Origin of the sequence: Streptomyces decoyicus, from assembly GCF_019880305.1 — a bacterium.
Lineage (GTDB): Bacteria > Actinomycetota > Actinomycetes > Streptomycetales > Streptomycetaceae > Streptomyces > Streptomyces decoyicus.
Genome location: NZ_CP082301.1, coordinates 1,088,399 through 1,311,825, shown reverse-complemented (window position 1 = coordinate 1,311,825; position 223,427 = coordinate 1,088,399). Strand labels below are relative to the sequence as shown.

Here is a 223,427-nt window from a genome sequence, read left to right as displayed (position 1 = left end):
CCTCGCCGACCAGCTCCGGGTCGAGCGCCGCGGTGATCTCGTCGAGCAGCAGCAGCCGGGGCCGCCCGGCCAGCGCGCGGACGATCGCGACCCGCTGCTGCTGGCCGCCGCTGAGCCGGTCGGGATACTCCCCGGCCCGCCCGCCGAGCCCGAGCCGCTCCAGCAGCTCGCGGGCCCGTGCCTCGGCCTCGGCGCGCGGTACCCCGTGCACCCGGCGGGGCGCCAGCGTGATGTTGTCCAGCACGGTCATGTGCGGGAAGAGGTTGTAGGCCTGGAAGACCACCCCGATCCGGCGGCGCACCGCGTCCACGTCGGCCCGCGGATCGGTGATCTCCGCGCCGTCCAGGAAGATCGCGCCGTCGTCGATCTCCTCCAGCAGGTTCGCGCAGCGCAGCAGCGTGGACTTGCCCGACCCGGAGGCGCCGATCAAGGTGGTCACGGTGTGCGGCGGGACCGCCAGATCCACATCCCGCAGGACGACCGTGCCGCGTCCGTACGTCTTGCGCACGGACTCCAGCCGCAGCACCGGGCCGTCGCCGGGCGCCGCCTTCCCGACGGTCTCGTCGGCCGGTCGCGCGGTGTCGTCCGTCGTGCTCATACGAGTCCTCCCTGGGCGCGCCTGCGGTCCATGCGGGCCGTGACCCAGTCCGTGCACCGCGTCATGGGGATCGTCAGCGCCACGAAGACGAGCCCGGCCACGACGTACGGCGTGAAGTTGAAGTCCTTGCCGGCGATGATCTGCGCCGCGTAGACCGCGTCCACCGCACCCGCGATGGACACCAGCCCGGTGTCCTTCTGGAGCGAGACCAGATCGTTCAGCAGCGGCGGTACCACCCGCCGTACCGCCTGCGGCAGCACCACGAAGCGCAGCGTCTGTCCGCTGGAGAGCCCCAGCGACCGGGCCGCTGCCCGCTGTGAGGGGTGCACCGATTCGATGCCCGCCCGGAAGACCTCGGCGACGTACGCCGCATACGTCAGCACCAGCGCGGCGCCGCCGAGCAGCACGGGATCGGTGGTCACGCCCTGAAGCCGCAGGGCCGGCACCCCGAAGACCACCATCAGCAGACAGATGATCAGCGGCAGTCCGCGGAAGAAGTCGGTGTACGCGGTGGCCAGGGCGCGCAGCGGGAAGAAGACCGGGCCCCGCAGGGTCCGGGCCACCGCCAGCAGCAGCCCGAGCACCAGCACCGCCGCCCCGCACACCACCAGCAGCCGCAGATTCAGCAGCAGCCCCTCCAGCACCTTCGGCAGCGCCTTACGGGCGTATTCGGCACTGAAGAACGTCTCCCGGGTACGCGGCCAGCCGGGGGAGCCGGTGACGACGAGGTAGAGGACGACGGCGGTGACCAGGGTGCTCAGCGCGGCGACGGCGGTGGCGCGCCGGGCCCTGGCCCGCTTGAAGCGCTCCCGTTCGATCCGCCGGGGCGAGGGCACATAGCCGCCGTCGGCCCCGTCCCGCGCCACCTGGGTCTTCAACACACCTTCTCCGTACGTCACTTGAGCACCGGGACGGACACGGCGTCGGTCAGCCACTTCTTCTCCAGCGCGGCGAGGGTGCCGTTCTTGCGCAGCGCGTCCACCGCGGCCGTCACACACCCGGTGATCCGGCTCTCCTTGTCCAGGACCAGACCGAATTGTTCCCCGTCGCCGCCGGTGGCCGCGAACTGTCCGACCACCTCGGCGTCCTTCACCTCCGCCGAGGTGATGTAGAAGGCCGTCGGCAGATCGGTGAGGATCGCGTCGACCTGGCCGTTCTTCAGCGCGGACTTGGCGAGGTCGTTCTTCTGGAAGACGGCGGGAGACTGCGCCGGCCGGACGGTGTCGTTGACCACGTCCAGGCTGGTGCTGCCGACCTGCGCGCCGAGCTTGAGGTGCCTCAGGTCGGTGATGCTCCTGGCGCCCGCGGCCTTGGAGCCCTTGAGCGCGACGACCGCCTGGCGTACGTCGTAGTAGCCGGAGGAGAAGGCGACGGCCCGTTTGCGTTCCGGGCTGATGGAGATCTGGTTGATGTCGAAGTCGAACTTCTTCTCGCCGGGCGCGAAGGCGTTGTTGAACGGCACGGTCTGCCAGCTCACCGCGCCCTTGTCGTAGCCCAGTTGGCGGGCGACCGCGTAGGCGACGGCCGATTCGAAGCCCTTGCCGCCGGCCGGGTCGTCGTCATGGAACCAGGGTGCGTAGGCGGGCTTGTCGGTGCCGACCGTGAGCTTGCCGTCGGCCACGGTGGCCAGCTTGCCGCGGGCACAGCTCTGTTGGCCCGGCCCGGCAGCCCGTGGGCCGCCGGGTGACTCGTCCTGCGGGGCACAGCCGACGGCCGCGGCGAGCAGCGCGACGGTGGCGCAAGCGGCAAGGCGGAGAGGGCGGTTGGCGAGGCGCATGGCGGGAGATTGGCAGTGCGCGAGGCCATCTGTCGAGATCATCGGGGAAAACGTCCGGATGGTGGAAGCGGATTGCGCCGCTGTGAACTGCACGTTTCCCGGTTGTGGGGCGGGGCCGGGGGCTCGGCGCGCCCCACCGCTCATCTCGTCGGGTGCCGCCTGACGCCGTGAAAGCGGCGCCTCACGCCGTGAAGCGGACCGCCCGGCGGATCTCCGGCTGGTCGGTCACCACACCGTCCAGGCCGAGCCCGCGGGCGAGGCGGAGCTGATCGTGGGTGTTGACCGTCCAGCCCACGACCTTCAGATGCGCGGCATGCGCGCGCTCGACCAGTTCCAGGGTGAGCCGGCGGATGTTCAGCGAGAGCATCGTCGCGCCGACGGCCTGTGCCCGGTCGACGACATCGGCGCCGTAACGGCTGCCGACCAGCGCGGTGCGTACGCCGGGCAGCAGGGTCCGGATCGCGGCCAGCGCCTCGTCGTGGAAGGAGATCACATCGACCCGGCCGACCAGATCGCGCGACCGCATCACCTCCGCCAGCGCCTGCGCGGCCGCCACGTCCTTGATCTCGGCCTGGAGCGGTGCCTTGACCGCGTCCACGACCTCCTCGAAGACGGGGATCCGCTCGCCCTGGCCGGCATCGAGTTCGCGGAGCTCGGCGAGGGTGCGCTCCACGATCGGCCCGGCACCGTCGGTGGTCCGGTCCACGTCCGCGTCGTGCATCACCACGAGCGCGCCGTCCTTGCTCAGATGCAGATCCAGTTCGATGACATCGAGGCCTTCGTGCTCGGCGCGCACGAAGGACCGCAGGGTGTTCTCCGGCTCCACGCCCATGATCCCGCGGTGTCCGATGGTGAGAAAGGACAAGGCTGCCTCGCTTCTGTCGGCTCGGTGCTGGTGTCGGCTCGTCTCCGTGTCGACCGTCGGCTGTCGGCAACGGCGCTACGAAATGGCGCACAGCCTAACGGGACCGACCGGCGGAAAACGGGCTACCGGACGGGACCGAGGTGTGTCCAGTACGGGTACCCGCCATATCCGGCTTCAGACCGCCTCACCCTCGCGTGGGCGAGTCCCCGCGGCGCTGACGGTGCGCCGGTGACCACGCCGGGGTCGCTGCCGATGCCGGGGACGGTCCGGGCGCCGGCCTCTCGCCGGCCGTATGGCATATGCCACACGGCCAGGAGGTTTCCCTGTTGGCGCAGCACCGGAGGAACTGCCGAAACCCTTGGCAATGCTGGCAGGAAGTCTCGCCCAAGCCATCACCGGCAGGAAAAACCTGCGTAAGCGCGGGGTGTCGACAGAATAATTTTCACCTGGCGCACTTGAGCGGGCGATCCTCGGCTGGTTACCGTGTTCTGACAACACGATCTACCGCCGGAGGGCAGTCATGACGGAAATTCTTTCGCCTGTGGGTGTCCGGGGGGCCACCGCGACCGCAGAGAGTGTGGTCCAGCACCCGGCGTGGTCCGTACTCAAGGGCGCGGTCGAGACCCTCCGCCCCTGGCAGTCCAAGGACGGCTCCATAGACCTGGAGGCGGCGGGCGCGCCCACCGCCGACGCCGTCCGCGCGGAGGCCGACCGGATGGCGTCGGCCGTCGAGGAGCTCGCCCCGCTGCTGCCGCACAACGCCGCCTACCACCAGGCGCTCGTCGCCGACCTGCGCCGCTGGGCCGACAGCGGCTTCGGCGTGCCGGACTTCCTGGACTCGCTCCTCGCCTTCCAGCCCGCCCAGCAGCGCGCCGACGGCCTCCAGCACCTCGTGCTGTTCCCCATGTACACCCAGAACGGCAACCCGAACCGCAACTTCGAGGCCGTCGTCCTGCGGATGGTCTGGCCGGACTGGCTCGCCGACCTGGAGCGCACCCGCTACGACAACGCCCTCTTCTGCGGCATCACCTTCGAGGACTTCACGGCCGGCTACGACACCCACTCCGCCGTGCTCTTCCCGGAGACCATCGCCGTGCGCGAGGCCCCCGAGCGGTTCAGCTGGGGCGGCATCTTCTGCGACCGCGAGGCAGCCCGCTTCCGCCGGGTCAGCGAGGCCGCCATCGAGACCCTCGGCGTCGAACTCCCCGAGGACGTCCGCGAGATGCTCGACGACCAGGCGCGCTGCCAGGAGGCGTTCGTCCTGTGGGACATGGTGCACGACCGCACCCACAGCCACGGTGACCTGCCGTTCGACCCGTTCATGATCAAGCAGCGCCAGCCGTTCTGGATGTACGGCCTGGAGGAGCTGCGCTGCGACCTCACCGCCTTCAAGGAGGCCGTGAAGCTGGAGGCCGAGGGGTACTCCCAGGCCCGTGACGTGCAGTTCGCAGTGATCTTCGACCGGATGTTCCGGTTCCCCGTCACCGGCGACCGGGTCCGCAACTACGACGGCCTGGGCGGACAGCTGCTCTTCGCGTACCTGCACAAGCACGACGTCGTACGCTGGACGGACAACACACTGCACATCGACTGGGAGCGGGCGCCCAAGGTCACCAACCAGCTGTGCGGCGAGATCGAAAAGCTCTACCGCGACGGCATCGACCGGCCCAAGCTGGTCCACTGGTTCGCCGCGTACGACCTCGTATCGACCTACCTCGCACCGCACCCGGGCTCGGTCTGGGCCAAGGGCCCCGATGCCCTCGACCTCGACCAGCCGCCGCGCAAACTCGTGGACGACGTGCTCCCCGACGAGTTCCCGCTGAGCATGTTCTACGAGGCGCTCGCCAAGAAGCTGCGTGCTGTGATCGCCTCTACCCAGGGCATCACGGCCCACAGCGACGCATTGGCGGCGGCATGAGGACCGACCGGAACACCCGGCCGACGGCCGTCCAGGAGCAGGACGAGGAGGCGACGAAGATGGTTACTTCGACGGGCGGCCAGGGGCCGCTGGAGGGCGCGGTCATCGCGGTGGCGGGAGCGGCCGGACCGGCGGGCCGCGCGACCCTGCTGCGACTGGCCGAAGCGGGGGCGGTGGTGGTCGGCTCGGACTCCAACCCCGAGCGGCTGGCTGAGGCCGTGGACGCGGCGCGCTACGCCCATGGCGGCGCCACGGTGATAGGGGACACCGTCGACCTCCTCGACCTCGACCAGACCCGTGAATGGGCTGCTCGCACGGAGAAGGAATTCGGCCGGATCGACGGCCTGGTGCACCTCGTCGGCGGCTGGCGCGGCTCCTCGACCTTCGCGGAGACCGACCTGGCGGACTGGGACATGCTGCACAAGCTGCTGATCCGCACCGTCCAGCACACCTCGCTCGCCTTCCACGAAGCGCTCGAACGCAGTGGCAACGGCCGCTTCCTGCTCACCAGCGCGGCCGGCGCCGGCAAGCCCACCGGGGGCAACGCGGCCTATGCCGCCTCCAAGGCCGCCGCCGAGGCCTGGACACTCGCCATGGCGGACGGTTTCCGCAAGTCGGGGGGTGAGCAGGGACCGCGCGCCGCGGCTGCCATCCTGATCGTGAAGGCGCTCGTCAACGACCAGATGCGCGCCGAGCGACCGAACGCCAAGTTCGCGGGCTTCACGGATGTCACGGAGCTGGCCGAGGCCATCGCCGGGGTCTGGAGCCGGCCCGCCCAGGAAGTGAATGGACAGCGTCTGTGGCTGACCCCCGAGCCGTGACCGGAGCGAAGACCGACGCCCGGCAGCACCACGACCCCGAGATACGCGGCTTCGCCAGCGACAACTACGCGGGCGCCCATCCGGAGGTGCTCGCCGCGATCGCCCTCGCCAACGGCGGCCATCAGGTCGCCTACGGCGAGGACGACTACACCGAGCATCTCCAGCGCGTCTTCCGCAGCCACTTCGGGCAGCGCGCGGAGGCGTTCCCGGTGTTCAACGGCACCGGCGCCAACGTCGTCGCCCTCCAGGCCGTGACGGACCGCTGGGGCGCGGTGATCGCCGCCGAGTCCGCGCACATCCATGTCGACGAGTGCGGTGCGCCCGAGCGGGTCGGCGGGCTCAAGCTGCTGACCGTACCCACCGAGGACGGCAAGCTCACCCCTGAGCTGATCGACCGCCAGGCGTACGGCTGGGACGACGAGCACCGTGCCATGCCACAGGTCGTCTCGATCACCCAGAGCACGGAGCTCGGCACGGTCTACACGCCCGACGAGATCCGGGCGATCTGCGAACACGCCCATGAGCGCAACATGGTGGTGCATCTCGACGGCTCGCGGATAGCCAACGCCGCGGCGACGCTCGATGTCCCGATGCGGGCCTTCACCAACGCCGTGGGCGTCGACATCCTCTCCTACGGCGGCACGAAGAACGGTGCGGTCTTCGGCGAGGCCGTGGTCGTGCTCAACCCCGACCGGGTGCGCGCGATGAAGCATCTGCGCAAGATGTCCATGCAGCTGGCCTCCAAGATGCGCTTTGTCTCCGTCCAGTTGGAGGCACTGCTCGCCAAGGACCTGTGGCTGCGCAACGCCCGGCACGCCAACACCATGGCGCAGCGGCTGGCGGCCGGGGTGCGGGAGATCGACGGGGTGGAGATCCTCTACCCCGTGCAGGCCAACGGCGTGTTCGCCCGCCTTCCGCACGACGTCAGCGAGCGGCTCCAGAAGCGCTACCGCTTCTACTTCTGGGACGAGCCGGCCGGTGTGGTGCGCTGGATGTGTGCGTTCGACACCGCCGAGGAGGACGTCGACGGCTTCCTCGCCGCACTCCGCGAGGAGATCAGTCGCTAGGGGCCTCTCTGCGACACGGCGGTTCTATCTGCATAGCTATGCGCTCGGCCGAAAAGTAATTGACTCTCGGCCGGGCGCATCGCTACGCTCCCCGGCCATGGAGCTGATCCAGAACAACCCGAATATCTCTGCCTACTTGGCCGCCGACGAGGTCATCGATCACGAGCATCCGCGCGTCCGGGCCACCGCGGCCACCCTCTCCTTCGACGCCGCCGATGCATATGCATACGCCAAGGCCGCCTTCGAATTCGTCCGCGACACCATCCCGCACAGTCAGGACGCCGGTGATCCGCGAGTCACCTGGCGCGCCTCGGACGTCCTCGCGCAGCGCACCGGCATCTGCTACGCCAAGGCGCATGCGCTCGTGGCCCTGCTGCGCGCGGAGGGCATCCCGGCCGGTCTGTGCTACCAGAAGCTCGAGGTCATCCACGGCCTGGTGGCGGTCAAGCTGCCCGGCGAGGAACGCTGGGCGCGGCAGGATCCGCGGGGCAACAAGCCCGGCGTCGACGCGCAGTTCCGCCTCGACCGTGAGCAGCTTGCCTTCCCTGTGCGCCCTGAGTGCAATGAACTGGACCTTCCGGTGCTGTTTGCTGAACCGCATCCGGTCGTGCTGCAATGCCTGCGGGAGGCCGTCGACCGGCCTCACCTCTGGCAGACGCTCCCCACCGACCTCTGAGGAACGCCCCCGATGCCCAGCTCCTTGCACGTCTCCGGTCCGACCCGTCAGCTGCATGTCTGCGACGAGGTGCGCGCCCTGGCGCCCGGCTTCGGCTACCTCGCCGTCGAAGCCCACGGTCTGACCAACGGCCCCAGCGACGAGGCCGGCGCGGCGTTCCTGGACGAGGCCACCCGCCGCCTCGCCGGGCGTCTCGACGGACGTGCCCCGCAGGACGACCCGCATCTCGCCGCCTGGCGTGCCGCGTACACGGCGTTCGGCAGCAAGCCGTCGCGCACCCGCAACTCCGCCGAGGCGTTGGCCAGGCGAGCGCTCGCGGACGGCGGTCTGCCGCGCATCAACCGCCTCGTCGATCTCTACAACGCCATCAGCGTCGCCCACCTCATTCCCGTGGGCGGCGAGGACCTGGACCGTATTCAGGGCGGTATGCGGCTCGTACGGGCCACCGGCGACGAGCCGTTCGTGACCGCGGCCGGCGGCGCCGAGGTCATCGAGCACCCCGACGCGGGCGAAGTGGTCTGGTGTGACGACGAGGGCGTCACCTGCCGCCGCTGGAACTGGCGCCAGGGCGTACGCACCCGCCTCACCGAGGACTCGGTCAGCGCCCTGTTCCTGCTGGAGCGGATGGCGCCCATGACGCTCGACGAGCTGACGGCCGCGGGCGCCGAACTGGCCGAGGCGCTGCACACGGCCTGCCCCGACGCCCGTATCGAGATCGGCGACATCTGGACCCCGTGAGCGGGGCCGCCGGATCAGCCGTCGGAGGCGCGCCGCCGCCAGGGCGGCGGCGCGCCTCCGGTCTCCGGTTCCGTCAGCCGACGGTCCCGGGCGCGGCGGGCGCGGTGCCGCCGAGGTGGGCCGGGATCCACCAGGTGTCCTCGGGGCCCTTGGGGCGTACGGGGTAGGCGCGCTGGGCCGCCTCCAGCAGGTCCTGCACCCGGGACCGCAGCCGGTCGGTGATCTTCTCGGCCTGCTCGGCCGGGTCGGCCTCCAGCGGCTCGCCCACCCGGATCGTTATGGGGAAGTGGTTACGGCCCAGATCGCGCTTGTGGCCCTTGGTCCACAGTCGCTGGGTGCCCCACAGCGCCACCGGCAGCAGCGGCACCCCGGCCTCCTGGGCCAGCCGCGCCGCACCCGACTTGAAGGTCTTCAGGGTGAAGGACTCGGAGATCGTCGCCTCGGGGAAGACCCCGATGATTTCACCCGAACGCAGGGCGGTCAGCGCGTGCTTGTAGGCATGCATCCCCTGGCCGCGGTCCACGGGAATGTGCTTCATCGCCCGCATCAGCGGCCCCGACACCTTGTGCCGGAAGACCGATTCCTTCGCCATGAAGCGCACCAGCCGCTTGGCCGGCCGCGCCGTCAGCCCGGCGAAGACGAAGTCCAGGTACCCGATGTGATTGCTCACCAGAACCGCCCCGCCGCGGCGCGGAATGTGATCCGTCCCGGCGATGTCGAATTTCAGATCGAGCGCCTTGAAGAGCGTGCGGGCGGCGCCGATCACCGGCGGATAGACGAGCTCTGCCATTGTCCGGAGGACCCCTTTTCCACGCCTCGGGAGGGTTCTCCCGGCGGAAACCTACGCAGTCGTAACTGCGGCTTTCGGGAGATCGTGCCCGATGTCGGCCGTGGCGGCCAGCACGCGGGCCGCCAGGACCGCGAGATTCTTGTCACGTGAGACCGCCTCAGCCGGCCGCTCTCCGCACCAGAAGGTACATCTCGCACCCCAGGCAGTACCCGAACACGGCATTGAGGAAGGCCGCGGCGAGCGCGCAGCCGGTCGCCGCGAGCCCCAGCCACTGCGGCCCGACGAAGAAGCCGATCAGCCCCACCACCGCGAAGAACAGCCCGACGCCCTGGGCGAAGCGCGGCGGGCGGGGGTCCTCGAACTCGGTCGGTGCGGACAGCCGGGGGCGCACCGCCACCTGGAACAGCCAGGCATAGGGCGAGCGCCGGACACCCGCCAGCGCCCCGAGAGCGAAGACCAGCGTCTGGCAGGCCAGCAGGGGACCGCTCCCGGTGATCAGCACGGCCGCCAGCACGACGGCCGTCAGCGCCGCCCCGAACCTCGGGCCCCGTACATCAATACTGTCGACAGGCATGTCCCCACCCTCCCGCAGATCGGGCCGCACCGGGCCCCGGGAATCTTTGCGGTCTCGTGAACGCTGCATCCCTCGATGACTGGACTCATGGTGTGCCTCGCGGTGCTCGTGGCGACGAGCGCCTTCGGCGTGTGGCACCAACGCCGAAAGGGGAGGCCGACGGTGCACAAGCGGGACGACGGGGCGCGGCTGGGCGCCGCCGAGATCGGGGCGGAGCTGGGGGAGCGGGCCACCCTGCTCCAGTTCTCCAGCGCCTTCTGCCAGCCCTGCCGGGCCACCCGGCGCACCCTCACCGAGGTCGCCGGCATGGTCGAGGGCGTGGCGCACGTCGAGATCGACGCGGAGGACCATCTGGAGCTCGTACGGCAACTCAATGTGCTGCGCACCCCCACGGTGCTGGTGCTCGACGCGGACGGCGCGATCGTGCGCCGCGCCTCCGGGCAGCCCAGGAAGGCCGATGTCATCGCAGCGCTGGGCGCGGCCGTCCGTGATTGATCTCCCAGATGGCAGACGCCCCTTGACGCTGTGGGTCACGAATCGTCACTCTGACGTGATGCGGCCAGGAATCCTTCTCTACGGACGCGCCCACGTCGACCTTCTGCGGACTGCCAGCGCCCGCTGTCCGGGCGCGTGAGCAGCGACGACACCTTTGCCGCCGACCGCCATACGGTCACCGGCGGCTCCGCCCGGGCTCGTACACCACAGCAGAAGGACAACTCCATGACGGCCTCGCCCGGCCTCGGCACGCCCCTCACCGCCTCCCCCGAGCTGCTGCGCTCGGTCTTCCGGCAGCACGCCGCCGGCGTTGCGGTGATCACCGCGCACGGCTCCCGCCCCGTCGGCTTCACCGCCACCTCCCTCACCTCCGTCGCCGCCGACCCGCCGCTGCTCTCGTTCGGCATCGGCACCGGCGCGTCCAGCTGGCCGGCCGTCTCGGAGGCGGAGCACATCGGGGTCCACATACTCGGCGAGCACCAGCAGGAACTTGCCACCACCTTCGCGCGCAGCGGCGCCGACCGCTTCGGCCCCGCCACCTCCTGGCGCACCGGCCCCGAGGGCGTGCCGCTCCTGGACGGCGTACTGGCCTGGCTGGTGTGCAAGGTCGTGGCCCGGGTGCCGGCCGGCGACCACCGCATCGTGCTCGCCCAGCCCGTCGTCGGCGACCCCGCGCGGCCCGGCCGGCCGCTGCTGTACCACCAGGGCAGCTTCAACGCGCTGCGGGACTGACGGGTTCCCGCCCGGCTTCGTCGATCCCCGGTCAGGGCCGTTGGCAAGGTCACATTTCAGCGGCCTTGCTTCGGGGCACGAGAGTAGATGTACTGGCGAGTAATATGGCGGTCGGCGTGGGGAACCGCATCCGACCGGGAGCCGCCCCGACAGGCGCCTATGCTGCCAGCACAAGGCAGTTCTGAAGAGTCGAAGCAGGTAGGAGAGCCGGCGTGAGCCTGAGGATCGTTGTCTGTGTGAAGTACGTGCCCGACGCCACCGGCGACCGGCACTTCGCCGAGGACCTGACCGTCGACCGTGACGACGTGGACGGTCTGCTCTCGGAGCTCGACGAGTACGCCGTCGAGCAGGCCTTGCAGATCAAGGAAGCCGCCGACGACGCGGAGATCACGATTCTCACCGTCGGCCCCGAGGACGCCAACGACGCGCTGCGCAAGGCGCTGTCGATGGGCGCCGACAAGGCCGTCCACGTCGAGGACGACGACCTGCACGGCACCGACGCGCTCGGTACCTCGCTCGTGCTCGCCAAGGCCATCGAGAAGACCGGCTACGACCTCGTCGTGTGCGGCATGGCCTCCACCGACGGCACGATGGGCGTGCTGCCCGCGCTGCTCGCCGAGCGTCTGAGCGTCCCTCAGGTCACCCAGCTCTCCGAGGTGTCCGTCGCCGACGGCAAGGTCACCGGCCGCCGGGACGGCGACACCGCCAGCGAGCAGCTGGAGGCCGCGCTGCCGGCCGTCGTGTCCGTCACCGACCAGTCGGGCGAGGCGCGTTACCCCTCCTTCAAGGGCATCATGGCCGCCAAGAAGAAGCCGGTGGAGTCCCTGGACCTGGAGGACCTGGAGATCGAGGCGGACGAGGTCGGCCTCGAGGGCGCCTGGACCAAGGTCGACGACGCCACCGAGCGTCCGGCCCGCACCGCGGGCACGATCGTCAAGGACGAGGGCGAGGGCGGCAAGCAGCTCGCCGAGTTCCTCGCGGGCCAGAAGTTCATCTGAGCCGCAGTCCTTTCCACCGCCCTCATTCTTCCCGCAGGAGAGCAATCCCATGGCTGAAGTCCTTGTCTACGTCGACCACGTGGACGGTGCCGTCCGCAAGCCCACCCTCGAACTGCTCACCCTCGCCCGGCGCATCGGCGAGCCGGTAGCCGTGCACCTCGGCGCGAACGCCGAGGCCGCCGCGAAGCTCCTCGGTGAGTACGGCGCCGTCAAGGTGCTGGCCGCCGATGCGCCCGAGTTCGCCGAGTACCTCGTCGCCCCCAAGGTCGACGCGCTGCAGGCCGCCTACGACGCGGTCTCGCCGGCCGCCGTGCTGCTGCCGTCCTCCGCGGAGGGCAAGGAGATCGGTGCCCGCCTCGCGCTGCGCATCGGCTCCGGCATCATCACCGACGCCGTCGACGTCGAGGCCGGCGACGAGGGCCCGGTGGCCACGCAGTCCGTCTTCGCGGCCTCGTACACCACCAAGTCCCGCATCACCAAGGGCACCCCGGTCATCACCGTCAAGCCCAACTCCGCCGCCCCGGAGGCCGCCCCGGCCGCCGGCGCCGTCGAGCAGCTCGCGGTGACCGTGGCCGACTCCTCCAAGGGCACCAAGATCGTCTCGCGCACCCCGCGCGAGTCGACCGGCCGTCCGGAGCTGACCGAGGCCGCGATCGTGGTCTCCGGTGGCCGTGGCGTCAACGGCGCCGAGAACTTCCCGGTCATCGAGGCGCTCGCCGACTCGCTCGGTGCGGCCGTCGGCGCCTCGCGTGCCGCGGTGGACGCCGGCTGGTACCCGCACACCAACCAGGTCGGCCAGACCGGTAAGTCGGTCTCGCCGCAGCTGTACATCGCGGCGGGCATCTCCGGTGCCATCCAGCACCGCGCCGGTATGCAGACCTCGAAGACGATCGTCGCCATCAACAAGGACGAAGAGGCACCCATCTTCGACCTGGTCGACTACGGCGTGGTCGGCGACCTCTTCGACGTCGTCCCGGCCCTCACCGACGAGGTCAAGACCCGCAAGGGCTGACCGTCGTCCCGCCGGAGCCCGGCTCCGGCCCTCGCACGAGGCCCCGTACGCGCGGTGCGTACGGGGCCTCGTGCTGTGGCGGTGCCGGTGGGCGGTCGCCGCGTGGTCAGCTGCCCGTGACCCCGTCGATCCGCTCGCGCAGCAGGTCCGCGTGGCCGTTGTGCCGGGCGTACTCCTCGACCATGTGGACGTAGATCCAGCGCAGGCTCAGGGTGCGCCCCGGGCGTGGGGAGAAGGTATCGTCCAGCCCGCGGTCCGCCACGGCCTTGTCGCAGGCCTCTATCTCGGCGCGGAAGGCCGCGAAATCCCGCTCGGCGCCGGCCGGGTCGGCGTCCTGGAAATCGGCGTCCGGGTTGTCCTCGGTGCAGTAGAGATCGCCGATCCGCTGGCCGAGGAAGCGCACCCGGAACCAGATGCGTTCGACGTATGCCATATGGCGCACCAGGCCGAGCAGCGTGAGGGTGGAAGGCGAGGCGCTCGCCTCGACGAGCTGGTCGGGCGTCAGCCCGGCGCACTTGGCGAGCAGGGTGTCACGGTGGAAGTCGAGCCAGCCTTGCAGCATCTCCCGTTCGCCGGCCACGGTCGGGAGTTCTCTGCGTTCTACAGGGGGTGCGATCCAAGTCATGAGGGTGAGTCTGACGGTGGCGTGAGGGGGCCGCCATGGAGTTTCCCGAAGTCCGGCCGTGCGCCCGTGACCTGGGCCGGCTCGGGGGAGGGTGTTGACCTCGGCAAACCGACGCAGTTAACTTCGCTATACGGATTGTTGATTCCGTGAAGCGGAAAACGCTCGATCGGCGGGCGTGCGCATCGGGAGGGTATCGAATGGGGCAGCAGGAGACCGTGGCGACGAGCCTCGCGGACACCGTACGCGAGGGAATCGGAGCCGCTCTCGCCCAGGTGGACGCGGATCTGGCGCGGCGCTACCCGGGCGACCCCGGTACCCGTCAGCCGGTCCACACCGTCTACGTCCCCGGCGATGTCTTCGCCGCCGACACCGTGCGCTCCTGGGGGGACCAGGCGCTCGCCGCCCTCGACGAGCACGCCCCCGACGCCGCCGCGCTCGCCGCCGTCCTCGGCATCCCCGACACCCTCGCCGTCGATGTCCACGACCGGGTCCGCGCCAAGCTGACCCGCGAGCCCGTCGAGGATCTGCGCATCGACTTCGAGGACGGCTACGGTCCCCGCCCGGACGCCGAGGAGGACGAGGCCGCGGCCCGCGCCGCCGCCCTGGTCGCCGCCGCCTACCGAGGGGGCACCTCCCGGCCGGAGGCCGGCGGAGGCACCGCCGCCCCGTACATGGGCATCCGGATGAAGTGCATGGAGGCCGCCGTCCGCGACCGCGGCATCCGCACCCTCGACATCTTCCTCACCGGCCTCATGGAAGCCGGCGGCCTGCCCGACGGTCTGGTGCTGACGCTCCCCAAGGTGACCTACGCGGAGCAGGTCACCGCCATGGTCCGGCTGCTGGAGGCGTTCGAGAAGGCGCGCGGACTGGAGAGCGGCCGGATCGGTTTCGAGATCCAGATCGAGACGACCCAGTCGATCCTGGGCGCCGACGGCCGCGCCACCGTCGCCCGGATGATCGAGGCCGCCGAGGGCCGGGCCACCTCCCTGCACTACGGCACCTTCGACTACAGCGCCTCCTGTGGCGTCAGCGCCGCCCACCAGTCCCTCGACCACCCGGTGGCCGACCACGCCAAGGCCGTGATGCAGGTCGCCGCCGCGGGCACCGGTGTGCGCCTCTCCGACGGCTCGACGAACGTCCTGCCGGTCGGACCGACGGAGCGGGTGCACGAGGCCTGGCGGCTGCACCACGGCCTGGTCCGCCGCTCACTGGCCCGCGCCTACTACCAGGGCTGGGACATGCACCCGGGCCATCTGCCCACCCGCTACGCGGCGGTCTACGCCTTCTACCGCGAGGGTCTGGAACAGGCCGCGGCCCGGCTCGTTGCCTATGTCGGCAAGGCCGGCGGCGCGGTGATGGACGAGCCCGCCACCGCCAAGGCACTCAGCGGCTATCTGCTGCGCGGTCTGGACTGCGGCGCCGTGGACACCGCCGAGGTCGCCCGGCTGACCGGGCTCACCCGCGCCGACCTGGACGCACTCGCGGGCCGCCCGGTCTCCACGGGCTGAGCGAAAGCAGCCGCCTGTTCGGCACAACGTGCCCTGCAGCGCGGGAAGTCGGCCGCCGTGCCCCTTGCGGGCCCGGTGCGCCCCCGAGGCCCCTGCCGGACGGCGGGGGCCTCGTGCGTCAGTCGGCGGCCGCTCCGAGATCGTCGATATGGGCACGCAGGACCGTGGCGCAGGTCTTTCCGTCCAGGACGTCGGGCCGCAGTACCGCGGTGAAGGCGAGGCCGTCCAGGAGGGACGTCAGCCGCTCGGTCTCGGTGTCGAGGGCGAGTCCCGCTCGCAGCCCGCCCGCCGTGCCGAGGCGGGTGAGGACGCGGCGGACGAGGGTCCGGGTGCCGGTGGCGGTCTCCTGGGCGAGGTCGTCGATGCCGGGATGGGTCCGGGCGGCGGTGGAGAAGTCGACGAGGACCGTGACCTCGGCGCGCCTGCTGTCGTCCAGGGGCAGCAGCTCGGAGAGCAGGTCCACCGCGCATCGGCGGACCTGTGGCGCGGAAAGCCCGTCCAGGTCGCCCCACTCGTCGATGCGGCGCTGGAGCCGGTCGCCGACCCGGTCGAGCATCGACCGCATCGCGAAGCGCATCAGCTCTTCCTGGCCGGCGAAGTAGTGCCGGACCGAACCGATGTTGAGCCGGGCCTCGTCGGCGACGGCGCGCAGTGAGGCGCGCTGGAGGCCGTCCCGTACGACGACGCGGAAGAGGGCGTCGACGACCTCGCGGCGCCGGGCTTCTCGGTCCACCTGCTTGGGCATGGCCCCTTTGTATCACGGCTGTGATAAATTGTTTTGTATCACACTCGTGATATAAAAAATGGAGGCGTGATCGTGGAGCGGATCCTGAACCTTCTTCTCATCCGGTTCGGCCTGATCGCGGGCGGTCTGGTGGCGCTCGCCCTGCTGGTCTTCGCCGTGGCACTCGTCCTCAAACGCCGGGGGAAGCTCGCTGCGGCGCGGCGGTACGCGGCACCCGCCGCGCATGCCGTGGGCCGCTATCTGGACGACCGGGGCGCCGCCCGCGGCCGTGGTGGGCGGTCCCGGAGCGGCGGGACGGTGGCCGGTGCGGTGGCACGGGCTGCGGCCCGCCACTTGGACGGCGACGGGCGCGAGCGGCCCGCAGGGCAGCGGGAGCCGGAACGGGAGCGGGAGCAGGGGCGGGCGCAGGGGCAGGGATGGGAGCAGGGGCGGGAGCGGGGTGAGGTGCGATGACCGGCGGCGGTCCCCTGGCCGGCCATGGCCTGCTCCATGGCGCCCTCGCCCAGGGCGGATCAGGAGGCGAAGGGAGTGAAGGGAGCGGAGGGAGTGGAGGGGGCGAAGGGGCCGGCCTCCTTCACCATCTCCTGGTCGACGCCGCGCTCAAGGGTGCCATCGTGATCGCCGCGCTGATCGTCCTCGCGCTGGGGATGGTGCTGATCTGGAAGAAGGCCGGGCGATGCGGTGCCCCGCCCGCGACGGGCGGTGACCCACGACGGGCGGTGCCCCGCCCCCACGACGGGCGATGACCGCCCGGCGCCGTGGCCCAGGGACGGCCGTGGGGGCGATCTGCGTCCCGCCGCCGGGGAGTTCAGCTCTCCGAAGGGGGGATCTCGCCCGAGCCGCGGGCAATCAGGCGGGTGGGGATCTCCCTGCGCTGCGGCGGATCCTCGATGCCCTCCAGGCGGCGGAAGAGCAGCCCGGCGGCGGTCCGGCCCATGCGTGCCGGGTCCTGGGCGACGACCGTGATCGCGGGCCGGACGAGATCGGCCAATTCGAAGTCGTCGAAGCCCACCAGCGCGACCGGGCGCGGGCGTTCGCCGAGGACGCGTACGACGGTGACGGTGACCCGGTTGTTGCCCGCGAAGAGCGCGGTGACCGGCTCGGGGGAGTCCAGCATGGCGGTGGCGGCGGCACGTACCCGGTCGGGGGCGGTGGAGCCCAGCGCCACCCAGGAGTCGTCGACGGGCAGGCCCGCGGCGGCCATTGCCGTGCGGTAGCCGCGCAGCCGCTCGCGCGCGGTGTGGATGCCCGGCTGGTCGCCGATGAAGCCGATCCGGCGATGGCCGTGCGCGATGAGATGGGCCACCGCGTCCTGGGCGCCGCCGAAGTTGTCGGAGACCACGACGTCCGCGTCGATCCGGCCGGGCGGGCGGTCCACGAACACGGTGGCTATCCCGGCCGCGATCTCCGGTTCCAGATAGCGGTGGTCGTCGGCGGCCGGGATGATGACCAGCCCGTCCACCCGCCGGGCGCACAGCGCGAGCACCAACTCCTGTTCGCGGCCCGGGTCCTCGGCGCTGGAGCCGTTGATCAGCAGTGCGCCGTGGTCGCGGGCGACTTCCTCGACGGCGCGGTTGAGCGGGCCGTAGAAGGGGTCGGCGAGATCCTCCAGCACCAGGCCGATGCTGGCCGTACGCCCCTTGCGCAGGATCCTGGCGGAGTCGTTACGGCGGAATCCCAGAGCGGTGATGGCTTCCTGGACGCGTCGTTCGGTGTCCGGGGTGACCCCTGGTTCGCCGTTGACCACGCGGGAGACCGTCTTGAGGCCGACCCCGGCGCGCGCCGCGACATCCTTCATCGTGGGCCGGGTGCCATAGCGGCGGGAGGTGCCCCGCGCGGTGTCGGTCACGGTGTGCGGTCCTGATTCTGTCGGCGTCAGGTGTGGCGTCGAGCATAGCCTCTAGACAACGTTGTCAATCGACGGAAGACTGGCGTTCTCACGCCGGGCCGGTACGCTCGGCCCCCGGGCCCACCAGGAGATTCCACACCGATGCAGACGGACCTCAGCGCAGCGCTGGACATTGGCGGCACCAAGATCGCCGGCGCTCTGGTGGACGCCCGCGGCAGGCTGGTCGCACGGGCCTCCCGGCCCACCCCCGCCGACAAGGACGGGGCGACGGTGATGCGTGCGGTGGCCGAGGTGGTCGCCGAGCTGGCCGCGGGGCCGGACTGGGTTCGGGTGGCGGCCGTCGGCATCGGCAGCGCGGGTCCGGTGGACGCCTCGTCCGGCACGGTCAGTCCGGTCAACATTCCCGGCTGGCGCGACTTCCCGCTCGTCGCCGGGGTGCGGGCCCTCGTCGGAGAGCTCCCCGTCGTGCTGGTCGGTGACGGTGTCGCGATGACCGCGGCCGAGCACTGGCAGGGCGCCGCGCGCGGCCACGCCAACGCGCTGTGCATGGTGGTCTCCACCGGCGTCGGCGGCGGACTCGTCCTCAACGGCAGGCTGCACCCCGGCCCCACGGGCAATGCCGGGCACATCGGCCACATCAGTGTCGATGTCGACGGTGACCCCTGCCCGTGCGGGGCCCGCGGCTGTGTCGAGCGGATCGCCAGCGGCCCCAACATCGCCCGCCGGGCGCTCGCCAACGGCTGGCTGCCCGGCCCCGACGGCGACACCAGCGCCGCCGCCGTCGCCGCCGCCGCGCACGCCGGTGACCCGGTCGCCGTGCGCTCCTTCGAGCGCGCCGCCCAGGCGCTGGCCGCCGGAATCGCCGCCACCGCCACCCTCGTGGAGATCGATATCGCGGTCATCGGCGGGGGAGTTGCGGGCGCGGGAGATGTCCTCTTCACCCCCTTGCGGGCGGCCCTGAGCGACTATGCGACGCTGTCGTTCGTCTCGGGCCTGACGGTCGTACCCGCCCAAATGGGGACGGACGCCGGGGTGGTGGGCGCCGCCGCTGCCGCCGGGCAACGGTCCCGCCCCGATGCCTTCGCCCCCATGCCCTGACGTCACCACGGGCCCCCGTGCGCCCCTTAGTCTGTTGCCGACCGCGACGTACACCGTGGCGTACACGGCGTATGGGCAGAGCTACGGGTATCGAGGGGATCGGTGACGGTGACACCGGGGGAGCGTGAGCAGGGCGGAGCGGACGAGGAGCGTGCGGCGGGCGGCGTGAGCGGCCCCGGCGAGGCCGGTAGTACCCCGTCGGGGAACGCCCCCGGCGAGCCCGGTAGTACCCCGTCGGGGAACGCCCCCGGCGGCGCGGGCCACGGAGTACCGGCTGCCGCCGCCGCGAGTGGGCCCCGGCGCGGCACCGACGCCGATCTGACGGGGCGGCTGCTGGGCGGCAGGTACCGCGTGACCGGCCGGATCGGGCGCGGTGGCATGGGCGTGGTCTGCCGCGCCGTCGACGAAGTGCTGGGACGCGACGTCGCGGTCAAGGTCCTCCGTGCCTACACCGATGCCTCCGCCCCGGAGCTGGCCGACCTGCGCACCCGTATGCAGCGCGAGGCGCGGGCCGCGGCCCGTATCCGGCACTCCGGTGTGGTCACCGTCCATGACGTCATCGACGAGGACGGCCGCCCCGTCATCGTCATGGAGCTGGTGGACGGCCTCTCACTGGACGACGCCATCGACCAGCGGGGCCCGCTCGACCCGAGGGAGATCGCCCGGATCGGCGCCGAGGTGATGGACGCGCTGGACGCCGCGCACCAAGTGGGTGTGCTGCACCGCGATGTGAAGCCCGGCAATGTGCTGCTGGACGGCTGGGGGCGCCCAGGCCGTTCAGGCACTGGGGGAGGCCGGGTGGTGCTCACCGACTTCGGCATCGCGAGTATCGAGGCTCCTGGCGACGGCGCGACCACCCACATCACCCGCAGCGGCGAACTGGTCGGCTCGCTCGACTACTTGCCGCCCGAGCGGGCGCAGGGCCAGGACCCCACGCCGGCCTCGGACATCTGGTCCCTCGGTATGACCCTGTACGCGGCCGTCGAGGGCGGCGGTACGCCGTTCCGCCGTACGTCGGTGTGGTCGACACTCACCGCCATCGTCACCGAGCCGCTCCCCGAGCCCCGGCGGGCCGGGCCGCTCACCCCCGTCCTACGGGCCCTGATGGCCAAGAACCCGGCCGACCGGCCCTCCGCCGCCCACGCCCGCAGTCTGCTGGAAGCGGTGGCCGAGGGGCGCGAGCCCGCGCAGCTGCCCGCGCCCGGTGCGTCCTATCTGCCCACGGCGACGGACGTACGGGCGATCGTCCCGCCGTCCGCGCCACAGGAGCCCGGCCCGCGGACGGCCGACGGGGCGCAGGGCGAGCCGGGCGGAGCGGGCGAGCCGGGCGGAGCGGCGGCCGGTCCCGCCGGCCCCGCCGGGGGGTCGGGCAACGAGGGGGCCCCGCCGTCCAGTTGGCTCTCCGGCCCCGGGGCTGAGGGCGCGCCGGTGACCCCGCCCGCGCCGTTGCCGCCATCGCCATCGCCATCGCCTTCGTCGGCGACACCGACACCGACACCGACACCGACACCGACACCGACACCGACACCGACACCGACGCCGCACCCGGGCCCCGCCCCGAACCCCACGCCCCCGGCGCAGCACCAGGCGCCGCAGCATCAGCGGGGCGCCACCGGAAACCAGGAACCCGGGTTCACGTTCCCGACTCCCGGCCCCGTCTGCGACCCGCCCGGTGTGATGGCCGGTCCGCCCGTGGGCAGTACGGGTGCCCATCCGTACCCGGGGAACCCGCAGTCGGGAAGTCCTGGGGAGCGGGACACCGAACGGCTGCCGGTCCGCGCGCGGCGTCGTGTGCTGCTGGCCGCGGCGGCGGTGCTCGCCGTGCTCGCGGCCGGCGGCGGTGTGACCTATGCGCTGGTCGGCGGGGGGCCGAGCGGGGCGGTCGCGGACCGCGGGCAGCCGTCGGCTCAGCCGGCCGGGCCGGGCGCCCCGAGCGCGGCCGCCGACAGGGGCGGTGCCAAGGCCGACGGAACGGCCGACGGTAAGGACAAGGACCAGGACAAGGGCAAGAGCAAGGGGCAGGCCCAGGACGGTGGGAAGAGTGCGGCGCCGTCGGATGCCGACCGGCCCTCGGGCGGTGGCGCGTCCAAGGAGCCCAAGCCCGGTGGTGCGGGCGGGAGTTCGGGCGGCGAGGACGGGGGCGCTCAGGGAGGAACCGACGGCGGCAGTGGCGCCGGCGGTGACCAGGGCGGCGCGTCAGGCGGGTCCGACGGGGGCAGCGGTGGCGGTGGAGACCCGACCCAGGGGCCGTCGTGTGCGTCGATCGGCGGCGGTAAGGCCAACTGTGAGGTGTGGCGCGCCGCGAGCTCGTACACCTCGTCGTTCCAGCAGGTCGGCACCCTCAACTCGGGCACCAACTACTTCTACTGCCAGGCGAAGCTGGGCCACCGGGAGACGTACGGGAAGTGGACGAACGTCTGGTGGGCCAAGACCGATGACGACAGCGGCAATTCCGGTGTCTATGTCAGCGTGGTCTACCTCAAGGGCGGGGCGAACGATCAGCCGGTCCCCGGGCTGCCCACCTGCTGACCGCCCCTCCTGCGTGCCGGTGCCGGTGCCGGTGCCGGTGTCGGGGCAGGGGCAGGTGCAGGTGCAGGTCTTGGCGCCGGGCGGACCGAGTGGTCCGCCCGGCGTCGTCACAACTCGCCTTGAAGGACAGGCCGTTGATGCTTCAGCACTGGAATGCGGCGTCCGCCCAGTCGGCGTGGTCGTAGTCGATGCCGTCCCCGCCGTCGGTCGTCACGAGGCGTACGGTCTGTGCTCCGGCGACCGAGGCGCTGACCGCCTTGGCGGCATCCGCTCCGGTCACCGTGGAGCTCGTGGCGACCTTTTTGCCGTCGGCCCACACCTCGAAGCCGACCGACCCCCGGTCGCCGGACTCGTCGTCGATGCCGGCCTGGGCACGGAACGCGGAGCACCGCCCGCCGGTGTAGAAGCTCACTTCGCTGGGTGCGTGCACCCCGAGGCCCTTGGCGAAGCCGGTGCCGCCGATGCCGATCGGCCTGCCGTCCCCGGCCTCGCTCTCCCCGACGCTGGTGTTCTTCTCGACCGGGCCCCAGCCGTTGGTGGCGGTGAGCCAGGGGAGTTCGGAGGCGAAGGAGGTCCCGGACGGCGGTGGCACCACGACATGGGCGGTGCCGGGCAGGGTGGAGGTGATCCGCTCCCCGCGGGGTGAGCGGTAGTCGGCGGTCAGCGGCAGGTCGTAGGCGCCGGGCGCGGTGCCGGCCGGTGCGCTGAGTTTCCAGCCGGTGGTGAGGGTTCTGCCGCCGGGCAGTGCGCGTGCGGTCGCCGGGGAGGTGGCCCTGACCTGCCAGCCCCGCGGGGCCTTCAGCGTGACGGTGAGGTTCTTCGCGGGGGTGCCGCCCAGGTTGCGGACGGTGGAGCGGAGGCCGGCGGGGGTGCCGGCCTCGACCAGCGGCGTACGGTCGGTGCCGGTCTCGACGGCCGGTGGGTAGGTGGCCCAGCGGCCGTCGGCGGAGACGCGGTAGACGACGGTGCCGTGTGCCGGGACGGTCGCGGAGACGGTGCCCGTGGTGTGGGTGTCCTGGTGCCGCCACAGGTCGCGCAGCCGGTAGCCGTCGGCCTGCGGGAGGCCCAGCTCCTCGGCGGTGGTGGAGATCCGCTGCGGCTGTCCGGTCTCGTTGAACAGCGCCACCGCGCGGTCACCGTCGGCCAGTTGTCTGACCAGCGTCCAGCGCCCGGACTCGGACTTCAGCACCGTGGCCTGCTTGCCCAGCGGGTCCTGGTCGATGGCGATGAGGTCCTTGTTGGCCAGGATCTCGAACGTCTCCGGGCCGGCCTTGCGCAGATCGGAGCCGATCAGCAGCGGGGCGGCCATCATCGACCACAGGGAGAAGTGGCTGCGGTACTCGGTGTCGGTCATACCGCCGTTGCCGACCTCCAGCATGTCCGGGTCGTTCCAGCGCCCGGGGCCGGCATGCGGGGCGAGCGGCAGGTTCTGCTTGGCGATCCCGAGCATGCTCGACCACGAGTCACTGATGTCACCGGTCGTGCGCCACAGGTGCCCTACGTCCGACGCCCACTCCCAGGGCTTGTTCTCGCCCCATTCACAGATGCTGTAGACGATGGGTCGCCCGGTGGCCTTGAGCGCGTCCCGCATCGTGCGGTACCGCTGCTCGGCGTCCACACCGAGGTTATTGCAGTTGTCGTACTTGAGGTAGTCCACGCCCCAGTCGGCGAACTGCTGGGCGTCGGACTTCTCATGGCCCAGGCCGCCGGGGAATCCGGCCGGGTTGCAGGTTTTGATGCCGGCGCTCGTGTAGATGCCGAATTTCAGGCCCTTGGAGTGGATGTAATCGGCCACCGCCTTGATGCCGTGGGGGAAGCGCTGCGGATCCGGTACGAGCTTGCCGTTCCCGTCGCGGGTGGGCAGCGCCCAGCAGTCGTCGAGATTGACGTACTGATAACCGGCGTCCTTGAGGCCCTTGGCGACGAAGAGATCGGCGATGCCCCTGACCATCTCCTCGTTGAACTCCGCCCGGCAGTGGGTGGAGTTCCAGTTGTTGAAGCCCATCGGGGGCGTCTTGGCCAGCCCGTCGGGGAGCCGGGGGGCGGAGCCGGCGCGAGCGATGGGGGCGGGGCCGGCTTCCGGGGAATCGGGCGTGCGGGCCGCGGCGGGCAGGGCGGTCACCCCTGCCGTACACACAGCAGCGCGGCGGACAGCGCTCCGACGATTCTTCGCTGACCTCGCCGGTGGATGGTGCGGATATGAACGCGCATGGTTCGCGTCCTCCGTCTTCGCGAGAGGTGTGGTGGGGTCGTGTACCGGTCGCGTGCGAGTGTTTACGGTAGGGCTTGTTGGAGTCTGTTGGAAGAGGAGCGGTAACGGTTCCTGTTTCGCCTGCCAAAACCCTTGACTCGACCTGCCGTTCGGAGTGAGATCCCACCACTCGCGTTCGGTTCTGTTTGGTTCCACCCCTGAGGAGGGGGACATGGTCCAGTCAACGTTCAGCGGCTCGGATACGTACGGGGAAGCGGCAGGACGTCGGATGTCCCGCCGGACGCTGCTGAGGGGCGCGGCGCTCGGCGCGGGGGCCGTGGCCCTCCCGTCCCTGCTCGCCGCCTGCAGCAGCGGCCCGAACGGCATCACGATGGGGTCGAATGCTTCGGACGCCGTGCCGAAGAAGGCGTTCGCCGAGGCATTCCAGGCCTACGAGAAGAAGTCGAAGAAGAAGGTGACGGTCAACACCGTCAATCACGAGAACTTCCAGGAGAACATCAACCGTTACCTCCAGGGCAGCCCGGACGACGTCTTCATGTGGTTCGCCGGGAACCGTATGCAGTACTTCGCGCAGAAGGGCCTGCTCACTGACATCAGCGATCTGTGGCGGGGATTCGACGGGTTCTCCGAAGCGCTGAAGAAACAGTCCACGGGGCTGGACGGCAAGCAGTACCTGGTGCCGTACTACTACTATCCGTGGGCCGTTTTCCACCGGAAGAGCGTGTTCCAGGAGAAGGGGTACGACATCCCCAAGACCTTCGACCAGTACCGGGCGCTCGCCGAGCAGATGCAGAAGGACGGCCTGGTGCCGTTCGCCTTCGGCGACAAGGACGGCTGGCCGGCGATGGGCACCTTCGACTACCTCAATATGCGCGCCAATGGCTACGACTTCCATATCGCGCTGATGAGCGGCCAGAAGGCCTGGAACAGTCCGCAGGTCAAGCAGGTCTTCGATCTGTGGCGCGGACTGATGCCCTATCACCAGAAGGGCGCAAACGGCCGCACCTGGCAGGAGGCGGCCCAGGCCCTCGCACAGAAGAAAGCCGGTATGACCGTGCTCGGACTGCCGCACCCCGGCCAGCAGTTCAGCGCCGCCGACCGGGAGGACCTCGACTTCTTCCCGTTCCCGGAAATCGATCCGGCCCACGGCCAGGACGCGGTCGAGGCGCCGATCGACGGATTTCTGATGTCGAAGAAGGCCAAGGACAAGGACGGGGCGAAGGATCTGCTGACGTTCCTCGCCACGCCCAAGGCGGAGGACATCTACCTCAGGTCCGACCCCAACAATGTCGCGGTCAACAGCGGTGCGGACACCGCCGCCTACACCCCGCTTCAGAAGAAGGCCGTCCAGCTCGTCTCGGGAGCCCGGCAGATATCGCAGTTCATGGACCGCGACACCCGGCCGGATTTCGCCTCGACCGTGATGATCCAGGCGATCCAGCAGTTCCTCAGCGCACCGGATGACATCGACGGCCTGGTCAACGACATCGAACGCCAGAAGAAGCAGATCTTTTCCGCCAAGTGAGCGCCGTCAGAAGGCCGCTGTGAAAGACGGGGAGCGAACCGCCGTGCCGAACACCCGCGCACGGCGCGCCGGACGACCGGGCCCGCGGCGCCACACCCGCCGTGACCTCGTCGTCCTCGGCGCGCTGCTGGGCATACCCATCCTGCTCGACCTCGCCCTGATCTGGGGCCCGACGCTCGCCTCCGTCGGACTGTCCTTCACCACCTGGGACGGCATCGGCGATATCCAGTGGGCCGGCCTGAAGAATTACGACAACCTCTTCACCAATTACCCGCAGTTCTGGCCGGCGGTCCGCCACAACCTCCTGTGGCTGGTCTTCCTCGGGCTGCTCGCCGCCCCGTTCGGACTGCTGCTCGCCGTCCTCATCGACCGCGGTGTCCGCTTCAGCCGCTTCTACCAGTCGACGCTCTATATGCCGGTCGTGCTCTCGCTCGCCGTCGTCGGCTTTATCGCCCAGCTGATCCTCTCCCGGGACCAGGGCGCAGTGAACGCCGTGATCGGCGGTAGGAATCCCACCGACTGGCTGGGAAATCCCGGACTCAATATCTGGATGGTGCTGCTGGCCGCCTGCTGGCGGCACACCGGCTATGTCATGATCCTCTATCTCGCCGGACTGAAATCCGTCGATCCCGGCCTCAAAGAGGCCGCCGCCCTCGACGGCGCCAGTGAACGGCAGGCCTTCTTCCGGGTCGTGCTGCCCACCCTGCGCCCGGTGAATGTGATCGTCGGCGTCATCACCGTCATCGAATCGCTGCGCGCTTTCGACATCGTCTACGCCATCAACAAGGGCCGTAACGGCCTGGAGCTGCTGTCCGTGCTGGTCACCGACAACATCATCGGGGAGGCGAGCCGCATCGGATTCGGCTCGGCCATCGCCGTCGTCCTGCTGCTGGTCTCCCTGGGGTTCATCGTGACCTATCTCGTCCAGGAACTCCGAGGGGAGCAGCAGCGATGACCGCACCCGCCACCACCACCGTGCCGCCCGCCCTGCGGCCGGCACCCACCACCCCGGCCCCGGCCCGCCGCCGCGGCCGGTTCGGCGTCCACCTCTTCCTGTCCGCCGTCTCGTTCGCCTTCCTCGCCCCGCTGCTGCTGGCCGTCTATGCCTCACTGCGCCCTTACGAAGAGACCGCGAAGTACGGCTATTTCTCCCTCCCGCGCCAGCTCTCCTTCGACTACTACCAACAGGCCTTCGCCGACTCCGGGATGAGCAAGTACTTTCTCAACTCGCTCCTCATCGCCGTGCCCGGTGTCCTGCTCACCCTTTTTCTGGCCTCGTTCGTGGCCTTCGCCGTTTCCCGCGTACGGATCCGCGGTGGCATCGTCCTCCTGATGCTCTTCACCGCCGGAAACCTGCTGCCCCAGCAGGTGATCGTCACCCCGCTCTATGTGCTGTTCAACAAGATTCCGCTGCCGTACTGGATGTCCGACTCCCTGACGATGTATGACTCCTTGTGGGCCGTCATCTCCGTGCAGACCGCCTTCCAACTCGGCTTCTGCGTCTTCGTTCTGGCCAATTTCATGCGCACCCTGCCGCGGGAAATCCTGGAGGCCGCGATTGTCGACGGCGCGGGCCTCTGGACGCAGTACTGGCGGGTCACCCTCCCCCTGTGCCGTCCCGCGCTCGCCGCCCTGGGCACCCTGCAATTCACCTGGATGTACAACGATTTCCTCTGGGGCCTGGTCTTCCTCTCCGACGGTGACAAACTCCCCGTCACTTCGGCCCTCAACAATCTGCGCGGTCAGTTCTTCACCGACTACAACCTTCTCGCCGCGGGCTCCGTCATCGTCGCGCTGCCCACGATTGTGGTCTTCCTGCTCCTTCAGCGGCATTTCATCGCCGGACTGACCCTCGGCGCGAGCAAGGGCTGAGGGCCGCCGCGCGGAACCGGCCGCCGTCAGCACGATGGGCCGCCGTCATATGCGCCGTCCGCCGGGCCGACGGCGGCCCGGAACCCGGTATGCGGGTGAGGGTTTCGGTACTGGAGGGGCGGGGGAGCGCTTGTTTGCCGGGGGCTTCGCGGCGGCGGATACGGTGACCGGTCATCCTCCGCGCGAGGCAATTCGCGACCGGCGCGGCCGTGGGAGTGGGAAACCTCCCTGGCCGCGCCGATGGTCGAATGCGCAACGTTCCCGGTCGTGCGCGCGGCCCGTGACCCCGAGCGTTTCCGTGGCAGGGTGTGGCGGGCAACTCACCTGGGTCTAGGGAAGAGGGGAAACCGTGATCGTCTGGCTGAACGGCACGTTCGGTGCGGGCAAGACCACAGCGGCTCATGAATTGCTCGACCTGCTTCCCGGAAGCACGCTCTACGACCCCGAACTCCTCGGCAGCGGACTGCGGTTGATGCTGCCTGCCAAGCGGTTCGAGGAGATCGACGACTACCAGGACCTGCCCGCCTGGCGGCGCATGGTCGTCGACACCGCAGCGGCCCTGCTCACCGAAGTCCCGGGCCCGCTGGTGACGCCGATGACGCTGCTGCGCCAGGAGTACCGCGACGAGATCTTCGGCGCCCTCGCCGCCCGCCGGATTCCCGTACGGCATGTCCTGCTGCACGCCGAGGAAACGATCCTGCGGACACGGATAGCCGGCCGCGAGGCGCCGGCCGGGAGCGCCGAGGCCAACGAGTCCCTGCGCCGGTGGAGCCTGGAACACCTCGGTCCGTACGCCGACGCGCTGCCGTGGCTCCAGGGCGATGCGCATGTCGTGGACACCACCCGGCTCACGCCCCGGCAGACCGCCGAGCGGGTCGCCGAGGCCATCCGCACCGGCGCCGGCGCCTGCGACATCGTGCAGACCCCCGAACCGACCGCCGAGACGCTCGCCGCCGGCGTTCTGCTCTTCGACGACCAGGACCGGGTGCTGCTCGTCGACCCGACCTACAAGGCCGGCTGGGAGTTCCCCGGCGGCATCGTGGAACGCGGTGAGGCGCCCGCCCACGCCGGCGTACGGGAGGTCGCCGAGGAACTGGGCATCGAACTGTCCCGTGCCCCCCGTCTGCTCGTGCTGGACTGGGAAGCTCCCAAACCGCCCGGCTTCGGCGGTCTGCGACTGCTCTACGACGGCGGCACCCTGACCGACGAGCGGATCAGCAAACTCCTGCTGCCCGGCGCCGAACTGCGGGGGTGGCGTTTCGCCACCGAGGCCGAGGCCGAGAAGATGCTGCCACCGGTGCGCTGGAACCGCCTGCGGTGGGCGCTTCGCGCCCGTGAACGGGGTTGTCCCCTTCATCTGGAGGCGGGGGTTCCCGTGGGGTAGGCCCACGTTTTTGGCCGTCCCGCCGTGGCGGTTGCTCGCCGTTTGTCGCCCGCTGCGCGGTGCGCTCGCCGTTGCGCCTGCGGCGGGCGTTGCCGCTGCGCGGGGCTGTCGGGGTGCGGTGACGGGCCGGAGGGGCCTGGTGTGTGGACGTAAAGCGAAGCAGTCCACACACCAGGCCCCTCCGGCCCGTCACCGCACCCGACAACCACCCGCCCGCCGCAGGCGCAACGGCGAACAACCCCCACGGCGGGAAAGCCAAAAACGTGGGGAGATCAACCCCCATAGCTCCGCAGGAAAATCGCCTCCGCCAACGACAGCCGTTCCAGTTCCTGTGGTGAAACGCTCTCGTTGACCGCGTGGATCTGGGCCTCCGGCTCGCTCAGGCCGATCAGCAGGATCTCGGCGTCCGGGTAGAGCCCGGCCAGCGTGTTGCACAGGGGGATCGAGCCGCCCATGCCGGAGGTCTGCATCTCCTCGCCGTCGTACGCCTCGCGCAGCGCCGCCGCCATCGAGGCGTACGCCGGACTGCTGGTGTCCGCGCGGAACGGCTGGCCCTGGCCGACCTGCTCGACGGCGACCCGCGCGCCCCACGGGGCGGCGCTCTCCAGATGCGCGGCCAGCAGCTTCGTCGCCTCGGCCGCGTCGGTGCCCGGCGGCACCCGCAGGCTCACCAGCGCCCGTGCGCCGGCCTGTACGGACGGGGTGGCGCCGACCACGGGCGGGCAGTCGATGCCGAGGACCGTGACGGCCGGACGCGCCCAGATCCGGTCCGCGACCGAACCGTTGCCCACCAGTCCGACACCGTCGAGGACCTTGGCGTCCTTGCGGAAGTCCTCCTCCGGGTACTGCAATCCTTCCCAGGAGCCGTCCGCGGCCAGCCCGTGCACCGTCGTCGAACCGTCCTCGGCGCGCAGCGAGTCCAGGATCCGGATCAGCGCCGCCAGCGCGTCGGGGGCCGCACCGCCGAACTGGCCGGAGTGCAGATTGCCCTCCAGGGTGTCGACCTGGACCCGTACGAGCGTCATCCCGCGCAGCGTCGCGGTCACCGTCGGCAGCCCGACCCGGAAGTTGCCGGTGTCGCCGATGACGATGGCATCGGCGGCCAGCAGCTCGGGGCGGGCCTCGGCGTAGCGCTCCAGACCGCCGGTGCCCTGCTCCTCCGAACCCTCCACGATCACCTTGACGTTGACCGGGACACCGCCGTGCTCCCTCAGCGCGCGCAGCGCCGTCAGATGCATGATCAGGCCGCCCTTGCAGTCGGCCGCGCCGCGCCCGTACCAGCGGCCGTCGCGCTCGGTCAGCTCGAACGGCGGGGAGACCCAGGCGCTCTCGTCCAGCGGCGGCTGCACGTCGTAGTGCGCGTACAGCAGCACCGTCGGCGCGCCGGCCGGGCCGGGCAGGAAGCCGTATACGGACTGGGTGCCGTCCGGGGTGTCCAGCAGCGCCACGTCCTGGAAGCCGTCCGCCCGCAGCGCCTCGACGATCCAGTTGGCAGCCGCCTCGCACTCGCTCTGGGGGAACTGGGCCGGATCCGCCACCGACTTGAAGGCCACCAGCTCGGCCAGCTCGGTCCTGGCGCGGGGCTGCAGCGCGGCGACGGTACGTGCGAGCGGGCTGTCAGACATGGAACGCTCCTTGTGGGCGCGACGTTGTGCGTACGGGCGGTCCGGCCTCGTGAGCCGGACAGGCCGGACGTACGGGCATCAGTGCCCCCGATCTTCCCACAGGCCTCTTGAGCAACAGCGGCCCGTAGGATGCGGGCGGTACGCGCAGCCAGCATCGAACGGGAGCAGAAGCACAGGTGAGCAGCGAGCGGGCAGCCGAGGACAACCAGCAGGTGTGGGACGTCGTGGTGGTGGGCGCCGGGCCCGGGGGCGCCTCGGCCGCGCATGCCGCGGCCTGTACAGGGCGCCGGGTGCTGCTCCTGGAGAAGGCGCAACTCCCGCGCTACAAGACCTGTGGCGGCGGCATCATCGGCCCCTCACGGGATTCGCTGCCGCCCGGCTTCGACCTCCCGCTGCGCGACCGGATCCATGCGGTGACGTTCTCGCTGAACGGCAGGCTGACCCGCACCCGCCGCTCCAAGAACATGCTGTTCGGGCTGATCAACCGGCCCGACTTCGACGCCCGGCTGGTCGAGTCGGCCAAGGACGCGGGCGCGACGGTCCGTACGGGCGTCACGGTCTCGCGGGTGGAGCAGCACGGCGCCGAGGTGCCCGACCGGCGGACCGTCGCGGTGGTGCTGGGCGACGGTGAGGTGGTGCTGGCGCGCGCCGTGGTCGGCGCGGACGGCAGCGCGGGCCGGATAGGAGCCCATGTCGGGGTCAAGCTCGACCAGGTCGACCTGGGCCTGGAGGCGGAGATTCCGGTACCGGCGCCGGTCGCCGAGGACTGGGCGGGCCGGGTGCTCATCGACTGGGGCCCGATCCCCGGCAGCTACGGCTGGGTCTTCCCCAAGGGCGACACCCTCACCGTCGGCGTCATCTCCGCGCGTGGTGAGGGCGCGGCGACCAAGCGCTATCTGGACGACTTCATCGGCCGGCTGGGCCTGGCCGGCTTCGAGCCGAGCATCTCGTCCGGGCATCTGACGCGCTGCCGCGCCGATGACTCCCCGCTGTCCCGCGGCCGGGTGCTGGTGTGCGGCGACGCGGCCGGGCTGCTGGAGCCGTGGACGCGGGAGGGCATCTCCTTCGCGCTGCGGTCCGGGCGGCTCGCGGGGGAGTGGGCGGTACGGGTCGCCGAGGCCCATGACGCGGTGGACGCCCGCCGCCAGGCCCTCAATTACGCCTTCGCCATCAAGGCGGGCCTCGGCGTGGAGATGGGCGTGGGGCGCCAGATGCTCAAGGTCTTCTCCCGCCGCCCCGGCCTGATGCACGCCGCGGTCACCGGCTTCCGCCCCGCCTGGCACGCCTTTGCGAAGATCACCCGCGGGACGACGACGCTGGCCGAGATCGTCCGCACCCATGGGATGGCGCGACGGGCGCTGGAGGCGATGGACCGGGGCTGAGGCGGATGCGGTCCGGTGGGCGAGCGGGCAGGGGCGGCCGGTCCGCGGGTGCCCCTGGCGCGGCGGCCTGCGAGCCGTGCGCCGTACCGGCCCGTACTCCCGGGGGAGTACGGCGGATCACCGCGCAGGGCTGACGCCGCCGGGCTCCGCCGCGGTCTAGCGTGACGGCATGGACAACGCACGGCCGCCGTGGGCGCGGCGCTGCCTCGGCCCGGTGTGGGAGCGGTGGCTGTCGGCCTCGCCGGAGGAACCGCGGGGGTGGCCCGGCACCCGGCTGCCCTGGCTCTCGACGCTCGCCGCGGTGGTGATCGTCACGGCCGGGTCGGGCTTCGCCGGCCACAAGCAGCCGGACCGCGTCCCGGTGGACTCCGTCGCCCGCGCGCTGCTGATCGCCGGCACGGCCCTGCTGCTCTTCCGGCACCGCTACCCGCGCGCCGTCGCCCTCGGCACCGCCGCGGCCACCGCCGTCTACCTGGCGGCGGGCTACCCGTTCGGACCGGTCTTCCTCACCCTGGCCCTCGGCGCCTTCGGGGCGATCGTCGCCGGGCACCGCACGGTCGCCTGGTGCGCGCTGGGCGGTGTGTGGATCTCCCATGTCCTGGTCGCCCACTGGCTCTACCCCTGGCTGCCGCCCGCGCACGACGGGCCCGCCCCCTGGGAGCAGGAGTTCTTCGTCACCGCCTGGGCGGTGGCCGTGGTGGCCCTCTCCGAGCTGGTACGGGTGCGCCGCGAGCAGCTGGCGAAGGCACGGGCCGAGCGGGCCGCCGCGACACGCCGCCGGGCGGACGAGGAACGGCTGCGGATCGCCCGCGAGCTGCACGACGTCCTCGCCCACAGCATCTCCGTCATCAACGTCCAGGCGGGCGTGGGCCTGGCGCTGCTCGACAGCGACCCGGAGCAGGCCCGGACCGCGCTGACCACCATCAAGGACGCGAGCAAGGAAGCGCTCGGAGAGGTCCGTCAGGTCCTTGACACCCTGCGCGCCCCCGGCAACGCCCCGCGCTCCCCGGCTCCCGGGCTGGACCGGCTGCCCGAACTCACCGAGCAGGCAAGGAGCGCCGGCCTCGCCGTGGAGGTCACCACCGAGGGCACCCGGGCCGCCCTGCCGCCCGGCACCGACCTCGCCGCCTTCCGCATCGTCCAGGAAGCGCTCACCAACATCGTCCGGCACTCCGGCTCGCGCACCGCCCGGGTGCTGCTCCGCCACGCCCCCGGGGCGCTGGAGATCCGGGTCGACGACGACGGCCCGGCGACCTCCGTCACGGACGGGCCGGCGGGCGGCGGCAACGGCCTGGCCGGGATGCGGGAGCGGGCCGCCGCACTGGGCGGCGGCGTGGAGGCGGGTCCGCGCCCGGACGGCGGCTTCCGGGTCCGGGCCCGTATCCCGCTGGCCGGGGCGCAGGAGCGGGCCCCGGATGCGGATGCGGTGACCCCGACCGCCACCGAGGAGGAGTCGTGATCCGGGTACTGCTCGCCGACGACCAGCTGCTGGTCCGGGCCGGTTTCAAGATGCTGCTGGACGCCCAGCCGGATATCGAGGTGGTCGCCGAGGCCGCGGACGGGCAGCAGGCGCTGGCCGGGGTCCGCGAACACCGCCCGGACATCGTGCTGATGGACATCCGGATGCCGGTGGTGGACGGCCTGGTCGCCACCCGCAAGATCACCGAGGACCCACGGCTGCCGGACGTCAAGGTCGTCATGCTGACCACCTTCGAACTGGACGAGTACGTCTTCGAGGCGATCCGCTCCGGGGCCTCCGGCTTCCTGGTCAAGGACACCGAACCGGAGGAGTTGCTACGGGCGGTGCGCGCGGTCGTGGCCGGTGACGCCCTGCTCTCGCCCGGTGTCACCCGCCGGCTCATCGCCGAGTTCGCGGCCCGCTCCAAGGAACCGGCCGCGGCGGACGCCCTGTCCGACCTGACCGAACGGGAGCGTGAGGTGATGGCGCTGGTCGGCATCGGCCTGTCCAACGAGGAGATCGCCCGCCGTCTGGTCGTCAGCCCGCTCACCGCCAAGACCCATGTGAGCCGCACGATGGTCAAACTGGGTGCCCGCGACCGCGCCCAACTGGTCGTGCTCGCCTACGAGTCGGGGTTGGTACGGCCCGGCTGGCTGGGCTGAATCCAGACGACGTCCTGGACGGACGGGCCGGCAGCCGGCCGGCGGGGCATGCGTCGCAGCACCCGCACCACCCGGACACCGCACAGCACGCCGCCCACGATGCCGCTCACCGCGAGCCATGGCCCGCTCCACGTGTCCGGCAGCCCGGCCCACAGGGTCGCGCTGCTCAGCGCCCCGAAACCGAGGCCGCCCACGAATGCGCCGCTGACCAGCGCGAACATGATCTCGACGGTAACGGCGTCACGCTCGGCCTGGGTACGGGTGCCTGACATACCGCCACTCTTCCAGGACTCCCGCTCCGTGCGCCGTGCCGGGCATACGGCACGCATGCTCAGACGCCGGCGCGCTCCCGCCACAGCTGGGGCAGCGTCTCATCGCCGGTGACCGTCATCGCGTCCCACGGCAGACGGTTCCACAGCGCGAGGTACAGCTCCTCGGCCGGGCCCTCGATCGTGCAGTCCGCGGGCTTACCGTCCTCCGGTCCGCCGGCGTCGTGATGACGCACCGTCTGCGGCGGGGCGTCGGAGAGCGACACGGTCCAGTCGGCGCCGGGCGCGTTCGTCGCACGCAGCCGCAGCGTCCGGGGGACGTCCGTACGGATCCGGCTGCGGTCGCGGGAGTGAAAGCCGGTCAGGAGTTCATCGATCCCGTCGGCGGCGAAGGCGGACGGGAGGGGGGTGAGGGAGGCGCCGAGTGCCTGCTGGGCGTCCACGCGGTGCACCGACGTTTCGTGCGCCTGGCGGCGGGCCCAGAACGCCAGCGGGGACGGGGCGGGCAGGAACGTCCAGGCGGACAGGTCCTGCGGGGCGGAATGCAGCGCCAGGACGAGGTGGTGATGGCCTTCGCGCAGCCAGGCCACGAGTTCGTCGTCGGCCGGGGCCGGGGCCTCGGGGGGACGGCTGGGCTGCTGCACGCCCTGTGTCACGAACTCCGTCGCCCAGCGGTGGACCCGGCCGATGTGCGTGACCAGATCCCGCATCTGCCACTCGGGACAGGCCGGAATACGGGCGTCCGGGCCCGCCTCCTCGGCGGCGTCGGCGAGCAGGCTGCCGTCCAGTCGCAGCGTTTCGACGAACTCAGTGATCTCCATGGTCATGAGTGTGCCAGCCGGCACTGACAACGGACCCTCGCGGGTCCGGGCGGCGGCCGCGCACGCACGTGGGGGTGCGGGGCAGACGGGACGGCCCTTAGGGGTGCCCGGTGTGGTGTGCCCCGCGGGTGGCGTAGGCGATGCCCGCCGCGACGGCGGCCAGCAGGGCGAGGGTGGTCAGCGCGACGGGCAGGCCGACCGCCTCGGCGAGGAAACCGATGGCGGGCGGTCCGAGCAGCATGCCGCCGTAGCCGACGGTGGAGGCCATGGCGACCCCGTCCGGGCCGCCGGTCTCGCCGGCCCGCGCGATGGCGATGGGGAAGATGTTGGCGAGCCCCAGGCCTGCTACGGCGAAGCCGGCGCAGGCAGTCCAGGCCGTGGGGGCCAGCGCGCCGAGCAGCATGCCGGCGGTCGCCGTCATCCCGCCCGCGATCAGCGCCCGCGCCGCGCCGAAGCGCTGCACGACCGCGGTCCCGGTCAGCCGCCCGATGGTCATCGCCAGCGCGAACACCGCATATCCGGCGGCGGCCGTACCGGGTCCGGCGGCCAGGTCCTGGGAGAGGTGCAGCGCGCCCCAGTCGGCCATGGCCCCCTCGCCGTAGGCGGTGCACAGCGCGATCAGCCCGAAGACCAGCACCAGGCGCCGCCCACGGCCCGCGCCCCGCGGCCGGGTCTCCTCCGTCGCCGGCAGTTGCTCGGGGACGGCCGGGGCCCGGTGGGTGCGCAGCGCGCGCCCCGCAACGGCCGTCACCAGCAGGCCGATCGCGGCGAGCAGCAGCAGGTGGACGGTGGGGGACAGGCTGCCGGCGATCAGTCCGCCGAGCCCCGCGCCGAGCATGCCGCCGAGGCTGAAGGCGGCGTGGAAGGACGGCATCACGGGGCGTCGCAGCGTGCTGATGAGGTCGACGGCGGCGCTGTTCATCGCGACGTTGAGCGAGCCGTATGCGGCGCCGAAGACCAGCAGGACCAGTCCCAGCGCGGTCGCCGAGTGGGTCAGCGGCGGCAGCACGATGCTCAGTGCCATGGCGGCCGCGGAGGCGGTCGTCACGGCCGCGCTGCCGAACCGCCGGCACAACCGTCCGGTGATCACCATGAAGGCGACCGCGCCGGCCGACACGCCGAGCAGAGCAAGCCCGAGCGCGCCCGCGCCGGCACCGGTCTGCGCCTTGATCGCGGGGATGCGGACGACCCACCCGGCGAAGAGGAAGCCGTCCATGGCGAAGAATGCGGTGAGGGCGATACGGAGGCGGACGAGGTGTGGACCGGTGGGGGCCGGGACCCGCCGGTCCCTCGTCAGGGCCATCCGTATTTTGTTTAGCGTCGGCACAAAGCCAGAATAGGGGTGTGACCCAGACTCGGACAACCAGGCTGGAGCGGGGCCGTGGCGCCCTCGGACCCGCACTGGAGCTCGTACACACCGGACGCGCGCCCACCCGTGCCGTCCTGACCTCCGAACTCGGCGTGACCCGCGCGACCGCGGGGGCGGTGGCCGCCGAGCTCGAAGCACTCGGCCTGATCACCGTCGACTCCCGGCCGACCGCCTCGGCCGGCTCCCAGGGGCGGCCCTCCCACCGGCTGTCCGTCGCCGAGCGCGGACCGGTCGTGCTCGCCGCGCAGATCCACGCCGACGGGTTCCGTGTCGCGCTGGTCGGCCTCGGGGGCCGCATCGTGGCGACCTCGACCGGCTGTGGCACCATCCCCGCCGACCCGGCGCACGTCCTCACCGATGCCGTCGAGGCCGGCGCGCAACTGCTGCGCGAGACCGGACGGCGCTGCCTCGGCGCCGGCCTCGCAGTGCCCTCCGCGGTCGCCGAACCGGACGGCGAGGCCCTCAACCCGCTCCACCTCGCCTGGCCTTCGGGCGCTCCCGTACGCGCACTCTTCCTGCGCTCGCTGGCCGACGCCGGCATCCCGGGAGTCACAGAGAAGATCGGCTTCACCGGCAACGACGTGAACCTCATGGCGCTCGCCGAACACCGCCACGGCGCCGGCCGGGGCGCCCGCGATCTGCTCTGTGTGGCGTCCGGCCACCGGGGTGTCGGCGGGGCGCTGGTGCTCGACGGCCGTCTGCACAGCGGCAGTTCGGGCCTGGCGCTGGAGGTCGGCCATCTGACGGTCAAGCCCGAGGGGGCGCCCTGCCACTGCGGCAGCCGCGGCTGCCTGGACGTCGAGGCCGACCCGCTCGCCTTCCTCACCGCCGCGGGCCGCGAACCGGGCCCCGAGGTCTCCCTGCTCCAGCAGTCCGCCGATCTGCTGCGCGACGAGTACGCCGATCCGGCCATCCGCGCCGCTGCCGATCTCCTCATCGACCGCCTCGGGCTCGGCCTCGCCGGTCTCGTCAACATCCTCAATCCCGACCGCATCGTCCTCGGCGGACTGCACCGCGCCCTCCTGGAGGCCGATCCGGAGCGGCTGCGTGCGGTGGTCGCCGACCGCAGCCTGTGGGGCCGCAGCGGCGGGGTGCCGATCCTTCCGTGCAGCCTCGACCACAACAGCCTGGTCGGCGCGGCGGAGCTGGCCTGGCAGCCGGTGCTGGACGATCCGTTGGTCGTCCTCGACCGGTAACGGACGGCGGTCTGCCGTGCCTTGGGGCGGGGGCCGGTGGGAGCCGGGGCGGCCGGCAAGACCCCGGAACCGGGCTCACTCGCCGGCGGAACCCCAGCTCGGGACGCTGTTACAGCACCGTTCTCCCATCGCAGGCTCACTGTCATCGCTTCGTCATGAAGTGAGGGACCTCATGTCACACGGCCCCGGCAGTATGGCCCTGCACCGACATGGACGTACTCCGGGATCACCAGCCCGGTCACGTGGTTCAAGCGGCTGAAGCCCGCGTAGAACGCGCCGCTCGGCGCCCCTGCACACCCCGGCAGTCCGGCGCCCTGCGACACCCATGCGGCACGGAGTCGCTGTCGGCCGGTCCGGGCACGAGGGGTGAGTTCGCCCTGCCCTCGCTCTTCACGGCCCAACAGGGAGTGGAGGGGAGCGATTTCGGCCGCCGGTAACGCTGTGCTGCGCGCGGCGGCGGTGCACCGGCTGCCGGTCACCAGAGCTGATGTGGCGTCAGCCGTCCGGCAGCGCTCCCCGTGTGCCCGGCCCGCCGAGCAGGAACAGCGTCGACTCCCGCATCCCGCAAGCCAATTGTTCAGGCACCTTGAAAGGGCAGTGATCAGAAATGAGATGGGCTTCCACCTTCACCGCGGCGGCCATAGGGGCGGGAGCAGTTGCCGGAACCGTCGCAGCGGCCACACCTTCCGTCGCGGCACCGCAGAGAGCGCAGGCCGTCACCTCGACGGTGCAATGCACATCCCAGGATCAAGCGCTGGCCAAGAAGCTGTCGAGCGATATATCCAAGGCGCTGGCAGGCCGGAAGAGCATGGCCTCGCTCTCCTTCTACGACCGGCCCACCGGAACCACGTGCACGTCCGACGCCGCCAAGAAGTACGACTCGGCCAGCGTGGTGAAGACGATAATTCTCGGGGCCTTGCTGTATCAGAAGGGCGGCACCCTCACCGAGGCGGAAGACGCTCTCGCGCGTAAAATGATCACCGAATCCGACAATGCATCCGCGACCGAACTGTGGAAGCAGCTGTCCGATCCGAAGGATCCCGCGAAGCCCAACCCTGTCCGGATCCAGGAATTTCTTGACAAGGCCGGAATGGGCAACACCGTCCTCGACAAGGAAGGGTCCTGGGGTCTCACCCAGGTCACCGCGGGCGACCAGGAAAAGCTGCTGCGCATCTTCTCGGGTGACGACGACTCGGTCCTGGGGAGCAAGGCTCGTTCCTACGCACTCGACCTCATGAATCACGTGCAGAGCACCCAGCGATGGGGGGCCACGGCCGGCGCTCCGCTCGACTCCGTGGTCCATGTGAAGAACGGCTGGCTGCAGCGTAGCCAGAACCCTGACGTCGAAGCCTTCGACAGAGGGGACTGGAAGGTGAACAGCATGGCGGCCCTCACGGAGAACGGCTACGACTCCGGTCTGGTCGTACTCACCGAAAACAACAGAGTTCCCGAAGGGCACCCCGCAAACGAAGGGTGGGATTACGGGATAGAAACGATAGAGACCATTTCTCGAACCATTTACCGGGACGTTTACCCCGAAGCTGAAGGCTACGTTCCCAGCAGGCCGGCTCTTCCGGCCGCCAAGCCCCCTGCGGCAGGGTAGAACGCTGGCGCGAAGCCCTCACCATCCGGCCGGCAAGGTTTCTTCGGATCATTTCCTGGAGCTTGACTCAAGGTATTCGAAGGTCCGCTCTTCCATGGCCTGCTCCCGTGCGTCCCACGAGTAGACCCGGCGGATGTCATAACCCTTGTCGGCCGGCTCCCGCACGATCACGTCACGACCCGACAGTTCCACCGACAGGGGGCGCTGAGCCTGGTCGAGGATCAAGGTGACCCGGCCGTCCTCGACGGTGAAGCCCCACAGGAACAGGAAGTAACGCCCCGATGCGATGCCGAGCAGCAGTTCGTCCTTGCCGTCGCCGTTCATGTCCCGGTACTGCGGTTTCTGGACGGGGCACGGTTTCTTCCCGGCGGTCGTGCAGTCCTTGATCTTCTTGTCTGTGCCCTCTTCGTCGAGGGGGCTGGTCATCGTGGCGAGCCGGGCCTTGGCGATGGCGAGCGCCGAGACCTGGTGAATGTCGCCGGACGGCACGCGCGGCACCCCGCGCACCGGTGAGGGCACGCCGTCGGAGACCTTCGAATTGGGCTCGGCGAGCGGTGGCGGAGGCGTTTCGGGGGCCCACAGCTGCTGGGGGGCCGACGCGGTCGGCGTGCGGCCGGCGCTCTTCGGTTCTCCGACCCCGGTGCAACCGGTCGCCGCCGGCAAGACAGCCGCCATGGCGAGCGCGAGCACCGGCAGCGCCGCCCGGGTGCGCCCCGCGGGGGCCGGTAGAGGGCGGAGCACCGGCACGTCACTTCCGGTCACTGCGGAGGGTGGGGCCACATCGCACATGATGCTGCCAGTCCTGCATCGCGGCAATCCGTCGGTGCTGTGGCGGCGCGCGGTCGGCACAGCGGGAGCAGTGATCGTCCGGAGCACAGCACAGCACAGCACAGCACTGCGCAGCACGGCACAGCACAGCGCAGAGCCGGAGGCCGGCGAGTGTCACAGTCCGGTCAAACAATCGCATTACGCCCGATAGGGGACCTTGGGACGGCTGAAACGGGGCCCGCCTAACGTGCCAGTCATAGGCGTACTTCGGCGTCTATGCAGCACGAGCATCCATGAAGGAGCAGCTATGTCGAAGCCAGCCATGCCACTTGCCCGGCGCTCCAAGCGCATCGGGCTGCACGCCGCCCTCGCCGCCGCGGTCACCGGCGCTGCCCTCGCCGTACCGGCCGGCGCGGCCCACCGCTTCACCGCCCGCGACGGACACGCCCTAAGCTGCGGCCATGATTCCCGAAGCCGTCGCACGCAGCCCGTACGTCAGCCTGGTCACGTACCGCAGGAACGGCACCCCGGTGGCCACCCCCGTATGGGCGGTGGCCGACGGGGCGGAACTTCTGGTGTGGACGCGGGACGACAGCTGGAAGGTGAAGCGGCTGCGCCACGACGGGCGGGTGACCGTCACGCCGTGCGATGTCCGTGGCCGCACCGCCGAGGGCGCCCAGGCTGTCGAGGGCACCGGCCGGCTCCTGGAAGGCACCGCCGGACTGGGGCGGGTGCGCAAGGCGATGGCGCGCAAATACGGGCTGCGGTTCCGGCTGATGGACGGTGTCGGCGCGCTGGTGCGCGGGGGCAAGCGGCCGCATGTGGGGATCTCCGTCACGCTGTAGCTGCCCGCCCCGGTCCTCGGTCTGTGTACGGGGTCCGCGGCCAGTCGGCGGCGAAGGCGCGCGCCGGATTCGCCGTCAGGAACCGGGTCACCAGGTCGGCTCCCAGGGCGAGTTCGAGGCGCTCCCGGTGGCGGCGCAGCAGATAGGGCATGCCGGGGCCGCCGTTGACCGACCTGGCGCCGGCCGTCGTGGTGTCGCCGCCCAGCAGGATCCGCTCGCCGTGGCCCGCGCCGGCGAGCGCGGTCAGCGCCTCGGGCAGCCGCCAGTCGGTCGCATGATGGGCCCGCGAGGGGCCGTCGAAGGCGAGATACGCGCCGGCTTCGGCGGCCTTCCGGTGCACCACGAGGTCCGGCGAGCGGTTGAGATGACCGAGGATCACCCGGTCCGGCGGGACGCCCCACTCGCCGCAGAGCAGATCGAGCACGTCCAGCGCCCCGGTACCCAGCTCCAGATGGACCCCGATGACGGCACCGGTCGCCCGCTGGGCCTCGGCAGCCGCGGCCATGGTGTGCCGGGCGTGCCGGTCCAGACCGTGGAAGCCGCCGGCAACCTTGATCATCCCGGCGCGGATGCCGGTGTCGCCGATCCCTTCGGTCAGCTCGGAGACGAACAACCCGGCCAGATCCGCGCGGACCCGCTCCAGCACCTCAGGGGTGTAGTGGGCCGCCTGGTGCAGCCCGGTGGCGGCCACGATCCGCACCCCCGACTCCCGTGCCAGCCGCGGGAGTTCGGCGGCGCCCCGGCCCATGCCGTACGGCGTCCACTGGATCACCGCCGCGCCGCCCACCGCGCGAAAGGCGCTCAGCTCGGCGGCCGCGGCCCCGGCGTCGTCCAGCTCCTGACCCGGCAACTGGGGGCTGCGCAGGAAGAGATGGTCGTGCGCATCGCAGATGCCGAGGTCGGCGGGGGAGATGTCGCCGAGCACCGTACGGATGGCGGGGGCCGCGGGCCCGCCCGTGGGAGACGGGCTCACCACTGCCGTCCCGTGCCCAGCCCGTCGGTGCCGGGGGCGGACAGATGCAGCACCTGGTAGCGGGCGCCCGCGGACTCGGGGGCGGCGTGCGCCCAGAGGGTGAAGTGGACGAGTTCCCACAGTCGTGGATCGAAGCCCAGCGCGGTGGTGTGCACCCCGTCTGTCGCGGCCAACTCCTCGTGGCCGGCGACCGCATGCGCGAGCACGGTGGCCGGATCGGCGTCCTCGGCGAGGGTTTCGGTCCGCCGGGTGAACGTGCGGGGGAGGGCGCCGGCCGCCGGCCCCGGCCGGTGGAACAGCCCCTTCCAGTGCTGGACGACCGGCCGGCCGAAGTCGCGGACCACACCGCGGAATCCGTCACCGAGGAGGAAACGGTTCATGGCCTGCGGATCGGACCAGAGGTAGAACGGGGCGTACTGGTTGACCGGTGAGCCGTCGACCCCGCGCTCCCGGATTCCGTACGCCTTGAGGCCGAGCCCGGCGAAGTCGTCCAGGAGGTGGCCTCTGGACTTCACCCGGTGCCGGATGATCTGCATGTCGTAGTCGGCGGGCAAAGTGATCGCGTACTGCATGGCGTGCATGAGGGGCTCCGTACGGTGCGGGGGAGGGGCACTCAGCCGGTGGTGCCCGTAGGGGGCGTGACCTGCGCGGCGAGCAGGGACAGCACGCCGCGTACGGCCGCGTCGAAGGGGGCGGTGTCATCGGCCGCGCGGGCCAGCACGTACCCGCCCTGGACGACGGCCGCGACGGTCGCCGCGGCGGCCGCCGGATCCAGCTCGGCGGCCATTTCGCCGCGGCGCCGCCCTTCGTCCAGGACCTCGGTGATCCGCCCCTGGAGCCAGCCGAACATCTCGTCCAGCGGCTGCCGCAGCTCGGGGCTGCGCACCACGTCGCGGTCCTGCGTCATCCGGCCGACCGGACAGCCGCGCAGCACCTGCCGCTCGCGCAGCAGATAGCCCGCGACCCGCTCGTACGCCGTACCGGGGGCGCTCAGGCACTCTTCGGCGCCCGCCTTCATGTCCTCGGCGGTGCGCCGGATCGCCGCCAGCGCGAGCGCGGACTTGCCGGCGAAATGGTGGTACATGCTGCCCTGGCCGACGCCCGCACGCTCCAGGATCGCCTTGGGGCTGGTGCCGACGTATCCGCGCTCCCACAGAAGCTCCTGGGTGCTCCGCACCAGGCGGTCCCGTGTGCCGCGTGTGTGGTCGGCGCCGGGTGGTTCCTGCCTGCCGAGCCGTTCCTGAGTGCTCATGATCGCACTGTACATACCAGTAGTTACAGAACTCAAGAGCGGTCCGGTGCAAGGCACACCGGCCCGCTCTTGAGCAGCCGCGCACCTGCCGCGTACTCCCGGCGGCGTACGGAAAGAGCCGCTGGCGGTACGACGACCGGCGGCCCCCACAGGACGAGGCTCGAAGAGGACCGGAACCACCCGGTCTTTCCCCCAGGCGGGGCCCCTTCGGCCCCGTCCATCCCACCCACCCCACCCACCCACCCCACCAACCCGTCTTACCGAGGAGCTGATGGCGATGTTCGAGCTTGCCGACCCCTGGACCGCCGGCGGCGGCCCCGGCCCCTGGATCCTGTTCGTCCCCGTCCTGTGGGCGCTGGTCGTCGTCGGCGTGGTGACGCTGCTGCGCCGCACCGGCCGGGGCCGGGGCGGACCCGGCGGGCAGTTCCGCGGCCCGCAGTACTCCGCCCGAACCGACGCACCCTCGCCCCTCGCCGTACTCGGCCGGCGCTTCGCCGCGGGCGAGATCGACGAGGAGGAGTACTGGCGCCGGCTCTCCGTACTGGAGGAGCACTTCGGTACCGGCCCCAAGGGCGTGGCATGACCGCTGCCTGTTCCACCGGGTCTCGGGCCGGCTCTCAGGCCGGGTCTGACTGCCGGCACGTCCGCCAGTACTGACGTCGCTTCTCGTCCCGCACGACCACACCGAGACGGGCCAGTTCCGCGCGAAGCTCTCGCACGTCATCGCCGGACCGGCCCTTCTTCTCCAGGGCCACTTGGCGGGCCTTGAGGAAGGCGTCGGCGGCGTCCGGCAGTTCGGGAGCGTCCGGGACCCAGCGGCGGAACTCGCCCTTGTGCGGACCGGCGGCCGCCCACGCATAGCCGTGCTCGGTGAACGCGTCGGCAAGGCGGCCGCCGTCCATATCGCACTCCTCGCACGCGAGTTCCCCTCCGCCGTGGCCGAGCAGGAGCAGATGCTTGCCATCCCGGCACGCGGTGGCGATGGCGTCGTGCCGGAACGTCTGGTTGCGGCCCTTGCGGGTGAGCACCACGCCGTCGTCCGTCAGGCGGATGACCAACTCCTCATGCTGCACGACGAATCCGACCACCAGGCCCGCCACCGAACCCGCAAGGCCGCCGGCATGAGCGCGGGCAACCTGTTTCACTACTTCCGCAGCAAGCGCGCCATCTTTCACGCCGTCTTCGCGGACGACGAGCCCGAAGACGGCGTCGCCACCAAGTCCGAGCGCCTCGCTGCCGCTCGTGCCGCTGACGACCCGTGGGCCGCGCTGCTCGACACCGTCGACCTCCTGGCAGGCCCCGCCGCGGAGCCACTGCTCCCGGCCCTCGTCATGGAGGCGATGACCCAGGCCCACCGCGAGCCCGAACTCGAAGCGCTGCTGAGCCGTGACAACGACGAGAAGCGCGCCACCGTCACCACCCTGCTGCGGAAGGCGTCCGCGAGCGGCCGGATCGACCCCACCCTGGACCCGGACGAGACCGCTGCCTGGGTCATGGCACTCATCGCCGCCCTCTACACCAGCGCCGCCACCGATCCCTCGTTCCGCCCGGCCGACCAACTCCCCACCCTGCGCCTGATCCTCCACCGATTCCTACGCCCCCACGCCGCCCCGGTGCCGGAGGGGCCGATGCCGTAGGCCGGACGCCCGGCGCACAGCGATCGCGTACGGCCCGGAGCTACGGCCTGGCGGGGCGGCCGGCAGCGGCTTCGGGAGCAGACGCGGAGCTCCACGCCCAGCCGGCCGGGCGTGCTCAGGCGACTTTGATGAGAGTGACCTTCATGGAGGGCCGGTAGGTCGTTCCGTCATCGGTGCGCTCGTGCAGGACGGTCTGGACGCGGTGGTTGTCGCTGAACTCCACGGTGGAACGAGTGGTGTCGCCTTGGTAGGTCCACGTGTTGCCATGTGCCACCAGGCTGCTGACGGTCACGTTGCCCTGGCTGTCGAAGAAGTGCGACCTGTAGTCGCCGCTCGTCTCGTCGTACCCGATGATCTCCATGCCGCCGACACCGAACTCGCCGATGCGCCCGTATGCCGAATGGACGAGGAAGAACCCACCAGGAGCCCACTCGTACACGTCGGATGTCGTGATCGCCGATCCGGGGCTTCCGTCGTCGTTGATCATGTGGCCTTCGTTGATCCATTTCCCCACCCACGCGTCGAGCGCATCGTGCTGGGGCCCCCGCCCGGATCCCTGACTGTCGGCGTGCTCCGCCCCCCGGTTGACTGCCACCACTCGTGGCCTCGTCTCCTCCGTCATGTCCGCTCCTCTTGCCTGCTCCCCTTGCGGCGGGGAGGGTCCCCCGTCGCACTTCGGTCGTGGGCCCGGTCTCGGGCGGCGACCTCTTGAGGGTTGCAGAGGGGTGTGACAGGTCAGGTCCGGTGAAGTGGGTGTGCTGAGGGCGGCGCGTAGGGCAGGGCGGCGCGCGGGCCGGCCGACCGTCTCGTCAGCCCACCCTCGTGCCCCGTATCCGGGGGCGCGGACCGGCTGCCGTGCCGGTGTCGTCCCGCGGCGGGGGCTCCCGGAAGCCACGGACCGTACGGACCTCTTCGGGGGCGGTGGTCAGGGCCGGAAGAGTGAACCACACGACCTTGCCGCTGCCGTCGGGGCGCATCCCCCAGCTCTCGCTGAGCGCCGCGATCAGGGCCAGGCCGCGACCACAGGTGTCCCAGCTGTCGGCGACCCTGATCCGGGGCAGCCGGGGGTCCTCGTCGTGCACCGAGACCGTCAACTGATCCAGGAGGACGCACAGTTCCACGGTGCACTGTTTGCTGGGACGGGCGTGCCGGTGGACGTTGGCGAGGAGTTCGGTCACCCCGAGCGCCGCAGGGTCTATCAGGGCGTCGAGACGCCAGTACCGCAGCTGCGCGGAGACGATTCTGCGCACATGTCCGATGCGAGCCGGGACGGCTTGGAGCTCCACCGTGCAGTGCCTGCTGGGCTGCCTGATCACGACCGCGACTCCCTGATGAGGTCGGGCGCCCCTCTCACCGGGCAGGGGCGAAGATCGGATCCAGCGATGCCGACTGCACCACAGCGTCACCGCTGGTGAACCCTCAGTGATACGAGTCCAGGGTCATGCAGCCGGTACGCTCCCGCAACCGCACCTCGCCGTCCGGAGGGGGCCGTCAGGGGTGCGGCGGACGCGCCGCCTCCAGGGCCTTGAAGAACAGCTCCGGGGTGCCCAGGGTGAGCGAATAGCGGTGGCCGTTGAGCGTGGCGAGTGCCCGGTCCCGCGCCGCGAACAGCGGTTTATGCGCCTGTACGGCCTGTAGCGGGGCGCTGTCGATCTCCGTGCCGTAGCTGGTCAGCAGCGCCAGTCTGCCGTCTCTGATGACGACCTGTCCGGCGCGGGTCAATGACCGCAGCCACCGCTCGATCCGTACGCCGGTCGCGTTGAACTCGGCCTCCGCCATGCCGGCACCTCCTCGGTGAGACGGGCAGCTGCCCTCCACCGCCCCTTGAAGGGAAGTCTGCCGGTGCGGCGCCCGGTGCACCAGTGCCCCCCAGGGCGTGCACGGCGCACAACAGCCCGGCCCCACGACCTCCTTGGGGTATCCCAAAGCGATGTTTATGCAGGTGAGAAGGGTGCGGCGGGTGGCTATAGTCGGAATCGGCCCGCCGTTGTGCGCGGGCTTCCGAACCCTGAGGAGCGCGCCGGTGAGCACCGCACAGCAGCCGCAGAGCCGGCCCGACCACGAGGCCGGGACGCCGATGCCGACCGTCGATGTCGACCGTACGGATCCGGCCTACCGAAGCTGGCTCAAAGAAGCAGTCCGCAAGGTCCAGGCGGATGCCAACCGCACCGCCGACACCCACCTCCTGCGCTTCCCGCTGCCCGAGAAGTGGGGCATCGACCTCTACCTCAAGGACGAGTCGACACATCCCACCGGAAGCCTCAAGCACCGGCTGGCCCGCTCGCTGTTCCTCTACGGGCTGTGCAACGGCTGGATCCGCCCCGGGAAGCCCGTCATCGAGTCCTCCAGCGGCTCCACGGCCGTGTCCGAGGCGTACTTCGCCTCGCTGATCGGGGTGCCGTTCATCGCGGTGATGCCGGCCACCACCAGCCGCGAGAAGACCCGGCTGATCGAGTTCCACGGCGGCACCTGCCATCTGGTGCAGGACCCGCGGACCGTCTACGAGGTCTCCGCCCGGCTCGCCGCCGAGTCCGGCGGCCACTACATGGACCAGTTCACCTACGCGGAACGGGCCACCGACTGGCGCGGCAACAACAACATCGCCGAGTCGATCTACCAGCAGCTGCGGCTCGAACGCTATCCCGAGCCCGCCTGGATCGTGGCGACCGCGGGCACCGGCGGCACCTCCGCGACCATCGCCCGCTACGTCCACTACATGCAGTACGACACCCGTGTCTGTGTCCCCGACCCGGAGAACTCCTGTTTCTTCGACGGCTGGCTCACCGGCGACGCGAAGACCGACTGTGCCACCGCCTCCCGCATCGAGGGCATCGGACGGCCCCGTATGGAACCGAGCTTCGTACCCGGCGCGATAGACCGGATGATGAAGGTGCCGGACGCGGCCAGCATCGCCGCCGTACGCGCCCTGGAGGCCGCGATCGGCCGCAAGGCGGGCGGCTCGACCGGCACGGGGCTGTGGAGCGCCTTGAAGATCGTCGCGGAGATGGTCGCCGAGGGCCGCCGGGGATCGATCGTCACCCTGCTGTGCGACCCCGGCGACCGCTACCTCGACAAGTACTACTCCGACGACTGGCTGGCCTCCCAGGGCCTGGACATCACGCCCTACGCGCGCACCCTCGAGGAGTTCCTGGCCACCGGCTCCTGGCCGGCCTGAGCCCTTGGGCCCGCCCGCGCGGCCCGGCCCCGCCTCAGGTCTTGGCGAGCCTGCGGTCCAGGGCCTTCGCCGACTCCCGGAAGGCGCGGCCCAGGCCGGGCCTGGCCAGCGTCAGCAAAAAACGGAACGGCGCCGGGCCGTCCGCCGCGAACGTCCACCGCAGCCGGGTGCCGCCGCCCGCCGGCGCCAGCCGCCAGTCCTCGACCAGGGCCCGCATGCCGGGGGCGTTGGTGGTGTCGACCCGGTAGGCGTAGCGCAGGCCGGGCTCGGCCGCCAGGACCGTCTCCGTGAAGCGGGTGCCACCGGTCAGCCGCACCTCCCGGCCGTTGCCGTCGTGCGTCGAAGCCGACCGCGCCACGCCCGTGAACCAGCATGACCAGCCCGCCACATCGTCCGCCAGCGCCGGATACACCGCCTCCGGTGGCGCGGCGACCTCCGCGGCGAACACCAGCCGCAGCGGGGCGGATGCGACGAAGTCGAGCTCGACGGGGCGGAGTCGGCGTGCCATGGGACGAGCACCCCCTACGGGACGGGCGGCGGGCCTGAGCGGCTCACCATAGCTGGCGGCCCGTCAGATGTCTGCGTCCTCACGCCGTTCGCCCGCCACCACCAGCTCAGGCGGCAGCTCGGCGAACTCCGCTCGCGCCTCGGCGGACAGCCCGGCATCCGTCACCAGGACCTCCACCTGATCCAGCGTCGCGAACGAACTCAGGCCGACCGTGCCCCACTTGGTGTGATCGGCGACCACCACCACCCGGCGCGCGGAGCGCACGAAATGCCGGTTGGTCTCCGCCTCCGCCAGATTCGGTGTCGACAGCCCCGCCTCCACCGATATGCCGTGCACCCCGAGGAAGAGCACATCGAAGTGCAGCGACCGGATCGCGGCATCCGCCACCGGGCCCACCAGAGTGTCCGAAGGTGTACGCACCCCGCCGGTCAGCACCACGGTCGCGGCGCCCGCGCGGGGGCCCGCGCCGCCGCTGGCCGCCGCCCGCTGCGCCCCGTAGAACACATCGGCCACCCGCACCGAATTCGTCACGACCGTCAGATCCGGCACATCGAGCAGCTGCTGGGCCAGCGCGAACGCGGTCGTGCCGCCCGCCAGCGCGATCGCGCTGCCCGGCGCCGCCATCTCGGCCGCCGCCTTGGCGATGTCCTCCTTGGCGCTCAGCTCCAGCCCCGACTTCGCCTCGAAACCGGGTTCGTGCGCGCTCGGCTCGCTGACCGGCACCGCGCCGCCGTGCACCTTCTCCACCATGCCCTGACGGGCCAGCGCGTCCAGATCGCGACGGACCGTCATGTCCGACACGTTCAGCTTGCGGGTGAGTTCATTGACCCGCACCCCGCCGCGCCGCCTGATCTCGTCGAGAATCAGGGCACGCCGCTGCTCCGCGAGGAGGTTCTGGTTGTCGCTCACCCCGGCCCGTCCCTTCCGCCCCGGCTTGCTGTGTCGGGTCGTACGCGCTGGCTGCCGCCTGCGATCACTGGTGCCCTCATCCTCGCACGAGGCGCTGACAGTGATGCTGGTGACGGGAGAAGTGTTTGCTGGTGGAGGTGGGGTGGGGCGGCTCGGTGGGGCGGGCGGGAAGGTTCGCGGTGCCGGGTGGGGAGTGTCTCCCGGCCCGGTGGGGAGGGTCCGGGTGGGGAGCGTCCGCCGTCGCGGGTGGGGAGCGCCCCCGCCCCCGCCTTCGTCGGTGCTGAGCGTCCGCTGTCGCCGGTGGGAAGCGTCCGCCTTCGCCGGTGGGGAAGCGCCCGCCTTCGCGGGTGGGAGCGTCCGTCGTCGCGCCTGGGGAGCGTCTGGCGTCGCCGGTAGGGAGGTTCGCTGTCGCCAGAGGGGCGCGCCCGCCGTCGAACCGTCGCCGGTGCGAGGCTGCCGCTGGTTGCTCCCCCGCCCCCTCCCCCTCTCCCCCTTCGGGGGAGGGGGCGGGGGTGGGTTCGGGGGTGGGGGGCGCCGGGCGACGCGCAGGTACACACCCGAGGGACGACACCCGGAGTACGACACCCCGGGTACAACTCTCGAAGTACAACACCCGAAGTACACACCGCGGGGTGGGTGCTGGATGTACTTCTGTGGGGAAAGGACAATCCTGGGGGCGTCGCACCGCACACGCCGCACGGACAACGTGTCACGACTCTGGGCACGACTACGGGGGACAACAGTGGAGACCGCGGACCCGACACCGCACGCGCGCTCAACCGACCGTGAAAGCACAGCAGATGGGCCACCGGCCGCCGCCCCGCAGCTCTCCCTGGAGCTGCTGGTGCACGGCGTCGGCGGTACCACCGCACAGGAGATGCTCGGCGACCCGCGCGTCCAGCTGATCACCGGCGACGACACCGCCGCCTGCTACCGCCGCACCGAGGACGCGGACGCCGAGCAGCGGCCCGACGACTACCGCGGCGAGCCGGTCCGCGAGGCGTACTGCTGGTCCAACCTCACCTCGGGCAACGGAGCCCGCGCCCTGTGGCTGCTCCTGGTGCCCTTCATGGTCGTCAACCTCGCCCACTGGATGCGCCCGGCCGCACCGCCCGAGCATCCTGCCCAGCGGATCTACGACCTTCTGGTGCGCATCCTCGCCCTCACCCTCACCGTCCTGCTCGCCGCCGCGGCCTGCGAGGTCGCCCTCGATCTGACGGCCTGGCAGTGCGCCGGCACCACCGTCTGCTCCGCCGGCAAATCCTGGATGGGCTTCCTCAGCCCCGACAACTCCGGCTGGTGGAGCGCCCCGGGCCGCCGCCTCGCGCTCGCGTCCATGGTGCCGCTGCTCGTCATCGGGTTCCTGTGGTCGCTCTCGCGCCGCACCTGGAGCGCCTACGAATCCGCCTCCCCGCCGCCGCGGCTGCCCGGCACCTCCCGCGACACCCCGGTCGCCGAACGCACCGCGCTCAGCCTGGACGGCTTCTGGTACGGCCGCCGGCTGGTCGCCCGGCTGCGCGCCGCCCACACCACGGCCGGCGTACTGACCATCGCCGCCGTACTCCTCGCGGCGGGCGCACAGGCCGACGGGCGCGACGGCGGCGACACCGCCCTCGCGATCCTCGGCCGGGCCCTGACCGCCCTGGTCATCCTGCTCGCCGCGGCCACCGTGGTGGTCGTCTGGCGCACCGCCCGCAGCGAGGCCGCGCCGGACGACGAGTCCGACCATCTGGTCGTGAGGGTGCTGCCGTTCGCCTCCCTCGGCGTGCTGGCGCTGATCGTCGTGCACACCGGCTGGGCGCGCCCCGGAGCCCCCAGCCACGGCCCCCTGCCCGGTGCCGGTGCCTTCGGCGGTATCGCCGTCTTCCAGGGCCTGCTGGTCCTCGCGCTGGCGCTGACCGCCTGGGTCCTTCAGCGCGCCGCCCGTGACGACGCCCGCACCGCCCTGCGCGGCATGGGCGGTCCCGCCGTCGCCCTGCTGGCGTGCGCGGTCGGCGGGGTGCTGTCCGGGGGAGTGGCCCAGCGCTTCGCGGACTGGCTGGACGGCGGGGCGACCCCCGGCCAGGACCACGCTCCCATCCCCGGGCCGCCGGTGCTGCTGTCCTGGCAGGCCTCGGTCATCCCCGTCCTGCTGGTCGTCGTCGCGGTCGTCGTCGTGCTCGCCGCCGTCCGCGTGGTGATCGTCCGTGACCGGGTGGCCAAGGACGTCCCCGGGCTGTACGACCCGCGCGAGCGCCCCGACGGGCGGCGTACGAAGCGGATCGCCGCCACCATCGCCGGCGCCGGACTCACCGATTCCGCACCGGTCCTGGTGGCGGCCACCGCCGCCGTCACCCTCGTCCTCGGGGCCGGCGCGGTGGCCGGGGCCTGGCTCAGCGACCGGGCGCCGGGCCGTGCCACCGAAGGCGCACCGCCGGTCGTGCACGCCGCCGCCGAGACCGCGGAAGCCCTGGGCTCCTGGCTGATGGGCGCCGGCGTCATACTGCTGATCACCATGGGCCGGCGCGCCTACCGCGACCACTCGGCCCGCCGCACCATCGGCATCCTCTGGGACGTCGGTACGTTCTGGCCGCGCGCCGCCCACCCCTTCGCACCGCCCTGCTACGCCGAGCGCGCCGTGCCCGACCTCACCTGGCGGATGGCCACCTGGACCGAGCGGTTCGACGGCCGGCTGGTGCTCTCCGGGCACTCCCAGGGCAGTGTGCTGGCGGCCGCCGCCGTCTGGCAGCTGGACCTGGTCACCCGCAGCCGCGTCGCCCTGCTGACGTACGGCAGCCCCCTGGAACGGCTCTACGGACGCTGGTTCCCCGCCTTCTTCGGGCCGCCCGCGCTGACCGGCCTGCACCGCGAGATGGACGACTGGCGCAATCTGTGGCGCTTCACCGACCCCATCGGCGGCCCGATCCGGCTCACCTGCGAGGACGGCCGCCGGATCGACGAGGGTCCGCTGCGCGACCCGCTCGCCTTCGGCCGCTCCCTGCAGAACCCGCTGCCCGCCCAGATCCTGGGACACGGCGACTACCACGCCGACCCGGTCTTCGGCAGGGTGCGTGCCGAGCTGATCGCCCGGCTCGGCCCGGACCTGCCGGGACAGCGGCCCGCCGATGACTGCTCGGGCCGCCGCGCTGCCGGCGACCGCTCCGACGACCGTCCCGCTCAGGGGAGTTCGGGCAGATCTTCCGGATAGAGCAGACTCAGGTCGTCGGTGCTGGGGGCGGTCAGCTGGGCCACCCGGCCCGCGTGCCGCTCCACCATCGCCTCGAACGTCTGGCGTGCGGTACGGCCGTTGCCGAACGACGGGCCCTTGGGCAGTGCCGTGAAGTACTTCAGGAGCCCTTCGCCGGTCCCCTCGGCGAGGCGGTACTCATGCTCCTCGCCCTGCTGCTCCACGATCCGCAGCAGCTCTTCGGGCGCATAGTCGCCAAAGGTGATGGTCCGGGAGAAACGGGACGCCACACCGGGGTTGACCGCCAGGAAGCGCTCCATCTCGGCGGTGTAGCCCGCCACGATCACCACCACCGCTTCCCGGTGGTCCTCCATCAGCTTCACGAGGGTGTCGATGGCCTCCTTCCCGAAGTCCCGTCCGGAGTCCTCGGGGGAGAGGGCGTACGCCTCGTCGATGAACAGCACGCCACCGCGCGCCCGGTCGAACGCCTCCTGGGTGCGGATCGCCGTCGACCCGATGTGCTCGCCCACCAGGTCCACCCGGGACACCTCGACCAGATGCCCGCGCTCCAGCACCGCCAGGGAGGCCAGGATTTCGCCGTAGAGCCGCGCCACGGTCGTCTTGCCGGTGCCGGGGGAGCCGGTGAACACCAGATGGCGGCGTACCGAAGCGGCCTTGAGCCCCGCCTCCCGGCGCCGGCGTCCCACCTCGATCATGTTGATCAGGCTGCGCACCTCGCGCTTGACGCTCTCCAGCCCCACGAGGGTGTCCAGTTCGCCCAGCACCTCGTCGGAGGGCCGGCTGCTGACGGCCGGTTCCGCGGCTGCCGCGGTGTCCGGCGCGGGACTCTGTGCCGGGACGTTGCCCAGCAGCCCGGCCGTCTGCGTCACCTGCTGCGCCGCGGGGCTCGTCACCGCCCCGGCGGCCGGCGTCTGTACGGCGCGGCTCTCGTCGCTGGTGCAGTCCTGGACCGTCGGCCCGTCGCCCGCTCCCGCACCGCCCTCGGCGAACTCGTAGCCGCCGCGCGCACACCGCTCCGTACGGCACCGCGTCAGCGCCGTACGGCAGCCGTCGATCACATGGAAGCCGAACCCCGAACTCCCGGTGACCCGGCAGCCCTGGAAGGTGCCGCGGCCCTCGGCGGAGACGTAGAACCCGGCCTCGGTGGGCGAACTGACCGTGCAGCCCTCGATGGTGGGGTCTGCGCCCTTGGTGACGATCACCCCGGTCTGCGCACCGTCGATGGTGCAGTTGGCGAGCGTGCCGCCGCTGCCGTGGTCGCGGAACCACGCACCGGTCGCGGCCTCCCGGATCCGGCAGTCGTCGAGCTGCACGGTCGCCCCGTCGCTGACCGACACCGCGGTGTTGCGGACCTGCGAGATGTCGCAGTCCACGACGTCGGCGCGGGAGCCCCGGTCCAGCACGAACAGTGCGTCGGGCACATCGTGCATCCGGGTCGAGTCCAGGACGGCGGTGGCGCCGTCGCTGACCCACACCGCCGGATAGTCGCCCGTACTGTCGTGGATCTCGCACTGGTTGGCGTCCACGCGGGTGCCCGGGTCCCATACGGACAGACCGTTGCGCCCGAAGTGCCGCACCGTGCTGCGGGTCAGCGTCAGCACCGAACGCGACCGCAGATCGACGGCGTTCTCCGGGATGTCGTGAATGTCGCAGTCGGCGAGCGTCAGCACCGCGTCGGTGTCCAGGGTGACACCGTCGGCGGAGGTGCGGTGCACCGTGCAGTCCGTGAGGTGGCCGGTGGCCCGTGCGGCCACCTGGATCCCCGCGCCCTTGATCTCGTACAGCTCGCAGCCCACCGCCTCGACCGCGCTGCCCTCGCCGTTGACCGACAGGCCGGCGCCCGACGCATGGTGGATCCGGCAGTTCTCCAGCCGCGGATGCGCACCGCCGCGCACCGCCACGCCGGTCTGCCCGGCGGCCACCACCTCGCACTCCTCGAAGACGCCGCCGGCGCCGTCCAGGACGCTGATGCCCACCCCGCCCGCGTTGTCGACCGTGCAGCGGCGCACCGTGGGACGGGCGCCGCCGCGGACCTCGATGCCGGACGCGGACCGGGTCACCACCCGCAGGCCCGACAGCTCCGGGGCGCCGTCCTCCACCAGCAGCGCGGGCGAGGTCGAATCCGTCGCCTCCAGATGCAGATCGTGGACGGTGGCCGAGGCCCGTACCGTCAGCGCCACACCGTCGGCCGGGGCGATCCGCACCGAACCGCGTGCGCCGTCCGGGCCGCGCAGCGTCACCGCGCGCACCAGCACCAGATTCTCGCGGTACGTACCCGCCGGGACGGTCAGCACATCACCGTCCCCGGCGGCCTCCAGGGCGGCGGCGAGCGAGCTGTACTCCCCGGTGCGGCGCCGCCAGCGCGACGTTCCGGAGTGCGTCACCTGGACCGAGCCCTGTGCCATGGTGCTGTCGTGCCCCCACTTCGTGCGGCTGTTGTCGGCCCGGCACCATCCGTCCGCGGATGTCCGTATTCCGGTCTGCGAGGCCCCAGCCGAGAGGCTGGCGCCACCACCGTAGCGCGCCCGGCGGGCGGCAGTTGACACGGTCAGCCGCCTCGAAAGGCAGGCTTTCAACTCCCTGCGCCGGCCCGGCCCCAGTCCTGGCCCGCGCGCTCCCACTCCTCGTCCCAGCGGCGGAAGCGACGCACCATCAGCTGCCAGACGACCAGCCGCCGGGCGCCTTCGATCATCATGCCGACCCCGGCCGCGGTGCCCAGACCGGCCAGCACGGCATGCGTACCCGCCGTGCCGGCGTCCATCGGCCGCGGCGCCACCCGGCCCCGGTCGTCCGTCCAGATCCGGAACCGCTCGCCGGTCTCCACCGGCCGCGGCGCGGCGAGCTGTCCGACGTGCGCGCTGCCGTCGCGGGCCGTCCAGCGGGCGATGACCCGGCGGTGTGCATCGCGCTGGGAGGAGGTCTCCGGATCGGAGTCGAGCGGGGCCCGGGAGACCAGCCGGTCGACCGTGACCCACTCCAGATGCCGCTGCTGGTGCTGTATCCGTACGGTCGCCAGCAGCGCGCCGTGTGCGGCCCGTCCGGCGAGCCAGCCCACGGAGGTCGCCCCGAGGGCGATCAGAAGGGCGGCGACGAGCGCCGTCCAGGCCTCGAGCCGATCGGTCCGGCGCCGCAGCGGATTGTGCCGCCAGCGCCATACGCCCTTCATCGCTCGCATCGGTGCCCCCTCTCCGTGTCTGTGGATACCTCATCGCGGGTGGTCCATGCGAGAGTTCTGCGAAGAGAGAGCAACTTCATGGCGTACAAAGAGCGACAACCGGACGTTTCGAGCAGGTCCGGGACTGTCGGGGGACTCCCCGCCGGACCGGTCCCGCGCCGTCAGTGCAGCCGTACCGTCACCGTCACCACGGCGCCCGTCATGCCCGTACCGGGAGCCCCCACGGCCACCGCGAACCGGTCGGCCACCAGGCGTGCCAGCCACAGCCCGCGCCCCTTCGGAGCGCCGTCCAGGCCCGGCAGCAGCTCGGGGATCACGTCCTCGCTGAACCCCGGACCCGCATCGCTGATCCGGCACTCCAGCTCCTCGCCGACCCGGCGCAGCACCAGCCGTCCCGAACCACCGCCGTGCTCCACGGCGTTCCCCGCGATCTCGTCCACGGCGAGCACGAATTCGCCGCGCCGCGGCTCGCAGAGGCCCTCACGGGCCGCGCACTCCTCGACGAGCAGTCGTAACTGAGGCAGCAGCCGGGCGGTGAAGCGCCGCTGCAGCAGCCGGCGGCCCGACTCCTGGTCCGGCACCTCGGCCGGATCGGGGCTCACCACGGCCGCACCACCTCCGTCAGCGTCAGCCGGGGCACCGTCCCGGCGCCCAGCCGCCGCAGCATCCGGTGCTGCCCGCGGTCGCAGCGCACCTCGACCAGATCGTGGCACGCGGCGCAGCGGACCAGGGTGAGCAGGGTGACGGCGCAACCGACCGACAGGAAGTGCAGCCGGGCCAGATCGACGCCGAGCCGCCGGGACGGGGCCGTCTGCGCCAGGGCGATCTCCAGCGATCTGCCGAACGCGGTCCGGTTCGCGGCGTCCGCCTCGCCGATGAAGCACAGCGCGCCGTCCGGGGCGCGCCGCGACCGCAGGCTGCCCAGCCGCTCCAGGAGCGCGCGCGGATGCGCCCGTTCCATGGCGGTGAGCACCGCGCCGTCGAACCGGCGGCGGTCGTAGGCGCAGATCTCGGTGTACGGCCGGCCGCTGAAGAGCGCCTGCGCACCGGTCTCACGGCACGCCATCACCCCGACGTCCGCGCCGAGCGCACGCACCCAGCCCATGTCGATGAACGCCCGCAGGCCCGCATACCCCTCGGCAGTCGCCCGGTCCGTCTCCGCGTACAGCCGGCCCATCTGGCGCGCGGCGGTGAACTCCGTGTCCGGCCGGATCACCGCACGCATACTGCTCACCACCAACTGGCCCCGCTCGCGCGCCGAAACCGTGCTGCGGCTGGGGAAGTCGAGCCTGGCCAGTACCTCGTCCTCGGGCACCTCGGGGCACGGCAGGACCATCACCTTCTCGCCGTGGGCCAGCCCGAGCCGTACGAATGCCGTGACGACCTCCCAGCGCACCTCGTCATCGCCGTAACTCACAAAGGCGTGGTCCCCGGGCCGCAGATGCTGGACGGGAAGGAGACGGTCGCACCCGGTGTCCCTCACAGACATCGGCACCCAGCTCTCTGTCGTCCGTCGGCCGCTCCCGTCGGCGGCGCCGGGCGTGCACCGCGGACAGCTGGTCACCGGTCCGCGGCGGCCCGCACGCCGCGAGCACCCACGGCGCGACCACGGCGAAGGGCCGCGCCGGCCCGTCAGCCGAGTATCTCGAACGGGTCGCCGATACGGATCGTGCCGACCCCGCGAGGGATCAGATTCTGGCCGAAGACCAGCTGGTCACCGAAGCGGCGATGCCGGGCGAGCGTGCGCAGCGGTTCCTTGCCGCGCTCGGCGGTGCGCTGGTCGGTGGTGGTGACCACGCAGCGGGAGCAGGGCTTGGCCACCTCGAAGACGACCTCGCCGATGCGGACCCGCTGCCAGTCGTCCTCCGCCCAGGGCGCGGTGCCGTCCACCACCACATTGGGCCGGAAACGGTTCATGGGCAGCGGCCCCTCGTCGGCATGGTCGCCCTGCGCGATGAGGGAGTTGAGGGCGTCCAGCGACGAGGTGGTCGTCAGCAGCAGCGGGAAGCCGTCGGCGAAACTGACCGTCTCACCGGGCAGGGAGAACTCCGGGTCGATGGGCCGGCGCTTCTCCGGGGCGTCGAGATACACCAGCCGGCACTCGACGCCGAGATACCCGCTGAACCATTCGTCGGCCGCCCGGCCCACGGGCACCGCCTCGACCTCGTCCTTCCAGACCTCGACCGTGATCGTCTCCCCGGAAGCCGGCACCTCGACCGTCAACGGCTTCCTTCCGGGCGCGGTGAGCCCGAGGCCACCGCCCGGCAGCCCCTCGGCACGCGCCAACGCCAGCGTCCGCTGCTGCCGTTGCGTGATCTGCCTGCACTCGGCGTCCACCAGCAGCCAGCGTCGGTCCCCGGCGAGCCCCCACGGCTCCACGACCGCCTCGCCGGGACCGGACCCCGCAATGGATTTGACCGGGTAGAGATGGATCGACTGGAGCGCAGGCTTCGGCATGCGTTCCATCCTGCCAGCAGCCTCGGACAGTTGGTCGTTCGCCCAGGTCAGTACCCGCGCGGGTACTGCCGGCCGTACGGGTCGTCGTACGGCGTGGCAGGCCGCGGCGCGACCGGAGCGGCCGGCCGCATCGCTTCATACCCCGTGCCCATGGGCGGGCGCTGGGGCTGCTGCTGTTGCTGGGACGGGTAGCCGCGGACACCGGCCTGCTGCGGGATGTACGGCGCCGGGGCCTGCTGCAACGGGGCGACCGGCTGCGCGGCCGCTCCCGGGTAACCCTGGGTGGGCGACTGATGGGAGGGCGCGGCCGGAAGTGCCGGCAGCGCCGAGGGCAGCGCCGGCATATAGGACGAACCCGTCTCGTAAGGGGAGGGGTTCACCCGGATCGGGGCGATCTGCGGCGTACCACGTTCGGCGACGAGGCTGTCGTAGATCGGGGTGTCCGGGAAGGAAGGCGAAGCGTAGTAGCCGCCGTAGGTAGAGCGGGGGGAGGTCATGCCTCATAAGTTAAGCCCACGATGTGCCGATTGGGGAGCCTGCAAAGAGGGTTGTTTTGCGTGTTCGGAGCGGCCGTGGATCGCCAATGTGAGCGAAGTTGTGGAAATCGGTCGCGATCGCCCGTAGGGATCGTGTAAAGACCTCGCTTCTCGCAGGTGAACGGGGGGCGTTCGGAGACGTTCGGGCCAAGTAGGTTGGGGGTGCCACCAGTGACGGGGCACGACGGACAAGAGGAAGGCGCAGCGATGCCGATGCTCAAGGGCAGCAACGTTCCGGTCCCGGCCCCGGCGGTCCGGGTGGAACTGGGCTGGCAAACGGCCCCGGGGGCGCCGGACGTGGATGCCTCCGCCCTGCTCCTGGTGTCCGGAAAGGTCCGCGACGACGGAGACTTCGTCTTCTACAACCAGGCCGCGCACGCCTCCGGTGCCGTACGCCATGAAGGCAAGCGCCCGGCCGGCGGCGCGATGACCGACAGCCTCACCGTCGCCCTGGACTCCGTCGAACCCGCCGTCGACAAGGTGGTGCTGGCCGCCTCCGCCGACGGCGGCACCTTCGGGAGCGTCCTCGGGCTGCACATCCGGGTGCTGGACGCGGCGAGCGGCGCCGAGATCGCCCGCTTCCACAGCCAGGACGCCGGCGCCGAGACCGCCTTCGTGCTCGGTGAGCTCTACCGCCGCCAGGGTGCCTGGAAGTTCCGCGCGGTGGGGCAGGGGTACGCCACCGGGCTCGCCGGCCTGGCCACCGACTTCGGCATCAGCGTCGAGGAGCCGGCGCCGCCGCAGCCCGCGCCGCCCGCCCCGGCCCCCGCCGCCCCCGCTCCGCCGCCCCCGCCGTCGGCCATGCCCACCCCGCCGCCCGCCGCACCCCCGGCGCTCGCCGCTCCGACGGCGCCGCCGCCCATGGCACCCGCGCCCCCGTTCCCGGCCGGGCAGCCGGCGGCCTCCGTGCCACCGTCTCCGGGGCAGCCCGCGCCCACCCCGGCGCCTCCTCCCGTTCGTCTGACAAAAGTCACCCTCACGAAGGACGCCCCTGCCGTCTCCTTGACGAAGCAGGGTGGCACCTCCGGGGCGATGCGGGTGAACCTCAACTGGAACAGCGGCACGGCAGGCAAGCGGCTGGGCAAGAAGCTCGGCTTCAAGGCGATGCAGGCCATGGGTGCCCGCGGCGCACTGCTGCCCCCGTCCGGCGAGCTCGACCTCGACCTGTGCGCGCTGTACGAACTCACCGACGGCGCCGCCGGTGTGATCCACCCGCTCGGCAACAACTTCGGCGCCCTGCACGCCCCGCCGTACATCCAGCTCGACGGCGACGACCGCACCGGTGCCGTCGCCGCCGGCGAGAACATGACCATCAACCTCGACCACCAGGCGCGCATCAGGCGCATCCTGATCTTCGTCACCGTCTACGCGGGAGCCCGCAGCTTCGAGGGCCTGAGCGCGACCGTCACCCTCCAGCCGCAGCACGGCGCCCCCGTCGAGTTCGCGCTCGACGCCTGCACGGTGCCCTCCAAGGTCTGCGCGCTGGCCCTGATCACCAACACGGGCAGCGAACTCGTCGTCCAGCGCGAGGCCCGCTACCTCGTCCCCGAGCCGGGCGTCAGCCCGCAGCGCACCATCGACAAGGCTTACGGATGGGGCCTGGACTGGTCACCGGCCCGCAAGTGAGGGCAGCACCGGGGGCGCCGCTCAGGGCGCCGGGTACGTCCGCCCTTTCCATGCCGCACCGCGCCCCCGGTAGTGCTGTACCGCCGAATCCACGGTCATCAGCAGATACAGCAGCGCGGTGAAGGGCAGCAGCGGCGCCGCCCACGGCGGCTGCCCGTAGTAGCGCAGCATCGGCAGATACGTCCCGCACATCACCGCCCAGGCCGCCCCGCCCAGCGTGGCGACCGCCGTGTCGCCGTCCGCCAGTCCGGCCGCCAGCGCGACGGGCGGCACCAGATACACCAGCGCGAGACCGAGGACGGTGCCGAGCAGCAGCAGGGGCCGGTGCCGCAGTTGGGCGTAGGCACTGCGCGAGACCATCCGCCACAGCTCGGCCGGCCGCGGATACGGCCGCACGCTGTCCACCCGGTCCGCGAGCCCCAGCCAGATCGTGCCGCCGGAGCGCTTCACCGCTCGCGCCAGCGTCACATCGTCGATCACCGCATGCCGGATCGCGTCCGGGATACCCGCCCGCTCCGCGGCCTCCCGCCGCAGCAGCACACAGCCCCCGGCCGCCGCCGCGGTCCGCGCCCCGGGACGGTTGACCCACCGGAAGGGATACAGCTGTCCGAAGAAGTAGACGAAGGCCGGCACGATCAGCCGCTCCCAGAACGTCACCGCCCGCAGCCGCGCCATCTGCGACACCAGATCCAGTCCCGCCGACCGGGCCGCCGCCACCAACTCCCGCAGGCTGTCGGGATCGTGCGCGATATCCGCGTCGGTCAGCAGCAGATACTCCGGCGCGACGCGCTCTTGCGCCAGTGCGATCCCGTGCCGTAAGGCCCAGAGCTTGCCCGTCCACCCGGGCTCCGGCTCGCCGGGTGCGGACACCGTCAGCGGCAGCCCGCCGCGCGCGGCCGCCAGCTCCCGGGCCAGCGCACCGGTCCCGTCCGTACTGCCGTCGTCGACCAGGAACACCTCGGCCCGGCCCGGGTACTTCTGCCCGAGCAGCGACGGCAGGCTGTCCGGAAGCACCCCGGCCTCGTCCCGCGCCGGGACCACCACCGCGACCGTCGGCCAGCGCTCCGGATCGCGGCGGTCCGGCAGCCGTACGTCCGTCCGCCAGAAGAAGCCCTGCCCCAGCAACAGCCACACCCAGGCCAGCAGGGACCCGGCACCGCTCCACTCCATCGCTCCCACGGCCGCAGTCTGCCGCACCACATCCGGCATGCACCGGCGATCGAGGGGGTGTCCCGGAAACGGGACGGAAGCGGCCGGTACGCGAGGAACGGACCGGGACGCTGCCCGTCGGTGCCGTGCGCCCGCGGCCGCGGTGGGCACCCGTCCGTCCCGCCCGGTATGACAAGCCGGACGCGCGGCTGAGTAAAGTGTCCGGGTGAAGATCGCGCTGATGGACTCCGGGACCGGGCTGCTCGCGGCGGCCGCCGCCGTGCGGCGACTGCGGCCGGACGCCGACCTGGTCCTCTCCTCCGATCCCGACGGCATGCCCTGGGGCCCACGTACCCCCGACGATGTCACCGCCCATGCGCTGGCGGTGGCCCGCTCCGCAGCCGCGCACGGCCCCGACGCCCTGATCGTCGCCTGCAACACCGCGTCCGTGCATGCGCTGCCGGCCCTCCGCGCCGAACTGGAACCCCAGGTCCCGGTCATCGGCACCGTCCCCGCCATCAAGCCCGCGGCGGCCGGCGGCGGCCCGGTCGCCATCTGGGCCACCCCCGCCACCACCGGCAGCCCCTACCAGCGGGATCTGATCGAGCGGTTCGGGCACGGTGTGGAGATCACCGGCGTGCCCTGCCCGGGGCTGGCCGACGCGGTGGAGGCCGCCGACGAGGCCGCGATCGACGCCGCCATCGCCGCCGCCGCGCATCGCACCCCACGGGACGTGCGCACCGTCGTCCTGGGCTGCACCCACTACGAGCTGGTCGCCGAACGGATCCGCGCCGCCCTCCAGCAGCCCGGAGCCCCCGCCCTCGCCCTGCACGGCTCCGCCGAGGCGGTCGCCGCCCAGGCGCTGCGCCGCATCGGCGCCGAGCCGGCGCCGGCAGCCGCCCCGACCGGCGCACTCAGCGTGATCCTCAGCGGCCGCCCGGCGGGACTGCCGGCCACTGCGCTCGTCTACGCCGAGGGCCGGCTGCTCGCCGCCGGCCGTACCGACCGTGCACCCGGGGCCCCCGCCGAGATCACTCCAGCGGCCGACGGAGCCACCGCGGCCGCCCGCCGCTGACGTCAGCCATGACGTCGGCGGCACCGCGATCCGGGCCGTGAAGGGCTCGTCCGACGCACTGCCATAGCGTGCAAAGACGCGTACGCTGCGTCTCATGAGGGACCACCCCCACGAGGGGGCAGCAGCCCCCGACGACCCTGGCACGACCGATGGCGCCGACAGCGGAGCGCGCCCCACCGGCGGCTCCCATGCGGAGATCCCCGAGGTCTGGCACGGCAGCGCCACCAACCGCATCCAGTGGCTCCTGGCCGCGATCGGCGCGGCCTGTCTGGCGCTGGGCATCGAGCTCGCCGTCGACAGCAACTGGACCGCGGGCCTCGCGCCCCTGGTGATGTCGGTGGTCGGCTGCGTCGCGGTCGGCCTGCTGGTGCTCTTCGGCACGCTCGCCTACGTCCATGTCGCGGTCCGCGTCGACAAGGACTGCCTGGAGGTGCGGTGCGGCCATATAGGGGTGCCACGCCGCACGATCCCGCTCGACGACGTCGTCGGCGCCGAGTTCACGCCCCAGGTGACCCCCCGCCACTGGGGCGGCTGGGGCTACCGCTGGCGCCCCGAACAGGGCACGGCCGTGGTCGTCCGCCGCGGTGAGGGCGTCGTGCTCCGGCTCGATGACGGACGCGACTTCACCATCACCGTCGACGACGCCGAGGGCGCCGTCCGCGCGATCCGCGGCCGGCTCCGGCCGCGCAAGGGGACACCGGCGGGCGCCTGAGCGCCGAGCGGGGGACGCACGCGGCACGTACGCGGCACGTGCCCCACAGGGCCGGGGACCCGCCGGGGACGTCCCGTAGGGTCGGGGCCATGGCAACCCCCGATTTCATCCGTGACCTCCGGAACTCCATCGGCCGGCAGCTGCTGTGGCTGCCCGGGGTGAGCGCGGTCGTCTTCGACGACCAGGGCCGTGTCCTGCTGGGCAAGCGGGCCGACACCGGTGGCTGGTCGGTGATCGGTGGTATCCCCGAGCCCGGCGAACAGCCGGCCGAGACCGCGATGCGTGAGGTCTACGAGGAGACCGCGGTGGTGGTGGTCCCCGAGGGCGTCGTCCTCGTCGAGACCATGCCGCCCACCCACTACCCCAATGGCGATGTCTGCCAGTTCATGGACGTGACGCTGCGCTGCCGGGCGGTCGGCGGCGAGGCACAGGTCAATGACGACGAGTCGCTGGAGGTCGGCTGGTTCGACATCGACGCCCTGCCGGAGCTGGAGGAGTACGCACTCACCCGCATCAAGCGGGCGCTGGAGGCCGGGCCGACGTGGTTCCACGGGATGGGGGAGGAGCCGGAGGGGCAGCAGCCCTGAGGCACTCGGCACGTCTCAGGGGCCGGCTCCGGGGTGTTCCGGGGTCTCCCCGGACGGACGCCTACAGCTCCTCCGTCGACGGCTCGTCCATCGGGTCGCTGGGTTCTCCGGGAAGCGTGGGCAGCTCGGATTCGCCCGGTGAGCCGGGCTCCTCGGACGGAGCCGGGTCGGCGGGCCGGCCGGACGGCTCCTCGGTGTGCATCTCGCGGTCGTCCTTGCGGCAGGCCGTGATCCAGGTGCCGGTGGGGCCGCTCTCGAACTGGCAGAACCAGCCCCGTACGGCCAGGGAGCCCCGGTCGTCACGGGCCTCCTTCGGCGCCCGCACGAAGAACTCGGCCATCACCTGACGGACCTCGTCGCAGCCCACCGTGCCACCGGCCCCGGGGTCCGCGTAGAGGGTGACGTCTCCTGCCTCGCCCAGTGCGCCGCGGAGCACGCCGCAGTCCATCGGCTGCCCCGGGACGGTGGGAGACGCGGATCCGGGGCCGTTGCCCGGAGTTCCTTCCGGGCGCGGCCCGGTGCCCGTCGAGGACGATGCCGCGGTCGTCGGGTCCCCGCCGTCGTCCGCGCAGCCCGCGGCAGTCAGGGCGAGCAGCACAGTCGGCACGGCGATGAGCCTCCGCATGTAGGACTCCCTTGTGGCTGCGGTGCGCAGACGGCACGCTGCGTCGTACGACGTTAGGGGCCCGCCGGGAGTACGGCGATCCGGGGCGGCCGATCGGGTGAAGCGCGGGGGCCGATGCGAGCCGCGGCGGGCCACCCGCCGTGCCGGGGAAGGCGGGTGCGGGCACCACATCTGACGTGTGCCGTCCCCATGCCGGGCCCGCGGAGTGTGGTGCCGGGGCACATCGGAGCGGGGCCCGGCCGCTGCCTAAGGTGCGGACATGACCGTGATCGGCACCCCAGGCCCGGTATCCCTCGACCTCGACGGCCGCACCGCGCTCGTCACCGGCGCGGCCAGTGGCATCGGACGCGCCTGCGCCCTGCGGCTGGCGGCGGCCGGCGCGACGGTGCGCGCGGTCGACCGGGACGCCGCGGGACTGGACGGTCTCGTGGCGGCTCACCCGGACGGCGCACGGGGCGGCATCGAACCCCGGCTCCTGGACCTCACCGATCTGGACGCCGCGGAACGGGCCGCGGCCGGCGCCGATGTGCTCGTCAACAACGCGGGCCTCCAGCTCGTCCGCCCCATCGAGGAGTTCCCGCCCGAGGTCTTCCACCAGGTGCTGACCATCATGCTGGAGGCGCCCTTCCGGCTGCTGCGGGGCGCCCTGCCCCATATGTACGCACAGGGCTGGGGCCGCGTCCTCAACATCTCCTCCGTGCACGGCCTACGGGCGTCCCCCTTCAAATCCGCGTATGTCGCCGCCAAGCACGGCCTGGAAGGGCTGTCGAAGACCGCGGCCCTGGAGGGCGCCCCGCACGGCGTCACCAGCAACTGCATCAACCCCGGATATGTCCGCACCCCCCTCGTGGAACGGCAGCTCGCCGACCAGGCCGCTGCCCACGGCATCCCCGAGGAGCGCGTACTTGCCGACATCCTCCTTGCCGACTCCGCCCTCAAGCGACTGCTCGAACCGGAGGAGGTCGCCGAGGCCGTCGCCTACCTCTGCACTCCGCAGGCGTCCTTCATGACGGGCGCCTCTCTGGTGCTGGACGGCGGCTGGACCGCGCATTGAGCGGCCCCGGTCCGGAACCCGGGTGGCGGAGGCTGGCGCACCGCGATCACCCGGAGGTATGCCTGTGACCATGCCCACCGATCAGCCCACGCCCGAGCCGGATCCCGAGCCCGTGGACGCGCCCCTGCCGACGCCCGCTCCCTACGACCGGGAGGCCGTCCCGGCCGGTGTGCCCGCCTCCGGCGGGGAGGACGCCTCCGGCGGGGAGGACGCCTCCGCCCACGCCCCGGCCGAGAACCCTTTCCTCGGACTGCTGGCCGCCGGCGCCGCCGCGGAGGAGTACGAGCGGCCGGTGCTGCGCGCCCGCGCCGAGGGCGCCTCGGCCGGCCGGCTCGCCGCACTGGAGCGGGCCAAGCTCCTCGCGCTGCGGGTACGCACCGAGTTGGAGGGCCGCCGGCGCCGCGAGGCCGAACTGTCCGCGCTCTATGCCACCGCGCACGACCTGGCCGGGCTGCGCGACCTCGACGCGGTGCTGCGCGCGATCGTGCGCCGGGCCCGTTCCCTCCTGGGCACCGAGGTCGCCTACCTCACCCTCCACGACCCCGCCGCCGGCGACACCTATATGCGGGTCACCGACGGCTCGGTCTCCGCGCGGTTCCAGCAACTGCGGCTCGGCATGGGTGAAGGCCTGGGCGGGCTGGTCGCGCAGACCGCCCGCCCGTATGTCACCGACAGCTACTTCCACGACGAGCGGTTCCGGCACACCCGCACCATCGACTCGGGCGTCCAGGACGAGGGTCTGGTGGCGATCCTCGGGGTGCCCCTGATGCTCGGCAGCGGCGTGATCGGCGTGCTCTTCGCCGCCGACCGCCGCGAGCGGGTCTTCGAACGCGGCCAGATCGCCCTGCTCGCCGCCCACGCGGCACACGCGGCCGTCGCCATCGACACCGCCAACCTCCTCGCCGAGACCCGTAAGACGCTCACCGAACTGGAGGCGGCCAACGAGATCATCGGTGACCGCAGCTCGGTCATCGAGCGCGCCTCGGACATCCACGACCGGCTGACCGAACTGGTACTGCGCGGCGGCGGGGTCCAGGACGTGGCGGACGCGGTGGCGGAAGTCCTGCACGGCGAGGTCGAGTTCACCGATCCCGGCCGGGCACCTGCCGCGGCACTGGACCGCTCCCGCGCCGACGGCCACGCCGTACGGGACGGCGCCGAGTGGGTCGCGGCGGTCGGGGCGGGCGGTGAGGTCCTGGGCGCCCTCGTACTGCGCGGTCACCCGGCCCTCGACCCGGTCGACCAGCGCACCCTGGAGCGGGCCGCCATGGTCACCTCCCTGCTCCTGCTCGCCCGGCGGACCGCCGGCGAGGCCGAACAGCGCGTGCGCGGCGAGCTGTTGGACGACCTTCTGAACGCCGCCGACCGTGACCCCCGCCTGCTCGGTGAACGCGCGGCCCGGCTCGGCGCGGACCTCGATGCGCCGCATATCGTCCTGGCGGCCCGGATCGATGATTCGGCGCCGGCCCACGGAGCCCCGATATCCGACGACGGCCCGTCGCCCGGCCCCGACGCCCACCCCCACGGCACCGACCGGCGCCGCCTGTGGTCGGCGGCCTCCCATCTCGCCGCCACCCGCCATGGACTGGCGGTCGTACGGGACGGCGGCGCCGTCCTGCTGCTGCCGCTCGGCCCCGGCGGCGACCCGGCGCACATGGCCCGCGAGATCGCCGCCCGGCTCGGTGCCGCGCTGCACCTCCCCGTCACCGTCGGCGCCTCGGCCCCGGTCCCGGCCCCGGCCGCCCGTCCCGCGGCGGTCGCGGACGCCTACGCGGAGGCCCGGCGCTGCCGGGAGGCCCTGCGCGTGCTGGGCCGGGCCGGCCAGGGTGCGGCCGCCGCCGACTTCGGCTTCCTCGGACTGCTGCTCGCCGACACCCGCGATGTGGACGGCTTCGTCCACCGCACCCTCGGGGTGGTCACCGACTACGACGCCCGCCGCGGTACGGAGCTGCTGCGCACCCTGGGGGCCTACTTCGCCTGCGGAATGAGTCCGGCCCGCACCAAGGACGCGCTGCACGTCCATGTGAACACCGTCGCCCAGCGCCTGGAAAGGGTGAGCCGGCTGCTGGGACCCGACTGGCAGAGCCCGGCACGCGCCCTGGAGATCCAGCTGGCGCTGCGGCTGCATCAACTGTCCTCCGCCGTGGCGCGCGATACCGGCGCGTAGCCGGGATCCGCGCTCCGCTCCGTGCCCACGGACCGGCCGGTACCGGTAGCCGCCTCCGGGTGCGCGCCACCGCGACCTGCGGCAGCGTGGAGCCGAAGCTTTCTCCCTCCCACCGGACAAAAGGAGTTCCTCATGGGTGACAAAGGCGCCATGGACAAGATGAAGGGCAAGGCCAAGCAGAAGGCCGGCAAGGTCATGGGCGACGAGCGCCTGAAGAGCGAAGGCCGTACGGACGAGGCCAAGGGCAAGGCCAAGAACGCGATGGGCAACGCCAAGGAGCACGCCCAGGGGATGAAGGACTCCCTCAAGAGCAAGGACCGCGCCTGACGCCCGGCGGGGGCGTGGCGGACCTGCTGCCCCGTCTCCCGGAGCGTCCCCGGGCCCGCCACGCCCCCGCCGTACATCAGGTTCCGCAGGCCTCTCAGGACGGGACGGCCGGCGACGCCCCGCCCTCCGCCGCTCCCGTCTTGCGGACCGCACCGGGCGCCGCCGTCCCGTCCACCGCCGCCCCGTCCACCGCGTCGAGGTCCCGGGTGCGGGTCTCCCGGGCCACCCCGACCGCGAGCAGCGTCAGCAGCGCGGCGGCGATGACGTACAGGGCGATCGGCGTCGGGCTGTCGTAGTCGGCGAGCAGCGCGGTCGCGATCAACGGGGCGGGCGCGCCGGCCGCGACCGAGGCGAACTGGGCGCCGATCGACGCACCCGAGTACCGCATCCGGGTCGCGAACATCTCCGCGAAGAAGGCCGCCTGCGGCGCGTACATCGCACCGTGGAAGACCAGCCCGACGCTCACCGCGAGCAGCAGCAGCCCGAACCGGCTGGAGTCCACCAGCGCGAAGAACGGGAACGCCCAGACGGCGACGCCGACCGCGCCCAGCAGATAGACCGGCCGGCGCCCGATCCGGTCCGAGAGCGCGCCCCAGGCGGGGATGACCGCGAAGTGCAGCGCCGAAGCGATCAACACGGCGTTCAGCGCGATCTGCTGGGACAGCCCGGTGTGCGAGGTGGCATAGACGAGCACGAATGCCGTGATGACGTAGTACGAGATGTTCTCGGCCATCCGCGCGCCCATCGCGATCAGCACATCCCGCCAGTGGTACTTCAGCACCGCCACCAACGGCAGCTTCTCCACCTTCTCCATCGCGGAGCCCTCCGCCCGCCGGGCCGCGGCACGCGCCAACGCGGCCTTGAACACAGGCGATTCGTCCACCGAGAGCCGGACCCACAGCCCCACGACCACCAGCACGCCCGAGAGCAGGAACGGCACCCGCCACCCCCAGGACGCGAACGCCGCATCCGACAGCAGCGCCGTCAGCGCCGACAGCACGCCGGTGGCCAGCAACTGGCCCGCGGGAGCACCGGTTTGCGGCCAGGACGCCCAGAACCCGCGCCGCCGTGCGTCACCGTGCTCCGACACCAGCAGCACCGCGCCGCCCCACTCACCGCCCAGCGCGAACCCCTGGACCAGCCGCAGCACGGTCAGCAGCACCGGCGCCGCCGTACCGACGGTCGCATGCGTCGGCAGCAGCCCGATCGCGAACGTCGCGCCGCCCATCATCAGCAGGCTCAGCACCAGCAGCTTCTTACGCCCCAGCCGGTCCCCGTAATGCCCGAAGACCAACGCCCCGATGGGCCGCGCCGCAAAGCCCACCGCGTACGTCAGAAACGACAACAGGGTCCCGACCAGCGGATCGGAGCCGGGGAAGAACAGCCTGTTGAACACCAGCGCGGCGGCAGATCCATAGAGAAAGAAGTCGTACCACTCGATGGTCGTGCCGATCAGACTCGCGGCGACGATGCGCTTGAGGTTGGTGGGTGGTGGGCTAGCGGTCGCGGGGGAGGACATCGGCACCACTTCCTGACGAGGGGCGGGGACGTTTCGCGTCCCCACACCGTAGGAACGTGCAGGTCAGGCGCACATGTGGCGGGACGCCACACTTCAGGCCCGGACCGTGCGCGCGGGCACCATGACGCGAACATGCACACCGGCAGGTTCTCGTCTGCTGGTGGTGCAGGGACCTGAGGCCCTCGCCGTAGTTCGCCCCGCTAGTACTGCTGTGACCCGAACCAGTCACTGGGCAGGCCCGACCTGAGGGACACGTTGCCCGGCGGGTACGGCGAACAGGGCAGCGCGGCGGCGACTCGGCGTGGCTCAGGTGCCGGTCGCGTCATCGAGCGGGCGAGGAGGGGCGCCGGGTGTGTCCGGGGCAGGGGTGTCGTGGTCGGCGGAGTGCTCGGCGAGGTCGGAGGCCCAGGCGACGGACCAGTCGACGAGGGGGCTGAGGGCAGTGTGAGCCTGCCGTCCCAACGCGGTGAGGGCGTAGTGGCCGTCCGGGGTCTGGTGCACCAGACGTGCCTCGATCAGCTCGACGAGGCGTTGGCGCAGCACGCTGGAGGACATGTTGCTGCAGCGTTCGCGCAGGGCACGGAAACCCAGGGCGCCTTCGCGCAGTTCCCACACCACACGCAGGCTCCATCGCCGGCCGAACAGGTCGAGCGCGGCCATGAGAGGGCTTCCGGTGGTCGAGCCACGCACCGGTCGTCCTGGTGTCGGTGTGACCATCGCGGTCCTCCTACGCTCCTTGCAGATCCACAGCCCCTGGCGTTTCGGTTTGCGAAACATTAACACCGCAAAGTGAATCGAAAATCGAAGCACCTTGCATGGGGAGGGCAGCATGGCGACGTTGACCACACCTCTGTGCCGGCAACTGGGTATCGCGGTGCCCGTGGTGCAGGCGCCCATCGGGTCCGCGGTCACCACGGAGCTGGTGGCTGCGGTCGCGGACGCGGGCGGACTCGGCACTCTTGCGCTGACGTGGGTCACCGCCGAGGAGGGCGGTGCGCCGGATCCGGGAGGTTCGGCGGATGACGCCCAGGCCCTTCGCCGTGAACCTGGTGCTGGACTTCCCGGTCGACGAATTCCTCGATGCCTGCCTGGCGGAAGGCGTGCCGGCCATCACGACGTTCCTCCAGCGCGATGAGCTTCCATCAGGTGGTCCGCAGCGTCGGTTTCTCGATCGGCAGCGCACTGGGCGGCCTGACCCTGGCCGCGCACACCCCGGCCGGCTCGACCTTCCCCACCGACACCGGATACGCGACGGCGTCCTGGCTCGGCGCCGCGGCGATGGGCGCTACCGTCGTCGCCGCACTCGCGGTTCGGCAAGCGCCTGACTCGACCACGACCGGATTGCAGCGCGAGAGCGGTTTGAGGAAGGGATGAGTCAGGCAGGGGGCCGAGAAGGTTCCGGCCGCTGAACTCACCCTTACAGCGACCTCGTTGTCCGCATAGCGACCTCGTTCTCCACCGTGATCGTTGAAGCCCCCTGCCCTGCGCTGCCCTGCCCTGTCCTGCTCTGCCCATGCGACTGCGGCATCGGGTGGGGTTCTTGGGGTTCTTCGTGACGTCCTTCCCCTGCTCACACCCGTGTTAGCAGGACGTTAGCGGAGCGGCAGCTTCTCGCTAGTGGCCCCGATCAGAGTGGGTGACGTACCGAGGAGACAACGACACCGACTGCCCGGGGGGACCCGTAATGAGCTCCAGCACCACTGTCCGCACCGCTCGGCGCCGCACCCTGCGCATTGCCGCTGTGGCCCTGGCCGCAGCTGCCGGCCTCAGCCTGACCGCCTGCTCCGGCTCCGACGCGGCCGGTGCGAAGTCCGCGGGCCGCACGGACATGGGCATGGCGGCCGCCGAGTCCGGCGGCGCGAGCTCCTCTCCCGGAGCGCAGGGCTCCGATGCCAAGGCGAGCCCCGACGCCAAGGCCGACGCGAAGGCCGACGCCAAGCCCGACGCCAAGCCCGACGCCAAGGCGGGCGCTGCGGGCAAGCAGTCGGGCAGCGCGCACGCCACCGGCGGTGGCAAGGCGGCATCCCCGGTCCGCACCCAGCGCCTGGCGGACGGCATCAGCAAGGCCGAGATCTACAAGCTCGGCGACCAGCGCTACCGTGCCAAGATCGTCGCCCGCGGTTCGGTCCTGGCCACGCTGGAGACGAAGGAGGGCGACGCCGGGCTCGACGCCAACGACATGTTCATCACGCTCACGCTGGACGGCCAGGTCCACTCCTGGATGGGTGGCGGACACCAGGGGCCGGGGACCTTCGAGCTCGCGGGCGGCTGGACGGCCAAGGTCACGAAGATCGGCGAGCTGCGGTACCGCGCGCAGATCCTCGGCCACGACGGCGTGGCTGCCACGCTGGAGACGAACCAGCACGACGTCGGGGTCGACGCCAACGGCGTCTACATCGTGCTCAGCAACGGCGGTGTGATCAGCGCCCACAAGTAAAGACCCGCCTGGCTGCGGCGGTGGAGCCACCTTCGGCGGGGCGGCTCCACCGCCGCAGGTGAGGACGGTTGTGGCGTGGCGCGGTTGGTGCCGTCGCTGTCCGAGACCGAGGTGCCCTAGAGTCGCCGCATGCGACGAAGGACAGGGCTGGCGATAGCTGGGGCTGCTGCCCTGGCCTGGGGCGAGTGGTTGAACTGGCGCTGGTCTCGAGCTCTCGTGGGGGACGGCGGGGGCGCTGCCGAGGCCGTGGTCGTGTTGGGATACCGGAATCCTCAGGCGACGGCGAACTTCATCAACCGCTGGCGAGTCCGTGCTGGAATTCGCTCCCTCGCCGCTGACAGCGCGCGTGGCGCTCGCGTGGTCTTCAGCGGCGGCGCGACCAGCGGCGGCGCCGCGGAGGCCCAGTTGATGTCTGACTACGCGACGTCGGTGCTCGAGTTCGACGGCACAGTGCTTCTCGAAGACCAGAGCGGGACGACATGGGAGAACATCACGAACGTGATCCCACTGCTTGAGGACGTCGACCGCATCAAGATCGCCTCCCAGCCGGCTCACGCGCTCAAGGCCCGCGCGTACTTGCGGCGGCAGCGCCCTGACCTTGCCGAGAGGCTCGTGCGCGCGGATGACTACCGCCCGGGCGAGTGGATGGCCGTCAAGCCGCTGCTGGCTCTGTACGGCCTTTGGACACTCCGCGGTCTCAATGCCGACGAACGGAAGCCCTCGCTCTAGACAGCCGCTGTCGCGTCGGCGTCACAAACGGTGGTCCTTGAGTCGACGCCGGCAACGCCAGCAGATGATGCTGCATCGAGAGTGCGAAGGGCCCGGTGGATGTCGTCGCGGATCTCCCGGCGGATCCGCAGACAGTGGAACCAGTGCAGAGGGGCAAACGCGCGCTCCACGACGCAGCGTTGGGTGCCCAGGGCGGAGCCGCGCTCGGTGCCGCGGTGGGCGATCAGCGAGGTTCGCGGCGACGAGGCGCTTGAGCAGTTTCCGCAGTTTCCGCAGTTCCGCAGCTTTCGCAGTCTCGCCACTGAACGATGCATGCCAAGCCGTGAATCCGATCGATCGAGCGGCTTTTGTGCTCCAATATCCGGATCATCCCTGATAGTCCTTCTCGGCAGGGAACAAGTCACCCGTGTTCCCCGGCGCCAGACCCTGGCCCCGCCTGGCGGTATGCCCCTCACCAGCGAAAGGACATGCAGGATGTCGAATCACTTCACCGGTCTCAGCCTCGGCGCACCGCTCGGGGACCAACGGCTCGACCTCTGTGACCTCTACGCGTTCCAGTCGCCCACCGATTCGACGAGGACGGTGCTGATCCTCAACGCGAACCCGAATGCCGATGCTCTGCACCCTGATGCCATCTATCGTCTCAACATCGACAATGACGGGGATTGTCTCGCCGACATGGCGATCAGTTACGTCTTTTCTCCCCCGCAGGACGGCCGTCAGACATTCAGTGTCTTCATGGCGAAAGGCGAGGAGGCCCGCTCGGTCGAAGCCGTCGGGCAGAAGGTCGTCACGGACGCCGAGGTGTCGTTCGGCACCGTGGCGAACCGCGTCATCTCTGGTCCCTACACGTTCTTCGCCGGCAGTCGTAGCGACGCCTTCTTCTTCGACTTCGACGGGATCAAGAACCTCTTCGATACCACCGGCGGCAGAAACTTCACCGCGCCGCATCTCGGTGGCAAGTCGCCGTGGACCGGCGTGGACTCGAACACGGAAGCCAACGTGTTCTCCACGGTTGTGGAACTGCCGACGAGTGAGCTCCGCGCCAACCCCGAGATCCGCATCTGGGGCCGCTGCAGTGTGCGGGAAAACGGCCGGCTCGTCCATGCCGACCGTGCAGGCCACCCTTCAGTCAGCAGCTTCTTCAACACCGACGAGACGAAGGAGGAGTACAACGCCAGTGAGCCGGTGAACGATCGTGACCGCTGGACCGATCAGTTCGTCCACCTCATGGGGCACACCGGCAATTACACACGGGAAGAGGCGATCGCGGCCATCGACGCCGACCGCGTCCTGCCCGACATGCTGGTCTTTGACCCCTCGAAGCCCGCGCAATACCCCAACGGCCGCGCCTTCACCGACGACGTCATCAACCACCGGCTCTCCTTCCTCTCGAAGGGCGACATCCCTCCCACCGGCCTTGAGCCGCACACCGATCTTCTGGACGAGTTCCCCTACCTCGGCAATCCGCACCCCCAGGGGAGCTGACCGCCACGTTTCATCAGTGGCGGCGTCCGGTCGGCGGCGTCCGGCCCTTGAGCGGGACGGCGGAAGTGTCTTCTGCGCCGGGTGACCTGGGGTCAGAACTTGGGGCAGAGGTTCGTGTGCACGGCCTCGACGATCTGTGCGGCCTTGACCTTGCCGAAGCCCTCGGGGTGGCTGGGCGAGGTGAACCGCATCTCCGCCATTTTGGCCTGCTTCGGCTTGTCCTCGGGGAAGTTGTGGATCGTCTGGCACTGGTTGCGCCCGCGGTCGACGGCCTTGCCTTCCTTGCCGTGGACGATGTCCGGGTCGATGCCGGTCAGGGCACGGATGTATCCGAGCTTCGTGGCGGCATCCGGCTCGGGCGGGATGCCTGAGGTGGTGGCTTCGGTGTCAGCAACAGCTGGGGAGGAAGGGGCACTTGGCGCCGGGAGGGGCTTCTTTTTGGGTGCCGCGTCGGTGCTGTCGTCGCTGCTGCACGCGGCGAGGGCGGCGGCCAGGACGAGTGCGGTGAGGACGGTGGTGGCGGTGCGCTTCACGTTCGGGCTCCCGGGTGGGTGACTACTGGCACCGGTGTGACGGCCGAGACCGAGTGAAGGTTGTGTGCTGACTCCGTGGGGGGCAACCGCATGGCGGTCGAGGCAAGTCGGGGGGCCGGGCTTGAGGTTCGCGGGCGCGGGCGGGAGACGCGGTTCGGCGCCGGCGGGGAGGCCGCGGGCCGGTGCGGGCCGGGGCCGCGGACCGGCGCGGACGCCGTCCCGGAGGCCCCCGGAGAAGGCCGCCAGAAATTTTTTCCCACGCGACCAATCCGCGGGCGTTGCGGCTCCGAATAAGGGTCGATGCCTCGCCGAGGTGTCGCTTTCGAACCCGGACGACGTGCGGTCCCCCCTTCCCCGCGGAGGCCGCCGGAAAAGGAACGAACGTGATAGCCAAGCGCACCAGCCGCCTCGCCGTACTCGTCGCTCTGCCCGCAGCCCTGGCCCTCACCGTGGGCGCCTCGTCCCAGGCCGTCGCCGAGGGCACCGGAGCGTTCCAGATCAATCTGGCGCAGTTGAACGACTCCGGTTCCAAGGGCACGGCGATGCTCAGCCTCGAGGGCAACCAGCTGACCGTGAAGATCGAGTCCGAGGGCCTCGTGCCCGGACAGCCCTCCGCCCAGCACCTCCACGGTTCCACCGACGGCCATGACTTCCACTGCCCGGATGCGAGCGACGACACCAACGGCGACGGCGTCCTCAACAACACCGAAGCCACGGTCGACTACGGCAACATCAACATCTCGCTCACCACCAAGGGACCCACGGACATGGAGAGCGGCCTCGCCGTCGACCGCATGCCCGTGGCGAACGCGGAGGGCAAGGTCTCCTACGAGCGCACGATTCCCGTCTCCCAGGCGGTGGTCGACCACATCAAGGACCTGCACATCGTGCAGCACGGCATCGACCGCAACGACAACAAGAAGTACGACTTCGACGGGGCGGGCAAGAGCGAACTCGATCCCAAGCTTCCCCAGGAGGCCACAGCTCCGACCAACTGCGGCGAGGTGCTGGGCGCTGCGGTGGGGTCCATTCCGGTCGGCGGGGTCGAAACGGGGACCGGGCCTGCCGAGGAGAAGGGGGTTCCGGTTGCGGTGATGGGCGCCGGCGGCGTCGCCTTCGTGGCGGTGACCGGTGCCATGGCGGTTGCGCGGCGGCGGAAGAGCGTGCTCGCCGCCGGACGGGCCGGGAGCAACGGGAGCGCCGCGTGAGCAGTCGGAGCGAGGACACCGTGATCACCGTACGCCGCCGGGGCCGTCGCGTCGCCGGCTGCGCGATCGCCGCGGCATTGGCGACCGTGCTCGTCGCCGGGTGCGGAGGGCAGGAAGCGGCGCCGCCCCAGCAGCTTCCCGCGGGGCAGCAGGGCGGGGGCTCGGCCCACGACGAGGCGCCGGGCGCAGGCTCGGGGGGCCGGGCGGCCGCCAGTATGCCGAAGTCGGCTCCGGCGCGGCTCTCCATCCCGTCGCTCCAGGTCTCCTCCACGCTGGAGACGCTGGGGCAGAAGAAGGGCGGAGCCATGGAGACCCCCCGTGATCCCGACAAGGCGGGCTGGTACCAGCCGGGGCCGACGCCCGGCTCCCAGGGACCGGCCGTGATCGCCGGCCATGTCTCCTGGAACGGCAAGCCGTCGGTGTTCGAGAAGATCTCGACGATGAAGGCCGGTGACACCATCGAGGTCGCCCGGCAGGACGGGAAGACGGCGAAGTTCACCGTCGACCGCGTCGCCCAGTACCCGAAGAACAAGTTCCCCACGGTCGAGGTCTACAAGAACCTCGACCACGCCGGCCTCCGCCTGATCACCTGCGGCGGCCAGTACGACGAGGGCCAGCACTACTACCCCGACAACGTGGTGGTGTTCGCCAGCCTCACGGGCAGTGCGTAGGCCGGACCCGCGATGAACCGGCAGGCGGTCCGGCGCCCTCGCACGGGCGACCGGGCCTCCTGCCGGGGCCGGCCGGTGCCGCGGCGGTAAGGGAAGAGCGTGCAGGCGTGGCTGTGCGACCGCTGCTGACGGGCCGCCGCCTCACGACGAGCGGGTGATCGCGATCACGGCCGCGTCGTCGCCCAGGTTCCCGCCGGTGTAGCGGAGCAGGTCGTCGCGCAGACGCCGTACCAGGACCGCCGGATCGGTCTCGTGCCAGGTGGTCAGCCGGTCGATCAGGGGGTAGAACCGGCCGGCGTGGTCCCGGGCCTCGAGGACGCCGTCGGTGTGGAGCAGAAGGAGACCGCCGGACTCGAACCGGAACGTCTCCTCCCGGTAGTCGCTCTCCGACGGGGCGGTGAGGCCCAGCGGGAGGGCGGGTTCGCTCACTTCGAGCACCCGGACCGTGTCGTGGCACCACAGCAGTGGCGGAGGATGCCCGCAGTTCACCATATTGACGGAAGGGGCGTCATGGTGGATGTCGACCACCACAGCGGTCACGAACGACTCCTCCGGTTCCGGACCGCCGTCGGCGGGGTCGGCCGTGTTCTTCCAGTACACGGAGTTGCCCAGGTGCGCCACGATGCCGGGCAGTGAGAGGGCCCGGTAGGCCGACCCCCGGAAGGCCCCGATCAGCACCGCCGCCTCCCCGATGGCGGACAGGCCCTTGCCGCGGACGTCACCGATGACCAGCCGGGTCGCGTCCGGGGCGGGCACTGCCGCGAACAGATCTCCCCCGATCTGCGCCTCGGCCTCCGCCGAGATGTACGCGGACGCGATCCGCAGGGGTCCGATCCGTTCGGGCAGTGGCCGCAGCAGGACCTGCTGGGCCGCGACGGCCACCGACCGTACCTGGCTCAACTGCCGTTCATGCCGGTCACGGACGTAGCGGAAGGCCGTGACGAACACGGAGATCACGAGGAGGGCGGCGATCTGTGCCTGGTGGTTCGGTGTCAGCAGGCCGCCGTGCAGATGGCCGATGACGATCTGGGCCGCCACGGCCAGTGCTCCGACGGCGCCGGTGATTCCGGCACCGGCGAACGAAGCGGTGACCGCGGGCGCCGCGACCAGGAACGGGCCCAGGTGGATGCTCGTCGGGGTGTGGATGTCGATCACGGTGATCACCGCGATGATCGCGAGCGGGATGGCGATCAACCCGTGGTCCCAGCTCCAGGCCCTGTCGAGAGGGGGGAGCCCGCGCCGGACGCTCATACTTCCTCCTTACACCTGCCACGCCCTCCCCGCCCGGCAGACCCGACCGGCGGATACGACGTGCCGTGACCCCCGACCGGGAGGGCGGCCGAAAACGCCGGTGAACTGTGGAAACAGCCTCGGCTCGCGAAGCGGACCGGGCCGCCGTCCGGGAGTCGCCGGTCCGCCCGCACCGGGGGGAGCGCCGGGGCGCCGGGCCGTCCGTCTCCGTGGACCGCCATACTGCGTGCGATCTTTCCGAGCACTCCGAAGGGAACCCCGCGACGTGTCCTCCACCCCCTCCCTCCCCCCGACGCGCACCCGCGTTGCCATCGTCGGGGCCGGGCCCGCCGGGCTCTCCGTGGCAAATCTGCTGCATGCCGCAGGAGTCGACTGTGTGCTGCTGGAAGCGGAGAGCAGGGAGTTCATCGAGCAGCGGCCGCGCGCCGGGTTCATGGAGGAGTGGGCGGTGGATGCGCTGGCCCGGCACGGGCTGGCCGGCCGGCTGCTCGAACGTGCCGCCACACAGGGGGAGTTCGAGTTCCGGTTCGACGGTGAGCGGCACACCGTCCGGACGGCGGAGCTGGCGGGCCGGCGTCACTTCGTCTATCCGCAGCCGCTGTTGGTCACCGACCTCGTGGCGTCCTACGTGGACCACGCGGGCGGCGACGCGCGCTTCGGTGTACGCGAGGTGCGGCTGCACGACATCGACGGCGAGCGGCCGGCAGTGTCCTACACCGACCCCGACACCGGCGACCGGCACCGGATCGAGTGCGACTTCATCGCGGGCTGTGACGGCGCGCGCGGGGTCAGCCGGGAGGCCATACCCGCCGAGCGGGCGCTCCTCACCCGCCATGATCACGGCGTCGCCTGGCTCGCCCTCCTCGCGGAGGCGCCGCCGTCCGCCGACGGTGTGGTCTTCGGTATCCATGAGCGCGGGTTCGGTGCGCAGATGGCTCGTAGCCCCGAGGTCACCCGCTACTACCTCCAGGTCGGGCCCGGTGAGGATGCCGGGAACTGGTCGCACCGGCGGGTCTGGGACGAGTTGCACACCCGGCTCGGCGCCGCCGGCGCCCCACCGCTGACCGAAGGGCCGCTGATCGAGCGGGTGGTCCTGGACATGCACGACTACGTGGTGGAGCCCATGGCGTACGGCCGGGTCTACCTGGCGGGCGACTCGGCGCATCTGGTCGCGCCCATCGCCGCGAAGGGCATGAACCTCGCGATCCATGACGCCCTGCTGCTCGGCGAGGCGCTGATCGCGCACTACGAGGGCGACGACAGCGGCCTCGACGGCTACTCGCAGGCGTGTCTGCGGCGGGTCTGGCAGTACCTGGAGTTCTCGCAGTGGCTCTCCTATGTGCTGCACGGCGCCTCTTCCGGTGACCGGTTCCAGGCGGGCACGGCCTCGGCACGGCTGCGGCGCCTGCTGGGCTCCGAGTCCGCGGCGAAGGCGTTCGCCGGGCTGTACCTCGGCGAGGAAGCCGATCTGTAGTGTCGTGACGGACGGGCCCGGACCGCATGTCCGTGGGGTGATTCACCACCCGGGAGGGGTGGGTGCCCGGCGGGGTGGGTACGCGGCTTCGTGATCGCCGGGCGAGATACCGTTGTGAAGTGGTAGAAATTCGGTGAAAAGCATCGCTGAGACTCCGAGGAAGGGAGACGCCATGTCATCGAAGCGCCGTCGTAAGAAGAAGGCCCGTCGCAAGAACGGGGCCAACCACGGCAAGCGGCCGCAGTCCTGAGCGCAGGACCGTGACCTGACCTCACCAATGGGGTTCTTGTGGGCTTCTCGCGTCCCGCTGTCAGCGGATGCGAGGAGCCCACAGTGGCATTCACGCCGGTGTCTCCGGCCGGGTCGGGTTGAACGAGAAGACCGCGCGCCGCTGTTGATCGCGGGTGGCGGACATGGCCGAGGAACAGCCTTACCGGTCACCGGTCTTGCCCCACAGGGTGGCCGTGCGTCGTGACGGTCGGTAGGCCCACGCCATAGCGCGCCGGGCTGTCGGCCCTTACCACGGTGGCACGGCCCCGAGGCGATGGTTTCCGCGCCTGTCCTGTCCGCCTCCGCACCGTCCGGCGCCCGAGTAGAGGGAGCTGATGCCGAGGTCTAGCGTGGAAAGGAGTTCCCAGGAGAGGGGCTGTTGCCATGGCGTCCGGCCGGCAGGAGACCGCCGCCGAGGGGCGGCTGTCGCGGCTGCTCGACAGCCCCGTCATCGGCATGACGCCATGGATCGCGATGTCGGTGCTGGTCGGGCCGGGCCGCTACGAACTGGCGGTCGGGGTGTCCCTTGCGCTGGCCGTGGCGATCGTCATCGTCGGCCGCATACGCAGTCCCGGCGCGTCCTTCAAAATCCTGGAGATTTCCGATGTGGTCTTCTTCGCCGCGATGGCCGTCATCGGCATCTTCCCCTCCGCGGGAACGCATCGCTGGTTGGAGAATTATTCGGGGGAGCTCTCCAATATCGCGCTGATGGTGATTGCTCTCGGATCCATGGCGGTCGGAGTGCCGTTCACCCTCCAGTACGCCAGGGAACAGGTGCCCCGTGAGTTCTGGGACAACCCCCGTTTTCTGCGGACCAATTACCGCATCACCGGTACATGGGGCGCCGCATTCGGTGTGGCGGCAATTGCGGGTGCCTATGGCGACTGGGCATCGCGCTGATCGTGGCGGGAGTGTTGCTGGTCAAGTCATTGAACCGGCCTTCGGCGGCCGAGCCCGACACAGGGGACGGCGCGTGAGGGAGGGCCCGCGACACTCCGCGCTCCGCGCGTATCGCGTGAGCGTCGCACGCGTGCCCCGGGGTGACGACCGACCGTACGGGACAGCCCTTAGACTCGATGAATGATCTTTATCGTCGTCAAGTTCCCCGTGAAGCCCGAGTACGTCGAAGAGTGGCCGCAGCACGTAGCGGCCTTCACCAGTGCCACCCGCGCCGAGCCCGGCAACCTGTGGTTCGAATGGTCCCGGAGCATCGAAGACCCGAACACCTATGTCCTGGTCGAGGCATTCAAGGACGACGCCGCCGAAGCGCACGTCGATTCCGACCACTTCCGCGCCGGAATCGAGACGATGCGCCCGCTGCTGCGCCGTACCCCGGACATTGTCAGCACCACCATCGAGGGTGCGGACGGCTGGAGCGCGATGGGCGAGATCACCATCGACTGACCGACGAGATCACCATCGGCCAGGACGTGTTAAGGGACAGGGCCGATCAGAGAGCGGGGCCGGAAAGCATCCGCTACGCCTGCGTCACCAAGTGACTGGTGAACCAGTCCCGGGCGAGGTCGGCCACCTGCTGGAGGGCGCCGCGCTCCTCGAAGAGGTGGGTGGCGCCGGGGACGATTTCCAGCCGGGTCTCACAGCGCAGGGCCGCCTCGGCCTCGCGGTTGAGGTCGAGGACCTGGGGGTCGTTGCCGCCCACGATGAGCAGCGTCGGCGCCTGCACGCCGGGGAGCAGCGGCCCCGCGAGGTCGGGACGGCCGCCGCGGGAGACCACCGCGCCGATGTCCGCGCCGGGAGAGGCGGCGGCCCGTAGCGCCGCCGCGGCTCCGGTGCTGGCGCCGAAGTAGCCGATCGGGCCGGCGACGCGGCCGCGCAGCCAGCCGGTGGCGTCCGTCAGCCGGTCGGCGAGGGTCTCGATGTCGAAGACGTTCGCCCGGTTGGCCTCCTCCGCCGGGGTGAGCAGGTCGAAGAGCAGGGTGCCCAGGCCCGCCCGGTTCAGGGCCGTGGCGACCCGGCGGTTGCGCGGGCTGTGCCGGCTGCTGCCCGAGCCGTGAGCGAACATCACCACCGCCCTGGCGCCCGCCGGCACGGTGAGATCCCCGGTGAGCCGGACCCCGGCGGCGTCGATCCTCAGCTCCTCTTGGACGTCTCTTCCGTCCGCCCCGTCCGAGTGTGCGGTGGACGGCGCGGGGGCGGCCGGTCCGGGACCGGCCGCGGCCTGCGCCAGCAGCGAGACGACCTCGTCGTCCGGGGTCTGGGAGAAGTCCCGGTACCACTCGCCGACGGCGGAAAAGGCGAACGGGGTGGAGAGGCAGACGAATTCATCCGTGGAGGCACGCAGCCGCTCGGCCGCGTCCGGTGGCGCCACGGGTACGGCGAGGACCACACGGGCAGCGCCGTGGGCCCGTACCACTTCGCACGCGGCCGCCGCGGTGGCGCCGGTGGCGATCCCGTCGTCCACGACGATCGCCGTCCGGCCGGACAGGTCGAGCCGTGGCCGCCCGGCGCGGAAGCGCTCCGCCTGCCGTGCGAGTTCCGCCGCCTCGGCGTGCTCCACGGACGCCAGGTCCGCCTGTTCGAGCCGGCCGCGCCGGACGATGTCGTCGCTGATCACCCGTACGCCGCCTTCGCCGATGGCGCCGAAACCGAGTTCGCGCTGGTAGGGAACGCCCAGCTTGCGGACCACGATCACATCGAGCGGCGCCTGGAGCGCCCGGGCCACATGAAAGGCCACCGGGACCCCGCCGCGAGGCAGTCCCAGCACGATCGGCTCTTCGCCCCGCAGGTGCTGTAGCGCCTCGGCGAGGCGGTGCCCCGCATCCGCGCGGTCAGTGAACAGCACAGTGTGCACCCCCTAGCCAGGGGAGACGGGAGCTGCGTCCACACCTCACTTCGAAATAACCTCATCCGGGGACGTTTCGCAAGTCGGGCTCCGGGGCGCCCCGGCCGTCGGCCCGGCCCACGCCGACCGTGGTTACCGTCGGCGTATGAAGGGAATCGGAGCGGTCCTGATCGACATCGACGGCGTGCTCACCGTGTCCTGGAAGGCGCTGCCGGGCGCGGTGGAGGCCATGGAACGGCTGCGCGCCGCGGGGATCCCGCTGGTACTGGTCACCAACACCACCTCGCGGACCCGCGCCGCGGTCGCCGAGCGGCTGGCCGGGGAGGGGTTTCCCGTCGGTGTCGGCGACATTCTTACCGCGCCCGCCGTCACCGCCGCCTACCTGCGGGAACACCATCCGAACGCACGCTGCCGACTGATCAACACCGGTGAGGTCCGCGAGGACCTGGCGGGGGTGGAGATCGTGGGGGAGGGGGCGGGCGACGAGGACCGGGACACGCCGGATGTGCTCGTTTTCGGTGGTGCGGGCGAAGCCTTCAGCTATCCGGCGCTCAATTCCGCCTTCCGGTGTCTCCAGCGCGGTGCCCGGCTGGTCGCCATGCACCGCAATCTGTACTGGCGTACGGCCGACGGGCTCGATCTGGACACCGGCGCCTTTCTGCCGGGGCTGGAGCGGGCCGCCGGTGTCGAGGCGACGGTCACCGGCAAACCGGCAGAGGCGTTCTTCGCCACCGCCCTGGCGCACCTCGGCGCCCCGGCCGCGGAAGCGCTGATGGTGGGCGACGACATCGAGTCCGACGTCCTGGCGGCCCAGCGCTTCGGGATCACCGGGGTGCTCGTGAGGACCGGCAAATATCTGCCGGAGACACACCGGGCGGCCGAGGGCACACCGGACCATGTGCTCGATTCCTTCGCCGGGCTGCCCGGCCTGCTCGGTCTGCCGTGACGGTGCGGGCGGGGCGGATGCCCGGTGCGGCCCCAGGACCGCGTCGATGCCCACCGGGCGCGGCGGGCCGCAGGCCCTTCCGGCGACAGGTCCCCATGCCCCCTACGCCAAGATCATTCCGTGGCGGAGGCCCCGGCGCGCCGGTAGTGGAGGAGGACGACGCCGTTGCCGAAGGTCCGGGTCCCGGCGAGGTGGAGATCGGTCTTGGTGTCCGAGGGCCCGAAGAGGGGTTTGCCCCGGCCGATGAGGACCGGGTGGACGTAGATGCGGTACTCGTCGACCAGGTCGTGCTGCATGAAGGCCGCGGCGAGATCGGCGCCGCCGAGTGCGAGGTCGCCGCCCGGCTGCGCCTTGAGCGCCCGGATCTCCTCGGGAACGACGTCCCGCATGATGGTGGTGTTCCAGTCGGCCCGCTCCAGGGTCCGGGAGAACACGATCTTGGGCTTGTCCCGCCAGATCCCGGCAAACTCGGCCATCGGCGCGGTACATGAGGGGTCGGCTTCGGCGGTCGGCCAGAAATCCGCCATGAGCTCATGGGTGACCCGGCCGCTCATGAAGGCGCCCATCGTGCTGAGTTGCTCGTTGACGTAGCGGTGCAGCTCGTCGTCGACCAGGTGCCAGTCGATCTGGCGGTCCGGTCCCTCGATGAAGCCGTCAAGGGACACCGACATGGACAAGACGATCTTTCTCATTCTGGGATCCCTTGCCTCGCCAACGCGGTTTCGCGCGACATCCTGACGGAAGCCGCTGCCGTAACCGAGGCATTCGGAACAAGACAACGCCAAGGGGTGCAATGAAGCGGCCTTGACGTCGAACCACGTTTCCTTCGCCAGGGGTCGTTCGACCGGGAGCGCCCTAACGGGTGGCGTGGGGGATCGGGGTGCGAGGCCGCTGACCTGGTGCTGACTTTCGTGACGACCTGCCAGGTGCAACCCCTCGTCAGGGAAGAGGAGCGCCACCAGCCGGCCCCGGACGACCCGCACTGCGATCTCCTCGTGGACCTGACCGGCTGGTAGGGCTCCCGAGCCACCGCACGGCCCCGATCGTCCCGCACCACGGCCGAGATCTCGGACCAACTCAGGGCGGCTCTTGTGCGGTCATCGTCACGGGGTGCGGAGCTGTCCACTCGTTCCGGTGGGCACCGCCTGATGGCAGATCCGGTCTGGGGCCTCCCCGCCGCCGGCGGCAGCATCCTGGACCGCTGGTCGGACATCGCGGCCGGCATCGCCCCGCAGCTGCCGGCCACGTCGCCGCCGTCGCGCCGGGTTCCTGTGCGCGCCGGGTAGCGCGATCCGGGAGCGCGCGCCGGTCAGGGCGGATCGGTGAGCAGTGCCGCGATCTCCGCCGCCGTCCAGTGCCCCTCGGCTCCCGGGCAGCCGGCGAGATATGCGGCGGCCCGGAGTGCGCTCCATCCGTGGGAGGCGACGAGGCCGGCCGCGATGTGCCGCAGGTAGGCCGCGGAAGGCGGGTTCACGGTGATGTCCTGGCTGCTCCACGGGGCCGTGAGGGTCAATACCGGGTAACCGTCCAGCAGCCCGGCACACACCAGGGTTTCGTACCGGCCGGGGCCGATCCGGGACCTGCCATGGGTGAGGGCCTCCGTCAGATCGAGATCCCCGCCGGGCTCCCGGTACATCTCCTGAGCGGCGATGTCGGAGAACTGGGAGAGCGTCAGCAGATAGGCGTGAGCGGGTAGTTCGAGCCCGCCCGGTCGGCCGGGCCCGCCGCCGGCCGGTGCGAGGCCGGGGCCGGGGTCGTAGAAGGCTCTGCCGCCGGTCCACACCTGCGATTCGGTGGCGAAGTACAGCAGACCGGGCAGCATGACCGGTGTCGTACGCGCGGGGCGGCGGGGGTCCCGGCAGCCGGGGTAGGTGCGCAGCCCGCCGTGCGGGCGGCCGCCGGCCAGATAGCAGGTCAGCCGGTCGAGATGCATGTTGGAGCCGTACGCGGCGTACCAGAGGCAGCCGACGGGGGTGCGGCGGCGGACGGCTTCGGGGGAGCTGTCGAGGGCTTCGAGGCGTGGGGGCCTGGTCACGTCCTCACGCTACGCGGAAGGGCCCGCCGCAGTGCTGTTCGGACGGTCACGCGGCGCTGCCCGGCCGGTCCCGCGGCGCCTGGGCCGGGCGGCCGTGACGCCGGGCAGCGGCGCGGCGAAGGGCGGATGAAGGGCAGCCGAAGGGCGGACGAAGGGCAGCCCAAGGGTTGGTGTGGGGCGGCCCAAGGGGGCGGACAGGCCGGCTCCCTCGTGGCTTGATCGTTTCTGTCGTGGGTTTTGCCGCGAGTGGTCTGGAGATGCGCACTGCACGGACAGGACCGGTCCGCAAGACAGCCGGTGTCCGGTCATCGACCGGACGCCGGGGGACGGAGGCAGTGTGGCGGACGAGGTGTCAGGGCGAGACGAGGCCGGGATACGCAGGGCAGGGGCGGCCGGCCGCCGCCCCGTAGTGCCCTCTCCATCGCCGAGTGCGAGCCGGCGTCATCTGCTCGCGGCCACGGCAGCGGCGGGGCTCGGACTGCTCACCGCGTGCGGCGGGACACGCTCCCGTGCGGACTCCGCGCCCAAGGCGTCACCGCCCGGCGGCTCGCCGTCATCCCCCTCCGCCGGGTCCGGTACCCCGGGCCCGTCCGGCTCCACGACAGCACCCCCCTCGGCCCGCCCGAAGCGACGGCGTCCCGAACTGCCACGTGGCGGCCGGGAGTTGTTCCCCCGGTACCGGATGGTGGGGTTCTGCGGTCTGCCCGGGGCGGCGGCGCTCGGCCGGCTCGGGACCGGCGACCCCGGAAAGCGGGCCGCCGAGGTGGAGAAGGTGGCGCACTCGTACGCCGCGGGGCGCGAACCGCTGCCCGTGCTCGAACTCCTGGCGGCGGTCGCCAACGCCACGGCCGGCCCGGACGGTGCATACCGTTCACGGACGCCCTCGGCCACCATCCGCCGCTTCCACCACCTGGCGCGCAACCAGCGGGGGTTGCTGCTGCTCAACATCCAGCCGGGCCGCGCTTCGGTGCTCGACGAGGTGAAGGCGCTGCGCGAATGGCTCGTCCACCCCGACGTGGGGATCGCGCTCGACCCGGAGTGGGAGATGAGCTCCGGCCAGGTGCCGGGCGACACCTACGGGCACACCGACGGCCGTGAACTGACGAAGGTGGCCCGCTATCTGTCCGGGCTGGTGGAGGAGCACGATCTGCCGCAGAAGCCGCTGGTCTTCCACCAGGTGGCGCCGTCCGTCGTGGGCGACGAGTCGGCCCTGCGGCCCCAGCCCGGTGTGGCGCTGATCAAGAGCGCCGACGGCATCGGCTCACCGGGCCTGAAGCGCGGGACCTGGCGTCGGCTGGTCAGCGATCTGCCCGACGGCGTCCACACCGGCTTCAAGCTCTTCTACGAGGAGGACGCCGAGGGCAGCCGCCTGATGACGCCGAAGGAAGTGCTGGCCCTGCGGCCGCGGCCGGAGTATGTGATGTACGAGTGAGCCGGCCGGGCCGCTCCGCGCCCTGACGGCGAGGCCGTGCACGAGAGACGGCCCCGGCCCGCGCCGGACACCTGTCACGCCCGCCCGGGTCCGCTCCCGCAAGGGCGGCCGCTCGGCGCACCGGCGCCGAGCGGCCGTCATGGGCCGTGCCGTTGTTCCGTCTCCGCGGTGCCGGCCGGTGACCCTTCGTCAGTACGGGTGCTTGTCCGGCCGGTTCGTCCAGGCCGCGTAGGACTGGGCGCCCATCTCGGGGTAGATCTGCTCGATCTTGATCCTGCGCTCGTCGAGCGGCCTCTTGAAGTCCTCGTACTGGAACGTGTCGTCGAAGCCGATCTTCGCGGTGTCCTCGAGGTCGCAGCTGTAGTAGACGGCGTCGATCCGCGACCAGTAGATGGCGCTCATGCACATGGGGCAGGGCGCGCCGCTGATGTAGATCGAAGTGCCCTGGAGCATACGGGCCCGCTCCGGGACCGGGTCCGGAGACCCGGGGGGCCGCGGGACGTACTCCAGCGTGCTCTCGTTCTGACGCTCCACGGCGATGCTCGGAGCCTCGGGGTTGAGGACCTGCACGGCTTTCCGGATGGTCTCCATCTCGGCGTGCGCGGTGGGGTCGCCGGTCAGCAGCACACGGTTCTGCCCGCGGGCGACGATGTTCCCGTCGCGTACGAGTACCGCGCCGAACGGCCCGCCCCAGCCGTTCTCCACGGATTCCGTGGCCAGTCGTACAGCCTCTGCGAGAAGTTCTTTCTGTTCCATTACGGAGTCTCCGATCGGCATCGATTCCTCTGCGGAACGGTAAGGCAAATGCCCCATTTGCCGTGTAAATCTCTTATGCACTAGGCTACTCAAGGTGAGTGCCCGTGCAAGCCGTGGTTCCGCGGCAGACAGCGCCACCGTTGTGACCTCGCAGAAGGTGCGCGAAGGCCGGACCGATGAGTATCAGCGCTGGCAGGACAAGACGAATCAGGCCGCCCGTGAATTCGAGGGTTTCGTGGGTGCCGAGGTATACCCCGGCGCCGGCGAGGAAAACGAATGGGTGGCCGTATTCCGGTTTTCCGGTATGGACCAGCTGACCGCCTGGCTGGATTCGCACCGGCGGCAGGCATTGCTCGATGAAGCACGCGAACTCTTCCAGGGCCTCCCGACGCAGGAGGTGCTCCATGGCGGCAGCCCGGCGCCGCCGGCACCCGACGTGGTGACGGCGGTCATCTCCCACGAGGTCAAGCCGGGATCCGAGCAGCAATTTCTCACCTGGCAGGAAAAGACGCTCAAGGCGCAGGAGAAGGCGCCCGGTTTCATGGGGTCCGAACTGTTCAAGCCGGTGGAGGGCGTCCAGGAGCACTGGGTCGTCGTCTTCCGGTTCGACTCCCGCGAGCACCTCGACGACTGGCTCGACTCCGATGTGCGCACCAAACTGCTGAAAGAGGGAAGCAAGTACTTCATCTCGTACGACGTGCGCAAGGTCGGTTCGGCGTTCAGCGGCTGGTTCCAGTTCGACCACGGCAAGCGCGGCAACGCCCCGCCCAACTGGAAGCAGGCGATGTCCGTTGTCCTGGCGCTCTATCCGACGGTGATGGTGCTCAACCTCACCGTGGGAGTCGGGCTGGAGAAACTCACCATCCGCGAGTACATCGGCCTGTTCCTCTCCAACGTACTGAGCGTCAGCGCGCTGACCTGGCTGCTGATGCCGATCGTGAACAAGGTGTTCGCCTTCTGGCTGGTTCCCTCCCGGGTTGCCGGAAACCGCCGGGCGCAGGTGCTGGGCCTCGCTTTGGTGGTGCTCTGCTACCTGGTGTCCATCGCCGTCTTCGGCCTGATCACCCACCAGATCTGGTGAGGCGGCCGTGATGCGCCCACCGGGACCGACACCAGCGGGAGATATCGAGGACAGGCTGATCCGGCGGGGCGAGCCCGGCTACGAGACGGCCCGCTCCGCCGCGGTGTGGAACGAGCGGCGGCCTGGGCGCTTCCCCGAGGCCATCGTGCGTGCCGCCTCGGAAGCGGAGGTGGCACAGACCGTCACCTATGCCCGCGCCCGGGGACTACAGGTCTCGATGTGTTCCGGCGGGCACAACTGGTCCGGCTCGTCGCTCCGCGACCGGGGCCTGCTGCTCGACCTTTCCGCGCTGCGCGAGTGCCGCGTCTCGCCCGCGACCGGCACCGCACCGGCGACGGCCACGGTGGAGCCCGCCGCCACCGGTCAGGAGCTGGTCGCGGTCCTCACCCCGCAGGATCTGGCCTTTCCCGTCGGTCACTGCCCCACCGTGGCGGTCGGCGGATTTCTGCTCGGCGGCGGCCTCGGCTGGAACTCCCGCGCGTGGGGGGCGTCCTGCGCGAGCGTCGAGGAGATCCGGGCCGTCACCGCCGACGGGCGGACGGTCACCTGTAGCGAAACCCGCCACCCCGACCTCTTCTGGGCCGCGCGGGGCGCCGGGCCGGGATTCTGTGCCGTCGTCATCCGCTTCCGCCTCGCCCTGCACCCCCACCCCGCATCGATCATGGCGACCTCCCTCACCTTCCCGCTGGCCGAGGTCGCCCGGGTGGCGGAGTGGGCCGAGCGGGTCGCGCGCGGGCTCCCGCCGTACGTCGAAACGGCGTTCGTCCTCGTGCCCTCCGGTCCGCCGACGGACAGCGCTCCGGCCGGGCCCCGGATCACGGTCTCCGCCACTGCGTTCGCCGCGACACGGAGCGAGGCCCTGCGAGCGCTGGAGCCGTTCGCCGACTGCCCCTTCGGCGAACTCGCCGTCGCCCGCCACCCGCCCGCGCCGCAGTCCTTCGCGGCTCTGCACGAGGGCGCGGCGGCGGCCTGGCCACCGGCGCACCGGTATGCGGCGGACACCCTGTGGTCACAGGAGAGCTATGCCACCCAGCTGACCCGTATCGCCGACGTGCTGGCCCACGCCCCCTCCGGGAAGTCCCTGGTGCTCGCGCCCGTGCAGCCGGTCTCCGAGCACCCCGCCCTGCTGCGGAACATGGCCTTCTCCCCGCTCGGCGAGTCCTACTTCGTCTGCTACGCGGTCTGGGACGACCCGGCCGACGACGAGACGCATGCGCGCTGGCTGCGCGAGGCCATGGCGGCCGCGGACCCGCAGGGCGACGGCTTCCACTTCATCGCGGAAACGGACCTGGAAGCCGACGCCGCACGGGCCCGGCGCTCGTACGCCCCCGCCACCTGGGACCGTCTCCAGGAAATCAAGGCGCAGTGGGACCCGGAAAACGTCTTCCACTCGTACCTCGCCCCCTGACACAGGCCCGGCGGCCCGCCCGCGGACGGCCGCGGTGCCGCACCGGTACGCGGATTTCGCGGCCGGGGGAGCGGGGACGGCGCCGTGGGGGCACCATGGCCCTATGCTGCTGGCGGATCTCGCACGGGTGTCGGGGGAGGTCGCCGCGACGTCGGCACGCTCGCGGAAGACCGCGCTGCTGGCCGGGCTGTTCCGCGCCGCCGCGCCGGAGGACGTCCCGGTCGTCATTCCGTATCTGGCCGGCCGGCTGCCCCAGGGGCGGATCGGGGTGGGCTGGAGCGTGCTGCGCGAGCCGGTGGCGGCGGCGGACCGCGCCACCCTGACCGTGCGTGACGTGGATACGGCGCTGACCCGCCTGGCGCAGGTCTCGGGGCCCGGGGCGCAGGGGGAGCGGCGCCGGCTGGTCAGGGAGCTGCTGGCCGCGGCGACGCAGGAGGAACAGCGCTTCCTGACCGGCCTGCTCACCGGCGAGGTGCGGCAGGGCGCCCTGGACGCCATCGCGGTCGAAGGGCTCGCCGCCGCGACCGAGGTGCCCGCCGCCGACGTACGCCGGGCCGTGATGCTGGCGGGCGCACTCCAGGAGGTCGCACGGGCGCTGCTCGCCGAGGGGCCGTCTGCGCTCGCGGCGTTCCGGCTCACCGTCGGCCGGCCCGTCGGGCCGATGCTGGCACACAGCGCCAAGTCGGTGGCCGAGGCGGTCGACAAGCTCGGCGCCTGCGCAGTGGAGGAGAAGCTCGACGGCATCCGCGTACAGGTCCACCGGGACGGGCCGGACGTACGCATCCACACCCGCACCCTGGACGAGGTCACCGACCGGCTCCCCGAGGTGGCCGCCGTCGCCCGGGAGCTGCCGGCCTCCCGCTTCATCCTGGACGGCGAAGTGATCGCCCTGGACGGCGAGGGCCGGCCGGTGCCCTTCCAGCGGGTCGCGGGACGGTTCGGCTCGCGGGTGGACGTCTCCGCGGCACAGGCCGCGCTGCCGTTGTCCCCGGTCTTCTTCGACCTCCTGTCGGTCGACGGCCGTGATCTGCTGGAACTGCCGGGCGAGCAGCGGCATGCGGAGCTGGCGCGGCTGGTCCCCGAGCATCTGCGGGTGCGCCGCCAGGTGGTCGGGGACCCGTCCGACGCCGCGGCCCGCGCGGCCGCCGAGGACTTCTGGTCCGCGACCCTGCGCCGGGGCCATGAGGGTGTCGTGGTCAAGGCACTGGAGGCCCCCTACAGCGCGGGCCGCCGGGGCGCCGCCTGGCTGAAGGTGAAGCCCGTGCACACCCTGGACCTGGTGGTGCTCGCGGCGGAGTGGGGCCACGGCCGGCGCACCGGAAAGCTGTCCAACCTCCACCTCGGGGCGCGCGGAGCGGACGGCGGATTCGTCATGCTGGGCAAGACGTTCAAGGGCCTCACCGACGCGACCCTCGGCTGGCAGACCGAACGGCTCCAGGAACTCGCGGTCGAGGACAACGGCCATGTCGTGACGGTGCGTCCGGAACTCGTCGTCGAGATCGCCTACGACGGGCTCCAGACGTCCTCGCGTTACCCGGCGGGCGTCACCCTGCGCTTCGCGCGGGTGGTGCGCTACCGGGAGGACAAGACGGCCGCCGAGGCGGACACGGTGGAGACGGTGCTCAGCGCGCACGAGGGCGGGGAGGGGTAGCGGCCATGGCGGCCGGGAAGCGCAGTGCCGGACTGCTCCTGTACCGGGGTGCGGCGGCCGGCACCGAGGTGCTGCTGGCGCACATGGGCGGGCCGTTGTGGCAACGGCGGGACGCGGGCGGGTGGTCCGTGCCCAAGGGCGAGTACGTACCGCCGGAGGAAGCGCGGGACGCCGCCCGGCGGGAGTTCGAGGAGGAGCTGGGGATCCCGCCTCCCGACGGGGCCTATCTCCCGCTGGGAGAGGCACGCCAGGCGAGCGGCAAGGTGGTGACGGTGTGGGCGGTCGAGAGCGATCTCGATCCGGAGCGGATCGTGCCCGGCACCTTCGAGATGGAATGGCCGCGCGGATCCGGGGTGACCGGCACTTTCCCCGAGATCGACCGGGTGGCCTGGTTCACCCCGCACGAGGCGCACGGGCGGCTGGTGGTGGGCCAGCGGGTGTTCCTGGAGCGGCTGGCGGACCGGCTCGCGAGCGGGGCCTGAGCACGGGCGCCCCGCACTCCCCGCCTTCACCACCCGCCCACACCAAAAGCCACAAGCCGCCCTGGACACCCCCGTTGAGGGCAGGCAGTCTTGCGGCGGGGCCGTACGACAGGCCTCGAACGGGGGGCCCTGGCGACAGGGTCATGAGCATGCCGCGGGGGCCGCATGTTGCGTATTCACTTCGACGACCGGGATCTCGCGCGCGTCCAGATCGCCGCCGAGCCCGATCCCCTCTGGGAAACGGTGCTGGCCATGCACCATGTGGTGCCGCCGGGACGCGGAGTGCCGGTGTACGGCGCCTGGCGCGCCCGGGCGCGCCGCGAACTGGACGAGCGGGGACTCAACCGCGCTGCGGGGCTGATCGGGACACTGGCACCGGCCGACGCCCGCTATTTCCCGGACTTCCTCACCCCCGACGCGGCCCGCGACGGGCTGGCCGCCGGACTGGAGGCGCTGCGGGACACCCCCCGGGTGCGGCTGACCGCGGAATCCGCCCGTGCAGGGCTGCCGGCCCGGCTCCCGCGCTGGACCGGTGCGCTGGCCACGGGAAACCGGCGGCCGCTCGACGAGCTGGCCGCCGCGATCCAGGAGGTGCACCGCGCGGTGATAGCGCCGGAGTGGACGGGCGCGGCCGCCACGGTCGACTGCGACCGGGGCGGCCGTACCCGCATGCTCTGCCGCGGCGGCGTCGACGGCATGCTCAACACCTTCCGCCCCGCGCTCCGTTGGGAGCCGCCGGTCCTGTACGTCGACTACCCCCGGGACCGCGATCTGCGCCTGGGCGGACGGGGACTGCGCCTGATCCCCTCCCACTTCTGCTGGCGCAGGCCCATCGCCCTCGCCGACCCCGGCCTGCCGCCGGTCCTGGTCTATCCCGTCGAGCACGCCACGGACTGGGTGCCGGCCACCACCCGCAGCTGCCACCCGCAGGCACTGTCCGCCCTGCTCGGCCGCACCAGAGCCCGTATCCTCGCCGCTCTCGACGCCCCGACCACCACCGGTGAACTGGCCCGCCGGTTACGGGTCTCCGCGCCCTCGGCCAGCGAGCATGTGAGCGCCCTGCGGGAGGCCAATCTGGCCCGCAGCCGGCGCGACGGCGGTTCGGTCATCCACGCCCTCACCCCGCTCGGCACGGCGCTGTTGCACGGCGAACTCGCCTCCGTACGCCAGCCGCAGTGAGCGGCCCGGCGGCGGCCCGGCCGTGACTGCCGGGCCGCCCGGCAGTCACGGCCGCACCTGGATCTTCCGCCCTTCGCCCGCCTGGAAGCGGGACAGCGCCTCGGCATAGCGGTCCAGCGGGAGCCGGTCGCTGATGAAGACCTCCGGGTCCAGGGCACCGGCCGCGAAGAGCTCCGCGGCGCGCTCGTAGCTGTGCAGCACGGCCATCGAGCCGGTGATGGTGATCTCCTGGTTGTAGATGCGGTAGGGCTCGATGACGGCGCGGGCGGCGTAGTCGGCTACGCCGAACTGGAGGAAGGTGCCGCCCTTGCCGACCCGCCCCAGGGCGTCCTGGATGGCGTGTGCGTTGCCGGTGGCGTCGATGACCACGTCCCAGCCGCGCGGGCGGTCCAGCTCGTCGGCGGAACCGGCCGCGTTGCTGCATCCCAGGGTGCGGGCGGTGGCCAGCCGCGTGGGGTTGATGTCGACGACATCGACCCCGGCCGCGCCGGTGCGCTTGGCGAGTTCGAGCATCATCAGGCCCATCGTGCCCGAGCCGTAGATGAGGACGCTGGTGCCCAGCTGCGCCGAGCGCAGGATGTCGTAGCCGCGTACGGCGCAGGAGAGCGGCTCGATGAGGGCCGCGTCCTCGGTACGGATGTGATCGGGCAGCTTGACGCAGTTCGCGACCGGCGCGACGGCGAACTCCGCGGCGCCGCCCGCCGTGGTCACCCCGATGGCGGCCCACCGCTCACAGAGGTTGTTGCGTCCGATGCGGCAGTAGTGGCACTCGTGGCAGTAGAGGGACGGGTCGACGGCCACCCGGTCGCCCTCGGCGAGTTCGGTGACCGCGGTGCCGGCCGCCACGACCGTACCGGCGAACTCATGGCCCGGCACGACGGGCAGCGTGGGCGCGAACTCGCCCTGGAGGATGTGCAGATCGGTACCGCACAGCCCGCAGGCGGCAACGGAGACGACGACCTCACGGGGACCGGGCGTCGGGTCCGCGACGGTGCCGACCTCGACCTTGCCGGGCGCGCTGATCACTGCGGCTTTCATTTCACGGCTCCAAGCGACAGGCCCTGGACCAGCTTGTCCTGGGCGGCGAACCCGGCGATGAGCACCGGGAGGGAGATGACGGTGGCGGCGGCGCACACCTTGGCCAGGAACAGGCCCTGGCTGGTCACGAGTCCGGTCAGGAACACCGGCGAGGTACCGGCCACGACGCCGGTCAGGACCCGGGCGAACAGCAGCTCGTTCCAGCTGAAGATGAAGGAGATCAGGGCCGTTGCCGCGATCCCCGGCATCGCGACCGGGGCGACGATCCGGGTCAGGGTGGTGGCCAGCCCCGCGCCGTCGATCGAGGCGGCCTCCAGCATCTCGACGGGTACCTCGGCGAGGAACGAGCGCATCATCCACACCGCGATCGGCAGATTCATCGAGGTGTAGAGGATGACCAGCAGCCAGATGCTGTCGAGCATCCCGGCGTTCTGCGCGACGAGATAGACCGGCAGCAGCCCGGCCACCAGCGGCAGCATCTTCGTGGAGAGGAAGAAGAAGAGGACGTCGCTCCATTTGCGTACCGGCTTGATGGACAGGGCATAGGCGGCGGGCACCGCCAGCAGCAGCACCAGCAGGGTGGAGACGACGGAGGCGGTCAGCGAGTTGACCAGCGGGGGCCACGGGCTGACACCGCCGCCCGCCGCCCCGAAGAACTCCCGGTAGCCGTGCAGGCTGATCCCGGCACCGACACTCGGCGGGTTGGTCGCCGCGTCCGTCTCGCTGTGGAAGGACGTCAGCACCATCCAGGCGACGGGCAGGAAGAAGGCGATGCCGCACAGCCAGGCCACCAGGCCCAGCAGGCTGCCGGTGCGCCGCCGGCGCCCGGTGGCGGGGGACCCGGCGCGGCGCGGGAGCAAGGACGTAGTGGTCATGCCGTGACCTCCTCGCGCAGCAGGGACGAGACGGTGCGCAGCGCAAAGGTCGCCACCAGCAGCGAGCACAGCACCACGACCACGCCCTGCGCGGATGCCCGTCCGTAGTCATGGGACTGGTAGACGGTCTGGTAGATCGTGTACGGAAGGTTGGCCGTGCCGAGACCGCCGGACGTGATGGTGAACACCGCGTCGAAGTTCTGCACGACGTACACCGTGCCCAGCAGTGCGGCCAGTTCGAGGTAGCGGCGCAGATGCGGCAGGGTGAGAAAGCGGAAGATGTCGAAGGCGGAGGCGCCGTCCATCCGGGCCGCCTCGACGGCGTCCGAGGCCCGGCTCTGGAGTCCGGCCAGCAGGATCAGCATCATGAACGGCGTCCACTGCCAGATCAACGACATCTCCACCGCGGCCAGCGGCGAGTCGGTCATCCAGTCCGGCTGCGGCGGGCTGTCGCTGCCGAACAGCCGCCATATCCAGGTCAGCGAGCCGTTGATCAGCCCGTACGAGGCGTTGTACAGCGCATGCTTCCACAGCAGCGCGGAGGCGACCGGCACGATCAGGAACGGCGTGATGAGCAGGGTGCGGACGATGCCGCGCCCGCGGAAGCCGCGGTCGAGCAGCAGCGCCAGACCGAGCCCGAGCAGCAGGCTGACCAGCACCACGGTCACGGTCAGCAGCACCGTCGTGCCCACCGAGGCGCGCATCGCCGGGTCCGTGAACACGGCGCGGTAGTTGTCGAGGGCGGCGAAGCCGCGGTTGTCGGGGGCCAGTGCGTTCCAGCGGGTGAAGGAGATCACCACGGTGGCCAGGAACGGGAGTTGGGTGACGACGACGAGGAAGACCAGCGCGGGAAGCAGCGGCGCGCGGCGGGCCCAGTCCTTCGCCCGCCCGGTGCGGCGGGCGCGGGCGGCCGGGCTGCCGGTGCGGTGCACGGCGGCCGTGGTGGCGCCGGGGGCCGGTTCAGTGGTCCGTGTAGGCATCGGACACCTCCTGCGCCAGTCGCCGGCTCTTCTTCAGGGCCTCGGGCACGCTCTGCTTGCCGGCGATGGCCGCGCTGATCTCGTTCGAGACCTTGGTGCCCAGGTCGGCGAACTCCGGGATGCCGACGAACTGGATGCCGGGGGCCGGCCGTGGCTGTACGCCGGGGCTGCCGGGCCGGGCGGAGCGGATCGCCCGCTCGGTCGGGCCGGCGAACGCCCCGGCCTCCTTGACGTAGTCCGGGTCGCGGTAGAGGGAGGCCCGCTTGCCGCCGGGCACCCTCGACCAGCCCAGTTCGCGGCCCACCAGCCGCTCGTAGCCCTTGCCCGAGGCCCAGCGGATGAACCGCCAGGCCGCGTCCTGGTGCGTACTGGCCTTCTGCACGCCCCAGGCCCAGGTGAACAGCCAGCCCGCGTCACGGGTCCGCTCCACCGGCGCCGGCGCATAGCCGACCTTGCCCGCGACCTTGGACTCGCCGCTCTCCAGCGAACCGGCGCCGGCCGTCGCGTCGTACCACATGGCGACCTTGCCCTGCTGCATGTCGTTGAGGCACTCCGTGTAGCCGGCCTGCGGGGCGCCCGCCTGGCCGTGCGCCCGCACCAGATCGACATAGAACCGGGTGGCCTTGGTGAACTCGGGGCTGTCGACCTTCTGCTGCCAGTCCTTGGCGAACCAGGTGCCGCCGAAGGTGTTGACGACGGTGGTCAGCGGGGCCGCCAGCTGGCCCCAGCCGGGCTGGCCGCGCAGACAGATGCCCTTCAGGCCCTTGCGGAAGCCGTCCAGCTTGGCGGCGAGGACGGCGACCTGGTGCCAGGTGGGCCGGGCGGGCATGGTCAGCCCGGCCGCCTTGAGGAGGTCCTTGCGGTACATCAGGAAGGACGATTCGCCGTAGAAGGGCTCCGCGTAGACCTTGCCGTCGGCGGCGGTGAGGGAGGAGCGGACCGGCCGGAGGATGTCGCCCTGGTCGAACGCGGGGTCCTTGGCGGCCCGTTCACCGAGCGGGGAGAGCCAGCCGTTGCGGGCGTAGATGGGCGTCTCGTAGTTGCTGACGCTGGCCACGTCGTACTGGCCGGCCTGGCTGGAGAAGTCCTGGCTCATCTTGTCGCGCAGATCGTCCTCCGGCAGCACGGTGAAGTTGACCTTGATGCCGGTTTCCTTGGTGAAGTGCTCGGCGGTGAGCCGTTGCAGATCCACCATCTGCGGGTTGTTGACCATCAGCACGTTGATGGTGTGACGGCTGTCGTTGCCCGCGTCGCCGGCTCCGCGGTAGCAGCCGGCGGTGGACAGTGCCAGGGCCACGGCGAGGGCGGTCAGCCCTAGGGGGCGGCCGCCGCGGCCTGGTCCGGGGGATCTTGCTCTCACGGCTCGTACCTTTCGGGGGGACGGGAGTGTCGGGCGAATGCCGCACAAGGGGCGATTTTTGGGCGTACGGTGCCGTCGTGCGGGTACGCCGGGGAGCCGTCCGACGGCCGGCGGTGCGGCCTTCGGCGGTGTGCTGTGGGGGATGTGGTGCAACGGTGCGGGCCGGTCGTCCGGGCGGCCCCGTCCCGGTCAGACCCTGAGCACCTGCGGGCCCAGGAGCGAATAGCGATGTGCCTCCGGCGCGGACAGCCCCGCATCGGTGACGATCGTGTCGAAGTCACTCACCTCGGCGAACCGGCAGAAGCTGCTGGCGCCGAACTTGCTGTGCACCCCGACCAGCACCCGCCGCCGCGAGGAGCGCACGGCCTGCGCCTTCACCTCGGCGACCGCCGGGTCCGGGGTGGTCAGACCGTGCTCCCGGGAGATCCCGTTCGCCCCCAGGAACGCCAGGTCGATCACGAAACGGGCGAGCATGTCCCGGGCCCAGGACCCCACCGTCGCCTGGGTCCCGGAGCGGACCCGCCCGCCGGCCAGCAGCACCGTGGTCGACTCGGACGCCGCGACCAGCGAGGCGGTCCGCAGCGATGCGGTGATCACGGTCAGCGGGCGGTCGGCGGGCAGTAGCGTGGCGACCAGCTCAGGGGTGTAGCCCTCGTCGACGAACACCGTCTCGGCCTCGCCGACCAGCGCCGCGGCGGCCGCCGCGATCCGGCGCTTCTCGTCCACCTGCTGGGTCTCCCGCCGGGCGAGCGTGGTCTCGAACCCGGCGCTCTCGACCGGATACGCCGCGCCGTGGGTACGCCTGACCAGCCCCCGGCGCTCCAGTTCGCTCAGATCGCGCCGTACGGTCTCGCGGGCGACCCCGAACTCCGCCGCGGCATCGGCGACCTCGACCCGGCCGGACTGCCGGGCGAGCGCGAGGATGCGGTGCTGGCGTTCCTCGGCCCTCATGGGATCACTCCTGCTCGAATTCTGGCTGATTCCGGTTTCCGTTCGGTCACGGGACTGCCCGTTTCCGCCCGCATCAGGTTTATAGCAAGCGTGGCGGTGCGGAAGGCTGCCCGCGACGGAGGAAAACCTGACCGTTTCTGCCCGCTCCGGGGCGCTGTCACCTTGGCCACATGCACGAACGGGTGCCCGTAACGCCCTGGCAGCGGGCCCGTACGGGGGTCACGGGGCGGGGCTTCCGGGGTGGCCCGTTGTGCGCCGGCGGGCCGCAGCGGTGGTGCGGCGAACGGCGGCGCTTAGTCTGGACGGCATGAGCTCGGAGATGCGGTCGTTGGCGGTCACTGCGATCGTGGAGGCGGAGGAGTGCGCGGTGCTGCGCGTCAGCGGAGATCTGGACCTCCGTACGGAGCAGGCATTTCTCGCCGAGGCACGGTCGGTGGTGTCGGCCGGCCACCGCTTCCTGGTGCTCGATCTGACCGCACTGCGCTTTTGCGACTCGCGGGGGCTGAGCTGCCTGCTCGCCCTGGAATGGCTGTGCCGGCGCCTGGAGGGCAGGCTGATGCTGGCCTCGCTCGGCGTACGGATGCTGCGGCTGCTGGTCGGCACGCAGTCCCTCAACGTCTTCTCGTGCTACCCCACGGTCGGCCATGCGCTGGCCACGGTTCCCGACGCCACCCGCCCGGAGTGGCCGCCGGTGGCGGAGGACCCGTCCATGGGAACGGGCGACTCCTGAGGCCGGCAGGCGGGCGGCCGTGCGAGGTGCCGGCACCCGCCGTCGTCACTCCGCCCGGCCGAGGTCCCGTACGAGCGTGGGCGAGGGCCGCGGGATCTCGCCGAAATCCTCGTCGTCGCTGTCCACGACGAGCCGGTTGATCACGTTCTCCAGAGTGCTCGGCAGGGTCGGGGCGAGCCCGCTGTGCCACTGGACGAGAAGGTTGTGGCGGGCGGCGTCCGGCAGCAGCTGCTTCTCGTCGAACGCGGCCGTCGACCGGCGCTCCTCGTCGGGCGCATGCGCGGCCTGCTCGCGCCAGTAGGCGGCGTCACGGTACTCGCCGTTGCGGCGGTGGGAGAGGTACAGGCAATAAGCAGCGGTCCGGCTGCCGGCGCCGGCCCCGAAGTGCCACCAGAAGTGCGCCGCGTCGTCGCGTCCGGTGATGTGCAGCAGACAGGCGAAGACCAGCGCGCCCTCGGGGTCGATGTGATGGTCGTCGACCAGCCGCTCCAGGCTCGCCGCGGCCGCCGCCGCGTTGACGACCAGCGCACAGGCCAGCTGGAGCTCATGGGTGGCCTCGTCCCGGGCGCTGGGGTAGGCGGTGGGCGCGCCAGGGCCGGGGCGGCCCGTCCGCAGCGCCGTCGGCGGACCGTCCGCCGCCGCTGCCCCGGCCCGGACGGCGCCGAGACTGCCGAGCACCCCCGCGTCGTCGAGGTCACGGAATCCGGTCAGATCATCGATACCGGACACCGTCGCCGCGGCGCTGAGCAGTGTCTCGACGGTCTCCCGGCGGCCCGCGGGACAGATGTGCGACATGGTCAGTTCCCCCTGTGATTGCCCTGATCGATACCGAGCGCGGCGGCGAGCTTGCGCTTGCCGCGGCTCGCATAGGAGCGGACGGTGACTTCGTCGACGCCGAGCAACGAGCCGATCTGCGCGTCGCTGTACCCGATGACATGGCGCAGCACGATCACGTCGCACTGCCGCTCGGGCAGCCGGGCGATCGCCGCATACAGCCCCAACTGGCTCTCCAGCATGGCGAACTGCTGCTGGCACTCGCGCAACAGAGCGTGGGTGACCACGGCGAACGCGGCGGTCTCGGTGAGCGCGGTGGGCTGCTGGTGGTCGTACAGCCACTCCACCACGCGTTCCTTGAGGACCGACCAGGCGTACGCCTCCACCGACGCCTGCCGCAGCGCATGCGGCCACAGCCGGCCGAGCTCTTCATATGCCGTCCGGGTCACCTCACGGGCCGCGCTCTCGCTGCCGGTGTGCAGATAGGCGTACGTCAGCCACTTCCGGGCATGCGTCGCCAGGAACGCCTCGAAGGTGATCGACAGCTGGCGGTCGAGCGGGTCCGGCGCGACGGCCGGGAGCGAACTGCGGGGGAGTGGCGCTAACTCCGTGGCACGGACATGCGCCGGGGCGCACGCCGGTAGCAATCGGTCCCGGTCTGCGCTCACGAGCCGCCCTCGTTCCGTTTGCCGTGCACCGAGCCGGGCGCCGAAGCGCCGATGGCAGCGGGAGGGCGCTTTGCCCTCACCCTCCAATGAACCGGAAAGCGAGCCCGTTTGTGGCATCGGGAGGGCAAAAATCTGCCGCTGCGTATTCATATGACTACGCGTGACCGTGGCATGTGCCCATCCCCGGCAGCGGCAGGGCCGACCGTCAGGAACCCCGCGGGGCGCGCTCCGGCATGATCCGGGGTGAACGGGGCAGGGCTCCAACAGCCGGGCGCACGGCGGCGGTTGACGCGCCTCCTGGAGTGCGCGGCTTGTGGGGAGGCGGCACCGCACGCCGGGGTGGAGCGCCGTACTGGGGAGGCAGCAGACGATGAGCGAGCACGAGTCCGTGGTGGACCTCCAGCTGGACCGGGCCCACTCGTCCCGGATCTATGACTACTTCCTGGGCGGCAAGACCAACTTCCTGGCCGACCGGATGGCCGCCGGAGACGTACTGGGCGCCTTCCCCGCCGCGCTGGTCGCCGCCCGCATCAACCGCGAGTTCATGCACCGCGCCACCCGCGTCCTCGCCGAATCCGGCATGCGGCAGTTCCTCGACATCGGCACGGGCATCCCCACCCCGCCCAACCTCCACGACATCGCCCAGGGCATCGCCGGCGACGCCCGGGTCGTCTACACCGACAACGACCCGATCGTCCTCGCGCACGCCGCGGCCCTCCTGCTCAGCACGCCCGAGGGACGCACCGCGTACGTCCAGGCCGATGTCACCGACCCGGCCGGCATCCTCGAGGCGCCCCAGCTCCTCGACACCCTCGACCTGAACCGCCCGGTCGCGCTCAGCCTGAACGCACTGATGCACTTCGTCCCCGACGACGGCCAGGAACGCGCCCACACCATCGTCGAGACCCTCAAGGCCGCGCTCCCCAGTGGCAGCACCCTCGCGATGAGCCATGCGACACCGGATTTCAGCCCCGCGGCGATGAACAAGATCATCAAGATCTACGGCGACGCGGGCACCCGGCTCCAGTTCCGCTCCCACCCCGAATTCCTGCGCTTCTTCGACGGCTGGGAGCTGCTGGAGCCGGGCGTCACCCTCTCCCACCAGTGGCGCCCGGACCGTCCCGAGGACGCCACCCATGTCACCGACGCGGAGGCCGCCTGCTACGCGGGCGTCGCCCGCAAGCCGTGAGCCGGGCGGGGCCGGCGGCCTCTCGCACGCCGTCCCTCACTCCTTGCGGTAGCCGTGCGCCTCGGTGGCCGCCGCCGCGACCGCGTCCAGACCCGCCCCGGTCGCCGCGGTGACCACGGCGGCCACCGCGCCCTCCACAAAGGGGGCGTCCACCAGCCGTGCGCCCTCGGGGAGTTCATCGCCCTCGGCGATCAGGGCCTTGACGGTCAGTACGGCGCTGCCCAGGTCGACCAGGACAGCCACACCTGCCCCACGGTCCACCGTCCGTGCCGCCTTGGTGATCAGCTCCGCACTCGTCCCCAGTCCGCCGTCCGGCGTACCGCCCGCGGCGGCCACCGGCACCGTGTCGCCGCTTCCGGCCAGCCCGATCGCCAGCGTCGCCACGGACTCCGCGACCGGCCCGCTGTGCGACACCAGCACCACTCCGACCGGCGGACCCTCGCCGCCGGCCGTACCGTCCGTCGCCCGCGCGCTCACTTCGCCACCTCCGCAAGCGCCGCGAACAGCAACGCCGACGATGTCGCCCCCGGGTCCTGATGCCCGATGCTGCGCTCCCCGAGATAACTCGCCCGGCCCTTCCTGGCCTGCATCGGTACGGTCGCCACCGCGCCCTGCTCGGCCGCCTCGGCCGCCGCGTCGAAGGAGGTCGCCAGCGCCTCGACCCCCGGCACCAGGGCATCGAGCATCGTCTTGTCACCCGGCGCCGAGCCGCCGAGCTGTCCCACCGCGTCCACCCCGGCAGCCAGCCCCGACCGCAGCTCCTGCGCCGACACCTGCGGCGCCTCGCCCAGCGCCTTGCCGGCGCGCCGCAGCATCGTCCCGTACAGCGGCCCGGACGCCCCGCCCACACTGGAGATCAACTGCCGTCCGGCGGCGGTCAGCACCGCACCGGGCGTCGCCGGCGGCTCCGCCTCCACCATCTTGACCACGGCCGTGAAGCCGCGCTGCATGTTCCTTCCGTGGTCGGCGTCACCGATGGGCGAGTCCAGCTCGGTGAGCCGGTCGGCCTCCCGGTCGATGACGGCGGCGGCCGCCGTCATCCAGCGTACGAAGAACGCGGCATCCAGCACCGTTTCGGACACGGCATACACTCCTTGGTTGTTCGGGCACTGAGCAAGAAAGCGGGACGGGTACGGCTACGGGGAGCCGCTACGGACCCGGCCAGGGATACGGAAGCTGTGGTCACCGCCCCCAGCGCAGGCCGGCCGTCTGCACCGGCGCGTCCCACAGCCGCAGCAGCTCCCCGTCGACCTGGCACAGCGTCACCGAGCAGCCCGCCATGTCCAGCGAGGTCACATAGTTCCCGACCAGCGTGCGGGCCACCGCGACGCCCCGCTCGTCCAGCACCCGGCGGACCTCCGCATTGAATCCGTACAGCTCCAGCAGCGGGGTCGCCCCCATGCCGTTGACCAGCACCAGTACCGGCAGCCTCGGATCCAGGTCCTCCAGAATCGCGTTCACCGTGAAGTCCGCGATCTCGCGCGAGGTCATCATCGCGCGACGCTCCCGCCCCGGCTCGCCGTGAATCCCGACCCCCAACTCCAGCTCCCCGGCCGGGAGATCGAACGTCGGGCTGCCCTTCGCCGGGGTCGTACAGGCACTCAGCGCCACACCGAAGCTGCGCGACGATTCCACGACCTGCCGGGCCAGCGCCTCCACCCGCTCCAGCGGCATGCCCTCCTCGGCCGCTGCACCGGCGATCTTCTCCACGAAGAGCGTCGCCCCGGTGCCGCGCCGCCCCGCCGTGAACGTCGAGTCGGTCACCGCGACATCGTCATTGACGAGCACGCTGGCCACCTGCACCCCTTCGTCCTCCGCCAGCTCCGCCGCCATCTGGAAGTTGAGCACGTCCCCCGTGTAGTTCTTCACGATGAACAACACGCCGTGGCCACTGTCGACGGCCGCGGCGGCACGCACCATCTGATCGGGCACCGGCGAGGTGAAGACCTCACCCGGACATGCGGCATCCAGCATCCCGGGCCCGACGAACCCCCCGTGCAGCGGCTCGTGCCCACTGCCGCCCCCGGACAACAGCGCCACCTTCCCCTCCACCGGCGCGTCCCGTCGCACGATCACCCGGTTCTCGGCATCCACCACCAATTCGGGGTGCGCCGCGGCCATCCCGCGCAGCGCATCGGCGACCACGGTCTCGGCGACGTTGATCAGCATCTTCATGGGTACCTCCTGGGGAGCTCGGCAGCCGGGCCTCTGACCTGTGTATTCCCAGGTCGGACTGGGTGCGGCCCGTTTGTGATCTTGGCGGTCTCTGGCGGTCTCTGGTGGTCGGGGGCGGGGCCGGCTGGGCTGAGGCTGACCTCATGCTGACCTTGCTGATGGGTTGTCAGGTGCGTTCGATGGTGCCTCGGACGTGCCTGGACCCGGTGGTTCCAGTATCGGACCGTGAGTGCACCGGCGGCATCGTTACGCACTGTTGTTGCCTTGCTCCGTGTGGTGTTCTCCTCGGATTCTCGACGGGCGGACCGTGCCGACGGCCATGCCCCCTGGATGTGCACCTGATGCTCTCCGGCCACTCCGCTCCGTAGCGCAAAGTCCACTGGCTCGGCTGCTCGCGGACACCTGACGTGCCTTCGCTGCTTCCCTCATCCGGTGTCGGGTAAAACCCCTCGGTGGATCATCGTCCCGCGCCGATATCGTGCTGCGCCGTCGTCGGTGGGTGCGAGCCGCGGAGCCCGTAGCGGGTGATGTTGCGGCGAAGCAGGTCGTGGGCGGAGGCGGGGTGTGGCGGAGCGGCGCAGGGCGAGCCTTGGCGAGGGCGACGGCGGAGCGGCCTGCGGGGGTCTCGTCGGCGAGTGAGGAGAACTGGGCGGCGTCCGCGAGCTGGAGCGCGTCGATACCCGGGAGGATCAGAGGATCAACCCGAAGGCCTTAGAAGTGGGCCCGCACACGCGAGAGCCCCCCACCGGTGCGCGGTGCGGGGTTCCCGGTCCGGGAGGTGCCACGGTCGCTATGCGTCCGTGGAGTCCGGGGAGTTGAGGGCGATGGCCCCGGCGGGGCAGAGGCCGACGGCCATCCGGGCGGCGGCCCGGTGCTCGGGGGCCGGCGCGGGGTGGCGGAGCACCACCAGGCCTTCCTCGTCGTCCTGGTCGAAGACCTCGGGGGCCGTCAGGGCGCACATGCCGGCGCCGGCGCAGCGGTCACGGTCGACGCTGAGACGCAGCGGCTCCTCGGGGCTGTCCATGGGGCCGTTCATGGGGGCTACTCCTTGTCCCAGGTGACGGGCAGGCTGATCACGCCGTAGATGTTGGAACGGTCGCGGAGCGGCACCTCCTGCGGCGGCACCGCGAGGCGCAGGGTGGGGAAGCGGGCGAAGAGCGCCGGGAACGCGACGGTCATCTCGACGCGGGCGAGCTGCTGGCCCAGGCACTGGTGGGCGCCGTGGCCGAAGGCCAGGTGCCCGGTGGCCTTGCGGTGGATGTCGAGCCGGTCGGGGCCGGGGAACTTGTGCGGGTCGCGGTTGGTGGCCTGCACGGAAACGGTCACCGTCTCGCCCGCTCTGATGAGCCGGCCCGCCACCTCGACGTCCTCGAGCGCCGAGCGCAGCAGCGGGTCGGCCACGCTGAGGTAGCGCAGCAGCTCCTCCACGGTCTGCTCGGCGAGGCCTGGGTCGGCGCGCAGGGCGGCCAGCTGGCCGGGATTGCTGAGCAGGGCGAAGGTGCCGAGGCCGAGCATGTTCGCGGTGGTGTCGAGCCCGGCGGCGAGCAGCATCCCGCCGACTCCGGCCAGCTCCTCGTCGGTGAGGTCGGAGGCGGTCAGATCGCTGAGCAGGTCGTCGGTGGGCTCGGCGCGCTTGGCGAGGACGAGTTCGCCCAGGAACTGGAGCAGCGCCGTATAGGCCGCGCCTTTCGCTTCGAGGCCGGCCGTCTGGTCGAAGAGGGTCGCCACATCGCTTTGGAAGCGCTCCCGGTCGGCGTAGGGCACGCCGAGCAGTTCGCAGATCATGAGCGCGGGCACGGGTTGCGCAAACGCCTCCACCAGGTCGGCCGTGGGCCCGGCCTGCTCCATGGCGTCCAGGCACTCGGTGGTGAACTGCGCGACGCGCTCGGTGAGTTGACGCATGCGGCGGACGGTGAACTTACCGGTGAGCAGGCGCCGGTAGCGGGTGTGCTCGGGGGCGTCGAGGCCGAGCATGTCGCCGACCGGCGCCGGGGGCATCTCCCCCGACACGCCCGCTATCGGCTCCGGCAGATGCAGGAGTTCGTAGCGTGAGCTGAAGCGCGGGTCGGCCAGGATCGCGCGGCCGGCGGCGTGTCCGGTGACCAGCCAGCCCATGTGCCCGTCGCCGTAGCGCATGCGGCGCAGCGGCTTGTCGCTCAGGGTGGTGAGTTCGGCGGGCGGGTCGAAGGGGCAGCCGGTGCGCCGGTCGGTGGGCAGGGTGGCCGGCTCGTCGACGGTGGTGTCGCCGGCGGCCGTCGGGTCGTACGACATGGGGTCCTCCTGCGGTCGTGGGGCGGGTGAAGCGGGTGCGCATCGGTGAAGTGGCGTGAGGAGAGCGGCGGTTACCGCTTGGCGCCGGCCTTGAAGGTGCGGCGCGCCCACACGTAACCGACCAGGGCGAGCGCCACGCACCAGGCGAGGCCGATGACCGCGCTGGAGCCGATCTCGGTGCCGAGCCACAGACCGCGCAGGGTCTCGATGACCGGGGTGAAGGGCTGGTACTCGGCGAACCAGCGCAGGCCGGTGGGCATGGACTCGGTCGGCACGATGGCGCTGCCGACGAACGGCAGGAACGTCAGCGGCATCGGGATGTTGCTTGCGGTCTCCACGTTCTTGGCGACCAGGCCGATGCCCGCGGAGAGCCAGGTGAGCGCGAGCGTGAGCAGGGCGAGCAGGCCGATGGCGGCGATCCACTCGACGGGCGTTGCGCTGGGGCGGAAGCCCATCAGGAGGGCGATGCCGATGACGAGCGTGATGCTGGTCATCGTCTGGATCACGCTGCCCACGACATGGCCGGTGAGGAACGAGGCCCGGGAGATCGGCATCGTGCGGAAGCGGTTGACGATGCCCTCGGTCTTGTCGACGCACACGCTGACCGCGGTGGTCAGGGCGCCGGAGGTGGCGGCCATCAGGATGATGCCGGGTGCCAGGTAGTCGATGTAGTTGCCGCTGCCGGTGGGCAGGCCGCTGATGCCGGTGCCCAGGGCGCTGCCGAACACGTAGTTGAACAGCAGCAGCATCACCACGGGCATCGCGACGACGGTGACCGTCAGGGACGGGTAGCGCAGGGCCTTCTTGAGGTTGCGCCGCAGCATCGTCCTGGAGTCCTTGGCGGCGTAGGACAGGGTGGCCATCAGGCGTTCTCCTCGGTCGATGCGACGGTGCCGGCGGGGTGGGGCTGACCGGTGAGGGTCAGGAAGACGTCGTCGAGGTCGGGGGTGTGCACGGTGAGCGACTCGGCCCGGACGGCGGTGGACTCCAGGGTGTCGAGGACGGCCCGCAGGTTGGGGAGGGAGCCGTCGCCGGGGATCTGCAGGGTGAGGGCATCCTCGTCGCGGGTGGCGGTCCCGAAGATGCCCGCGGCGGTGTCCAGACCCTGGGCGTCGGCGAACCGCAGCCGGATGTGGCCGCCGGGGATGCGCTGCTTCAGCTCGTCGGCGGTGCCCTCGGCGATCAGCCTGCCGTGGTCCAACACGGCGATGCGGTGGGCGAGTTGGTCGGCCTCGTCGAGGTACTGGGTGGTCAGGAAGATGGTCACACCGTCGTCGGCGACGAGGCCCCGGATGATCTCCCACATGGTGCGCCGGCTGCGCGGGTCGAGTCCCGTGGTGGGCTCGTCGAGGAAGATGATCCGCGGATCGCCGACCAGGGTCATCGCCAGGTCCAGCTTGCGCCGCATACCGCCGGAGAAGGTGACGGCGGTCTTGCCCGCCACCTCGGACAGGTCGAAACGGCGCAGCAGGTCCTTGGTCCGCCGCTTGCCCTCGCGTCGGTCGAGGTGGTGCAGGTCCGCCATGAGGAGCAGGTTCTCCTCGGCGGTCAGCAGATTGTCGACGGCCGAGAACTGGCCGGTGACGCCGATCGCGGAGCGCACCGCGTCGGCGTCCCGGGTCAGATGGCGGCCCGCGACCCAGGCCTCGCCCGCGTCGGCGTCGATGAGCGTGGAAAGGATCTCCACCGTGGTGGTCTTGCCGGCGCCGTTCGGCCCGAGCAGGGCGAAGACGGTGCCTTCGGCGATGCTCAGGTCGATGCCGTCGAGCACGAGCTTGTCGCCGTAGGACTTGCGCAGTCCGGTGGCGGTGATCGCCGATGCCGATGCGTTCGCGGCGGTCGGCGCGGATGTCTGGGTGACAGTCATGCCGCTTTCCTTTCGCGGGTGGAGAGTTGGTGGCAGGCCGGGTCAGGCGCGGTGGATGATGATGTCGCCGGCCGCGGTCCGCGCGTGCACCTCGACGGTCTCGTCCGATTCCTGGGGCCCGGCGGCGGAGCCGAGCGAGTTGCGTACCGTGCCGAACTTGGGGTTCAGGTCGAGCCAGGCGGCGGTTCCCTCGTGGATGCCCACTTCGAGGTCGCCGACGGAGGTGCGCAGGTCGATACGGCCGCGGCTGACGTCGCCGACGCGGATGCCGCTGGTGGAGGAGGCGGCATCGACCCCGGCGTGGGCGACGCCGATCTCGATCCGGCCGTTGGCGGACTTGGCGTCGACGCTGCTGTGCGCGACGCCGATGGAGATGTCGCCGTTGGCCGCGTTGGTCTTCAGGCCGCCGGTGACCTCGCCGATCTCGGTCGCGCCGTTGCTGTTCTTGACGGTCGCCGTGCCGGCGACCGTGCCGACCTCGACCCGGCCCGAACCGATGACTTCGGTGTCACCGGTCGAGCGGGCCAGACGGATGTCGCCGGTGCCGGTCTTGAGGTGGGCGCCCGCCACCTCGTCGACCTGGAGGTCGCCGAGCCCGGTCTTGAGCGTCACTTTCCCGAGGCGGCCTTCGCAGTGGAAGCTGCCCATGCCCGTGGTGCCCTGGACCTCGGATCCGGCGGGCAGCTCGATGCTCACCTCGATGGCGCCCGGCTTGCCCCACAGGGACCGCTTCTTGGGTGTCCTGACCGTGAGGCGGCCGCCCGAGCAGCTGACCTGGGTCTGCTGTACGGCGCGGACGTCGTTGTCGTCGGAGCCGTTGCGCGGCAGCACCTCGACGACCGTGTCGGTGCGCTTGCCGGCGGAGATGCGGGCGGTGCCGGCATCCAACTCGAGGGTGGCGACGATCGGTTCCGGGGTCTCGAAAGTAGGCATGGTTGTTCCGTCCTCTTGGCTTGGGTGGTTGATCCCGCTGGTGAGGCGGGTGATGCGGGACGTCGGCGGGATCGGCGATCCGCCGGTGAAAGTGGGGTGGGGTGGGCCGGTGGCCCTAGCGGACCCAGCCGGTGAAGCCCCGGCCGCCCGAGTCCTTGCCGCGGCCCGGCGGGCTTGCCTGCCGCCCGCCGTCGAGGGCGGTGGACACGGCCCGCACCAGCCAGGCGTTGACCGACAGGCCCTCCGCTGCCGCGGCGTTCTCGGCGCGGGCCTTGAGGTGGGCGGGGAGGCGGAAATTGATCCGCGCCATGGTGCCGTCGTCGGCGTCCGCGGGCGGCGGTGGCGGCGCGGGCGCGGCAGGGGCCGCGACCGGCTCCTGCGTGTCCTGGAACGGCTCGGATGCGGGTGGCGGCGTCACCACGAACTCAGGGTCGAGTCCGCGCAATCGCACGTCGACCGAGCCGGGCGCCAGCTCCCGGGTGACCTCGCCCATGGCGGCGGACAGTGCGTTGAGGAGGGTGAGGCGGGTGGCGGACTCCAGGGGGGCGGTGAGCCGCTCCGCGAGGGCGCGGGCGTCGTCGCCGCCGGCGTTCGCGGCGACGGCGAGTTCCTGCCGGAGGTTGTCGACGTAGGGCGTGAGGTCCATGGCGCCATCATGGCACATTCGTGGTGCCATGACGAGCCAAATTGGCTCCTCTTTGGCGCATGCCGCTCTGACCTGGGGTTACTACTTGAAGTGGCGCGTCATGGCGCCGCATTATCGGCCAGATGGCTGGTAATGGCGCCGCGGTGACGCCATGGTGGTGCCACTTCGGCGACGGGTCTGGTGTCACCGGGCGCCCGGGGCGTGGTCCGCGCGTCCGAGGGCGAGAAGATCTCCGCCCCTGCGCAGCAGGCCCACGTCGTGAGACTCCGAGCGGGCACGAAGAAAAGCCGGACAGGTGGTCCTGGTGCCGGAGGAGGACTCAGCGCCGCGCGTGGCGGATCTTCAACCGGCCGAACCCCATGGCTCCGGAGATCCGGATCCTCGGCCCTCCGGGGCGGGAGCTCCGCCGGGGCTTGTAGAGGGTGTCCTTCCACCCGGTGTGCAGAGCGTCGACGTCGACGATCGCGTCGCGAGGAACCGTGATCTTTGCCCTGCCACTGCCGAGTTGCAACTCGATGTCGACTACCGGATGTTCGATGACCGCCCGGGACAGGTCCAGGTGCACCCTTCCGAATGCGGACTCGACCTTGAGGATCCGAGGTACCCGCCATACGCCGCGCCGCTGGATGCGCCCGCCGGCGGCGGCGATCGTGGACGTGGTGCCCGCTTTCTCCTCCGGGAGCGAGGCCAGAGCCGACACGAGCTCGCTGTGCGTCTTGCCGGTGAGTACTCGGTGGAGGCGTTCGTCCAAGTCCTCGTGCGAGATGTGCCCTTCGGTGTACGCCTCCTGAAGGCGCTGCACGGCCGTGTCGCGGTCGTCTTCGCTGATCACTGGCGGCTGGTCTTCCGGCAGAGCGGTCACCTCTTCACTCTACTGCCGTTCCGACGACGCGAACACGCCAAGCCCCGTAGCGGGCAGGGCATTTGATGGGGAGTACGACCACTCGTCATCATGGCCTTCGGCGCCCGACCCGGCGGGCCCCAAGCGGTCACAGTGCCACGACACCCGGGTGCGTTCGGCGGTGGCGAGGGCGTCCGCGACGGGGATAGGTCCGGCGATCCGAGCGCAGGTATGCGCCGGCCCCGGTTCGACTGCGCACGCGGCGAAGACGCATGGAGTGTCGGGGCGGGCGTCAGGCCATCCAGAAGAAGACCGCCGTCATCCGCTTCTCCCGCAGGGTGGCGCCCCAGTAACGGGTCGCCCCACAACCCGACCTCGGCACACGCCGGCTCAGTGCGCACCACCGCGCGAGTGGGAACGCAGCCGAGCCGGGGCTTGGCAACGTGGCCCGGCTGCCCAGTTCAGTCCGCGTTGCCGGAGACGGCGTTCATATCGAGGTCCCAGTCGAGTTGACGGGCCAGGGTGTCGTCGCCGGGACGCTGAGGGGATGGTGCCCGGCCGGTGCGGGGCGGGGTGCGGGTGCCGCGGGAGATCTCTCCGCTGGCGGTGATGTTGTGCTCCACGCGTGGGCGGCGGCATGCCTCGTAGAGGGAGAGGGCGCTGTCCGGATCGGGCGTGTCCCGCAGGGACTTGGCGAGGATGACGGCGTCCTCCAATGCCATCGAGGCCCCTTGCCCCGTCGCCGGTGATGCCGCATGCGCGGCGTCACCGATGATCAGCGTGCGCTCGGAGTGCCAGGGGGTGCCGAGCGGGATCTCGGTGGCGTTGGTGGCCATGATGCCGTCGGTGGAGGCCGCGACGATGCCCGCGGCGGGGGTGGCGTCGTGGCGCAGCAACTCGACGAGTTGCTCCCGCCAACGGGAGGGCGCGGGGTGTGCGAGTTCGTCGGCGGGGATGGCTTGACCGGCGACGCGGGCGAACCAGTACGCCTCCCCGTCCGGCGAGACCGCACAGCCGAAGGCAGCGGCGCTGCCCCGCACCATGGTGATGTGCCCCGTCGTCTCCTCCGTTACAGGGGCGCTGCGCGTGTAGCCGTAGAAGACGCTCTGCCCCGCGTAGACGGGTGCTGCGCCGGGGGCGATCGATCGCCGGATGATCGAGTTCAGGCCGTCTGCACCGATGAGCAGATCACCGGTCGCGACGCTGCCGTCGGCAAAGCGCGCGGTCACCTTGTCCGGGCCGTTCTCAACGGACACCAGTCGCGCCCCGTGCGACAGCCCGATGCCCCGGCGGATGACCTCGGCCTGCAAGGCGGCGTTCAACTCGCCACGGCGCAGGCACCGGTACCGCAGGAGCGCGTCATCGGCCTCCCCCAAGGGCACATGGGCCACCTCACCACCCTGGTCGTCGAGAACACGCATCGAGCGCAGCGGAAAACCGATCGCGGTGACCGCATCCGAGGCGTCGAGCTGCGCCAGCGCGCGCATTCCGTTGCTCGCCAAAGTCAGGAACGCCCCGATGTCCTCGGCTGTGTCGGGGTGCGCCTCGTGCACGGCGACGTCGAATCCTGCCTTGTGCAGGGCCAGCGCGGTCGCCGTACCGGCGATCCCGCCGCCGATGACGAGTATGCGTGTCACGTGCCACTCCGCTCTCTGTCAGGTCCCCTCGGGCGTCCAGATCAATGATGTACCCGGTCGCCCCGGTGTTTCAGGATTCAGGCCGCGATGCCTCGCTTCCGGCCTCCTGCCACCAGGGGTCTCTGAGCCGGAGCCCTTTGGCGGCTTCCGCTGGTGCCTCCCCGGCTCGGCTACCCCTGCCGGCCGGCCGCGGCGGCAGGCCCCTCACAGGCGGCAAATGACCTGTCGGACCCGGCGCGTTTGCCGAACAATCAGCCCTATGGTCTTCTCCTCTCCCCTGCGGCTGTGGCTGCTCCCGAGTGCTGTTCTGCTCACCGCGATGGCCATCTGGGGTGCGGTGCGGTATCCGAACTTGCCAACCCGGATCCCGGCACACATGGGTATCGACGGCGTGGACGCTTGGACTGACCGGTCGATCGGCAGTGCGTTCACGCTGGTGATCGTGTACGCAGGGGTGACGGTGCTGGTGACCGCCTGCGCGGAGCTGACGCTGCGGGTGACGCCGCGCGCTGAACTACCGGACGGAGGCGCTGCACCGTTCGCCGGTGGGCTGTTACCCCCTTCGGCCCTCAATCGGCCGGCCGGCCGTGCGGCGGCACGTCGCATCGCCCGTGCGTTGTTGTTGCTCAATGCCTGTATCGGCCTCTCGCTTCTCGTCGGCTGCGGGGTGCTGTGGCGTTCCACGCCCGTGCGGGAGGTGCCGGGGTGGCTGTTCTCCGCGATGATCGTGCCGTTCCTCGCGGGCACCGCGCTGACGGTGGCGGCGGCAGCAGGCAACCGGAAGGACACCGCAAACTGAGCTTGCGGGGGCTGATGGGGCGTCAGTTGATGGTGCGGGTGCGCCCGGGGAGGGCGGGTGTCTCTCCGAGGGCGGTATCTGTGCTCCAGACCCCAAGGTCACGTGACGGGGGGAGGGAGGGAGGGAGAGGGGGAGAGAGGGCGAGCGTCCTGGGGCGGTTGACCGGCTCACGGCCGATGGCTGGTGGCCGGATGGGACGCCGGTGACGGCCCGGCCGCATTTCCCGGCCGGGAAGCCGGCGGCGCGGGGCCGTCACCGTGCTCGGCCAGCCACTGAACCAGTGCATGACGCTCGAGCTGAGCCCGGATGAGCCGGTAGGTGACGTCGTGGCGGGCCCTGGAGGCCTGCCGGGCACGATCGGTCGCCCACACCAGCACCCGTGCAGCGGTTTCGCGGTCGAGCTCCCCGGTCGACCACCACTTCTCCCATGCCCGCTCAGCGGAACCCTTTGCCTCGGGGGCGCCGGGCCGTGACAGGGCCTCGTCCCGGCGCTCCTCCAGGTAGCGACCGATGAGCTTTCGGGCCAATGCCTCGTCTGTCATGGCCGCCTCCGCCGGTCGCCCGTGCACCAGCCTCCACCGGCACGCATTCCACGCCGGCAGTCAACCGGCCCGGGGCGTCGACCGAACCATCCGTGATCGCCGCCCTTGACGACCCGGAACGCCCCGCGGAACCCGTAAGCACCCGCAGAACCCGTAAGCACCCGCAGAACCCGTGAGCAAAGGCCTCTCCTCCCATGGTCGCACTGTGAGGGAGGGCGTCCGCGGCCCGGAAGACACGCCCGGGCGCGGGCTGCGTACGGAGGGTGAGTGGGGGCCGAGGGCGTCATGAGGGCGGCCGCCACCAGCTACTCGGCCGGACTACACCTGGCGGGCCCCGGCCTCCGGTTCACTCGCCGACCCGGATGAAAGTTCCCGGTCCCGGTCGAGCACCGTCAGCAGCTGTGCGGCGAACTCCCGCGGATGTTCGGTGCATCCGACGTGGCCACCGGGGAATTCGACGGCCGGCCGGCCCAGTAGCTCTGCCAGCCGGGTGGCCGGTCCGTACAGCGGTTCCTGGGCACGGGAATCGCGCCCCACCGCGAGGACCAGTTTGTGGGCGGCGGCGCGCAGCGCCGGGATGTCCGGTGTGGTCGCGGTGAACGGGCACAGCATGTGTTCCAGGAAGACCGGGAGGTTGGCGTGCATGCGGGCCGCCATCTCCTGGATTTCAGGCGGCAGTTCCGTCGCCCGCTCCGCGGGCCGGCCGCCGAGGCCCTCGCTGAACCGGGCCATTGCGGGACCCGCGCCGTGCCTGCGGAATGTCTCTCGCACCTCGGCGAAGAGAGCACGGTGCGGGGCGGGATCGTCCAGGAGCTCCACCAGCGGCGGCTCGTGCGCGACCACCCGGCGCAGTTGCCCGGGGTGCCGGGCCAGCAGGTCGAGGGCGACGATGGCGCCCGAACTGCTGCCCAGGACGCAGGCCTCCCCGCCCGGTGCCAGCGCGGAGAGCAGCCGGTGGGCGTCGTCGCTCCACACCTCCACCCGCTGGTCGGACAGCGGTTCTTCGAGGGGGCTGCGGGAGAGTCCGCGCGGATCGTAGGAGACCACGGTGTACCGGGAGGCCAGGTGCGGCGCCATGCCCTCGTACACACCGGCGTCGGCGGCGCCGCCCGGTATCAGCAGCAGTACGGGGCCGCTGCCACGCTTTTCGTAGCGCAGGGTGGCTCCGGGGACCTTGAGGGTGCCGGTCGTGGGTGTGGGCATCACTTGCTCCGATCGGGTCGGGCGGGCCAGTTCTCCAGGAGTACGTGGAGCGCTTCGAGCGAGCGCGCCCAGGACTCCTGCACGTCTCGGGGGTGTCCGAAGCCGCCGCTGAGTTCCAGGTGGATGTAGCCGTGAAAGGTGCTGCGGAGCATTCGTGCCGCATCGGTCAGGTCCGGCTCGGTGAGGCCGTAGGCGCGCAGCATGCCGTAGGTCAGCTCGACGCAGCGCTGGAGTCCCGCGGAGTCGACGACCTCCTCGGGGGAGAACCCCATCTGGCTCACCGCGTAGCGGCCGGGGTGGTCCAGCGCGTACCGGCGGTAGGCGTCGGCGAAGGCGACGAGCGCGTCCTTGCCCGCCCGCCCCGCCACGGCGGAGCCGATGCGGTCGGTCATCTCGACGGCAGTCAGCAGGGCGATGCGTACGCGCAGGTCCCGCAGGTTCCTCACATGCGAGTAGAGGCTCGCGTCCCTGACGCCCAAGCGCTTCGCCACGGCGGACACCGTGAGCCTGTCGGGCCCGGCCTCGTCCGCCAACTCAGCGGCCGCCTCCGTCACTTTGGTCGCAGTAAGCCCCGCGCGCACCATCTGGCACCTCCGTACACGTCAGTCCTGGCTCACAGTCTGTAACCTAGGGTCCCTAGGAAATAAGCTAGCATGGTTAGGAAGACCCGGCCCGGGATAAGGCGCGCAGGGGCTACGGGGAAAATGCCGGTCGCGGCGTGGCCGGGCCGGCACCTGCCGAGAAGAGGAGCTCCTGTGTCCCACGCACCGCACCTCCACGCACCGCACTTCCGCGTTTCCGGGCCGGCCGGGGACATCGCCGTGGCGGACCACGGTGGTGACGGCCCGGACGTCGTGCTCTGTCACGGTGCGAACCGCACCCTGCTCGACTGGGAGCGCCTGCGGCCGCACCTGACCGGCATGCGGCTGGTCTCCTATGACCTGCGCGGCCACGGCCGGTCCGACCCCCCGGCCGATGAGGACTACAGCTGGGCCGCCCATCTCGCCGACCTGGACGCGGTCACCGAGACGCTCGCGCTGGACAACCCCCGCGTGATCGGCCACTCCCTGGGCGGCATGATCGCGCTGTGCCACGGCCAACGGCGTCCCGACTGCCCCGGTGTGGTCGATCTCGACGGCCTCGGCGGCGGCCGGCCGGAGCTGTACCCGGGTCTGGACGCCGAGGTCGTCGCGGAGCGGCGCGCCCAGCAGCTCGCGGCACACTCGGCTGCCCTCGCGCCGGACGTCATCGATGCCGGACAGGCCGAACTCGCCGTCGAGCGGGCCCGCCAGGCCGCCGCCGTGTACGGCTTGGACGCAGCGCTGGAGGAAGCCGGCGCCCGGCGTTCCCTCCAGCGACTGGAGGACGGCCGCTACCGGCGCAAGCCCGCCGGATCGGCACAAGCGGCGCTGATGGCGCCGCTGGAAGACTGGGACACCTTCACCGCCGTGCGCGAGGCGGCCTGTACCACGCTCCTCGTGCAGGGTGGGCGGACACCGCCGCTTGACCGGCTGCCCCCGCCCTTCCGGGAGCTGAGCGAGGCACTGGTGGCCGGAGTGCGGAACGGGCTCGAAGCGCTACGGGAAGACGGTCCGCCGGGTCTGCGGATCGCCCGGGTACAGGAGGCCGGGCACATGCTGCACCTCCAGGCGCCGGCAGAAGTAGGCCGCCTCGTACGGGAGTTCCTCCTGCCATGAGCCCGGCCGGCGAGCCGGTACTTCTCCGTCCGGTGGACCGGAGGAAGGCGCTTGCGAGGGGGAGCCGGGCACGTAAGGGGTGGCGGTCTTCGCCGCCTTGCTGTGCGGAAGCCGGGGCAACCGGTCCCCGGGCGGAGCGGAGCTGTCCTACCGTAGGGCGCCATGAAGGTCCTGATCATCGGCGGCAGCGGGTTCCTGGGGACGGAACTCGTGCGCCAGGCGACGACTGCGGGCTGGGAGACGGCCGCGACGTACTGTTCCCGGCCCGGCAGCCTTCCCGGAGCCTCGTGGCACCGGCTCGACCTTCGCGCCCCCGGGCACGTCGACGAGGTGCTGGCCGCGGTTGAGTTCCTCCGCGCCCGGTAGGGCGGAAGACGAGCCCGGCAGTCCGGAGGGCCGGTGCCGCGATACCGCGCCACCGGCCCTTCGGACGGAGAGTGTCCGGGCCGGCCGGTACGGGCCGACCCGGACGTCATGATCAGACGAGGTCGAAGCGGTCCAGGTTCATCACCTTGTTCCAGGCCGCGACGAAGTCGTGCACGAACTTCTCCTTCGCGTCGTCGCTCGCGTAGACCTCCGCGAGCGCGCGCAGCTCGGAGTTCGAGCCGAAGACGAGGTCGGCACGGGTGCCGGTCCACTTGACCTCACCCGTGGCGGCGTCCTGCCCCTCGAAGGTGTGGGCGTCCTCGGAGGTCGCCTTCCACGTCGTGCCCAGGTCGAGCAGGTTGACGAAGAAGTCGTTGGTCAGGGTCCCGGGGGTGGCGGTGAAGACGCCGAGCGACGACTGCTGGTGGTTGGCGCCCAGCACACGCAGGCCGCCGACCAGGGCTGTCATCTCGGGGGCGCTCAGGGTGAGCAGGTTCGCCCGGTCGAGCAGCAGGTACTCGGCCGGCAGGCGGTTGCCCTTGCCGTGGTAGTTACGGAACCCGTCCGCGGCCGGCTCCAGCGCCTCGAAGGACTCGGCCTCGGTGTGCTCCTCGGTCGCGTCGACCCGGCCCGGGGTGAAGGGCACCTGGACCTCGACGCCCGCGTCCTTGGCGGCCTTCTCCACGGCCGCCACACCGCCGAGGACGATGAGATCGGCCAGGGAGACCTTCTTGGCACCGGAGGCGGCGTGGAACTCCTGTCGCACGCCCTCCAGCGAGCGCAGCACGAGGGCCAGCTGGTCGGGGTCGTTGGCCTCCCAGCCGCGCTGCGGCTCGAGGCGGATGCGGGCACCGTTGGCACCGCCGCGCTTGTCGCTGCCACGGAAGGTCGAGGCCGACGCCCATGCGGTGCTGACGAGTTGGGACACGGTCAGGCCGGAGCCGAGCAGCTTGGCCTTCAGCGCCGCGATGTCGGAGGCGTCGATCGTCTCGCCCTCGGCCTCGGGCAGCGGGTCCTGCCACAGCAGGGTCTCCTCCGGGACCTCCGCGCCCAGGTACAGCGACTTCGGACCCATGTCGCGGTGGGTCAGCTTGTACCAGGCGCGGGCGAAGGCGTCCGCGAACTCCTGCGGGTTCTCGTGGAAGCGGCGGGAGATCGGCTCGTAGATCGGGTCGAAGCGCAGCGCCAGGTCGGTGGTGAGCATCGACGGGGCGATCTTCTTCGAGGAGTCGTGGGCGTGCGGCACCGTGCCCTCGCCCGCGCCGTCCTTCGGCTTCCACTGGTGGGCGCCGGCCGGGCTCTCGGTGAGTTCCCACTCGTAGCCGAAGAGGTTGTCGAAGAAGCCGTTGCTCCACTGGGTGGGTGTGGTGGTCCAGGTCACCTCCAGACCGGAGGTGATGGCGTCGGCGCCCTTGCCGGTGCCGTAGGTGCTCTTCCAGCCGAGGCCCTGCTCCTCGAACGTGGCGGCCTCGGGGTCGGGGCCGACGTGGTCGGCGGGGCCCGCGCCGTGGGTCTTGCCGAAGGTGTGGCCGCCGGCGATCAGGGCGACGGTCTCCTCGTCGTTCATCGCCATCCGTCGGAACGTCTCACGGATGTCGCGGGCTGCGGCGATGGGGTCCGGGGTGCCGTTCGGGCCCTCCGGATTGACGTAGATCAGGCCCATCTGGACCGCGCCGAGGGGGTTCTCCAGCTCCCGGTCGCCGGTGTAGCGCCGGTCGTCGAGCCAGGTGGTCTCGGGGCCCCAGTAGACGTCCTCCTCCGGCTCCCAGACGTCCTCGCGGCCACCGGCGAAACCGAAGGTCTCGAAGCCCATGGACTCAAGAGCGACGTTGCCCGTCAGGACCAGCAGGTCCGCCCAGGAAAGGCTCTGGCCGTACTTCTTCTTGACCGGCCACAGCAGACGGCGGGCCTTATCGAGGTTGGCGTTGTCCGGCCAGCTGTTCAGCGGAGCGAAGCGCTGCTGGCCCGCACCGGCGCCGCCGCGGCCGTCGCTGATGCGGTACGTGCCCGCGCTGTGCCACGCCATCCGGATCATGAACGGGCCGTAGTGACCGAAGTCGGCCGGCCACCAGTCCTGAGAGGTCGTCAGAACCTCGGCGATGTCCTGTTTCACTGCCGAGAGGTCAAGGCTCGTGAACGCCGCGGCGTAGTCGAACTCCTCGCCCAACGGATTCGCCACGGCGGGGTTCTTGGCGAGGATCTTCACATTGAGCCGTTGCGGCCACCACTGACGGTTGCCGCCCCCCTGGGTCGGATGGAGGGCGCGGCCGTGCGCGACCGGGCAGCCATCCGCCTCCTCGGGCTTGGGGTCTGTGACGATTGCGTCGTGGTTGTCAGTCATGGCAATCCTTCCGAACTGTGCGGAACTCGGTGCTCAATAAATTGCGGCCGGTGGAACAGTCGGGGCACAGGCCCCAGTGGAAGACCTCGGCCTCGTGGATCGAGAAGCCGTGGGTGTCGGGCAGGGGCAGGAAAATCGGGCAGGGGCAGGAAAGGCGCCACGCCGAGCGCGCGGTCGACGTCAGCGACGACACCGCACGACCGGCACATAGGGGTGGTGGTCGCGGGCGTGTCTCCCGGACCGGTCCGGGCAGTGGACCGGTGCGATGCGGAACGCATCGCGCCGCGGTGCGCGAGCGAGGGACCTCATGCGCGGATGACATGGCTCGAAGGGAAATACGGCATACCCGATCGCGCATCCCGGAGGCGGCCTCTTGGCGTCGGGGCGGTGTCCGCCCAGGCGCCGGTGTCGCGCGCGGGGCCGACGCGCTCGCGGGTGAGGTGGGCAAGCTGCTCCAGCAGGACCTGGTCCTGGACCGGCGCCGGGCTGCTGACGCCCGCCTGCTCGCTGTTCTGGTGGTCCGCGACCAGGGCACCGGATTCGGTGGTGAGCGGACCCGTCTCCTGAACGGTCACGGGCTTTCCCTGCTGTTGTCCTGTCCCTTGGCTGTCGCCGGAACCGATCCTACGATGGACTAAGTCCAAGTCAATACACCAACCAGATCCGTACGGATTCATCCGTCGGACGACGCACAGTGAGGCTGGGGGGCATGAGTGACCTGCGGGACCGGCTGCGCCGACGTGGCTGGCGGATGACCGTCCAGCGCCGAGTGGTCGCCGAGGTACTCGACGGCGAGCACGTCCACCTCACCGCGGACGAGGTGCTCGCGCGCGCCGCCGCCCGGCTGCCGGAGATCTCGCGCGCGACCGTCTACAACACCCTCGGCGAACTGGTCTCGCTCGGCGAGGTGAGCGAGGTGGCCACCGACGGCCGCGCCAAGCGCTACGACCCGAACGCCCACCGCCCCCACCAGCACCTGGTCTGCTCCGGCTGCGGCGTCGTGCGCGACGTCCACCCCGGCGGCGATCCACTGGCCGATCTGCCCGCCTCCGAACGGTTCGGCTTCACCATCTCCGAGGTGGAGATGACCTACCGGGGCCGCTGCCCCGACTGCGCCCGCACCTGAACCGGCCCGCGCGGCCCGGCCACGGCGCTCACCTCGTGGCACTCCTGTGTGCGGCGGCCCTCGCGCTCGCTCTCCCGGCACCGGCAGCGGCGCGCGCGGCCGGGCAGCTCTGATGCGCGCGGTTGCCAGGACCCAGGGCGGTTGAGCGGCCGACGGTCGTGCGCGCCGGGGTGAACGTGGGTACAACGCGGGTTATCCGCACGGGAGTTTATGCCGCCTCACCACGCGCGCTCTGCCGTACGGGGGAATCCGGGAAGCGGGTATGGCCCACAGCCACCGCCGTGGCTCTAATGGTCGTACCGATTGTGGGGTGCCCATCCTCTGTCGGGGAGTCGAGCAGCGGTCTTTTGGCGGATCGTTGTTGCGCTATTGGGCACCCCGGCAGGTGGAATCGCGAGCTGCGCCATGTGTCGTAGCCGCCGTGGCAGCCCCATACCCAATTCTCCTCAAAGGGGCTTCCCCATGGCAGTACTCATCGTTCCCACCACGGTCGCGGCGTGCCAGACATTCATCGTCAGCGCCACCGGCGCCCCCGCCACGGCCACTCAAGCGGTCTTCACCTATGACGGTGCGCCCGCACAGACGCTGCCGGTCGTCGCCGGTGCGGCCGGGCCGGCCACGTTCACGGCCGTCGGGTCCGGAGCCCAGACGGTTTCGGTGGTGTACCTCGACGCCGCAAGCGCCGTCGTGGGTGCTGAGAACGGCACGGTGACCGTCACCCCGGCGCCGGCCGGAACGCTGACCACGACGCTGACCACCCCACTCGGGGGGCTCACAACTGCCGCCACCGTCATCACCTGTAGCGGCGGCCTCGCCTCCATCAACGGAACACTGACCTACACCCTTCCCGGCGGGGCCACGGTCACCGCCACCGTGATCAACGGCGTGGTGGTGCCGACCAGCCTGGGTGTGGCGCTGACCGCAGGCCAGACAGTGAGCGTCAGCTTCACTCCGGCCGCCGGGTCCTGCGCCGCCTGCACGCTGGCGCCCATCACCGTCATCGTGCCGCCCCTGCCTACCTGCTCGGTGGTGGTCCAGCCGGTGGTGGGGCCGGTGATCGTCGGTCAGCCGACGTCCGTGACCGCTGTGGTGCTGTGCAACGGTCTGCCGGTCTCGGGTGCCTCGGTCACCTTCAATGGTGGTGCGGCTCCGGTGACGGTCACCACCAACGCGCTCGGTATCGCCGTCGGTTCGCTGACCTTCAACACGGCTGGGACCGCCACGGTGACGGCCACGGTCACTGGGCCGGCCGGCGGTGCCTGCACGTGCACCGGCGTCGTCTCCGGGCCCATCACCATCACCGTGGCTGCGCAGCCTTCCTGCCAGGTGCTGCTGCTGCCGGCAGGGCCGACGGTGGTCGGTCAGCCGACGTCCGTGACCGCTGTGGTGCTGTGCAACGGTCTGCCGGTCGCGGGCGCCTCGGTCACCTTCAACGGAGGTGCGGCTCCCGTCACCGTCACCACCAACGCGGCCGGTATCGCGTCCGGTTCGCTGACCTTCAACACTGCTGGGACCGCCACGGTGACGGCCACGGTCACTGGGCCGGCCGGCGGTGCCTGCACGTGCACCGGCGTCGTCTCCGGGCCCATCACCATCACCGTGGGTGCGCAGTCGTCCTGTCTGGTGGTGGTCCAGCCGGTGGTCGGGCCGGTGATCGTCGGCCAGCCGACGTCCGTGACCGCTGTGGTGACCTGCAACGGTCTGCCGGTCTCGGGTGCCTCGGTCACCTTCAATGGTGGTGCGGCTCCGGTGACGGTCACCACCAACGCACTCGGTATCGCGACCGGTTCGCTGACCTTCAATACCGCCGGGACCGCCACGGTCACCGCCACCGTCACCGCACCGGCCGGCGGTGCCTGCACGTGCACCGGCGTCGTCTCCGCCCCCATCACCATCACCGTGGGTGCGCAGTCGTCCTGTCTGGTGGTGGTCCAGCCGGTGGTCGGGCCGGTGATCGTCGGCCAGCCGACCTCCGTGACCGCTGTGGTGACCTGCAACGGTCTGCCGGTCGCGGGCGCCTCGGTGACCTTCACCGGTGGTGCGGCCCCTGTGACCGTCACCACCAACGCGGCCGGAATCGCGTCCGGTTCGCTGACCTTCAACACGGCTGGGAGCGCCACGGTGACTGCCACGGTCACCGCGCCGGCCGGCACCGCATGCGCGTGCACCGGCGTCGTCTCCCTCCCCCTCACCATCACCGTGAGCGGGCCGACGAGCCCCACGTTGCAGGCGTCGCCCGCCTGCTGGCGATTCAACCTGCCCTTCCCGGTGCCGAGCCTGTTCACGGCGACGTTGAAGGCCACCCTCACGCCGGCGCAAGCGGGAGTCACGGTCACGTTCTACGTCTCGGGCCTGCCGGTGGGCACGGCGGTGACCAACGCCGCCGGGGTCGCCACCCTCAACGCCGGTCTGTCCCTGCTCCAGATCAGCGCCAGCAGCTACACGGCGGTTGCCACCGTCGGCGGCGCCACGGTCCAGGCGACCGGCACCCTGGCGCCCTGCTTCCCGCCGGCGTGACCCGTCGGCGCCCGATCGGCCGGGGCGGCGTGACGGGCGCCTGCGGTACGCACGCACAGGTCGGGTTCACGCAGTGCCGCCCCTGACCTGAGGGCCGTCCGGTAAGCGGCCCGTCCCTCAAGGGCTGTCCCCCGTCGTGGAAGGACGGGGGACAGCCCCCTCAAACTTACCGGTGGGCCACCCGGCTCCACGCCGCCGGCAGGACGGAGACCGGGGGTGGAAGACCCCCGGCTGCCGGCGCGTGGACGGCTCATGGGTGAGGCCCGGGGCCGATGACTCCCTCTGCCTGTCGGCCCCGGGACAGCAGAGCGGCTCTCGCAGCCCCAAGGCCCCGGGCGGAGCCGCAGCCCCAAGGCCCCGCGCGGAGCCGCAGTCCCCAGGCCCCGTGTGGAGCGGCCAGGCGGCCGGTCAGACGTATCCAGCACCATCCGGGTGCCCGCCGAGCCCGCGCCACCCCGTATTGAACCCGTCGGAGAGTGGATGGTTTCCATGAGCCTTGCCGCATTCCTTCTTGCCCTCGGCGTCACGTGCCGCGTCACCCGTTTCCTCACCAAGGACACGCTGGCGGCGGGGTTCAGATCATGGATCGGCGCTCACTTCGGTGACGACTCCCGAGCCGCATATCTGGTCAGCTGCGGATGGTGCACGAGCATCTGGGTCGCCATGCCCACAGCTTTGTACGCCTCCTGCTTGGGCGGCTCTCCGTGGTTCCAGGGGCCGGCGACCGCTCTGACGCTCTCCTACCTGGCCGGAGTCGCTTCACGGTGGCTGGACTGACCACCAGCGCCTTCACACCTGTCCGTTGAGCGGTGCCTCACGGGGCGCCGAAGAACCGAAAACGCACAGCGCGAAAGGACCACAGTCATGCCATGCAATTGCGGCGGGGGAGTCCCTCAGACCATCGTCGGCTACCAATTGAACCTGCCCGACGGCACCATTCGTCACTACGTCACCTACCAAGAGGCCGAGGCCGCCAACCAACGAGCAGGCGGCACCGGAACGATCACCATCCTCACCCAGTGATGCCTGCACGGCCGTAGACGGCACCCTGAAGGCCCGTTTACCTCTTCACGTTCCGAGGGCGCCCGCGCCCGGCAGTCGCACCATGTAGATGTCGATCGGGTCCTGAACCTCCACAGTGAACCCGTGGCGCTCGTACAGCTGCCGGGCGGCGCTGCTCTGGAGGACGTTCAGGCGGACGAGCAGGCCGTCGGCATCGGTCCGCTCCAGCAGCGTGCGCAGGACGGCCGAACCGAGTCCCCGGCCCTGGACCCTTGGGGCGAGATAGAAATGCTCCAGCCACCGTCTTGGTGGCCTATCCGCATGGGGAGTTGGGTGGTGTCCGGCCGCGCGGCCATGCCGCGAGACGAGCCGGACGCGGCCCCGTCTCGTCTATCGCCGTATCTGGTACGAGCGGCTGCGGTGCGGGGTGTGGCTGACGATCCCGTGGCGCTCCAGAGCTCGTAGGTGGTAGGCGACCGTCGAGCCGGACAGTCCGACCGCGCCCGCGATCTCCCGTATCGACGGCGGATACCCGGCGCCGTCGGTCAGCTCGCGCAGCGCCCGCGCGATCCGCTCCTGGGTTTCGGTCACGTAGGCGGTCACCGTCGGGCCTCTTCAGGTTCTTGCTCCGGCTCCCAGGTCTGCTGCTTGAGCGCCATCCGGGCAGCCGGGGCCCGGCCGGGGATGGTCGCCCAGTACGGGTGTGTGGCGATCCGGACGGAGAGCCGCTGGAGCGTGCGGCGCAGGACCGTGGTCTGGGAAGGGTTCTCCTCCTGGGCGAGCTGCCGGTACGCGGTGTACCAGTCGCGCTGGGCCCGCAGGAGGTCGTCGGGGAAGGCGTAAGGCGTCACTCCCAGATTGCATCACATGTTCGAATTAGGGCGCAGCACACGGAAGGGTGAACCTCGCCCCGCCTGTTGCTGAGCGCCGTAGCCGGCCGGTGAGCGCCGCAGGGGCGTGGCTCCTCTTTCGCGATTTCCGCCGCTCGGCTAAGCTAGGTAGACCTACCTACCTAGTTTGGACTGTGATGAGCGAGACCGCAGGAAGGGCGACGGGCGGCGGTCGGCGGCGTCCGGCACGGGAGCGGCTGCTCGCGGCGGCAGCCCGCCGTTTCTACGCCGACGGTGTGGCGGCGACCGGCATCGACACGATCACGGCTGAGGCCGGTGTCGCGAAGATGAGCCTTTACAACAACTTCTCCTCCAAGGCCGACCTGGTCGGGGCCTACCTGGACGCCCGGCATGAGGAGTGGCTCGACCTGTACCGGGCGCGACTGGCGCAGGCGCAGGGGCCGCGTGACGGTGTTCTGGCGGTCTTCGACGCCTACGCCGACCACGCGGCGTTCGCCTACGAGTACGGGTTCCGCGGCTGCGGCCTCCTCAACGCCGCCGCCGAGCTGCCGGCCGGAGACGAGGGCCGGGCCGTGGTCCGTGCCCACAAAGAGGAGGTCGAGCGGCTGATCGCCGGTCACCTGGAGCAGCTTCTGCCCGACCGCCCCGACGAGGCGCACACGACGGCCGAGCACCTTGCCTTCCTCCTGGAGGGCGCGATGGCCCGCGCCGGCCTCGAAGGCGACGGCGAGCGCGTCCGGCACGCCCGCTCCATGGCGGCGGCCTTGCTGGACCGGCTGTGAAGCGGCCCACCCATCCCCGCCGGTCCGCGGCGGGGATGGGTGCGCTGTGTGTGCTGGTGGCCTCCGTCCTCTGGGGCACGACGGGCACGGCGGCCACGTTCGCCCCGGAGGTGAGCGCGCTCGCCATCGGGTCCGTCGCCATGGGCCTGGGCGGAATTCTCCAAGCCCTCGTCGCCGCCCCGCAGGTCGCGCGCCACACGCCCGGCCTGCGCGAGCAGCGCGGCGTAGTACTCCTCGGCGCCGCCTCCGTGGCGGTCTATCCCCTGGCGTTCTACAGCTCCATGCACCTGGCCGGAGTGGCCGTGGGCACCGTGGTGTCCATCGGGACCGCCCCGCTCGCCTCCGCCCTGATCGAACGTGTCGTGGACGGCCGGCGTCTCACGCGCCGCTGGATGCTCGCCGCCTCCCTGGGCCTCCTCGGCACCGTTCTGCTGTGCGTCGCCGAAGCAGGCCAGGCCACGGCAGGGGCATCCACGGCCGCCATGCTGCTCGGCGTGGGCCTCGGCCTCGTCGCCGCCACCACGTACGCCCTCTACGCCTGGGCCGCGCACCGACTCATCACCGGCGGGGTTCCCTCCCGTGCGGCGATGGGCGCCGTCTTCGGGCTCGGTGGCCTGCTCCTGCTGCCGGTCCTCCTGGCCACCGGAGCCCCGCTCGTCGGCTCCTGGCCGAACGCGGCCGTCGGCGCCTACATGGCGGTGGTCCCCATGTTCGCCGGCTACGCCCTGTTCGGCTGGGGACTCGCGCACCTGCCCGCCAGCACCGCCACCACCCTGTCCCTGCTCGAACCGGCCGTCGCGGCCGTACTCGCCGTCCTCGTCGTCGGAGAACGCCTCCCCGCCGCCGGCTGGACCGGCATCACCCTCGTCATCGCATGCCTCGCCGTTCTCACGACCCCCTCGCCCACCGCCCGCCGTCGAAAGCAACAGCCCCGGAGCCCAGAGGCGGAAAACGAATCCAACGACGCGATGCAGGGCGAGCTTGTGCCTCCCGGAGCTGCCTAGAGCTCTCAGCCGGGCCGACTCGAACGCTCACGGGCCGACATGCTCGCTCAACTGGCCAACCCAAACGCCCCGTCACACTGCCGCCGGGGTGCCGCGGTGCATGTGTGGCCGAGCGCTTCAGCCCGCAGGCGAGCGCTTCACCTGGCGGGCCGGTTGGTGGTGGCGAGCCGGTTGGCGGCGGCGAGCCGGTTCGCGGTGCGAGCCAGTGCCGGCGTCGGCGCTCCGCGATGAGGACCACGGTGGCCGGCACCGTCACGCTCGCGCAGGCGGGAACGGGCCGGAGAACAGGGGGCATTGGTGATCGTGAGACCCGCGCCATCTGGCCGCTACGCCAATGTGGCCTGGAACCCGGTGACGGCCACGGTCGGCGAGCAGAGGGTGGCCGAAGGGCTGGCCGGGGCGGCCGGTAGTCGGCGGTCGGCGACCGCCGGTCGTCAGCCACCGAGGGGGCGGAAAACCATTGGGCAGGCCATGCATCTGGCCCGCACAATGCCACCATGGACGACTGGCTCGACGACGCCCCCGGTGCCCCCACGACGGCCTCGGCGTCCCCGGCGGTGGACTGGATCACCACACCCCTCACCGCCAACCTCCTGCGCGGCGCCCTGGATCTGGAGCACACCGAACACGGGGTGCTGCCGCACCGGCTGCCCGCCCGGGCCCGTGCCCAGTGCACCGACGGGCAGCTGGCGATGGCGGAGGCCCAGGCCTCCGGCGTACGGCTGGTGTTCCGCACGCGGGCCACCGCCATCGAGCTGGACGCACTCCGCACCAAGAACGCGTACCAGGGCGCCCCGCCCCGCCCCGATGGCGTGTACGACCTGCTCGTCGACGGCCGGCCGGCCGGGCAGGCCGGCGTCCCCGGCGGGAACGTCCTGATGATCGACATGGCCACCGGATCCGCGGAAATCCGGCCCGGCCCGGTCGGCACCCTCCGTTTCACCGGGCTCCCGGACCGCGTCAAGGACGTCGAGATCTGGCTGCCGCACAACGAGATCACCCAGCTCGTCGCCCTGCGCACCGACGCACCCGTCGAGCCCCTGCCCGATGCGGGCCACAAGAAGTGGCTGCACCACGGCAGTTCGCTCAGCCACGGCTCCGACGCCGCGAGCCCCAGCACCACTTGGCCCGCGCTGGCCGCTTCCCTCGGCGGCGTGGAACTGACCAACCTGGGGCTGGGCGGCAGCGCCCTGCTCGACCCGTTCACCGCCCGTGCCCTGCGCGACACCCCCGCGGACCTGATCAGCGTCAAGATCGGCATCAACCTCGTCAACGCCGACCTGATGCGCCTGCGCGCGTTCGGCCCCGCGGTGCACGGCTTCCTCGACACCATCCGTGAGGGGCACCCCAGCACTCCGCTCCTGGTCGTCTCGCCCATCCTGTGCCCGATCCACGAGGACACCCCCGGCCCCAGCGCCCCGGACTTCAGCAACCTCAGCGCGGGAAAGCTCCAGTTCCGGGCCGCGGGCGATCCCGCGGAACGGGCCGGCGGGAAGCTGACCCTCAACGTCATCCGGGAGGAACTGGCCCGCCTCGTGAAGCAGCGGGCAGCCGACGACCCGAACCTGCACTACCTCGACGGCCGAGACCTCTACGGCGAGGCGGACTTCGCCGAGCTGCCGCTGCCCGACCAGCTCCACCCGGACGCCGCCACACACCGCCGCATCGGCGAACGCTTCGCCGCCCTGGTCTTCGGCTCCGGCGGCCCGTTCACCGCCAAGCGCGCGTGATACGCCAGGTCGAGTCGCTGTCAGCCGCTCCGAAGCCGTCCTCGCAGCCCAGGCCGTCGAACGACCTGGGCGTTAGGCTCGGTTTGTATGCACTTGTACCGACTGCGGAGGCGGTCATGAGGCAGAACGACGAGTACCCGACTCCGTCGCAGGCCGAGGGCGAGAGGCTGGAGGAGGACAGGGACCCGGCCGAGCAGCGACACCCCGCGACGACCCGCACCCAGCCGTCCCAGGCGGAGGGCGAGCGTACGGCGGAGGACGACGAACGCTGACCGGGCCGCAGCGGAAGCCAACCTGCCTATCCACTGCCCGGCGCGGCAGCCGACCGGCCGACCAGCCGACCGACCGGCCGACCAGCCGACTGCCGCGCCCGTGTCGTAGGGGAGGGAGCCGTCAGGCGCTGCCCTGATCCCAGGAGTGCAGGTACGCGATCTGCGCTTCGCTGAGGGTGTCGATGTCGATGCCCAGCGTCTGGAGTTTGAGGTGTGCCACCTGGTCGTCGATGTCCGCGGGCAGGGTGTGGACGCGGCGGTCCAGGTCCGCGGCGTTCTTGAGCAGGTACTCACAACCCAGGACCTGGTTGGTGAAGGACATGTCCATCAGCGTCGCCGGGTTTCCCTCGGCCGCGGCGAGATTCACCACCTCCCCCGCGGAGAGCAGGTTGATCCGCCGGCCGTCGGCGAGCGTGTACTGGTCGATGCCGGGACGGGGTCGGGTGTGCTTGAGCGCCGCGGCGCGCAGTGCCGGCACATCGATCTCCACGTCGAAGTGGCCGGAGTTGCACACGAGGGCGCCGTCGGGCATGCGGGCGAAGTGCTCCGCCCCGAGGACGTTCTTGTTGCTGGTGACCGTGATGAAGATGTCGCCCAGTTCCGCGGCTCGGTCCATCTCCATGACCCGGTACCCGTCCATGACGGCCTCCAGGGCCCGGACATGGTCCACCTCGGTCACCAGGACATCGGCGCCCATACCGCGGGCCCGTGCCGCGACGCCCTTTCCGCACATCCCGTAACCGGCCACGACCACCCGTGAGCCGGCGACCAGGGTGTTCGTCAGCCGCAGGATGGCGTCCATGGTGCTCTGTCCGGTGCCGTAGCGGTTGTCGAACAGATGCTTGGTGCGGGCCTCGTTGACCGCGACGACGGGGTACCGCAGCAGCCCGTCGGCCTCGAGGCTGCGAATGCGCTGGATGCCGGCCGTGGTCTCCTCCAGTCCCGCGATGACGTCGGACGCGGCATCGCTGCGCGCGCCGTGCAGCAGACCGGTCAGATCCGCGCCGTCGTCGATGACCAGGTGCGGGCGGGCGTCCAGGACACGGTGGCAGTGGGTGGAGTAGGTCTCGCGGTCCTCGCCCTGGATGCCGTAGACGTACACGCCCTGCTGGGCGGCGTAAGCGGCTACCGCGTCGTTCGTCGTCCGTACGTTGGAGGCGCACAGGAAGACCTCGGCGCCGCCGGCCCGGAGGGTCAGAGCGAGGTTGGCGGTCTCGGTCGTGATGTGCACGGCAATGGCGATGCGCTTGCCCTGGAAGGGCTTCTCGACGGCGTAACGCTCGCGTATCCGCGCCAGGATGGGCATCGATTGGGCCGACCAGTCGCACAGTCCTTCGCCATGGCCGGCGAGGCCGATGTCGGCGACCTCGCTGGCATGGATGGTGGGCGTCATCGTGCAACTCCTAGGTGTTCGATGGGGTACGGGTGAGGGTCCGGGAGGGGGAGGCGTACGGAAGCGAGCAGCGAGCAGCGAGCGGGGTGGCGCTAATCCGTGTAGACGGGCAGATGCAGCAGCGACTCGACGTCCGGCCTGCGCTCCCCTTCGGTGGCCACGGTCAACACCTGCTGCACCGTGCCGCCGGCCGCGGCGACGAGTTCATGGAGGGCCTTGAGGGTGCCGCCGCTGCTGATGACCTCGTCGACGACGGCGACCCGGCGGCCCTCGATGAGCGCCGCGTCGTCCTCACCGAGGAAGAGTTCCTGCTGTCCCGGTGTTCCGATGCTCTGTACGGGGACGCGGAGCGGCTTGGCCATGTTGGGGCGCAGCTTCTTGCGGGCGATCACGTAGGGGCGCCCGGAGTGCTCGGCGAGTTCGTGGGCGAGCAGGATGCCCCCGGTCTCCGGGCCCACGATGACATCGACGTCCGCCGGCATCCGCTCGGCCAGTGCGCGTGCGCAGGCGACGGTGAGTTCCACGTCGCCGTACAGCTTGAGGAAGGCGATCCGGGCATCGTCCGCCACCCGTACGATCGGCAGCTCGCGGCGGACGTCGCCGATGGTGATGGTGTGCGTGAGCGTCATGAGCAACGGTCCTTGATCTTCGTCGGTCGGGGGGATCGGTCGGGGATGAGGGGATGAGGGGACGCCGGAGGTCAGGCGGGGGAGAGGGCGGTGAGCGCCAGGGCCAGTTCGTCCAGGCGGTTGCCTTCCGGGCCGCGTCGCGGGAAGACCGTGCTGCCCAGGACGAGTTGGCCGGCCCCGGCGGACACCAGCCGCGCGACGGTGGCCGGTCCGACCGCCCCGTCGGCTTCGACCCGCCGGACGATGCCGCGTGCGCGCAGCTCAGCGGCTTCGGCGAGGGTGAGCAGGGCCTCGTCGCGGAACGGCCGTCCCACGCCGCCCGGTTCGACGCTCATCACCGTCAGCTGGGCGGGGGCCAGCTGCTCGATCAGCGCACGGTCCAGTCCCTCGCCCGGGTCGATGACCAGGCCCACTTCGGCGGGCCCGGCGGCGATGCGCTGCAAGCAGGCCAGGACCTGGGGGGTGACGGTGCGCTGGTGGACGCAGATGGTGGCCGCCCCGCGTGCCGCGGCCTGCTCCAGCAGGTCACCGGGGCGTGCCAGCATGGCGTGGACGTCGATCGGCAGGCCGCAGGTGGCCGCCAGGTCGCTGATGGTCTCCAGGGGCAGTCCGACGTTCCGGGCGAAGGCCGGGTCGATGAGATCGACGTGCAGCCGGCTGATCCCCAACGTCCTTAATTGCGCGACGTGTTCACCGAGCCGGGTCTGGTCGAGGCAGACCACGGACATGGACAAGGCCGGGCTCAGGGTGGTCGGGGGAACGGTAGCGAGCAGCTCAGTGGGAGCCTGCATGTGCGGTGGGCCTTTCCGCTGAAGGGGGCTGGGCAGGGAGGACTTGTTCGGCGACGGCGTCGGCGATCAGTGGGAGGACGGCGGTGACGTCGATACCGGGGATACGGGGGCGGTGGCCCGCCGCGTCGGTGGTGAGGACGCGGTGCACCGTTCCGTCCCGCAGGGCAGCGGCCAGCCGCTGTTCGCCGGTCGGGGTGGGACGCAGATGGGTCGCCGCGCAGAGCACCTGGCACCCGTCGAACTCCGCCCGCGCCAGCCGGGCCACCGCCAGCATCGTTCCCGCACTGGTGATCAGGTCGTCCACGATGATGGCGCGGTCGGCAGGGCCGGGTGCGGACGAGGTGAGGGTCGCGGTGACGGCGTCCGGACCGGTGCGGCGTTTCGTGGCGGTGATCACCGGAAGCCGTAGCCGGTCGCCGATCCTGCGGACCTGGTGGGCGGCCCCCGCATCAGGGGCCACGAGCACCGTGCGGCCGGGCACGACCCAGGGGTGCACCAGGGACATCAGCGCCGCATCCGTGGGGAGTTGCACCAGGTCCATCGGCTCGCTGAGTCGTCCGAGACGGTCCTGGGCGCCCGAGGCCAGGGTGATGAGCTGGTCGATACCGGCCGTCGCGGCGAGCTGTGCCAGCAAGCCGGCCATGATCGGGCGGCGTTCGCCGGGTACGTGCCGGTCGTGGCGCGCATAGGCGAGGTGCGGGACGACGGCGGTCACCTTCCGGGCCCCGTGCTCCCGGTAGGCACGGGCCACGGCCAGCAGTGCCATCGCCGACTGGTCGACCTGTTCGGCGGGTCCGGTCAGGGACTGGTGGATGACCACGTGCGCCCCCGTGGGGTCCCCGGGCAGGTCCACACACAGCTCACCGTCGGGGAACCGTCCGTCGACCTGTCCGTGTGTCCCGGTGGTCAGGCCGCGTCGGCTCAGGGCGTCGTGGAGAGCGCCGAGCCCGCCGGGGAAGTCCTCGGCGAAGGACCGGCAGATGACGGTGACGGTGCCGGCACCGGGAGCGGGCGAGGCGGCCGTGGTGGCGGAGGGCACGGCGCGGCCGGGCGCGCTCATGAGGTGAACTCCGCGTCAGGGCAGACCAGGCGCAGCGCCCCGCGCAGATCGTCGCCCTGGTAGTGGTGGGCGGCCAGTGCGGTCAGGGCCGGGGAGGCATTGACGGCGACCGTGTGCCGGAGGGTGCGAAAGAGCGGCAGGTCGGACGTCGAGTCGCCGAAGGCGATGACGTCGTCGGCCGTGATGCCCAGGTCGGTCCGGAGTTTCTCGACGATCAGCGGCTTGTCCTCGGGGTTGAGGATGTCGTCGGGGTAGTCGGACGCGAAGATGTGGTCGAATCCGTCGAGACACTCGGCGAACTCCCTGTGCGACATCGTGACCAGGACGGTTGTCGTCCCGTGCGTGCGCAGCCATGTCAGACAGTCCTGGATGCCGTGGAGGAAGCGTGCGGCGTCGAACGCCTGGCGGTAGACGGCCTTGCCGCCTGCGCTCCAGCACCGCAGAGCGCTGACCGCGAAGGCGCGACTGTCGATCTCGCCCCGGCCGTACGCCGCTTCCAGGTCGTGAATGTCCATGTGCCTGCCGACCACCCGGGCGATCTCCCGGCAGGAGGTCGTCTCCGGAAGCAAGGTGCCGTCGAGGTCGAACACGGCGAGTGCCGGGGCGGGGGGAGCGGCACCGGAGGGCTCGGAGCGGGCGTCCGTGGCAGCCGGGCGGGGTGCGGTGGTCATGCCTCCGCCACCTCTTCGAACAGATGCGGAAGCGCACGGTGGCTCGCGAGCCGGGAGAGCAGGACGTGCGGATCGTCTTCGACGATCACGTTGCCGAGGTAGCGCCGGTGCACGAAGCCTTCGTCGGCGGCGTGCTCCAGGAACCTCAGGAGCGGGGTGTAGTAACCGTTGGTGTTCAGCAGGGCGCACGGCTTGGAGTGCAGTCCGAGCTGGGCCCATGTCAGGACCTCGAACAGTTCCTCCGCGGTGCCGAAACCGCCCGGCATCGCGACGAAGGCGTCTCCCAACTCGGCCATCAACGCCTTGCGTTCATGCATGGTCCGGACGACGCGCAGGTCGGTGAGGGCGGTGTGCGCGACCTCGTACCGGACGAGGCTCTGCGGGATCACTCCGGTGACGCGGCTGCCGCCGAGGAGTGCCGCGTCCGCCACGCACCCCATCAGGCCGGTGGAGGCCCCGCCGTAGACCAAGTTCATTCCGGACCGGGCCAACGCCTGGCCTAATTGACGCGCTGCGTCGGCGTAGGCGGGGTGCTCGCCGAGTGAGGCTCCGCAATACACGGTGACGGCCGATTCCATTGACATCTCCATGCGCCGAATGTCGCTGACTGTTATCTCTGGTTGAGCAACCGCATCATACGTATGATGTTCGCTACCAGATCATACGTATGATGTCCGGCGCAAGATCTAACGGAAGCTGAACGTCCGCAGTCCGCAAAAGAGTTGAGGGACCGTTGTCTGAAGGACTTCACAGGGCAGGGAACGCACCGGTTAACGCGCCTCAAATGACAAGCAAGGACTTGGCACGGACGCTTGGCGTGTCGCAGACCACCGTCTCGTTGGTGATGGCGGGAAAGTGGCGTGGTCGCATCTCGGCCAAAATGGCGAAGAAGGTCCTCGATGCGGCGGCCGATATGGGTTACCGGCTCAATCTCTCGGCGCGCAATCTGCGATTAGGCCGGACCGGCACGGTGATGCTGGTCGTGCCGTCCCTGACGAACCCCCATTTCGCCGATGTGCACAGCGGAGCGGCCCGCGTCGGCGCCGACCACGGGATCGGGGTGATCGTCTACCCCCTCCAGGGCGAGGACGGGAAGGGCCCGTTCCCCTCTCCCCGGCAAGCCATCGACGGTGTTCTCGCCTGTGCCGTGTCCGCCGGGAGCATCGACGTGCTGCGGGACGGCGTCGCCATGGTCGCCCTCGACAGCGACCCGGACGCCGGCATCTGCTCGGTCACCATGGACGTCGGTGCCGGGATGCGCTCCGCCGTGGACCACCTCGTCCGGCTGGGGCACCAGGACATCCTGCATGTCCGTGCGGAGCGCGACGCCTGGACGTTCGCGCAGCGCACCGAGGCTTTCGACAGCCGGCTCGGGGCGCACCGCCGCGTGCGGGGGCGGAGCCTGGCCGTTCCCTTCGACGGTGCGCGGGCGCGGGAACTGATACTGGCCAGGCTGTGCGACGACAGCTCGGTGACCGCGGTCATCTGCGACGACGACAACCTGGCCGCCTGTGCCTACTCCGCCGCGCACGGCCTCGGACTGTCCATCCCCGGTGATCTGTCCGTCATCGGGTTCGACGACCTGCCCCTCGCCTCCTTGATGGTGCCCGCGCTGACGACGGTGCGCCTTCCCGCCCATGAGCTGGGGCGCCTGGGCATGGAGCAGTTCCTGCGCAACGACACCGTGACGGCCAAGACGGTCATGCCGGTCGAGTTCGTCGAGCGGGCCTCCGTGGGGCCGCCACGGCGGTGAAGGCTCGCAGACGCCCCCGACGCCCCCGACGCCCCCGACGCCCCCGACGCTCCCGACACGCCCGCAGCCCCTCCCTGCCGAAGGAGTTCCTTTCTTCATGCCGCCGGCAATCCTCGCCCTGGCCATCAGCGCCTTCGCGGTCGGCACGACCGAGTTCGTGATCATGGGCCTGCTCTCGGACGTGGCAGCCGACCTGTCCGTCTCCGTGCCCGTGGCCGGCTACCTGGTCTCCGGCTACGCCCTTGGCGTCGTGGCCGGTGCGCTGCCGCTGGCCGCCTTGACCACCCGCTTCCCCCGCCGGGCCGTCCTTGTGCTCCTCATGGCCGTCTTCGTCGTGGGCAACCTCCTCGCGGGCGTCGCCCCCGGGTACGGCTTGCTGATGTCCGCCCGCGTGCTGGTATCACTCGCCCACGGGGCGTTCTTCGGCGTCGCCGCGGTCACCGCCGCGGACCTCGTCGCCCCGTCCCGGCGGGCGAGCGCCATCTCCCTGATTTTCAGCGGCATGACCGTCTCGACGATTCTCGGGGTACCGCTGGGAACGCTTATCGGCCAGCATTTTGGCTGGCGGACCACCTTTCTGAGCGTGGCACTGATCGGTTTCGTCGGACTCCTCAGCATTCTTGTGCTGATGCCCGCGCAACCGCGCCCCCCGGGCGGTGGTCTCCGCGCGGAATTGGGCGCTTTCCGCCGGAAACAGGTCTGGGTCACTCTCACCGTCACCATGCTGGTTTCCGCAGCGATTTTCGCGTCCTTCACCTACATCGAGCCGATGCTTGTCAAGGTGAGCGGTTTTGCGCCGAGTGCCGTGACGGTCATTCTCATGCTCTATGGCATCGGGATGTCCGTCGGAAATCTGCTGGGTGGACACCTTGCCGGTAAATTCCCGGTCGCCACGCTGCACGGCACGCTCGTCGTGTTGGCGGTGCTGCTTGCGGTCTTCGCCTACAGCATCCATTTCCGGACACCTGCTGTGATCACCCTGACGCTGCTGGGGTTGTGCGGGACCGCCGCGATTCCCACGTTGCAGCACCGCATCATGCAGGTGGCCTCCGAAGCACGCACTCTCGCCTCGGCCGCGAACGTCGCCGCGCTCAATGTCGGCAACGCACTCGCCGCCTGGCTCGGCGGCGCCGCCATCGGCGCAGGCTTCGGCTACGCCTCGCCCAATCTGGTCGGTGCCGTGCTAGCCGTGGCCGCCACCCTCCTCGTCGTCGTGGCCGACCTCACCGCCCGCGGGCGGGACCGCAACGGGACGGCGCAACGAGCCGACGAGCAGGTGCACACCCCCGCTTCATGACGGTGGTACGGCCCCTCGATGACGGTGGTACGGCCGCCGCTCCATGACAGTGGTACGGCCCGCTCTCGCGGGTCCGGCTACGGGGCCGGCAACGGATCAGTCGGCCGGAGCCGGGGCGGCCGCTGCCTTGGGGCGCGGCGGCCGGGTGAGCGCGGGTGTCACCAATCCGGTGAGCGCGAGCAAGGCCGCCAGCCCCGCCCAGCCTGCCGGACCCACGTCCACGACGGCCATCACCAGCACCGCCGGCCCCGCAACCGTGCAGCCGGTGGCCCCGAGTTGGTAGACGCTCAGGTAGTAGGTGCGCTGGGCCTCGGGGGCGAGCCCGTAGGAGATCCCCCAGCCGCCCGCCGACTGCCACAGCTCGCCCAGCGTCAGCGCGACCGCGGCGAGCAACAACAGGAAGGTGGCCGTCAGTCCGTCCACGGACCGGGTGAACGCGACGAGCACGCAGAACGCGGCCAGCGCCAGTCCGGCGAGCCGCTGCTTGCGGCCGGCGCGCCCGAGGTCGTCCCCGCCCTTGCTGAGCCGGATCTGCAACATCACCGCCATCACGGTGTTGATCGTCAGCGCCACACCCACGAGGGCGCGCGGCGCATCGGTACGGGTGACGACCCACAGCGGGAAGGCCACGGACAGGATCGGCATATGGGCGTACAGGATCCCGTTCGTGACGGACAGCAGCAGGAACCGCACGTCCCTGAACGGCAGCAGCTTCGATCCGGCCGACTCCTTGGAGCTGTGGTCCACCGCCCGGCGTGGCAGCCGCAGTCTCAGCAGCAGCATCCCCGACACGAAGAACCCCAGCGCGTTGAACAGCACGAACACGACGTAGGCGCGAGGGGACGCCCAGGTGATCACGGCGGTGGCGGCCAGGGCGGAGAGCGCGTACGCGGAATTGCGGGCCACCGCGACCACGGCCATGGCCTCCACCATGGAGCCCTCCTCGCTGGTGGCTCCCGCGACCGACTGGATGATGGGCATCGCGGCCCACTCCACCGCGCCGACCAGACAGGCCACCACAAGGAACAGCCCGAAGCCGTCGACCAGGGGATAGACCAGGAACGCCGCAGCCCGCCACAGTTGCAGTGCCACCAGGACGGGCCCGTCACCGAACCGGTCCGCGAGCCAGCCGATGGGAATGGCGCACACCAGCCCCACCAGGCCCGCGATCGACAGCCCCAGTCCGACCTGCGCGTTGGTGAGCCCGATGACCTGCGTGTAGAAGAGCGCGGAGCCCGCGAGGAAGATGCCACGGCCCGCGGCGTCGACGAAGGCGACCAGCAGGAAGGTGCGGGCCGCCCGCCCCTCGGGAACGCTGCGTGCCGCGCGACGGGCCCATGCGGCCGGGCCCTGCCCGGGCGGGGGCGTCCGTTCGTGCGACGGCGTCAACTCGTCACTCGGTTCCACTGGTGCGCTCTGCCTTTCTCAACCGGTCGAGACCGGCTGGGTCGAGTCTTCGGGCGGTCCTCGCCGACCGGGCGCCCGCTCGGCCCGTGGTCAGGGACCGGCGACGTCGCCGGCCTTCGAGGCCGTGGCGGCCGCTCCGGGGAAGGCCGAGACCTTGGCCGCCACGTCCTCGCGCGGCCGCCGCAGGAGCCGCGCCTGCGCGTCGGGTGTGCCGATGTCCAGGGAGCCCAGCACCCGTTCGGCGGGCGACAGCCCCAGGAGCTCACGGACGCCTTCACTACGGCACAGCGCTCCGGTCCGCCAGATGCTGCCGTAGCCACGGGCATGCAGCAGCATCATCATCGCGTACACCATCGAGCTGGTGCCCGCCAGTTGCTCCCACTCCTGGACGCGGTGGTCCAGGCGCGGCACGAAGATCAGCACCGCCTTGAGCGGAGAGCGCAGCATCTTCCGTCTGGCCCGCTCCTGCCGGCCCGGCGGCGCCTCGGCGGCCAGGCAGTCGCCGAGTGCCTCCCGGCCGTCGCCGCGCAACAGGACCCACCGCCACGGCCGGAGCGAGCCGTGGTCGGGGGCGGTGGCCGCGCCTCCCAGCAGGTAGGTGAACTCCGCGTCGGTGGGGGCCGGGGCGCTGAGCAGATGGCTGCTGCGCCGCGTCAGGATGGCCGTCATGACGTCCACGGCGTCACTCCTCGGGGAGACGGGGCGGATGCGCCACGGGGCGGTGGCCGGGGGGCGGCGGTGAGCCCGGTCCGTGGGTCCGGGCCGCGATGCGGGCGAGGTACGCGGTGGTGAGGGCCATGACCGCGTGTCCGGTCATCCCGCCGACGTCGTGTGCCGGGGCGAACTCCACGATGTCGTAGGCGAGTACGGGCTCGGGAAGGTCTTCGATGAGGCCGAGCAGCTCACCGGTGCCGATCCCGCCGGCGACCGGCGTGCCGGTGCCGGGGACGCACGAGGCGTCGAGCACATCGATGTCGAGCGTGACGTAGAAATGGCTGACCCGCTCGGCGATGTCGGCCAGATGTCGCCGGTAACTCTCCCGGGCCGCCCGGGGATCGTCCGCGAAGTGCGCGGCCCGGACCTCACGGATGCCGTGCTTCTCGATGAAGGCGGTCTCGCCCGCGTCGTAGGCGCGGGTGCCGACCAGCAGCACGTTCTCCGGGGCGACCGCGCCGTCCTCGATGATGCGGCGCAGCGGCGAGCCGTGGGAGATCCCGGACCCCTGGTAGCCGTCGAGCACGTCCGGGTGCGCGTCGAACCACACGAGCCCGAGGCGCCGGCCGGTGCCCGCCGCGGCCACGATGGGATAGGTCACCGAGTGGTCCCCGCCGTAGGTCAGGACGGGCACCGTGACCTCGCGGAAGACCTCCTGGTAGACCTCGGCGAGGTGCGCGATCGACCGGGGGAGGTCGAACCGCCAGGTCGGGATGTCGCCGAGGTCCCGCAGCCGCACCGCCGAGGCGTCACGGCCATGACGATCGGTCGTCTTGAGGCGGGGGGTGAGCTCCCGCACCCTGGCGGGCCCGAGCGAGGCGCCGCCCGCACCGCCCGCGCCCCCCTCGAAAGGCACCCCGATGACGAGGAGATCCGGTTCCTGCTCTGTGTCGGGGGGCAGCGCGAGCCCGTTCCAGGCGTGGGCCCCCGCTGTCACTGCCACGTCCATGGGACGCCTCCTTGAGGATTGCGCGCGGGAGCCTTCGACAGGAGCCGGGCACGATCACGGTGCCGGCGACGGGCCGGGTGTGCTCCCGCGGTGTGCGGTGGGTCCGCGTACCCGGCCGTCCGAGCAGGCCGGCGGGCCCTAGGGAAGCGCCGCAACGGAGAAGTCGAAGCCCTCCTCGTCACCGATACGCCGGGCCACCTCGGCCATCGGTGCCACCACGGCGCAGTAGGACCCCAGCCATTCCAGGGCCCGCGTGCGGTCCTCCTCGCGGGTGGAGACGACCCCGTCGGAGGGCACGACCACGTTGTAGCCGCGGAAGTGCGCGTCCGCCGCAGTCGTCTGGATGCAGACCTGCGCCTGCATCCCCGTGATGATCACGGTGTCGATGTCGTTCTTCTGCAGGTAGTCGTGCAGGTCCGTCTCGAAGAAGCCGCTGTCCTTCTTCTTCTCCATGACGATGTCGCCGGGGTCCACGAACTCCGGGAGCAGCTCGGCCCCGCGGGTGCCGCGCAGCACGGGGATGCGCCCGTCGTGGTACTCGATCTTCTTGTCGTCCTCGTCGTAGACCAGTTGCAGATGGATCACCGGTACCCGAAGCTCCCGCATCCGGGCCAGGAACTCCTGGAACGCAGGGGTCATCTCCTGCACATTCGCCTTGCGCTGCTCGTTCTTGTCGACCAGGTCACGCTGGAGGTCGTTGGTGAGGATTGCGTATCGAGGCATATGACTTCCCTGGCTTCGGGAGTGGGGTTCCGGTGCAGTCGGCCAAACGACGGCGAGCGTAGTCATACGAATGACCTGTTCGCAACAGATCGGAACTTTCCCACCGTCAAACCTGAAGCTCAGAAGCCAAGTTGCAGTCGTGGCTTCCTCTTGTTCTTCAGTCATGCGTATGACTAACCTGCGACACAGCAGGCACCGGGCCACCCCGGGTGCCGCTGCGCAGCACGTCCCCTTCACCATCATCAGAGAGAAGAGGCTTGCCATGGCCGAGCGCCTGTCCGTGCAGATCGACGCCGAGAACGACGCCTTCACCAACGCCGTGAAGGACCAGCTGTTCAAGGCCCTGTCACAAGCCGAGACGGAATCGCTGGAGTGGCTGGTGATGGAGCATTACCAGTTCTCCTTCGCCAACAAGGGCCTGCTCCAGAAGGCCGTGGACTGCACCAAGAAGCTGGCCGACGCAGGGGTCTCGGTCGAACTCCAGCGCAATGTGGACGAGGAGGACGGCCACGCCCCGATGTACAAGAAGGGCATGCTGGAGGCGGGTACCGACATGGACAAGCGGGTGGAGTTCCCCCCGACGACGCGGTTCCTGGCGGACGTCGACGCGCTGTGCGCCCCCGACCCCTCGCGCGCCCTGGGCTCGCTCTACGCGACCGAGACCGCGGCGATCTTCGAGCACGAGGTCCTCTACGAGATCTGCAAGGAGATCTGCGACCGTCGTGGGTTCGCCTACGAGGGCAGCCTGATCAAGCGCTTCCACGACATCCACCTGGAGGACGGCGTGGAGCAGGGGCACAAGGACGGCCTCGCCGCGTTCGTGGACCTCGGCCCGGACGCCGCGGACGGCGACGGCGAGCCGATCGACATGGACGAGGTCCGCAAGGGCGCCCTGGAGGCCATCCGCATCATGCGGGTGTGGTGGGACGCGCTCCTCCAGAAGTCTCTGGGACACTCCGTCCTCTCCGCCGCCTGATCCGACGACCGCAACCGCACACAGGAGGCCGGCGCGTGACGAAGACCGTGGTCCTGGACCATGGAGCCGGTGGAGGGATGAGCCAGGAGCTCATCGCCGGCACCATCGCCTCGATTCTTGGCGACACCTACATCGGCGAAATGGAGGACAGTGCCCTGCTGGAGCTCCCCGGCAGGCGGATCGCCGTCACGACCGACTCCTTCGTGGTGGAGCCGCTGTTCTTCGACGGTGGCGACATCGGGAAGATAGCCGTCGCCGGCACGGTCAACGACCTCGCCGTCAGCGGCTCCCGTCCGCTCTACCTCACGCTCGCGGTCGTCCTCGAAGAGGGCTTCGCGCTGGCCGACTTCCGGCGGATCCTGCACTCCGTACGGGACACCGCGGTGGCGGCGGGGGTGCAGATCGTCGCCGGCGACACCAAGGTCGTACGGCGTGGGGAGGCGGACGGCATCTTCCTCAACACCACGGGTGTCGGGGTGCTCGAACGCCCCCTGCACCTGTCCAGCCGGTCGCTGCGCACAGGGGACCAGGTCATCGTCACCGGCTACCTGGGCGACCACAGCATCCACCTCCTCTCCCAGCGGGAGGGCCTCGGCTTCGAGCACCGGGTGCGCAGCGACTGCGCGGTGCTCAACCATGTGATCGCCGACGTCCTCGATGCCTGCGGCGAGGGGGTGCGGTGCATCCGCGACGTGACCCGAGGGGGCCTGGGCACGGTCGTCAACGAGTTCGCCCAGGCTTCCTCGGCCGCCGTGCTGCTCTCCCAGGCCGATCTGCCCGTCAGGCCGGAGACCGCCATGGCCGCCGACATGCTGGGCGTCGACGTGATGTACCTCGCCAACGAGGGAAACCTCTGCCTCGTCGTCTCCCCGGAGCACACCGAAGCCGCGCTCAAGGCCCTGCACGCCCATGAGGAGTGCGCGCAGGCGGCCGTCGTCGGCAGCGTGGTCGACGGCACGCCGGGAACCGTCCGGATGACCGGTCCGGACGGTCGTGAGAAGACCGTGGACCTGCTCTACGGTGCCCAGCTGCCGAGGCTGTGCTGATGGCCGCGGTGCGCCGTACCTTACGGGTCACCGGTTTCGTCCAGGGGGTGGGTTTCCGCCCCTTCGTCTACCGCCTGGCCACCCGGCACCTGCTGGGCGGCTGGGTGCTCAACGACATGCGCGGCGTCACCATCTGCGTCGAAGGGCCGCGCACCGCGGCGGATGCCTTCGGAACCGACCTGTATGCGCAACTGCCGGGCCTCGCGCGTATCGACACCTGTGAGGTGCTCGCCGAGGAGCCACTGCGGGAGTGGAACTCCACCTTCGCCATCCGGCAGAGCCGTCCCGACGGCGGGTCGGGCGGGCTCGTCACCCCCGACAGTCTCGTCTGCGCGGACTGTGTCACCGAGCTGATGGACCCCGGGGACCGCCGGTACCGCTACCCCCTGATCAACTGCACCAACTGCGGACCGCGTTACAGCATCATCAAAGGCCTTCCCTACGACCGGCCGCTGACCACCATGGCCGACTTCGTGATGTGCCCCGACTGCCAGAAGGAGTACGACTCCGCCGCCGACCGGCGCTTCCACGCCCAGCCCAACGCGTGCTGGTCCTGCGGCCCCCGGGTGCGGCTGCTGTCGGCGGACGGCACGGAAATCGGCGACGGGGACCCGGTGCGGACCGCGGCCCGGATGCTGCGCGACGGACGCATCCTGGCCGTCAAGGCGCTGGGCGGCTATCAGCTCATGGCCGACCCGTACCTGCCCTCGGCGGTGACCGAACTGCGCTCCCGCAAGGAGCGCAGCGCCAAGCCCCTGGCACTGCTGGCCGCCGACACCGCGACGGTCGCGCGCTACGCCCACCTCGACGCCGAGGAGACCCGGCTGCTGGAGTCCCCGGCGCGGCCCATCGTCCTGCTCCGGGCCCGCCGGAGCAGCGGACTGTCACCGGACGTGGCCCCCGGATCCCCCACCTTGGGATTCATGCTGCCGACCACCCCCTTGCAGCACCTCCTGCTGGCGGATACGTCCGGCGTCCTCATCGCCACCAGCGGCAACGCCCCGGACGAGCCCATGGCCCGTACGGAGGAGGAGGCGCTCGCCACTCTCCAGGGCCTGGCCGACGCCTTCCTCGTGCACGACCGCACGATCCATACGCGGGTGGACGACTCCATCGCCCGTGTCGTGCACCGCGCGGACGGGCCGGTCACGGTCCTCCTGCGCCGGGCACGCGGTTTCGTCCCCGATCCCTTGCCGGCGCCCTTCGAGGTGCCGCCGGTCCTCGCCCTCGGGGCCGAACTGAAGAACACCGTCTGCCTCGGGTCCGGCACCTCGCTCTACGTCGGACAGCACATCGGAGACCTCAAGTCACCGGGAAACCAGCGGTTCTTCGCGGACACCATCGGCCACTTGCGCCAGGTCTTCGACGTGACCCCCCGCTACGTCGCGCACGATCTGCACCCGGACTTCCACAGCACCCGCTACGCCCGCTCCTGCGCGGACATGGAGCCGGTGGCCGTGCAGCACCATCACGCGCACATGGCGTCCTGCATGGCCGACAACGGCCTGGACCGCCCGGTCATCGGTGTGATCTTCGACGGCACCGGCTACGGCACCGACGGCACCATCTGGGGCGGCGAGTTCCTCGTCGGCGACTACCGCGGCTTCGAGCGGGCCGGACACCTCGCGCGCTTCCGGCTGCCCGGCGGGGACAAGGCCGTACGCGAACCGGCCCGCGTGGCGATAGCGCTGCTCACCCAGTACTTCGGCCAGGACGCGGCGTCCCTCCCGCTCGGTCTGCTGCGCGACCGGGACCCGTTCGAGGTCGAGGTGCTGATGAAGATGACCGAACGCGGTCTCAACGCCCCGCTGACCTCCAGTATGGGCCGTCTCTTCGACGCCTACTCCGCGCTTCTGGGCGTGTGCGAGGACGTCGGCTACGAAGGGCAGGCCGCCATCGAACTGGAGCAGCTCATCGCGTGGGACCACACGCCGGCGACGCCATGGCCGCTGCGGCTCGACGACGAGGACGGCTGCCTGGTCGTCGATCACCGGCCCTGGCTGGAATCCCTGCTCGCCGGCCTGACGGACGGAATCCACAGCACCGCCGGACTGAGCCGCGCGTTCCACGAGAGTGTGGTGCACGCGGTGGTCGAGGTCTGCCTGCGGCTGTCCCGCACCCACGGGCCGGCCGATGTCGTCCTGAGCGGTGGGGTGTTCCTCAACCAGCACCTGCTGATACGGGCGGAACAGGAACTCGCCGCGGCGGGACTCCGGGTACACACCCACCGGCGGATACCCCCCAACGACGGCGGCGTGTCCGTGGGACAGGCAATGGTGGCGGCGGCACGGGCGGTCGCGACGGACGCAACGAACTGACGAGGCGGCAATGGACGAACAGCGGGTGCGGCAAGCGGTGGACGCCGTCGTCGGACAGCTCCGGACGTATGTGCCCGACATGGCTCCGTACTTCGAGGACGACCGGCCGCTGGGGGAGTACGCGAAGGCGCTGAGCCCCACCTCCGGTGTCGCTCCCGAGCACGCGGAGCGCCAGGAACTGATCGCGAGGTGCGTACGGCGGGTGCTGCGGCGGGCGTTCGGGCCCGGCGGCCCCGGGGATGCCGTCACGGCCCGTGATCTCCGGGCGGTGAACATCGTCGACCACCACCAGATGCTCAATCATCCGCTGCTCCTGGGCACCAACATCATTGCGAACGCGGGCCGGCTGCTGTCCGACGGACCGGCGGCGCCGATCGTCACGTTGTCGTGCAGCAACGTCAACCCCAGCAACCACTACATGAGAAATGGGTTCCGTTTCCGGGGTGTGGACATCCCCTACTTCTCCGCGAAAGAACACCGGGACGTCATGTACTATCTCCGGCCGCGGGCCTTTGACTTCGTAGAGCGGCTTCACTCGCTCAAGCGCTGGTCCGGTTTCGCGCCCGCCGACCAGGATTTCCTGGAGGAGTACCAGCATCTCCTCAACGGACTTGATCATTCCGCGAGTCCGGGGCACCGCGATCAGCTGGCGACCGTGGTGCACGGGACCTGGCCGCGGCTCTTCTCGGAAGAACTGCGCCCACGCCTCCCGGATTTGCTCTACGCCGGTGCCGAGGATGTGGCCAGGGAAAGCCTGATCGAGTTGCTGGCGGAGGAGAGCTACCTTTCCGAGGCGCTGCTCGACCCCGTACCGCGGCAGCGGGTTCTCGACACCTTTCGCGGGGTGGTGGTCGCCTGGGACGAGGCGGCCGGAAAGGGAACGCATTTCTTCTGGATGCGGCATCCCGGCCGGCCGGGGCTCCTGCGGCTGTACGTGCAAGGCGGCGAGCTGGTGCCGGCCGACCCGCGGTTCGCCCACCTGAGGGTTCCCCTGGAGCGGCACGCCCTGCGCGAGGCGCTGCACCGTGAGGACATCGTGCCCTCGGTGGCGCTGTACATGACCCTGCTGCTGTTCGCGGGCATCAAGCCCCTGGTCGGCCCCGGATCCCTCGTCTACACCACACAGTTGAAGAACGGGTGGCACGCACTGCTGGACCGTCACGGACCGGCGCGGGAGGCCCGGCTCATCGAGGAGGTCGACGTCACCGGCATGATCGCGGGCACCCCGGTGTTCTTCGAAAGGGCGGGGGAGACGCTGACGACGCTCTACGCCGCCGACGTCATGAGCAAGGGCGGGGTGGACGAGACCTATGTGAACAGCGTGCTCCGCACCCCGTTCAAGGACGTCCTCTCCGTCGGGTCCAGCGGCGTCTACGACCTGTTCTCGAACTCCTACATCCCCAAGGAGCAACAGCTCACCGAGCGGATCGGATTCGACGAGGCCGCGACGTTCGTCCACGACTGGGTATGAGCCGGCGGCTGCCTCACACCTGCGGCGCCGGGCCGGTGGAGCCCCGCTCGACGAGGGCGACCGGCAACGGGTCGGGATCCGCCGTCACCCCGCCACGCAGCCCGACCAGCATCCGCATCCCCTGGTCGCCCAGATCCTCCAGCGGAAGACGGACGCTGGTCAGCCCGGGGGTGACCTGGGAGGCGGTGGGGGCGTCGTTGAAGCCGATCACGGAAAGATCCGTGCCGATGGTCAGCCCGAGGCTCATCGCCGCGGAGTAGACGCCGGTCGCCATGTTGTCGTCATCGCAGACGACGGCGGTGGGCCGGTCCGGTGCGGACAGCACCGGCATCATGCGTTCCTTGACCATGGACGGGGCGAAGGGGCATGGGATCCGCTGCGCAATGACGTCGGGCCGGGTGTGAACGCCCAGGTCGAAAGCCTGCGCCCGCTGCTCGAAGGTCCATGCGGGCCGGTCGGCCCGGACATGGGCGATGCGCCGGTGCCCCAGGGCGAGCAGCCGGTTCAAGGCCAGGGCCATGCCCCCGCTGACGTCCATCGTCACAGCCGGGATGCCCGGCGCCGGCGCGTCGTCGAGCACGACCAGGGGCACTCCCGCGCTCACGTCGGCGACCGTCTTCGCGGGCATGGAGCACGCGATGACTCCGTCGAGTGCCTGCTGCGGCGCGGAGAACGGGCTGGTGCCGTCCTCGGCGCTGAGCGGGAAGACCACGAGGCCGAGACCGTGTTCGGCCCCTCGGCGGGCCGCACCCGCATGGACCGCGGCGAAGGCGTTGTTGGTGAGGGTGGGAACGGCGAGCAGGACCGTGCCACTGGCTCCCAGCCGGAGATGGCGGGCCGACTGATTGATGCGATAGCCCATCCGCTGTGCGGTCTCGGTAACGCGTCGCACCGTCTTGTCGCTGATACGACCGCGGCCTTTTCCGTTCAGTACCAGGGAAACCGTCGACTGAGAGACCCCGGCAACACGGGCGACATCCGTCGCGGTAACAGCACGGAAAGGTTCGGTATCGGACATTCAGGAATCTTCTGTTGAGACGGTGTGGAGCTCTTCGCTTATTTCTATCGCACAATCGACGAGAATGTCGCCTGCAGTTGGCACGTTGAGATGTGACGGCAGTTCCACCCGTTCTACAACTTTTGAGGGGTAAAAGAAAGCTGATACCCATCGGCGGAAGGGGCGGGATGCTGAGTCCGCGGAATCCGTCGTGGTGGTTGCCATCATGGTGTATGGCGCATCCGAACCGAGGAAGCCGGGGTCAAGGGTGGACGCCCGACACCCCTTGCATGCCACCGAGTTCGGGCTCGGGTGTTGTGGCACGGCGGGGGGAATCCGCCCGCCGCCAGTCTTCCATCTTCTGCGGTGGGACTTCGGCGAAACTCGCGAAGTCGTGAGTGTGAAGGGCCCGCAGCTGCCCCTGCGCGTACGTCACCCCGGTGCCCTGGCAGGCACGGCGTAAGGCCGTCATCGGTGCCGAGGGAAATCCAGGTGCGGGCACCGTCCGGCGCTGCCATGCTGCGCCGGTGAATCGTGAACAGATCTCCGGGCTGGCCCATGCCGAGCACCCGATAAAGTCCCCGCTCGACGACAACTCCGTGCGCCAACTGCTGGAACGCTGCCTTCCGCGTGGCGACGAGCGGGTGCTCGACCTGGGGTGCGGGGGTGGGGAATGGCTTCTGCGCGCCCTGGCCATGCACCCGCAGTTGGAGGCCGAGGGCGTCGACATCTCCGAGAGCGACCTGGCGCAGGCCCGGCAGGCCGCGGCCCGCCGCGGCGTCCAGGAGCGCCTCGTACTCCACCGGCGAGAAGCCGAACGCTTCACCTCCCCGCACCCGTTCGACCTGGTGCTCAGCGTCGGCGCCGCGCACGCCTTCGGCGGCCTGCTGCCCACCCTGGCGGCGGCACGCAAGCACCTGGCCCCTGGGGGACACGTACTGATCGGCGACGGCTTCTGGGAGCGCGAGCCCTCACCGGAAGCCGTCGAGATGCTCGGGGAGTTCGCGGACCTGGCGACCACGCTGGACCGCGTCGTCGCCGACGGGTGGACTCCTGTGCACGGCCATGTCAGCTCCCGCAGTGAGCTGGACGCCTACGAGTGGGCCTGCTGGGGTTCGCTGGCCGCATGGGCCCTGGACCACCCCGCCGACCCGGACAGCGCGCAGGTGCTCGAGACCGCTGCCACGCGGCGCTCCGAATGGCTCCGCGTCTACCGGGACACCTGGGGCTTCGTCAGCCTGGTCCTGCGTCGAACGTCCCCCTGACCCGGACCGGGCCCGTCGGGCCGTGCGTCTGTTCGTATCGAACTGTAACGGTCCCGCTTCGAAGAGCGACTCCGACGTTTCCTCAGGTCCCCTCGTGGTGCACTTGGTGGACGTGAGGTCGTCTCATGCGCGGGGGAGCGATGACGCATTCGACTGCGTGCCCAGGATGCGGCAGCGGCACAGTTTCGGGGGCCGCGTTCTGCGGCAATTGCGGTGTGGCCGTGGCGGCCGCCGGGCCGGCTGCGACGTCGGCCGAGCCCACCGGCCACTCACCGTCCGCACCGACCGTGTCCATGGCGCCCGTCACCGTAAGTGCCGCCGATCGCCGTACCGCTGTGCCGCGTTGGGGTGAGGGCCGGGACCTGACCAGGTACCTCTGCGCGGCCGCCTATCTGGATCGCGAATACGCCAGGTCGCTCATCAAACAGGTGGCCGCCCAGCCCCACTTGGGTGTGGCGGCGGCCCCGGCGTGCGACGTCCCCGTGGTGCTCCGGCATGCCTACCTGGCCAACGCCCGCCGCCACAGCCGGGATCTGGTGCTCACCGTCCTGTTCCTGCTGGCGTTCGTCTTCGCCTTCTGGGTCGGCCACCCCGGGATCACCCTGCTGGTGCTGCTCCTCTCCTGGGCGACCGTGCTCTCCTTCGAACTCTCGACCAAGTACGGCCGCCATCTGCAAAGCCTCCGCCCGGACCGGTTCGACCCCGCGGCCGCGCCGCTGCCGCTCAATGCCGATGTCGCGGCGCGCCTCCGCCAGATCCGCGAATACGCCGACGGCAACGTCACCGCCTACAGCGGCTATTCACCATTCATCGGGTACGGGTCCGAACTCGACTCGTGGTCTTTGACCTTCGATGTCACGGCATCGAGCAGTCCGGGGGTCAAGCCGCAGGACTTCGACGTGACGGACCTCTACACCCACATCGCCGAGCGGCTCGGCACCCTGGTCCTGCCCTGTCTGGAGATCGAGGAGCGGCTCTTCGTCGACGGCTCGGGCCTCCTGGAGGACACCCGCTTCCTGCCGGACCCGCTCGGCCGGCCCGTCGCCCGGATTCCCTTCGCACAGATGGATGCGCTGAAACGGACGCCGGAGGAGGGTGCCCGCCCCTATCTGGCCGTCCACTCCACGGGCTGGGGCGGTGAGTTGGTCACCTCGCTCTTCCTGCGCTTCATCCGTTCGGAATCCAACCTCTTCGTGGAAGCCGTCCCGACGGTGTTGTTCCCCCTGCTCGACCGCTACCGGGTCATCGACACCCTCATGCCCCGCCCGCCGCTGGGCGAGCTCGTCACGCTGTTTTCGCAGACGCTGGTGAGCACCGTCTTCGTGCTGGTGGCCTCGCCCGTGCGCGCGATCGCGGGCTTCGCCCCCGACTACGGGATGACCTGGCGGGTGCGCCGTCAGGACAAGTTGATCACGAGGCTGCGCAGGTTCGACTACGGGGCGCGGCAGAGCGTGCGCCGGCAGGCGGCGGACACGAAGCACCACCGCTATTTCCAGAAGGCCGACAGCGGCATGGTCCTGAAGACCGTCGAGAAGCGGGTCCTGGACGCGCTCGTCGAGTTCGCCCAAGCACGGGACATCGACGTGGGCGATCTGGTCCAGCGTCAGGAGACGATCATCAACAACGGCATCATCGCGGCCCACGGGGCCAGGGTGGATTCCAGCTCGGTCGCCTCCGGTGAGAGGTCCCGGATCTCGATGAGAGTGCTCAACAAGATCCCGCTGCTGAACACGGACTGATAACCGAGAAGGAATGAGGAATGGGAATGCAGAGCAACAACGGGATCACCGCGACCGGCGGTTCGAACGTCGTCGGCAACGCCGTTGCCAGCGGCAGGAACGCGCAGGCCGAGGTCAGGGACAGCGGGCTGACCCAGTCCGACGGCGGACGGCAGCGGTCGCCCCAGGAGATCGGCGAGCTGCTCTCCCGGCTGATCGACGAGCTCGGCCGGTCCGAGCACCCCGAGCGCGCCGACCTGATCGAGGCCGCGGAGGATGCCCGCGAGGAGCTCGCCTCGGAGGCGCCGCGCAAGGGCAAGCTCAAGGTGTTCGCCAGGGCGCTCGTGGGCGCGGTGCCGGGGTTCACCGCGCTGGCCTCCCTGGCGGTGGCGATCGAAGAGGCGATCCGGGGGCTGTAACCGGGCCGACGCGAAGGCCAGGTGCGAGAGACATGAGGGATGTCGGGGGGAGATGACCATGCCGGTCTGTATTCACTGCGGCGCGCGCTTCGAGGATGCCGCCGCGGCCTCCTGTACGGGCTGCGGAATGCCGCGCCGCGGCGGGCCCGAGGACACCGGTCAGCCCCCCGGCGTCACCGGGTACGGCTACGTCCGTGTGGGGTCCACCATCCTCCCGCAGTGGCTGCTGTGGGTGATGGCGGCCCTGCTCGCCGGTGGCGGCGTGACGGCCTACGTCCTCGCCTCGTCCTCCGAGTCCTCCGGGCCGCCGTACGAGGCGGTCGGCGGTGCCCCGTCGACCACCCCGACCCCGAGCTGGGACCTGGCTTCCGCGCCGCCCACCGACGTCGCTTCGGTGCCACCGACCGATATCGGGTCCGTGCCGCCGACCGACGATGTCTCCCCCGACACAGCGGACCCCTCGCCGTCTCCCGACGACGCGAGCGCGATCGTCGAGGAGTTCTACCGGGACATCAACAACCGTGATTTCAGCGCGGCTTGGGACCTCGGCGGCAGGAACATCGGCGGCAACTCCTACGCGAAGTGGGTGGCGGGCTACGACACGACGGCGAGCATCGAACTGAGCGCGGTGAACGCCGAGAGCACGGGGCAGGTCAGCGCCGTCGTCCACGCGACCCAGAGCGACGGATCGGTGCGGCTGTACCAGGGGACCTACACGGTGTCCGACGGCGAGATCGTCAGCGCCGACATCTCCGAGCGGTGACCTCCGCGGGCCGTCCCAGCGGCTCGCCGCCCTCCTGCCGCCCTTTCCTGCTGCATTCTCGCCGGGCGCCCGCGTTCAGCTCGGTGCGCAGGACCTCGTGGAGCGGCAGCCGCGGGCCGTGGGGTCATGCCACCAGGGGCCGGTCCCTGGGACCGACCGGGGCGGGGAGCGCGGTGGAACCGGTCAGATAACGGTCCGTGGCCGCCGCGGTGGCCCGCCCCTCCGCGATGGCCCACACCACGAGCGACTGGCCGCGCCCCGCGTCGCCCGTGACGAAGACCCCGTCCTGCCCGGTGCGCAGCGCCTGCCTGCCCCGCTCGGCCGGCGCCGCCGTCACGGCAGCGAAGTCGGCGTCCCGGGCAAAGTTCCCCCGCTCGTCCAGCGTGAGCCCGAGCTGGTGCATCAGACCGGTGCCCCGTTCGGGACCGGAGAAGCCGAGAGCGAGCAGGACCAGCTCCGCCGGGATCACCCGCTCGGTATCCGGCCGTGGCTTCCTGGCCGTGGGCTCCACCTCCGTCAGACACAGCGCGCGCACCTGGCCGGCTGCGCTCCCTTCGAACCGGAGGGTGGCGGAGGAGAAGAGCCTCGGATCCGTGCCCTCCCGGCCCCGGGCCTCTTCATGGGCATGGGAGATCCGGTAGACCTTCGGATAGACGGGCCAGGGCTCGGCCTCCTGCCGGTCGTCGCCCGGCTCCGGATTGATGTCCAGCTGCACCACGGAGGCCGCGCCCTGGCGCAGGGCGGTGCCCAGGCAGTCCGAGCCGGTGTCCCCGCCACCGATGATCACCACGTGCCGGCCCTCGGCCGTGACGGGGGGCGCGGCGTAGTCGCCCTCCACGACCCGGTTGGCCAGCGGCAGGTAGTCCATGGCCTGATGGATGCCGTGCAGTTCGCGGCCGGGGACCGAAAGCTCCCGCTGCTCGGTGGCTCCGACGGCGATGACCACCGCGTCGTAACGCCGTCTGAGGTCGGCTGCGTCGAGATCACCGCCGACGTCCACGCCCGTGCGGAACTTGGTGCCCTCCGCCCGCATCTGCTCGATGCGGCGGTCCAGACACCGTTTGTCCATCTTGAACGAGGGGATGCCGTAGCGCAGCAGCCCGCCGATGCGGTCGGCGCGTTCGTAGACGGCGACGGTGTGGCCGGTACGGGTGAGCTGTTGGGCCGCCGCCAGCCCGGCGGGCCCGGAGCCTATGACGGCGACGGTCTTCCCGCTGAGCCGCTGCGGCGGGTGCGGTGACGCGTACCCGCGCTCCCAGATCTGGTCGGCGATGGCCTGCTCGACGTTCTTGATCGTCACCGGATCGGCATTGAGGGCCAGCACGCAGGCGGCTTCGCACGGTGCCGGGCACAGCCGCCCGGTGAACTCGGGGAAGTTGTTCGTCGCATGCAGCCGCTCGGCCGCGGCCCGCCAGTCGCCCCGCGCCGCGTACGCGTTCCACTCGGGGATGAGGTTCCCCAGCGGACAGCCGTTGTGGCAGAACGGTATGCCGCAGTCCATACAGCGGTCGGCCTGCTCGGACACCAGCGGCAGCAGCGTCTGCCCCTCGTAGACCTCGTGCCAGTCGTTCAGCCGTTCCTCGACAGGGCGGGCCGGGACCGGCCGGCGGGGGAACTTGAGAAAGCCGTGAGGATCGGTCATACGCCGCCTCCATCGCTCACTCGCGGCGCAATACGGCGGTCCTGGTCAGCCTACGCCTGCTTGGTGCGGCTTTCATCGGCCGGCGGACTCACGGGGGGTGTGGTGCCAGGGGGTGCGGTGGGCGCATCCGGCCCACAGGGCGTATATGTGAATCCATTGGGACGCACCGGCATGGAGGGCGAGGCCCACCTGCGGTGACTCCGTTCCCTTCCGTGTCGCGAGGGCGGCCCGGCAGCAGGAGAGGCACGGTGAAGAGCTTGCGGCCCAGGCTGGCGAGGGTGTCGTGGATGCTCGCGGCGCTCGCCCTCCTGGCCGGTGTCCTGCTGAATCTCTTCGCGCCCCAGCCGTACATGGGGCTTCCGCTGCTGGCAGCCGCACCGCTGGTGGCCGGGGCCATGCTCCCGTTCCGCTCCGCGCTCATCGTCGTGTGTGTCGTCTGCGTGGTGTCCGTGGCGCTGGATCTCGAGCGTGGACGTCCGCCGACGCCACTGTATGTCGACCTGGCCGTGGTCGGCCTGATCGGCGTGCTGGCACTCGCGGTCAACCGGCTCCTGGTCCGGCAAGGGCGTGACCTGGCACTCGCCAGGAACATCGCGGAGGCGGTCCAGCGGGCGGTGCTCCCGGACCCGCCGCGGGAGGTCGGGCCGCTGGCGGTGGCTGCCGGGTACATCGCGGCGCAGGCCGAGGCGCGGATCGGCGGGGATCTGTATGCGGTGCAGGAGACACCGTTCGGGGTGCGAATGATCATCGGGGATGTGCGGGGCAAGGGCATGGGGGCCGTCGCCGCCGTGTCGGTCGCGATCGGGGCCTTCCGTCAGGAGGCCGAGTACGCCCCCACACTGGCCACGCTGGTCCAGCGGCTGGACGAGGCGCTGGCCAGGGAGGCGGCCCGGAGCGGCCCGGTGCCCTCCACCGAGGGCTTCACCACCGCCGTGCTGGCCGAGGTCTCCGCCGACGGCGGGACGCTGAGCCTGGTCAACCGGGGGCATCCGCCGCCGTACCTGGTCCACGGTGGGCAGCTCGTACGGCTCGACCCGACCCTGCCGCAGCTGCCCCTCGGCATGGGACTGGGGGACCTCGCCCCGGCCGGCTCCACGCCCGTCGATGTGGTGCGCCTGCCCCCGGGAGCCTCGCTTCTGCTGGTCACCGACGGAGTCACCGAGGCCAGGGACGCACAGGGGACCTTCTACGATCCGGCTGCCTCCCGCCGCATGGGCAGACGGTTCACCGAACCGGACGCCCTGCTGGAGGCCCTGACCAAGGACGTCGGCCGCTGGACCGGGGACAACTACCGGGACGACATGGCCCTCCTGGCCGTCACCCGGCGTCGCCTGCCTTCGCGCCCGCCGCCCCGGAACGGGTAGCGCCCCGAGGCGAGCGCCGGCCGGTAACGGGACGCAGTGAGAGGGGATTTGGCCTCCGTGCCGCACGGGGGAGGCGCGGACCGTCGCCCCGGCAGACGGAAGGAAAGTGATCCCCGGCACCCGGCGCAGCGCCACCGCCCCCGCGCCGGGAGGCCGAGCCCAGGGGCGCGCTCTACGCTGGTGGGGAGGCCACGACCGACGTGCGGTGAGGCGGTGGAGGCGTGTGGCGATACGGCACCAGCTGATCGAGCGGTCTCCCGAGGAGCTGTGGGCGGTACTTGCCGACGGCTCCCGGTACCAGGACTGGGTGGTCGGCACGGCCGACTCGCGGCCCGTGGCCGGCAACTGGCCGGAGGTCGGTTCCGTGATCGAGTACATGGTGCGATTGGGGCCCTGGGAGCTCTGCGGGCACACCGTCGTGCGCCGCAGCGACCCGCCCCATGGACTCGAACTCGAGGTGGACAGCGGCCGGCTGGGCACCGCCCGGGTCGCCATCGAGGTGCGCCGCTGGGGCCCGGATTGCCTGGTCATCGTCGATGAACACCCGCTGCGGGGTCCGGGCGGACGACTGCACAACGCGGGCCTCGACATCCTGCTGCAACTGCGCCACCGCAGCATGCTGAGCAGGCTTGCCGACGTGGCCGAGGAGGTTCCGCGCGGCGTGCGTACGGGCGCCTGACCGCCGCCCCGTCCGGGCCCGTCGACGCCACGGCCGGGTGCACGGGCGGCAGGGTGAACAGGAGGCAGCGATGCCGGACGCGGTGGTGATCGGTGCCGGACCCAACGGACTTGTCGCGGCGAACCTGCTGGCCGACGCCGGGTGGACGGTGGAGGTGCTGGAGGCACAGGACGAGCCGGGCGGCGCGGTGCGCAGCGACCGCGGGGTACACCCCGACTACGTCAACGACCTGTGCAGCTCCTTCTACCCGCTGGCCGCCGCCTCCCCGGTTCTCGCGTCCCTCGGCCTGCACGAACACGGCCTCGTCTGGAGCCATGCGCCACGGGTGCTGGCGCATCCGCTGACGGACGGCCGCTGTGCGGTGCTGGAGCGCGGCGTCGCCGGTACGGCGGCCGGGCTGGAGGCCTTCGGTACGGGCGACGGCGCGGCCTGGCAGCGGCTGTGCGCCCTCTGGGACCGGGTCGGCAGCGACCTCCTCGACGCCCTGTTCACCCCCTTCCCGCCGCTGCGTGCCACGGCCCGGCTCGCCGCGCGGGTGCGCGGTGCCGGCGGGCTGCGGCTGGCGCGCATGCTGCTGCTGCCCGTGCGGCGGCTGGGCGATGAGGAATTCAGCGGCGAGGCGGGCCGGCTGCTGCTGGCGGGCAACGCCCTGCATGCCGACCTCGTCCCCGAGGCGGCGGGCAGCGGCGGTTTCGGCTGGCTGATGTCGATGCTCGGCCAGACCTACGGCTTTCCCGTACCGGCCGGCGGCGCCCAGACGCTCACCGCGGCCCTGGTGCGGCGGCTTCAGCGTCGCGGCGGTGTGCTGCGCTGCGGGGAGCGGGTCGACGAGATCGTCGTACGCTCCGGGCGCGCGGTGGCGGTGCGCACCGCGATCGGCGAGGTCGTACCGGCCCGCCGCGCCGTGCTGGCGGATGTGTCCGTGCCCGCCCTGTACGGCCGGCTGGTCGACGCCCGGCACCTGCCCGGACGTGTCCTGGCCGACCTACGGCGCTTCCAATGGGACTTCGCGACCTTCAAGGTGGACTGGGCGCTCGGCGGCCCGGTGCCGTGGACCGCCGGGGCCGCGGCCACCGCCGGCACCGTGCATCTGGCCGACGGCAGGGACGAACTCACCCGCTTCGCCGCCCAGATCGCCACGGGCCGGGTGCCCGACCGGCCCTTTGCCCTGTTCGGTCAGATGACCACCGCGGACGCCACCCGCTCCCCGGCCGGCACCGAGTCCGCCTGGGCCTACACCCACGTACCCCACCGGATCCGGGGGGACGCGGGGGAGGACGGCATCACCGGGTCCTGGAACCAGGGGGAGCAGGAAGCCATGGCCGACCGGCTGGAGGCGCAGGTCGAGCGCTTCGCCCCGGGCTTCCGCTCCCGGATCAGGGCGCGCCGGATCCTCGCCCCGCCCACGCTGGAGGCCATGGACGCCAATCTGCACGGCGGCGCCGTCAACGGCGGTACGGCCGCCCTCCACCAGGAGCTGGTGTTCCGTCCGCTGCCTGGCCTCGGACGCCCGGAAACCCCGGTCACGGGCCTCTATCTGGCCTCGGCCGGGGCACATCCGGGCGGTGGCGTGCACGGCGCCCCCGGCGCCAACGCGGCCCGCGCGGCACTGCGTGCCCGCTCGCCCAGCGGCGTCCTGAGCCGGGCGCAGCGGGTGCTGGGCCGCCGTGACGCCCAGGTGCGGGATCCGGCGGAGCGGGCGTGGTGAGCGGGCCGCGGGCGGGCGTGCCGGGCCGGTGTCGCGCTGCCGTATGCGTCATCAACTCGCCCTGTACTGATGCAAGCTGATAGCGCGTCAGTTGCGGCGCGCGTTCCACTCCGGTGCGGGGCCAAGTCACTATGTCACCATGCCCGTTACTGTGGGTCGACGGGGCGTGACGGATGGCGACGGTGGCGGCGACGGCGGGCCCGTTGCCGAAAGCAGGCCGTGTGGCAGCAAGGTGCGCCGTCCACGGCGTGGTCTCCCTCCCGGGACGGCCCCGACGTTACGCCGCCGACCGGGCCGCGGCACTCGCTGCCGGGCCGCCGGTGCCGCTGTGACCAGGCCTGAACGGCTCAAGATGCGCTCAGCTCAGGCCGTATATCATGTAGTGGCGCCTCTTTTGAAGTGGCGCGGGCAGCATGTCGCCTCCGATTCCGGAGAGAGAGCATGGCCGCAGACGAAGAGGACGAGACCGGAGAAGTCCGGCGTCCGTCCGGTAAGAAAACCGCCAAGAGGACCGCCAAGAAGACCAGCAGCGTTCGGGCCGGCAACCGCGAGAGCGAAAGCGAAACGGAGCGCGCGGCCCGCCGCGTTTCGGCACCGCGTGCGATGCGGTACGCGGCCGAGCAGCTCAAGGAGCTGTTGGGCCGGGCTCCCGACTCCGTCTCCTCGGTACAGCCGACGGAGAACGGCTGGCAGGCGGATGTCGAAGTCCTGGAGCTGGAGCGGGTCCCCGGGACCACCAGCGTCATGGCGACGTACCGCGTGGTGCTGGACAAGGAGGGCGAACTGGTGGCGTACGAGCGCACCCGCCGCTACACCCGAGGCCAGATCGACCGGCGCTAAGACTCGGGTTGCACGGCAGACCGTTCGCCAGGCGAACGACACGGCTCACCCCGCACAGCCCGGGTGAGCCGGTGAAGGGAGGCACCGTGACTGTGGTGCCGCAAGGCGGAGGAGCCGTCGCCACCGGCGGCGGTGGGGGCTCCGGAAATCTCTACGACATCCTCGATCTGATTCTGGACCGCGGGCTGGTCATCGACGTCTTCGTGCGCGTGTCGTTGGTGGGTATCGAAATCCTCAAGATCGATGCCCGCATCGTCGTGGCGAGCGTCGACACCTACCTGCGCTTCGCCGAGGCCTGTAACCGCCTCGACCTGGAGGAGGGGCGCAAGGCGCCCTCCCAGCTGACCGACATCGTCGGCGAGGTCACCGAAGGCGGTTCGCACGGCAAGGCAAAAGGCGCCCTGTCCGGGGCTGCGGAAGCAGTGACCGATGCCCTCAAGGGCGGCGAGGAGGAGCACGAGGAGAGGCACAAGGAGCCCGCCGAGCGGGGCGAGCGGCCGGCTCGCCGGCCGGCCCGGCGCCGAAAGGAGTGAGCGATGTCCGTCTACGTCTACTCCATTGTCGCGACCACCCATCCGCAAGGCCTGGAGGGCCTGGACGGTGTGGGGAACCCGCCGTCCACCCTGCGCACGGTACAGAGCAAGGAGCTCTCCGCCGTCGTCAGCGACGCTCCCGAGGAGCTGCGTCCCAAACGCCGCGACCTCGCCGCCCACCAGGCCGTCCAGGAACGGCTGATGGCCGACGGCACGGTCCTGCCCCTGCAGTTCGGCTTCACGACCACCGACGACGAGGCCGTACGCGCCGTGTTGAAGGAGCGTGCGGAGGAATTCACCGAGCGGCTGGAGGCGCTGGAGGGCTGCGCCGAGTACCACCTGAAGGCGGCACAGGACGAGGACGCGATGCTGCGGCAGATCCTTCAGGAGTCGGACGAGGCCCGCGCGCTCAACGAACAGATCAGAAGCGGCACCGGCAGTCCGGATCTGCCGATGGCCCTCGGTGAACTGGTCGCCCAGGAAGTGGAGGCACGGCAGCAACAGCTCGCCTCCGTGGTTCTCGATGCGCTGCGCGGGTTCGCGCGGGAGGAGAGCGCGTCGCAGGCGACCGGGAACGACTTCCTGAGCGTGTCCTTCCTCGTGGGGCGGGACAACGAGAAGAGCTTCATCGCCGCGGAGCAGGATCTCGCCAAGGAGCTGGGGGAGGACTTCGACCTCCGGCTGCTCGGGCCACTGCCCGCCTACAGCTTCGTCTAGGGAGCCATCATGGGCCTGTTGAGCCAACTCGCCACCCTTCCGCTGGCACCCGTGCGCGGCGTGGCCTGGGTCATGGAGCGCACCTTGGAGGCCGCGGAGAACGAGTACTACGACCCCGAACCCATCGAGCGGGAACTCGCCGAGCTGGAGCGGTCGCTGCTGGCGGGCGACATCGACGAGGAGACGTTCGACCGCCGCGAGGACGAACTGCTGGACCGGCTGGAGGAGATCAGGGCCCATGTCCAGGGCACCGACACCTGACCGGGGCGGCCAACGCGGCGACGGGGCGCGGTCACGCGCTCCGCGCGCCGCCCTGCCCGCATACCAGGGAATCGAGGTGCACAGGACGTGAACGAACCCGTCGCCAGGAGGATGGGCGACTACCCGTCCCGGGCCGGCCCGTACAGCGGCCAGGGCTCCTCGGCCAACCTTGCCGACATCCTGGAGCGGGTTCTGGACAAGGGCATCGTCATCGCGGGCGACATCCAGATCAACCTGCTGGACATCGAACTGCTCACCATCAAGTTGCGCCTGCTGATCGCCTCGGTGGACAAGGCCAAGGAGATGGGCATCGACTGGTGGGAGCACGACCCCTCGCTCTCCTCCCGTGCTTCCGAGGGGTCCCGCTCGCTCCGCGAGGAGAACAGGCGGCTGCGCGCCGAGATCGAGGCGCTGCGCGAGGGCGAGGAGCTGCCACGGGCGGAGGACGAGGAGGAGGACGAGGACGTATATGAGGAAGCGAACGAGGAAGCGGACGAGGAGGAGGCCCCTCCCGCCGCCGCCCGCCGTCCTTCACATACCTCTCGTACCTCACGCCCCGCACGCACGGCGCGTACCAAACGAGCCGAGCCCGGCCCCCGTAGGAAGCGACGGGACGAGCCATGACCGAGGCCATCACCTACGCCTATGCCGTCGCGCAGGACGCCGAGGGCTCCCTGGAGGAGGCGCTGTCCGGTCTGCCGGGAGTCGCGGACGGGCCGGTGCATCTGGTGCGCGCAGGACACCGCGGCGAGGTGGTGGTCGCCGTGGGCCCGGTGCCCGAGCAGGACTTCGAGGAGAACGCACTGCGCGCGCACTTGGAGGACCTGGACTGGCTGGAGTCGGTGGCCCGCGCCCACCACCGGGTGATCGAGGCGCTGGCCGCCCGTACCACCGTCCTGCCGCTGCGCCTGGCGACGGTGTATCTGGACGACGAACGGGTGCGGCAGATGCTCGATGCGCGTCAGGAGGCCTTCGCCGAGCGGCTGTCCGTCCTGGCCGCCCACACGGAGTGGGGCGTCAAGATCTATGTCGAGGCGCCCGCGGCCACCGACAGACCGGCCGCCCCACCGTCGGATGCGGACCTCAGCCCCGGACGGGCGTACCTCAGCCACCGCAAGGCGCAGCGGCACGCCCGTGAAGACGCCTACCGGGAAGCCGAACAGGTCGCCCAGCGCGTCGAGGCCGCGGCCCGCAGCTATGCGGTCGACCGGGTCCAGCACCGGGTGCAGCAGGGCGAACTCGCCCGCGGCCCCGGCGAGAACGTCATCAACGACGCCTACCTCGTGCCGCTGGAGTACGGCGAAAGCTTCCGCGCCGACGTGCTGCGGAGCGCCGAAGGGCTGCCCGGGGTACGCGTCGAGGTCACCGGGCCCTGGGCCCCGTACTCCTTCGCCACGCCTCCCGAAGCCGAACCGCTGAAGCGAGCCGCCCCGTGAGGCCCGCGGGCGGGCCGCCGGCACGGGCGGACGAGCCCCTGCCGGACCGGCAGATCGCACTGATCGATCTGCTGGACCGGTTGCTCAGCGGTGGCGTGGTCCTCACCGGTGATGTGGTGCTCTCCATCGCCGACATCGACCTCGTACGCATCTCCCTGCGTGCGCTGATCGTCTCCATCAGCGAAAAGAACCCCTCCCCGTGGCACGCCACCGCACCCCTGGGCCGGGACGACGATGACCGCTGACGAGCCGCGGCCCGGCAACCGCTTCGACGATGTCGCCGACGCGGCCGCCCGCGCCTTCCGTCTGCTGCCCGCCGCACCGCAGGACGTCCCGTACCCGGCGGGTGCGGAAACGCGTCCGGCGGCGCACCGGGTCAGCACCGATCCCGACACGGTGGAGCGGGACCTGATCAAACTCGTCCTCACCCTCGTGGAGCTGCTGCGCCAGCTCATGGAACGCCAGGCGCTGCAACGGGTCGACGCCGGGGACCTCACCGAGGAACAGGAGGAGCGCCTCGGAGCGACGCTGATGATTCTCCACAACCGCATGGTCGAACTCTGCGCTCAATACGACCTTTCGATGCAGGACCTGAATTTGGATCTCGGGCCGCTCGGGACGCTGCTGCCACCCGCCGAATGACCCCGAAGGAGCACGACATGAGCATCGGGAAGAAGACCAGGAACATCGGCCATATCGTCGAGGGAAAGGCCAAGGAAACGACCGGGAGGGCTCTCGGCAACAAAGGCCTGCAACGGAGAGGCAGGGCGGAACAGGCCCTGGGCAAAATGCGGCAGGCGGTGGAAAAGGGCAAGGACACGTTCCGGCACTGACCGCTGCGGCCCCGCCGCCGCACCTCGTGCGACGGCGGGGCCGTGCCCATGGGGCGCAGTGCGCCCCGGTGCGGCTCAGGGCTGACGGCGCGCCTGGTCGACGGCCGCGCGGCCGGCCGCGGACTCCCCGTCGGCGGAGCCGGTGCTGAGCTTGCCGCCGGCGCTCTCCAGATGCGCCCGGACGAACCACTGGAACAGTTCCAGCGAGCGCAGATGCTCGATCAGCAGGTCCTGGGTCACCGGATCGGTTCCCTCGGTGGCGGCCACCGCCGCTCGGTGGTCCTCGATGATCCCCGAGTAGACGACGTCCAGCGCACCCAGGTGCTCGATCGCCTGCGCCCGTCCGACGGAGTAGTCCTCCCAGGTCCGCTCGGCGGCCAGGGCGCCCGGCGTACCCGTCGGGGAGCCGCCGAGCGTCGCGATGCGTTCCGCGGTGGCGTCGACCATGGAGCGGACGGCCTCGACCTGCGGGTCGAGCATTTCGTGGACGGCGATGAAGTGCGGCCCCACGACGTTCCAGTGCACATGTTTGAGGGTCAGGGCCAGGTCATTGAGTGCATGCAGCCGCAGCCGCAGAGAATCGATGACCTTTCCTCCTTCGGCCTCGGTCATGCCGGGAACGGTGTACTGGGGGGAATTGCTCGCGGCCACGATGAAATCTCCTTTCACCACAGTCAGCTCTTCCTGTGGTGAAAAGCCGCGTGCCCGGCAACTCCGTCCGGAAACACGCACCCACCCGTGGATTTCTGTCCGCTCCGCCGGCCGGCTTTCCGAAGTGCGAGGTGGGCGCAGCTCACCGCAGACTACTGAGGCGAGCGGACCACGGTGAGGAGCGGATGTGACGACCGATGCGACCTGCTCCGCCGGTGCGGGCTCCCACCCCGGCCAAGCCGCGGGCCCGCCGAGCCCGGCCGAACTGTGCCATGCGGTCGCCCGGCGGTTCACCACACTGGTCGACCGCGGAGCCCTGCGCCTGCCGTACCCCGGCGAGGGACGCACCCGCGAGCGTTTCCGTGCGCTCGCCGCTCTCGGCCGCGAAGACCTCTCGCTGGCCCGTTTGGCCGAGGGGCAAACCGACGCGCTCGCCATCCTCCACGAGCTGGACGGCCCGCCGCCCCGGCCCGGTGAACGGTGGGGCGTATGGGCCGCCCAGCCTCCCGGCCCCGGCCTGAGCGCCACCGACGAGGGCGGTGGCTGGCGGATCGACGGCGTCAAGCCGTACTGCTCCGGAGCGCACAGCTGCACCCATGCGCTGGTGACGGCCGACAGCGACCAGGGGCGCCGGCTGTTCGCCGTGCGCGTGAGCGGCCAGGAGGTCGCCCCGGTGCCCGGCACCTGGCAGGCGGTCGGCATGGCCGGCAGTGACACCCCCGACGTCACCTTCACCGGCGTGCCGGCGACCCCCGTCGGCGACATCGGGGGCTATCTGCGGCGCCCCGGCTTCCAGCACGGCGGCATCGGGGTCGCGGCCTGCTGGCTGGGAGGCGCGCGGGCCGTGGCCGGCGCGCTGACGGCCGAGGCCGGACGGCGGCCGCTGGACGCGCACGCCGCCGCGCACCTGGGCGAGGCGGACGTCCAGCTGCATGCCGCCGAGTCGGTGCTGGAGCGCGCCGCGGACGAGATCGACCACGACCCCTACGACCGGCTCGGCGGTGCGCGGGTCCGCAGTCTGCGGGTGCGCGCCCTGGTGGAGAAGGTCTGCACGGACGTCATGAGCCATGTCGGCCGGGCCACCGGCGCGGAACCGCTGTGCCACGACGCCCGGCACGCAAGGGCGGTGGCCGATCTCACCGTCTGGATGTGGCACTGGGCGCGCCCCGCCGACCCGCGCGTTCCCTGGGACCGTGCCGCCCGTATCGCGCTGCCGGTGGACGCGGCGGCGCGCAAGGCCTCGGCAGTCGAGCGGTTCCGCAGCCAGATCCACCCCCTGGGCGAAGGGGAGGGGAACGCCGCGATCCTGCCGCCGGAAGAACTCGCCCACCACACCCGGCCGTTCGAGGTGGTCTTCCGGTGAGCACGCCACCGGGCTACTTCGCCGCCCTGTACGCCGGCGCGGCCGATCCCTGGGACCTTGCCGGACGCTGGTACGAGCAGCGCAAATACGCCCTCACCGTCGCCTCTCTGCCCCGGCGGCGGTACCGCGCGGCATTCGAACCCGGCTGCTCCGTCGGCGTGCTGCCGCCCGGCTCGCGGACCGCTGCGACCACCTGCTCGCCACCGACCGGGTGCCCTCGGCCGTCGCCGGCGCCGCAGAACGCACCCGCGCTCTGCCGCATGTCGAGGTCCGCCGCCTCACCATCCCCGACGAGTGGCCGGACGGCACCTTCGACCTGGTCGTACTCTCCGAAATCCTCTACTACTTCGACGACCCGGCGCTGGACGACGTCCTCACCCGCACCCTCGACAGCCTGGAGCCCGGCGGCACCCTCGTGGCCGTGCACGGGAACCACCCTGTCGCCGAGCACCGCCGCACCGGCGGCGCACTCGCCCCCGTCCTTGCCGCACTCCCCGGCCTGCGGCTGCTGACCGACCTCCGCGACGTCGACTTCACCCTCCAGACCTTCTGGCGCCGGCACCCCGACGGAAGCGCACCCCCCTCTCCCGCGGCGCAAGAAGGCCTGGTGTGAACGCCTCCCACGCCTCCCACGCCGCTTGCGCCTCCGACGATGCGCACCCGGCCGCGATCGCTTCCTCCAGCAACTCGCCCTCGACATCGCCCCCTCGGCGGACGTGCCCGGACACCGGTGCACCGGCCTCGCCCCGTGAGCGCTCCGGGCGCCGTGGACCGCGCCCTGAGCCGGGCCTCGTGGCCTTACGGGATGCCCTCAGCGCTGGTTGAAGCGGTCGGCCGCCCGTTCGTTGAGGGCGCCGAGCACCCGCCGAAGCCGCCGGGCCGGCGGCTGCTCCCCGGCCTCGACCGTCGAGCCGTCGACGGTTCCGCGGGCCCCGTCGCGGGGCAGCACCCGGGCGAACGCCGACACCAGCCGGGTGGTGGTCACCGGCGCCAGCCCGTGCGCCCTGGCGCCGAGCCTGGCCGCCGGTGTCAGCACGATGCGCGGACGCCGCCGTTGGAGTGCGGAGACGATACGGTCCGCCGCCCGCTCGGCGCTCATCGACAGCACAGGCGCCCCGGCCAGCGCCGAGAACCATGCGTACTCCCGGCGCCGGTCCCCGCCGAACAGGGCATGCAGATGCGACCCGGTGCGCATCAGGCCGGGGTGGACCGCGGTCACACTGACGCCGTGCGGGCCCTCCTCCGCGCGCAGCCCCTCGGCCAGCGCGGCCACCGCCGACTTGGCGCAGGAGTACGGCAGCAGATGCGGCACCGCCAGCAGCCCCCCGACGGACCCGATGAGTGCCAGCCTGCCGCCGGCCGGGCTGCGCCGGAGGTGGGGGAGCGCGGAGAGTGCGGTGTTCAGGGCCCCGTTGAAGACGGAGTCCATCGCCTCCTGGAAGCCGTCGGGGCCGAGGGCGTCCGCCGGGCCGACCTGGATGATGCCGGCGTTGGCGATGACGATGTCCAGCCCGTCGTGGTCCCTGGCGATCTCCGCGAGACGGTCCTGCACCGCGGCCCTGTCCCGCACATCGCACACCACACCGCGCACCGTGCCGCCGCGCCACTGGGCCAGCCTGCCGACGGCCCTGGCCAGTTCGGCGTCGTCCCGGGCCAGCAGAACGACATCACAGCCGTGCCGCAGCAGTTCGCGGGCCAGCAGTAGTCCGAGCCCCCGTGAGCCGCCGGTGACGACAGCGGTGAGCCCTTCGATCGAGGGAGCGGCCGGAAGCACACGCATGACGATCCCTTCCCTTGGGCGCCGGTCGGCCGAGGCGCGGCCCCGCACGACAGGTCAGGCAGGGCACCGGTCACCTGCGGCTTCGACGCTAACGGGCGGCGGGGCCCGGCGTGCCGGCGGGTATGTGTCGCCGCTCCGGGCGCTTGCCCGCGCTCCTCGCCGGATTCCCGGGCGGCAAGGGCAGGGGAGGCCCGCGGCGACGGATGACACCCGCGACGGGGCGTTCGGCCAGTCAGGCGGCCGGCGACGGCCGCTCCTCGACGAGAGGGGCTGCGCCGGGAGCCGTCGGCCGTCGAGCGGTCCGCGCGAGGTTCAGCCGGCGCCGGGCAGCCGTACCTCGACGGTGCCCGCACCATCCACCCGCACCTGGAAGGACGGCTGGGGAGCGGTGGCCGGGCCACGGACGTTCGCGCCGTCCGACAGCCGGAAGACACTGCCGTGCCAGGGGCACTCCACACAGCCGTCGGCGATCGTGCCCTCCGTCAGGGGCCCCGACAGATGGCTGCACCGCCCGGCGAGGACATGGATGGATCCGCCCGCCTGGCGGACCACCAGCAGCGGGACCTCGCCCAGCTCCCGGCGCACCGCCTCGCCGACCGGGAAGTCCTCGACCCTGCCCACGGGATGCCAGCCCTCGTCCAGCAGATGGGGCACCGGCTCCGACTTGTTGGCGCCGGCCGCCTGCCGGTAGGCGAGGTGCCCGCCGAGGGTGGCCCCGGTGCCGGCCGCGCACAGCCCCGCGAACCCGAGCACCTTGCCGCGCGCCGTATGGCCGCGGCCGCGATGCACCCAGGACCGCGCGTACAGGCCGACGGCCACGGCGATCGAGACCGCGTGCACCAGGCCGGTACGCATCTGGTCCTCGTGCTGCTCGGCCCAGTCCACCCAGCCCGCCAGCGCGGCCGGTGCGGCCGTGAGGACGCCCACCCCGACCAGGAGGCGGGCACCGCGCCGGGTCCCCGGGACGACGTCCAGCACCGCGGCGGACAGCCATGCGCCCATCGGCACCTGCACCAGGGCCGGGTGCAGCGGATGGCCGATCGGCAGGCCGTGCAGCACATCGCGGAAGCGCCCCAGGGGAAGCCCGCGCACCACCCGCTGCACCGGGGCGATCAGCGCATCCAGCTGCTCCAGGCGGCCCAGCGCGTCGAGGGACGTCAAATAGGCTTCCTCGGCACGGGCGAAGGCGCCTTGTGCGATGCCGCTGCCCGGGACGACACCCGCGCATTCCGGCTCACTCATTCTTCTTCCTCCTCCTCTTCTTCTTCCTCCTCTTCCTCGCCGCCCTTTTCGCCGCCCTCGTCTTCTTCGTCCTCGTCCCAGTCTTCTTCTTCCTCGCCCTCCTTGGCCTCGGCGCCTTCCTCGTCCTCGTCGTACTCCTCTTCTTCCTCGCCCTCGCCCTCTTCCTCGCCGTCGTAGTCCTCGGCCTCTTCGTCCTGTTCGGCCTCTTCCTCCTCGATGGCTTCTTCGTGGGTCCGTACGACCTCGCCGTCGCGGATCTCACCGCGCCAGCCCTCGGGCTCTTCGCCGGTGAGGGTGACGTAGCGCTGGAAGTGCTTGAAGTCCAGGCGCAGTCGGCGTCCCTGGACCCGCCAGATATTTCCGGTCTTCTCGAAGAATCCCGAGGCGTAGTACTCGACGACCAGCACGATGCGGGTCAGATTCGGCGCCAGTTCGTGAAAACTGACGGCACCGCGGGTCGATCCCTTGGCACCTTCGGACGTCCAGATGATGCGTTCGTCCGGCACCTGCTCCTGGACGGTCGCTTTCCATCCCCGGGTCGAGGGACCGACCTTGGCCTTCCAGTCACTGCTCAACTCATCGTGCATCGACACACTGCGTACGCCCTTGGTGAAGCTGCTGAACTTCTCGTACTGCGTCCAGTGGTCGTAGGCGGTGCGCAGGGGCACCCCGACGTCGAGGACCTCGATGATGTTGGTGACCTTCTTGTCCCCCGATTTGCGTTTCTTGCCGCCGCCGAAGAATTCCTTGGCCTTCCCCACCACGCTGTCCTTGACGTTCTCCGCCGTCCCCTTGACGGCGGCCTTCACGGGGGAGTCGCCCCCGAGGAGATTGCCCGCGATCTTGGACAGCGATCCGCCGTTCTCGGCGACATCGGTGAGCTGGCCGGTCACATCCGTGAGTTTGTCCCCGGCCCGTTCGGCCAGGTTCCCGACCCACTTCGTCGCATAGTTGCCGAGTTCGCCACGCAGTCGGTCGAGTCCCGAGTCCGCTGTGTCCTGTCCCGTCTTGGCCATGACCGGTTACCTCCGGCGCTCGGTGCGCGATGATGTCTTCTTGGCGCTCTTCTTCGCAGCGGGGGCTGCCTTCTTGCCTGAAGCGGTCTTCTTCGGTGGCGCCTTCTTGGCGGTGGCCTTTCCGGCTGTCTTCTTGGCCGCGGTCTTCTTCGCGGCGGTCTTCTTTGCCGCGGTCTTCTTGCCCGGGGCCGCCTTCTCGGCGGCCGCCTTTTTGGCCGGGGCCTTCTTGGCGGTCTTCGTCGCCGCAGGCTTCTTGGCGGCGGTCTTCTTCGCGGGTGCCGTCTTCTTCGCGGCCGTCCGTCCCGCGGCGGCCTTCTTCCCGGCGGACTTCGCGGGCTTCTCTTCTTCCTCTTCTTCCTCCTCCTCGGGCTCCTCCTCTTCGTCGTACTCGTCCTCGTACTCGCCCTCGGGCCCTTCCTCCTCCTCTTCTTCTTCCTCCTCTTCCGGCTCCTCGTCCTCGTCGTACTCGCCCTCTTCTTCCTCCTCCTCGGGTTCCTCTTCCTCCTCGAGCCCGATGTCATCGAGCTTGAGGGACCGGTCGTGGAGGGTGTCGGCGAGCGTCGTCAGACGGCGGTTGGCGGCCGTCGTCACGGCCTTCCGGCCGGCGTCCATCACTTCTCCGCGCAGCTGTTCACCCAGCTCCGCGACCTGGGGGATCTCGCTGAGCTTGCGCACCCCCTGGGCCACGAGCTGGCGCGGTTCAAGTCCGAATTGACGCCCGGCGATATACGACGCCACGGTGAGCGCGAATCGGCCCTTTTTCGTACGGCCCAGCACATAGCCGCCGGCAAGGGCGGCGGCCAGCAGGACCTTGCTTGTGTCATTCATGGGTGCGTCACCTTTTCCCGGACATGCAGCCGATCGGCGTCTGTGCAGGGCCCGCCATCCGGCGGCGCAGTTGTGCCCTATCTCCAGAGTGGTCGGAGTCTCGACCCGCGCATCTCGAGCGGGCCGAAGTGGCCCGTACGGTCACCCTGCGGAAGCGGCCGGTCCTGCTGCGTGGCGGGGGGACACGGGGCGCCTGCCGAACGGAAACAGGCGGTGACGTCCTCCGCGATCGGCAGCGGCGCCGCGGCAGGTGTGCGCGAGCCGCGCAACGGCCCTAGGCTCGAAATATGCCGGGAACACGCCGTGCACCGTCTCGTGTGGGAGTAGGGGGAGCGCGGTGTGTTCGCCGGCGCAGGGCGCCCGCGGCCGTTGTGGCGGTGGTGGCGCTGCTCGGCACGTTCGCCGGAACTCCGGGCGCGGCGGCGGTCGATGACCCCGACCTGAGGTCCTTCTACCAGCAGACCCTGGCCTGGGAACCCTGCGGCGCGGACCTACAGAACGGCGCGCAGAGCGGAGGCGCCGGTCAGCCGGCCGGCTTCCGGAAGCGGCTGGAGTGCGCGCGGCTGGAGGTGCCGCGAAACTACGGCGACCCCGGACGCGGCACGATGCAGGTCCAGCTGATCCGGCTGAAGGCGACCGGGCCCGGCAAACGGCTCGGCTCGCTGGTACTCAACCCCGGCGGACCGGGTGCTTCCGGCGTCAACTACCTGATCGACAGCGGGAGCGCCTTCGCGCGGCTGGGGCAGCGCTACGACATCGTCAGCTTCGACCCGCGCGGCACCGGCCACACCGAACCGGTCTCCTGCGGCAGCAAGCTCGCCCCACCGCCCGGCACCGGCGCCGACAGCCTCGCCGCGAAGGAGAAGCGCATCAACGAGGCCTGCGGACGCTACTCCGGTGGGCTGCTGAAGTGGGTCGGGACCCCCGATGTCGCCCGGGACATGGACGTCCTGCGCGCCGCGGTCCGTGACGACAAGCTCAACTACCTGGGGTTCTCGTACGGCACCAAGCTCGGCGCCGTCTACGCCCATGAGTTCCCCCACAAGGTCGGCCGGATGGTCCTGGACAGCGTCGAGGACCCGACCAAGAACGCCTGGCAGACCGCGCTGTCCCAGGCCCGGGGCTTCCAGCGGGCGCTGGACGAATTCTCCGCCGGCTGTGTCCAGGTCGCGGGCTGCCCGCTGGGCACCGACAAGAACAAGGCGGAGGAGCAACTGCGCCGCTGGTACCAGCAGTTGAACGACCGTCCGATGAAGGTGAACGGGGAGACGGTGGATGAGACCACCTATGTGTATGCCTTGCGGGAGGCCCTGTACAGCAGGAGCGTCTGGCCGACGCTGCGTACGGCCCTGGAGCAGCTGCGGCGCGGCGACGGCTCCGGGATCCTGCGCCTGAGTGACGCGGGCGGCAGCAGCGCCGCTCGCGTCGACGGCGTCCCGGCGCGGCCGGTCGGCAGGGACGAGCTACCACCGCAGGACCAGCTGGCCCTCCGGGCGATCTCCTGCCGGGACACCTCGGAACGTTACGGCGAAGACGACTTCCCCCGGGCGGAGCGTGAACTCACGCAGGCTTCCCCGCTCTTCGGCCCGGACATCGCCCCGACCCTGCTGGACTGTCACGACTGGCCCGTTGCGGGCGACGACTCCTCGCGTGAGGTCGCGGCGCCCGACGCGCCGCCCCTTCTCCTCGTCGCGACCACCAGCGACCCGGCGACCCCCTACGAGGGCGCGTTCAACATGGCCCGTGCGCTGGACAACTCCAGCGTCGTGCTGACCTTCCGCGGCGAGGGCCATGCCGCCTACACCACCGGCGACCCCTGCGTACATCAGCATGTCGACGGCTTCCTGCTGAACGGCACCCTGCCGAAGCCCGATACCTCCTGCGGCTGACGCCGGACCCGCCGCGGGGCGAGGACGCGTACGTCCACGACTACCTGTAGTAGCGGTTGTCCTCGACATCGACGACCGGGGCGCCGGGCGAGGGTGGCTGGGTACGCCGCCGCTTCAGGATGCTCACATAGGTGGCGAGACCGATGATGCCGACGAGCATCATGATGATCCCCACCAAGTCGACGTTGATCCCGGCAACATGCAAGTCGACGGCGAAGGTGAGGATCGCCCCCACCGCAAGTAGACCGATGCACCCGCCAATACCCATCGTGTCAGCCTCCCTCACTCTCTGGGCGGTAACGCCCGTCGAGGGGTCGCGTACCCGCGGGCGGGCGCCTTATGTCCGGACGCGGGGCGGGGCGGCAGCCGGCCCCGGTCCCCGCAAGGGCTCAGCCGGCCCGCCGCCCGCCCCTGCCCGCGGTCTTCTTCGCCGCTGCCGTCTTCTTGGCAGGCGTCTTCTTGGCGGCGGTTTTCGAGGCGGTGGTCTTCTTCGCCGCCGTCTTCTTCGCTGCTGTCTTCTTCGCGGTGCTCTTCTTCGTGCTGCGGCCGGACCCGCCACCACCCGGGGCGCCCTCGGTCTCCTCGTCCTCGCCGCGGGACTTCCTGGCCGCGCGGACGCTGTCCTGAAGGGCCGCCATCAGGTCCATCACCTGGCCGGCCGGCTGCTCCTCACCGGCCGGGAAGTCCGGCTCGCGATGCGCCAGCTTCGCCGCCACGATCTCCTCCAGCGCCTCACGGTAGTGATCGTGCACATCGTCTTCCGACAGCTCGCCGAAGGAATCCATGAGCGTCTCGGCGGCCGCCACCTCGGCGGGGGCGACCTCCGGCTGCCGCTCGGGCAGCACCCCGTCCATCGGGCGGATCTGGTGCGGCCACAGCAGCACCTGCATGACCAGCGCGCCCTCCATCGGGCGGATCATGGCGAGCGTCTCCCGCCCGTGCAGCGCGATCTTGCCGAGCCCGACGCGCTGGTGCCGTTCCATCGCCTCGCGCAGCAGCACATAGGGCTTGGCCGCGGCCGGGCTGTCGATGCCCAGGTAGTAGCCCTTGCCCATCTGTAGCGGGTCGATGTCCCCGCCGGCGACGAAGGCCAGGATCGTCAGCGTCTTCGCGGTCGGCAGCGGCAGCGCGTCCAGATCGTCGTCGCTCAGCGGTACGACGATGTCCCTGTCGTCGGGCTTGTAGCCCCGGCCGATCTCGTCCGGGGTGATCTCGACGTCTTCCAGCGAGCACACGGGCTGATTGCGTACCCGCCCGCCGTCCGCCGTATGGATCCGTACAAAGCTGACCGACGTGGAGCTGTCCGTGGCGTTGTACGCGGCGACCGGGATCGTGACCAGGCCGAAGCTGATGGAGAACTTCGCCGTGGGGCGCATGGGGGCCGCCTTCATCGGAGCCATTCGGCACCATGCTAGGCGGGGCGGACTGACCGTACATCCCGGGCGATTCCGGGTGCGTCGTTCGGGTGGCGGCGCCCCGGCTGCCGCTCGGCACGGTGCTCCGGTGCCCCCGCCCCAGCCCCTCAGGAGGACGCGGCCGTCACCCGGCCCGTCCGGACCGCCTCCCTGAGCGTCTGGTGGTCGCGCTCGTTCTGGTCCGCGTAACGCTCCGCGAACCGCGCCAGCGCCTCGTCGAAGACCGTGCTCCTGCCGAGGTAGGCGCCGATCGCGATCCGGTCGCCGGACCTGGCGTGCGCACGGGCGAGGGTGGCGCCGCAGCGTACGGCGAACCGCCGCATGCCCGTCGGCACCATCACATCCGTCGGCATGATGCCCTTCCAGTCACGCAATTGGCGGACATAGAAGTCGCGTGGGCGCCCGTCGATGCCGGTGGTCCGCTCCCAGCCGAGGAAGATGTCGCCGGCGGCCTGCATCAACCGCTGGCCGGCCACCACGCGTTCGCCCTGGTGGGTGTGCGGGCCGGGGCCGGCATACGGAGCGAGTGCGGACTCGTCGGCCTCCTTGGCCTGGAGCAGGAGCGGGTCGTCCATGTCCTTGCCGAGCAGCAGCACGATCCAGCAGCGGGTGCCCACACTACCGACCCCGACGACCTTGCGGGCCATGTCGACGACCCGGTACTGCTCCAGCAGCCGGCGATGGTCCGAACGCAGGGTGCGGCCGTAGCTCTGGACCATTCCACGGATCTGGTCCGTCAGCCGGTCGCGCTCGACGTCCGGCAGCAGATCGTCCAGCGGCACGATCAACGGCGGATCGGCGGCGATCCGCACCTGGCCGCCGCTCCTGCGGGTCAGCTTGCGGTAGGCCTGCACGGCGTCGCGCGTACGGGCTTCCTCGATGGTGCGGGCCAGTGCCGCACGGCCCCTGCTGCCCAGCTCATGGGCTTCCTCGGCCTCGACGTCGGCCATGTCGGCATGGGCGTACCAGACCTCCAGGGTGCGCATGTCCGCGTAGCGGCGCATCTCCTCGCGGTAGGACGCGCAGGCGGCCCGGACGATGCCGGCCCGGACCTTCTCGGGGAGGCCGTTCCCGCGCCCCGCGATGGCGAAGCTTGCCGCCAGCCGTTTGACGTCCCACTCCCACGGGCCGGGCAGGGTCTCGTCGAAGTCGTTGATGTCGAACATCAGATGGCGCTCGGGGGAGGCCAGCAGACGGAAGTTCAGCAGATGGGCGTCCCCGCACAGCTGGGTGCGCAGCCCCGTCGACGGTGTCGTGGCCAGGTCCGCGGCCATGAGGGCGGCGGCGCCGCGGTAGAAGCGGAACGGGGATTCCAGCATCCGTCCGTAGCGCAGGGGCACCAACTCCGGTACACGGAGCGCGGACTGCCGTTCGATGACGTCCACCGGGTCGGCCCGGCCGGCCGCGGGGGTGAACTCCGCATGACGCGAGCGGGGCACTTCGGAGCGAAGTGCCCTGCCTGCTTCCGCGCGTTGCTGCGGGGTGGGTCCGGTGGTCATGACCGTGACCGGAGGGGGTGTTCAGCTCACCGGGCGGTCGCGGTGCGGTGGTGGTTGTCCGTACACAGCGCCCAGATGATGAAGATGTCGATGGCGATCAGCACGATGGCCCAGAAGGGGTAGTGGGGGATCCACAGGAAGTTCGCCAGCGCGCCCAGGCCCGCCAGGATGACACCGATCACCCGTGCCCACATCGCGCCCGTGGAGAGCAGTGCGACACCGGCGAGGAGGATGATGATGCCCAGGATGAGATGGATCCAGCCCCATCCCGTCAGGTTGAAGGAGAACACGTAGTTCTGCGTGGTGACGAAGACGTTGTCCTTGGCGATGGCGGAGATGCCCTCGAAGAAGGCCATCGCGCCACCGAAAATCATCAGGACCGCGGCGAATGCCGTCCATCCGCTCACGTCGCGCTTCCGAGTGGCCATGGGTGACTCCTCACTTGAGAAACCTGGCCGTCCTTACCGGACCCGCCGGTGGTCATGCAGTTCGTTCCACGTTCACACAGGTACCGGTCAGCCGCATGTCAGGGATGTTCGAAGGCCTGGAGCACCCCGGCCCCCGCAAAGCAGAGCGCTCCGGTGAGGGTCCCCCAGTTGGCGATGCCGACGCTGACCAGGCTTCCGGTCTCCGGCCGGGTGAAGGCGGCCAGCGCGGCCACCATGAAGAGCACGGAACCGAGCTGATTGAGCGCGACGATCCACCACCCGAGACTGCGCTGTTCGAGGCACAGCCGGCCGTGGCAGACCTCGATGACCGCCAGCTGCCCCGAGATCAGGAACAGCAGGCAGCCGGCCATGTCGGGTGCCCAGACCAGCCGGTTCAGCTGCTGGGCCGTCAGCCCCTGGAGAAACGAATCCAGCAGATTGATGCCGAACACCAGCGTGCCGGCGAACAGCACGAACGTACTCAGCCAGTCGATCCGGCCCGGTTCATAGCTCCACCACCGGAAGCGGTGCGTGGTCAGCGAACCTGCCGCGCTCTCCCGGCGCGGAGCGTTGATGGCCTGGACGAGGGAGGCATAGCCGCCCAGGGTGAAGAACCCGCCGCCGACGAAGTAGATCGGGGCGGTCCCGGTGGAGCTCATCGAGCTGAACTGGGCGAGCGCCGCACCGAGGACGAACAGCGTACCGCCGGAGGTGAAGGAGCCCGCGGCGATGCCGTTCAGCCTGCGCAGACGGTTCAGCGCCGCGGCGCCGGCGCGCCGCACGCTGCTCTCGGCGGCCCCGGCGGGCCGCACCGCGAGCGTTCCGCGCTTGCGGGCCGCCCGCGACTCCCAGACGGCGGTGCCGCCCGCTTCGAGGCGCCAGGTCAGCCGGGTGGTGAACGGTCCCGCACCTTCGGCGCGCTCCTCGGAATGCCCCACCCGCCGAGCCTACCGATCCCGTACGGGAATGCCGGGTAGCGCCTCGTCAGGTCCTCGCCGGGAGGCCCCGCCGGTCCGCGGTGTGCTGGGCGGCGAGGCGGACGGGGGCGTCCCGGGCGCCTGTGTAGCCCAGGCGCGCACATTCCTCCGTGGCGGCGTCGAGAATCTCGGCCCGCGTACGCGCCGCGTCGCGCTGCCGTCCGGCAGGACGGGACGGCGGGCGAACGGCACTCATACGGCTCCTCGGAGGCGGGACCGGTGCCGGTCAGTCTCATGGCGCGACTGTTCGGCCCGCCGTGCGGTGCCCGGCGCGGGGAGCGGATCGGGGGCGGGGCCGGGCTGCGGTCCGGGCGTCGGCGGCGCCGGGTTCGGCGGGATGGGATCCGGCTCGGGGCCCGGCACCGGCGGGGGCACGGGATCGGGTCCGGGGGCGGGGACCGGGCCGGGCGCCGGGCCCGGCGTGGGTCCGGGCGGTCCGGGGCCCGGACCCGGAGTCGGCGGAACCGGATCCGGATGGGTGGGGCCTGGCGGTCCCGGTGGCTGTCGCACCGTCATCTGCTCCTCACGCGTCGCTTCTCGGCGGCCGAGCGCCCAACGCTCGCTCCGCGCGGCATGCTGCTCTCCTTGCCGATCCCGCGTCGGCCATGCGCAGCGAGACGCACCGACCCTGCGCAGCGAGAGGCACGGAACCGCCTTCCCGGCGTACGTACACACTCTGCGACGGCCCCGGCCACTCGGCGACACGGGAGGCGAACGGGCGCGTCGCGCGCACGGCCACCCGGACGCGGGAGCGTACGACGGCCCGGAGCGGGTAACCCCGCCCGCATGAACGCCACAGAGACCGGCACCGGTACAGGAACGGGCACGGACAAGGACACGGTGCGCGCGGGCCGTCGCACGGTGCGGATCCACCGGCCGGACAAGGTGCTGTTCCCCGACGACGGTCTGACCAAGGCCGACGTCATCGACTACTACCGCCGGGTGGCCGCCTCGATGGTCCCGCAGCTGCGGGGGCGGCCGCTGATGCTGGAACGGCTTCCGGAGGGGCTGGGCGGCCCGCAGTTCATGCAGAAGGACACCCCGGACCACTACCCCGACTGGATCCGGCGGGCGCGGGTCACCAAGGAGGGCGGCACCGTCACCCATACCGTCTGCGACGACAACGCGACCCTCCTCTTCCTCGCCGACCAGGCCTGCCTCACCTTCCACCGCTGGCTGTCGCGCGCCGACCGGCCCGACCACCCCGACCGGCTGGTGTTCGATCTCGACCCGCCCGGCCCGGACTTCGAGGCCGTACGGGAGGCCGCCCGGCAGCTCTGTGCGCTGCTCGACGAACTCGGCCTGCCGGCCACCCTGATGACCACCGGGTCGAAGGGGTTGCACGTCACCGTCCCGCTGGACGGCCGAAGCGACTTCGACACGGTACGGGGCTTCGCCCAGGACGTGGCCCAGGTGCTGGCCGGGCGTCACCCGGACCGTCTGACCACCGCCGTACGCAAGAAGTCGCGCGGTGACCGGCTCTACCTCGATGTGCAGCGCAACGCCTATGCGCAGACGGCGGTCGCGCCCTGGTCGCTGCGTCCCAAACCCGGTGCCCCGGTCGCCGTGCCGATCACCCGGAAGCAGCTCGACGATCCCCACCTCACCGCGCAGACCTGGTCGTTGAAGGATGTCGCCGGTGTCCTGGAGCAGGCGGGGTCGCGACCGTGGTCCGGGGTGCCGGCCCGCGGGCGTTCGCTGCGCCCGGCACGAAGGCGGCTCGACGCGCTGCGGTGAGCGGGTGACGGTGCCCGGGGCCGGGCCGGGCGGTGACGGGCGGGTGACGGTGGACGGGCGGGTGGTGAGGGTGACGGTGCACGGGGCCGGGTGCGGCACGAGGGAGGTGGTGAGCGGCCGGCCGGCGCGCGGCAGGCCGTCCGGCACCCCCGCGTTCTCAGCCCTCCGGCCGCCGCTCCGCCCCGTCCTGCTCGGGCTCGCCGTTCACTGCCCTGTCGAGCTGCCGACGCTCCCGCCGGGCCCGTGCCCGGTCCCTCGGTGAGGCATCCGTGACGTCCAGGAAGAGCTGGTCGGCGATCGGCCAGTCCTCCCGGACGGCCTTCTTCAGCCGCACCAGGACCTCCTCCACCTCCTCGCTGTCCAGCCCGGGGACGAGATCGACACGGGCCGCGACCAGCGTCGACCGGGTCCCCAGCCGCATCGACAGCAGGGTGGTCACCGTGTCGATCTCCGGCTGGGCCTCCAGGAACTCCCGGATGGCCTGCCGCAGCGCCGGGTCGGCGGCCTCGCCGATGATCCGGCCGCGGGACTGCTTGGCGAGCTGGTAGGCGACGAACACCAGCAGCGCGCCGATGATCATCGATGCCCAGGCCTCCCACTGCACCTGACCGGTGATCATGTGAAGTCCCATGCCGACCATGGCGACCACCACACCGAAACAGGCGGTGGAGTCCTCCGCCAGCACGGTCCGCAACGCGGGGTCGTCGGCCGCGCGGATCGCCTCCCGCATGCTGCGGCCGTCCTGCCGCGCCTGGCCGTGGACCTGGAGCAGGGCGCGGACCAGCGAGGAGCCCTCGGCGACCAGCGCGACGGCCAGCACGATCAGGCCGGCGACATAGCCCGTACGGGTCTCCGAGCTGCCCGAGCGCAGTGCCTCGATGCCCTGGAAGACGGAGAAACAGCCGCCCATGACGAAAATGCCGACGGCGGCGAGCAGGGACCAGAAGTACCGCTCTTTTCCGTAGCCGAAAGGGTGTTTGCTGTCGGGCGCGCGTTTGCTGCGCTTGAGGGAGGCGAGCAGGAAAATCTCGTTGAGGCTGTCGGCGACCGAGTGCGCGGCCTCGGACAGCAGCGCGGGCGAGGCAGCGAACAGCCCACCGAGCAGCTTGGCCACGGCGATCACCAAGTTGGCGCCGAGCGCCACGAAAACGGTGACCGCGGTTTCGGCGTCCTCCTGGTCCTCTGCCCCCTCCTGCGCCGGCCGACCGGTGGAGTGTTGCGCAGCCTCAGCGTCCCGGGACAAGCGTCGCCTCCCCGTCGTCGGTCGGACAGCGACGTGAGCGTAGTCGCCCGGACGTGGCCGCGCACCCGGTGCGGGGCATTGGGCCCCACGGAGCAGTGGCGGTTTCCCGCCCGGCGCACCGGGGAGTGTGACAGCGGATCATCCACGACACGACAAGCGGATCACCCACGACACGACAGAGGACAGGGCGTGGCCAGGACTTCTCCTTTCGACCTCATGAGCCCCGGCGGGGGCACCGCGTGAGCCCCCGCGGCGGGCAGCGGGCCGTTGCGCGCACCCTGCTGGAGCGGCACGGCGAGACCTTTGCGGCACAGAGCGGGATCCGGCTGGGGAACACGCCGCAGCCGCTGTACCAGGTGCTGGTGCTGGCCGGTCTGCTCAGTGCGCGGATCCGCGCCTCCGTGGCGGTGGCGGCCGCGCGGGCCCTGTTCGACGCGGGCATGCGCACGCCGCGGCGGATGGCGGAGGCGACCTGGCAGCAGCGGGTCGACGCGCTGGGGGAGGGCGGATACCGCCGCTACGACGAGCGCACCGCCACCCAGCTCGGTGACGGCGCCACTCTGCTGCTGGACACCTACGGCGGCGATCTACGGCGGATGCGGGAGGAGGCCGGCGGCGACACCGCGGCGCTGCGGGCCGCCCTGCGGAAGGTGCCGGGCCTGGGGCCCGCGGGCTGCGACATCTTTCTGCGCGAGGTGCAGGGCGTCTGGACCGAACTGGCCCCATATCTCGATGCCAAGGCGGTCCAGGGGGCGGAGCGGCTGGGCCTGCCGGGCGACAGCGGGAAGCTCGCGCGGCTGGTCGGGCAGGACGAGACCGCCGCCTTCGCCTCGGGGCTGGTGCGCGCGGCGCTGGACCGTTCCGTGGTCGACGACGTGCGGGAGGCGTCGGGAGCCTGACCCGGCACCCGCGGCGCCACCGATCGGCCGCGGCCCCGGGACGGCGCGCGAACCGGTAGCTGCCCGCGGACGGCACTGCGGCCCGGACGGCACTGCGGCCGGGACGGCACTGCGGCCCGGACGGCCCTGACGGAACGGAGCCGCCCGCCCCCGTCACACGATGAGTGCCGCCAGCAGGGTGATGCCCGCCAGGAACCAGGCGACATAGTCGCCCACATGACCGGAGTGCAGTCGGCGCAGCGGCGTGGCCCAGCGCGTCGGTTCCCGGCGTCCGGGCCGCCGCACCGCCACCAGGGCGAGCGCCGTGGCCAGCGCGGTGGCCAGCAGGCCCCCCAGCACACCGGCCATGGTCCAGTGCGGCGGGGGAGTGGACGCGGGCTCCGCCGCCCGGCCGTACAGGACGGCCGTGAGGTATCCCGCGTGGTCGGTGAAGGCGTCGGCGGCCCGGCCGATGCCGGTGCGCAGGGCCGGGTCCAGCCCCACCGCCAGTGCCGCGGCGAGCAGCGCCGTGGGGACGATGAGCATGCTGTCCGGGATCCGGGAGAGCCGCCCGCCACGGGTCTCCGGCTCCTCCTCTTTCCCGGTCGTCTCCTCGGCGGCGGCGGCGTCGTCGGCCGGGCGGGACTCCGTTGCCGCGCTCTCCGGAACCGGCCCCAGTCCCAGGAACACCCGCGCCCCGGCCCGCAGCACCGCGCCCCCGGTGGCCGCCGAGACCAGCACGCACAGTGCCGTCGCCCAACCGCCCGCCGCCTCTTCGATGACGGCCTTGCCCAGCGCGGTGCCGAACGGCGGCAGCCCGGCGAGCGCCAGCCCGCCGACGCCGAACAGCACGCCCGCCCAACGGAGTTCCCGCCCCTTGCCGTGCAGCTGGAGCTCATCGACGCTGCCGAACCGGTCCAGCAGAATGCCCACACAGGCGAAGAGCGCCGCCTTCACCCCGGCATGTGCCAGCACGTACAGGGCGACGCCGCCGAGCCCCTCCGGGGTGAGCGTCGCGAGGCCCACCAGGAACAGTCCGGTGTGCGCGATGGTGGAGTAGGCCAGCAGCCGCTTGAGATGGCGCTGCTGCCAGCACATCACCGCACCCAGCACGGCCGTCAGCACGCCCAGGGCCAGCAGTGCCCGGTGTGCCGCGGGCGCCGGGATGCCGCCGGGGCCCGCGAAGACCGTCCAGTAGACGCGGGCCGTGCCGTACAGGCCCAGCTCGACCATGACCCCGGACAGCAGCATGCACACCGGCGTCGGTGCCACCGCATGCGCATCGGCGAGCCAGAAGTGGAACGGCACGGCCGCGGCCTTCACCAGCAGACCGGTGACGACGAGGACGAAGGAGGCGATCACCAGCGCGTCCGGGCCGCCGGGGTGCGCATCGAGGGCGCTGCCGATCTGCGCGAGGCCGAGTTCGCCGGTCCGGGCGTAGAGCAGCCCGATGCCCAGCAAGGTGGTATAGGCGCCGAGGGAGTTGACGAGGGCGAACACCAGCGCCCCCTGGACGGCGCGGGCCTCCTCGACGCGGTAGCCGGTCAGTGCATAGGCGACGACGCCCATCAGCTCGAAGAAGACGAAGGCGTTGAAGAGGTCCCCGGTGAGCGAGAAGCCGCACATGCCCGCCTGGAAGAGCAGCACCAGAGCGGGGAAGGAGCCCGCATGGCGCCGTGGCGGCTCGGCGAAGTACCGCCAGGCGTAGGCGAGGGCGGCCAGCGCCAGCAGCGAGACCAGCGCGGCCAGGCCGAGGCCGATGCGGTCGCCGACCAGCACGATGCCCACGCTCGCCCCGCCGTGCGGCCGCCACCCGCCCAGCCACTCCACGGGCCGGGCGGTGGAGGACGGCGTTGCGGCCGAGGCGTACAGCGCGAGCGCCGCGGCGCCCGCGGCGAAGAGGCACCCCAGCATCTCCGCCGCGTACCGGGGCAGCCGGCGGCCCGCGCCGACCAGCACCGCCGCGCCGAACAGCGGAGTGGCCACGATCAGCGGCAGGGTCTGTGCGACGCTCACCCGCGCAGCTCCGAGAGTTCGTCCGGATCCACCGTCCGGTGCCGCTTGGCGACCTGGATGACCAGGGAGAGCAGCAGCGCGGTGACGGTCGCGCCGATGACGATGTCCGTGAGGGTCAGGGCCTGGACGACGGGATCGACGACGGGGCGCGAGCCCGGCGTGATGTCGGAGAAGACCGGGGCGGTGCCGCCGTCCCGGTACCCGATGGCGAGCAGCAGCACATAGGTCGAGGACTGGCAGACGGCGAGGCAGCCCACGGCGTGGATGAGGTTGCGGCTGGTGGCCAGCCCGTAACAGCCGATCAGGAACAGCCACGCCGCGATCACATACGGCAGCACACTCATGTCCTCGCCTCCGCCTCGTCGTCCCGGCCTTCGCTCTCGATCTCCACGGCCTGGTCCAGGAAACGGGCCAGCAGCACGACCACCCCGCACGCCACCTCCACGCCGATGGCGGCGTTGAGCAGCGGAACGGTGCCGCCGGAGGAGAGCGTGTTGAAGGTGCCGTAGGGAAGGAAGTTGGCCAGGAACGCCGCCCCGGTCAGCAGCGCGGCCGCGCCCACCAGCAGATAGGCGGCCTCGCCCGCGGCGTCCGCCACCTCGTACATGCCCACCGGTCTGATCCGTTCCAGCGCCCGGTAGTCCACGGCGATGTAGAGCAGATGCAGCGAGGTGGCGACCACCACCCCGCCCTGGAAGCCGCCGCCGGGGCTGAGCTGGCCGTGCGCGATGACGTACAGGCCGATGAGCAGGGTGACGGGCAGCGCGATCAGCGCATAGCGGCGCACCGGCGGCGCGACCCGGACCGGCTCCGGGGGCAGCCGGTCCTCGCCGTGGGTCTGCCGCAGCAGGGTGACGGTGCCCACGACCGAGGCGAACAGGATGGACTCCTCGCCGAGGGTGTCGAAGGCGCGCTGGTCGAAGTTGACGGAGGAGACGGTGTTGGCGGTGTGCCGGGCGAGCGCGGCATGGACGGCCCGGTCGCCGTACGGATGCCACAGGCCGCCGAACGCGGGCAGATCGAAGCAGGCCATGACGAACAGCACGGCCACGCCCAGGCCGCCGACGGCCAGCACGCACAGCCGCAGCCGCATGCTCATTCGTGCTCCTCCCGGCGCTCGCTGCGTGCCTTGCGCCGGACCTTGCGTACGGACAGCAGCACCATCAGCGGGGTCAGCGCGGAGCCGACCGCCAGCTGGGAGAGCGCCACATCGGGGGCCTGGAGCAGCAGGAAGACGGTGGCCAGCGCGAGGCCGAGCAGGGACAGCAGAAAGGACTGGCGTACCGGGTCGCGCACCAGGACGGTGGCGGTCCCGGCGACGGCCACCAGCACCAGGCCGAGGATCAGCGGCAGGTCGTCAGCCATCGGACATCCCTTCCGCGGGCCCGGTCCGGCCGTGCCCCGTGCTGACGGCGGCGGTCACCGCACGGGCGGCCGCCCGGCTCCCCATCACCAACAGCACGCCGATGACCAGCAGTTTCACCAGCGCTCTGCCGGGGCCGGCGGCCACGCACAGGGGCAGCACCACCGCGGGAACCGCGACGTAGGTGAGCGTCGTGACCATGAGCAGTGAGCGCGGCCGCGGCGGACGGTCCGCCAACCGGTCGGCGAGCAGCCGCACATAGAGCAGCGTGCCGGCCGGCCCCAGCACCGCGAGCACCAGCGCCGGATCGACATACGCCGGACGGCCGTAGCCCTGGGCCAGCAGCAGGACGACCAGGCTGAGCAGCGTGGTGACCAGGTTCTGGGCGGGCACCCGCCGCCGGACCGGGCCGGTGGCGGCGCCGTACGCGGCCGGGACGACGCCGCACAGCAGCAGCGCGGTGCCCGCTGCGGTCCACCCGTTCACCGGCGCTCCGTCGCGCGGCGCGCCCCGCAGGCCGCCGCGGCGGCGAGCAGCGCGGCGCCGGCGCCGACCTCCCACTCCAGGGTGTCGACGGGACCGATCAGTACGATCCACAGTCCGGTCAACACCGCCCACCATCCGATGAGTTCGGCGCCGGTCGTCAGCCGTCGAGCCATCCGCGCACCTCCTGAGGCCCGGGTACCCGGGCCTCAGGCTCACATGCGGGGGCCCGGCCGCCCGGTCACCGCGCCGGGCGTCACTCCGTCGGAGGCGGTCATCGGGCAGCCGTGCGCCGTCAGCCCGCCCAGGTCCAGTCGGCGACCTCCGGCAGGTCGGTGCCGTGCTCCCGGATCCAGGCGTGGTGGCGGGTACGGACGTCCGCCATCGCCTGCCGCAGCGCGACGGCGCGCACCCCGAGGCCCGGGACCCGGTCGACCACATCCATCACCAGCCGGTAGCGGTCGAGATCGTTGCGGACGACCATGTCGAAGGGTGTGGTCGTGGTGCCCTCCTCCTTGTAGCCGCGGACGTGCAGGTTCTCGTGGCCGGTGCGGCGGTAGCAGAGCCGGTGGATCAGCCACGGATAGCCGTGGTAGGCGAAGACGACCGGTTTGTCGCGGGTGAACAGCGCGTCGTACTCGGGGTCCGGCATGCCGTGCGGATGCTCGCCCGACGGCAGCAGCCGGGCCATGTCGACGACATTGACCACCCGCACCGCCAGCTCCGGCAGATGCTGGCGCAGCAGATCGGCCGCCGCCAGCGTCTCCTGCGTGGGCACGTCCCCCGCGCAGGCCAGTACGACGTCCGGCTCCCGGCTGCCGTCCTCGGTGCCCGCCCATTCCCAGGCGCCGGCGCCGCGCGCGCAGTGGGTGCGGGCCTCGTCGAGGGTGAGCCAGTCGAAGCCCGGCTGTTTGCCGGCCACGATCACATTGACGTAGTCGCGGCTGCGCAGCGCATGGTCGGCCACCGAGAGCAGGGTGTTGGCGTCCGGCGGCAGATAGACCCGGACCACCTCCGGGCTCTTGTTGAGGATGTGGTCGACGAAGCCGGGGTCCTGGTGCGAGAAGCCGTTGTGGTCCTGCCGCCAGACATGGGAGGTGAGCAGGTAGTTCAGTGAGGCGATGGGACGCCGCCAGGGCAGCCGGCGCGCGGTCCGCAGCCATTTGATGTGCTGGTTGACCATGGAGTCGACGATGTGCGCGAACGCCTCGTAGCTGGAGAAGAGCCCGTGCCGGCCGGTGAGGAGATAGCCCTCCAGCCACCCCTGGCACAGGTGCTCGGAGAGCACCTCCATGACCCGGCCGTCGCGCGCGAGATGCTCGTCGGTGCCGAGCGTCTGTGCCTGCCAGGCCTTGCCGGTGGCCTCGTAGAGCGCCTCCAGGCGGTTGGACGCGGTCTCGTCGGGGCCCACGACACGGAAGTCACGGCGCTCCGCGGTGGCCTCCATGACCGCCGCCAGCAGCCCGCCCAGCACCCGGGTCGGCTCGTGCAGCTCGCTGCCGCGCTTGGTCACCTCCACCGCGTACCGCTCCAGCGGCGGGACGGGCAGATCGCGCAGCAGCAGACCGCCATTGGCGTGCGGCGAGGCGCCCAGCCGGTGCGACCCCTCGGGCACACAGGCGAGGACCTCCGGACGCGGCCGGCCCTCGTCGTCGAACAGCTCGTCCGGCCGGTACGAGCGCAGCCAGTCCTCCAGCTGCCGCAGATGCTGGGCGTTCTCGCGTACGCCCGGCAGCGGGACCTGGTGGGCGCGCCAGGTGCCTTCGACGGGCTGCCCGTCGACCTCGTGCGGGCCGGTCCAGCCCTTGGGGGTCCGCAGCACGATCATGGGCCAGCGGGGGCGCTCGGTCACCCCTTCGGTGCGGGCCCGGCGCTGGATGGCGGCGATCCGGTCCAGTGCGCTGTCCATGGCGGCGGCCATCTCCTGGTGGACCGCCGCCGGATCGTCGCCGGTGACATGGATCGGGTCATGGCCGTAGCCGCGCAGCAGCGCATCCAGCTCGTCCCGCGGGATCCGGGCGAGCACCGTCGGGTTGGCGATCTTGTAGCCGTTGAGATGCAGGACGGGCAGCACGGCGCCGTCGTGCACCGGGTCCAGGAACTTCGTGGCGTGCCAGGACGCGGCGAGCGGCCCGGTCTCCGCCTCGCCGTCGCCGACCACACAGGCGACGAACAGCTCCGGGTTGTCGAACGCCGCGCCGTAGGCGTGGGTCAGGGAGTAGCCCAGCTCGCCGCCCTCGTGGATCGAGCCCGGCGTCTCCGGCGCGACATGGCTGGGTACCCCGCCGGGGAACGAGAACTGCCGGAACAGCCGGGCCATGCCCTCGCCGTCCCGGCTGACATCGGGATAGGTCTCCGCGTACGTGCCGTCCAGCCAGGAGTTGGCCACCACGGCGGGGCCGCCGTGCCCCGGCCCCCACACGCACAGGGCGTCCAGTTCGCGGGCCTTGATGACGCGGTTGAGGTGGGTGTGGACCAGGTTCAGGCCGGGCGAGGTGCCCCAGTGGCCCAGCAGCCGCGGCTTGATGTGCTCGGGGCGCAGCGGCGCCGTCAGCAGCGGATTGGCCATCAGATAGATCTGCCCGACGGCCAGGTAGTTGGCGGCCCGCCAGTGCGCGTCGAGACGGCGCAGCTCGGCGGCGTCCAGGGGCCCCGGCCCCGCCGGTGCCCCGCTCGTTCCCGCCCCTGCCGGGTTTTCCGCATCCTGCATGCTCATCTCCCTGTCACGGTGGCGTGCAACGGGCGTTCACAGCGTGCGCAGGGCGGGCAGCAGCTCGGCCTCGGCCCACTCCAGGAACGGTTCCTGGTGCGCGCCGCCGATCTGGACCAGGGCGACCTCCGTGAAGCCCGCGTCCACATAGGCGCGTACCGCGTCGACGAAGCGGCCGACGTCGTCGCCGCACGGGAAGGCCTCCGCGACGTCCTCGGGCCGTACGAACTCCGTCATCGCGTCGAATCCGGCCGGGCCCGGCAGCTCGGCGTTGACCCGCCAGCCGCCGACCGCCCAGCGGAACTGCTCGTGGGCCCGCGCAAGGGCCGCCTTGCGGTCGGGGTCGTAGCAGACCGGCAGCTGGCCGATCCGCGGTTTGTCCTGGCCGCCGTGCCGGTCGAAGGCGGTCAGCAGCTCGCCCTTGGGCTCGGTGGCGATGACCAGATCACCCAGACGGCCCGCGATCTCACAGGACCGGGGGCCCGAGACGGCCACCCCGATCGGCGGCAGCACCTCGGGCAGATCCCAGAGCCTGGCGTGCACCACGTCGAAGTGGGTGCCGTGGTGGGTGACCTCCTCGCCGCGGAACAGCGCCCGGATGATCTCGATCGCCTCGGCCAGCTTGTCCAGCCGTACGGGTGCGGGGGGCCACCCCGCACCCACCACGTGCTCATTGAGGTTCTCGCCGGAGCCGAGCCCCAGCCGGAACCGGCCGCCGCAGAGCAGCTGCATGGTCGCGGCCTTCTGGGCGATGACGGCGGGGTGGTAGCGGGTCGTCGGGCAGGTCACGTAGGTCATCAGCGGGATGCGGGTGGTCGCCTGCGCCGCGGCGCCCAGCACGCTCCAGGCGTACGGGGAGTGGCCCTGGGAGGCCAGCCACGGGAAGTAGTGGTCGGAGGTCACCGAGAAGTCGAAGCCGGCCCGCTCGGCGCCCACCACATGCTCCACCAGCGCCCGGGGCCCGGCCTGTTCGGTCATCATTGTGTATCCGACATGCACCATTCCATCCACCTTGCTGTGGGTGCGCAGGGCCTGCAACCGGGGAGGTTCCGGTTCAGTCGGGCGGCTCGGGGGCCGGGTGGTCGCCCGGCTCCGCACCCGGGGGCTCCTCGGGGTTCGGGCCCGGCTCCTCCGGCTCCGGCTCGGCCGGGACCGGGTCACGCGGCGCGTGCTCCGGCTCGCTCGGCACGGCGCCGGGCTCCCTGGGCGTCGGTTTGGTGGTCATGGCGGGGACAGTTTTCAAGGTCATGGGGCTCTCCTTCCTCACCATCGTCCGTCCAATGCACGTCGTCGGCCCGTTCGAGAAAAAAATCTGAAGGCGCGTTCACGAAGCGCTCCGTTCATGACGTGAACGCACACGGCCGTCCGTGCCCACCGGGCCCCGCGTCGGCAGGTTCCTCAGTACACGTCGCGTACGTAGCGCTTCTCGGCGGCGAGCTGCTTGACGTAGCCGGCCGCCGCCTCCTCCGCCAGACCGCCGTGCGCGACGGCGATGTCCCGCAGTGCCCGGTCGACGTCCTTGGCCATACGGGACGCCTCACCGCACACATAGAAATGGGCACCGTCCTGGAGCCAGGACCACAGCTGGGCGCCGTGCTCGCGCATCCGGTCCTGGACGTAGACCTTGGCGCGCTGATCGCGGGAGAAGGCGGTGTCCAGCCGGGTGAGCAGGCCGTCGCTGCACAGCCGGCCGAGTTCCTCCTCGTGGTAGAAGTCCGTGGCGCGGCGCTGCTCGCCGAAGAAGAGCCAGTTGGGGGCGCGGTGGCCGAGTGCCCGCCGTTCCTCCAGGAAGCCGAGGAAGGGGGCGACACCGGTGCCGGGGCCCACCATCACCATCGGGGTGGCCGGATCGGCCGGCGGACGGAAATGGGCGGCGCGCTGCACGAACACGGGCACCGGGCTGTTGGATTCCGCATCGGCCAGGAACGTGGAGGCCACACCCTTGCGCGGACGCCCCCGGCGGTTCTCGTAGCGGACCACGGAGACCGTCAGACGCACGAGAGCGGGATCGGTCAGCGGGCTCGACGAGATGGAGTAGAGCCGGGGCTGGAGACGGGTGAGGACGTCGGCCCACTCCGCCGCGCCGGCCCGGACGGGGTGTTCGGCGAGGACGTCGACCGCCTGCCGGCTCCAGGCCCACTGGGCCAGCTCGCCCTTGTTGTCGGGCCGCAGCAGCTTCTTGAGGGCCCGGTCACCGGTGCGTTCGGCAACGAGCCGGAGGAGTCCGGGGGTGATCTTGGCGATGTCCAGATGGCGGTGCAGGGCCTCGCCCAGCGGCACCGTGCCCAGGCCCGTGAGGTCGACGGTGGCGGCGGGGTCGAGTCCGGTGACGGCCAGCCACTCCGCGACCAGGTCCGGGCAGTTCCGCGGCAGCACGCCGAGCGCGTCGCCCGCCTCGTACGCCAGCGGTGTGCCGTTGCCGTCCCTGGTGTCGAAGGTGAACTGCCGCACCTCCTTGGTGGCCCCGGCACGGCTGAGCAGCTGGTTGCCGACGAGACGGGCGGCGGCGGGTGCGGCCTTGGAGGGGCGGGTGGGGGCCGGCGCCTCGGGAGCCGGTGCCGCACCCGGTGCGGCGGCGCCCGCCTCCCCCGGGGTGCCGCGCTGTGTCCCGCCGCCCCGCTCCGCGTCGGCCTCCAGGGCGGTGAGCACCCGATCGAGCCACTGCCCCGCAGGCTGCTCGTAGTCCGGTTCGCAGTCCGTACGCGGCACCAGCCGCACCGCGCCCAGTTCGGCGAGCCGGGTGTCCAGCCGGCGGCCGTGGCCGCAGAAGTCGTCGTACGAGGAATCGCCCAGCGCGAGGACGGAGTAGCGCACCCCGTCCAGCCGCGGGGAGTCCGGTGCGCTGAGGGTCTCCCAGAAGCCGGTCCCGTTGTCGGGGGCGTCGCCGTCACCGAAGGTGCTGGTGACCAGGAGCAGATCGGCGCCGGGCGGCAGGGCGGCCGGCGCGCTGTCGGCCATGCTCAGCAGCTTCGCTTCCCGGCCGCTGCCCTTGAGCCGCCGGGCCGTGTCGGCGGCGACCTCCTCCGCGTTGCCGGTCTGTGAGGCCCACAGCACGAGGACCGTACGGGCGGGCGTGTCACCGGCCGCTTCGGCGGGGGCGTCCGCCGGGTCCGGTGCGGTGGCCGGCCGGGCCGGTGTGCGCGAAAACATCCCGGCCAGCACGCCGTTGACCCACAGGGCGCTCTCCGGACCGAAGGGCGCACGGTCGGGCAGTACGGGCGTGCCCGCGGTGGGACCGGAGCCCAGCCCGGCGAGAAAGCCGGAGAGGTAGCGGCGTTCGTGCTCGGCCAGCACCGGCGGGGCGGTGTCGGCGAGCTGGAACATCCCGGCCAGCACCCCGACCGCGCCGCCCGTACCGGAGCCAGGGCCCGTACTGCTGTCCTGGCCCGCACCGGAGCCCGGGAAGGCACCGGAGCCCTGGCTCGCACCGGCCCCGGGCGCGCCGCCCGTGTGCGCCGTGCCCGCCCCGCCGTGCCCGCCTCCCGCCTCGCCCGCGACCCTCGCCAGCGAGACCGCACACACCTTGAACTCGGGCTGGAAGGAGACCGGGTCGACCGCGTCATGGGTCACCGCATTGACGCTGAGGTACTCGCCGAACAGATCGTTCCAGTGGAACGGCGCGAAGCAGTTCCCGGGCCGCACCCGGTCGGTCAGTACGGCGGGCAGCACCGCCCGGCCGCGCCGCGAGGCGACCTCGACCGTGTCGCCCTCCGCGATGCCCAGCGCCCGGGCGTCCTGCGGGTGGAGCTCCACGAAGGGACCGGGGTTGAGCTTGTTCAGCTTGGCGACCTTGCCGGTCTTGGTCAGGGTGTGCCACTGGTGCGGCAGCCGGCCGGTGTTGAGCACATACGGGAAGTCGTCGTCGGGCAGCTCGGCCGCCGGAAGGTGCGGACGGGCGAAGAACACGGCCCGGCCACTGGCGGTGGGGAAGGACAGCCGGGGGCGGGTGCCGTCCGGCCGCTCGTCCAGGGTCTGGCTGACACCGTCGTTGAGGTAGCGCAGCGGATTGCGGTCGGGCCCGTCGGCGGCCGCGCTGGGCCACTGCACGGGGGCCTGCCGCAGCCGCTCATAGCTCACCCCGCGCAGGTCATAGCCGGTCTGCGGGTTCCAGGCGCGCTTGATCTCCTCGAATATCTCCTCCGCGCTCTCGTAGCCGAAGGCGTCCTCGTACCCCATCTCGCAGGCGATCCGGGCGATGATCCGCCAGTCCGGCCAGGCCTCGCCCGGGGGGTCGGCGGCCTGCCGCACCAACGTCAGATTGCGCTCCGAGTTGACCATCACGCCCTCGGTCTCGGCCCACATGGCGGCCGGCAGCACCACATCGGCGTACGCATGGGTCTCGGTCTCCGCGAACACGTCCTGCGAGACGACGAACTCGGCCGCCTCCAGCCCCTCGATGACCGTCCGGCGGTTGGCGACCGAGGCGACGGGGTTGGTGCAGATGATCCAGCACGCCTTGATGTCCCCGTCCGCCATCTGCCGGAACATCTCGACGGTGCCCTGGCCGGGCCCGTCCGCCCGCAGCGCGCCCGCCTCCAGTCCCCACAGCTCCTCGACGAAGGCCCGGTCCCCGTCCACCAGCGTCGAGCGCTGGCCGGGCAGGCCCGGCCCCATGTAGCCCATCTCGCGGCCGCCCATCGCGTTGGGCTGGCCGGTGAGCGAGAACGGGCCGCTGCCGGGGCGGCAGATCGCCCCGGTCGCCAGATGCAGGTTGATCAGTGCGTTGGTGTTCCAGGTGCCATGGGTGCTCTGGTTCAGGCCCATGGTCCAGCAGCTCATCCAGTCGCCCGCGGCCGCTATCCACTCCGCGGCCCGGCGCAGGCCGTCCTCCGGTATCCCGGTGATCTCCGCGACGGTCGCGGGCGGATAGTCCCGGAGGAAGTCCGGCATCGCCTCCCAGCCCTCGGTGTGCTCGGCGATGAACTCCGCGTCGACGGCGCCGTTCTCGACCAGCAGGTGCAGCAGGCCGTTCAGCAGCGCCAGATCCGTACCGGGCGCGATCTGAAGGAACAGATCGGCCTTGGCCGCGGTCGCGGTGCGCCGTGGATCGACCACGATCAGCTTGGCGCCCGCCTTGACCCGTTCCATCATCCGCAGGAAGAGGATCGGATGGCAGTCGGCCATGTTCGAGCCGATGACGAAGAAGACGTCGGCATGCTCGAAGTCCTGATACGAGCCGGGCGGGCCGTCCGCGCCCAGCGACAGCTTGTAGCCGCTGCCCGCGCTCGCCATGCACAGCCGGGAGTTGGACTCGATGTGCCGGGTGCGCACAAACCCCTTGGCGAGCTTGTTCGCCAAGTACTGGGCCTCCAGGGTCATTTGACCGGAGACGTAGAGGGCGAGGGCGTCCGGGCCGTGCTCGTCGACGATCTCGCGCAGCCGCGCGGCGGTCCGCTTGACCGCCGTTTCCATCGCCTCGGCCACCGGCTCGTCGCCGCGGTCCGCGCGCACCAGGGCGGTCGACAGCCGCCCCGGCGCGGCGAGCAGCTCGGCGCTGGTCGCGCCCTTCGTGCACAGCCGTCCGCCGTTCGCCGGGTGCGCCTTGTCGCCGGCCGCCTTGCGCACCGTCCGCCGCCCGTCCGGGCCCGTCCCGACATCCAGCACGATCCCGCAGCCGACACCGCAGTACGAGCACGCCGTGCGCACCTGCGTGATGCTCTCTGCCGGCGTTTCCGGTGCGGTCACGGGCGGTCCCCTTCGTGGTCGGATGTTCCGCTCCACGGTAGGAATCGCCCGTTAACCAGGTGTCACGTCAAGAGATCAACCGTCGTTACGGCGCCCACACAGTCACCCGCGGCGCCGCGTGAGAACAGCCGCCGGCCGCCGCTCAGGGGACCAGATCCGCCAGCGGCACGTCCGGATCGGCGAGCCGCCCGGGGTCCACGGCCCGCCCGCTCGCCACCAGGGCCCGGATCGGCTCGGTGACGTCCCAGACGTTCACATTCATCCCGGCCAGCACCCGGCCGCCGGAGAGCCAGAAGGCGATGAACTCACGGGTGCCGGTGTCGCCGCGGAAGACGACCCGGTCATAGCCCTCCGGCCCGACGTACCCGGTGTACTCCATGCCCAGGTCGTACTGGTCGGTGAAGAAGTACGGCAGCCGGTCGTAGCGGACCTCCTGGCCCAGCATGGCCTTGGCGGCGGTCTGCGGCTGGTGGAGGGCGTTCGCCCAGTGTTCGACGCGGAGGTGCCGGCCCAGGAGGGGGTGGTAGGCGTTGGCGACATCGCCGGCGGCGTGGACGTCGGGGTGGGAGGAACACAGCCGCTCGTCCACGACGACACCGTTGTCGACCTTGAGCCCGGCCTCGGCGGCCGGCTCGCTGTTGGGGGTGATCCCGACGCCGACGATGACCGCGTCCGCCGCGATACGGGTGCCGTCGGCCAGCCGTACCCCGTCCACCGCACCGTCCGTACCGGTGATCTCCGTGACCTGGGTGCCGCAGCGCAGCGCGACGCCGTGCTCGGTGTGCAGATCGGCGAAGATCTGGGCGGCCTCGCGGCCCAGCACCCCCAGCAGGGGCAGCGGCGCCGCCTCCAGCACGGTCACCTCGACCCCGGCTGCGCGCGCCGCGGCCGTGGTCTCCAGACCGATCCAGCCGCCGCCGATCACCACGATCCGGGACGCGGTCCGGAAGACCTCCTTGAGGCGGTCGCTGTCCGCCAGGCGCCGCAGCGTGTGGACCCCGTCGAGGTCGGCGCCGGGCACCGGCAGCGGGCGCGGTGTGGAGCCGGTGGCCAGCAGCAGCTTGGCGTAGCCCAGCCGGCTGCCGTCGGCGAGGGTCACCTCGTGGCCGGCCGGGTCGATGGCGGTGACGGCGTTGCCCAGGCGCAGATCGACCTCGTGGTCGGCGTACCACTGCGGCGGATGGGCGTACACCTTTTCCTTCTCCGTGGTGCCCAGGAGATAGCCCTTGGACAGCGGAGGACGCTCGTAGGGACGCTCGGTCTCGTCCCCCAGCAGCACCACGGGGCCCTCGAAGCCTTCCGCGCGCAGCGTCTCCGCGGCCTTCGCGCCGGCCAGCCCCGCTCCCGCGATGATGAATGCCGTGTTCTGGGCCATGTACCGCTCAGCTCCTTCGGACGATCGGTTACCCGGTCATCAGTTACCCGCCCGGAGCCCGCGCAGGTACCGCCGATGGAGTTGCCGTCACTCCCGCCCGGCGGTCCGCTCCCGGTGCGCGCGCAGCGCACGCGCCGCCAGCTCACGGTCCTCGCCCAGGACGAAGGCCGTGACGCCGTCGGCGCGCCACTCGGCGCGGCGCTCCGGCGTGGTGGACATGGCACAGAAGGGAACGGAGTGGCGGGCGCAGGCGCCGCGCAGGGTGCGGACGGCCTCCTGGACGCGGGGGTGGCGGACCTGCCAGGGGACTCCGTAGGACTGGGAGAGGTCCCCGGGGCCGGGCAGGACGAGGTCGACGCCGCCGGGGGCGAGGATCTCGTCGATCGCCTCCACGCCCTCGGCGTCCTCCAGGAGCGCCACGACCATGATCTCCGCGTTGGCCCGGCGGATGTACTCGGCCGGGTCGATACGGCCGAAGCCGGGACCCCGTCCCCCGTTGAGGGAGCGCATGCCCTCGGGCGCGTAGCGGGCGGCGCGGAGCGTGGCGTCGATGTCCGCGCGCCCGCGTACGTGCGGGACGACGATGCCCATCGCCCCGGCGTCCAGGGCGCGCAGCACGGCACCGGGATCGGCCTCGGGAACCCGGACGAAGGGCGTGAGCCCGGTCGTCTCGGCGGCCCTGATGAGGTTCTCCAGCCGCTGCGGGTCGACGAGGGTGTGCTCGGTGTCCAGGATGACGAAGTCATAGCCGGCGCAGCCGATCATCTCGACCATCGTGGGCTCGGGAAGCGTGCTGAAGAGCCCGTACACCTCCTCGCCCGCACCGAGCTTTTGCCGGACCTCGTTGGGGCGCAGCATCTCAGGCCTCCTCTGCCGCGCCGGGCTCCGTGGCGCCGAGGAAGTGGAATCCGGGGCGCGGGTGCATCAGGAAGTCGTGGTGCGAGATGTTCCAGGCGTAGGCCCCGGCGACCCCGAACACCACCCGGTCACCGGCCCGCAGCCCCGGTGCCGGGACGTTGCGGGCGAGGACGTCCTTGGGGGTGCACAGCTGGCCGGTGACGGTGACCAGGCCGCCCTGTGCCGCCGACCGCGGCCAGGGGTGCGGCCAGGGCGCCTCGGACGGCAGCACCGTGCAGGGCTGGTCATGGCCCTTGGTCGCGGGGGTGCGCAGATGGTGGGTGCCGCCGCGGACCACGGCGAACTCCTCGCCGTGGCTGTGCTTCACATCCAGCACCTCGGTGGCGTACCAGCCGCAGTACGCGGTGAGCGCGCGCCCCGGCTCGATGCGCAGGGTGAAGCCGGGGTGGGCGGCGGCGAGCCGGGCCAGGCCCGCACCGTAGGCCGTCCAGTCGAACCGGCGCTCCGGGGCGGCGTAGTCGACGGCCATCCCGCCGCCGATGGTCACCTCGGAGAGCGGGATCCGGTGCTGTGCGGCCAGCTCGGCCGCCCACGTCACGATGGCCTCCGACACGGCGAGCTGCTCGGGTGCCTCCAGCCCGCTGGCCAAGTGGGCGTGGATACCGCGGAGTTCGAGCTGCGGGTAGCTGCCGTCGGTGAGCAGGGCGACGACCTCACCGGCCTGTGCGGGGTCCAGACCGAAGGGGGTCGGGCGGCCGCCCATGGCGAGCGAACTGCCGTCCAGGGAGCCGTCGTCGACCGGCAGGTTGAAGCGGGCCAGCACCGCGATACGGCGTTGTGGGGCGAGCCGGGCGGCCAGGTTCGCGAGCATGCGGAGCTCGTACACGCTCTCCACATGAAAGCGCTGCACACCCAGCTCCAGCGCCTGCGCGACCTCGGCGGGCGTCTTGCCCGGTCCGCCGAAGGCGAGCGGCGCGCCCGGCACGGCCTTGCCGACATGCGCCAGCTCGCCGCCCGAGGAGACCTCGTAGCCGTCCACGTACGGGCGCAGCGCCTCCAGGATCTCCGGCTCGGGGTTGGCCTTGGCCGCGTAGTACAGCTCGACGCGCTCGGGCAGCGCGGCCCGCACCTCGGCCAGGTGCGCGCGCAGCGCCGTCAGGTCGTAGAGGTAGGCGGGCAGTTCCTCGGGGGAGAGGGAGCGGGCGCGGTCGCGGACGTCCGCGGTGAGGGCGGGGGCGGGAGTGGTCATCGTGCGCTCCAGGGGGTGGTGTCGTCGGTGCGCCCGGCGCCCGACAGAACGGCCTCGGCCAGCGGCGAGGGCAGCAGGACGTAGCCGGCCTCGCGGTCGGCCTTGCGCTCCCAGCGGGTGAGCAGGTTGGCCTTGGCGGGCAGCGGGACGCCGGCCAGCAGGGCGGCCAGCCGCGGCGGGCAGCCGTACCGGTCCGCGTGGGTCTGGAGGGTGCGCCGCACCTGCGCCCACAGCTCCGTCTCGGTGTCCGGGTGCAGATCGGCGAGTGCGGCGAGCATCTCGGCGACGTGGTTGACCAGCAGGCAGTACACGACGCGGTCCCAGCCGCGCTGGGCGTCGTAGGTCATCGGTCCGGCGACCTGCTCGGGCAGCGAGGCCAGCAGCTCGGTGTGGTGCTCGGGGACGAGCTTGGTGCCCTCCAGGTCACGGAAGAGGACCTGTGCGGGCATCCCGTCGCCGTCGACACAGACCAGCACGTTCTGCAGATGCGGCTCCAGCACCAGGCCGTGGTCGAAGTAGGCGGCGAGCACCGGCGGCAGCAGCAGATTGAGGTAGGCGGCCCACCACTCCAGCGCGGCCTGCGGTCCGGCCCCGTCCAGGAGGCGGGAGACATGGGCCGGGCTGGTGGGGTACTCGTCGGCGACGGCGGCGGCCAGCAGCGGGGTGGTGCCCGGCAGCAGCGGCTGGGACAGGCCCTCGCGGACGATGACACCGAACCCTTCGAGCAGCTCGGTGTCCGGGCGGCCGTCGGCGCCGGGCAGCGCCAGACTGCGGTAGGCGGGCTCCCGGAGCACCGCGGCGCCGGGGAACCGGGTGGCGAGATCGGTGAGCGCCGGCGCCAGCAGCCGGGTGAGGGCCACCGCCCCGGACAACTCGTAACTGGCGTTCTTCCGCAGGCAGTTGGTGATCCGGACGTTCAGGCTGAACTTGAGGAACGCCTCGCCGTCGTAGAGCGTGCGCACGGACGCGGTGGCCGCGAACGGCGTGTCGCTGCTGCCCAGGACGCGGATGTCGTCGCGGTCCAGCGCCTCTTGCAGACCCGTGTGGTCGCGCAGCAGCTCGTACTGCCAGGGGTGTACGGGCAGCAGCCGGTAGCCGTCCGGGACGTCGGTGTGCAGCGCGTCCAGCGGGCCCGTGGCGCCGTCGGCGGACACCTCCTCGGCGATCAGCTCCTCGCGTACGGCGAGCAGCAGCAGCGGGAAGACGGCCCCGGCCTCGGGGGCGTACGACTGCCAGGAGGCGGGGTCGCCGGTGCGGGCCTTGGGGGTCGGGTGGAAGCGGTGGCCGAGGACCAGCGACTGCTCGGAGGCGACGTAGGCGGCCTGCCAGACCTCCGCGCCGGACTGCGGGGCCTGGGCGACGGTCCCCCCGGCGGCCGGGCGCTGCTCCGTACGGGTGGCCAGCGCGGCGGAGACGGCCTGGTGGCTGGAGGCGATCTGCGCGAGGAACTCCTCGTTGCGCACCCCGGTCCGCAGCGAGAGCTCGGCATGCACGTACTCGGCCAGCCGGTGCCAGCCGACCTCGGCCCAGCCGTCGGCGGTCTGTTCGGACACCGGGCCGGTGAACCGGTGCGCGCCGAGCAGCGAGGTACGGCGCAGCGCGACGCGCAGCAGCACTCCGCGCCGCGGCAGCCGCAGCAGCAGCCGGCCGTGGTCGACGGCGGTCTGGTGCTCGGGCCCCGACACCTCCCGCAGCAGGCAGTTGAGCAGGGTGTGCGCCACGGCCTGGTCCGCGGTGGGCAGGCCGGCGGGGGTGGCGCAGGCCGGGGCGGCGGGGGAGTTGGTCAGCGAGGGCATCGAAGGCTCCTGCGGGTGCGGAGAGTACGGGGAAGGCGGGGGAGGGCCGTCGCCAGCACGGTGACCAGCGCTATCGCGGTGCCGGTCAGGACGGGTGCGGTGGGGCCGAACCAGTCGTTTCCGGCCGCGGCGGCCACGCCGGCGGCGACCGCGCCGGCCTTGGAGAAGAATTCGATCGAGCCGAACAGCCCGCCGGGGGCACGGCCCTTGGCGCAGTCGGCGGCCAGCACCGACATACAGACCAGGCCCAGGGTGAGGCCGGCGCCGAGCACCAGACGCATCGCGACGAACGAGGTGAGCGAGTCGGCGATGCCGTGCCCGGCCAGGCCGAGCGCGATACAGCCGAAGCCGAGCGCGATGCCGAGCCGGGGCCGGCCGCGGAAGAGGGAGTGCACCGGGATCGCCGCGATCAGGTAGCACATGTGCGGCAGGGCGAACAGGATCCCGGACACCATCGGGCCGGTGCCCGGTATGCGCTCCTTGATGAGGGCGATCAGGTACGGGAAGGAGATGACGGTGGAGAAGACGAACGCGAACTCGATGGCGTACAGGGCCCGCAGGGAAGCGGCCGGGGCGCGCCCGGAGGGCTCTGCGGCGGCCTCGACCACCGGCGTTCCGTCCGCTTCGGCCTCCGCGGTGGTGGCCTGCGGCGTTGCGGGCCGGGACCGCGGGGGCTCCGGGAGCGCCGCCAGCATCGCCGCGGCGGCCAGCGGCAGCACGGCCAGCAGCGCGTACTGGCGGTGCGGCGAGAGCCACGGCGTCAGCGAGCCGACCACGATCGGCGCGCACACCAGCGCCGCGCGGGCACTGCCCTGCATCAGGGTCAGTGCCCGGGAGAGCGCATGGCCCTCCAGCGCCGCCCCCAGATAGCCGTTCGACGCGGCGAAGGTGCCGCCCAGCACGCCCTGGATCACCAGGGCGGTGGCGAAGGTGCCGATCGAGTCGGCCCAGCCCGCCAGCAGGAACGCCGCGGCGAGCCCCAACTGCGCGCGCAGCAGCAGCCGTTTGCGGCCGAACCGGTCGGCGAGCCGCCCCCACAGCGGCGCCCCGATGGCGCCGAAGATGGTGGGCACGATGTAGAGCAGACCGGCCCAGCGGGCGGCGCCGTCGCCCAGCTCGGGCAGGATCTCGGTGAGGTACGGCGGCAGGCCCAGCGCGGCGAACGACGCCACGAAGTAGCAGCCGGCCACGGCGTACACCTGGCGGCGGCCGATACCCGGGCGGACCTTGGTCTCGACGGCGGACGCGTCGACCCGTGGGGAGGCGGCGGTTTTCAGCGGGCTCATCGGGAAGTCCCCATCGGCAGCAGATAGTTGGGGCCGGTGGTGTAGTGCTTGTTGATGTCGGCCGCGCCGGACCGTTCCTTGGACAGCAGGGTGCCGGCGCTGACCATCGCCTTGACCGGCAGCCGCGGGGCGTCCAGGACGTGCGCGCGCAGCGCGGCGCCCGGCTCGCCCGGTGCGGTGCCCAGCCGTTCGACGGCCTCGGCGAGCCGGTCGCGGACCAGGCCCAGCAGCCGGTCCTGCGGCGCCCGTCCGTGCTGCGCCAGCCCGAAGGCGTAGGAGCCCGCGCACAGATGGACGGTGATGGTGGTGAACAGGTCCAGCACCGGCCGGTCGTGGTCCGCGAAGATCCGCGGATCGGCGAAGTCCTCGGGGTCCGGGGCGTCGTCGCCCAGGGTCTCCCGCAGCCGTACGGCGTTGATGCGCGGCGCGTCGTTGTCCTTGAACAGCAGCCGCAGCCGGGTGCCGTGCGCCCCCTGGTCCAGTACCAGCGAGATGTTCTGCTGATGCGACTCCAGGCCGAAGCCGTAGCCGAACAGGGTGGTCTGCCAGTCGAAGAGCAGGGTCAGACAGGCGTCCAGCAGCGCCAGCGGGTCACCGCCGTAGAAACGGTCGGCGAGCTCGTCGATCACCAGCCGTCCGCCGGGCGCCCGGCCCAGCAGCGCGGCCATCGGGACCACGGCGCTGCCTTCCAGCCCGGCCGGGTAGCGCCGGCACAGCACGGCGAGCAGCTCGTGGCCGGCGTGCGCGTACACCGTCTCGTCGGCCTGAAGAATCGTTTGTGCGAACCGTGGCTCGCGGGCGATCACCTGCTCCAGCAGCCGCTGGCCCGCCGCGCCGTCGACGAGGGTGCGCGGCTTGATGGTGCGCCGGTTGCGCAGCCCCAGTGTGGCGGTGGCCAGCGGCAGCTTCAGATGCAGCCGGGGGTCGGCGTCCAGCGCCACGGTCCGCATCGACAGCGTCGGCACCGCGCCGAGCACTGCGCGCCCGGACAGCACCGCCTCCTGCTCCAGACCGGTCTCGCGCAGCGCCTCGTGCAGCGCGTCGCCGAGCGTCAACGGGTGGACGGGGAGGGCGAGATGGCTGTCGTCGAGGTACGGCAGATCCAGCTCCGCCGGCGTCGGCCAGCAGCCGGGCAGCGCCGCGGTGCCGCCCGCGACGGTCATCGCGGTGCGCGGTACGGCCAGCCAGCGCAGCGCGAAGTCCGGGCGGAACTCCGGTGCATAGGTACGCAGTTGCGTCTCGTCCAGGCCGGAGCGGCCCCGCGAGGTCGGGTAGACGGGGTGGTCGAGGCGCGCGGCGAGGGTGTCGTACGCCAGGCCGCCGTCCAGTCCCCGCCAGGTGTCGGACTCGCCATGACGCTCCGTCAGCGTACGGTCCACCTCGTCCCGGGTGCGGGTGTGCAGCCGCATCGTCGCCAGGGTCTGGCGGCACTCCTCGGCGAAGGCGTCGAAGCCGGGCTGGTCGGCCGGGTCGGCGAGCGTGCGCAGGGCGGTGAGAACGTCGTCGACCGAGGTGAGGCGGGCACCGTCGGATTCGCGGACGAGCAGCGGCAGCCGGGCCGCGTGCACGCTCTGGTAGCCGTCCGTGCCCAGCGGCAGCAGCAGGGCTCCGGCCGCCGGGTCGGCGGCCAGCCGCAGCCAGCGGCCGTCCGGCCGCTCCAGCAGCGTGCCGTGGGTGCGCAGACCGACGACGTCCTCGCGCAGCAGCGCGCTCAGCACCCGCAGCAGCAGCTCGGACTCCTCGGCGGTGCCGGCCGTTCCCTGCCCGGTCGGGTCGGCGAGGAGGCCGGGGGAGACGGTCATGACGAGATCTCCCAGCGCTCGGCGCCGAAGAAGCCGTCCGCGACCCGGTCCAGGGCGCTCCGGTCGGTGCCGGTGGCCCGCAGCACGCCGAGGTAGTCGCGGTTGGTGCGGTACAGCGGGTGTTCGGCCCCGACCGCGCGCAGCGGCCGGTAGGCCAGCCGTACGCCGTCCGTCTCGCGGTCCGTGGCGGCGGGCGCGGCGGTGAGCGTCCCGGCCCGGTCGGCGAGGGCGTACTCCACCCGGCCCACGCCGTCCTGCCGCGCCCCGAGATCGGCGGGCAGCGGCTCGCCCAGATGCGTACGGAGGACGTGCTCGAACAGCTCGATGCCCAGGACCTGGGCGAGCAGCAGATCGCACTGGTCGCCGATGACGCGGTAGTTCACCTCGATGAGCCGCGCCCGGCCCTCGTGCACCACGAACTCCGTGTGGCAGGCGCCGAACCCCACGCCCAGCGCGTCGAGTTGGGCCAGTACCTGTTCGACGACGGGCCCCGGGTGGGCGGCGACGAAGTCGTGCCGCTCCTCGATGAAGGCCGGCGGCGCGGAGAGGGTGGTGTGGAAACCGCCCAGGACGTGGCGCAGCCGACCGTCGCCGAGGGTCTCCAGGGTGTAGAGCTCGCCGGCAAGGAACTCCTCGGCGACCAGCGCCGCCTGCGGCCGCCGCGCCTGTATCTCCTCGGCGCGCGCCACCAGTTCCCCGGGGCCGGCGGCCAGCATCACATCCTCGCTGGCCACGCCCTCGCGGGGCTTGACGACACAGGGGTAGGGCAGTGCCGCGGCGGTGAGCGCGGAGGGGTCCTGGCCGGGGGCGAGCTCCGCGGACCGTACGGTGTCGGCGCCGGACGCGGCGAGGTGGCGGCGCATCTCGGCCTTGTTCTTGGCGCGCAGCGCGGCCCGCCAGTCCTTGCCGGGCAGTCCGAAGTACTCCGCGGCCAGGGCCGCCTGGGTCTGCAGATGGTCGCTGTTGGTGAAGACCGCGGCGGCCGGGTGGTGCGTGGCTATGCGGGTGATGACGGCGCGGAAATCATGGACGTCGCACTCCTGGACCTCGGTCCGGGGACTGTTGCGCCGGTGTGCCTCGGGCTGGTCCGTCAGCAGGGTGACATCCAGACCTAGGCGGGCGGCGGCGGGGAGGAATCCCTCGGTGACCGAGTCGGTGGGGTTGAGAGCGAGCAGATACAGCCGCATGGGCGGGGTCCTTCAGGATCAAGGGTGGTGCGGGGGGACATCGCGGGCGGGGGCGGGCCGTGGGGACGGCGGCCCACCCCCTCCGCGGGTGTGTCAGCCCTTGGGCAGCGGCACGCCGGTGGACTTCGCCACGTCGGCGAGCATGTGCTCGGCGGCCTGGATCCCGATGCCGGACATCCAGGTCTCGTCGGGCATGGTGAAGACCTTGTGGTTCTTGACGGCCGGCAGGTCCTTCCAGACCGGGTTGGACGTGACGTCCTTCTGCTGGGTCTTGTCCGGCGCGTCCGCGACGGTCACGAACACCAGGTCGGCGTCGGCCTTGTCGATCTGCTCCGGGCTGACGTCGAGCATCGTCTTGACCGGGTCGGTGGAGCTCTGCGACTTCGGCCGGGCCAGGCCGATGTCGTTCAGCACCACGCCGCTGTAGGAGGACTTCTGGTAGAGGCGGGTCGGACCGGCGACGAAGCGGACCACGGACGCCGAGGGCATCTTGCCGTGGTACTTCTTCTTGATGGCCTCGCCCAGCGCCTTGGCCCGGCCCTCGTACTCCTTCATCCTCCGGTCGGCCTGCTTCTCCATGCCCAGCGCCTTGGCGTGGACCTTCAGGTTGGCCTTCCAGGGGCCGCCGGTGGTCTCGGTGAAGACCGTCGGCGCGATCGCCTTGAGCTTGTCGTAGATCTTCTCGTGCCGGACCTTGGAGGACAGGATCAGATCGGGCTTGAGGGCGATGATCTTCTCGAGGTTCGGCTCCAGCAGCGGACCGACGTCCTTGACGCCCCCGATCTCGTCCTTGAGGTAGGCGGGGAAGCCGCCCTCGGACTTCATGTGCGGGGAGACCGCGCCGACGGGCTTGATGCCGAGCATGGTGACGTCGTCGAGCTCACCGGTGTCCAGCACGACCACGCGCTTGGGCTTGGCGGGGATCTTCACCTCGCCGCCCACGGCGCTCTTGACGGTGCGCGGGAAGCCGGCACCGGCCTCCGCCGCGTCGTCGCCGCCCGAGGAGGTGCCGCCACCGCACGCGGTGAGGGCGCCGGCGCCCAGGACGACGGCGAGGAGCGCGGCGGGCAGCCGGACGGCGCCGCGGAGAGTCGGTCTGCTGAACATGAGGGCAACTTCCTTAGGGGGAGCGGAAAAGAGGTGTGTGGGGGGCGGGGCGGGTCAGGCGGAGACGGTGGTGTGCCGTTTCGCGCTGCCCTTGGGGACGACCAGCGGGGTGCCGGTCTCGGGGTCGGGGATCACCCGGCAGTCCACGTCGAACACGGACTTGACCAGTTCCGCGTCGAGTACGTCCGCCGGGGCACCGGCCGCGGCCAGCTTCCCGTCCTTGAGGACCACGAGGTGATCCGCGTAACGGGCCGCCTGCCCGAGGTCGTGCAGCACCATCACCACGGTGCGGCCCGCCTCGGAGTGCAGTGCGGCGACCAGGTCGAGGACATCGAGCTGGTGCCGCAGGTCCAGGAACGTCGTGGGCTCGTCGAGCAGCAGCAGCTCGGTGTCCTGCGCCAGCGCGAGGGCGATCCAGGCGCGCTGCCGCTGGCCGCCGGAGAGCCGGTCCACGGGCTGGTCGCGCAGCTCCACAGTGCCGGTGCGCCGCAGCGCCTCCTCCACCGCCTGCTGATCCGCCGCCGACCAGGGGCTCAGCAGCCGCTGGTGCGGGTAGCGGCCCAGCCGCACGAGCGCCTCGACGGTGATCGCGTCGGGGGTGACCGGCTGCTGGGGGAGCAGCCCCATCCGCAGGGCCAGCGCACGGGCCGGCATCCGGTGGATATCGGCCCCGTCCAGCGCGACCGTGCCGGCGGCCGGCGGCAGCAGCCGGGTCAGCCCGCGCAGCAGGGTCGACTTGCCGCAGGCGTTGGGGCCGACCACGGCGGTGACGGCACCGCCGGGCAGCACCAGATCGAGGCCGTCGACGATCAGCCGGTCGCCGTAGCGCAGGTCGAGCCCCTGGGTGGAGAGCTGGTTGGCGGTCATCGGACACTCCTGTTGACGGAACTGCTCTGACGGATCATCAGCACCAGCAGCCATGGCGCGCCCAGCGTGGCGGTGACCACCCCGACCGGCAGCCCGCCGACCGGCAGCAGGTACTGCGCCACCAGGTCGGAGGCGAGCAGCAGCACGGCCCCGGCGAGGCCGGACAGCGCCAGCGTCCCGGCGGTCGGCGGCCCGGCGAGGAACCGGACCATGTGCGGGACGGCCAGGGCGACGAAGGCGACCGGGCCGGTGAGCGCGGCGGCCAGCGAGGCCAGCACGATCGCGACGACCAGGATCTGGAGGCGGGCGGCGTGGGTGCGCAGACCCAGCGCGCCGGCCGAGTCGTCGCCCAGGTCGAGCACGGCGAGCCGGCGCTGCAGCGCGAAGGCGGCCAGCAGCCCCACGGCCATCGCCCCGCCCGCGGACCACACTTCGGTCCAGGTCCGCCCGTACACCGAGCCTGTTGTCCATTGCAGGGCCGAGCCCGCGAGTTCGGTCGGGAAGCGGACGACCATGAAGCTCACCGCGGCGGACAGCCCCGCCTGTACGGCCAGACCGACCAGCACCAGGCGCGTCACACTGACACCGGAGCGCCAGCCGAACACCCCCAGCAGCACCGCGGCGAGCAGCCCGCCCCCCAGCGCGGCCAGCGGCATCAGCGCCTGCGAGGCCCCGGCGGCCAGCATCGCCACCGCGCCGAACGAGGCACCGCCGGTCACCCCCATCACATCGGGGGAGGCGAGCGGATTGCGGAAGAGCCGCTGGAGCAGGGCGCCACCCACCGCGAGGCCCGCCCCCGCGACGATCGCCGCGACCATCCGCGGGGCCCGGAACTCCTGGACCACCAGCACCGTCGCCGAATCGCCGAGGCCGAGCAGGCCCTTGAGCGCATCGAGGGGCGCCAGTGGTATCTCGCCGTTGGCCACGGACACCGTCACCAGTACGCCGAGCACCACGGCACCGGCGAGGGCAAGCAGCGGGGTACGGCGCAGGGCGGGCCCGCGTCCGGCCGCCACGGGGGAGGGGGAGCCGAGCGGCTTCTTGCTCCGTACGACGTCGGTCATCGGGCCACCTTCCGGGCCAGCAGCGCCAGCAGCGGCGCGCCGAGGAACGCGCTGATGATGCCGACCTGGAGTTCGGACGGCCGGATGACGAGCCGTCCGAGGATGTCGGCGGTGAGCAGCAGCAGGGGGCCGGCGATCAGACAGCCGGGCACCACCACCCGGTGGTCGGAGGTACGCAGCAGCTGGCGGACCAGGTGCGGTGCGGCCAGCCCGATGAAGGCCAGCGGTCCGGCCACGGCCACCGCCGAGGCGGCGAGCAGCACGACGGCCAGGCCGCCGGCCAGTCGGATCCGTGCCACCCGCACACCCAGCGCCTGCGCGGAATCGTCGCCCAGCGCCAGCGCGTTGAGGGCGGGGGCGAGGGCCAGCGCGAGAACCAGACCGATGGCCAGGGTCGGCAGCACCGGGTAGAGCACCGACAGCGGGCGCTCGGCCAGCGAACCGGCCATCCAGAACCGGGCCTCGTCCAGCGACCGCTTGCTGGCCAGCATGATCGTCCACGTCCAGGACAGCAGGACGAGTTGGAGGACGGTGCCGCCAAGGGCGAGACGTGCCGGGTCGAGGTCACCGGCGCGCCGGGCCAGGGCCTGGGCGAACAGCGCGGCGGCCGCGGCGCCCGCGAACGCGAACCAGATGTATTGGACGGGCCGGGTCAGATGCAGTGCATAGATCGCGGTGACCACCGCGAAGCCTGCGCCCGCGTTGATGCCGAGCGTCGTCGGGGAGGCCAGCGCGTTGCGGGTGACGCCCTGGGCTACGGCCCCTGCGACACCGAGCGCGGCGCCGACCGCGAGGGCCACCACCGTGCGCGGCAGCCGAAGTCCCGTCACCACAAGGGCTTCCCGCCCGTGGACGGTGCCGGTCAGCGCGTCCCACACGGTGGACAGCGGTACGGACCGGGCGCCGAGGGCGAGGCTCAGGGCGACACAGACCGCCAGTACACCGAGCCCGGCCGCGAACAGCGGGATGCGCCGCAGGAGGTTCGCGGCGGGACGCGCATCGGGCACGGGGGGTGCGGTGGCAGGTGGTTTGATCGTCGACACGCGTCGTTACATTAGGTTAGGCATGCCTAAACCTGCAAACGAGCCGACGTTAAATAATCAACTGTCCCTTTTGCCGGACAAATCTTCGTCGGCGGCTCCAGGTGGAGCCCTGACCAGGGGCGATCTACCCACTCATGCACCTGTCCACTCGGCCGAATGGTCATCGATGCCCCGTCGTGGATCCCTCGCCGTGGGGTGAGTCGCTCAGAAAGTGTATCGATTGCGCTTTTTTAATCGTTGTGCTTTTCTGAGGGAGAAGTGCTGCCATCCCGCCCCGTCTGAGGAGCGTCATGACCTCTGCCACTCCCCGTACCGCGATCGTCGGCGCCGGCCCCGGCGGGCTGACGTGTGCCCGCGTCCTCCAGCGCAACGGCGTACCCGTCACCGTCTTCGACCATGAAGCGTCCGCCGGTGCCCGCTCGCAAGGCGGCACGCTGGACCTCCATATGACGACCGGTCAGGCGGCCCTGCGGGCAGCGGGCCTGCACGAGGAGTTCACCGCTCTCGCCCGCCCCGAAGGCCAGGAGATGCGGTTGCTCGACCACACCGCGACCGTGCTCTTCCAGCACACCCCCGCGCCCGGCGACGGCGACCGCCCCGAAATCGACCGGGGCGAGCTGCGCCGGCTGCTGCTGGACTCCCTCGCCCCCGAAACCGTGCACTGGGGCAGCTATCTGCGCACGCTGCACCCGCTCGGCGACGGCCGCCACAAGGCCGAGTTCGACGACGGCCACACCGAGACCTTCGATCTGGTCATCGGTGCCGACGGCGCCTGGTCCAGGGTGCGGCCGCTGCTCTCCGACGCCACCCCCCACTACACCGGGGTCACCTTCGTCGAGGCCGGATTCGACGACGCCGACCGCCGCCACCCGGATATCGCCCGTCTGGTCGGCGACGGCAGCATGTGGGCGGCGTCCGCCAACAAGGCACTGATCGCCCAGCGCAACAGCCGCGGCCACCTCCGCGTCTACGTCGCTTTCCGCGGTTCCCAGGACTGGGCGCTGGAGGCCGGGGTGAAGGTGGCGGACACCGAGGCCGTCCGCGCCGTGCTGCTCGACGCGTTCGCGGAGTGGGACGACCGGCTGCTGGCGCTGCTGCGGGACAACGACGGCGGGTTCGTCAACCGGCCGCTGTTCGCCCTGCCGGTGCCGCACACCTGGACCCACACCCCGGGCCTGACCCTGCTCGGCGACGCCGCGCATCTGATGTCACCGTTCTCCGGCATGGGCGCCAACCTCGCGATGCTCGACGGCTGTGAACTCGCCCAGGCCCTCGCCGAACACAGCGACCAGGACGCGGCGGTACGGGCCTACGAGGCGGTCATGCTGCCCCGCGCCGCCGAGGCCGCCGAGTTCGCCGCCCTCGGTCTGGCCAACGCCATCGCCCCCGACGCCCCGCACGGCTCGCTGCGCCATCTGCGCGCCCGCTTCCAGTGACCTGCGGCCGTAGGGGGTGTCTCCCCTGGCGGGACCCGTGCCGCCGCGCCGGCATCCGGCCGCCCCGAGCGCCCCACCGTTTCACCGTTCCACCGGCTCCCCTTCCGAGCCGCCCGACACGAGAGATGATCTGCTGTCATGACCCAGCCGACGCCCGGCCGCCGCGAACGCAAGAAGGCCCAGACCCGCAAGGCACTGGCCGACGCCGCTCTCCGGCTCTTCCTGGAGCACGGCTACGACCAGGTGAGCGTCAAGGACGTGGCCGAGGCCGCGGACGTCTCGGTGACCACTCTGTTCAAGCACTTCTCCGGCAAGGAAGCCCTGGTGTTCGACCGGGACACCGAGCAGAGTGCGGCCCTCGTCGCGGCCGTCCGCGACCGCGAACCGGGGAGCACGGTCCTGGACGCGCTGCACGCCTACCTCCACGGCCTGCTGGTCACGGTCCGCGAGGCGCCGGAGTTCCGGGCGTTCCGGGAGCTGGTCGACGGCACCCCGGTGCTCAGCGACTACGCCCACCGGATGTGGCTGCGGCACGAAACGGCCCTGGCCGGTGCGATCGCCGAGGCGACCGGCGCCGATGAGGGCGGGGCCTCGGCGCGCGCGCTGGCCCACTATGTACTGGCCGCCCCCCGGCTGGCCGCCGGCTGCGACGACCCCGGCTCCGCACTGGACGAGATCTTCGCGCGGCTGAAGAACGGCTGGGCCGACCTGGGCGGCTGAGCCGGTTCACCGCCGCCCGCGCTCCGGTTGCGGCCCCGTCGCGTCCGTCGCACGATCGGCAGCGTACGGATGCCGACCGGCAGTGCGCGGGCGTGAGCGCGGCACCGCCCGGCCACGGCTCGGCGCGGAGGAGCGGAACACACCGTGAAGATCACTGAGCCCACCCCCGGCGCGCCCTGCTGGGTGGAGCTGGGCACCTCGGACGTGGACGCCGCCAAGGTGTACTACCGCCAGGTCTTCGGCTGGCGCGCCGAGACCGACCCGCGGGAAGAGGCGGGCGGCTACACCACCATGTACCTGGGGGGCGCCCCGGTCGCCGCGCTGACCCCGCTCTACACCCCCGGGCAGCCGACCGCCTGGACCGTATCGTTCGCGACGCGGGACGTCGACGCGCTGACCACGGCGGTCACCGAGGCGGGCGGGCGGCGGCTGATGGGCCCGATGGACGTGTTCGACCTGGGCCGCTTCGCCGTCCTGGCCGACCCGGAAGGCGCGGTCTTCTCGCTGTGGCAGGGCCGGTCCTTCGCCGGTGCCGCGGTGCTCAACGCGCCGGGTTCGCTCGGCTGGGCCGAGCTCGCCACCCGGGACGCCGAGGCCGCCAAGGACTTCTACACGGGTGTCTTCGGCTGGACCGTGGGTACGCACAAGGACTATCCGCAATGGGGTATCGACGGCGCCGACTTCGGCGGTCTGAGCGCGCTGGACGAGTTCTATCCGGACGACGTCAGGGCGCACTGGCTGCCGTACTTCGCGGTCGCCGACGTCGACGAGACGGCCGCCCGCGCCGCCGAGTCGGGGGGCATGCTGCTGGTGCCCCCGACGGATGTGCCCCACGGGCCGAGGGTCGCGGTGATCCGGGATCCGCAGGGGGGCTCCTTCGGGGTCCACGGCGCCGGTATGGAGGGCTGACCCCCGCCCGCTCCGGGGTGCCAGCGGGACGGTGACTGCCCGTGCGGTGGGCGGACTTGTGCCGTCACACGATCGGCGGCCTGTTCGTCGTTTCACCACATTCCGAGGGTTGTTTGAGCGTAATGTCCGCTTGACACCAATGGGTGGCATTGCGCGTCAAGAACAGGAGACCCCTATGTCCACGACCGAAAACCTCGTGGCCCGAGGCAAACAGCTCGCAGCCGGCGCGGGCACACTGGCCACAGCCGTCGCCCTCGGTGCGACGCTGTTCGCCGCCCCGGCCCAGGCGGCGCCCGGACCCACCAAGCCCTTCGGTGTGGTCACTGCCAAGACGGGACTGAGTGAGCGTCAGTACCCCAGCACGGACTCCTCCGTGCGGGGCCACCTCCATCACCGCGCGCAGGTCGGCCTGGTGTGCAAGGTGCGCACCCAGAGCGTGGGCGGCAACACCGTCTGGTACCTCACCCGTCAGGAGCGGGCCTCCTGGGTTGCGGCGAAGTACGTGACCAACAGCGGATACGTCAAGTACTGCAAGGACGTCCAGCGCAACCGGCTCCACCCGCACCACGCGGCGAAGCACGCCGTGGGCTGATGGAGCCCGGGGGAGGCCCGGTCCGGTGCTGCGGAGGTGCCGGACCGGGCCTTCGTGTGCGCGGCGGGCAGGGCCCGCGCGCGGAGTCCGGGGGCGGGGCGACCGAGAACGGAGAAGGACCGTGCAGATCGGTCTCACCGGCCGGACCGCGGTGGTGACCGGCTCGACCCAGGGCATCGGAGCGGCCATCGCGCTGGGGCCGGCCCGCGCCGGCGCCCGGGTCGCGGTGAACGGCCGCAGCGTCGGGTCCGTGGAGCGGCGCTGGAGCGGATGCGTACGCAGGCGCCGGACGTGGCCTTTCTCGCGGCGTCCATGACGTCGTCGGCCGGGATCTGTCGTGGGACGAGGCGCAGCGTGCGTTCATGCGGGAGTACCGTCCGCAGTCGCTCATCCAACGGATGATCGAACCGGAGGAGATCGCCGCCATGGTGGTCTATCTCAGCTCCCCGTACGCCTCGGCGACGACCGGGGCGGCCGTCCGCGTCAACGGCGGGTACGTCGACTCGATCGTTCCCTGACCGGCGGCGGCCCGGAGCCGCCTCGTCGCCGCCCGCTCACCGCCCCCGTCCCGGCAGTCACCGGCCCGGACGGACGCACTTCCCGCGCACCTCCCGCGCACCCTTCCGTATTACTGGAACAAGTTCTACTGTGCCCCTCGATCCGGCAGCCGACGGCCCGTCAGCATCCCGCGCCGCCCGCGCACCGGACGACCGGACCGGACGAACTGGAGGGGCCGTGCACCTCGAATACACCCCCGAACAGCAGCAGTTGCGCGCCGATCTGCGCACCTACTTCGCCGACCTGGTGCCGGACCACGCCGCCGCGGGGCCACGTAACTCCCAGGGCGCGGACGGTGCCCCCCTCGCGGGCCCCGCGGCGCAGAAGCGCTTCTACCGCGAGACCGTCCGCCGGCTGGGCACGGACGGCTGGCTCGGCGTCGGCTGGCCCAAGGAGTTCGGCGGGCGCGGTATGTCCCCGACGGAACAGTTCATCTTCTTCGACGAGGCGGCCCAGGCGGGGGTGCCGCTGCCGCTGATGGCGCTGAACACCGTCGGCCCGACGATCATGCAGTTCGGCACCGACGAACAGAAGGCCTACTTCCTGCCCCGGATCCTCTCCGGCGAGATCGACTTCGCCATCGGCTACAGCGAACCCGACGCCGGCACCGATCTGGCCGCCCTCAAGACCCGCGCCGTACGGGTGGGGGACGAGGAGAGCGGCCACTATGTCGTCAACGGGCAGAAGATCTGGACGACCAACGGCGACACCGCCGACTGGGTCTGGCTCGCGGTGCGCACCGACTCGGAAGCGCCGCCCCACAAGGGCATCACCATGCTCCTCGTCCCCACCAGCGACCCCGGCTACTCCTGCACCCTGATCAACACCCTCGCCTCGCACGACACCACCGCCAGCTACTACGAGAACATCACCGTCCCGGCCTCCCGCCGCGTCGGCCAGGAGAACAAGGGCTGGCGGATCATCACCAACCAGCTCAACCACGAACGGGTCACCCTCGCGGCCCACGGCACCATGGCCATCCGCGCGCTGCACAACGTCCAGCGCTGGGCCGCCGACACCAAACTCGCCGACGGCCGCCGGGTCATCGACCTGGGCTGGGTACGCGGCCGGCTGGCCCGCACCCACACCCGGCTGGACGCCATGAAACTGCTGAACTGGCAGATGGTCGACGCGCTCCAGCAGGGCACCCTCACCCCGCAGGACGCCTCCGCGGTCAAGGTCTACGGCTCCGAGGCCCGCCGGGACGCCTATGCCTGGCTGATGGAGGTCGTCGGCTCCGCCGGCCCCCTCAAGGAGGGCTCGGCCGGCGCGGTACTGCACGGCGAACTGGAACGCGGCTACCGCTCCGCCGTCATCTTCACCTTCGGCGGCGGCAACAACGAGATCCAGCGCGAAATCATCTCGTGGATCGGCCTGGGGATGCCTCGCGTGCGGCGCTGACCGGCCCCACGGCCTTCGGGCACCCGGCCCGGACTCCCGGGCCGGCGCCGCGACGTCTCCGAGCGCGCGCGCCTCGCAGACGGCTCCCCCCAGCCCCTGCCCCCCGACAGCTGACGGAAGGCGCCCGCCGTGATGCCATGAAAAGGACCGGATCCGCTACGGCACACCGCGGTGGCATGGCGGATGCTGGTGACCACTGCCGTCGGGCGTTCACCGCCGGACGGCTACCGTCAGGCGTCGCGTCCGGCAGCGGGAGGTGGGATGTGTGGCAGGCGACCCGGGGGTCTTCGGGCCCGGCTCCGTTACCTGGCAGATGCACAGTGATCCGATGATGTGGATCGCGGGTGTCCGCGCGCTGTACCTCCAGGCGCTGCACCCTCGTGCGGTGCGCGGAGTCTTCCAGAACTCGGACTTCAGGAGGGACGCCTGGGGCCGGCTGATGCGGACCGCCCACTTCGTGGGCACCCTCAGCTACGGCACCACCGACGCCGCCGAGCAGGCCGGTGCCACGGTCCGGCGCATCCACCGCCGCCTGTCCGCCACCGATCCGGCCACCGGCGAGCGCTACGGGATCGACGAGCCGGATCTGCTGCTGTGGGTGCACTGCGCGGAGGTGGACTCCTACCTGCACGTACTGCGCCGCTCCGGCTACCCCGTCAGCGACGCCCAGGCCGACACCTACGTCCACGAGCAGCGCGAAAGCGCCCGGCTCGTCGGCCTCGACCCGGCCGGGGTTCCCGGCAGCCGGGCCGCGCTCGCCGCCTACTTCGCCCGCGTACGGCCCGAGTTGGCGCTGACCCCGGAAGCCCGCCAGGTCGACGACTTCCTGCGCCGGCCGCCCACCCCGGCCCCGCTCGTGCCGGCCCGCGCCCTGCTCTGGCATCGGGTGGCGCGGCTCGCCTACGGCGCACTCCCGGCGTATGCCCACGAGCTCTACGGGCACCCCGCGCCTCCGTCCGCAACCGTCACCCGCCGGCTCCGCGCCACCGGCCACCTCCTTCGTGCCGTTCCCCCCACGGTGCGCTGGCAGCTCCCGCCCCGGCACATCCTGCGCGCCGTCGCACGACTCGGCCCCGGCGCCCGCCCAGCGCCCTACAAGCTCCGCCGTTCCGCCGCCATACTGGAAGGGCAGGAGGCCCCGCAGGGGGAGCTGCGCGGCTGACCACGGGGAACGGGGACGGGGGCGGCGATACATGGTGGCGGAAAACAGACTGATCCAACGGCGGTACCGACTGCTCGGCACCATCGGGCGCGGCGGCATGGGGGAGGTGTGGCGGGCCCGCGACGAGTCGCTGGGCCGACAGGTCGCGGTCAAGTGCCTCAAGCCCATGGGGCCGCGGCACGAACCGTCGTTCCTCCAGGTGCTGCGCGAGCGTTTCCGCCGCGAGGCCCGGGTCGCGGCCGCGCTCCAGCACCGCGGCATCACCGTCGTCCATGACTTCGGCGAGGACGACGGCACCCTCTTCATCGTGATGGAGCTGCTCAGCGGCCGTAACCTCAGCCAGCTCCTGGACGACAACCGCCGCCAGCCGCTGCCCGTGGCGGATCTCATGGAGATTGCCGAGCAGGTCACCGCCGCGCTTGCCTACACCCACGAACAAGCCATCGTGCACCGCGATCTGAAACCGGCGAACATCGTCCGGACCGCCGACGGCACGGTCAAGATCTGTGATTTCGGCATCGCCCGGCTCGGCCACGACATCGGCTTCACCGCCCGCCTCACCGGCACCGGCATCGCCATGGGCAGCCCGCATTACATGTCGCCCGAACAGATCGGCGCCCACGGCGTCGACCACCGCAGCGATCTCTATTCGCTCGGCTGTGTGCTGTACGAGATCGCCACCGGCGTGCCGCCGTTCGATCTGGGCGACGCCTGGGCGGTGCTCGTCGGGCATCGCGACCTGGCACCGAAGCCGCCCCGTACGCTCCGTCCCGATCTGCCCGAGGCCTATGAGCGGATCGTGCTCGAACTGCTCGCCAAGGACCCCGACGACCGCCCCAGGGACGCCCACGAGCTGGGCAAACGCCTCGCCGATGCGCGCCATCCGCACCCCGGGCGGGACGCTGCGGCAAGCCCGGACGAGCTGACGGTCCCCGCCCGGTGGCTGCCCTCCTGGACCCGCGGCATGTCCCTCGGCGCCCCCGCCGGCCTCGCCCGGCGACCGCACGGTCACCCCGCCGACGAGGCCGCCACCATCCTCACCGACGCCTGGACCGGCTGGGGCGGCGGCCCGCAGGGCGGTGAAACGCCCCCGGACGCCGGCATCGCCAGCCCGGCACCGCCGGACGACCACCGCGCCACCCTCGCCGCGCTGGCCGGCCGGCACACCGCCGCGCTGAACCTCGGCCGGCTGGGCCGCTGGGAGGAGGCGGGCGAGGCACACCGTGCGCTCGCCGCGGAACGCGAGCGGCTCCTCGGTCCCGATCACCCCGACACCCTCACCAGCCGTCTGGAAGCCGGCCATGCCGTGAGCCGTATCGGCCGGAGCTTCGAGGCGCACCAGATCTACGCCGAGGTGCTGGCGGGCCGCGAACGTGCGCTGGGCCCCGACCACCCGGACTCGCTGAGCTGCCGCCACCATGTCGCACTCAACCTCGGCCGGCTGGGGCGGCTGGAGGACTGCCTCGCCATGACCCACGAGGTGGCCGAGGCCCGCGCCCGGGTGCTCGGCCCGCAGCACGCCGACACCCTCGCCACGCTCTTCGAACTCGCCCACGTACTGGGCAAGTTGGGCAGGTGGGCGGAGGCGCTGCACACCCACAGGGACGTCGCGACGGTGCGCACCGCCACGCTCGGCCCCGGCCATCCCGACACCCTCGCCGCCCGTTACGAGGTCGGCATCGGCCTCGGCCGGCTCGGCGACAGCGCCGGGGCCGTGGCGCTCTACCGGGACCTGGCCGCGGCCTGTGCCGTCGCCCGGAGCGCCGACGACCCGGAGACGTTGCGCGCCCGGCACGGCCTGGGCGTCAACCTCGGGCGGCAGAACCGCTGGCAGGAGGCGCTCGTGGAGGCCCGTGAAGTGGCCGCGACGCGCGGGCGGGTACTCGGTCCCGACCACCCCGACACCCTGGTCAGCCGCCGGGAGACCGCCGTGGCGCTGGGCTGGCTCGGCCGCTGGGACGAGGCGCTGGACCTCTACCGCGAGGTCGCGGACGCCCGCGAACGGGTCCTGGGCGCCGCCCATCTCGACACGCTGGCCAGCTACGGCGACCTGGCCCAGTGCCTGGAACAACTGGGCAGCGCGGACGAGGCGGCCGCCCTCCACCGCCGGATCGCGGCACTGCGCCAGGAGCGCGCCGCACGCCGGCGCTAGGGGAGGCACCTCAGGGGAGGCACCTCAGGGGAGGCACCCCCCAGGGGGAGACGCCCCCAGGGGGAGGGCGGCCGCGGTCAGTCCGGACGCGGCCTCGGGACCGCTGTGCCCCGGTCGGCCCGGATGCCGCCGGGCGGGACCGCCGCCCCGGTCAGTCCGGTGTGACGCGGTAGAGCACCGTGCTGTGCGGCGGCACCTCCCGCGCCACGATCGTGTCGTCGCTGTGCGTGCGGCGGCCGGTCACCAGATCGTGCAGTCGGTAGGAGTCGGCTGCCGGCAGTCCGGCCGCGGCGGCCGTGACGGAGAGCGTGCGCGGCGCGTCGCCGGAGTTGAACAGGGCGATCGCCCGGTCGCCGTTCTTCAGCGGCTTGGCCAGCACCGCGGAGCCGTCGTCCTGCCGCACGAGGTTCCCCTGGACGCCGAGCGCATCCTGGTCGACGGCGATGACCTCCTTGTTCCCGAGCACCTTGCGCGCCGACGGGGACAGATCGCCGACGTCGGTGCTGGAGATCAGGGGAGCGGCCATCATCGCCCACAGCGACATCTGGCTCTGCATCTCACGCGCAGTCAGGCCCGTGTCGCCGGCCAGCAGGAAGTCCGGATCGTTCCAGCGGCCGGGACGCTGGAGGCCGTCCAGCCGCGCGTTGTAGCGGAAGTTGTAGACGATGGAGGACCACTTCGCGGCCGGTGTGCTCTTCTGGAGTGCCACATCGCGCCCGCCCCGCCACAGATTGCCGACCTCGGCCGACCAGCCGATGACCCGGTGCCAGACGCTGTCGCCGTCGAACTGGAAGTAGGCCGGTGCCGACACCGAGAAGGTGATCGGGCGGCCGGTGGCCCGGAGCGCACGGCTCATCTGCCCGTACAGGTCCCGGTAGGTCTCCTCCTTGGAGTGCCCCGGCGCGACGGGCACATTGCAGCCGTCCGCCTTGACGTAGTCGACCTTCCAGCGGGCGAACAGCTCCGCGTCCTGCTGAAAATGGCCAAGACTGCCCGGATACTTCTCACAGGTGAGGGTGCCGACGTCCTCATAGATCCCGAACTTCAGTCCCAGCGCGTGCAGCTGCCGCCCGAGGTAGGCCATGCCGTGCGGGAACTTCGTGCGGTCGGCCGTCAGCTCCCCCTTGGGCCCGCGCCGGCGGCTCATCCAGCAGTCGTCGACGGTGACGGTGCGATAGCCCTGCCGCGCGAGCCCCGTACGGACCAGGGCCCGCGCGTTGTCGAGGACGACCTTCTCGTTGATGTCGCACATGTAGTACGACCAGTTGTTCCAGCCCATCGGGGGTCTGGGGGCCAGATTCGGATACGCCCCGGCGATGTGCCGGGCGCCGGTCGCACGGGCCGGACCGGCGGCGGCGGAGGCGGGCGCGGGGGCCGCGAGCAGCCCGGCGGAGCAGGCGGCGACGGCGGTCAGTCCGGCGAGGGTGCGGCCGAGGCGGGGTACCGGGGAGTGGGACACGGGTCACCTCACGGGTGGGCGGGACGGCCTGCGGAGAGGGCGGCGGGGGCGGTGCCGGGGCGGAGCACGGCCGGACGCTAGGAGCAGCCCCCTGCCCGGTCAAGAAGCCGCACCGACCCGGGTGGAGGTTTCAGCCGCCTGCACCTGGCGACCGAGATCACCGCGTGCTACCAAGGGGCATGCCGGAACGGACTTCGTATGACGCGGTCATCGTCGGCGGCGGGCACAACGGACTGGTCGCCGCCGCCTATCTCGCGCGCGCAGGGCGCAGTGTGCTGGTGCTGGAGCGGCTGGACCACACTGGTGGGGCCGCCGTGTCGACCCGGGCGTTCGCCGGGGTCGACGCCCGGCTGTCCCGTTACTCCTACCTCGTCAGCCTGCTGCCGTCGAAGATCGTGCGGGATCTCGGCCTGCGCTTCGCGGTACGCAAACGCACCGTCTCCTCCTACACCCCCACCGTGCGCGACGGCCGCCCCACCGGTCTCCTCGTCGGCGGCGGCGATGCCCGGACCCGTACCGCATTCTCCGAACTCACCGGCTCCGACCGGGAGTTCACCGCCTGGCAGCGCTTCTACGGCACCACCGGGCGTCTCGCCGCACGCGTCTTCCCCACCCTGACCGAGCCTCTCCCCACCCGCGCCGCGCTGCGCGCCACCGTCGACGACGACGCCACCTGGCATGCCCTGTTCGAACGTCCCCTGGGGGAGGTGGTCGAGGAGACCTTCAGCGACGACCTGGTCCGCGGGGTGGTCCTCACCGACGCCCTCATCGGCACCTTCGCCACCGCCCATGATCCGTCCCTGCGTCAGAACCGCTGTTTCCTCTACCACGTCATCGGTGGCGGCACCGGCGACTGGGACGTGCCCATCGGCGGTATGGGGGCCCTCACCGACGCACTGGCCGACGCCGCCCGCCGGGCCGGGGCGGAGATCGTCACCGACTGCGCCGTGACCGGGATCGCGACGGACGGCCGCACCGCGGAGGTCACCTGCGACCAGGGCACCGTCGGCGCCCGCCGGGTCCTGGTCAACGCCGCCCCGCGCGAGCTGGCCCGCCTGCTGGGCGAGACCCCGCCGCCACCCGCCGAGGGTGCCCAGCTCAAGGTCAATATGCTGCTCACCCGGCTGCCGCGGCTGCGTGATACCCGTGTGGACCCGCGGGAGGCCTTCTCCGGCACGTTCCATATCGCCGAGGGCTACCGCCAACTGGAGAGCGCCTACCAACAGGCCGCGTCCGGCGCACTCCCCGCCTCCCCGCCGTCCGAGATCTACTGCCACTCCCTCACCGACCCCTCCATCCTCGGCGCGGACCTGGTCCGCCAGGGCTACCAGACGCTCACCCTGTTCGGTCTGCACGCCCCCGCGAGCCTGTTCACCGCCGACAACGACACCACCCGCGAGCGCCTGCTGGCGGCCACCCTCGCCGAACTCGACACCCACCTCGCCGAACCGCTCGCCGACTGCCTGGCCCATGACGCCGACGGCCGCCCCTGCATCGAGGCCCGGTCCCCCCTCGACCTGGACCGCGAACTCGGCCTGCCGGGCGGCAACATCTTCCACCGGGACCTGGCCTTTCCGTATGCCGATCCCTCGGACGAGGCCCTCGGCGACGCCCCGTCCGCCGCCCCGGCCCGCTGGGGCGTGGCGACCACCCACCCCAACGTCCTCCTGTGCGGAGCGGGTGCGGTGCGCGGCGGGGGCGTGAGCGGCATCCCGGGACACAACGCGGCGATGGCGGTATTGGAGGAGGAGTGAGGGGAGGGGGCCGGCCGCCCCGCCGTCCCGGGACGGCCGGGACCCGCCCGTCCCGGCCGGTGCCAAGGCCGGTGCCAAGGCCGGTGCCAAGTTTCTGACGCTGCATCAGAAACTCTCTTCCCTCGTACGGCCCGCTGCGGCATCCTTCGCCCATGCAGACGGAGCTGAGCAACACGCTGGGAGTCGAGCACGCCGTCTTCGGGTTCACGCCCTTTCCCGCGGTCGCCGCGGCGATCACCCGGGCCGGCGGGTTCGGCGTGCTCGGCGCGGTCCGCTACACCGCGCCGGACGAGCTCGCCCGCGACCTGGACTGGATGCAGGAGCACACCGACGGCCTGCCCTACGGGCTCGATGTGGTCATGCCCGCCAAGAAGGTGGAGGGGGTCACCGAGGCCGAGGTCGAGACGATGATCCCGGAGGGGCACCGCCGCTTCGTCACCGAGCTCCTCGACAAACACCAGGTGCCGCAGCTCGCGGAGGGGGAGGCGTCCGGCTGGCGGATCACCGGGTGGATGGAGCAGGTCGCCCGCACCCAGCTCGATGTGGCCTTCGACTATCCGATCAAGCTGCTGGCCAACGCCCTCGGCTCACCGCCGCCCGACATCATCCGGCGCGCCCACGACCACGGCGTCCTCGCCGCCGCGCTGGCCGGCAGCCCGCGGCACGCACGGCACCACAAGGCCGCCGGTATCGACATCGTCGTCGCCCAGGGGTACGAGGCGGGCGGGCACACCGGCGAGATCGCCACCATGGTCCTCACCCCGGAGGTCGTGGCCGCCGTCGACCCGCTGCCGGTGCTCGCCGCGGGCGGCATCGGCACCGGTGAGCAGATCGCCGCCGGACTCGCCCTCGGCGCCCAGGGGGTCTGGCTGGGCTCGCTCTGGCTGACCACCGAGGAGGCCGACCTGCACTCCCGGCGGCTGACCGCGAAACTGCTCGCCGCGGGGCCGGGCGACACCGTCCGCTCCCGCGCCCTGACCGGCAAACCCGCCCGCCAGCTGCGCACCGAGTGGACCGACGCCTGGGACGATCCGAACGGTCCCGGCCCGCTGCCGATGCCGTTGCAGGGCCTGCTGGTCGCCGAGGCCAACTCCCGTATCCAGCGGCACGAGGTCGAACCGCTGCTGGGCACCCCGGTCGGCCAGATCGTCGGACGGATGAACAGCGAACGCAGCGTACAGGCCGTCTTCGACGACCTCACCCGTGGCTTCGAGCGGGCCATCGACCGCATCAACCGCATCGCCGGACGCGCCTGATCCCGAGGAGGACAGCGGAATGACCCAAGACTCCCCACCGCCCAACGGTTTCTGGGCGCAGGCCGCCGCAGACCCGGACCGCACGGTCCTGATCGCCCCGGACGGCGAGGAGTGGACCGCGGGCCGGCTGCACGCCGCGAGCAACCGGCTGGTCCACGGGCTGCGCGCGGCGGGCCTGGAGCGCGGCGACGCGTTCGCCGTGGTCCTCCCCAACGGCGTCGAGTTCTTCACCGCGTATCTCGCCGCGTCCCAGGCCGGTTTCTATCTCGTCCCCGTCAACCACCATCTGGTCGGCCCGGAGATCGCCTGGATCGTCGCCGACTCCGGGGCGAAGGTGCTGATCGCGCACGAGCGGTTCGCGGAGGCGGCCCGGCACGCCGCGGACGAGGCGAAGCTGCCGGGGCCGCGGCGCCACGCCGTCGGTCACATCGACGGCTTCCGGCCGTACGCCCAACTCCTCGACGGACAGCCCGGGTCCGCGCCCGCCGACCGGACCCTGGGCTGGGTCATGAACTACACCTCGGGCACCACGGGGCGCCCGCGCGGTATTCGCCGCCCGCTGCCCGGTACCGCACCCGAGGACGCCCACCTCGGCGGATTCCTCGGCATCTTCGGTATCAAGCCGTTCGACGGCAATGTCCATCTGGTCTGCTCGCCGCTCTACCACACGGCCGTGCTGCAATTCGCCGGTGCCTCGCTGCACCTCGGCCACCGCCTCGTCCTGATGGACAAGTGGACGCCGCAGAGCATGCTGGCCCTGATCGACAGACACCGCTGCACCCACACGCATATGGTGCCCACCCAGTTCCACCGGCTGCTCGCACTGCCCGAGGAGACCCGCGCGGGGTACGACGTGAGCTCGATGCGGCACGCCCTTCACGGCGCCGCACCCTGCCCCGACCACGTCAAACGCGCGATGATCGACTGGTGGGGCGGCTGTGTCGAGGAGTACTACGCGGCCAGTGAGGGCGGCGGCGCTTTCGCGACCGCCGAGGACTGGCTCAAACGGCCGGGGACGGTCGGCAAGGCCTGGCCGATCAGCGAGCTGGCCGTCTTCGACGACGACGGCAACCGGCTGCCCGCGGGCGAACTCGGCACCGTCTACATGAAGATGAACACCGGCGGCTTCAGCTACCACAAGGACGAGGGGAAGACGAAGAGGAACCGGATCGGTGACTTCTTCACCGTCGGAGACCTCGGATATCTGGATGCGGATGGGTATCTCTTCCTCCGCGACCGCAAGATCGACATGATCATCTCGGGCGGGGTGAACATCTACCCCGCCGAGATCGAATCCGCCCTGCTCGGCCACCCCGCCGTCGCCGACGCGGCCGCCTTCGGCATCCCGCACGACGACTGGGGCGAGGAGGTCAAGGCCGTCGTGGAGCCCGCCGAGGGCCATGCGCCGGGGCCCGGTCTGGCCGCCGAGCTCCTGGCCCACTGTGCGCGGCAACTGGCCGGCTACAAGCGGCCCAAGTCGGTCGACTTCATCACCGTCATGCCGCGCGACCCCAACGGCAAGCTCTACAAGCGGCGGCTGCGCGACCCGTACTGGGAGGGGCGGGAGCGCGCCGTGTAGCCATGCGTCCCGGACAGCCGGGGCGGCCGGTCCCACCCCTCCGGGGACCGGCCGCCCCGGCACCGCCTGCCGTGCCCGTCAGGGGCGCACGTGCAGCACCCGCTGACGTGAGACCGGGCGCAGCGGCGATGTCCTTCGCGCAGAACCGCTCCCGGACCATCCGGCCGGCCGCGTAGAGCTCGTTCTGGTCGCTGTGGTGCGCCGACGAGGGGTCGGAGGACTGGGAGTAGGTCAGCAGGGTCCGGGGGCCGCCGTCCCTCACTCCGGTCGGGTGGCTTGACCCGGGGTGAGGGGCCGCCGAGGATCGCGCCATGACGCAAGCGCGGAGCAATACGGTCGACGGAGTCGTGCGGCGCAGCGCCCGACGGGTGCCCGGTCGCACTGCGGTGCGGTACGCGGACCGGGCCTGGACCTATCGCGCGCTGGACGACGCGGTGACCGCCGCGGCCCGGGTGCTGCGGGCGGACGGCCTGCGGCCCGGCGACCGGGTCGCCTCCTACGGCCACAACTCGGATGCGTATCTGATCGGATTTCTGGCCTGCGCCCGCGCCGGACTGGTGCATGTGCCGGTCAACCACAGCCTGACCGGCGAGGACCTGCGCTACCTCCTGGAGCAGTCGGGCAGTGTGCTGGTGCTCACCGACGCCGCGCTCGCGCACCGGCTGCCGGACTCCGTCCGCACCATGCCCCTGTACGGGGCGCCCGACGGGCTGCTGGAGCGGCTCGCGGCCCACGACGCGCCGGACGCCGCCGGGCCGGACGCCGCCGGGCCGGCGGCCGAGGTGTCCGACGACGCCCTCGTCCAGCTTCTGTACACCTCAGGCACCACCGCCCTGCCCAAGGGCGCGATGATGACCCACCGCGCGCTGGTGCACGAGTACACCAGCGCCGTCGTCGCCCTCGATCTGAAAGAGACGGACCGGCCGGTTCACTCGCTGCCGCTCTACCACTCCGCGCAGATGCATGTGTTTCTGCTGCCCTACCTTGCGGTGGGCGCGGAGAACACCATCCTGGACGGACCCGACCCGGGAAAGATCTTCGACCTGGTGGAAGCGGGCGGGGCCGACAGTCTGTTCGCGCCACCGACCGTATGGATCGCGCTGTCGCACCACCCCGGCTTCACCACCCGGGAGCTGAGCGGGCTGCGCAAGGCCTACTACGGTGCCTCGATCATGCCGGTGCCGGTCCTGGAGCGGCTCCGCGCCCGGCTGCCAGGACTCGCCTTCTACAACTGCTTCGGGCAGAGCGAGATCGGGCCGCTGGCCACCGTGCTCGGCCCCGGCGAACACGAGGGCCGGATGGACTCCTGCGGGCGCCCGGTGCTGTTCGTCGAGGCCCGGGTGGTGGATGAGGAGGGCCGGGAGGTACCGGACGGCACCCGGGGCGAGGTCGTCTACCGCTCCCCCCAACTGTGCACCGGCTACTGGGACAAGCCGGAGGAGACCGCCGAGGCGTTCCGGGACGGCTGGTTCCACTCCGGCGACCTCGCCGTCCGTGACGCCGAGGGCTATTTCACGGTGGTCGACCGGGTCAAGGACGTCATCAACTCCGGCGGCGTCCTGGTCGCCTCGCGTCAGGTGGAGGACGTGCTCTACGCGCATCCGCAGGTGGCCGAGGTCGCGGTCATCGGGCTGCCGGACGAGCGCTGGATCGAGGCGGTGACCGCGGTGGTCGTACGGCGTACGGACGGTGCGGGCGGTGCCGGGGACGGGGACGGCGGGGAGGAAGTGGGGGAGGCGGAGCTGATCGCGGCGGCCCGCGCCCGCCTTGCGCCGTTCAAGGCGCCCAAACGGGTGGTGTTCGTGGACGCGCTGCCGCGCAACGCCAGCGGCAAGGTCCTCAAGCGGGAGCTGCGCGCACGGTTCGGCGCCCCCTGAGCCGGGCCCGGCACGGCGTGCGCGAAGGGCGGCTGTCAGTGCCCCCTGCGATGCTGGGAATCGGCGCGAAACAGCCGTGAACACCCATCCGTGCGACGGAGGACCACCGATGCTGACGACCCATTTTGTTCCGGGCACACCGAACTGGCTCGACCTCGGGGCCCCGGACATCGACGACGCCGTCTCCTTCTACTCCGCCGTGTTCGGCTGGACCTTCCAGTCGGCCGGACCGGACGCGGGCGGGTACGGCTTCTTCCAGCTCGACGGCAAGACGGTCGCTGCCGTGGGGCCCCTGATGGAGGAGGGCGCGGGCTCCGCCTGGACGGTGTACTTCCAGACCCCCGACGCGGACGCCACGGTCAAGGCGGTGGAGCAGGCCGGCGGCTCGGTACGCGTCCCGCCGATGGATGTCTTCACCGCGGGCCGGCTGGCCGCCTTCACCGACCCGACCGGCGGCGACTTCGCCGTGTGGCAGCCGGGCGACGTCCAGGGCCTGGAGACGGTCATGGAGCCGAACTCCCTGTGCTGGACGGAGCTGTACACCACCGACGCGGCCGCCGCGAAGGACTTCTACCGCTCGGTCTTCTCCTGGAGCCACCAAGACATGCCGATGGGCGGCGAAACGGTCTACTCCGTCGTCTCCGCACCGGGCGGCGGCAAGGACGACGACTCGGGGCACGGCGGCCTCATGCAGCTGCCGGAGGCGAACCTGAAGGCCGGTTCGACCTCCGAGTGGCACCCGTATTTCGGTGTCACCGACTGCGACGCGGCCTTCGCCGCGGCCACCGACCGCGGCGCCACGATCCTGATTCCGCCCACCGACGCCCCGGGCGTCGGCCGGCTGGCCATGCTCAGGGACCCGGCAGGGGCCCCGTTCGCCCTGATCACGGGGGACCCGACGACGGACTGAGCCGACCGCCGCCCGGCCGGCACCTCGCGGACGCGGCGAGCCACCGGCGCCCACCCGCGCGGGGCCGCACCCACCCGCGCGGGGCCGCACCCACCCGCGCGGGGCCGCACCCGCCCGCCGGACCATACGGCCACGAGGCCGCACGGCGGTGCGACGCGCTCCCGGCCCCGCGCGCACAAATGCCGGGCGCGCGACGGTCCGCAACCTGGTCGATCTGCCCGGCGACGGCTCCAACCGTGACCGCTCCGCGGTTCCCGCCGATCCCTACGCCCACTGGCCGGGAGTCCTGACGGAGGCCGCGCAGGCGCTGGACGAGGCGGTGATGGTCGGCCACTCCACCGGCGGCATGTTCCTGCTGGCCGTCCCGGAACTCGCGGCACAGCTCGCGGGCCTGGCGCTGATCAGCAGCGCCCCGCACGCAGGCTGGCGCCCCGCCTTCGCCCGCTATGCGCAGGACCACCCGCTCCCCGGAGTCGACACCGCGGCCGAGCACTATGCCCGGCAGCCGGACGACGAGACGCTGCGTGCCCTGACGCTGGCCGCCGTGCCATGGAACTTCAGCCCCTCCGCGGCCGCCGGCGGCCGGGCGCTCCTTGCGGGTCTCCCGTACTGCCATGACGCGGTGGCCTGGGCCGACGCCCACTTCGACGACAGCTACCGGGCCCGCTGGACACCACGGACCCTGCCGACCCTGATCGTCAGCGGCGGCCGGGACCACATCGTCGACCAGCGGCTCTGGCAGGACGAGCCCGGCTTCCACGGTCCGCGCACCCTGCACCGCCGGATCGGGGAAGCCGGTCATTTCCCCTGGATCGAGAACCCCGGGGCCGTCCGGGCCGCCTTCGCCGACCTCGCGGGCCTGCTGGATACCTAGGCCGTGTCCCGCGGCCGGGCGTCCACAATGCGCTTGATCTTGCCGACCGACCGCTCCAGGGTCTCCGGGTCGACGATCTCCACCGCGACCGTGACCCCGATCCCGTCCTTGACGCCGCGCGCGATCAGCCCGGCGGCCACCGTGCGCACCTCGGGGCTCGCGTCCGGCCGGGCCTCGGCGCGCACGGTCAGCCGGTCCATCCGGCCCTCCCGGGTCAGCTTCAGCTGGAAGTGCGGGGCGACCCCGGGCGTCCGCAGCACGATCTCCTCGACCTGTGCGGGGAAGAGATTGACCCCGCGCAGAATGATCATGTCGTCGCAGCGTCCGGTGATCTTCTCCATCCGGCGGAAGGCGGCCCGCGCGGTACCGGGCAGCAACCGGGTCAGGTCCCGGGTGCGATAGCGGATGACCGGCATCGCTTCCTTGGTGAGGGAGGTGAACACCAGCTCGCCGTGCGCCCCGTCCGGCAGTACCTCGCCGGTGATCGGGTCGACCACCTCCGGATAGAAGTGGTCCTCCCAGATGTGGAGCCCGTCCTTGGTCTCCACACACTCCTGGGCGACGCCCGGACCCATGACCTCCGACAGGCCGTAGATGTCCACGGCGTCGATCGCGAACCGTTCCTCGATCTCGCGGCGCATCTCCTCCGTCCAGGGCTCGGCGCCGAAGACACCCACCTTGAGCGAGGTCGTACGGGGATCGATGCCCTGCCGCTCGAACTCGTCCAGCAGGGTGAGCATGTAGGACGGCGTGACCATGATGATCTCGGGCCGGAAATCCTGGATGATCTGCACCTGCCGGCTGGTCATCCCGCCGGACGCCGGTACGACCGTGCAGCCGAGCCGCTCCGCGCCGTAGTGGGCGCCCAGACCGCCGGTGAACAGCCCGTACCCGTAGGCGATATGCACGGTGTGACCGGGCCGCCCGCCGGCCGCATGGAGGGAGCGGGCGACGACATCCGCCCAGTGCGACAGATCGCGCTCGGTGTAGCCGACGACCGTCGGGCGGCCCGTGGTGCCGCTGGAGGCATGCAGACGGCGCACCTGCTCCTTGGGGACGGCGAACATCCCGAAGGGGTACTGGGCGCGCAGATCGTCCTTGACGGTGAACGGGAAGCGGGCGAGGTCGCCGAGCGAGCGGCAGTCCTGCGGATGCACCCCGGCCCGGTCGAAGGACTCCCGGTAGAACGGGACGTGGTCATAGGCATACTGCAACGAGGCGCGCAGCCGTGTCAGTTGCAGGGTGTGCAACGCCTCCGCGGTGAGTCGTTCCGCATCGTCGAACGTCTCACTGCCCGTAGCCGCTTCCGGCATGGAGTTCACCGCCTCGTGTCCCTACCGATCATTCGGTAGCCGCATGCTGGTCCAAGTAATCAGCGCGCGGCGAACACGTCAAGGGGCGTGGCGCCGAGACCTCCCGGGTAGCGTCCAGCGCATGAGTGACGTCCGGAAAGTGCAGGTCGGTGAGGTCCAGCTGGCGTATCGGATGTGGGGAGAGGAGGACGCGCCCCCGGCCGTGCT

218 protein-coding genes and 5 pseudogenes (2 of these 223 running past the window's edge) are annotated in these 223,427 nt (G+C 71.5%); 108 read left to right on the top strand and 115 right to left on the bottom strand.

Annotated features, from left to right (window positions below):
• The 4 genes from K7C20_RS05700 to K7C20_RS05685 form a co-directional block, all read right to left on the bottom strand.
• A protein-coding gene (locus tag K7C20_RS05700; protein WP_053210525.1) for an amino acid ABC transporter ATP-binding protein crosses the window boundary here: on the bottom strand, positions 1-598 show its 5' portion. The gene continues 215 nt to the left of window position 1, outside the view; only the first 598 of its 813 coding nucleotides appear in the window; it begins with the start codon at positions 596-598; its stop codon lies beyond the left edge, outside the window.
• The gene (locus K7C20_RS05695) at positions 595-1,479 is read right to left on the bottom strand and encodes an amino acid ABC transporter permease (protein WP_030080691.1); all 885 of its coding nucleotides are present in this window, start codon (positions 1,477-1,479) and stop codon (positions 595-597) included. The genes K7C20_RS05700 and K7C20_RS05695 overlap by 4 nt, the downstream gene beginning before the upstream one ends.
• A 14-nt stretch (positions 1,480-1,493) precedes the next feature.
• Positions 1,494-2,375 (bottom strand): ABC transporter substrate-binding protein, encoded by an 882-nt coding sequence (locus K7C20_RS05690; RefSeq protein ID WP_030080689.1) that lies wholly within the window; start codon positions 2,373-2,375, stop codon positions 1,494-1,496.
• A gap of 181 nt (positions 2,376-2,556) precedes the next feature.
• Positions 2,557-3,240 (bottom strand): glycerophosphodiester phosphodiesterase, encoded by a 684-nt coding sequence (locus tag K7C20_RS05685; RefSeq protein WP_030080687.1) that lies wholly within the window; start codon positions 3,238-3,240, stop codon positions 2,557-2,559.
• A gap of 520 nt (positions 3,241-3,760) precedes the next feature.
• Here K7C20_RS05685 and K7C20_RS05680 point away from each other — a divergent pair.
• The 5 genes from K7C20_RS05680 (at position 3,761) to K7C20_RS05660 (ending at position 8,460) form a co-directional block, all read left to right on the top strand.
• Positions 3,761-5,158, top strand: a complete 1,398-nt coding sequence (locus tag K7C20_RS05680) for a DUF6421 family protein (RefSeq protein WP_053210526.1) — start codon at positions 3,761-3,763, stop codon at positions 5,156-5,158.
• Positions 5,159-5,217: 59 nt separating this feature from the next.
• Positions 5,218-5,979, top strand: a complete 762-nt coding sequence (locus K7C20_RS05675) for an SDR family NAD(P)-dependent oxidoreductase (RefSeq protein ID WP_030080685.1) — start codon at positions 5,218-5,220, stop codon at positions 5,977-5,979.
• On the top strand, positions 5,976-7,046 hold the full coding sequence (locus tag K7C20_RS05670; protein WP_030080683.1) for an aminotransferase class I/II-fold pyridoxal phosphate-dependent enzyme: 1,071 nt from the start codon (positions 5,976-5,978) through the stop codon (positions 7,044-7,046). Before K7C20_RS05675 ends, K7C20_RS05670 begins: the two co-directional genes overlap by 4 nt.
• A gap of 97 nt (positions 7,047-7,143) precedes the next feature.
• A complete protein-coding gene (locus K7C20_RS05665; protein ID WP_030080681.1) occupies positions 7,144-7,722 on the top strand; it encodes a transglutaminase-like domain-containing protein in 579 nt (192 codons plus the stop codon).
• Positions 7,723-7,734: 12 nt separating this feature from the next.
• Positions 7,735-8,460, top strand: a complete 726-nt coding sequence (locus K7C20_RS05660; protein ID WP_053210528.1) for a B3/B4 domain-containing protein — start codon at positions 7,735-7,737, stop codon at positions 8,458-8,460.
• Between the two features lie 73 nt (positions 8,461-8,533).
• On the opposite strand, the gene K7C20_RS05655 is transcribed toward K7C20_RS05660, so the two are convergent.
• Both K7C20_RS05655 and K7C20_RS05650 read right to left on the bottom strand, forming a co-directional pair.
• On the bottom strand, positions 8,534-9,250 hold the full coding sequence (locus tag K7C20_RS05655) for a lysophospholipid acyltransferase family protein (protein ID WP_053210529.1): 717 nt from the start codon (positions 9,248-9,250) through the stop codon (positions 8,534-8,536).
• 157 nt (positions 9,251-9,407) lie between these two features.
• Complete coding sequence (locus tag K7C20_RS05650) at positions 9,408-9,824, bottom strand: DUF4395 domain-containing protein (RefSeq protein WP_030080672.1); 417 nt, start codon at positions 9,822-9,824, stop codon at positions 9,408-9,410.
• A 75-nt stretch (positions 9,825-9,899) separates the two neighbouring features.
• Between K7C20_RS05650 and K7C20_RS05645 the strand changes: the two genes are divergently transcribed.
• From K7C20_RS05645 to K7C20_RS05630, 4 genes are all read left to right on the top strand, one after another.
• Positions 9,900-10,319 carry a TlpA family protein disulfide reductase gene (locus tag K7C20_RS05645; protein ID WP_030080671.1) on the top strand — a complete coding sequence of 140 codons (420 nt, stop codon included), beginning with the start codon at positions 9,900-9,902 and terminating at the stop codon, positions 10,317-10,319.
• Between the two features lie 225 nt (positions 10,320-10,544).
• On the top strand, positions 10,545-11,051 hold the full coding sequence (locus K7C20_RS05640) for a flavin reductase family protein (RefSeq protein ID WP_053210542.1): 507 nt from the start codon (positions 10,545-10,547) through the stop codon (positions 11,049-11,051).
• Between the two features lie 212 nt (positions 11,052-11,263).
• A complete protein-coding gene (locus tag K7C20_RS05635) occupies positions 11,264-12,049 on the top strand; it encodes an electron transfer flavoprotein subunit beta/FixA family protein (protein WP_030080669.1) in 786 nt (261 codons plus the stop codon).
• Positions 12,050-12,098: 49 nt separating this feature from the next.
• Entirely contained in the window at positions 12,099-13,061 is a 963-nt protein-coding gene (locus K7C20_RS05630) for an electron transfer flavoprotein subunit alpha/FixB family protein (RefSeq protein WP_030080667.1), read from the top strand.
• A gap of 106 nt (positions 13,062-13,167) precedes the next feature.
• On the opposite strand, the gene K7C20_RS05625 is transcribed toward K7C20_RS05630, so the two are convergent.
• Positions 13,168-13,686, bottom strand: a complete 519-nt coding sequence (locus tag K7C20_RS05625) for a DinB family protein (protein WP_030080665.1) — start codon at positions 13,684-13,686, stop codon at positions 13,168-13,170.
• Positions 13,687-13,883: 197 nt separating this feature from the next.
• Between K7C20_RS05625 and K7C20_RS05620 the strand changes: the two genes are divergently transcribed.
• Positions 13,884-15,194, top strand: coding sequence for a DUF6986 family protein (locus K7C20_RS05620; RefSeq protein WP_030080664.1), 1,311 nt, complete (start codon positions 13,884-13,886; stop codon positions 15,192-15,194).
• A gap of 118 nt (positions 15,195-15,312) precedes the next feature.
• Here the strand turns inward: K7C20_RS05620 and K7C20_RS05615 are convergent, their stop codons facing one another.
• Positions 15,313-15,939 carry a TetR/AcrR family transcriptional regulator gene (locus tag K7C20_RS05615; RefSeq protein WP_030080662.1) on the bottom strand — a complete coding sequence of 209 codons (627 nt, stop codon included), beginning with the start codon at positions 15,937-15,939 and terminating at the stop codon, positions 15,313-15,315.
• Between the two features lie 72 nt (positions 15,940-16,011).
• On the opposite strand from K7C20_RS05615, the gene K7C20_RS05610 reads away from it, so the two are divergent.
• Together K7C20_RS05610 and K7C20_RS05605 are read left to right on the top strand one after the other, a co-directional pair.
• Complete coding sequence (locus K7C20_RS05610) at positions 16,012-16,392, top strand: hypothetical protein (protein WP_167352556.1); 381 nt, start codon at positions 16,012-16,014, stop codon at positions 16,390-16,392.
• Positions 16,389-16,685 carry a hypothetical protein gene (locus K7C20_RS05605; protein WP_030080658.1) on the top strand — a complete coding sequence of 99 codons (297 nt, stop codon included), beginning with the start codon at positions 16,389-16,391 and terminating at the stop codon, positions 16,683-16,685. The genes K7C20_RS05610 and K7C20_RS05605 overlap by 4 nt, the downstream gene beginning before the upstream one ends.
• A 62-nt stretch (positions 16,686-16,747) precedes the next feature.
• Here the strand turns inward: K7C20_RS05605 and K7C20_RS05600 are convergent, their stop codons facing one another.
• Positions 16,748-17,788 carry a LacI family DNA-binding transcriptional regulator gene (locus tag K7C20_RS05600; RefSeq protein WP_053210531.1) on the bottom strand — a complete coding sequence of 347 codons (1,041 nt, stop codon included), beginning with the start codon at positions 17,786-17,788 and terminating at the stop codon, positions 16,748-16,750.
• 141 nt (positions 17,789-17,929) lie between these two features.
• Between K7C20_RS05600 and K7C20_RS05595 the strand changes: the two genes are divergently transcribed.
• Both K7C20_RS05595 and K7C20_RS05590 read left to right on the top strand, forming a co-directional pair.
• A complete protein-coding gene (locus K7C20_RS05595; protein WP_053210532.1) occupies positions 17,930-18,886 on the top strand; it encodes an ROK family protein in 957 nt (318 codons plus the stop codon).
• A 378-nt stretch (positions 18,887-19,264) separates the two neighbouring features.
• Positions 19,265-21,415: a serine/threonine-protein kinase gene (locus K7C20_RS05590; RefSeq protein WP_078953652.1), complete on the top strand. Its 2,151-nt coding sequence runs from the start codon at positions 19,265-19,267 to the stop codon at positions 21,413-21,415.
• A 142-nt stretch (positions 21,416-21,557) separates the two neighbouring features.
• Here the strand turns inward: K7C20_RS05590 and K7C20_RS05585 are convergent, their stop codons facing one another.
• On the bottom strand, positions 21,558-23,537 hold the full coding sequence (locus tag K7C20_RS05585; RefSeq protein WP_048829915.1) for an NPCBM/NEW2 domain-containing protein: 1,980 nt from the start codon (positions 23,535-23,537) through the stop codon (positions 21,558-21,560).
• Between the two features lie 358 nt (positions 23,538-23,895).
• Between K7C20_RS05585 and K7C20_RS05580 the strand changes: the two genes are divergently transcribed.
• The 4 genes from K7C20_RS05580 (at position 23,896) to K7C20_RS05565 (ending at position 28,408) form a co-directional block, all read left to right on the top strand.
• Complete coding sequence (locus K7C20_RS05580; protein WP_030085425.1) at positions 23,896-25,152, top strand: ABC transporter substrate-binding protein; 1,257 nt, start codon at positions 23,896-23,898, stop codon at positions 25,150-25,152.
• Positions 25,153-25,195: 43 nt separating this feature from the next.
• Positions 25,196-26,107 (top strand): carbohydrate ABC transporter permease, encoded by a 912-nt coding sequence (locus K7C20_RS05575; protein ID WP_053210533.1) that lies wholly within the window; start codon positions 25,196-25,198, stop codon positions 26,105-26,107.
• Complete coding sequence (locus K7C20_RS05570) at positions 26,104-27,024, top strand: carbohydrate ABC transporter permease (protein ID WP_030085421.1); 921 nt, start codon at positions 26,104-26,106, stop codon at positions 27,022-27,024. The genes K7C20_RS05575 and K7C20_RS05570 overlap by 4 nt, the downstream gene beginning before the upstream one ends.
• A gap of 349 nt (positions 27,025-27,373) precedes the next feature.
• Positions 27,374-28,408: an NUDIX hydrolase gene (locus tag K7C20_RS05565; RefSeq protein WP_030085419.1), complete on the top strand. Its 1,035-nt coding sequence runs from the start codon at positions 27,374-27,376 to the stop codon at positions 28,406-28,408.
• A 272-nt stretch (positions 28,409-28,680) separates the two neighbouring features.
• Here K7C20_RS05565 and K7C20_RS05560 read toward each other — a convergent pair whose 3' ends face one another.
• Positions 28,681-30,033 carry a dipeptidase gene (locus K7C20_RS05560; protein WP_030088903.1) on the bottom strand — a complete coding sequence of 451 codons (1,353 nt, stop codon included), beginning with the start codon at positions 30,031-30,033 and terminating at the stop codon, positions 28,681-28,683.
• Between the two features lie 176 nt (positions 30,034-30,209).
• Between K7C20_RS05560 and K7C20_RS05555 the strand changes: the two genes are divergently transcribed.
• The 3 genes from K7C20_RS05555 (at position 30,210) to K7C20_RS05545 (ending at position 33,536) form a co-directional block, all read left to right on the top strand.
• Positions 30,210-31,415 carry a geranylgeranyl reductase family protein gene (locus K7C20_RS05555; RefSeq protein ID WP_030088904.1) on the top strand — a complete coding sequence of 402 codons (1,206 nt, stop codon included), beginning with the start codon at positions 30,210-30,212 and terminating at the stop codon, positions 31,413-31,415.
• A gap of 169 nt (positions 31,416-31,584) precedes the next feature.
• On the top strand, positions 31,585-32,874 hold the full coding sequence (locus tag K7C20_RS05550; RefSeq protein ID WP_053210534.1) for a sensor histidine kinase: 1,290 nt from the start codon (positions 31,585-31,587) through the stop codon (positions 32,872-32,874).
• On the top strand, positions 32,871-33,536 hold the full coding sequence (locus tag K7C20_RS05545) for a response regulator transcription factor (RefSeq protein ID WP_030088905.1): 666 nt from the start codon (positions 32,871-32,873) through the stop codon (positions 33,534-33,536). Before K7C20_RS05550 ends, K7C20_RS05545 begins: the two co-directional genes overlap by 4 nt.
• Here the strand turns inward: K7C20_RS05545 and K7C20_RS05540 are convergent.
• The 3 genes from K7C20_RS05540 to K7C20_RS05530 all read right to left on the bottom strand — a co-directional run bounded on the left by K7C20_RS05540 (position 33,497) and on the right by K7C20_RS05530 (position 35,929).
• Positions 33,497-33,808 carry a DUF6332 family protein gene (locus K7C20_RS05540; RefSeq protein ID WP_063781325.1) on the bottom strand — a complete coding sequence of 104 codons (312 nt, stop codon included), beginning with the start codon at positions 33,806-33,808 and terminating at the stop codon, positions 33,497-33,499. The two genes, K7C20_RS05545 and K7C20_RS05540, sit on opposite strands and share 40 nt — an antisense overlap.
• Positions 33,809-33,867: 59 nt before the next feature.
• Entirely contained in the window at positions 33,868-34,626 is a 759-nt protein-coding gene (locus K7C20_RS05535; protein WP_030088908.1) for a maleylpyruvate isomerase family mycothiol-dependent enzyme, read from the bottom strand.
• Between the two features lie 97 nt (positions 34,627-34,723).
• The gene (locus tag K7C20_RS05530; protein WP_107083545.1) at positions 34,724-35,929 is read right to left on the bottom strand and encodes an MFS transporter; all 1,206 of its coding nucleotides are present in this window, start codon (positions 35,927-35,929) and stop codon (positions 34,724-34,726) included.
• A 41-nt stretch (positions 35,930-35,970) separates the two neighbouring features.
• Here K7C20_RS05530 and K7C20_RS05525 point away from each other — a divergent pair, with 41 nt between their 5' ends.
• On the top strand, positions 35,971-37,191 hold the full coding sequence (locus tag K7C20_RS05525; RefSeq protein WP_053210536.1) for an ROK family protein: 1,221 nt from the start codon (positions 35,971-35,973) through the stop codon (positions 37,189-37,191).
• 607 nt (positions 37,192-37,798) lie between these two features.
• The gene (locus K7C20_RS05520; protein ID WP_245171913.1) at positions 37,799-38,794 is read left to right on the top strand and encodes a class A beta-lactamase-related serine hydrolase; all 996 of its coding nucleotides are present in this window, start codon (positions 37,799-37,801) and stop codon (positions 38,792-38,794) included.
• A gap of 48 nt (positions 38,795-38,842) precedes the next feature.
• Here K7C20_RS05520 and K7C20_RS05515 read toward each other — a convergent pair whose 3' ends face one another.
• On the bottom strand, positions 38,843-39,484 hold the full coding sequence (locus K7C20_RS05515; RefSeq protein ID WP_245171915.1) for a hypothetical protein: 642 nt from the start codon (positions 39,482-39,484) through the stop codon (positions 38,843-38,845).
• A 539-nt stretch (positions 39,485-40,023) separates the two neighbouring features.
• Between K7C20_RS05515 and K7C20_RS05510 the strand changes: the two genes are divergently transcribed.
• The gene (locus tag K7C20_RS05510) at positions 40,024-40,407 is read left to right on the top strand and encodes a PPOX class F420-dependent oxidoreductase (RefSeq protein WP_030088923.1); all 384 of its coding nucleotides are present in this window, start codon (positions 40,024-40,026) and stop codon (positions 40,405-40,407) included.
• On the opposite strand, the gene K7C20_RS05505 is transcribed toward K7C20_RS05510, so the two are convergent.
• From K7C20_RS05505 to K7C20_RS05495, 3 genes are read right to left on the bottom strand one after another with little or no spacing between them, the layout of a single operon-like run.
• The gene (locus K7C20_RS05505; protein WP_078953647.1) at positions 40,397-41,380 is read right to left on the bottom strand and encodes a phosphotriesterase family protein; all 984 of its coding nucleotides are present in this window, start codon (positions 41,378-41,380) and stop codon (positions 40,397-40,399) included. The two genes, K7C20_RS05510 and K7C20_RS05505, sit on opposite strands and share 11 nt — an antisense overlap.
• Positions 41,377-41,961 carry a DUF4865 family protein gene (locus K7C20_RS05500; RefSeq protein WP_030088927.1) on the bottom strand — a complete coding sequence of 195 codons (585 nt, stop codon included), beginning with the start codon at positions 41,959-41,961 and terminating at the stop codon, positions 41,377-41,379. Before K7C20_RS05500 ends, K7C20_RS05505 begins: the two co-directional genes overlap by 4 nt.
• Positions 41,962-41,993: 32 nt before the next feature.
• Positions 41,994-42,632 carry a TetR/AcrR family transcriptional regulator gene (locus K7C20_RS05495; RefSeq protein ID WP_053210544.1) on the bottom strand — a complete coding sequence of 213 codons (639 nt, stop codon included), beginning with the start codon at positions 42,630-42,632 and terminating at the stop codon, positions 41,994-41,996.
• 277 nt (positions 42,633-42,909) lie between these two features.
• Here K7C20_RS05495 and K7C20_RS05490 point away from each other — a divergent pair, with 277 nt between their 5' ends.
• Positions 42,910-43,215: an SHOCT domain-containing protein gene (locus tag K7C20_RS05490; protein ID WP_030089144.1), complete on the top strand. Its 306-nt coding sequence runs from the start codon at positions 42,910-42,912 to the stop codon at positions 43,213-43,215.
• A gap of 34 nt (positions 43,216-43,249) precedes the next feature.
• Here K7C20_RS05490 and K7C20_RS05485 read toward each other — a convergent pair whose 3' ends face one another.
• Complete coding sequence (locus K7C20_RS05485; protein WP_457852751.1) at positions 43,250-43,720, bottom strand: YqeB family protein; 471 nt, start codon at positions 43,718-43,720, stop codon at positions 43,250-43,252.
• Here K7C20_RS05485 and K7C20_RS05480 point away from each other — a divergent pair.
• Positions 43,697-44,269 carry a TetR/AcrR family transcriptional regulator gene (locus K7C20_RS05480; RefSeq protein ID WP_078953649.1) on the top strand — a complete coding sequence of 191 codons (573 nt, stop codon included), beginning with the start codon at positions 43,697-43,699 and terminating at the stop codon, positions 44,267-44,269. The two genes, K7C20_RS05485 and K7C20_RS05480, sit on opposite strands and share 24 nt — an antisense overlap.
• A 115-nt stretch (positions 44,270-44,384) precedes the next feature.
• Here K7C20_RS05480 and K7C20_RS05475 read toward each other — a convergent pair whose 3' ends face one another.
• From K7C20_RS05475 to K7C20_RS05465, 3 genes are all read right to left on the bottom strand, one after another.
• Positions 44,385-44,891 carry a DUF1579 family protein gene (locus K7C20_RS05475; RefSeq protein ID WP_078953650.1) on the bottom strand — a complete coding sequence of 169 codons (507 nt, stop codon included), beginning with the start codon at positions 44,889-44,891 and terminating at the stop codon, positions 44,385-44,387.
• Between the two features lie 187 nt (positions 44,892-45,078).
• Positions 45,079-45,585 carry an ATP-binding protein gene (locus K7C20_RS05470; RefSeq protein ID WP_053210537.1) on the bottom strand — a complete coding sequence of 169 codons (507 nt, stop codon included), beginning with the start codon at positions 45,583-45,585 and terminating at the stop codon, positions 45,079-45,081.
• A gap of 175 nt (positions 45,586-45,760) precedes the next feature.
• Positions 45,761-46,048 carry a hypothetical protein gene (locus K7C20_RS05465; RefSeq protein WP_030089151.1) on the bottom strand — a complete coding sequence of 96 codons (288 nt, stop codon included), beginning with the start codon at positions 46,046-46,048 and terminating at the stop codon, positions 45,761-45,763.
• A 298-nt stretch (positions 46,049-46,346) separates the two neighbouring features.
• On the opposite strand from K7C20_RS05465, the gene K7C20_RS05460 reads away from it, so the two are divergent.
• Positions 46,347-47,444 (top strand): PLP-dependent cysteine synthase family protein, encoded by a 1,098-nt coding sequence (locus K7C20_RS05460; protein ID WP_053210545.1) that lies wholly within the window; start codon positions 46,347-46,349, stop codon positions 47,442-47,444.
• 34 nt (positions 47,445-47,478) lie between these two features.
• Here K7C20_RS05460 and K7C20_RS05455 read toward each other — a convergent pair whose 3' ends face one another.
• Together K7C20_RS05455 and K7C20_RS05450 are read right to left on the bottom strand one after the other, a co-directional pair.
• The gene (locus K7C20_RS05455; protein WP_030089157.1) at positions 47,479-47,952 is read right to left on the bottom strand and encodes an SRPBCC family protein; all 474 of its coding nucleotides are present in this window, start codon (positions 47,950-47,952) and stop codon (positions 47,479-47,481) included.
• A gap of 63 nt (positions 47,953-48,015) precedes the next feature.
• Entirely contained in the window at positions 48,016-48,861 is an 846-nt protein-coding gene (locus K7C20_RS05450; RefSeq protein WP_030089159.1) for a DeoR/GlpR family DNA-binding transcription regulator, read from the bottom strand.
• Between the two features lie 742 nt (positions 48,862-49,603).
• Here K7C20_RS05450 and K7C20_RS05445 point away from each other — a divergent pair.
• The gene (locus K7C20_RS05445) at positions 49,604-52,048 is read left to right on the top strand and encodes a hypothetical protein (protein WP_063781284.1); all 2,445 of its coding nucleotides are present in this window, start codon (positions 49,604-49,606) and stop codon (positions 52,046-52,048) included.
• On the opposite strand, the gene K7C20_RS05440 is transcribed toward K7C20_RS05445, so the two are convergent.
• The 6 genes from K7C20_RS05440 to K7C20_RS05415 form a co-directional block, all read right to left on the bottom strand.
• On the bottom strand, positions 52,018-54,453 hold the full coding sequence (locus K7C20_RS05440) for a right-handed parallel beta-helix repeat-containing protein (protein ID WP_053209473.1): 2,436 nt from the start codon (positions 54,451-54,453) through the stop codon (positions 52,018-52,020). The two genes, K7C20_RS05445 and K7C20_RS05440, sit on opposite strands and share 31 nt — an antisense overlap.
• Positions 54,454-54,620: 167 nt before the next feature.
• The gene (locus K7C20_RS05435) at positions 54,621-55,223 is read right to left on the bottom strand and encodes an Rv1733c family protein (RefSeq protein WP_030089168.1); all 603 of its coding nucleotides are present in this window, start codon (positions 55,221-55,223) and stop codon (positions 54,621-54,623) included.
• Between the two features lie 161 nt (positions 55,224-55,384).
• Complete coding sequence (locus tag K7C20_RS05430; protein WP_030089169.1) at positions 55,385-55,828, bottom strand: ATP-binding protein; 444 nt, start codon at positions 55,826-55,828, stop codon at positions 55,385-55,387.
• Positions 55,822-56,712: an MEDS domain-containing protein gene (locus K7C20_RS05425; RefSeq protein ID WP_030089171.1), complete on the bottom strand. Its 891-nt coding sequence runs from the start codon at positions 56,710-56,712 to the stop codon at positions 55,822-55,824. The genes K7C20_RS05430 and K7C20_RS05425 overlap by 7 nt, the downstream gene beginning before the upstream one ends.
• Before the next feature lie 143 nt (positions 56,713-56,855).
• A complete protein-coding gene (locus tag K7C20_RS05420) occupies positions 56,856-57,680 on the bottom strand; it encodes an MOSC domain-containing protein (protein ID WP_030089173.1) in 825 nt (274 codons plus the stop codon).
• Positions 57,681-57,727: 47 nt separating this feature from the next.
• Positions 57,728-58,177, bottom strand: coding sequence for a DUF6643 family protein (locus K7C20_RS05415; RefSeq protein ID WP_030089175.1), 450 nt, complete (start codon positions 58,175-58,177; stop codon positions 57,728-57,730).
• A gap of 246 nt (positions 58,178-58,423) precedes the next feature.
• On the opposite strand from K7C20_RS05415, the gene K7C20_RS05410 reads away from it, so the two are divergent.
• Positions 58,424-59,842, top strand: a complete 1,419-nt coding sequence (locus K7C20_RS05410) for a TerD family protein (RefSeq protein ID WP_222892565.1) — start codon at positions 58,424-58,426, stop codon at positions 59,840-59,842.
• A gap of 21 nt (positions 59,843-59,863) precedes the next feature.
• Here the strand turns inward: K7C20_RS05410 and K7C20_RS05405 are convergent, their stop codons facing one another.
• The gene (locus K7C20_RS05405; RefSeq protein ID WP_053209475.1) at positions 59,864-61,012 is read right to left on the bottom strand and encodes a glycosyltransferase; all 1,149 of its coding nucleotides are present in this window, start codon (positions 61,010-61,012) and stop codon (positions 59,864-59,866) included.
• Between the two features lie 205 nt (positions 61,013-61,217).
• On the opposite strand from K7C20_RS05405, the gene K7C20_RS05400 reads away from it, so the two are divergent.
• From K7C20_RS05400 to K7C20_RS05390, 3 genes are all read left to right on the top strand, one after another.
• Positions 61,218-62,066, top strand: coding sequence for a glutamate racemase (locus tag K7C20_RS05400; protein ID WP_053209476.1), 849 nt, complete (start codon positions 61,218-61,220; stop codon positions 62,064-62,066).
• A gap of 94 nt (positions 62,067-62,160) precedes the next feature.
• Positions 62,161-62,778, top strand: a complete 618-nt coding sequence (locus K7C20_RS05395) for a hypothetical protein (protein ID WP_030079482.1) — start codon at positions 62,161-62,163, stop codon at positions 62,776-62,778.
• Between the two features lie 89 nt (positions 62,779-62,867).
• Entirely contained in the window at positions 62,868-63,365 is a 498-nt protein-coding gene (locus K7C20_RS05390) for an NUDIX hydrolase (RefSeq protein WP_030079487.1), read from the top strand.
• A gap of 61 nt (positions 63,366-63,426) precedes the next feature.
• Here K7C20_RS05390 and K7C20_RS05385 read toward each other — a convergent pair whose 3' ends face one another.
• Positions 63,427-63,990 (bottom strand): hypothetical protein, encoded by a 564-nt coding sequence (locus K7C20_RS05385; protein WP_030079489.1) that lies wholly within the window; start codon positions 63,988-63,990, stop codon positions 63,427-63,429.
• Positions 63,991-64,249: 259 nt separating this feature from the next.
• On the opposite strand from K7C20_RS05385, the gene K7C20_RS05380 reads away from it, so the two are divergent.
• The 3 genes from K7C20_RS05380 (at position 64,250) to K7C20_RS05370 (ending at position 67,538) form a co-directional block, all read left to right on the top strand.
• A complete protein-coding gene (locus K7C20_RS05380; RefSeq protein ID WP_030079491.1) occupies positions 64,250-65,044 on the top strand; it encodes a 3-hydroxybutyrate dehydrogenase in 795 nt (264 codons plus the stop codon).
• A gap of 70 nt (positions 65,045-65,114) precedes the next feature.
• Entirely contained in the window at positions 65,115-67,211 is a 2,097-nt protein-coding gene (locus K7C20_RS05375; RefSeq protein WP_245171335.1) for a helix-turn-helix domain-containing protein, read from the top strand.
• Positions 67,212-67,343: 132 nt separating this feature from the next.
• On the top strand, positions 67,344-67,538 hold the full coding sequence (locus tag K7C20_RS05370) for a CsbD family protein (RefSeq protein ID WP_030079497.1): 195 nt from the start codon (positions 67,344-67,346) through the stop codon (positions 67,536-67,538).
• Positions 67,539-67,632: 94 nt separating this feature from the next.
• Here the strand turns inward: K7C20_RS05370 and K7C20_RS05365 are convergent, their stop codons facing one another.
• Both K7C20_RS05365 and K7C20_RS05360 read right to left on the bottom strand, forming a co-directional pair.
• Positions 67,633-69,057 (bottom strand): MFS transporter, encoded by a 1,425-nt coding sequence (locus K7C20_RS05365; protein WP_048829196.1) that lies wholly within the window; start codon positions 69,055-69,057, stop codon positions 67,633-67,635.
• 306 nt (positions 69,058-69,363) lie between these two features.
• Positions 69,364-69,717 (bottom strand): winged helix-turn-helix transcriptional regulator, encoded by a 354-nt coding sequence (locus tag K7C20_RS05360; protein ID WP_209443962.1) that lies wholly within the window; start codon positions 69,715-69,717, stop codon positions 69,364-69,366.
• A gap of 169 nt (positions 69,718-69,886) precedes the next feature.
• On the opposite strand from K7C20_RS05360, the gene K7C20_RS39415 reads away from it, so the two are divergent.
• From K7C20_RS39415 to K7C20_RS05335, 5 genes are all read left to right on the top strand, one after another.
• On the top strand, positions 69,887-70,192 hold the full coding sequence (locus K7C20_RS39415) for a nitronate monooxygenase (protein ID WP_209443963.1): 306 nt from the start codon (positions 69,887-69,889) through the stop codon (positions 70,190-70,192).
• The gene (locus K7C20_RS05350) at positions 70,189-70,431 is read left to right on the top strand and encodes a hypothetical protein (RefSeq protein WP_030079500.1); all 243 of its coding nucleotides are present in this window, start codon (positions 70,189-70,191) and stop codon (positions 70,429-70,431) included. The genes K7C20_RS39415 and K7C20_RS05350 overlap by 4 nt, the downstream gene beginning before the upstream one ends.
• Before the next feature lie 310 nt (positions 70,432-70,741).
• Complete coding sequence (locus K7C20_RS05345; protein ID WP_053209477.1) at positions 70,742-71,494, top strand: hypothetical protein; 753 nt, start codon at positions 70,742-70,744, stop codon at positions 71,492-71,494.
• Positions 71,495-71,623: 129 nt separating this feature from the next.
• Positions 71,624-72,223, top strand: a complete 600-nt coding sequence (locus K7C20_RS05340; protein ID WP_030079502.1) for a YdcF family protein — start codon at positions 71,624-71,626, stop codon at positions 72,221-72,223.
• Positions 72,224-72,697: 474 nt separating this feature from the next.
• A complete protein-coding gene (locus K7C20_RS05335; protein ID WP_030079503.1) occupies positions 72,698-73,711 on the top strand; it encodes a DUF4331 family protein in 1,014 nt (337 codons plus the stop codon).
• A gap of 92 nt (positions 73,712-73,803) precedes the next feature.
• On the opposite strand, the gene K7C20_RS05330 is transcribed toward K7C20_RS05335, so the two are convergent.
• A complete protein-coding gene (locus K7C20_RS05330; protein ID WP_030079504.1) occupies positions 73,804-74,244 on the bottom strand; it encodes a hypothetical protein in 441 nt (146 codons plus the stop codon).
• Positions 74,245-74,627: 383 nt separating this feature from the next.
• On the opposite strand from K7C20_RS05330, the gene K7C20_RS05325 reads away from it, so the two are divergent.
• Positions 74,628-75,452: a hypothetical protein gene (locus tag K7C20_RS05325; protein ID WP_030079505.1), complete on the top strand. Its 825-nt coding sequence runs from the start codon at positions 74,628-74,630 to the stop codon at positions 75,450-75,452.
• Positions 75,449-76,123, top strand: coding sequence for a class F sortase (locus K7C20_RS05320; RefSeq protein WP_053209478.1), 675 nt, complete (start codon positions 75,449-75,451; stop codon positions 76,121-76,123). The genes K7C20_RS05325 and K7C20_RS05320 overlap by 4 nt, the downstream gene beginning before the upstream one ends.
• Positions 76,124-76,264: 141 nt before the next feature.
• Here K7C20_RS05320 and K7C20_RS05315 read toward each other — a convergent pair whose 3' ends face one another.
• Complete coding sequence (locus K7C20_RS05315; RefSeq protein ID WP_030079508.1) at positions 76,265-77,374, bottom strand: PP2C family protein-serine/threonine phosphatase; 1,110 nt, start codon at positions 77,372-77,374, stop codon at positions 76,265-76,267.
• Between the two features lie 265 nt (positions 77,375-77,639).
• Between K7C20_RS05315 and K7C20_RS05310 the strand changes: the two genes are divergently transcribed.
• The 4 genes from K7C20_RS05310 (at position 77,640) to K7C20_RS05300 (ending at position 80,522) form a co-directional block, all read left to right on the top strand.
• Positions 77,640-78,848, top strand: coding sequence for a 4-hydroxybenzoate 3-monooxygenase (locus K7C20_RS05310; protein ID WP_030079509.1), 1,209 nt, complete (start codon positions 77,640-77,642; stop codon positions 78,846-78,848).
• 172 nt (positions 78,849-79,020) lie between these two features.
• A complete protein-coding gene (locus K7C20_RS39410; RefSeq protein WP_370454205.1) occupies positions 79,021-79,098 on the top strand; it encodes a 50S ribosomal protein bL37 in 78 nt (25 codons plus the stop codon).
• A 404-nt stretch (positions 79,099-79,502) separates the two neighbouring features.
• On the top strand, positions 79,503-80,018 hold the full coding sequence (locus tag K7C20_RS05305; RefSeq protein ID WP_245171337.1) for a hypothetical protein: 516 nt from the start codon (positions 79,503-79,505) through the stop codon (positions 80,016-80,018).
• A 180-nt stretch (positions 80,019-80,198) separates the two neighbouring features.
• Complete coding sequence (locus K7C20_RS05300; RefSeq protein WP_030079511.1) at positions 80,199-80,522, top strand: putative quinol monooxygenase; 324 nt, start codon at positions 80,199-80,201, stop codon at positions 80,520-80,522.
• Positions 80,523-80,595: 73 nt separating this feature from the next.
• Here the strand turns inward: K7C20_RS05300 and K7C20_RS05295 are convergent, their stop codons facing one another.
• On the bottom strand, positions 80,596-81,921 hold the full coding sequence (locus tag K7C20_RS05295) for a phosphoribosyltransferase family protein (protein WP_053209484.1): 1,326 nt from the start codon (positions 81,919-81,921) through the stop codon (positions 80,596-80,598).
• 145 nt (positions 81,922-82,066) lie between these two features.
• On the opposite strand from K7C20_RS05295, the gene K7C20_RS05290 reads away from it, so the two are divergent.
• Positions 82,067-82,867: an HAD-IIA family hydrolase gene (locus K7C20_RS05290; RefSeq protein WP_030079519.1), complete on the top strand. Its 801-nt coding sequence runs from the start codon at positions 82,067-82,069 to the stop codon at positions 82,865-82,867.
• 113 nt (positions 82,868-82,980) lie between these two features.
• Here K7C20_RS05290 and K7C20_RS05285 read toward each other — a convergent pair whose 3' ends face one another.
• Positions 82,981-83,559: a dihydrofolate reductase family protein gene (locus tag K7C20_RS05285; RefSeq protein WP_030079521.1), complete on the bottom strand. Its 579-nt coding sequence runs from the start codon at positions 83,557-83,559 to the stop codon at positions 82,981-82,983.
• 456 nt (positions 83,560-84,015) lie between these two features.
• Here K7C20_RS05285 and K7C20_RS05280 point away from each other — a divergent pair, with 456 nt between their 5' ends.
• Entirely contained in the window at positions 84,016-84,153 is a 138-nt protein-coding gene (locus K7C20_RS05280; protein WP_160328735.1) for a hypothetical protein, read from the top strand.
• A gap of 23 nt (positions 84,154-84,176) precedes the next feature.
• Here K7C20_RS05280 and K7C20_RS05275 read toward each other — a convergent pair whose 3' ends face one another.
• Positions 84,177-84,902, bottom strand: a complete 726-nt coding sequence (locus K7C20_RS05275; RefSeq protein ID WP_030079523.1) for a hypothetical protein — start codon at positions 84,900-84,902, stop codon at positions 84,177-84,179.
• Between the two features lie 682 nt (positions 84,903-85,584).
• Here K7C20_RS05275 and K7C20_RS05270 point away from each other — a divergent pair.
• Complete coding sequence (locus K7C20_RS05270) at positions 85,585-86,334, top strand: hypothetical protein (RefSeq protein ID WP_245171339.1); 750 nt, start codon at positions 85,585-85,587, stop codon at positions 86,332-86,334.
• A gap of 189 nt (positions 86,335-86,523) precedes the next feature.
• Here K7C20_RS05270 and K7C20_RS05265 read toward each other — a convergent pair whose 3' ends face one another.
• A complete protein-coding gene (locus tag K7C20_RS05265; protein ID WP_030079527.1) occupies positions 86,524-87,090 on the bottom strand; it encodes a nucleoside deaminase in 567 nt (188 codons plus the stop codon).
• Positions 87,091-87,184: 94 nt separating this feature from the next.
• Here K7C20_RS05265 and K7C20_RS05260 point away from each other — a divergent pair, with 94 nt between their 5' ends.
• The 5 genes from K7C20_RS05260 (at position 87,185) to K7C20_RS05240 (ending at position 92,891) form a co-directional block, all read left to right on the top strand.
• On the top strand, positions 87,185-88,171 hold the full coding sequence (locus tag K7C20_RS05260) for an antibiotic biosynthesis monooxygenase (protein WP_245171342.1): 987 nt from the start codon (positions 87,185-87,187) through the stop codon (positions 88,169-88,171).
• A gap of 10 nt (positions 88,172-88,181) precedes the next feature.
• On the top strand, positions 88,182-89,579 hold the full coding sequence (locus tag K7C20_RS05255; RefSeq protein WP_030079531.1) for an FAD-binding oxidoreductase: 1,398 nt from the start codon (positions 88,182-88,184) through the stop codon (positions 89,577-89,579).
• 103 nt (positions 89,580-89,682) lie between these two features.
• Positions 89,683-91,230 (top strand): ATP-dependent DNA ligase, encoded by a 1,548-nt coding sequence (locus K7C20_RS05250; protein WP_053209479.1) that lies wholly within the window; start codon positions 89,683-89,685, stop codon positions 91,228-91,230.
• Positions 91,231-91,235: 5 nt separating this feature from the next.
• Positions 91,236-91,712, top strand: a complete 477-nt coding sequence (locus K7C20_RS05245) for an NUDIX domain-containing protein (RefSeq protein ID WP_030079536.1) — start codon at positions 91,236-91,238, stop codon at positions 91,710-91,712.
• A 165-nt stretch (positions 91,713-91,877) separates the two neighbouring features.
• Positions 91,878-92,891, top strand: coding sequence for a winged helix-turn-helix domain-containing protein (locus K7C20_RS05240; RefSeq protein ID WP_053209480.1), 1,014 nt, complete (start codon positions 91,878-91,880; stop codon positions 92,889-92,891).
• A gap of 45 nt (positions 92,892-92,936) precedes the next feature.
• Here the strand turns inward: K7C20_RS05240 and K7C20_RS05235 are convergent, their stop codons facing one another.
• The 5 genes from K7C20_RS05235 to K7C20_RS05215 form a co-directional block, all read right to left on the bottom strand.
• Entirely contained in the window at positions 92,937-93,929 is a 993-nt protein-coding gene (locus K7C20_RS05235; protein WP_030079540.1) for a zinc-dependent alcohol dehydrogenase family protein, read from the bottom strand.
• Positions 93,926-94,804, bottom strand: coding sequence for a carbohydrate ABC transporter permease (locus tag K7C20_RS05230; protein ID WP_030079542.1), 879 nt, complete (start codon positions 94,802-94,804; stop codon positions 93,926-93,928). Before K7C20_RS05230 ends, K7C20_RS05235 begins: the two co-directional genes overlap by 4 nt.
• A complete protein-coding gene (locus K7C20_RS05225; protein WP_107083430.1) occupies positions 94,801-95,784 on the bottom strand; it encodes a carbohydrate ABC transporter permease in 984 nt (327 codons plus the stop codon). The genes K7C20_RS05230 and K7C20_RS05225 overlap by 4 nt, the downstream gene beginning before the upstream one ends.
• Positions 95,765-97,144, bottom strand: a complete 1,380-nt coding sequence (locus tag K7C20_RS05220; protein WP_030079548.1) for an ABC transporter substrate-binding protein — start codon at positions 97,142-97,144, stop codon at positions 95,765-95,767. Before K7C20_RS05220 ends, K7C20_RS05225 begins: the two co-directional genes overlap by 20 nt.
• A gap of 189 nt (positions 97,145-97,333) precedes the next feature.
• The gene (locus K7C20_RS05215; protein WP_030079551.1) at positions 97,334-98,095 is read right to left on the bottom strand and encodes a DeoR/GlpR family DNA-binding transcription regulator; all 762 of its coding nucleotides are present in this window, start codon (positions 98,093-98,095) and stop codon (positions 97,334-97,336) included.
• 307 nt (positions 98,096-98,402) lie between these two features.
• On the opposite strand from K7C20_RS05215, the gene K7C20_RS05210 reads away from it, so the two are divergent.
• Complete coding sequence (locus K7C20_RS05210; protein WP_030079553.1) at positions 98,403-98,825, top strand: STAS domain-containing protein; 423 nt, start codon at positions 98,403-98,405, stop codon at positions 98,823-98,825.
• Positions 98,826-98,870: 45 nt separating this feature from the next.
• Here K7C20_RS05210 and K7C20_RS05205 read toward each other — a convergent pair whose 3' ends face one another.
• Entirely contained in the window at positions 98,871-99,620 is a 750-nt protein-coding gene (locus K7C20_RS05205) for a hypothetical protein (protein ID WP_053209481.1), read from the bottom strand.
• A gap of 2 nt (positions 99,621-99,622) precedes the next feature.
• Positions 99,623-100,267 carry an RNA polymerase sigma factor gene (locus K7C20_RS05200; RefSeq protein ID WP_030079556.1) on the bottom strand — a complete coding sequence of 215 codons (645 nt, stop codon included), beginning with the start codon at positions 100,265-100,267 and terminating at the stop codon, positions 99,623-99,625.
• A gap of 370 nt (positions 100,268-100,637) precedes the next feature.
• Between K7C20_RS05200 and K7C20_RS05195 the strand changes: the two genes are divergently transcribed.
• Entirely contained in the window at positions 100,638-101,456 is an 819-nt protein-coding gene (locus K7C20_RS05195) for an SAM-dependent methyltransferase (protein ID WP_030079558.1), read from the top strand.
• 36 nt (positions 101,457-101,492) lie between these two features.
• On the opposite strand, the gene K7C20_RS05190 is transcribed toward K7C20_RS05195, so the two are convergent.
• The 11 genes from K7C20_RS05190 to K7C20_RS05140 all read right to left on the bottom strand — a co-directional run bounded on the left by K7C20_RS05190 (position 101,493) and on the right by K7C20_RS05140 (position 111,826).
• Positions 101,493-101,933, bottom strand: coding sequence for a PTS-dependent dihydroxyacetone kinase phosphotransferase subunit DhaM (locus K7C20_RS05190; protein ID WP_048829202.1), 441 nt, complete (start codon positions 101,931-101,933; stop codon positions 101,493-101,495).
• Entirely contained in the window at positions 101,930-102,526 is a 597-nt protein-coding gene (dhaL, locus tag K7C20_RS05185) for a dihydroxyacetone kinase subunit DhaL (RefSeq protein ID WP_053209486.1), read from the bottom strand. The genes K7C20_RS05190 and dhaL overlap by 4 nt, the downstream gene beginning before the upstream one ends.
• Before the next feature lie 112 nt (positions 102,527-102,638).
• Positions 102,639-103,631 (bottom strand): dihydroxyacetone kinase subunit DhaK, encoded by a 993-nt coding sequence (gene dhaK, locus K7C20_RS05180; RefSeq protein WP_030079564.1) that lies wholly within the window; start codon positions 103,629-103,631, stop codon positions 102,639-102,641.
• A gap of 790 nt (positions 103,632-104,421) precedes the next feature.
• A complete protein-coding gene (locus K7C20_RS05175) occupies positions 104,422-104,667 on the bottom strand; it encodes a ferredoxin (protein ID WP_245171345.1) in 246 nt (81 codons plus the stop codon).
• A gap of 5 nt (positions 104,668-104,672) precedes the next feature.
• Positions 104,673-105,902, bottom strand: coding sequence for a cytochrome P450 (locus K7C20_RS05170; protein WP_030079568.1), 1,230 nt, complete (start codon positions 105,900-105,902; stop codon positions 104,673-104,675).
• Positions 105,903-105,973: 71 nt separating this feature from the next.
• Positions 105,974-106,765 (bottom strand): ABC transporter permease, encoded by a 792-nt coding sequence (locus K7C20_RS05165; RefSeq protein WP_030079570.1) that lies wholly within the window; start codon positions 106,763-106,765, stop codon positions 105,974-105,976.
• Complete coding sequence (locus K7C20_RS05160; RefSeq protein ID WP_030079572.1) at positions 106,765-107,769, bottom strand: daunorubicin resistance protein DrrA family ABC transporter ATP-binding protein; 1,005 nt, start codon at positions 107,767-107,769, stop codon at positions 106,765-106,767. The genes K7C20_RS05165 and K7C20_RS05160 overlap by 1 nt, the downstream gene beginning before the upstream one ends.
• 42 nt (positions 107,770-107,811) lie before the next feature.
• Positions 107,812-108,702, bottom strand: a complete 891-nt coding sequence (locus tag K7C20_RS05155; RefSeq protein ID WP_030079574.1) for a DUF4097 family beta strand repeat-containing protein — start codon at positions 108,700-108,702, stop codon at positions 107,812-107,814.
• Between the two features lie 115 nt (positions 108,703-108,817).
• Positions 108,818-109,348 carry a toxin-antitoxin system HicB family antitoxin gene (locus K7C20_RS05150; protein WP_030079576.1) on the bottom strand — a complete coding sequence of 177 codons (531 nt, stop codon included), beginning with the start codon at positions 109,346-109,348 and terminating at the stop codon, positions 108,818-108,820.
• Between the two features lie 319 nt (positions 109,349-109,667).
• Positions 109,668-110,210, bottom strand: a complete 543-nt coding sequence (locus K7C20_RS05145) for a DUF1707 SHOCT-like domain-containing protein (protein ID WP_030079578.1) — start codon at positions 110,208-110,210, stop codon at positions 109,668-109,670.
• 440 nt (positions 110,211-110,650) lie between these two features.
• Entirely contained in the window at positions 110,651-111,826 is a 1,176-nt protein-coding gene (locus K7C20_RS05140; RefSeq protein ID WP_030079580.1) for an FAD-dependent oxidoreductase, read from the bottom strand.
• Positions 111,827-112,085: 259 nt separating this feature from the next.
• On the opposite strand from K7C20_RS05140, the gene K7C20_RS05135 reads away from it, so the two are divergent.
• On the top strand, positions 112,086-112,625 hold the full coding sequence (locus K7C20_RS05135) for a DUF1648 domain-containing protein (protein ID WP_030079582.1): 540 nt from the start codon (positions 112,086-112,088) through the stop codon (positions 112,623-112,625).
• A gap of 167 nt (positions 112,626-112,792) precedes the next feature.
• Here K7C20_RS05135 and K7C20_RS05130 read toward each other — a convergent pair whose 3' ends face one another.
• From K7C20_RS05130 to K7C20_RS05120, 3 genes are all read right to left on the bottom strand, one after another.
• Positions 112,793-113,167 carry a hypothetical protein gene (locus K7C20_RS05130; RefSeq protein ID WP_053209482.1) on the bottom strand — a complete coding sequence of 125 codons (375 nt, stop codon included), beginning with the start codon at positions 113,165-113,167 and terminating at the stop codon, positions 112,793-112,795.
• Positions 113,168-113,485: 318 nt separating this feature from the next.
• Positions 113,486-114,370: an alpha/beta fold hydrolase gene (locus tag K7C20_RS05125; protein WP_030079584.1), complete on the bottom strand. Its 885-nt coding sequence runs from the start codon at positions 114,368-114,370 to the stop codon at positions 113,486-113,488.
• Positions 114,370-114,954, bottom strand: coding sequence for a TetR-like C-terminal domain-containing protein (locus tag K7C20_RS05120; RefSeq protein ID WP_030079586.1), 585 nt, complete (start codon positions 114,952-114,954; stop codon positions 114,370-114,372). Before K7C20_RS05120 ends, K7C20_RS05125 begins: the two co-directional genes overlap by 1 nt.
• Before the next feature lie 171 nt (positions 114,955-115,125).
• On the opposite strand from K7C20_RS05120, the gene K7C20_RS05115 reads away from it, so the two are divergent.
• Positions 115,126-116,067 carry an alpha/beta fold hydrolase gene (locus K7C20_RS05115; protein ID WP_048829203.1) on the top strand — a complete coding sequence of 314 codons (942 nt, stop codon included), beginning with the start codon at positions 115,126-115,128 and terminating at the stop codon, positions 116,065-116,067.
• Between the two features lie 162 nt (positions 116,068-116,229).
• Entirely contained in the window at positions 116,230-116,433 is a 204-nt protein-coding gene (locus K7C20_RS05110) for an NAD-dependent epimerase/dehydratase family protein (protein WP_030079589.1), read from the top strand.
• Positions 116,434-116,545: 112 nt separating this feature from the next.
• Here the strand turns inward: K7C20_RS05110 and katG are convergent, their stop codons facing one another.
• From katG to K7C20_RS39405, 3 genes are all read right to left on the bottom strand, one after another.
• Positions 116,546-118,774, bottom strand: a complete 2,229-nt coding sequence (gene katG, locus K7C20_RS05105; RefSeq protein WP_030079591.1) for a catalase/peroxidase HPI — start codon at positions 118,772-118,774, stop codon at positions 116,546-116,548.
• Complete coding sequence (locus tag K7C20_RS05100; RefSeq protein WP_150127267.1) at positions 118,767-118,967, bottom strand: hypothetical protein; 201 nt, start codon at positions 118,965-118,967, stop codon at positions 118,767-118,769. The genes katG and K7C20_RS05100 overlap by 8 nt, the downstream gene beginning before the upstream one ends.
• A 112-nt stretch (positions 118,968-119,079) precedes the next feature.
• Complete coding sequence (locus K7C20_RS39405; RefSeq protein ID WP_030079593.1) at positions 119,080-119,349, bottom strand: catalase; 270 nt, start codon at positions 119,347-119,349, stop codon at positions 119,080-119,082.
• A gap of 134 nt (positions 119,350-119,483) precedes the next feature.
• Between K7C20_RS39405 and K7C20_RS05090 the strand changes: the two genes are divergently transcribed.
• The 3 genes from K7C20_RS05090 (at position 119,484) to K7C20_RS05075 (ending at position 123,440) form a co-directional block, all read left to right on the top strand.
• Positions 119,484-119,900 carry a Fur family transcriptional regulator gene (locus tag K7C20_RS05090; RefSeq protein ID WP_030079595.1) on the top strand — a complete coding sequence of 139 codons (417 nt, stop codon included), beginning with the start codon at positions 119,484-119,486 and terminating at the stop codon, positions 119,898-119,900.
• Positions 119,901-120,362: 462 nt separating this feature from the next.
• Positions 120,363-122,417: an Ig-like domain-containing protein gene (locus K7C20_RS38075; protein ID WP_246655290.1), complete on the top strand. Its 2,055-nt coding sequence runs from the start codon at positions 120,363-120,365 to the stop codon at positions 122,415-122,417.
• 864 nt (positions 122,418-123,281) lie between these two features.
• The gene (locus K7C20_RS05075; protein WP_167352494.1) at positions 123,282-123,440 is read left to right on the top strand and encodes a DUF7196 family protein; all 159 of its coding nucleotides are present in this window, start codon (positions 123,282-123,284) and stop codon (positions 123,438-123,440) included.
• A gap of 45 nt (positions 123,441-123,485) precedes the next feature.
• Here the strand turns inward: K7C20_RS05075 and K7C20_RS05070 are convergent.
• From K7C20_RS05070 to K7C20_RS05060, 3 genes and pseudogenes are all read right to left on the bottom strand, one after another.
• Positions 123,486-123,797: pseudogene (locus K7C20_RS05070) on the bottom strand (GNAT family N-acetyltransferase); the annotation flags it as partial.
• A gap of 12 nt (positions 123,798-123,809) precedes the next feature.
• Positions 123,810-124,022, bottom strand: a complete 213-nt coding sequence (locus K7C20_RS38070; protein WP_030079607.1) for a LexA family protein — start codon at positions 124,020-124,022, stop codon at positions 123,810-123,812.
• Positions 124,019-124,270, bottom strand: coding sequence for a hypothetical protein (locus K7C20_RS05060; protein ID WP_030079609.1), 252 nt, complete (start codon positions 124,268-124,270; stop codon positions 124,019-124,021). The genes K7C20_RS38070 and K7C20_RS05060 overlap by 4 nt, the downstream gene beginning before the upstream one ends.
• 176 nt (positions 124,271-124,446) lie before the next feature.
• Here K7C20_RS05060 and K7C20_RS05055 point away from each other — a divergent pair, with 176 nt between their 5' ends.
• From K7C20_RS05055 to K7C20_RS05040, 4 genes are all read left to right on the top strand, one after another.
• Positions 124,447-125,052 carry a TetR/AcrR family transcriptional regulator gene (locus K7C20_RS05055; RefSeq protein WP_053208751.1) on the top strand — a complete coding sequence of 202 codons (606 nt, stop codon included), beginning with the start codon at positions 124,447-124,449 and terminating at the stop codon, positions 125,050-125,052.
• A 50-nt stretch (positions 125,053-125,102) separates the two neighbouring features.
• The gene (locus tag K7C20_RS05050) at positions 125,103-126,056 is read left to right on the top strand and encodes a DMT family transporter (protein ID WP_048829225.1); all 954 of its coding nucleotides are present in this window, start codon (positions 125,103-125,105) and stop codon (positions 126,054-126,056) included.
• 497 nt (positions 126,057-126,553) lie between these two features.
• Complete coding sequence (locus tag K7C20_RS05045) at positions 126,554-127,786, top strand: GDSL-type esterase/lipase family protein (protein WP_030079615.1); 1,233 nt, start codon at positions 126,554-126,556, stop codon at positions 127,784-127,786.
• A gap of 116 nt (positions 127,787-127,902) precedes the next feature.
• Positions 127,903-128,058 carry a hypothetical protein gene (locus K7C20_RS05040; protein ID WP_167352493.1) on the top strand — a complete coding sequence of 52 codons (156 nt, stop codon included), beginning with the start codon at positions 127,903-127,905 and terminating at the stop codon, positions 128,056-128,058.
• 121 nt (positions 128,059-128,179) lie between these two features.
• Here the strand turns inward: K7C20_RS05040 and K7C20_RS05035 are convergent, their stop codons facing one another.
• The 6 genes from K7C20_RS05035 to K7C20_RS05010 all read right to left on the bottom strand — a co-directional run bounded on the left by K7C20_RS05035 (position 128,180) and on the right by K7C20_RS05010 (position 133,192).
• On the bottom strand, positions 128,180-129,451 hold the full coding sequence (locus K7C20_RS05035; RefSeq protein WP_030079617.1) for an adenosylhomocysteinase: 1,272 nt from the start codon (positions 129,449-129,451) through the stop codon (positions 128,180-128,182).
• Between the two features lie 92 nt (positions 129,452-129,543).
• The gene (locus K7C20_RS05030; protein WP_030079619.1) at positions 129,544-130,080 is read right to left on the bottom strand and encodes a phosphoribosyltransferase family protein; all 537 of its coding nucleotides are present in this window, start codon (positions 130,078-130,080) and stop codon (positions 129,544-129,546) included.
• Between the two features lie 71 nt (positions 130,081-130,151).
• Positions 130,152-130,871 (bottom strand): beta/alpha barrel domain-containing protein, encoded by a 720-nt coding sequence (locus K7C20_RS05025; protein ID WP_078952958.1) that lies wholly within the window; start codon positions 130,869-130,871, stop codon positions 130,152-130,154.
• Positions 130,855-131,931 carry a ribose-phosphate diphosphokinase gene (gene prs / locus K7C20_RS05020; RefSeq protein WP_053208750.1) on the bottom strand — a complete coding sequence of 359 codons (1,077 nt, stop codon included), beginning with the start codon at positions 131,929-131,931 and terminating at the stop codon, positions 130,855-130,857. The genes K7C20_RS05025 and prs overlap by 17 nt, the downstream gene beginning before the upstream one ends.
• A complete protein-coding gene (locus tag K7C20_RS05015; protein WP_048829205.1) occupies positions 131,928-132,602 on the bottom strand; it encodes an HAD family hydrolase in 675 nt (224 codons plus the stop codon). Before K7C20_RS05015 ends, prs begins: the two co-directional genes overlap by 4 nt.
• Entirely contained in the window at positions 132,599-133,192 is a 594-nt protein-coding gene (locus tag K7C20_RS05010; RefSeq protein ID WP_245170991.1) for an LOG family protein, read from the bottom strand. The genes K7C20_RS05015 and K7C20_RS05010 overlap by 4 nt, the downstream gene beginning before the upstream one ends.
• Before the next feature lie 194 nt (positions 133,193-133,386).
• On the opposite strand from K7C20_RS05010, the gene K7C20_RS05005 reads away from it, so the two are divergent.
• Positions 133,387-134,355: a LacI family DNA-binding transcriptional regulator gene (locus K7C20_RS05005; RefSeq protein ID WP_053208749.1), complete on the top strand. Its 969-nt coding sequence runs from the start codon at positions 133,387-133,389 to the stop codon at positions 134,353-134,355.
• Between the two features lie 97 nt (positions 134,356-134,452).
• Positions 134,453-135,652, top strand: coding sequence for an MFS transporter (locus tag K7C20_RS05000; RefSeq protein ID WP_053209911.1), 1,200 nt, complete (start codon positions 134,453-134,455; stop codon positions 135,650-135,652).
• Between the two features lie 96 nt (positions 135,653-135,748).
• Here the strand turns inward: K7C20_RS05000 and K7C20_RS04995 are convergent, their stop codons facing one another.
• The 4 genes from K7C20_RS04995 to K7C20_RS04980 all read right to left on the bottom strand — a co-directional run bounded on the left by K7C20_RS04995 (position 135,749) and on the right by K7C20_RS04980 (position 139,445).
• Entirely contained in the window at positions 135,749-137,059 is a 1,311-nt protein-coding gene (locus K7C20_RS04995; RefSeq protein WP_078953445.1) for an MFS transporter, read from the bottom strand.
• A 90-nt stretch (positions 137,060-137,149) separates the two neighbouring features.
• Positions 137,150-137,728 (bottom strand): nitroreductase family protein, encoded by a 579-nt coding sequence (locus tag K7C20_RS04990; protein ID WP_245171613.1) that lies wholly within the window; start codon positions 137,726-137,728, stop codon positions 137,150-137,152.
• 13 nt (positions 137,729-137,741) lie between these two features.
• Complete coding sequence (locus K7C20_RS04985; protein WP_078953446.1) at positions 137,742-138,722, bottom strand: arginase family protein; 981 nt, start codon at positions 138,720-138,722, stop codon at positions 137,742-137,744.
• A 138-nt stretch (positions 138,723-138,860) separates the two neighbouring features.
• Positions 138,861-139,445: a cysteine hydrolase family protein gene (locus tag K7C20_RS04980; protein WP_030079646.1), complete on the bottom strand. Its 585-nt coding sequence runs from the start codon at positions 139,443-139,445 to the stop codon at positions 138,861-138,863.
• A 169-nt stretch (positions 139,446-139,614) separates the two neighbouring features.
• Between K7C20_RS04980 and K7C20_RS04975 the strand changes: the two genes are divergently transcribed.
• From K7C20_RS04975 to K7C20_RS04960, 4 genes are read left to right on the top strand one after another with little or no spacing between them, the layout of a single operon-like run.
• Positions 139,615-140,421: a hypothetical protein gene (locus tag K7C20_RS04975; RefSeq protein ID WP_245171600.1), complete on the top strand. Its 807-nt coding sequence runs from the start codon at positions 139,615-139,617 to the stop codon at positions 140,419-140,421.
• A 35-nt stretch (positions 140,422-140,456) separates the two neighbouring features.
• Positions 140,457-141,467 (top strand): hydrogenase expression/formation protein HypE, encoded by a 1,011-nt coding sequence (gene hypE / locus K7C20_RS04970; protein WP_078953447.1) that lies wholly within the window; start codon positions 140,457-140,459, stop codon positions 141,465-141,467.
• Positions 141,467-143,785: a carbamoyltransferase HypF gene (gene hypF, locus K7C20_RS04965; protein ID WP_030079655.1), complete on the top strand. Its 2,319-nt coding sequence runs from the start codon at positions 141,467-141,469 to the stop codon at positions 143,783-143,785. The genes hypE and hypF overlap by 1 nt, the downstream gene beginning before the upstream one ends.
• Before the next feature lie 10 nt (positions 143,786-143,795).
• A complete protein-coding gene (locus tag K7C20_RS04960; protein ID WP_030079657.1) occupies positions 143,796-145,256 on the top strand; it encodes a hypothetical protein in 1,461 nt (486 codons plus the stop codon).
• 13 nt (positions 145,257-145,269) lie between these two features.
• Here the strand turns inward: K7C20_RS04960 and K7C20_RS04955 are convergent, their stop codons facing one another.
• Entirely contained in the window at positions 145,270-146,274 is a 1,005-nt protein-coding gene (locus K7C20_RS04955) for a LacI family DNA-binding transcriptional regulator (protein WP_030079659.1), read from the bottom strand.
• A 506-nt stretch (positions 146,275-146,780) separates the two neighbouring features.
• On the opposite strand from K7C20_RS04955, the gene K7C20_RS04950 reads away from it, so the two are divergent.
• From K7C20_RS04950 to K7C20_RS04935, 4 genes are all read left to right on the top strand, one after another.
• Positions 146,781-147,518, top strand: coding sequence for an SAM-dependent methyltransferase (locus K7C20_RS04950; protein WP_030079661.1), 738 nt, complete (start codon positions 146,781-146,783; stop codon positions 147,516-147,518).
• Positions 147,519-147,853: 335 nt separating this feature from the next.
• Positions 147,854-149,257, top strand: coding sequence for a zinc ribbon domain-containing protein (locus tag K7C20_RS04945; RefSeq protein ID WP_245171602.1), 1,404 nt, complete (start codon positions 147,854-147,856; stop codon positions 149,255-149,257).
• A gap of 20 nt (positions 149,258-149,277) precedes the next feature.
• Positions 149,278-149,655, top strand: a complete 378-nt coding sequence (locus tag K7C20_RS04940; protein ID WP_107083479.1) for a hypothetical protein — start codon at positions 149,278-149,280, stop codon at positions 149,653-149,655.
• Between the two features lie 58 nt (positions 149,656-149,713).
• Positions 149,714-150,418, top strand: coding sequence for a hypothetical protein (locus K7C20_RS04935; protein ID WP_245171605.1), 705 nt, complete (start codon positions 149,714-149,716; stop codon positions 150,416-150,418).
• A 124-nt stretch (positions 150,419-150,542) separates the two neighbouring features.
• Here the strand turns inward: K7C20_RS04935 and K7C20_RS04930 are convergent, their stop codons facing one another.
• Positions 150,543-152,060, bottom strand: a complete 1,518-nt coding sequence (locus tag K7C20_RS04930) for a glutamate synthase subunit beta (protein WP_053209914.1) — start codon at positions 152,058-152,060, stop codon at positions 150,543-150,545.
• Between the two features lie 269 nt (positions 152,061-152,329).
• On the opposite strand from K7C20_RS04930, the gene K7C20_RS04925 reads away from it, so the two are divergent.
• The 12 genes from K7C20_RS04925 (at position 152,330) to K7C20_RS04870 (ending at position 160,431) form a co-directional block, all read left to right on the top strand.
• Positions 152,330-153,424: a PP2C family protein-serine/threonine phosphatase gene (locus K7C20_RS04925; protein ID WP_048829229.1), complete on the top strand. Its 1,095-nt coding sequence runs from the start codon at positions 152,330-152,332 to the stop codon at positions 153,422-153,424.
• 223 nt (positions 153,425-153,647) lie between these two features.
• On the top strand, positions 153,648-154,103 hold the full coding sequence (locus tag K7C20_RS04920; RefSeq protein ID WP_030079675.1) for an SRPBCC family protein: 456 nt from the start codon (positions 153,648-153,650) through the stop codon (positions 154,101-154,103).
• Positions 154,104-154,173: 70 nt separating this feature from the next.
• Positions 154,174-155,811, top strand: coding sequence for a phytoene desaturase family protein (locus tag K7C20_RS04915; RefSeq protein ID WP_030079677.1), 1,638 nt, complete (start codon positions 154,174-154,176; stop codon positions 155,809-155,811).
• A 441-nt stretch (positions 155,812-156,252) separates the two neighbouring features.
• Positions 156,253-156,651, top strand: coding sequence for a gas vesicle protein GvpO (locus K7C20_RS04910; protein ID WP_030079679.1), 399 nt, complete (start codon positions 156,253-156,255; stop codon positions 156,649-156,651).
• Positions 156,652-156,737: 86 nt separating this feature from the next.
• Positions 156,738-157,184, top strand: a complete 447-nt coding sequence (locus K7C20_RS04905) for a gas vesicle structural protein GvpA (protein WP_048829230.1) — start codon at positions 156,738-156,740, stop codon at positions 157,182-157,184.
• Positions 157,185-157,187: 3 nt separating this feature from the next.
• Positions 157,188-157,901, top strand: coding sequence for a GvpL/GvpF family gas vesicle protein (locus K7C20_RS04900; protein WP_030079684.1), 714 nt, complete (start codon positions 157,188-157,190; stop codon positions 157,899-157,901).
• Positions 157,902-157,910: 9 nt separating this feature from the next.
• Entirely contained in the window at positions 157,911-158,162 is a 252-nt protein-coding gene (locus K7C20_RS04895; RefSeq protein ID WP_053209915.1) for a gas vesicle protein GvpG, read from the top strand.
• 111 nt (positions 158,163-158,273) lie between these two features.
• A complete protein-coding gene (locus tag K7C20_RS04890) occupies positions 158,274-158,786 on the top strand; it encodes a gas vesicle protein (protein ID WP_048829209.1) in 513 nt (170 codons plus the stop codon).
• The gene (locus K7C20_RS04885; RefSeq protein ID WP_030079690.1) at positions 158,783-159,598 is read left to right on the top strand and encodes a GvpL/GvpF family gas vesicle protein; all 816 of its coding nucleotides are present in this window, start codon (positions 158,783-158,785) and stop codon (positions 159,596-159,598) included. The genes K7C20_RS04890 and K7C20_RS04885 overlap by 4 nt, the downstream gene beginning before the upstream one ends.
• Positions 159,595-159,843 carry a gas vesicle protein gene (locus K7C20_RS04880; RefSeq protein ID WP_053209916.1) on the top strand — a complete coding sequence of 83 codons (249 nt, stop codon included), beginning with the start codon at positions 159,595-159,597 and terminating at the stop codon, positions 159,841-159,843. The genes K7C20_RS04885 and K7C20_RS04880 overlap by 4 nt, the downstream gene beginning before the upstream one ends.
• On the top strand, positions 159,833-160,240 hold the full coding sequence (locus K7C20_RS04875) for a gas vesicle protein K (RefSeq protein ID WP_030079693.1): 408 nt from the start codon (positions 159,833-159,835) through the stop codon (positions 160,238-160,240). Before K7C20_RS04880 ends, K7C20_RS04875 begins: the two co-directional genes overlap by 11 nt.
• A gap of 17 nt (positions 160,241-160,257) precedes the next feature.
• On the top strand, positions 160,258-160,431 hold the full coding sequence (locus K7C20_RS04870) for a CsbD family protein (RefSeq protein WP_078953448.1): 174 nt from the start codon (positions 160,258-160,260) through the stop codon (positions 160,429-160,431).
• Between the two features lie 75 nt (positions 160,432-160,506).
• Here the strand turns inward: K7C20_RS04870 and K7C20_RS04865 are convergent, their stop codons facing one another.
• Positions 160,507-161,043, bottom strand: a complete 537-nt coding sequence (locus K7C20_RS04865) for a Dps family protein (protein WP_048829231.1) — start codon at positions 161,041-161,043, stop codon at positions 160,507-160,509.
• A 226-nt stretch (positions 161,044-161,269) separates the two neighbouring features.
• Between K7C20_RS04865 and K7C20_RS38065 the strand changes: the two genes are divergently transcribed.
• A complete protein-coding gene (locus K7C20_RS38065) occupies positions 161,270-162,445 on the top strand; it encodes an acyl-CoA dehydrogenase family protein (RefSeq protein WP_052414287.1) in 1,176 nt (391 codons plus the stop codon).
• Positions 162,442-163,058, top strand: a pseudogene (locus K7C20_RS04855) (class I SAM-dependent DNA methyltransferase). The gene K7C20_RS38065 and the pseudogene K7C20_RS04855 overlap by 4 nt, the downstream one beginning before the upstream one ends.
• Positions 163,059-163,256: 198 nt before the next feature.
• Here the strand turns inward: K7C20_RS04855 and K7C20_RS04850 are convergent.
• The 4 genes from K7C20_RS04850 to K7C20_RS04835 form a co-directional block, all read right to left on the bottom strand.
• Positions 163,257-164,225, bottom strand: a complete 969-nt coding sequence (locus K7C20_RS04850; protein WP_053209917.1) for an SDR family NAD(P)-dependent oxidoreductase — start codon at positions 164,223-164,225, stop codon at positions 163,257-163,259.
• Between the two features lie 312 nt (positions 164,226-164,537).
• Complete coding sequence (locus K7C20_RS04845; protein ID WP_078953449.1) at positions 164,538-165,467, bottom strand: Rieske (2Fe-2S) protein; 930 nt, start codon at positions 165,465-165,467, stop codon at positions 164,538-164,540.
• The gene (locus K7C20_RS04840; protein WP_030079711.1) at positions 165,464-166,483 is read right to left on the bottom strand and encodes an SRPBCC family protein; all 1,020 of its coding nucleotides are present in this window, start codon (positions 166,481-166,483) and stop codon (positions 165,464-165,466) included. Before K7C20_RS04840 ends, K7C20_RS04845 begins: the two co-directional genes overlap by 4 nt.
• A gap of 6 nt (positions 166,484-166,489) precedes the next feature.
• On the bottom strand, positions 166,490-167,311 hold the full coding sequence (locus tag K7C20_RS04835; RefSeq protein ID WP_030079713.1) for a hypothetical protein: 822 nt from the start codon (positions 167,309-167,311) through the stop codon (positions 166,490-166,492).
• Positions 167,312-167,688: 377 nt separating this feature from the next.
• Here K7C20_RS04835 and K7C20_RS04830 point away from each other — a divergent pair, with 377 nt between their 5' ends.
• Positions 167,689-169,200, top strand: coding sequence for an alpha/beta hydrolase (locus K7C20_RS04830; RefSeq protein WP_245171609.1), 1,512 nt, complete (start codon positions 167,689-167,691; stop codon positions 169,198-169,200).
• Between the two features lie 40 nt (positions 169,201-169,240).
• Here K7C20_RS04830 and K7C20_RS04825 read toward each other — a convergent pair whose 3' ends face one another.
• The 6 genes and pseudogenes from K7C20_RS04825 to K7C20_RS04800 all read right to left on the bottom strand — a co-directional run.
• On the bottom strand, positions 169,241-169,468 hold the full coding sequence (locus tag K7C20_RS04825; RefSeq protein ID WP_030079717.1) for a DUF6458 family protein: 228 nt from the start codon (positions 169,466-169,468) through the stop codon (positions 169,241-169,243).
• A gap of 121 nt (positions 169,469-169,589) precedes the next feature.
• Positions 169,590-170,576 carry a non-homologous end joining protein Ku gene (gene ku, locus K7C20_RS04820; RefSeq protein ID WP_053209918.1) on the bottom strand — a complete coding sequence of 329 codons (987 nt, stop codon included), beginning with the start codon at positions 170,574-170,576 and terminating at the stop codon, positions 169,590-169,592.
• Between the two features lie 146 nt (positions 170,577-170,722).
• Positions 170,723-172,114: a DUF2252 domain-containing protein gene (locus tag K7C20_RS04815; protein WP_053209919.1), complete on the bottom strand. Its 1,392-nt coding sequence runs from the start codon at positions 172,112-172,114 to the stop codon at positions 170,723-170,725.
• Positions 172,115-172,140: 26 nt separating this feature from the next.
• Positions 172,141-172,542 (bottom strand): DUF7144 family membrane protein, encoded by a 402-nt coding sequence (locus tag K7C20_RS04810; RefSeq protein ID WP_048829211.1) that lies wholly within the window; start codon positions 172,540-172,542, stop codon positions 172,141-172,143.
• Between the two features lie 98 nt (positions 172,543-172,640).
• Positions 172,641-173,480 carry a hypothetical protein gene (locus K7C20_RS04805; RefSeq protein WP_053209920.1) on the bottom strand — a complete coding sequence of 280 codons (840 nt, stop codon included), beginning with the start codon at positions 173,478-173,480 and terminating at the stop codon, positions 172,641-172,643.
• 112 nt (positions 173,481-173,592) lie between these two features.
• Positions 173,593-173,715, bottom strand: a pseudogene (locus K7C20_RS04800) (TetR/AcrR family transcriptional regulator); the annotation flags it as partial.
• Between the two features lie 590 nt (positions 173,716-174,305).
• On the opposite strand from K7C20_RS04800, the gene ligD reads away from it, so the two are divergent.
• On the top strand, positions 174,306-175,256 hold the full coding sequence (gene ligD / locus K7C20_RS04795) for a non-homologous end-joining DNA ligase (protein WP_048829212.1): 951 nt from the start codon (positions 174,306-174,308) through the stop codon (positions 175,254-175,256).
• Positions 175,257-175,413: 157 nt separating this feature from the next.
• Here ligD and K7C20_RS04790 read toward each other — a convergent pair whose 3' ends face one another.
• The gene (locus K7C20_RS04790; RefSeq protein ID WP_030079729.1) at positions 175,414-176,499 is read right to left on the bottom strand and encodes a cation diffusion facilitator family transporter; all 1,086 of its coding nucleotides are present in this window, start codon (positions 176,497-176,499) and stop codon (positions 175,414-175,416) included.
• Between the two features lie 239 nt (positions 176,500-176,738).
• On the opposite strand from K7C20_RS04790, the gene K7C20_RS04785 reads away from it, so the two are divergent.
• The gene (locus K7C20_RS04785; RefSeq protein ID WP_030079731.1) at positions 176,739-177,398 is read left to right on the top strand and encodes an endonuclease; all 660 of its coding nucleotides are present in this window, start codon (positions 176,739-176,741) and stop codon (positions 177,396-177,398) included.
• Between the two features lie 153 nt (positions 177,399-177,551).
• On the opposite strand, the gene K7C20_RS04780 is transcribed toward K7C20_RS04785, so the two are convergent.
• From K7C20_RS04780 to K7C20_RS04680, 21 genes are all read right to left on the bottom strand, one after another.
• Positions 177,552-179,393, bottom strand: a complete 1,842-nt coding sequence (locus K7C20_RS04780) for a complex I subunit 5 family protein (RefSeq protein ID WP_030079733.1) — start codon at positions 179,391-179,393, stop codon at positions 177,552-177,554.
• Positions 179,390-179,737 carry a sodium:proton antiporter gene (locus tag K7C20_RS04775; RefSeq protein ID WP_053209921.1) on the bottom strand — a complete coding sequence of 116 codons (348 nt, stop codon included), beginning with the start codon at positions 179,735-179,737 and terminating at the stop codon, positions 179,390-179,392. The genes K7C20_RS04780 and K7C20_RS04775 overlap by 4 nt, the downstream gene beginning before the upstream one ends.
• Positions 179,734-180,492, bottom strand: coding sequence for an MnhB domain-containing protein (locus K7C20_RS04770; protein ID WP_030079737.1), 759 nt, complete (start codon positions 180,490-180,492; stop codon positions 179,734-179,736). The genes K7C20_RS04775 and K7C20_RS04770 overlap by 4 nt, the downstream gene beginning before the upstream one ends.
• A complete protein-coding gene (locus K7C20_RS04765; RefSeq protein WP_030079739.1) occupies positions 180,489-180,758 on the bottom strand; it encodes a Na(+)/H(+) antiporter subunit B in 270 nt (89 codons plus the stop codon). Before K7C20_RS04765 ends, K7C20_RS04770 begins: the two co-directional genes overlap by 4 nt.
• A complete protein-coding gene (locus K7C20_RS04760) occupies positions 180,751-181,242 on the bottom strand; it encodes a monovalent cation/H+ antiporter complex subunit F (RefSeq protein WP_030079741.1) in 492 nt (163 codons plus the stop codon). Before K7C20_RS04760 ends, K7C20_RS04765 begins: the two co-directional genes overlap by 8 nt.
• On the bottom strand, positions 181,239-181,415 hold the full coding sequence (locus K7C20_RS04755) for a hypothetical protein (protein ID WP_167352533.1): 177 nt from the start codon (positions 181,413-181,415) through the stop codon (positions 181,239-181,241). The genes K7C20_RS04760 and K7C20_RS04755 overlap by 4 nt, the downstream gene beginning before the upstream one ends.
• A gap of 119 nt (positions 181,416-181,534) precedes the next feature.
• The gene (locus tag K7C20_RS04750) at positions 181,535-183,949 is read right to left on the bottom strand and encodes a phosphoketolase family protein (RefSeq protein WP_053209922.1); all 2,415 of its coding nucleotides are present in this window, start codon (positions 183,947-183,949) and stop codon (positions 181,535-181,537) included.
• Between the two features lie 36 nt (positions 183,950-183,985).
• Positions 183,986-184,951, bottom strand: a complete 966-nt coding sequence (locus tag K7C20_RS04745) for an LLM class F420-dependent oxidoreductase (protein ID WP_030079742.1) — start codon at positions 184,949-184,951, stop codon at positions 183,986-183,988.
• Between the two features lie 52 nt (positions 184,952-185,003).
• The gene (locus tag K7C20_RS04740) at positions 185,004-185,198 is read right to left on the bottom strand and encodes a hypothetical protein (protein WP_030079743.1); all 195 of its coding nucleotides are present in this window, start codon (positions 185,196-185,198) and stop codon (positions 185,004-185,006) included.
• A gap of 149 nt (positions 185,199-185,347) precedes the next feature.
• Positions 185,348-189,634: a bifunctional nitrate reductase/sulfite reductase flavoprotein subunit alpha gene (locus K7C20_RS04735; RefSeq protein ID WP_053209923.1), complete on the bottom strand. Its 4,287-nt coding sequence runs from the start codon at positions 189,632-189,634 to the stop codon at positions 185,348-185,350.
• 142 nt (positions 189,635-189,776) lie between these two features.
• Complete coding sequence (locus K7C20_RS04730; RefSeq protein ID WP_053209924.1) at positions 189,777-191,009, bottom strand: NAD(P)/FAD-dependent oxidoreductase; 1,233 nt, start codon at positions 191,007-191,009, stop codon at positions 189,777-189,779.
• An 87-nt stretch (positions 191,010-191,096) separates the two neighbouring features.
• Positions 191,097-191,867: an HpcH/HpaI aldolase family protein gene (locus K7C20_RS04725; protein WP_030079754.1), complete on the bottom strand. Its 771-nt coding sequence runs from the start codon at positions 191,865-191,867 to the stop codon at positions 191,097-191,099.
• 1 nt (position 191,868) lies between these two features.
• Positions 191,869-193,116: a type III PLP-dependent enzyme gene (locus K7C20_RS04720; protein ID WP_030079757.1), complete on the bottom strand. Its 1,248-nt coding sequence runs from the start codon at positions 193,114-193,116 to the stop codon at positions 191,869-191,871.
• The gene (locus K7C20_RS04715; RefSeq protein WP_053209925.1) at positions 193,113-194,912 is read right to left on the bottom strand and encodes an IucA/IucC family protein; all 1,800 of its coding nucleotides are present in this window, start codon (positions 194,910-194,912) and stop codon (positions 193,113-193,115) included. Before K7C20_RS04715 ends, K7C20_RS04720 begins: the two co-directional genes overlap by 4 nt.
• The gene (locus tag K7C20_RS04710) at positions 194,900-196,198 is read right to left on the bottom strand and encodes an MFS transporter (protein WP_078953451.1); all 1,299 of its coding nucleotides are present in this window, start codon (positions 196,196-196,198) and stop codon (positions 194,900-194,902) included. Before K7C20_RS04710 ends, K7C20_RS04715 begins: the two co-directional genes overlap by 13 nt.
• Complete coding sequence (locus tag K7C20_RS04705) at positions 196,195-198,000, bottom strand: IucA/IucC family protein (RefSeq protein WP_053209926.1); 1,806 nt, start codon at positions 197,998-198,000, stop codon at positions 196,195-196,197. Before K7C20_RS04705 ends, K7C20_RS04710 begins: the two co-directional genes overlap by 4 nt.
• Entirely contained in the window at positions 197,997-199,187 is a 1,191-nt protein-coding gene (locus tag K7C20_RS04700; protein ID WP_030079763.1) for an ATP-grasp domain-containing protein, read from the bottom strand. Before K7C20_RS04700 ends, K7C20_RS04705 begins: the two co-directional genes overlap by 4 nt.
• Positions 199,188-199,280: 93 nt before the next feature.
• Positions 199,281-200,294, bottom strand: coding sequence for an ABC transporter substrate-binding protein (locus K7C20_RS04695; protein ID WP_030079765.1), 1,014 nt, complete (start codon positions 200,292-200,294; stop codon positions 199,281-199,283).
• Between the two features lie 54 nt (positions 200,295-200,348).
• On the bottom strand, positions 200,349-201,161 hold the full coding sequence (locus K7C20_RS04690) for an ABC transporter ATP-binding protein (RefSeq protein WP_053209927.1): 813 nt from the start codon (positions 201,159-201,161) through the stop codon (positions 200,349-200,351).
• Entirely contained in the window at positions 201,158-202,225 is a 1,068-nt protein-coding gene (locus tag K7C20_RS04685) for a FecCD family ABC transporter permease (protein ID WP_053209928.1), read from the bottom strand. Before K7C20_RS04685 ends, K7C20_RS04690 begins: the two co-directional genes overlap by 4 nt.
• Positions 202,222-203,232: a FecCD family ABC transporter permease gene (locus tag K7C20_RS04680; RefSeq protein ID WP_030079767.1), complete on the bottom strand. Its 1,011-nt coding sequence runs from the start codon at positions 203,230-203,232 to the stop codon at positions 202,222-202,224. The genes K7C20_RS04685 and K7C20_RS04680 overlap by 4 nt, the downstream gene beginning before the upstream one ends.
• Before the next feature lie 326 nt (positions 203,233-203,558).
• Here K7C20_RS04680 and K7C20_RS04675 point away from each other — a divergent pair, with 326 nt between their 5' ends.
• The 8 genes and pseudogenes from K7C20_RS04675 (at position 203,559) to K7C20_RS04640 (ending at position 212,198) form a co-directional block, all read left to right on the top strand.
• The gene (locus K7C20_RS04675; protein WP_048829213.1) at positions 203,559-204,704 is read left to right on the top strand and encodes an FAD-dependent oxidoreductase; all 1,146 of its coding nucleotides are present in this window, start codon (positions 203,559-203,561) and stop codon (positions 204,702-204,704) included.
• 138 nt (positions 204,705-204,842) lie between these two features.
• A complete protein-coding gene (locus tag K7C20_RS04670; protein WP_030079771.1) occupies positions 204,843-205,424 on the top strand; it encodes a TetR/AcrR family transcriptional regulator in 582 nt (193 codons plus the stop codon).
• 144 nt (positions 205,425-205,568) lie between these two features.
• Positions 205,569-206,333: a VOC family protein gene (locus K7C20_RS04665; protein WP_053209929.1), complete on the top strand. Its 765-nt coding sequence runs from the start codon at positions 205,569-205,571 to the stop codon at positions 206,331-206,333.
• Between the two features lie 175 nt (positions 206,334-206,508).
• Positions 206,509-206,925, top strand: coding sequence for a hypothetical protein (locus K7C20_RS04660; RefSeq protein WP_030079777.1), 417 nt, complete (start codon positions 206,509-206,511; stop codon positions 206,923-206,925).
• A 121-nt stretch (positions 206,926-207,046) separates the two neighbouring features.
• A pseudogene (locus K7C20_RS04655) lies at positions 207,047-207,443 on the top strand (SDR family oxidoreductase).
• Positions 207,444-207,660: 217 nt separating this feature from the next.
• Positions 207,661-208,884 (top strand): acyl-CoA dehydrogenase family protein, encoded by a 1,224-nt coding sequence (locus K7C20_RS04650; protein WP_053209930.1) that lies wholly within the window; start codon positions 207,661-207,663, stop codon positions 208,882-208,884.
• 313 nt (positions 208,885-209,197) lie between these two features.
• Positions 209,198-210,046, top strand: coding sequence for an oxygenase MpaB family protein (locus tag K7C20_RS04645; protein WP_078953457.1), 849 nt, complete (start codon positions 209,198-209,200; stop codon positions 210,044-210,046).
• Positions 210,047-210,080: 34 nt separating this feature from the next.
• Entirely contained in the window at positions 210,081-212,198 is a 2,118-nt protein-coding gene (locus K7C20_RS04640; protein ID WP_030079787.1) for a serine/threonine-protein kinase, read from the top strand.
• Positions 212,199-212,349: 151 nt separating this feature from the next.
• Here K7C20_RS04640 and K7C20_RS04635 read toward each other — a convergent pair whose 3' ends face one another.
• The gene (locus tag K7C20_RS04635; RefSeq protein ID WP_053209931.1) at positions 212,350-213,657 is read right to left on the bottom strand and encodes a glycoside hydrolase family 27 protein; all 1,308 of its coding nucleotides are present in this window, start codon (positions 213,655-213,657) and stop codon (positions 212,350-212,352) included.
• A gap of 179 nt (positions 213,658-213,836) precedes the next feature.
• On the opposite strand from K7C20_RS04635, the gene K7C20_RS04630 reads away from it, so the two are divergent.
• The 3 genes from K7C20_RS04630 to K7C20_RS04620 all read left to right on the top strand — a co-directional run bounded on the left by K7C20_RS04630 (position 213,837) and on the right by K7C20_RS04620 (position 218,246).
• Positions 213,837-215,411, top strand: a complete 1,575-nt coding sequence (locus K7C20_RS04630; protein ID WP_053209932.1) for a phytoene desaturase family protein — start codon at positions 213,837-213,839, stop codon at positions 215,409-215,411.
• A 152-nt stretch (positions 215,412-215,563) separates the two neighbouring features.
• A complete protein-coding gene (locus tag K7C20_RS04625; RefSeq protein WP_053209933.1) occupies positions 215,564-216,667 on the top strand; it encodes an NAD(P)H-dependent flavin oxidoreductase in 1,104 nt (367 codons plus the stop codon).
• Positions 216,668-216,686: 19 nt separating this feature from the next.
• Positions 216,687-218,246 (top strand): acyl-CoA synthetase, encoded by a 1,560-nt coding sequence (locus K7C20_RS04620; protein ID WP_053209934.1) that lies wholly within the window; start codon positions 216,687-216,689, stop codon positions 218,244-218,246.
• Between the two features lie 109 nt (positions 218,247-218,355).
• On the opposite strand, the pseudogene K7C20_RS38060 reads toward K7C20_RS04620, so the two are convergent.
• Positions 218,356-218,490: pseudogene (locus K7C20_RS38060) on the bottom strand (penicillin acylase family protein); the annotation flags it as partial.
• A gap of 67 nt (positions 218,491-218,557) precedes the next feature.
• On the opposite strand from K7C20_RS38060, the gene K7C20_RS04615 reads away from it, so the two are divergent.
• The 3 genes from K7C20_RS04615 (at position 218,558) to K7C20_RS04605 (ending at position 221,907) form a co-directional block, all read left to right on the top strand.
• Entirely contained in the window at positions 218,558-220,123 is a 1,566-nt protein-coding gene (locus K7C20_RS04615; RefSeq protein ID WP_030079794.1) for a fatty acyl-CoA synthetase, read from the top strand.
• Positions 220,124-220,232: 109 nt separating this feature from the next.
• Positions 220,233-221,033, top strand: coding sequence for a VOC family protein (locus tag K7C20_RS04610; protein WP_030079796.1), 801 nt, complete (start codon positions 220,233-220,235; stop codon positions 221,031-221,033).
• A gap of 148 nt (positions 221,034-221,181) precedes the next feature.
• Positions 221,182-221,907: an alpha/beta fold hydrolase gene (locus tag K7C20_RS04605; RefSeq protein WP_052414288.1), complete on the top strand. Its 726-nt coding sequence runs from the start codon at positions 221,182-221,184 to the stop codon at positions 221,905-221,907.
• Here the strand turns inward: K7C20_RS04605 and paaK are convergent.
• Positions 221,904-223,220 (bottom strand): phenylacetate--CoA ligase PaaK, encoded by a 1,317-nt coding sequence (gene paaK / locus K7C20_RS04600; protein ID WP_030079800.1) that lies wholly within the window; start codon positions 223,218-223,220, stop codon positions 221,904-221,906. The genes K7C20_RS04605 and paaK overlap by 4 nt on opposite strands.
• A gap of 121 nt (positions 223,221-223,341) precedes the next feature.
• Between paaK and K7C20_RS04595 the strand changes: the two genes are divergently transcribed.
• Positions 223,342-223,427, top strand: the beginning of a protein-coding gene (locus K7C20_RS04595) for an alpha/beta fold hydrolase (RefSeq protein WP_053209935.1). The gene runs 613 nt beyond the window's last position; 86 of the gene's 699 nt are visible here — the first part of the coding sequence; it begins with the start codon at positions 223,342-223,344; the stop codon falls past the right edge of the window.

Excerpts from the sequence above, each read along its gene's own strand:
- K7C20_RS05690 (WP_030080689.1), bottom strand. The coding sequence starts at position 2,375 with ATGCGCCTCGCCAACCGCCCTCTCCGCCTTGCCGCTTGCGCCACCGTC.
- K7C20_RS05680 (WP_053210526.1), top strand. The coding sequence starts at position 3,761 with ATGACGGAAATTCTTTCGCCTGTGGGTGTCCGGGGGGCCACCGCGACC.
- K7C20_RS05675 (WP_030080685.1), top strand. The coding sequence starts at position 5,218 with ATGGTTACTTCGACGGGCGGCCAGGGGCCGCTGGAGGGCGCGGTCATC.
- K7C20_RS05665 (WP_030080681.1), top strand. The coding sequence starts at position 7,144 with ATGGAGCTGATCCAGAACAACCCGAATATCTCTGCCTACTTGGCCGCC.
- K7C20_RS05660 (WP_053210528.1), top strand. The coding sequence starts at position 7,735 with ATGCCCAGCTCCTTGCACGTCTCCGGTCCGACCCGTCAGCTGCATGTC.
- K7C20_RS05655 (WP_053210529.1), bottom strand. The coding sequence starts at position 9,250 with ATGGCAGAGCTCGTCTATCCGCCGGTGATCGGCGCCGCCCGCACGCTC.
- K7C20_RS05650 (WP_030080672.1), bottom strand. The coding sequence starts at position 9,824 with ATGCCTGTCGACAGTATTGATGTACGGGGCCCGAGGTTCGGGGCGGCG.
- K7C20_RS05645 (WP_030080671.1), top strand. The coding sequence starts at position 9,900 with ATGACTGGACTCATGGTGTGCCTCGCGGTGCTCGTGGCGACGAGCGCC.
- K7C20_RS05640 (WP_053210542.1), top strand. The coding sequence starts at position 10,545 with ATGACGGCCTCGCCCGGCCTCGGCACGCCCCTCACCGCCTCCCCCGAG.
- K7C20_RS05630 (WP_030080667.1), top strand. The coding sequence starts at position 12,099 with ATGGCTGAAGTCCTTGTCTACGTCGACCACGTGGACGGTGCCGTCCGC.
- K7C20_RS05625 (WP_030080665.1), bottom strand. The coding sequence starts at position 13,686 with ATGACTTGGATCGCACCCCCTGTAGAACGCAGAGAACTCCCGACCGTG.
- K7C20_RS05620 (WP_030080664.1), top strand. The coding sequence starts at position 13,884 with ATGGGGCAGCAGGAGACCGTGGCGACGAGCCTCGCGGACACCGTACGC.
- K7C20_RS05615 (WP_030080662.1), bottom strand. The coding sequence starts at position 15,939 with ATGCCCAAGCAGGTGGACCGAGAAGCCCGGCGCCGCGAGGTCGTCGAC.
- K7C20_RS05605 (WP_030080658.1), top strand. The coding sequence starts at position 16,389 with ATGACCGGCGGCGGTCCCCTGGCCGGCCATGGCCTGCTCCATGGCGCC.
- K7C20_RS05595 (WP_053210532.1), top strand. The coding sequence starts at position 17,930 with ATGCAGACGGACCTCAGCGCAGCGCTGGACATTGGCGGCACCAAGATC.
- K7C20_RS05590 (WP_078953652.1), top strand. The coding sequence starts at position 19,265 with ATGGGCGTGGTCTGCCGCGCCGTCGACGAAGTGCTGGGACGCGACGTC.
- K7C20_RS05580 (WP_030085425.1), top strand. The coding sequence starts at position 23,896 with ATGTCCCGCCGGACGCTGCTGAGGGGCGCGGCGCTCGGCGCGGGGGCC.
- K7C20_RS05570 (WP_030085421.1), top strand. The coding sequence starts at position 26,104 with ATGACCGCACCCGCCACCACCACCGTGCCGCCCGCCCTGCGGCCGGCA.
- K7C20_RS05560 (WP_030088903.1), bottom strand. The coding sequence starts at position 30,033 with ATGTCTGACAGCCCGCTCGCACGTACCGTCGCCGCGCTGCAGCCCCGC.
- K7C20_RS05550 (WP_053210534.1), top strand. The coding sequence starts at position 31,585 with ATGGACAACGCACGGCCGCCGTGGGCGCGGCGCTGCCTCGGCCCGGTG.
- K7C20_RS05540 (WP_063781325.1), bottom strand. The coding sequence starts at position 33,808 with ATGTCAGGCACCCGTACCCAGGCCGAGCGTGACGCCGTTACCGTCGAG.
- K7C20_RS05535 (WP_030088908.1), bottom strand. The coding sequence starts at position 34,626 with ATGGAGATCACTGAGTTCGTCGAAACGCTGCGACTGGACGGCAGCCTG.
- K7C20_RS05530 (WP_107083545.1), bottom strand. The coding sequence starts at position 35,929 with ATGGCCCTGACGAGGGACCGGCGGGTCCCGGCCCCCACCGGTCCACAC.
- K7C20_RS05520 (WP_245171913.1), top strand. The coding sequence starts at position 37,799 with ATGAGATGGGCTTCCACCTTCACCGCGGCGGCCATAGGGGCGGGAGCA.
- K7C20_RS05510 (WP_030088923.1), top strand. The coding sequence starts at position 40,024 with ATGATTCCCGAAGCCGTCGCACGCAGCCCGTACGTCAGCCTGGTCACG.
- K7C20_RS05500 (WP_030088927.1), bottom strand. The coding sequence starts at position 41,961 with ATGCACGCCATGCAGTACGCGATCACTTTGCCCGCCGACTACGACATG.
- K7C20_RS05495 (WP_053210544.1), bottom strand. The coding sequence starts at position 42,632 with ATGAGCACTCAGGAACGGCTCGGCAGGCAGGAACCACCCGGCGCCGAC.
- K7C20_RS05490 (WP_030089144.1), top strand. The coding sequence starts at position 42,910 with ATGTTCGAGCTTGCCGACCCCTGGACCGCCGGCGGCGGCCCCGGCCCC.
- K7C20_RS05480 (WP_078953649.1), top strand. The coding sequence starts at position 43,697 with ATGCTGCACGACGAATCCGACCACCAGGCCCGCCACCGAACCCGCAAG.
- K7C20_RS05475 (WP_078953650.1), bottom strand. The coding sequence starts at position 44,891 with ATGACGGAGGAGACGAGGCCACGAGTGGTGGCAGTCAACCGGGGGGCG.
- K7C20_RS05465 (WP_030089151.1), bottom strand. The coding sequence starts at position 46,048 with ATGGCGGAGGCCGAGTTCAACGCGACCGGCGTACGGATCGAGCGGTGG.
- K7C20_RS05460 (WP_053210545.1), top strand. The coding sequence starts at position 46,347 with ATGCCGACCGTCGATGTCGACCGTACGGATCCGGCCTACCGAAGCTGG.
- K7C20_RS05455 (WP_030089157.1), bottom strand. The coding sequence starts at position 47,952 with ATGGCACGCCGACTCCGCCCCGTCGAGCTCGACTTCGTCGCATCCGCC.
- K7C20_RS05440 (WP_053209473.1), bottom strand. The coding sequence starts at position 54,453 with ATGGCACAGGGCTCGGTCCAGGTGACGCACTCCGGAACGTCGCGCTGG.
- K7C20_RS05435 (WP_030089168.1), bottom strand. The coding sequence starts at position 55,223 with ATGCGAGCGATGAAGGGCGTATGGCGCTGGCGGCACAATCCGCTGCGG.
- K7C20_RS05425 (WP_030089171.1), bottom strand. The coding sequence starts at position 56,712 with ATGTCTGTGAGGGACACCGGGTGCGACCGTCTCCTTCCCGTCCAGCAT.
- K7C20_RS05420 (WP_030089173.1), bottom strand. The coding sequence starts at position 57,680 with ATGCCGAAGCCTGCGCTCCAGTCGATCCATCTCTACCCGGTCAAATCC.
- K7C20_RS05415 (WP_030089175.1), bottom strand. The coding sequence starts at position 58,177 with ATGACCTCCCCCCGCTCTACCTACGGCGGCTACTACGCTTCGCCTTCC.
- K7C20_RS05410 (WP_222892565.1), top strand. The coding sequence starts at position 58,424 with ATGCCGATGCTCAAGGGCAGCAACGTTCCGGTCCCGGCCCCGGCGGTC.
- K7C20_RS05405 (WP_053209475.1), bottom strand. The coding sequence starts at position 61,012 with ATGGAGTGGAGCGGTGCCGGGTCCCTGCTGGCCTGGGTGTGGCTGTTG.
- K7C20_RS05395 (WP_030079482.1), top strand. The coding sequence starts at position 62,161 with ATGAGGGACCACCCCCACGAGGGGGCAGCAGCCCCCGACGACCCTGGC.
- K7C20_RS05390 (WP_030079487.1), top strand. The coding sequence starts at position 62,868 with ATGGCAACCCCCGATTTCATCCGTGACCTCCGGAACTCCATCGGCCGG.
- K7C20_RS05385 (WP_030079489.1), bottom strand. The coding sequence starts at position 63,990 with ATGCGGAGGCTCATCGCCGTGCCGACTGTGCTGCTCGCCCTGACTGCC.
- K7C20_RS05380 (WP_030079491.1), top strand. The coding sequence starts at position 64,250 with ATGACCGTGATCGGCACCCCAGGCCCGGTATCCCTCGACCTCGACGGC.
- K7C20_RS05375 (WP_245171335.1), top strand. The coding sequence starts at position 65,115 with ATGCCCACCGATCAGCCCACGCCCGAGCCGGATCCCGAGCCCGTGGAC.
- K7C20_RS05370 (WP_030079497.1), top strand. The coding sequence starts at position 67,344 with ATGGGTGACAAAGGCGCCATGGACAAGATGAAGGGCAAGGCCAAGCAG.
- K7C20_RS05365 (WP_048829196.1), bottom strand. The coding sequence starts at position 69,057 with ATGTCCTCCCCCGCGACCGCTAGCCCACCACCCACCAACCTCAAGCGC.
- K7C20_RS05360 (WP_209443962.1), bottom strand. The coding sequence starts at position 69,717 with ATGGCCGCGCTCGACCTGTTCGGCCGGCGATGGAGCCTGCGTGTGGTG.
- K7C20_RS39415 (WP_209443963.1), top strand. The coding sequence starts at position 69,887 with ATGGCGACGTTGACCACACCTCTGTGCCGGCAACTGGGTATCGCGGTG.
- K7C20_RS05350 (WP_030079500.1), top strand. The coding sequence starts at position 70,189 with ATGAGCTTCCATCAGGTGGTCCGCAGCGTCGGTTTCTCGATCGGCAGC.
- K7C20_RS05345 (WP_053209477.1), top strand. The coding sequence starts at position 70,742 with ATGAGCTCCAGCACCACTGTCCGCACCGCTCGGCGCCGCACCCTGCGC.
- K7C20_RS05340 (WP_030079502.1), top strand. The coding sequence starts at position 71,624 with ATGCGACGAAGGACAGGGCTGGCGATAGCTGGGGCTGCTGCCCTGGCC.
- K7C20_RS05335 (WP_030079503.1), top strand. The coding sequence starts at position 72,698 with ATGTCGAATCACTTCACCGGTCTCAGCCTCGGCGCACCGCTCGGGGAC.
- K7C20_RS05315 (WP_030079508.1), bottom strand. The coding sequence starts at position 77,374 with ATGAGCGTCCGGCGCGGGCTCCCCCCTCTCGACAGGGCCTGGAGCTGG.
- K7C20_RS39410 (WP_370454205.1), top strand. The coding sequence starts at position 79,021 with ATGTCATCGAAGCGCCGTCGTAAGAAGAAGGCCCGTCGCAAGAACGGG.
- K7C20_RS05305 (WP_245171337.1), top strand. The coding sequence starts at position 79,503 with ATGGCGTCCGGCCGGCAGGAGACCGCCGCCGAGGGGCGGCTGTCGCGG.
- K7C20_RS05300 (WP_030079511.1), top strand. The coding sequence starts at position 80,199 with ATGATCTTTATCGTCGTCAAGTTCCCCGTGAAGCCCGAGTACGTCGAA.
- K7C20_RS05290 (WP_030079519.1), top strand. The coding sequence starts at position 82,067 with ATGAAGGGAATCGGAGCGGTCCTGATCGACATCGACGGCGTGCTCACC.
- K7C20_RS05285 (WP_030079521.1), bottom strand. The coding sequence starts at position 83,559 with ATGAGAAAGATCGTCTTGTCCATGTCGGTGTCCCTTGACGGCTTCATC.
- K7C20_RS05280 (WP_160328735.1), top strand. The coding sequence starts at position 84,016 with ATGGCAGATCCGGTCTGGGGCCTCCCCGCCGCCGGCGGCAGCATCCTG.
- K7C20_RS05270 (WP_245171339.1), top strand. The coding sequence starts at position 85,585 with ATGGTGGGGTTCTGCGGTCTGCCCGGGGCGGCGGCGCTCGGCCGGCTC.
- K7C20_RS05265 (WP_030079527.1), bottom strand. The coding sequence starts at position 87,090 with ATGGAACAGAAAGAACTTCTCGCAGAGGCTGTACGACTGGCCACGGAA.
- K7C20_RS05255 (WP_030079531.1), top strand. The coding sequence starts at position 88,182 with ATGCGCCCACCGGGACCGACACCAGCGGGAGATATCGAGGACAGGCTG.
- K7C20_RS05250 (WP_053209479.1), top strand. The coding sequence starts at position 89,683 with ATGCTGCTGGCGGATCTCGCACGGGTGTCGGGGGAGGTCGCCGCGACG.
- K7C20_RS05245 (WP_030079536.1), top strand. The coding sequence starts at position 91,236 with ATGGCGGCCGGGAAGCGCAGTGCCGGACTGCTCCTGTACCGGGGTGCG.
- K7C20_RS05240 (WP_053209480.1), top strand. The coding sequence starts at position 91,878 with ATGTTGCGTATTCACTTCGACGACCGGGATCTCGCGCGCGTCCAGATC.
- K7C20_RS05235 (WP_030079540.1), bottom strand. The coding sequence starts at position 93,929 with ATGAAAGCCGCAGTGATCAGCGCGCCCGGCAAGGTCGAGGTCGGCACC.
- K7C20_RS05230 (WP_030079542.1), bottom strand. The coding sequence starts at position 94,804 with ATGACCACTACGTCCTTGCTCCCGCGCCGCGCCGGGTCCCCCGCCACC.
- K7C20_RS05225 (WP_107083430.1), bottom strand. The coding sequence starts at position 95,784 with ATGCCTACACGGACCACTGAACCGGCCCCCGGCGCCACCACGGCCGCC.
- K7C20_RS05215 (WP_030079551.1), bottom strand. The coding sequence starts at position 98,095 with ATGAGGGCCGAGGAACGCCAGCACCGCATCCTCGCGCTCGCCCGGCAG.
- K7C20_RS05210 (WP_030079553.1), top strand. The coding sequence starts at position 98,403 with ATGAGCTCGGAGATGCGGTCGTTGGCGGTCACTGCGATCGTGGAGGCG.
- K7C20_RS05205 (WP_053209481.1), bottom strand. The coding sequence starts at position 99,620 with ATGTCGCACATCTGTCCCGCGGGCCGCCGGGAGACCGTCGAGACACTG.
- K7C20_RS05195 (WP_030079558.1), top strand. The coding sequence starts at position 100,638 with ATGAGCGAGCACGAGTCCGTGGTGGACCTCCAGCTGGACCGGGCCCAC.
- dhaK (WP_030079564.1), bottom strand. The coding sequence starts at position 103,631 with ATGAAGATGCTGATCAACGTCGCCGAGACCGTGGTCGCCGATGCGCTG.
- K7C20_RS05175 (WP_245171345.1), bottom strand. The coding sequence starts at position 104,667 with ATGAACGGCCCCATGGACAGCCCCGAGGAGCCGCTGCGTCTCAGCGTC.
- K7C20_RS05170 (WP_030079568.1), bottom strand. The coding sequence starts at position 105,902 with ATGTCGTACGACCCGACGGCCGCCGGCGACACCACCGTCGACGAGCCG.
- K7C20_RS05165 (WP_030079570.1), bottom strand. The coding sequence starts at position 106,765 with ATGGCCACCCTGTCCTACGCCGCCAAGGACTCCAGGACGATGCTGCGG.
- K7C20_RS05160 (WP_030079572.1), bottom strand. The coding sequence starts at position 107,769 with ATGACTGTCACCCAGACATCCGCGCCGACCGCCGCGAACGCATCGGCA.
- K7C20_RS05155 (WP_030079574.1), bottom strand. The coding sequence starts at position 108,702 with ATGCCTACTTTCGAGACCCCGGAACCGATCGTCGCCACCCTCGAGTTG.
- K7C20_RS05150 (WP_030079576.1), bottom strand. The coding sequence starts at position 109,348 with ATGGACCTCACGCCCTACGTCGACAACCTCCGGCAGGAACTCGCCGTC.
- K7C20_RS05135 (WP_030079582.1), top strand. The coding sequence starts at position 112,086 with ATGGTCTTCTCCTCTCCCCTGCGGCTGTGGCTGCTCCCGAGTGCTGTT.
- K7C20_RS05130 (WP_053209482.1), bottom strand. The coding sequence starts at position 113,167 with ATGACAGACGAGGCATTGGCCCGAAAGCTCATCGGTCGCTACCTGGAG.
- K7C20_RS05125 (WP_030079584.1), bottom strand. The coding sequence starts at position 114,370 with ATGCCCACACCCACGACCGGCACCCTCAAGGTCCCCGGAGCCACCCTG.
- K7C20_RS05120 (WP_030079586.1), bottom strand. The coding sequence starts at position 114,954 with ATGGTGCGCGCGGGGCTTACTGCGACCAAAGTGACGGAGGCGGCCGCT.
- K7C20_RS05110 (WP_030079589.1), top strand. The coding sequence starts at position 116,230 with ATGAAGGTCCTGATCATCGGCGGCAGCGGGTTCCTGGGGACGGAACTC.
- katG (WP_030079591.1), bottom strand. The coding sequence starts at position 118,774 with ATGACTGACAACCACGACGCAATCGTCACAGACCCCAAGCCCGAGGAG.
- K7C20_RS05090 (WP_030079595.1), top strand. The coding sequence starts at position 119,484 with ATGAGTGACCTGCGGGACCGGCTGCGCCGACGTGGCTGGCGGATGACC.
- K7C20_RS38075 (WP_246655290.1), top strand. The coding sequence starts at position 120,363 with ATGGCAGTACTCATCGTTCCCACCACGGTCGCGGCGTGCCAGACATTC.
- K7C20_RS05075 (WP_167352494.1), top strand. The coding sequence starts at position 123,282 with ATGCCATGCAATTGCGGCGGGGGAGTCCCTCAGACCATCGTCGGCTAC.
- K7C20_RS05055 (WP_053208751.1), top strand. The coding sequence starts at position 124,447 with ATGAGCGAGACCGCAGGAAGGGCGACGGGCGGCGGTCGGCGGCGTCCG.
- K7C20_RS05045 (WP_030079615.1), top strand. The coding sequence starts at position 126,554 with ATGGACGACTGGCTCGACGACGCCCCCGGTGCCCCCACGACGGCCTCG.
- K7C20_RS05040 (WP_167352493.1), top strand. The coding sequence starts at position 127,903 with ATGAGGCAGAACGACGAGTACCCGACTCCGTCGCAGGCCGAGGGCGAG.
- K7C20_RS05035 (WP_030079617.1), bottom strand. The coding sequence starts at position 129,451 with ATGACGCCCACCATCCATGCCAGCGAGGTCGCCGACATCGGCCTCGCC.
- K7C20_RS05030 (WP_030079619.1), bottom strand. The coding sequence starts at position 130,080 with ATGACGCTCACGCACACCATCACCATCGGCGACGTCCGCCGCGAGCTG.
- K7C20_RS05025 (WP_078952958.1), bottom strand. The coding sequence starts at position 130,871 with ATGCAGGCTCCCACTGAGCTGCTCGCTACCGTTCCCCCGACCACCCTG.
- prs (WP_053208750.1), bottom strand. The coding sequence starts at position 131,931 with ATGAGCGCGCCCGGCCGCGCCGTGCCCTCCGCCACCACGGCCGCCTCG.
- K7C20_RS05015 (WP_048829205.1), bottom strand. The coding sequence starts at position 132,602 with ATGACCACCGCACCCCGCCCGGCTGCCACGGACGCCCGCTCCGAGCCC.
- K7C20_RS05010 (WP_245170991.1), bottom strand. The coding sequence starts at position 133,192 with ATGGAGATGTCAATGGAATCGGCCGTCACCGTGTATTGCGGAGCCTCA.
- K7C20_RS05005 (WP_053208749.1), top strand. The coding sequence starts at position 133,387 with ATGACAAGCAAGGACTTGGCACGGACGCTTGGCGTGTCGCAGACCACC.
- K7C20_RS05000 (WP_053209911.1), top strand. The coding sequence starts at position 134,453 with ATGCCGCCGGCAATCCTCGCCCTGGCCATCAGCGCCTTCGCGGTCGGC.
- K7C20_RS04990 (WP_245171613.1), bottom strand. The coding sequence starts at position 137,728 with ATGACGGCCATCCTGACGCGGCGCAGCAGCCATCTGCTCAGCGCCCCG.
- K7C20_RS04985 (WP_078953446.1), bottom strand. The coding sequence starts at position 138,722 with ATGGACGTGGCAGTGACAGCGGGGGCCCACGCCTGGAACGGGCTCGCG.
- K7C20_RS04980 (WP_030079646.1), bottom strand. The coding sequence starts at position 139,445 with ATGCCTCGATACGCAATCCTCACCAACGACCTCCAGCGTGACCTGGTC.
- K7C20_RS04975 (WP_245171600.1), top strand. The coding sequence starts at position 139,615 with ATGACTAACCTGCGACACAGCAGGCACCGGGCCACCCCGGGTGCCGCT.
- hypF (WP_030079655.1), top strand. The coding sequence starts at position 141,467 with ATGGCCGCGGTGCGCCGTACCTTACGGGTCACCGGTTTCGTCCAGGGG.
- K7C20_RS04960 (WP_030079657.1), top strand. The coding sequence starts at position 143,796 with ATGGACGAACAGCGGGTGCGGCAAGCGGTGGACGCCGTCGTCGGACAG.
- K7C20_RS04955 (WP_030079659.1), bottom strand. The coding sequence starts at position 146,274 with ATGTCCGATACCGAACCTTTCCGTGCTGTTACCGCGACGGATGTCGCC.
- K7C20_RS04940 (WP_107083479.1), top strand. The coding sequence starts at position 149,278 with ATGGGAATGCAGAGCAACAACGGGATCACCGCGACCGGCGGTTCGAAC.
- K7C20_RS04935 (WP_245171605.1), top strand. The coding sequence starts at position 149,714 with ATGCCGGTCTGTATTCACTGCGGCGCGCGCTTCGAGGATGCCGCCGCG.
- K7C20_RS04930 (WP_053209914.1), bottom strand. The coding sequence starts at position 152,060 with ATGACCGATCCTCACGGCTTTCTCAAGTTCCCCCGCCGGCCGGTCCCG.
- K7C20_RS04915 (WP_030079677.1), top strand. The coding sequence starts at position 154,174 with ATGCCGGACGCGGTGGTGATCGGTGCCGGACCCAACGGACTTGTCGCG.
- K7C20_RS04910 (WP_030079679.1), top strand. The coding sequence starts at position 156,253 with ATGGCCGCAGACGAAGAGGACGAGACCGGAGAAGTCCGGCGTCCGTCC.
- K7C20_RS04900 (WP_030079684.1), top strand. The coding sequence starts at position 157,188 with ATGTCCGTCTACGTCTACTCCATTGTCGCGACCACCCATCCGCAAGGC.
- K7C20_RS04895 (WP_053209915.1), top strand. The coding sequence starts at position 157,911 with ATGGGCCTGTTGAGCCAACTCGCCACCCTTCCGCTGGCACCCGTGCGC.
- K7C20_RS04890 (WP_048829209.1), top strand. The coding sequence starts at position 158,274 with ATGGGCGACTACCCGTCCCGGGCCGGCCCGTACAGCGGCCAGGGCTCC.
- K7C20_RS04885 (WP_030079690.1), top strand. The coding sequence starts at position 158,783 with ATGACCGAGGCCATCACCTACGCCTATGCCGTCGCGCAGGACGCCGAG.
- K7C20_RS04875 (WP_030079693.1), top strand. The coding sequence starts at position 159,833 with ATGACCGCTGACGAGCCGCGGCCCGGCAACCGCTTCGACGATGTCGCC.
- K7C20_RS04870 (WP_078953448.1), top strand. The coding sequence starts at position 160,258 with ATGAGCATCGGGAAGAAGACCAGGAACATCGGCCATATCGTCGAGGGA.
- K7C20_RS04865 (WP_048829231.1), bottom strand. The coding sequence starts at position 161,043 with ATGACCGAGGCCGAAGGAGGAAAGGTCATCGATTCTCTGCGGCTGCGG.
- K7C20_RS04850 (WP_053209917.1), bottom strand. The coding sequence starts at position 164,225 with ATGCGTGTGCTTCCGGCCGCTCCCTCGATCGAAGGGCTCACCGCTGTC.
- K7C20_RS04845 (WP_078953449.1), bottom strand. The coding sequence starts at position 165,467 with ATGAGTGAGCCGGAATGCGCGGGTGTCGTCCCGGGCAGCGGCATCGCA.
- K7C20_RS04840 (WP_030079711.1), bottom strand. The coding sequence starts at position 166,483 with ATGGCCAAGACGGGACAGGACACAGCGGACTCGGGACTCGACCGACTG.
- K7C20_RS04835 (WP_030079713.1), bottom strand. The coding sequence starts at position 167,311 with ATGAATGACACAAGCAAGGTCCTGCTGGCCGCCGCCCTTGCCGGCGGC.
- K7C20_RS04825 (WP_030079717.1), bottom strand. The coding sequence starts at position 169,468 with ATGGGTATTGGCGGGTGCATCGGTCTACTTGCGGTGGGGGCGATCCTC.
- ku (WP_053209918.1), bottom strand. The coding sequence starts at position 170,576 with ATGCGCCCCACGGCGAAGTTCTCCATCAGCTTCGGCCTGGTCACGATC.
- K7C20_RS04815 (WP_053209919.1), bottom strand. The coding sequence starts at position 172,114 with ATGACCACCGGACCCACCCCGCAGCAACGCGCGGAAGCAGGCAGGGCA.
- K7C20_RS04810 (WP_048829211.1), bottom strand. The coding sequence starts at position 172,542 with ATGGCCACTCGGAAGCGCGACGTGAGCGGATGGACGGCATTCGCCGCG.
- ligD (WP_048829212.1), top strand. The coding sequence starts at position 174,306 with ATGAACGCCACAGAGACCGGCACCGGTACAGGAACGGGCACGGACAAG.
- K7C20_RS04775 (WP_053209921.1), bottom strand. The coding sequence starts at position 179,737 with ATGAGTGTGCTGCCGTATGTGATCGCGGCGTGGCTGTTCCTGATCGGC.
- K7C20_RS04770 (WP_030079737.1), bottom strand. The coding sequence starts at position 180,492 with ATGAGCATGCGGCTGCGGCTGTGCGTGCTGGCCGTCGGCGGCCTGGGC.
- K7C20_RS04765 (WP_030079739.1), bottom strand. The coding sequence starts at position 180,758 with ATGGCTGACGACCTGCCGCTGATCCTCGGCCTGGTGCTGGTGGCCGTC.
- K7C20_RS04755 (WP_167352533.1), bottom strand. The coding sequence starts at position 181,415 with ATGGCTCGACGGCTGACGACCGGCGCCGAACTCATCGGATGGTGGGCG.
- K7C20_RS04750 (WP_053209922.1), bottom strand. The coding sequence starts at position 183,949 with ATGCAGGATGCGGAAAACCCGGCAGGGGCGGGAACGAGCGGGGCACCG.
- K7C20_RS04745 (WP_030079742.1), bottom strand. The coding sequence starts at position 184,951 with ATGGTGCATGTCGGATACACAATGATGACCGAACAGGCCGGGCCCCGG.
- K7C20_RS04740 (WP_030079743.1), bottom strand. The coding sequence starts at position 185,198 with ATGACCTTGAAAACTGTCCCCGCCATGACCACCAAACCGACGCCCAGG.
- K7C20_RS04730 (WP_053209924.1), bottom strand. The coding sequence starts at position 191,009 with ATGGCCCAGAACACGGCATTCATCATCGCGGGAGCGGGGCTGGCCGGC.
- K7C20_RS04725 (WP_030079754.1), bottom strand. The coding sequence starts at position 191,867 with ATGCTGCGCCCCAACGAGGTCCGGCAAAAGCTCGGTGCGGGCGAGGAG.
- K7C20_RS04720 (WP_030079757.1), bottom strand. The coding sequence starts at position 193,116 with ATGACCACTCCCGCCCCCGCCCTCACCGCGGACGTCCGCGACCGCGCC.
- K7C20_RS04715 (WP_053209925.1), bottom strand. The coding sequence starts at position 194,912 with ATGCCCTCGCTGACCAACTCCCCCGCCGCCCCGGCCTGCGCCACCCCC.
- K7C20_RS04710 (WP_078953451.1), bottom strand. The coding sequence starts at position 196,198 with ATGAGCCCGCTGAAAACCGCCGCCTCCCCACGGGTCGACGCGTCCGCC.
- K7C20_RS04705 (WP_053209926.1), bottom strand. The coding sequence starts at position 198,000 with ATGACCGTCTCCCCCGGCCTCCTCGCCGACCCGACCGGGCAGGGAACG.
- K7C20_RS04700 (WP_030079763.1), bottom strand. The coding sequence starts at position 199,187 with ATGCGGCTGTATCTGCTCGCTCTCAACCCCACCGACTCGGTCACCGAG.
- K7C20_RS04695 (WP_030079765.1), bottom strand. The coding sequence starts at position 200,294 with ATGTTCAGCAGACCGACTCTCCGCGGCGCCGTCCGGCTGCCCGCCGCG.
- K7C20_RS04690 (WP_053209927.1), bottom strand. The coding sequence starts at position 201,161 with ATGACCGCCAACCAGCTCTCCACCCAGGGGCTCGACCTGCGCTACGGC.
- K7C20_RS04685 (WP_053209928.1), bottom strand. The coding sequence starts at position 202,225 with ATGACCGACGTCGTACGGAGCAAGAAGCCGCTCGGCTCCCCCTCCCCC.
- K7C20_RS04675 (WP_048829213.1), top strand. The coding sequence starts at position 203,559 with ATGACCTCTGCCACTCCCCGTACCGCGATCGTCGGCGCCGGCCCCGGC.
- K7C20_RS04670 (WP_030079771.1), top strand. The coding sequence starts at position 204,843 with ATGACCCAGCCGACGCCCGGCCGCCGCGAACGCAAGAAGGCCCAGACC.
- K7C20_RS04660 (WP_030079777.1), top strand. The coding sequence starts at position 206,509 with ATGTCCACGACCGAAAACCTCGTGGCCCGAGGCAAACAGCTCGCAGCC.
- K7C20_RS04645 (WP_078953457.1), top strand. The coding sequence starts at position 209,198 with ATGCACAGTGATCCGATGATGTGGATCGCGGGTGTCCGCGCGCTGTAC.
- K7C20_RS04630 (WP_053209932.1), top strand. The coding sequence starts at position 213,837 with ATGCCGGAACGGACTTCGTATGACGCGGTCATCGTCGGCGGCGGGCAC.
- K7C20_RS04625 (WP_053209933.1), top strand. The coding sequence starts at position 215,564 with ATGCAGACGGAGCTGAGCAACACGCTGGGAGTCGAGCACGCCGTCTTC.
- K7C20_RS04620 (WP_053209934.1), top strand. The coding sequence starts at position 216,687 with ATGACCCAAGACTCCCCACCGCCCAACGGTTTCTGGGCGCAGGCCGCC.
- K7C20_RS04615 (WP_030079794.1), top strand. The coding sequence starts at position 218,558 with ATGACGCAAGCGCGGAGCAATACGGTCGACGGAGTCGTGCGGCGCAGC.
- K7C20_RS04610 (WP_030079796.1), top strand. The coding sequence starts at position 220,233 with ATGCTGACGACCCATTTTGTTCCGGGCACACCGAACTGGCTCGACCTC.
- paaK (WP_030079800.1), bottom strand. The coding sequence starts at position 223,220 with ATGCCGGAAGCGGCTACGGGCAGTGAGACGTTCGACGATGCGGAACGA.